This is a genomic window from Streptomyces sp. NPDC059201 (assembly GCF_042754585.1).
In the GTDB taxonomy this organism is placed as follows: domain Bacteria; phylum Actinomycetota; class Actinomycetes; order Streptomycetales; family Streptomycetaceae; genus Streptomyces.
Map to the genome: position 1 here is coordinate 226,064 of NZ_JBHZBB010000004.1, position 223,956 is coordinate 450,019.

230 protein-coding genes, 4 tRNA genes and 1 pseudogene (2 of these 235 only partly in view) are annotated in these 223,956 nt (G+C 71.5%); 90 read left to right on the top strand and 145 right to left on the bottom strand.

The features are described from left to right. Positions 1-69 carry the 5' end (the start) of a response regulator transcription factor gene (locus tag ACFXMG_RS15320; RefSeq protein ID WP_003948568.1) on the bottom strand. It extends 543 nt beyond the left edge of the window, so the window shows 69 of its 612 coding nt (coding positions 1-69); the start codon lies at positions 67-69; its stop codon lies beyond the left edge, outside the window. Positions 70-504: 435 nt separating this feature from the next. On the opposite strand from ACFXMG_RS15320, the gene ACFXMG_RS15325 reads away from it, so the two are divergent. Further along, on the top strand, positions 505-885 hold the full coding sequence (locus ACFXMG_RS15325) for a WhiB family transcriptional regulator (protein WP_383815645.1): 381 nt from the start codon (positions 505-507) through the stop codon (positions 883-885). A 113-nt stretch (positions 886-998) separates the two neighbouring features. Here ACFXMG_RS15325 and ACFXMG_RS15330 read toward each other — a convergent pair whose 3' ends face one another. Beyond that, positions 999-1,898 (bottom strand): LysR family transcriptional regulator, encoded by a 900-nt coding sequence (locus tag ACFXMG_RS15330; RefSeq protein WP_383815648.1) that lies wholly within the window; start codon positions 1,896-1,898, stop codon positions 999-1,001. A gap of 90 nt (positions 1,899-1,988) precedes the next feature. Here ACFXMG_RS15330 and ACFXMG_RS15335 point away from each other — a divergent pair, with 90 nt between their 5' ends. After that, entirely contained in the window at positions 1,989-2,675 is a 687-nt protein-coding gene (locus ACFXMG_RS15335) for an MOSC domain-containing protein (protein WP_383815650.1), read from the top strand. 62 nt (positions 2,676-2,737) lie between these two features. Continuing rightward, on the top strand, positions 2,738-3,511 hold the full coding sequence (locus tag ACFXMG_RS15340; RefSeq protein ID WP_383815652.1) for an SDR family NAD(P)-dependent oxidoreductase: 774 nt from the start codon (positions 2,738-2,740) through the stop codon (positions 3,509-3,511). Here ACFXMG_RS15340 and ACFXMG_RS15345 read toward each other — a convergent pair. Continuing rightward, the gene (locus ACFXMG_RS15345; protein WP_383815654.1) at positions 3,505-5,331 is read right to left on the bottom strand and encodes a DUF2264 domain-containing protein; all 1,827 of its coding nucleotides are present in this window, start codon (positions 5,329-5,331) and stop codon (positions 3,505-3,507) included. The two genes, ACFXMG_RS15340 and ACFXMG_RS15345, sit on opposite strands and share 7 nt — an antisense overlap. 192 nt (positions 5,332-5,523) lie before the next feature. Here ACFXMG_RS15345 and ACFXMG_RS15350 point away from each other — a divergent pair, with 192 nt between their 5' ends. The 6 genes from ACFXMG_RS15350 to ACFXMG_RS15375 all read left to right on the top strand — a co-directional run bounded on the left by ACFXMG_RS15350 (position 5,524) and on the right by ACFXMG_RS15375 (position 11,664). After that, entirely contained in the window at positions 5,524-6,633 is a 1,110-nt protein-coding gene (locus ACFXMG_RS15350) for a substrate-binding domain-containing protein (protein ID WP_383815657.1), read from the top strand. 156 nt (positions 6,634-6,789) lie between these two features. Next, complete coding sequence (locus ACFXMG_RS15355) at positions 6,790-8,106, top strand: ABC transporter substrate-binding protein (protein WP_383815659.1); 1,317 nt, start codon at positions 6,790-6,792, stop codon at positions 8,104-8,106. 4 nt (positions 8,107-8,110) lie between these two features. Further along, a complete protein-coding gene (locus tag ACFXMG_RS15360) occupies positions 8,111-9,001 on the top strand; it encodes a carbohydrate ABC transporter permease (RefSeq protein ID WP_383815661.1) in 891 nt (296 codons plus the stop codon). Positions 9,002-9,027: 26 nt separating this feature from the next. Then, a complete protein-coding gene (locus ACFXMG_RS15365) occupies positions 9,028-9,876 on the top strand; it encodes a carbohydrate ABC transporter permease (protein ID WP_383815674.1) in 849 nt (282 codons plus the stop codon). A 17-nt stretch (positions 9,877-9,893) separates the two neighbouring features. Beyond that, positions 9,894-10,913: a hydroxyacid dehydrogenase gene (locus ACFXMG_RS15370; protein ID WP_383815663.1), complete on the top strand. Its 1,020-nt coding sequence runs from the start codon at positions 9,894-9,896 to the stop codon at positions 10,911-10,913. 52 nt (positions 10,914-10,965) lie between these two features. Continuing rightward, entirely contained in the window at positions 10,966-11,664 is a 699-nt protein-coding gene (locus tag ACFXMG_RS15375) for an ester cyclase (protein WP_383815665.1), read from the top strand. A 75-nt stretch (positions 11,665-11,739) separates the two neighbouring features. Here the strand turns inward: ACFXMG_RS15375 and groL are convergent, their stop codons facing one another. Beyond that, a complete protein-coding gene (groL, locus tag ACFXMG_RS15380) occupies positions 11,740-13,365 on the bottom strand; it encodes a chaperonin GroEL (RefSeq protein ID WP_383826993.1) in 1,626 nt (541 codons plus the stop codon). Positions 13,366-13,475: 110 nt separating this feature from the next. Continuing rightward, positions 13,476-13,784 carry a co-chaperone GroES gene (gene groES / locus ACFXMG_RS15385; protein ID WP_004955293.1) on the bottom strand — a complete coding sequence of 103 codons (309 nt, stop codon included), beginning with the start codon at positions 13,782-13,784 and terminating at the stop codon, positions 13,476-13,478. A gap of 278 nt (positions 13,785-14,062) precedes the next feature. Here groES and ACFXMG_RS15390 point away from each other — a divergent pair, with 278 nt between their 5' ends. After that, entirely contained in the window at positions 14,063-14,401 is a 339-nt protein-coding gene (locus ACFXMG_RS15390) for a hypothetical protein (RefSeq protein ID WP_383826990.1), read from the top strand. Positions 14,402-14,418: 17 nt separating this feature from the next. Here ACFXMG_RS15390 and ACFXMG_RS15395 read toward each other — a convergent pair whose 3' ends face one another. Next, positions 14,419-14,586 (bottom strand): hypothetical protein, encoded by a 168-nt coding sequence (locus ACFXMG_RS15395; RefSeq protein ID WP_383826987.1) that lies wholly within the window; start codon positions 14,584-14,586, stop codon positions 14,419-14,421. Further along, entirely contained in the window at positions 14,583-15,470 is an 888-nt protein-coding gene (locus ACFXMG_RS15400) for a polysaccharide deacetylase family protein (RefSeq protein WP_383827004.1), read from the bottom strand. Before ACFXMG_RS15400 ends, ACFXMG_RS15395 begins: the two co-directional genes overlap by 4 nt. A gap of 214 nt (positions 15,471-15,684) precedes the next feature. Between ACFXMG_RS15400 and ACFXMG_RS15405 the strand changes: the two genes are divergently transcribed. Further along, the gene (locus ACFXMG_RS15405; protein WP_383826984.1) at positions 15,685-16,869 is read left to right on the top strand and encodes a methyltransferase domain-containing protein; all 1,185 of its coding nucleotides are present in this window, start codon (positions 15,685-15,687) and stop codon (positions 16,867-16,869) included. Here ACFXMG_RS15405 and ACFXMG_RS15410 read toward each other — a convergent pair. The 6 genes from ACFXMG_RS15410 to tsaB all read right to left on the bottom strand — a co-directional run bounded on the left by ACFXMG_RS15410 (position 16,805) and on the right by tsaB (position 21,072). Next, positions 16,805-17,470 (bottom strand): hypothetical protein, encoded by a 666-nt coding sequence (locus ACFXMG_RS15410; protein WP_383826981.1) that lies wholly within the window; start codon positions 17,468-17,470, stop codon positions 16,805-16,807. The genes ACFXMG_RS15405 and ACFXMG_RS15410 overlap by 65 nt on opposite strands. A gap of 128 nt (positions 17,471-17,598) precedes the next feature. Then, positions 17,599-18,435 carry a polysaccharide deacetylase family protein gene (locus ACFXMG_RS15415; RefSeq protein ID WP_383826978.1) on the bottom strand — a complete coding sequence of 279 codons (837 nt, stop codon included), beginning with the start codon at positions 18,433-18,435 and terminating at the stop codon, positions 17,599-17,601. A gap of 102 nt (positions 18,436-18,537) precedes the next feature. Next, positions 18,538-18,798: a hypothetical protein gene (locus ACFXMG_RS15420; protein ID WP_383826975.1), complete on the bottom strand. Its 261-nt coding sequence runs from the start codon at positions 18,796-18,798 to the stop codon at positions 18,538-18,540. Continuing rightward, positions 18,795-19,913, bottom strand: coding sequence for a tRNA (adenosine(37)-N6)-threonylcarbamoyltransferase complex transferase subunit TsaD (gene tsaD / locus ACFXMG_RS15425; protein ID WP_383826972.1), 1,119 nt, complete (start codon positions 19,911-19,913; stop codon positions 18,795-18,797). The genes ACFXMG_RS15420 and tsaD overlap by 4 nt, the downstream gene beginning before the upstream one ends. Further along, positions 19,913-20,374: a ribosomal protein S18-alanine N-acetyltransferase gene (rimI, locus tag ACFXMG_RS15430; RefSeq protein WP_383827001.1), complete on the bottom strand. Its 462-nt coding sequence runs from the start codon at positions 20,372-20,374 to the stop codon at positions 19,913-19,915. The genes tsaD and rimI overlap by 1 nt, the downstream gene beginning before the upstream one ends. A 38-nt stretch (positions 20,375-20,412) precedes the next feature. Beyond that, positions 20,413-21,072: a tRNA (adenosine(37)-N6)-threonylcarbamoyltransferase complex dimerization subunit type 1 TsaB gene (gene tsaB / locus ACFXMG_RS15435; protein ID WP_383826969.1), complete on the bottom strand. Its 660-nt coding sequence runs from the start codon at positions 21,070-21,072 to the stop codon at positions 20,413-20,415. Between the two features lie 145 nt (positions 21,073-21,217). Here tsaB and ACFXMG_RS15440 point away from each other — a divergent pair, with 145 nt between their 5' ends. Beyond that, entirely contained in the window at positions 21,218-21,760 is a 543-nt protein-coding gene (locus ACFXMG_RS15440; RefSeq protein ID WP_383826999.1) for a hypothetical protein, read from the top strand. 73 nt (positions 21,761-21,833) lie between these two features. Here the strand turns inward: ACFXMG_RS15440 and ACFXMG_RS15445 are convergent, their stop codons facing one another. The 6 genes from ACFXMG_RS15445 to ACFXMG_RS15470 form a co-directional block, all read right to left on the bottom strand. Next, positions 21,834-22,004, bottom strand: coding sequence for a hypothetical protein (locus ACFXMG_RS15445; protein ID WP_383826966.1), 171 nt, complete (start codon positions 22,002-22,004; stop codon positions 21,834-21,836). Positions 22,005-22,127: 123 nt separating this feature from the next. Continuing rightward, on the bottom strand, positions 22,128-22,628 hold the full coding sequence (tsaE, locus tag ACFXMG_RS15450) for a tRNA (adenosine(37)-N6)-threonylcarbamoyltransferase complex ATPase subunit type 1 TsaE (protein ID WP_383826964.1): 501 nt from the start codon (positions 22,626-22,628) through the stop codon (positions 22,128-22,130). A gap of 10 nt (positions 22,629-22,638) precedes the next feature. Beyond that, on the bottom strand, positions 22,639-23,787 hold the full coding sequence (locus tag ACFXMG_RS15455; protein WP_383826961.1) for an alpha/beta fold hydrolase: 1,149 nt from the start codon (positions 23,785-23,787) through the stop codon (positions 22,639-22,641). A 6-nt stretch (positions 23,788-23,793) separates the two neighbouring features. Continuing rightward, positions 23,794-24,945 (bottom strand): alanine racemase, encoded by a 1,152-nt coding sequence (gene alr, locus ACFXMG_RS15460; protein ID WP_383826958.1) that lies wholly within the window; start codon positions 24,943-24,945, stop codon positions 23,794-23,796. 21 nt (positions 24,946-24,966) lie between these two features. Next, positions 24,967-25,818, bottom strand: a complete 852-nt coding sequence (locus ACFXMG_RS15465) for a L,D-transpeptidase family protein (protein ID WP_383826955.1) — start codon at positions 25,816-25,818, stop codon at positions 24,967-24,969. A gap of 394 nt (positions 25,819-26,212) precedes the next feature. After that, positions 26,213-27,664 carry an NAD(P)H-hydrate dehydratase gene (locus tag ACFXMG_RS15470; RefSeq protein ID WP_383826952.1) on the bottom strand — a complete coding sequence of 484 codons (1,452 nt, stop codon included), beginning with the start codon at positions 27,662-27,664 and terminating at the stop codon, positions 26,213-26,215. Positions 27,665-27,819: 155 nt separating this feature from the next. On the opposite strand from ACFXMG_RS15470, the gene ACFXMG_RS15475 reads away from it, so the two are divergent. Together ACFXMG_RS15475 and ACFXMG_RS15480 are read left to right on the top strand one after the other, a co-directional pair. Further along, positions 27,820-28,389 (top strand): hypothetical protein, encoded by a 570-nt coding sequence (locus ACFXMG_RS15475; RefSeq protein WP_383826949.1) that lies wholly within the window; start codon positions 27,820-27,822, stop codon positions 28,387-28,389. Continuing rightward, on the top strand, positions 28,386-29,837 hold the full coding sequence (locus ACFXMG_RS15480) for a YncE family protein (RefSeq protein WP_383826947.1): 1,452 nt from the start codon (positions 28,386-28,388) through the stop codon (positions 29,835-29,837). The genes ACFXMG_RS15475 and ACFXMG_RS15480 overlap by 4 nt, the downstream gene beginning before the upstream one ends. 133 nt (positions 29,838-29,970) lie before the next feature. Here the strand turns inward: ACFXMG_RS15480 and ACFXMG_RS15485 are convergent, their stop codons facing one another. Continuing rightward, positions 29,971-30,339, bottom strand: coding sequence for a holo-ACP synthase (locus ACFXMG_RS15485; RefSeq protein ID WP_383826945.1), 369 nt, complete (start codon positions 30,337-30,339; stop codon positions 29,971-29,973). A gap of 17 nt (positions 30,340-30,356) precedes the next feature. Then, entirely contained in the window at positions 30,357-32,204 is a 1,848-nt protein-coding gene (gene glmS / locus ACFXMG_RS15490) for a glutamine--fructose-6-phosphate transaminase (isomerizing) (RefSeq protein ID WP_383826943.1), read from the bottom strand. A gap of 131 nt (positions 32,205-32,335) precedes the next feature. Between glmS and coaA the strand changes: the two genes are divergently transcribed. Further along, the gene (coaA, locus tag ACFXMG_RS15495; RefSeq protein ID WP_383826940.1) at positions 32,336-33,343 is read left to right on the top strand and encodes a type I pantothenate kinase; all 1,008 of its coding nucleotides are present in this window, start codon (positions 32,336-32,338) and stop codon (positions 33,341-33,343) included. Positions 33,344-33,345: 2 nt separating this feature from the next. Further along, positions 33,346-34,296: a DUF389 domain-containing protein gene (locus tag ACFXMG_RS15500; RefSeq protein WP_383826937.1), complete on the top strand. Its 951-nt coding sequence runs from the start codon at positions 33,346-33,348 to the stop codon at positions 34,294-34,296. A gap of 90 nt (positions 34,297-34,386) precedes the next feature. On the opposite strand, the gene glmM is transcribed toward ACFXMG_RS15500, so the two are convergent. The 4 genes from glmM to ACFXMG_RS15520 all read right to left on the bottom strand — a co-directional run bounded on the left by glmM (position 34,387) and on the right by ACFXMG_RS15520 (position 38,705). Beyond that, a complete protein-coding gene (gene glmM / locus ACFXMG_RS15505; protein ID WP_383826934.1) occupies positions 34,387-35,745 on the bottom strand; it encodes a phosphoglucosamine mutase in 1,359 nt (452 codons plus the stop codon). A 113-nt stretch (positions 35,746-35,858) separates the two neighbouring features. Then, complete coding sequence (gene rpsI / locus ACFXMG_RS15510; RefSeq protein WP_030750225.1) at positions 35,859-36,371, bottom strand: 30S ribosomal protein S9; 513 nt, start codon at positions 36,369-36,371, stop codon at positions 35,859-35,861. Between the two features lie 44 nt (positions 36,372-36,415). Continuing rightward, complete coding sequence (rplM, locus tag ACFXMG_RS15515) at positions 36,416-36,859, bottom strand: 50S ribosomal protein L13 (RefSeq protein WP_383826931.1); 444 nt, start codon at positions 36,857-36,859, stop codon at positions 36,416-36,418. A 223-nt stretch (positions 36,860-37,082) separates the two neighbouring features. Beyond that, a complete protein-coding gene (locus ACFXMG_RS15520) occupies positions 37,083-38,705 on the bottom strand; it encodes an ABC-F family ATP-binding cassette domain-containing protein (protein WP_383826929.1) in 1,623 nt (540 codons plus the stop codon). 56 nt (positions 38,706-38,761) lie between these two features. Between ACFXMG_RS15520 and ACFXMG_RS15525 the strand changes: the two genes are divergently transcribed. Continuing rightward, positions 38,762-39,754 (top strand): hypothetical protein, encoded by a 993-nt coding sequence (locus ACFXMG_RS15525; RefSeq protein ID WP_383826926.1) that lies wholly within the window; start codon positions 38,762-38,764, stop codon positions 39,752-39,754. A 6-nt stretch (positions 39,755-39,760) separates the two neighbouring features. Here ACFXMG_RS15525 and truA read toward each other — a convergent pair whose 3' ends face one another. The 34 genes from truA to gdhA all read right to left on the bottom strand — a co-directional run bounded on the left by truA (position 39,761) and on the right by gdhA (position 60,564). After that, a complete protein-coding gene (truA, locus tag ACFXMG_RS15530) occupies positions 39,761-40,618 on the bottom strand; it encodes a tRNA pseudouridine(38-40) synthase TruA (protein ID WP_383826923.1) in 858 nt (285 codons plus the stop codon). A gap of 82 nt (positions 40,619-40,700) precedes the next feature. Beyond that, on the bottom strand, positions 40,701-41,171 hold the full coding sequence (gene rplQ, locus ACFXMG_RS15535) for a 50S ribosomal protein L17 (protein ID WP_383826920.1): 471 nt from the start codon (positions 41,169-41,171) through the stop codon (positions 40,701-40,703). A 149-nt stretch (positions 41,172-41,320) separates the two neighbouring features. Then, positions 41,321-42,343: a DNA-directed RNA polymerase subunit alpha gene (locus ACFXMG_RS15540; protein WP_030759338.1), complete on the bottom strand. Its 1,023-nt coding sequence runs from the start codon at positions 42,341-42,343 to the stop codon at positions 41,321-41,323. 130 nt (positions 42,344-42,473) lie between these two features. After that, positions 42,474-42,878 carry a 30S ribosomal protein S11 gene (gene rpsK / locus ACFXMG_RS15545; protein ID WP_003956432.1) on the bottom strand — a complete coding sequence of 135 codons (405 nt, stop codon included), beginning with the start codon at positions 42,876-42,878 and terminating at the stop codon, positions 42,474-42,476. Positions 42,879-42,944: 66 nt separating this feature from the next. Beyond that, positions 42,945-43,325, bottom strand: a complete 381-nt coding sequence (rpsM, locus tag ACFXMG_RS15550; protein ID WP_015035595.1) for a 30S ribosomal protein S13 — start codon at positions 43,323-43,325, stop codon at positions 42,945-42,947. Between the two features lie 191 nt (positions 43,326-43,516). After that, positions 43,517-43,630, bottom strand: coding sequence for a 50S ribosomal protein L36 (gene rpmJ, locus ACFXMG_RS15555; RefSeq protein ID WP_003956441.1), 114 nt, complete (start codon positions 43,628-43,630; stop codon positions 43,517-43,519). Positions 43,631-43,693: 63 nt separating this feature from the next. Continuing rightward, complete coding sequence (gene infA / locus ACFXMG_RS15560) at positions 43,694-43,915, bottom strand: translation initiation factor IF-1 (RefSeq protein WP_003956442.1); 222 nt, start codon at positions 43,913-43,915, stop codon at positions 43,694-43,696. A 164-nt stretch (positions 43,916-44,079) separates the two neighbouring features. Beyond that, complete coding sequence (gene map / locus ACFXMG_RS15565) at positions 44,080-44,931, bottom strand: type I methionyl aminopeptidase (protein ID WP_383826916.1); 852 nt, start codon at positions 44,929-44,931, stop codon at positions 44,080-44,082. Between the two features lie 98 nt (positions 44,932-45,029). After that, positions 45,030-45,677 carry an adenylate kinase gene (locus ACFXMG_RS15570; RefSeq protein WP_383826913.1) on the bottom strand — a complete coding sequence of 216 codons (648 nt, stop codon included), beginning with the start codon at positions 45,675-45,677 and terminating at the stop codon, positions 45,030-45,032. Beyond that, positions 45,677-46,996 carry a preprotein translocase subunit SecY gene (secY, locus tag ACFXMG_RS15575; protein ID WP_383826910.1) on the bottom strand — a complete coding sequence of 440 codons (1,320 nt, stop codon included), beginning with the start codon at positions 46,994-46,996 and terminating at the stop codon, positions 45,677-45,679. Before secY ends, ACFXMG_RS15570 begins: the two co-directional genes overlap by 1 nt. A gap of 215 nt (positions 46,997-47,211) precedes the next feature. Next, positions 47,212-47,667, bottom strand: coding sequence for a 50S ribosomal protein L15 (gene rplO / locus ACFXMG_RS15580; protein ID WP_030494264.1), 456 nt, complete (start codon positions 47,665-47,667; stop codon positions 47,212-47,214). A gap of 2 nt (positions 47,668-47,669) precedes the next feature. Next, positions 47,670-47,852 carry a 50S ribosomal protein L30 gene (gene rpmD, locus ACFXMG_RS15585; RefSeq protein WP_005313525.1) on the bottom strand — a complete coding sequence of 61 codons (183 nt, stop codon included), beginning with the start codon at positions 47,850-47,852 and terminating at the stop codon, positions 47,670-47,672. Then, positions 47,852-48,457, bottom strand: coding sequence for a 30S ribosomal protein S5 (gene rpsE, locus ACFXMG_RS15590; protein WP_030201551.1), 606 nt, complete (start codon positions 48,455-48,457; stop codon positions 47,852-47,854). The genes rpmD and rpsE overlap by 1 nt, the downstream gene beginning before the upstream one ends. 45 nt (positions 48,458-48,502) lie before the next feature. After that, positions 48,503-48,886, bottom strand: coding sequence for a 50S ribosomal protein L18 (gene rplR / locus ACFXMG_RS15595; RefSeq protein WP_360308990.1), 384 nt, complete (start codon positions 48,884-48,886; stop codon positions 48,503-48,505). 3 nt (positions 48,887-48,889) lie between these two features. Next, positions 48,890-49,429: a 50S ribosomal protein L6 gene (gene rplF / locus ACFXMG_RS15600; RefSeq protein WP_383826905.1), complete on the bottom strand. Its 540-nt coding sequence runs from the start codon at positions 49,427-49,429 to the stop codon at positions 48,890-48,892. A gap of 20 nt (positions 49,430-49,449) precedes the next feature. Next, positions 49,450-49,848: a 30S ribosomal protein S8 gene (gene rpsH, locus ACFXMG_RS15605; protein WP_030759363.1), complete on the bottom strand. Its 399-nt coding sequence runs from the start codon at positions 49,846-49,848 to the stop codon at positions 49,450-49,452. A 223-nt stretch (positions 49,849-50,071) separates the two neighbouring features. Continuing rightward, entirely contained in the window at positions 50,072-50,257 is a 186-nt protein-coding gene (locus ACFXMG_RS15610; protein WP_003948630.1) for a type Z 30S ribosomal protein S14, read from the bottom strand. A 5-nt stretch (positions 50,258-50,262) separates the two neighbouring features. Next, positions 50,263-50,820: a 50S ribosomal protein L5 gene (gene rplE / locus ACFXMG_RS15615; RefSeq protein WP_383826996.1), complete on the bottom strand. Its 558-nt coding sequence runs from the start codon at positions 50,818-50,820 to the stop codon at positions 50,263-50,265. Continuing rightward, positions 50,817-51,128 (bottom strand): 50S ribosomal protein L24, encoded by a 312-nt coding sequence (gene rplX / locus ACFXMG_RS15620; protein WP_383826902.1) that lies wholly within the window; start codon positions 51,126-51,128, stop codon positions 50,817-50,819. The genes rplE and rplX overlap by 4 nt, the downstream gene beginning before the upstream one ends. A gap of 2 nt (positions 51,129-51,130) precedes the next feature. Continuing rightward, entirely contained in the window at positions 51,131-51,499 is a 369-nt protein-coding gene (gene rplN, locus ACFXMG_RS15625) for a 50S ribosomal protein L14 (protein ID WP_003956455.1), read from the bottom strand. Between the two features lie 105 nt (positions 51,500-51,604). Next, entirely contained in the window at positions 51,605-51,886 is a 282-nt protein-coding gene (gene rpsQ, locus ACFXMG_RS15630; protein WP_024755411.1) for a 30S ribosomal protein S17, read from the bottom strand. Beyond that, complete coding sequence (rpmC, locus tag ACFXMG_RS15635) at positions 51,886-52,110, bottom strand: 50S ribosomal protein L29 (RefSeq protein ID WP_030494258.1); 225 nt, start codon at positions 52,108-52,110, stop codon at positions 51,886-51,888. The genes rpsQ and rpmC overlap by 1 nt, the downstream gene beginning before the upstream one ends. Continuing rightward, on the bottom strand, positions 52,110-52,529 hold the full coding sequence (rplP, locus tag ACFXMG_RS15640; protein ID WP_015035580.1) for a 50S ribosomal protein L16: 420 nt from the start codon (positions 52,527-52,529) through the stop codon (positions 52,110-52,112). The genes rpmC and rplP overlap by 1 nt, the downstream gene beginning before the upstream one ends. Positions 52,530-52,534: 5 nt before the next feature. Beyond that, a complete protein-coding gene (rpsC, locus tag ACFXMG_RS15645; protein WP_030759375.1) occupies positions 52,535-53,365 on the bottom strand; it encodes a 30S ribosomal protein S3 in 831 nt (276 codons plus the stop codon). Next, a complete protein-coding gene (gene rplV, locus ACFXMG_RS15650; RefSeq protein WP_383826898.1) occupies positions 53,365-53,712 on the bottom strand; it encodes a 50S ribosomal protein L22 in 348 nt (115 codons plus the stop codon). Before rplV ends, rpsC begins: the two co-directional genes overlap by 1 nt. Positions 53,713-53,756: 44 nt before the next feature. Beyond that, positions 53,757-54,038, bottom strand: a complete 282-nt coding sequence (gene rpsS / locus ACFXMG_RS15655) for a 30S ribosomal protein S19 (protein WP_043230274.1) — start codon at positions 54,036-54,038, stop codon at positions 53,757-53,759. A 12-nt stretch (positions 54,039-54,050) separates the two neighbouring features. Continuing rightward, a complete protein-coding gene (rplB, locus tag ACFXMG_RS15660) occupies positions 54,051-54,887 on the bottom strand; it encodes a 50S ribosomal protein L2 (protein ID WP_362468554.1) in 837 nt (278 codons plus the stop codon). Positions 54,888-54,926: 39 nt separating this feature from the next. Continuing rightward, positions 54,927-55,244 carry a 50S ribosomal protein L23 gene (gene rplW / locus ACFXMG_RS15665; protein ID WP_030759382.1) on the bottom strand — a complete coding sequence of 106 codons (318 nt, stop codon included), beginning with the start codon at positions 55,242-55,244 and terminating at the stop codon, positions 54,927-54,929. Then, the gene (rplD, locus tag ACFXMG_RS15670; RefSeq protein WP_383826895.1) at positions 55,244-55,894 is read right to left on the bottom strand and encodes a 50S ribosomal protein L4; all 651 of its coding nucleotides are present in this window, start codon (positions 55,892-55,894) and stop codon (positions 55,244-55,246) included. The genes rplW and rplD overlap by 1 nt, the downstream gene beginning before the upstream one ends. Positions 55,895-55,898: 4 nt before the next feature. Then, positions 55,899-56,543 (bottom strand): 50S ribosomal protein L3, encoded by a 645-nt coding sequence (rplC, locus tag ACFXMG_RS15675; RefSeq protein ID WP_043230269.1) that lies wholly within the window; start codon positions 56,541-56,543, stop codon positions 55,899-55,901. Positions 56,544-56,554: 11 nt separating this feature from the next. Beyond that, positions 56,555-56,863, bottom strand: a complete 309-nt coding sequence (gene rpsJ / locus ACFXMG_RS15680) for a 30S ribosomal protein S10 (RefSeq protein ID WP_003948644.1) — start codon at positions 56,861-56,863, stop codon at positions 56,555-56,557. Positions 56,864-57,267: 404 nt separating this feature from the next. Then, entirely contained in the window at positions 57,268-58,482 is a 1,215-nt protein-coding gene (locus tag ACFXMG_RS15685) for an RNA polymerase sigma factor (protein ID WP_383826891.1), read from the bottom strand. A gap of 140 nt (positions 58,483-58,622) precedes the next feature. Further along, entirely contained in the window at positions 58,623-58,985 is a 363-nt protein-coding gene (locus ACFXMG_RS15690) for a YciI family protein (RefSeq protein ID WP_383830991.1), read from the bottom strand. A 133-nt stretch (positions 58,986-59,118) separates the two neighbouring features. Then, positions 59,119-60,564: an NADP-specific glutamate dehydrogenase gene (gene gdhA, locus ACFXMG_RS15695; protein ID WP_383830988.1), complete on the bottom strand. Its 1,446-nt coding sequence runs from the start codon at positions 60,562-60,564 to the stop codon at positions 59,119-59,121. A 242-nt stretch (positions 60,565-60,806) separates the two neighbouring features. On the opposite strand from gdhA, the gene ACFXMG_RS15700 reads away from it, so the two are divergent. Next, a complete protein-coding gene (locus ACFXMG_RS15700) occupies positions 60,807-62,744 on the top strand; it encodes a PIG-L family deacetylase (protein WP_383830985.1) in 1,938 nt (645 codons plus the stop codon). 116 nt (positions 62,745-62,860) lie between these two features. Here the strand turns inward: ACFXMG_RS15700 and tuf are convergent, their stop codons facing one another. From tuf to ACFXMG_RS15725, 5 genes are all read right to left on the bottom strand, one after another. Continuing rightward, on the bottom strand, positions 62,861-64,054 hold the full coding sequence (tuf, locus tag ACFXMG_RS15705) for an elongation factor Tu (protein ID WP_383823233.1): 1,194 nt from the start codon (positions 64,052-64,054) through the stop codon (positions 62,861-62,863). Between the two features lie 161 nt (positions 64,055-64,215). Further along, positions 64,216-66,342 (bottom strand): elongation factor G, encoded by a 2,127-nt coding sequence (fusA, locus tag ACFXMG_RS15710; protein WP_383823230.1) that lies wholly within the window; start codon positions 66,340-66,342, stop codon positions 64,216-64,218. Positions 66,343-66,381: 39 nt separating this feature from the next. Then, a complete protein-coding gene (gene rpsG / locus ACFXMG_RS15715; protein ID WP_351110852.1) occupies positions 66,382-66,852 on the bottom strand; it encodes a 30S ribosomal protein S7 in 471 nt (156 codons plus the stop codon). 2 nt (positions 66,853-66,854) lie between these two features. Next, positions 66,855-67,226, bottom strand: coding sequence for a 30S ribosomal protein S12 (gene rpsL / locus ACFXMG_RS15720; RefSeq protein WP_003948652.1), 372 nt, complete (start codon positions 67,224-67,226; stop codon positions 66,855-66,857). Between the two features lie 355 nt (positions 67,227-67,581). Continuing rightward, positions 67,582-68,037 carry a helix-turn-helix domain-containing protein gene (locus ACFXMG_RS15725; protein ID WP_383823227.1) on the bottom strand — a complete coding sequence of 152 codons (456 nt, stop codon included), beginning with the start codon at positions 68,035-68,037 and terminating at the stop codon, positions 67,582-67,584. Positions 68,038-68,287: 250 nt separating this feature from the next. On the opposite strand from ACFXMG_RS15725, the gene ACFXMG_RS15730 reads away from it, so the two are divergent. The 3 genes from ACFXMG_RS15730 to ACFXMG_RS15740 all read left to right on the top strand — a co-directional run bounded on the left by ACFXMG_RS15730 (position 68,288) and on the right by ACFXMG_RS15740 (position 69,995). Further along, positions 68,288-68,704 carry a WhiB family transcriptional regulator gene (locus ACFXMG_RS15730; RefSeq protein WP_383823224.1) on the top strand — a complete coding sequence of 139 codons (417 nt, stop codon included), beginning with the start codon at positions 68,288-68,290 and terminating at the stop codon, positions 68,702-68,704. A 404-nt stretch (positions 68,705-69,108) separates the two neighbouring features. Continuing rightward, on the top strand, positions 69,109-69,798 hold the full coding sequence (locus tag ACFXMG_RS15735) for a hypothetical protein (RefSeq protein ID WP_383823240.1): 690 nt from the start codon (positions 69,109-69,111) through the stop codon (positions 69,796-69,798). Further along, a complete protein-coding gene (locus ACFXMG_RS15740; RefSeq protein WP_383823222.1) occupies positions 69,792-69,995 on the top strand; it encodes a hypothetical protein in 204 nt (67 codons plus the stop codon). Before ACFXMG_RS15735 ends, ACFXMG_RS15740 begins: the two co-directional genes overlap by 7 nt. Positions 69,996-70,055: 60 nt before the next feature. Here the strand turns inward: ACFXMG_RS15740 and ACFXMG_RS15745 are convergent, their stop codons facing one another. Further along, the gene (locus tag ACFXMG_RS15745) at positions 70,056-70,886 is read right to left on the bottom strand and encodes a hypothetical protein (protein ID WP_383823219.1); all 831 of its coding nucleotides are present in this window, start codon (positions 70,884-70,886) and stop codon (positions 70,056-70,058) included. A gap of 325 nt (positions 70,887-71,211) precedes the next feature. Between ACFXMG_RS15745 and ACFXMG_RS15750 the strand changes: the two genes are divergently transcribed. The 4 genes from ACFXMG_RS15750 to ACFXMG_RS15765 all read left to right on the top strand — a co-directional run bounded on the left by ACFXMG_RS15750 (position 71,212) and on the right by ACFXMG_RS15765 (position 73,265). Continuing rightward, positions 71,212-71,619, top strand: coding sequence for a hypothetical protein (locus ACFXMG_RS15750; protein ID WP_383823217.1), 408 nt, complete (start codon positions 71,212-71,214; stop codon positions 71,617-71,619). Between the two features lie 211 nt (positions 71,620-71,830). Further along, positions 71,831-72,436: a phage tail protein gene (locus ACFXMG_RS15755; protein ID WP_383823214.1), complete on the top strand. Its 606-nt coding sequence runs from the start codon at positions 71,831-71,833 to the stop codon at positions 72,434-72,436. Positions 72,437-72,537: 101 nt separating this feature from the next. Continuing rightward, a complete protein-coding gene (locus ACFXMG_RS15760; protein WP_383823211.1) occupies positions 72,538-72,828 on the top strand; it encodes a hypothetical protein in 291 nt (96 codons plus the stop codon). Between the two features lie 113 nt (positions 72,829-72,941). Continuing rightward, complete coding sequence (locus ACFXMG_RS15765) at positions 72,942-73,265, top strand: hypothetical protein (protein WP_383823238.1); 324 nt, start codon at positions 72,942-72,944, stop codon at positions 73,263-73,265. Positions 73,266-73,340: 75 nt separating this feature from the next. Here ACFXMG_RS15765 and ACFXMG_RS15770 read toward each other — a convergent pair whose 3' ends face one another. Continuing rightward, entirely contained in the window at positions 73,341-74,171 is an 831-nt protein-coding gene (locus ACFXMG_RS15770; protein WP_383823208.1) for a hypothetical protein, read from the bottom strand. Between the two features lie 307 nt (positions 74,172-74,478). Here ACFXMG_RS15770 and ACFXMG_RS15775 point away from each other — a divergent pair, with 307 nt between their 5' ends. From ACFXMG_RS15775 to ACFXMG_RS15840, 14 genes are all read left to right on the top strand, one after another. Continuing rightward, on the top strand, positions 74,479-74,691 hold the full coding sequence (locus ACFXMG_RS15775; protein ID WP_383823205.1) for a hypothetical protein: 213 nt from the start codon (positions 74,479-74,481) through the stop codon (positions 74,689-74,691). A gap of 90 nt (positions 74,692-74,781) precedes the next feature. Continuing rightward, entirely contained in the window at positions 74,782-75,822 is a 1,041-nt protein-coding gene (locus ACFXMG_RS15780) for a hypothetical protein (RefSeq protein WP_383823202.1), read from the top strand. A 30-nt stretch (positions 75,823-75,852) separates the two neighbouring features. Continuing rightward, complete coding sequence (locus ACFXMG_RS15785; RefSeq protein WP_383823199.1) at positions 75,853-77,058, top strand: phage tail protein; 1,206 nt, start codon at positions 75,853-75,855, stop codon at positions 77,056-77,058. Further along, positions 77,055-78,356: a tape-measure protein gene (locus ACFXMG_RS15790; RefSeq protein WP_383823197.1), complete on the top strand. Its 1,302-nt coding sequence runs from the start codon at positions 77,055-77,057 to the stop codon at positions 78,354-78,356. Before ACFXMG_RS15785 ends, ACFXMG_RS15790 begins: the two co-directional genes overlap by 4 nt. Positions 78,357-78,392: 36 nt before the next feature. Continuing rightward, positions 78,393-79,316, top strand: coding sequence for a phage distal tail protein (locus ACFXMG_RS15795; protein WP_383823194.1), 924 nt, complete (start codon positions 78,393-78,395; stop codon positions 79,314-79,316). Positions 79,317-79,620: 304 nt separating this feature from the next. After that, positions 79,621-80,817, top strand: coding sequence for a hypothetical protein (locus ACFXMG_RS15800; protein WP_383823192.1), 1,197 nt, complete (start codon positions 79,621-79,623; stop codon positions 80,815-80,817). A 40-nt stretch (positions 80,818-80,857) separates the two neighbouring features. Continuing rightward, positions 80,858-82,042 (top strand): hypothetical protein, encoded by a 1,185-nt coding sequence (locus ACFXMG_RS15805; RefSeq protein ID WP_383823189.1) that lies wholly within the window; start codon positions 80,858-80,860, stop codon positions 82,040-82,042. 39 nt (positions 82,043-82,081) lie between these two features. Further along, entirely contained in the window at positions 82,082-83,224 is a 1,143-nt protein-coding gene (locus ACFXMG_RS15810; RefSeq protein ID WP_383823186.1) for a hypothetical protein, read from the top strand. 10 nt (positions 83,225-83,234) lie between these two features. Continuing rightward, entirely contained in the window at positions 83,235-84,335 is a 1,101-nt protein-coding gene (locus tag ACFXMG_RS15815) for a hypothetical protein (protein ID WP_383823183.1), read from the top strand. Beyond that, on the top strand, positions 84,335-84,970 hold the full coding sequence (locus tag ACFXMG_RS15820; protein ID WP_383823180.1) for a hypothetical protein: 636 nt from the start codon (positions 84,335-84,337) through the stop codon (positions 84,968-84,970). Before ACFXMG_RS15815 ends, ACFXMG_RS15820 begins: the two co-directional genes overlap by 1 nt. 31 nt (positions 84,971-85,001) lie before the next feature. Continuing rightward, positions 85,002-85,433, top strand: coding sequence for an ATP-binding protein (locus tag ACFXMG_RS15825; RefSeq protein ID WP_383823178.1), 432 nt, complete (start codon positions 85,002-85,004; stop codon positions 85,431-85,433). Positions 85,434-85,645: 212 nt separating this feature from the next. Further along, positions 85,646-86,557: a peptidoglycan-binding protein gene (locus tag ACFXMG_RS15830; protein WP_383823175.1), complete on the top strand. Its 912-nt coding sequence runs from the start codon at positions 85,646-85,648 to the stop codon at positions 86,555-86,557. 149 nt (positions 86,558-86,706) lie between these two features. After that, positions 86,707-86,940, top strand: a complete 234-nt coding sequence (locus ACFXMG_RS15835; RefSeq protein WP_383823172.1) for a hypothetical protein — start codon at positions 86,707-86,709, stop codon at positions 86,938-86,940. Then, on the top strand, positions 86,927-87,190 hold the full coding sequence (locus ACFXMG_RS15840; protein ID WP_383823169.1) for a hypothetical protein: 264 nt from the start codon (positions 86,927-86,929) through the stop codon (positions 87,188-87,190). The genes ACFXMG_RS15835 and ACFXMG_RS15840 overlap by 14 nt, the downstream gene beginning before the upstream one ends. 86 nt (positions 87,191-87,276) lie before the next feature. On the opposite strand, the gene ACFXMG_RS15845 is transcribed toward ACFXMG_RS15840, so the two are convergent. The 10 genes from ACFXMG_RS15845 to ACFXMG_RS15890 form a co-directional block, all read right to left on the bottom strand. Continuing rightward, positions 87,277-91,176, bottom strand: coding sequence for a DNA-directed RNA polymerase subunit beta' (locus ACFXMG_RS15845; protein WP_383823166.1), 3,900 nt, complete (start codon positions 91,174-91,176; stop codon positions 87,277-87,279). A gap of 100 nt (positions 91,177-91,276) precedes the next feature. Then, on the bottom strand, positions 91,277-94,759 hold the full coding sequence (rpoB, locus tag ACFXMG_RS15850) for a DNA-directed RNA polymerase subunit beta (RefSeq protein ID WP_383823163.1): 3,483 nt from the start codon (positions 94,757-94,759) through the stop codon (positions 91,277-91,279). A gap of 547 nt (positions 94,760-95,306) precedes the next feature. Further along, the gene (gene rplL / locus ACFXMG_RS15855) at positions 95,307-95,690 is read right to left on the bottom strand and encodes a 50S ribosomal protein L7/L12 (RefSeq protein WP_364627775.1); all 384 of its coding nucleotides are present in this window, start codon (positions 95,688-95,690) and stop codon (positions 95,307-95,309) included. Between the two features lie 111 nt (positions 95,691-95,801). Further along, entirely contained in the window at positions 95,802-96,332 is a 531-nt protein-coding gene (gene rplJ, locus ACFXMG_RS15860; RefSeq protein ID WP_030757401.1) for a 50S ribosomal protein L10, read from the bottom strand. 246 nt (positions 96,333-96,578) lie between these two features. Continuing rightward, positions 96,579-97,493 (bottom strand): hypothetical protein, encoded by a 915-nt coding sequence (locus tag ACFXMG_RS15865; protein ID WP_383823159.1) that lies wholly within the window; start codon positions 97,491-97,493, stop codon positions 96,579-96,581. A gap of 166 nt (positions 97,494-97,659) precedes the next feature. Continuing rightward, positions 97,660-98,388 (bottom strand): 50S ribosomal protein L1, encoded by a 729-nt coding sequence (rplA, locus tag ACFXMG_RS15870; RefSeq protein ID WP_360309055.1) that lies wholly within the window; start codon positions 98,386-98,388, stop codon positions 97,660-97,662. 83 nt (positions 98,389-98,471) lie between these two features. Beyond that, a complete protein-coding gene (gene rplK, locus ACFXMG_RS15875) occupies positions 98,472-98,906 on the bottom strand; it encodes a 50S ribosomal protein L11 (RefSeq protein WP_030494213.1) in 435 nt (144 codons plus the stop codon). Between the two features lie 187 nt (positions 98,907-99,093). Next, on the bottom strand, positions 99,094-99,993 hold the full coding sequence (gene nusG / locus ACFXMG_RS15880) for a transcription termination/antitermination protein NusG (RefSeq protein ID WP_383823155.1): 900 nt from the start codon (positions 99,991-99,993) through the stop codon (positions 99,094-99,096). A 44-nt stretch (positions 99,994-100,037) separates the two neighbouring features. Then, positions 100,038-100,322, bottom strand: coding sequence for a preprotein translocase subunit SecE (gene secE, locus ACFXMG_RS15885; protein WP_383823152.1), 285 nt, complete (start codon positions 100,320-100,322; stop codon positions 100,038-100,040). 104 nt (positions 100,323-100,426) lie between these two features. Then, a tRNA-Trp gene (locus ACFXMG_RS15890) sits at positions 100,427-100,499 on the bottom strand. 203 nt (positions 100,500-100,702) lie between these two features. On the opposite strand from ACFXMG_RS15890, the gene ACFXMG_RS15895 reads away from it, so the two are divergent. Together ACFXMG_RS15895 and ACFXMG_RS15900 are read left to right on the top strand one after the other, a co-directional pair. Next, a complete protein-coding gene (locus ACFXMG_RS15895) occupies positions 100,703-101,929 on the top strand; it encodes a pyridoxal phosphate-dependent aminotransferase (protein ID WP_383823149.1) in 1,227 nt (408 codons plus the stop codon). Between the two features lie 127 nt (positions 101,930-102,056). Continuing rightward, positions 102,057-103,085: an adenosine deaminase gene (locus ACFXMG_RS15900; RefSeq protein WP_383823146.1), complete on the top strand. Its 1,029-nt coding sequence runs from the start codon at positions 102,057-102,059 to the stop codon at positions 103,083-103,085. 14 nt (positions 103,086-103,099) lie between these two features. Here ACFXMG_RS15900 and ACFXMG_RS15905 read toward each other — a convergent pair whose 3' ends face one another. The 6 genes from ACFXMG_RS15905 to ACFXMG_RS15930 form a co-directional block, all read right to left on the bottom strand. Beyond that, positions 103,100-104,155: a UDP-N-acetylmuramate dehydrogenase gene (locus ACFXMG_RS15905; RefSeq protein ID WP_383823144.1), complete on the bottom strand. Its 1,056-nt coding sequence runs from the start codon at positions 104,153-104,155 to the stop codon at positions 103,100-103,102. Positions 104,156-104,204: 49 nt separating this feature from the next. Continuing rightward, the gene (locus ACFXMG_RS15910; RefSeq protein WP_383823141.1) at positions 104,205-104,633 is read right to left on the bottom strand and encodes a MaoC family dehydratase; all 429 of its coding nucleotides are present in this window, start codon (positions 104,631-104,633) and stop codon (positions 104,205-104,207) included. A 2-nt stretch (positions 104,634-104,635) separates the two neighbouring features. Further along, positions 104,636-105,088 carry a MaoC family dehydratase N-terminal domain-containing protein gene (locus ACFXMG_RS15915; protein ID WP_383823138.1) on the bottom strand — a complete coding sequence of 151 codons (453 nt, stop codon included), beginning with the start codon at positions 105,086-105,088 and terminating at the stop codon, positions 104,636-104,638. A gap of 129 nt (positions 105,089-105,217) precedes the next feature. Beyond that, positions 105,218-105,382, bottom strand: coding sequence for a 50S ribosomal protein L33 (rpmG, locus tag ACFXMG_RS15920; protein ID WP_003956487.1), 165 nt, complete (start codon positions 105,380-105,382; stop codon positions 105,218-105,220). Positions 105,383-105,471: 89 nt separating this feature from the next. Beyond that, positions 105,472-105,544: transfer RNA gene (locus ACFXMG_RS15925), tRNA-Met, on the bottom strand. A gap of 44 nt (positions 105,545-105,588) precedes the next feature. Further along, positions 105,589-105,661: transfer RNA gene (locus ACFXMG_RS15930), tRNA-Thr, on the bottom strand. Positions 105,662-105,891: 230 nt separating this feature from the next. Between ACFXMG_RS15930 and ACFXMG_RS15935 the strand changes: the two genes are divergently transcribed. Both ACFXMG_RS15935 and ACFXMG_RS15940 read left to right on the top strand, forming a co-directional pair. Further along, positions 105,892-107,151: an amidohydrolase family protein gene (locus tag ACFXMG_RS15935; RefSeq protein WP_383823136.1), complete on the top strand. Its 1,260-nt coding sequence runs from the start codon at positions 105,892-105,894 to the stop codon at positions 107,149-107,151. Positions 107,152-107,167: 16 nt separating this feature from the next. Beyond that, on the top strand, positions 107,168-107,824 hold the full coding sequence (locus ACFXMG_RS15940; RefSeq protein ID WP_383823133.1) for an SDR family oxidoreductase: 657 nt from the start codon (positions 107,168-107,170) through the stop codon (positions 107,822-107,824). Positions 107,825-107,894: 70 nt separating this feature from the next. Here the strand turns inward: ACFXMG_RS15940 and ACFXMG_RS15945 are convergent. After that, a tRNA-Tyr gene (locus ACFXMG_RS15945) sits at positions 107,895-107,976 on the bottom strand. A gap of 183 nt (positions 107,977-108,159) precedes the next feature. On the opposite strand from ACFXMG_RS15945, the gene ACFXMG_RS15950 reads away from it, so the two are divergent. Genes ACFXMG_RS15950 through ACFXMG_RS15960 form a run of 3 tightly spaced genes read left to right on the top strand, consistent with a single transcriptional unit; the run spans position 108,160 to position 109,840 of the window. After that, a complete protein-coding gene (locus ACFXMG_RS15950) occupies positions 108,160-108,651 on the top strand; it encodes a YajQ family cyclic di-GMP-binding protein (protein ID WP_043228851.1) in 492 nt (163 codons plus the stop codon). Between the two features lie 59 nt (positions 108,652-108,710). Beyond that, positions 108,711-109,217, top strand: coding sequence for a methylated-DNA--[protein]-cysteine S-methyltransferase (locus tag ACFXMG_RS15955; protein ID WP_383823130.1), 507 nt, complete (start codon positions 108,711-108,713; stop codon positions 109,215-109,217). Next, the gene (locus ACFXMG_RS15960; protein ID WP_383823127.1) at positions 109,214-109,840 is read left to right on the top strand and encodes an alpha-ketoglutarate-dependent dioxygenase AlkB family protein; all 627 of its coding nucleotides are present in this window, start codon (positions 109,214-109,216) and stop codon (positions 109,838-109,840) included. The genes ACFXMG_RS15955 and ACFXMG_RS15960 overlap by 4 nt, the downstream gene beginning before the upstream one ends. A gap of 24 nt (positions 109,841-109,864) precedes the next feature. Here the strand turns inward: ACFXMG_RS15960 and ACFXMG_RS15965 are convergent, their stop codons facing one another. The 14 genes and pseudogenes from ACFXMG_RS15965 to ACFXMG_RS16030 form a co-directional block, all read right to left on the bottom strand. Then, on the bottom strand, positions 109,865-110,896 hold the full coding sequence (locus ACFXMG_RS15965; protein ID WP_383823124.1) for a hypothetical protein: 1,032 nt from the start codon (positions 110,894-110,896) through the stop codon (positions 109,865-109,867). A gap of 8 nt (positions 110,897-110,904) precedes the next feature. Beyond that, on the bottom strand, positions 110,905-111,336 hold the full coding sequence (locus tag ACFXMG_RS15970) for a YccF domain-containing protein (protein ID WP_383823121.1): 432 nt from the start codon (positions 111,334-111,336) through the stop codon (positions 110,905-110,907). Then, entirely contained in the window at positions 111,333-112,196 is an 864-nt protein-coding gene (htpX, locus tag ACFXMG_RS15975; protein WP_383823119.1) for a zinc metalloprotease HtpX, read from the bottom strand. The genes ACFXMG_RS15970 and htpX overlap by 4 nt, the downstream gene beginning before the upstream one ends. 182 nt (positions 112,197-112,378) lie before the next feature. After that, complete coding sequence (gene mscL / locus ACFXMG_RS15980) at positions 112,379-112,834, bottom strand: large conductance mechanosensitive channel protein MscL (protein WP_383823117.1); 456 nt, start codon at positions 112,832-112,834, stop codon at positions 112,379-112,381. Positions 112,835-112,884: 50 nt separating this feature from the next. Beyond that, complete coding sequence (locus tag ACFXMG_RS15985) at positions 112,885-114,420, bottom strand: NADH-quinone oxidoreductase subunit N (RefSeq protein ID WP_383823114.1); 1,536 nt, start codon at positions 114,418-114,420, stop codon at positions 112,885-112,887. Next, on the bottom strand, positions 114,420-115,997 hold the full coding sequence (locus ACFXMG_RS15990; RefSeq protein ID WP_383823111.1) for a NuoM family protein: 1,578 nt from the start codon (positions 115,995-115,997) through the stop codon (positions 114,420-114,422). The genes ACFXMG_RS15985 and ACFXMG_RS15990 overlap by 1 nt, the downstream gene beginning before the upstream one ends. Before the next feature lie 3 nt (positions 115,998-116,000). Next, the gene (locus ACFXMG_RS15995; RefSeq protein ID WP_383823108.1) at positions 116,001-117,980 is read right to left on the bottom strand and encodes an NADH-quinone oxidoreductase subunit L; all 1,980 of its coding nucleotides are present in this window, start codon (positions 117,978-117,980) and stop codon (positions 116,001-116,003) included. Further along, on the bottom strand, positions 117,977-118,357 hold the full coding sequence (nuoK, locus tag ACFXMG_RS16000; protein ID WP_383823105.1) for an NADH-quinone oxidoreductase subunit NuoK: 381 nt from the start codon (positions 118,355-118,357) through the stop codon (positions 117,977-117,979). The genes ACFXMG_RS15995 and nuoK (ACFXMG_RS16000) overlap by 4 nt, the downstream gene beginning before the upstream one ends. After that, positions 118,357-118,941, bottom strand: a complete 585-nt coding sequence (locus tag ACFXMG_RS16005) for an NADH-quinone oxidoreductase subunit J (RefSeq protein WP_383823102.1) — start codon at positions 118,939-118,941, stop codon at positions 118,357-118,359. The genes nuoK (ACFXMG_RS16000) and ACFXMG_RS16005 overlap by 1 nt, the downstream gene beginning before the upstream one ends. Continuing rightward, the gene (locus tag ACFXMG_RS16010) at positions 118,938-119,546 is read right to left on the bottom strand and encodes a NuoI/complex I 23 kDa subunit family protein (protein ID WP_383823100.1); all 609 of its coding nucleotides are present in this window, start codon (positions 119,544-119,546) and stop codon (positions 118,938-118,940) included. Before ACFXMG_RS16010 ends, ACFXMG_RS16005 begins: the two co-directional genes overlap by 4 nt. Beyond that, complete coding sequence (locus ACFXMG_RS16015; RefSeq protein ID WP_383823098.1) at positions 119,547-120,509, bottom strand: NADH-quinone oxidoreductase subunit H; 963 nt, start codon at positions 120,507-120,509, stop codon at positions 119,547-119,549. A gap of 323 nt (positions 120,510-120,832) precedes the next feature. Then, a pseudogene (locus ACFXMG_RS16020) lies at positions 120,833-122,260 on the bottom strand (NADH-quinone oxidoreductase subunit C); the annotation flags it as partial. Beyond that, positions 122,257-122,850 carry an NADH-quinone oxidoreductase subunit B gene (locus tag ACFXMG_RS16025; RefSeq protein WP_383823092.1) on the bottom strand — a complete coding sequence of 198 codons (594 nt, stop codon included), beginning with the start codon at positions 122,848-122,850 and terminating at the stop codon, positions 122,257-122,259. The pseudogene ACFXMG_RS16020 and the gene ACFXMG_RS16025, both read right to left, overlap by 4 nt. After that, entirely contained in the window at positions 122,841-123,233 is a 393-nt protein-coding gene (locus ACFXMG_RS16030; RefSeq protein WP_383823089.1) for an NADH-quinone oxidoreductase subunit A, read from the bottom strand. The genes ACFXMG_RS16025 and ACFXMG_RS16030 overlap by 10 nt, the downstream gene beginning before the upstream one ends. Before the next feature lie 197 nt (positions 123,234-123,430). Here ACFXMG_RS16030 and ACFXMG_RS16035 point away from each other — a divergent pair, with 197 nt between their 5' ends. The 5 genes from ACFXMG_RS16035 to ACFXMG_RS16055 all read left to right on the top strand — a co-directional run bounded on the left by ACFXMG_RS16035 (position 123,431) and on the right by ACFXMG_RS16055 (position 131,115). Next, on the top strand, positions 123,431-124,654 hold the full coding sequence (locus ACFXMG_RS16035; protein WP_383823087.1) for a sensor histidine kinase: 1,224 nt from the start codon (positions 123,431-123,433) through the stop codon (positions 124,652-124,654). A 230-nt stretch (positions 124,655-124,884) separates the two neighbouring features. Next, the gene (locus tag ACFXMG_RS16040; protein ID WP_383823085.1) at positions 124,885-126,171 is read left to right on the top strand and encodes a sensor histidine kinase; all 1,287 of its coding nucleotides are present in this window, start codon (positions 124,885-124,887) and stop codon (positions 126,169-126,171) included. A gap of 986 nt (positions 126,172-127,157) precedes the next feature. Beyond that, positions 127,158-127,817 carry a LuxR C-terminal-related transcriptional regulator gene (locus tag ACFXMG_RS16045; RefSeq protein WP_384119742.1) on the top strand — a complete coding sequence of 220 codons (660 nt, stop codon included), beginning with the start codon at positions 127,158-127,160 and terminating at the stop codon, positions 127,815-127,817. A 303-nt stretch (positions 127,818-128,120) separates the two neighbouring features. Further along, positions 128,121-130,058, top strand: a complete 1,938-nt coding sequence (locus ACFXMG_RS16050; RefSeq protein WP_383831015.1) for a 2-oxoacid:acceptor oxidoreductase subunit alpha — start codon at positions 128,121-128,123, stop codon at positions 130,056-130,058. Further along, the gene (locus ACFXMG_RS16055; protein ID WP_383831012.1) at positions 130,051-131,115 is read left to right on the top strand and encodes a 2-oxoacid:ferredoxin oxidoreductase subunit beta; all 1,065 of its coding nucleotides are present in this window, start codon (positions 130,051-130,053) and stop codon (positions 131,113-131,115) included. The genes ACFXMG_RS16050 and ACFXMG_RS16055 overlap by 8 nt, the downstream gene beginning before the upstream one ends. 110 nt (positions 131,116-131,225) lie before the next feature. Here the strand turns inward: ACFXMG_RS16055 and ACFXMG_RS16060 are convergent, their stop codons facing one another. Continuing rightward, on the bottom strand, positions 131,226-131,678 hold the full coding sequence (locus ACFXMG_RS16060; protein WP_383831000.1) for a winged helix-turn-helix transcriptional regulator: 453 nt from the start codon (positions 131,676-131,678) through the stop codon (positions 131,226-131,228). Between the two features lie 103 nt (positions 131,679-131,781). Between ACFXMG_RS16060 and ACFXMG_RS16065 the strand changes: the two genes are divergently transcribed. From ACFXMG_RS16065 to ACFXMG_RS16075, 3 genes are all read left to right on the top strand, one after another. Next, positions 131,782-132,660: an NmrA family NAD(P)-binding protein gene (locus ACFXMG_RS16065; RefSeq protein WP_383831003.1), complete on the top strand. Its 879-nt coding sequence runs from the start codon at positions 131,782-131,784 to the stop codon at positions 132,658-132,660. Positions 132,661-132,777: 117 nt separating this feature from the next. Continuing rightward, complete coding sequence (gene rarD / locus ACFXMG_RS16070; RefSeq protein ID WP_383831006.1) at positions 132,778-133,848, top strand: EamA family transporter RarD; 1,071 nt, start codon at positions 132,778-132,780, stop codon at positions 133,846-133,848. A 61-nt stretch (positions 133,849-133,909) separates the two neighbouring features. Further along, complete coding sequence (locus tag ACFXMG_RS16075; protein WP_383831009.1) at positions 133,910-134,518, top strand: DUF4291 domain-containing protein; 609 nt, start codon at positions 133,910-133,912, stop codon at positions 134,516-134,518. Positions 134,519-135,526: 1,008 nt separating this feature from the next. Here ACFXMG_RS16075 and ACFXMG_RS16080 read toward each other — a convergent pair. Next, positions 135,527-136,108: a TetR/AcrR family transcriptional regulator gene (locus tag ACFXMG_RS16080; protein WP_383827217.1), complete on the bottom strand. Its 582-nt coding sequence runs from the start codon at positions 136,106-136,108 to the stop codon at positions 135,527-135,529. A 106-nt stretch (positions 136,109-136,214) separates the two neighbouring features. Here ACFXMG_RS16080 and ACFXMG_RS16085 point away from each other — a divergent pair, with 106 nt between their 5' ends. Then, positions 136,215-136,655 carry a VOC family protein gene (locus ACFXMG_RS16085; protein WP_383827214.1) on the top strand — a complete coding sequence of 147 codons (441 nt, stop codon included), beginning with the start codon at positions 136,215-136,217 and terminating at the stop codon, positions 136,653-136,655. A gap of 49 nt (positions 136,656-136,704) precedes the next feature. Then, entirely contained in the window at positions 136,705-137,172 is a 468-nt protein-coding gene (locus ACFXMG_RS16090) for a VOC family protein (protein WP_383827211.1), read from the top strand. A gap of 67 nt (positions 137,173-137,239) precedes the next feature. On the opposite strand, the gene ACFXMG_RS16095 is transcribed toward ACFXMG_RS16090, so the two are convergent. The 5 genes from ACFXMG_RS16095 to ACFXMG_RS16115 all read right to left on the bottom strand — a co-directional run bounded on the left by ACFXMG_RS16095 (position 137,240) and on the right by ACFXMG_RS16115 (position 140,934). Further along, positions 137,240-137,668: an RNHCP domain-containing protein gene (locus tag ACFXMG_RS16095; RefSeq protein WP_383827208.1), complete on the bottom strand. Its 429-nt coding sequence runs from the start codon at positions 137,666-137,668 to the stop codon at positions 137,240-137,242. A gap of 1 nt (position 137,669) precedes the next feature. Continuing rightward, positions 137,670-138,056 carry an RNHCP domain-containing protein gene (locus ACFXMG_RS16100; protein ID WP_383827205.1) on the bottom strand — a complete coding sequence of 129 codons (387 nt, stop codon included), beginning with the start codon at positions 138,054-138,056 and terminating at the stop codon, positions 137,670-137,672. A 246-nt stretch (positions 138,057-138,302) separates the two neighbouring features. Further along, positions 138,303-138,794: a DUF1203 domain-containing protein gene (locus ACFXMG_RS16105; protein ID WP_383827203.1), complete on the bottom strand. Its 492-nt coding sequence runs from the start codon at positions 138,792-138,794 to the stop codon at positions 138,303-138,305. A gap of 110 nt (positions 138,795-138,904) precedes the next feature. Continuing rightward, on the bottom strand, positions 138,905-140,080 hold the full coding sequence (locus ACFXMG_RS16110) for an esterase-like activity of phytase family protein (protein WP_383827201.1): 1,176 nt from the start codon (positions 140,078-140,080) through the stop codon (positions 138,905-138,907). 170 nt (positions 140,081-140,250) lie between these two features. Continuing rightward, positions 140,251-140,934 carry an alpha/beta fold hydrolase gene (locus tag ACFXMG_RS16115; protein WP_383827222.1) on the bottom strand — a complete coding sequence of 228 codons (684 nt, stop codon included), beginning with the start codon at positions 140,932-140,934 and terminating at the stop codon, positions 140,251-140,253. Between the two features lie 200 nt (positions 140,935-141,134). Between ACFXMG_RS16115 and ACFXMG_RS16120 the strand changes: the two genes are divergently transcribed. After that, positions 141,135-143,363 (top strand): hypothetical protein, encoded by a 2,229-nt coding sequence (locus ACFXMG_RS16120; RefSeq protein WP_383827199.1) that lies wholly within the window; start codon positions 141,135-141,137, stop codon positions 143,361-143,363. 101 nt (positions 143,364-143,464) lie between these two features. Beyond that, complete coding sequence (locus ACFXMG_RS16125) at positions 143,465-143,932, top strand: MarR family transcriptional regulator (RefSeq protein WP_383827196.1); 468 nt, start codon at positions 143,465-143,467, stop codon at positions 143,930-143,932. An 85-nt stretch (positions 143,933-144,017) separates the two neighbouring features. Here the strand turns inward: ACFXMG_RS16125 and ACFXMG_RS16130 are convergent, their stop codons facing one another. Beyond that, the gene (locus ACFXMG_RS16130; RefSeq protein ID WP_383827193.1) at positions 144,018-145,421 is read right to left on the bottom strand and encodes a PQQ-binding-like beta-propeller repeat protein; all 1,404 of its coding nucleotides are present in this window, start codon (positions 145,419-145,421) and stop codon (positions 144,018-144,020) included. Positions 145,422-145,541: 120 nt separating this feature from the next. Between ACFXMG_RS16130 and ACFXMG_RS16135 the strand changes: the two genes are divergently transcribed. Beyond that, positions 145,542-146,141 carry a DinB family protein gene (locus tag ACFXMG_RS16135; protein ID WP_383827191.1) on the top strand — a complete coding sequence of 200 codons (600 nt, stop codon included), beginning with the start codon at positions 145,542-145,544 and terminating at the stop codon, positions 146,139-146,141. Between the two features lie 2 nt (positions 146,142-146,143). On the opposite strand, the gene ACFXMG_RS16140 is transcribed toward ACFXMG_RS16135, so the two are convergent. Further along, the gene (locus tag ACFXMG_RS16140) at positions 146,144-147,088 is read right to left on the bottom strand and encodes a helix-turn-helix domain-containing protein (RefSeq protein ID WP_383827189.1); all 945 of its coding nucleotides are present in this window, start codon (positions 147,086-147,088) and stop codon (positions 146,144-146,146) included. Between the two features lie 156 nt (positions 147,089-147,244). Between ACFXMG_RS16140 and ACFXMG_RS16145 the strand changes: the two genes are divergently transcribed. Then, on the top strand, positions 147,245-147,640 hold the full coding sequence (locus ACFXMG_RS16145; RefSeq protein ID WP_383827186.1) for an ATP-binding protein: 396 nt from the start codon (positions 147,245-147,247) through the stop codon (positions 147,638-147,640). A 286-nt stretch (positions 147,641-147,926) separates the two neighbouring features. After that, on the top strand, positions 147,927-148,736 hold the full coding sequence (locus ACFXMG_RS16150) for a helix-turn-helix domain-containing protein (protein WP_383827184.1): 810 nt from the start codon (positions 147,927-147,929) through the stop codon (positions 148,734-148,736). Positions 148,737-149,011: 275 nt separating this feature from the next. Here ACFXMG_RS16150 and ACFXMG_RS16155 read toward each other — a convergent pair whose 3' ends face one another. The 3 genes from ACFXMG_RS16155 to ACFXMG_RS16165 form a co-directional block, all read right to left on the bottom strand. Then, complete coding sequence (locus tag ACFXMG_RS16155; protein ID WP_383827181.1) at positions 149,012-149,773, bottom strand: class I SAM-dependent methyltransferase; 762 nt, start codon at positions 149,771-149,773, stop codon at positions 149,012-149,014. A 9-nt stretch (positions 149,774-149,782) separates the two neighbouring features. Continuing rightward, positions 149,783-150,313, bottom strand: a complete 531-nt coding sequence (locus tag ACFXMG_RS16160; protein ID WP_383827178.1) for a hypothetical protein — start codon at positions 150,311-150,313, stop codon at positions 149,783-149,785. Positions 150,314-150,394: 81 nt separating this feature from the next. Beyond that, the gene (locus ACFXMG_RS16165; protein WP_383827175.1) at positions 150,395-150,883 is read right to left on the bottom strand and encodes a hypothetical protein; all 489 of its coding nucleotides are present in this window, start codon (positions 150,881-150,883) and stop codon (positions 150,395-150,397) included. Between the two features lie 240 nt (positions 150,884-151,123). Between ACFXMG_RS16165 and ACFXMG_RS16170 the strand changes: the two genes are divergently transcribed. Next, positions 151,124-152,425, top strand: coding sequence for a M28 family metallopeptidase (locus tag ACFXMG_RS16170; protein WP_383827172.1), 1,302 nt, complete (start codon positions 151,124-151,126; stop codon positions 152,423-152,425). An 82-nt stretch (positions 152,426-152,507) separates the two neighbouring features. Here ACFXMG_RS16170 and ACFXMG_RS16175 read toward each other — a convergent pair whose 3' ends face one another. Together ACFXMG_RS16175 and ACFXMG_RS16180 are read right to left on the bottom strand one after the other, a co-directional pair. Then, positions 152,508-153,680 (bottom strand): outer membrane lipoprotein carrier protein LolA, encoded by a 1,173-nt coding sequence (locus ACFXMG_RS16175; RefSeq protein WP_383827170.1) that lies wholly within the window; start codon positions 153,678-153,680, stop codon positions 152,508-152,510. Positions 153,681-153,820: 140 nt separating this feature from the next. Then, complete coding sequence (locus ACFXMG_RS16180; RefSeq protein ID WP_383827167.1) at positions 153,821-154,831, bottom strand: polyprenyl synthetase family protein; 1,011 nt, start codon at positions 154,829-154,831, stop codon at positions 153,821-153,823. Between the two features lie 218 nt (positions 154,832-155,049). Between ACFXMG_RS16180 and ACFXMG_RS16185 the strand changes: the two genes are divergently transcribed. Both ACFXMG_RS16185 and ACFXMG_RS16190 read left to right on the top strand, forming a co-directional pair. Continuing rightward, positions 155,050-156,555, top strand: coding sequence for a peptide MFS transporter (locus tag ACFXMG_RS16185; RefSeq protein WP_383827165.1), 1,506 nt, complete (start codon positions 155,050-155,052; stop codon positions 156,553-156,555). A 45-nt stretch (positions 156,556-156,600) separates the two neighbouring features. Further along, on the top strand, positions 156,601-158,598 hold the full coding sequence (locus tag ACFXMG_RS16190; RefSeq protein WP_383827162.1) for a CocE/NonD family hydrolase: 1,998 nt from the start codon (positions 156,601-156,603) through the stop codon (positions 158,596-158,598). Positions 158,599-158,681: 83 nt separating this feature from the next. On the opposite strand, the gene ACFXMG_RS16195 is transcribed toward ACFXMG_RS16190, so the two are convergent. After that, positions 158,682-160,037 (bottom strand): LAETG motif-containing sortase-dependent surface protein, encoded by a 1,356-nt coding sequence (locus ACFXMG_RS16195; RefSeq protein WP_383827159.1) that lies wholly within the window; start codon positions 160,035-160,037, stop codon positions 158,682-158,684. Between the two features lie 282 nt (positions 160,038-160,319). Between ACFXMG_RS16195 and fahA the strand changes: the two genes are divergently transcribed. Next, positions 160,320-161,543, top strand: a complete 1,224-nt coding sequence (gene fahA / locus ACFXMG_RS16200; protein ID WP_383827156.1) for a fumarylacetoacetase — start codon at positions 160,320-160,322, stop codon at positions 161,541-161,543. Positions 161,544-161,546: 3 nt separating this feature from the next. Here fahA and ACFXMG_RS16205 read toward each other — a convergent pair whose 3' ends face one another. From ACFXMG_RS16205 to ACFXMG_RS16280, 16 genes are all read right to left on the bottom strand, one after another. Beyond that, entirely contained in the window at positions 161,547-162,371 is an 825-nt protein-coding gene (locus tag ACFXMG_RS16205; RefSeq protein WP_383827154.1) for a carbohydrate-binding protein, read from the bottom strand. Positions 162,372-162,411: 40 nt separating this feature from the next. Continuing rightward, the gene (locus ACFXMG_RS16210) at positions 162,412-163,341 is read right to left on the bottom strand and encodes an AraC family transcriptional regulator (protein WP_383827151.1); all 930 of its coding nucleotides are present in this window, start codon (positions 163,339-163,341) and stop codon (positions 162,412-162,414) included. A 156-nt stretch (positions 163,342-163,497) separates the two neighbouring features. Further along, positions 163,498-165,147: an NADH-quinone oxidoreductase subunit NuoN gene (gene nuoN, locus ACFXMG_RS16215; protein ID WP_383827148.1), complete on the bottom strand. Its 1,650-nt coding sequence runs from the start codon at positions 165,145-165,147 to the stop codon at positions 163,498-163,500. Beyond that, the gene (locus tag ACFXMG_RS16220) at positions 165,144-166,730 is read right to left on the bottom strand and encodes an NADH-quinone oxidoreductase subunit M (protein WP_383827145.1); all 1,587 of its coding nucleotides are present in this window, start codon (positions 166,728-166,730) and stop codon (positions 165,144-165,146) included. The genes nuoN and ACFXMG_RS16220 overlap by 4 nt, the downstream gene beginning before the upstream one ends. Before the next feature lie 5 nt (positions 166,731-166,735). Further along, a complete protein-coding gene (gene nuoL / locus ACFXMG_RS16225) occupies positions 166,736-168,631 on the bottom strand; it encodes an NADH-quinone oxidoreductase subunit L (RefSeq protein WP_383827142.1) in 1,896 nt (631 codons plus the stop codon). A gap of 11 nt (positions 168,632-168,642) precedes the next feature. Continuing rightward, positions 168,643-168,942, bottom strand: a complete 300-nt coding sequence (gene nuoK / locus ACFXMG_RS16230) for an NADH-quinone oxidoreductase subunit NuoK (RefSeq protein WP_043227770.1) — start codon at positions 168,940-168,942, stop codon at positions 168,643-168,645. Next, positions 168,939-169,772, bottom strand: a complete 834-nt coding sequence (locus ACFXMG_RS16235; protein WP_383827137.1) for an NADH-quinone oxidoreductase subunit J — start codon at positions 169,770-169,772, stop codon at positions 168,939-168,941. Before ACFXMG_RS16235 ends, nuoK (ACFXMG_RS16230) begins: the two co-directional genes overlap by 4 nt. Next, positions 169,769-170,347, bottom strand: a complete 579-nt coding sequence (gene nuoI, locus ACFXMG_RS16240) for an NADH-quinone oxidoreductase subunit NuoI (protein ID WP_383827134.1) — start codon at positions 170,345-170,347, stop codon at positions 169,769-169,771. The genes ACFXMG_RS16235 and nuoI overlap by 4 nt, the downstream gene beginning before the upstream one ends. Further along, complete coding sequence (gene nuoH / locus ACFXMG_RS16245) at positions 170,340-171,698, bottom strand: NADH-quinone oxidoreductase subunit NuoH (protein ID WP_383827130.1); 1,359 nt, start codon at positions 171,696-171,698, stop codon at positions 170,340-170,342. Before nuoH ends, nuoI begins: the two co-directional genes overlap by 8 nt. Beyond that, positions 171,695-174,175, bottom strand: a complete 2,481-nt coding sequence (locus ACFXMG_RS16250) for an NADH-quinone oxidoreductase subunit G (RefSeq protein WP_383827128.1) — start codon at positions 174,173-174,175, stop codon at positions 171,695-171,697. The genes nuoH and ACFXMG_RS16250 overlap by 4 nt, the downstream gene beginning before the upstream one ends. Beyond that, positions 174,172-175,521, bottom strand: coding sequence for an NADH-quinone oxidoreductase subunit NuoF (gene nuoF / locus ACFXMG_RS16255; RefSeq protein WP_383827220.1), 1,350 nt, complete (start codon positions 175,519-175,521; stop codon positions 174,172-174,174). Before nuoF ends, ACFXMG_RS16250 begins: the two co-directional genes overlap by 4 nt. Beyond that, positions 175,521-176,261, bottom strand: a complete 741-nt coding sequence (nuoE, locus tag ACFXMG_RS16260; protein WP_383827125.1) for an NADH-quinone oxidoreductase subunit NuoE — start codon at positions 176,259-176,261, stop codon at positions 175,521-175,523. Before nuoE ends, nuoF begins: the two co-directional genes overlap by 1 nt. Then, complete coding sequence (locus ACFXMG_RS16265; protein WP_383827122.1) at positions 176,258-177,580, bottom strand: NADH-quinone oxidoreductase subunit D; 1,323 nt, start codon at positions 177,578-177,580, stop codon at positions 176,258-176,260. The genes nuoE and ACFXMG_RS16265 overlap by 4 nt, the downstream gene beginning before the upstream one ends. Then, positions 177,577-178,308, bottom strand: a complete 732-nt coding sequence (locus tag ACFXMG_RS16270; protein WP_383827120.1) for an NADH-quinone oxidoreductase subunit C — start codon at positions 178,306-178,308, stop codon at positions 177,577-177,579. The genes ACFXMG_RS16265 and ACFXMG_RS16270 overlap by 4 nt, the downstream gene beginning before the upstream one ends. Continuing rightward, positions 178,305-178,859 (bottom strand): NADH-quinone oxidoreductase subunit B family protein, encoded by a 555-nt coding sequence (locus ACFXMG_RS16275; protein ID WP_030758424.1) that lies wholly within the window; start codon positions 178,857-178,859, stop codon positions 178,305-178,307. Before ACFXMG_RS16275 ends, ACFXMG_RS16270 begins: the two co-directional genes overlap by 4 nt. A 17-nt stretch (positions 178,860-178,876) precedes the next feature. Next, the gene (locus ACFXMG_RS16280) at positions 178,877-179,236 is read right to left on the bottom strand and encodes an NADH-quinone oxidoreductase subunit A (protein ID WP_007490928.1); all 360 of its coding nucleotides are present in this window, start codon (positions 179,234-179,236) and stop codon (positions 178,877-178,879) included. A gap of 690 nt (positions 179,237-179,926) precedes the next feature. Between ACFXMG_RS16280 and ACFXMG_RS16285 the strand changes: the two genes are divergently transcribed. The 3 genes from ACFXMG_RS16285 to ACFXMG_RS16295 all read left to right on the top strand — a co-directional run bounded on the left by ACFXMG_RS16285 (position 179,927) and on the right by ACFXMG_RS16295 (position 182,133). Further along, the gene (locus tag ACFXMG_RS16285; protein ID WP_384901293.1) at positions 179,927-180,868 is read left to right on the top strand and encodes a C40 family peptidase; all 942 of its coding nucleotides are present in this window, start codon (positions 179,927-179,929) and stop codon (positions 180,866-180,868) included. Between the two features lie 205 nt (positions 180,869-181,073). Continuing rightward, a complete protein-coding gene (locus ACFXMG_RS16290; RefSeq protein ID WP_384338798.1) occupies positions 181,074-181,478 on the top strand; it encodes a hypothetical protein in 405 nt (134 codons plus the stop codon). Positions 181,479-181,797: 319 nt separating this feature from the next. After that, positions 181,798-182,133 (top strand): helix-turn-helix transcriptional regulator, encoded by a 336-nt coding sequence (locus ACFXMG_RS16295; protein ID WP_383822635.1) that lies wholly within the window; start codon positions 181,798-181,800, stop codon positions 182,131-182,133. A gap of 9 nt (positions 182,134-182,142) precedes the next feature. Here ACFXMG_RS16295 and ACFXMG_RS16300 read toward each other — a convergent pair whose 3' ends face one another. From ACFXMG_RS16300 to ACFXMG_RS16330, 7 genes are all read right to left on the bottom strand, one after another. Then, positions 182,143-183,429, bottom strand: a complete 1,287-nt coding sequence (locus ACFXMG_RS16300; RefSeq protein WP_383822638.1) for a geranylgeranyl reductase family protein — start codon at positions 183,427-183,429, stop codon at positions 182,143-182,145. A gap of 80 nt (positions 183,430-183,509) precedes the next feature. Beyond that, positions 183,510-184,082, bottom strand: a complete 573-nt coding sequence (locus ACFXMG_RS16305) for a hypothetical protein (RefSeq protein WP_383822641.1) — start codon at positions 184,080-184,082, stop codon at positions 183,510-183,512. 80 nt (positions 184,083-184,162) lie between these two features. Then, a complete protein-coding gene (locus ACFXMG_RS16310; protein WP_383822644.1) occupies positions 184,163-184,858 on the bottom strand; it encodes a demethylmenaquinone methyltransferase in 696 nt (231 codons plus the stop codon). A 71-nt stretch (positions 184,859-184,929) separates the two neighbouring features. After that, positions 184,930-186,192: an ABC transporter permease gene (locus ACFXMG_RS16315; protein ID WP_383822647.1), complete on the bottom strand. Its 1,263-nt coding sequence runs from the start codon at positions 186,190-186,192 to the stop codon at positions 184,930-184,932. Next, positions 186,189-186,965: an ABC transporter ATP-binding protein gene (locus ACFXMG_RS16320; protein WP_383822650.1), complete on the bottom strand. Its 777-nt coding sequence runs from the start codon at positions 186,963-186,965 to the stop codon at positions 186,189-186,191. The genes ACFXMG_RS16315 and ACFXMG_RS16320 overlap by 4 nt, the downstream gene beginning before the upstream one ends. Next, positions 186,962-188,530, bottom strand: a complete 1,569-nt coding sequence (locus ACFXMG_RS16325; RefSeq protein WP_383822653.1) for a peptidoglycan-binding protein — start codon at positions 188,528-188,530, stop codon at positions 186,962-186,964. Before ACFXMG_RS16325 ends, ACFXMG_RS16320 begins: the two co-directional genes overlap by 4 nt. Continuing rightward, positions 188,527-189,084, bottom strand: a complete 558-nt coding sequence (locus ACFXMG_RS16330; protein ID WP_383822656.1) for a hypothetical protein — start codon at positions 189,082-189,084, stop codon at positions 188,527-188,529. The genes ACFXMG_RS16325 and ACFXMG_RS16330 overlap by 4 nt, the downstream gene beginning before the upstream one ends. A 236-nt stretch (positions 189,085-189,320) precedes the next feature. On the opposite strand from ACFXMG_RS16330, the gene ACFXMG_RS16335 reads away from it, so the two are divergent. From ACFXMG_RS16335 to ACFXMG_RS16365, 7 genes are all read left to right on the top strand, one after another. Then, positions 189,321-189,710: a hypothetical protein gene (locus tag ACFXMG_RS16335; RefSeq protein ID WP_383822659.1), complete on the top strand. Its 390-nt coding sequence runs from the start codon at positions 189,321-189,323 to the stop codon at positions 189,708-189,710. A 96-nt stretch (positions 189,711-189,806) separates the two neighbouring features. Next, a complete protein-coding gene (locus ACFXMG_RS16340) occupies positions 189,807-190,766 on the top strand; it encodes a hypothetical protein (RefSeq protein ID WP_383822662.1) in 960 nt (319 codons plus the stop codon). Between the two features lie 35 nt (positions 190,767-190,801). Next, complete coding sequence (locus ACFXMG_RS16345; protein ID WP_383822664.1) at positions 190,802-191,218, top strand: hypothetical protein; 417 nt, start codon at positions 190,802-190,804, stop codon at positions 191,216-191,218. 8 nt (positions 191,219-191,226) lie between these two features. Further along, positions 191,227-192,087 (top strand): DUF3152 domain-containing protein, encoded by an 861-nt coding sequence (locus ACFXMG_RS16350; protein WP_383822667.1) that lies wholly within the window; start codon positions 191,227-191,229, stop codon positions 192,085-192,087. A 614-nt stretch (positions 192,088-192,701) separates the two neighbouring features. After that, positions 192,702-192,974 (top strand): helix-turn-helix transcriptional regulator, encoded by a 273-nt coding sequence (locus ACFXMG_RS16355; RefSeq protein WP_383822670.1) that lies wholly within the window; start codon positions 192,702-192,704, stop codon positions 192,972-192,974. 143 nt (positions 192,975-193,117) lie between these two features. Next, positions 193,118-193,666: a SigE family RNA polymerase sigma factor gene (locus ACFXMG_RS16360; protein ID WP_383822673.1), complete on the top strand. Its 549-nt coding sequence runs from the start codon at positions 193,118-193,120 to the stop codon at positions 193,664-193,666. An 8-nt stretch (positions 193,667-193,674) separates the two neighbouring features. Continuing rightward, on the top strand, positions 193,675-194,532 hold the full coding sequence (locus tag ACFXMG_RS16365; protein ID WP_383822675.1) for a hypothetical protein: 858 nt from the start codon (positions 193,675-193,677) through the stop codon (positions 194,530-194,532). 10 nt (positions 194,533-194,542) lie between these two features. Here the strand turns inward: ACFXMG_RS16365 and ACFXMG_RS16370 are convergent, their stop codons facing one another. The 3 genes from ACFXMG_RS16370 to ACFXMG_RS16380 form a co-directional block, all read right to left on the bottom strand. Beyond that, on the bottom strand, positions 194,543-195,142 hold the full coding sequence (locus tag ACFXMG_RS16370; protein WP_383822678.1) for a hypothetical protein: 600 nt from the start codon (positions 195,140-195,142) through the stop codon (positions 194,543-194,545). Between the two features lie 5 nt (positions 195,143-195,147). Next, positions 195,148-196,362 (bottom strand): cyclic dehypoxanthinyl futalosine synthase, encoded by a 1,215-nt coding sequence (gene mqnC / locus ACFXMG_RS16375; protein WP_383822681.1) that lies wholly within the window; start codon positions 196,360-196,362, stop codon positions 195,148-195,150. 253 nt (positions 196,363-196,615) lie between these two features. Next, on the bottom strand, positions 196,616-197,482 hold the full coding sequence (locus tag ACFXMG_RS16380; RefSeq protein WP_383822683.1) for a menaquinone biosynthetic enzyme MqnA/MqnD family protein: 867 nt from the start codon (positions 197,480-197,482) through the stop codon (positions 196,616-196,618). Between the two features lie 273 nt (positions 197,483-197,755). Between ACFXMG_RS16380 and ACFXMG_RS16385 the strand changes: the two genes are divergently transcribed. The 9 genes from ACFXMG_RS16385 to ACFXMG_RS16425 all read left to right on the top strand — a co-directional run bounded on the left by ACFXMG_RS16385 (position 197,756) and on the right by ACFXMG_RS16425 (position 213,049). Continuing rightward, a complete protein-coding gene (locus ACFXMG_RS16385) occupies positions 197,756-197,959 on the top strand; it encodes a cold-shock protein (protein WP_030758451.1) in 204 nt (67 codons plus the stop codon). A 116-nt stretch (positions 197,960-198,075) separates the two neighbouring features. Continuing rightward, complete coding sequence (locus ACFXMG_RS16390) at positions 198,076-198,486, top strand: DUF1992 domain-containing protein (protein WP_383822686.1); 411 nt, start codon at positions 198,076-198,078, stop codon at positions 198,484-198,486. Further along, a complete protein-coding gene (locus ACFXMG_RS16395) occupies positions 198,486-199,001 on the top strand; it encodes a DinB family protein (RefSeq protein ID WP_383822689.1) in 516 nt (171 codons plus the stop codon). The genes ACFXMG_RS16390 and ACFXMG_RS16395 overlap by 1 nt, the downstream gene beginning before the upstream one ends. Positions 199,002-199,116: 115 nt before the next feature. Then, positions 199,117-201,363, top strand: a complete 2,247-nt coding sequence (locus ACFXMG_RS16400; RefSeq protein WP_383822691.1) for an FG-GAP-like repeat-containing protein — start codon at positions 199,117-199,119, stop codon at positions 201,361-201,363. A gap of 81 nt (positions 201,364-201,444) precedes the next feature. Then, positions 201,445-203,703: a hypothetical protein gene (locus tag ACFXMG_RS16405; RefSeq protein WP_383822694.1), complete on the top strand. Its 2,259-nt coding sequence runs from the start codon at positions 201,445-201,447 to the stop codon at positions 203,701-203,703. 173 nt (positions 203,704-203,876) lie between these two features. Next, positions 203,877-206,135: an FG-GAP repeat domain-containing protein gene (locus ACFXMG_RS16410; RefSeq protein ID WP_384901307.1), complete on the top strand. Its 2,259-nt coding sequence runs from the start codon at positions 203,877-203,879 to the stop codon at positions 206,133-206,135. Between the two features lie 43 nt (positions 206,136-206,178). Beyond that, positions 206,179-208,452: a hypothetical protein gene (locus tag ACFXMG_RS16415; RefSeq protein WP_383822699.1), complete on the top strand. Its 2,274-nt coding sequence runs from the start codon at positions 206,179-206,181 to the stop codon at positions 208,450-208,452. Positions 208,453-208,496: 44 nt separating this feature from the next. Further along, positions 208,497-210,749, top strand: coding sequence for an FG-GAP repeat domain-containing protein (locus ACFXMG_RS16420; protein WP_383822700.1), 2,253 nt, complete (start codon positions 208,497-208,499; stop codon positions 210,747-210,749). A gap of 35 nt (positions 210,750-210,784) precedes the next feature. After that, positions 210,785-213,049 carry an FG-GAP repeat domain-containing protein gene (locus tag ACFXMG_RS16425; protein WP_383822704.1) on the top strand — a complete coding sequence of 755 codons (2,265 nt, stop codon included), beginning with the start codon at positions 210,785-210,787 and terminating at the stop codon, positions 213,047-213,049. Between the two features lie 12 nt (positions 213,050-213,061). Here the strand turns inward: ACFXMG_RS16425 and ACFXMG_RS16430 are convergent, their stop codons facing one another. Next, the gene (locus tag ACFXMG_RS16430; protein WP_383822707.1) at positions 213,062-213,475 is read right to left on the bottom strand and encodes an ATP-binding protein; all 414 of its coding nucleotides are present in this window, start codon (positions 213,473-213,475) and stop codon (positions 213,062-213,064) included. A 91-nt stretch (positions 213,476-213,566) separates the two neighbouring features. Here ACFXMG_RS16430 and ACFXMG_RS16435 point away from each other — a divergent pair, with 91 nt between their 5' ends. Further along, the gene (locus ACFXMG_RS16435; RefSeq protein ID WP_383822786.1) at positions 213,567-214,430 is read left to right on the top strand and encodes a Scr1 family TA system antitoxin-like transcriptional regulator; all 864 of its coding nucleotides are present in this window, start codon (positions 213,567-213,569) and stop codon (positions 214,428-214,430) included. Beyond that, positions 214,427-214,672 carry a DUF397 domain-containing protein gene (locus tag ACFXMG_RS16440; RefSeq protein WP_383822710.1) on the top strand — a complete coding sequence of 82 codons (246 nt, stop codon included), beginning with the start codon at positions 214,427-214,429 and terminating at the stop codon, positions 214,670-214,672. The genes ACFXMG_RS16435 and ACFXMG_RS16440 overlap by 4 nt, the downstream gene beginning before the upstream one ends. On the opposite strand, the gene ACFXMG_RS16445 is transcribed toward ACFXMG_RS16440, so the two are convergent. Continuing rightward, a complete protein-coding gene (locus ACFXMG_RS16445) occupies positions 214,656-215,024 on the bottom strand; it encodes a hypothetical protein (protein WP_383822713.1) in 369 nt (122 codons plus the stop codon). The genes ACFXMG_RS16440 and ACFXMG_RS16445 overlap by 17 nt on opposite strands. A gap of 173 nt (positions 215,025-215,197) precedes the next feature. Here ACFXMG_RS16445 and ACFXMG_RS16450 point away from each other — a divergent pair, with 173 nt between their 5' ends. Beyond that, positions 215,198-217,228, top strand: coding sequence for a protein kinase (locus ACFXMG_RS16450; protein ID WP_383822716.1), 2,031 nt, complete (start codon positions 215,198-215,200; stop codon positions 217,226-217,228). 19 nt (positions 217,229-217,247) lie between these two features. Here the strand turns inward: ACFXMG_RS16450 and ACFXMG_RS16455 are convergent, their stop codons facing one another. The 4 genes from ACFXMG_RS16455 to ACFXMG_RS16470 form a co-directional block, all read right to left on the bottom strand. After that, positions 217,248-217,823, bottom strand: coding sequence for a hypothetical protein (locus ACFXMG_RS16455; protein ID WP_383822719.1), 576 nt, complete (start codon positions 217,821-217,823; stop codon positions 217,248-217,250). Further along, complete coding sequence (locus tag ACFXMG_RS16460; protein ID WP_383822721.1) at positions 217,816-219,624, bottom strand: alpha/beta hydrolase; 1,809 nt, start codon at positions 219,622-219,624, stop codon at positions 217,816-217,818. The genes ACFXMG_RS16455 and ACFXMG_RS16460 overlap by 8 nt, the downstream gene beginning before the upstream one ends. Before the next feature lie 6 nt (positions 219,625-219,630). Further along, complete coding sequence (locus tag ACFXMG_RS16465; protein WP_383822724.1) at positions 219,631-220,086, bottom strand: hypothetical protein; 456 nt, start codon at positions 220,084-220,086, stop codon at positions 219,631-219,633. Between the two features lie 140 nt (positions 220,087-220,226). Further along, complete coding sequence (locus ACFXMG_RS16470; protein WP_383822727.1) at positions 220,227-220,628, bottom strand: Zn-ribbon domain-containing OB-fold protein; 402 nt, start codon at positions 220,626-220,628, stop codon at positions 220,227-220,229. Between the two features lie 175 nt (positions 220,629-220,803). On the opposite strand from ACFXMG_RS16470, the gene ACFXMG_RS16475 reads away from it, so the two are divergent. Next, a complete protein-coding gene (locus ACFXMG_RS16475) occupies positions 220,804-222,000 on the top strand; it encodes an RNA-guided endonuclease InsQ/TnpB family protein (protein ID WP_383822730.1) in 1,197 nt (398 codons plus the stop codon). Between the two features lie 28 nt (positions 222,001-222,028). Here the strand turns inward: ACFXMG_RS16475 and ACFXMG_RS16480 are convergent, their stop codons facing one another. Next, entirely contained in the window at positions 222,029-222,481 is a 453-nt protein-coding gene (locus ACFXMG_RS16480; protein ID WP_383822733.1) for a DoxX family membrane protein, read from the bottom strand. Between the two features lie 154 nt (positions 222,482-222,635). Here ACFXMG_RS16480 and ACFXMG_RS16485 point away from each other — a divergent pair, with 154 nt between their 5' ends. Beyond that, positions 222,636-223,790, top strand: a complete 1,155-nt coding sequence (locus ACFXMG_RS16485) for a flavin-containing monooxygenase (protein WP_383822737.1) — start codon at positions 222,636-222,638, stop codon at positions 223,788-223,790. A gap of 163 nt (positions 223,791-223,953) precedes the next feature. After that, positions 223,954-223,956, top strand: the start of a protein-coding gene (locus tag ACFXMG_RS16490) for an acetate--CoA ligase family protein (RefSeq protein WP_383822739.1). The gene runs 2,220 nt beyond the window's last position; the window shows 3 of its 2,223 coding nt (coding positions 1-3); it begins with the start codon at positions 223,954-223,956; the stop codon falls past the right edge of the window.

Consider the following 223,956-nt stretch of genomic DNA (forward strand, 5'->3'; position numbering starts at 1 on the left):
GGTCGCGACCGCGCGGCGAAGCGCCTCTCGGGCAAGCGGGGAGTCGTCGCAGACGAGAACGGACGTCATGACTGACCTCCGCGGCTCTCGCAGCTGATGCGCGTCACCTTGAGCCTCCAGGGCTGTACGTATCGTCACCTGTGCGGTTGACGCTCCCGGACACCTGCCCGATCGCTTGTTCATTCAACCGCCTCGCACTCTCAACGATGGTCACTCGAAAGAGTTACGGGTCGGACGAGACCTTCGGCACTCCTTGTGAGGGGCTGTGCACGGAGAAGAGCGACGCAGGTCCCGCGTCCATCAACAGAAGCTATGCCCCATTTAGCGGGTTTTCTTCCCTTTTCGCGGTGTCTGTGGCTAGATTCGCAATGAGTCATATTTACATCTACTTCGACAGAAGTCGGACACCACCGGACCCGACGGGGCCCGAGGAGCCCCAGAGCGACAGCCACCTCCCGCCCACCCATCAACCCGTTTCGACACGGTTTCAAGGGGACTAGCGCAATGGCAGATTTCTCCCGCCTTCCCGGACCCAACGCCGATCTGTGGGACTGGCAACTGCTCGCGGCCTGCCGCGGGGTCGACAGCTCCCTGTTCTTCCACCCCGAGGGAGAGCGCGGCGCGGCACGGAGTGCGCGTGAGAACTCGGCGAAAGAGGTCTGCATGCGGTGCCCGGTCCGCGCGCAGTGCGCGGCACACGCACTCGCCGTGCGGGAGCCCTATGGCGTATGGGGCGGCCTCACCGAGGACGAACGCGAAGAACTCATGGGACGCGCGCGCAACCGCCTGATCACGGCGGCGCCGGCGACGGCGGTCGCCGGACGGGCGACACCAGCGGCGGCCACGGCCTCGGCGGCCGGCCGCTCGATCGTGGGGCACGGATGAAGGAACGTTTCCTCACGACCTGAGGCCCGCACGGGGCCCGCATGAGGCCGCCCGCCTGAGGCCGCCCGCCTGAGGCCCGCCTGATCCGGGGCCTCCGCCGCTCCCTCTGCGCGCTACGCGCGCGTGGCGGCGCGGGTCAGTTCGTCGAGGGTGGCCGCGACCGCCGGGACCTGGGCCAGGTCCGGCAGGGTCAGCGCCACGATCTCCCGCTCCACGGCGGGCTCGACGGCGACCGTCCGCGCCCCCTTGGGCCGTACGGACTCGATCGCCAGCTCCGGCAGGACGGCCACGCCGAGCCCCGCGCCGACCAGGCCCACCACCGCCGGGTAGTCGTCGGTGGCGAAGTCGATGCGCGGGGCGAAGCCGGCCTCCTCGCAGACGTCCACGAGCTGGCGGCGGCAGCGGGGGCAGCCCGCGATCCAGGAGTCCCCGGCCAGTTCGGCGATGCCGACGGAGCCCGCGCCGGCGAGCGGGTGGCCCTCGGGGACCAGGCCGACGAGGCGGTCGGTGAGGAGCGGGCGTACCACCAGGTCGTCCCACTCGCCGGGCGTCTGGCCCGATCCGTACCGGAAGGCGAGGGCGATGTCGCAGTCGCCCTCGCGGAGCATCTCGACGGAGCGCGGCGGTTCGGCCTCGACGAGGGAGACCCGGGTGCCGGGGTGCGCGGCGCGCAGGGCGGCAAGCGCGGTGGGGACGAGGGTGGAGCTGCCGCTGGGGAAGGAGACCAGGCGGACGCGGCCGGCTCGCAGTCCGGCGATGGCGGCGACCTCCTCCTCGGCGGCGGTGAGTCCGGCGAGGATGCCGGCGGCGTGCCGGACGAGGACCTCGCCGGCCTGGGTGAGGCGCATCTCGCGGCCGGTCCTGATGAGCAGTGGGGTGCCGGCCGAGCTCTCCAGGGCCTTCATCTGCTGGCTGACGGCGGGCTGGGTGCAGCCCAGTTCGCGCGCGGCGGCGGAGAAGGAGCCGGTGGCGGCGACGGCGCGCAGGACGCGGAGGTGGCGTGCCTCGATCATGGGTCGAGCATAAGCGACGCTTGGGTGCGGGCGCGAATATTCGATCGATTCTTTGAGGTGGTGGGTGGGATGCGCGCCTACGCTGCTGTCATGACCTTGCTGAGTATCAATGCGGGCCGGGCGAAGAGCGTCGGCTACACCGACTCCGCCTCGGGGAGGACGGGCATCGACAAGCGTCCCGTCGAGGGGCCCGTCCGGATCGAGTCCCCGGGGCCCAACGGCGTCGGGGCGAGCGGTGTCGCCGGGGACGACGTGTGCGACCTGCGCTTCCACGGGGGCGCGGACCGGGCGGTGTACGCCTTCGCCCGCGAGGACCTGGACCTGTGGGAGCGGGAGCTGGGCCGGGAGCTGGCGAACGGCTCCTTCGGCGAGAACCTGACGACGAGCGGCCTGGACGTGAACGGGGCGCTGATCGGCGAGCGCTGGCGGATCGGCGGGGCGGTGGTGCTGGAGGTCACCGGGGGACGGATCCCCTGCCGCACCTTCCAGGGCCATCTGGAGGAGCGAGGGGTCGACGCCAAGGGCTGGGTGCGGCGGTTCACCCAGGCGCAGGCCGGTCCGGGCGCGCTGCTGCGGGTGATCGAGCCGGGCGAGGTGCGGGCCGGCGACCCCGTCACGGTCGTGCACCGGCCGGACCACGCCGTCACCGTCTCCTTCCTGCACCGCGCGGCGACCACCGAGCGGAAGCTGCTGCCGGAGACGCTGGTGGCCGCCGCGTGGATGGAGTCCGGCCTCCTCGCGCTCGCGCGCACGTACGCGGAGAAGCACGCGGGCTGAGCACGCGCGCGTACAGGCGTCCGACACGGGGTGGTGCCCGCGCCGGGCACTACGGTTCCGGTATGACCACTGCACTGATCACGGGAGCCACCGCCGGCATCGGAGCCGCCTTCGCCCGCAGGCTGGCGGCGGACGGGCATGACGTCGTCCTGGTGGCGCGGGACCTGAAGCGTCTTCGGGAGCAGGCCACCGAGCTGCACGACCGGCACGGGGTGGAGGCCGAGGTGCTCGCCGCGGACCTCTCCGGCGAGGAGGGGATCGCGGCGGTCGAGGCCCGGCTCTCCGACCCGCGCCGCCCGGTCGACCTGCTGGTGAACAACGCGGGCTTCGGCAACAAGGGCCGGTTCCTCGACGTGTCGATGGCCGACGAGCTCAAGATGCTGACCGTGCACTGCGAGGCGGTGCTGCGGCTGACCTCGGCGGCCGCCGCCTCGATGAAGGAGCGCGGGCGGGGCGGGGTGGTGAACGTGGCCTCGGTGGCCGCCTTCGTGCCGCGCGGCACCTACGGCGCCTCGAAGGCGTGGGTCGTGCAGTTCACCCAGGGCGCGGCCCGGGACCTCGCGGGCAGCGGCGTGCGGCTGATGGCCCTGTGCCCCGGCTTCGTGCGCACCGAGTTCCACGAGCGGGCCGGGATGGGCACGGACAACATCCCGGGCTGGATGTGGCTCGACGCGGACAAGCTGGTCGCGGCGGCCCTGTCGGACCTGGCGCGCGGGAAGACCCTGTCGATCCCGGACCCGCGCTACAAGGCCCTGATGGGCGTGGTGAAGCTGGCGCCCCGCGCGCTGCTCGGCGGCGTGTCGTCGAAGGCCGGACGGAAGTACGGCCCTCAGTAGGGCGGTTCTCCGGTGGCGGTGACGCGGGAGACGGCGCCGTCCCACCACGTGACGCGAAGCTCGGGTCCGTCCGTGATCCGGATCTCCGCGAGGGCGGCGGCCGGGGCCGGGCCGGGCTCGGCGGTGAGCGAGGCGAGCGCGGCGAAGAGCGCGACGGGGCCGCTGGTGGCGCCGTGGACGGCGGGGGTACGGGTCGGGGCCGGGCCCTGGAGGGTGGCCCCGGCCGGGAGGGCGGCGACCTCGGGGCCGTAACCGTGGACCGGGTGGAGCTGGGAGACCGGCGCGTCCGGTCCGTCGGCGACGGCCCAGCCGGTCTGCCGTACGGGGGTCCCCTCCGGGGCGCCGAGGACGAGGTGGACGCGGAGTTCGGCTCGGCCGTGGACGACGGTGGTGGAGACGACCCGGACGCCGGGGAGCGGGGTGTGCGCGGAGGCGGCCCGGTCGGGGCCGGTGGCCAGGGGTTCGGCGGGGCCCCGGTGGGTGGCCGTGCCGTCGGGGGCGAGCAGCGCGAAGTGGTTGTCGGCCGGGCCGGGGGCGGTGGTGGGGCCGGTGCGGGTGGCGTAGGCGAAGCGGGCGTAGCCGGGGTCGTCGCCCTCGGGGCCGCCGGCGGCGATGTGGTTGCTGCCGTGGTTGTGGAGGCGGACCAGGCCGTCGGCGGCGGTGGTCTGGACGAGGAGGCCGGTGGGGCCGAAGGGGCGGACGGTGTCGGCGCGTTCGGCCGGGAGGGGTTCCTCGGGGTCCGTCCAGGCGGGGTGGTCCGGGGGGAGCAGCAGCCCGAGGAAGCCCTTGGCGGCCCAGTAGGGGGAGCCGGGGCCCGAGTACGCCTGGACGAGCGGCGGGTGGGGGCCGTGCCAGCCGAGGGTGAGCAGCCCGTCGGCGTCGGTGGCGCCGCGGTCGAGGAAGTACCGCAGGCTCCCGGAGGCGAGGCGGCGGGTGGCGCCGGGGGTGAGCGGGGTGTGGCCGGTGAGGGCCCCGAGCCAGGGGGCGGCGGCCGCGGCGAAGCGGTAGATCAGGGAGCGCCCGTACGGGACGGGGGCGCCGTTCGCGTCGAAGAGGTGGACGTGGTCGTCGAGGTGGGCGCGGAGCCGGGGGCCGTACCGGTCGAGGAGCGCGCGGTCGCCGGCGAGGTGGGCGTGGAGGACCGGGTAGAGGTGCAGGGCCCAGGAGTTGTAGTGGTCGAAGGCGCGGTTGTCGCCGTCGCTGTACCAGCCGGCGCCGAGGTACCAGTCCTCGATCCGGGCGAGGGAGCGGTCGATGGTGGCGGCGGCGCGGTCGGTCTCGACGCCGGCGTCCTGGAGGAAGCCGGCGACGGTGAGGCCGAACAGCCACCAGTTGTTGTCGACGGGGGACGGGCCGAGGGCGGGCCGCAGCCAGTCGGCGATCCGCCGGCGGGTCGCTTCGTCGAGGCGGTCCCAGAGCCAGGGGCGGGTGAGGCGCAGGGCGAGGGCGACGGAGGCGGACTCGACGACGGCCTGGCGGGTGTCGGCCATCAGGGGCCAGGACTCCGCGTCCCGCCGTCCGGGTGTCCGGGTCCCGGCGGCGAGTCCGGCCGCGTACCGGTCGAGGTGGCCGTGCGGGTCCGCGCCGCGGGCGCCGGCGACGCGGAGGGCGGCGAGGAGGAACGTACGGGCGAAGCCCTCCAGGCCGTCGGAGCGGGCGCCCGACCAGCTGGGGCGGGGGCCGGGGAGGTCGATGAGGCCGCCGCGCGGGGAGGCGTGGGGGCGGACGGCGAGGAGGAGCCGGTCGGCGGCGTCCTCCCAGTGGGCGCGGGTCCAGCCGGTGTGCGGACTGAGCTCACGGTCCTCGGGTGGCGTGGGCATGATGCTCCCTGGGCTCCGTGGGGGTGTCGGCCGCGCCGCCCGGAGCCTCGGAGGGGTCCGGCCGGTCGCCGCATCCTCCGCGAGCTCCGATCGAATCGTCAAGGAATGCAGAGCGAATGATCGAAACTCCCGCCGTTCGATCATTCTCGTCTAAGGTCGGGGAACCACCACCACCGCGAGGGGGAACCGCACGTGCGCGAGAGTGCCGCCGAACGACACGCCCGACTGCTGGACCTGGTGCGCGAGCGCGGCACGGTCCGCGTCGCCGAACTGGCCGGACTCCTGGGGGTCTCCCCCGTGACCGCCCGCCGCGACGCCGAGACGCTGGCCTCGCGCGGGCTGCTCGACCGGGTGCACGGCCAGGTCTCCTGGCCCCGCGCCACCGCGCCCGGCGCCCCGGCCGGCGAGGGCCTGGTGCTCGGCCTGCTCGCGCCCTCCGCGACGTACTACTTCGCCGAGGTCATCCGGGGCGCGCACGAGGCGGCGGCCCGGGCGGGCGCCCGGCTGGTGCTGCGGATCTCGGACTACCGCCCGGAGGAGGACCGGGCCCGCACCGAGGGGCTGCTCGCGGCCGGCGCCGAGGGCGTGCTGGTGGCGCCGGGCTGGCGCGGTCCCGACGACCGGCTCGCGTACGGCGACTGGCTGGCCTCGCTGCCGGTGCCCGCGGTGCTCCTGGAGCGGCGCGCCGAGCCGGGCAGCCCGCTCGACGGCCTCGACCGGGTCTCCTCGGACCACGCCCACGGGGTGCTGCTGGCCCTGCGCCATCTGCTCGGGCTCGGCCACGCGACCCCACTGCTCGTGGCCCGGGGGGACTCGCCGACCGCGCTCGCGGTGCGGGCCGGGTACGCGGAGGCGCTGGCGGTGCTGGGCCTGGAGCAGCCGCGGCCGGTGATCGAGTCCGTACCGGCGGAGGCCGATCCGGAGGGCTTCGAGCGGGCGGTGCGGGCGCTGTACGAGGCGGTCCGCTCGGGCCTGGCGAGCGCGGCGCTCGTCCACAACGACGTGGACGCGATCGAGATCACGCAGCGGCTCGCCCCCCTCGGCGTGCGGGTCCCGCAGGACCTCGCCCTCATCGCGTACGACGACGAGGTCGCCGCGCTGGCCGACACCCCGCTGACGGCGGTGGCCCCGCCGAAGCGGCAGGTGGGCAGGCACGCGACGGAGCTGCTGGTGGAGCGGCTGACCGCGGGCGCGGACGAGGACGCGGCGAGCCGGCACGTGAGCCTGCTGCCGCGGCTACGGGTGCGCGCGTCCTGCGGGGCTGCCGGGGCCTCAGGGGCCGCCGGGGCTTCTGGGGCTTGAGGGGCTGCCGGAGCCTCCGGGGCCTCCCAGCCGACGCCACCCCTCTGATCGAACTGTTCTTTTTTCGATCATTCAATCTTTCGCTCTTGACTTCGGTCATGAACGGTCCCAGGATCACGGCCAACCCCGTCCGCGCCGCCGATCAGGAGCCGTGCCGTGAGCCTCAGTTGGAGCAGAACGTCCCGCGTCATAGCCGGCACCGCCACCGCCCTCGCCGTCCTCACGGCGTGCGGCGGGGGCGGTGACGACACCGATTCCGCCGGCGGCAAGCCCGTCACGATCACCTTCTGGGGCTGGGCCAAGGGCTCCAAGGACGTCGTCGACGCCTTCAACGCCTCCCACACCGACATCAAGGTGACCTTCGAGGAGATCCCCTCCGGCAACGCCGGCGGCTACGCCAAGATCTCCAACGCGGTGAAGGCGGGCAACGCCCCCGACCTCGTCTCCCTCGAATACCCCTCGCTCCCCGAGTTCGTCTCCTCCGGCGCCCTCCAGGACATCGGCGACGTCTTCCCCGAGTCGGCCAGGGCCGGGCTGCTTCCCCAGGCCGTCGAGCTCACCACCCTCGGCGGCAGGACCTGGGCGGTCCCCTTCGACGCCGCGCCGCAGGCGTTCTACTACCGCAAGGACCTCTTCGAGAAGCACAAGATCGAGGTCCCCACCACCTGGGACGCCTTCAAGAAGGCCGCCGAGCAGGTGAGGAAGGCCGACGCCAAGGCCCGTATCGCCACCTTCTTCCCCGACGACCCGACCACCTTCGAGGCCATGGCCTGGCAGGCCGGCGCCCAGTGGTTCAAGGCCGAGGACGACACCTGGAAGATCGACACCACCGACCCGGCCACCGCCAAGGTCACCGCCTACTGGCAGGGCCTCCTCGACGCCGGACTCGTCCACAAGAACGCCTCCTTCAGCCCCGAGTGGACCGGCTCCCTCAAGAACGGCACCACCCTCGGCTACCTCGGCGCCTCCTGGGGCGCGGGCGTCCTCAAGGGCACCCTCCCCGAGCAGTCCGGCAAGTGGGCCGTCGCCCCCATGCCCAGCTGGGACGGCAAGCCCGCCTCCGGCATGCTCGGCGGCTCCACCTTCGCCGTGACCAAGAGCAGCGGGAAGAAGGCGGCGGCCGTCGAGTTCGCCACCTGGATGGCCACCACCGAGGAGGGCGTCGAGGCCCGCATCGCCTCCGGCACCTCCAGCGCCTTCCCCGCCGCCACCGCCCTGCGCCCCGCCGCCAAGAAGGCGTTCGACGCGGGCTTCTACGGCGGCCAGGACATCTACGCCCTCTTCGAGGCGGCCGGCGCGTCCATCCGCCCGCAGTGGTCCTGGGGCCCCACCACCGGCACCACCAACACCACCATCAAGGACCGCTTCGGCGCCGTCGCCCCCGGCGGCCCCACCCTCGCCGACGCGGTGAAGGCCGGCCACGACGCCACCGTCGCCGAACTCACCAAGCGCGGCCTGAAGGTCGAGGGCTGAGCACGTGAAGGCCCGCACCCGTGCCGCGGCACTCCTGCTGACCCCGTTCTTCCTGCTCTTCACCGCGGTGCTGGTGGTGCCGATCGGATACGCGGTCTGGCTGAGCCTCTTCACCGAGAAGCAGTCCGGACTGGGCTTCGGCGGATCCGAGACCGTCTTCACCGGCCTCGGCAACTACGCCGCGGCACTGGGTGACCGGGCCTTCCGCGAGGGCTTCGGCGTCCTGCTCGGCTACTGCCTGCTCTACGTGCCGCTGATGATCGGCGGCGCCCTCGGCCTCGCCCTCCTCCTCGACACCGCCCTCGCCCGCGCCCGCCGCTTCTTCCAGCTCGCGCTCTTCCTGCCGCACGCCGTGCCCGGCATCATCGCGGCCCTGATCTGGGTCTACCTCTACACGCCCCAGCTCAGCCCGGTCGTCCAGGCGATGGAGGCGGGCGGGATCGGCTTCGACTTCTTCTCCCCCGAGGGCGCGCTGCCGTCCGTCGTCAACATCGCCCTCTGGGAGTGGCTCGGCTACAACCTGATCATCTTCTACGCCGCCCTCCAGGCCATCGACCGCTCCGTCCTCGAAGCCGCCACCGTCGACGGCGCCGGAGCCTGGCGCACCGCCTTCTCCGTCAAGATCCCGCTGCTGCGCGGCTCCCTGGCGATGGTCGGCCTCTTCACCGTCATCGGCTCCCTCCAGCTCTTCACCGAACCGCTGATCCTCAGCAGGGGCACGGGCTCCGCCGTCACCTCCACCTGGACGCCGAACATGTACGCGTACTCCGCCGCCTTCGACCGCAACGACTACGGCCTCGCCGCGGCCGCCTCGATCCTGCTGGCGCTGACGGCCGCGGCGCTCTCCTTCGCCGTCACCCGCCTCACCAGGGACCGGAAGGAGAAGGCCGCGTGAGCACCGCCCGTATGAGCACCCGCCGCATGAGCACCCCCCGCTCCCGGTGGATGTCGAAGACCGCCGTCAACGGCGTCCTCCTCCTCGCCACCTGCTACATGCTCTTCCCGCTCGTCTGGCTGCTCACCGCCGCCACCAAGGACGCCGGCGGACTGCTCGCCGGGAACGCCTTCTCCTTCGAGGGCTTCGACCTCGGCGGCAACCTCGCCCGGCTGGCCGAGTACAACGACGGCGTCTACTTCCGCTGGTACCTCAACAGCCTGCTGTACGCCGGGGTCGGCGCCGCCGCCTGCGCGCTGATCAGCGTCGCCGCCGGATACGCCTTCCACGTCTACGACTTCCGGGGCAAGGAGAAGCTCTTCGGCCTCGTCCTCCTCGGCGTCCTCGTCCCCACCACCGCGCTCGCCCTGCCGATGTACCTGCTCGCCAGCGAGATCGGCATCGTCAACACCTACGCCGCCGTGCTCCTCCCGGTCCTCGTCAACCCCTTCGGGGTCTACCTGTCCCGGGTGCTGTGCGCCGCCTACGTCCCCGACGAGGCGCTGGAGGCCGCGCGGATCGACGGCGCCGGCGAGATGCGGGTCTTCTGGTCGATCGGTCTGCGCACGGTCATGCCGGGCTTCGTGACCGTCTTCCTCTTCCAGTTCACCGCCGTCTGGAACAACTTCTTCCTCCCCCTGGTGATGCTCTCCGACCAGAAGCTCTTCCCGCTGAGCCTCGGCCTGTACGCGTGGAACAGCAACGCCCACGCCGAACCCGACTACTACCCCCTGGTCGTCACCGGCTCGCTGCTCGCCGTCGTCCCCCTCGTCCTGGCGTTCGTCTCGCTCCAGCGCCACTGGAAGGCCGGTCTGACCGCCGGCAGCGTCAAGTGAGGAGCACAGGTCCCACCATGCACCCGACCACCGACAACCGCCCTTCCCTCCTGCTCGCGATGGGCCCCGGCGTCGCCGACCGCCTCCTCACCGACGTCCACCGCACCCGCCTCGCGGCCCTCACCCGCACCGACCCGCACCTGGTCGCCCACGACCTGGCCGCCCCGGACCCGCGCACCGCCGCCGCCCTCGCCGAGGCCGAACTCCTCCTCACCTGCTGGGGCGCCACCCCGCTCACCCCGGAGGTGCTGGCCCGCGCGCCCCGCCTGAGGGCCGTCGTGCACGCGGCCGGCTCGGTCAAGCACCACATCACCGACGCCTGCTGGGAGCGCGGCCTCAGGGTCACCAGCGCGGCCGCCGCCAACGCGCTGCCCGTCGCCGAGTACACCCTCGCCGCGATCCTCTTCGCCGGGAAGCGGGTGCTGCGCTCGGCCCAGCGGTACGCCGAACTCCGCGCCGGCCACGCCTGGCTCGCCGAGTCGGCCGCCTGGGGCAACTACCGCCGCACGGTCGGCATCGTCGGCGCCTCCCGCATCGGCCGCCGGGTCGTCGAACTCCTGCGCCCCTTCGACGTCGAGGTGCTGCTGTACGACCCGTACCTGAGGAATCCGCCGCCGGGCGCGGTCCTCGCCGGTCTGGACGAACTCTGCTCCCGCAGCTCGGTCGTCTCCGTGCACGCGCCCCAACTCCCGTCCACGTACCGGATGATCGGCGCCCGGCAGCTCGCCGCCCTGCCCGACGGCGCCACCCTGATCAACACCTCCCGGGGCTCCCTGATCGACGAGACCGCACTCCTCCCCCACCTGACCGCGGGCCGCCTCCACGCGGTCCTCGACGTGACCGACCCCGAACTGCCGCCGCCGGACTCCCCCCTCTACAGCCTCCCCAACGTCCTCCTCACGCCCCACATCGCCGGCTCGCTCGGCAACGAGCTGCACCGCATGACCGACCAGGCGCTGGACGAGGTGGCCCGCTACGCCCGCGGCGAGCCCTTCGCGGAGGAGGTCAGGGCCGCCGACCTGACGCACTCGGCCTAGACCGGCCTAGACTGGAGGGGTCCATCCGCGGCTTCGCCGGTCGGAGGCGGCCATGACCTTCGTGCAGATCATCGATTGCAGGACGAGCCGGGTCGAGGAGCTGAACCGGCTCATGGACCGCTGGGTCGAGCAGACCCGGGGGAAACGGACCGCCACCCACAGCATCGTCGGGACCGACCGGTCCGACGCCCAGCACGTCGTGGAGATCGTCGAGTTCCCCTCGTACGACGTGGCCATGCGCAACTCGCAGCTGCCGGAGACCGACCGGATCTTCCGGGAGATGGTCGCCCTCTGTGACGAGATGCCGACCTTCACCGACCTGGACGTGGTCCGGGACGAGGCGCTGTACAAGGCGAACGCGCGGCAGATGTTCGAGCAGTTCGCGAACGGCTCCGACCTGGCGCTGCTCGACGCCCTGCTCGCCGAGGGCTACCACGACCACGATCCGACGAACCCGGTGGACACCATCGGGATGGACGCGGTCCGGCGCGAGGTGGAGGGGTGGCGCGCCGGCTTCGACTTCGCGTTCACCGTGGAGGACCAGCTCGCCGACGGTGACCGGGTGTGCACCCGGTGGAGCTGGAAGGGAACCCACGTCGGCGACTTCATGGGCCTCCAGCCGACCGGCATGGAGGTCACCATGACCGGCACCACCATCCACCGCTTCCGTGAGGACGGGAAGGCGGTCGAGGGCTGGTGGCAGTACGACCTGCTGGGGCTGATGGGCCAGCTCGGCGCGGTCGAGGCGTAGCGAGGCGTAGAAGAACACCGAGGCCCGGTGCCCCCGCGACGGGGGCACCGGGCCTCGGTGGTTCAGTCAGTGGCCTCAGTGGGAGTGGCCGTGACCGCCGTGACCGTGGTCCGCCGGCTCCTCCTCCTTCTTCTCCACCACGAGGGTCTCGGTGGTGAGAAGCAGGGAGGCGATGGAGGCGGCGTTCTCCAGGGCGGAGCGGGTGACCTTCACCGGGTCGATGACGCCGGCCTTGACCAGGTCGCCGTACTCGCCGGTGGCGGCGTTGAAGCCCTGGCCCTTGTCGAGCTCGGAGACCTTGGAGGTGATGACGTAGCCCTCCAGGCCGGCGTTCTCGGCGATCCAGCGCAGCGGCTCGACGGCGGCGCGGCGGACGACCGCGACACCGGTGGCCTCGTCGCCGGTCTTGCCGAGGTTGCCCTCCAGGACCTTGACGGCGTGGACGAGCGCGGAGCCACCACCGGAGACGATGCCCTCCTCGACCGCGGCGCGGGTCGCGGAGATGGCGTCCTCCAGACGGTGCTTCTTCTCCTTCAGCTCCACCTCGGTGGCGGCGCCGACCTTGATCACGCACACGCCGCCGGCCAGCTTCGCGAGGCGCTCCTGGAGCTTCTCGCGGTCCCAGTCGGAGTCCGTGGACTCGATCTCGGCCTTGATCTGGGCGACGCGGCCCGCGACGTCGGCGGACTCGCCACCGCCGTCGACGATGGTGGTGTCGTCCTTGGAGACGGTCACGCGGCGGGCGGTGCCCAGCACGTCGAGACCGGCCTGGTCGAGCTTGAGGCCGACCTCCTCGGCGATGACGGTGGCACCGGTGAGGGTGGCCATGTCCTGGAGCATCGCCTTGCGGCGGTCACCGAAGCCGGGGGCCTTGACGGCGACCGCGTTGAAGGTGCCGCGGATCTTGTTGACGACGAGGGTGGAGAGCGCCTCGCCCTCGACGTCCTCGGCGATGATCAGCAGCGGCTTGGAGCCACCCGCCTGGATGACCTTCTCGAGCAGCGGCAGCAGGTCCTGGATCGAGGAGATCTTGCCCTGGTTGATCAGGATGTACGGGTCGTCGAGGACGGCCTCCATACGCTCCTGGTCGGAGACCATGTACGGGGAGAGGTAGCCCTTGTCGAAGGCCATGCCCTCGGTGAACTCCAGCTCCAGGCCGAAGGTGTTGGACTCCTCGACGGTGATGACACCGTCCTTGCCCACCTTGTCCATGGCCTCGGCGATGAGCTCGCCGACCTGCTGGTCCTGGGCGGAGAGCGCGGCGACGGCGGCGATGTCCGACTTGTCGTCGATCGGGCGCGCGGTGGCGAGCAGCTCGTCCGAGACGGCCTTGACGGCCGCGTCGATGCCCTTCTTCAGGGAGGCCGGGGAGGCGCCGGCGGCGACGTTGCGCAGACCCTCGCGGACGAGCGCCTGGGCGAGCACGGTGGCGGTGGTGGTGCCGTCACCCGCGATGTCGTTGGTCTTGGTCGCCACCTCCTTCACGAGCTGGGCGCCGAGGTTCTCGTACGGGTCGTCGAGCTCGACCTCGCGGGCGATCGTGACACCGTCGTTGGTGATGGTGGGGGCGCCGAACTTCTTGTCGATGACGACGTTGCGGCCCTTGGGGCCGATCGTCACCTTCACCGTGTCGGCAAGCTTGTTGACGCCGCGCTCAAGGGCGCGACGGGCGTCCTCGTCGAACTTCAGGATCTTCGCCATGGGAGCGGTTCAGCCCTCTCGGAAATCGTGTGGGAAAAACTAACCGCGCCCCTGGACGCCCAAGAGATCAAGGGGTCAGGGGCGCGGTTCCATGCGGGTACGGCGTCGTCTTACTTCTCGATGATCGCGAGCACGTCGCGGGCCGAGAGGACGAGGTACTCGTCGCCGTTGTACTTCACCTCGGTGCCGCCGTACTTGCTGTAGAGCACGACGTCGCCGACCTTGACGTCGAGCGGCAGGCGCTCGCCGTTCTCGAAGCGGCCCGGGCCCACGGCGAGGACGGCGCCCTCCTGGGGCTTCTCCTTCGCGGTGTCCGGGATGACCAGGCCCGAGGCCGTGGTCTGCTCGGCGTCGAGCGGCTGGACCACGATGCGGTCCTCAAGCGGCTTGATGGCAACCTTGGAGCTGGCGGTCGTCACGATCCGACCTCCCCCTTCGGAGATCTCGCGGGGTTAACTGTCTGAGGTGGCGACCAGGTCGATCCGTCGTCGCGGGTGCCGGACCTGCCCGTCGCTGTGTTGGCACTCTCCAGTGGGGAGTGCCAGAGCCGAGACTATGACCGCGATTAGCACTCGGTCAAGCGGAGTGCCAATTCCTCACCCCGTGGCGGTCCCGGGAGGGCGCGCCGGTGCCGCGTCCCGGCCCCGATCCGGGGAACGTACGCGCGGAGCCCGGGGTTCCGTACGAGGGTGGGGGGATGACGTCTCCCCGGCCCCCGGGCCGCCCGGCCCTCGATGTCGCCCTGGCCGTCCTGGCGCTGGCGGCGGACGTCCTCGCCGCCCTGGCGGTCATGGTGGTGACGGCGGCGCGGGGCCTGGGCCGGGGCGCCCCTCAGGGCCCCGGCCCGTACCCGGCGGACTGGGCGCCGGTGTGGTGGTTCGCCGGCCTCACGGCGCTCGTGGCGGTGACCGGCCGGGTGCTGTGGAGGCGCGGCCTGCGGGCGGCGGCCTGGACCCAGCTGGGCGCGGCGGGGCTGCTCGCCGTCGTCACGGTCGTCACGGTCGTCGCGTCCGTCGCCGCCGCGGGCCGGGGGTGAGGGCGCCCCGGCGGAGGTCAGTCCCGGGCTCCCTCCGCCCGGACCCGCTCCTGGTGGCCGGTCTCGTGGTCGCCGACGCGCTCCACCGCCTTGCGGCCGAGGCGTTCGAGCGGGTCGACGGCGGAGGCGCAGCCGGTGAGGCCGAGGAGGAGTGCGGCGACCACGAGCGGGCGCAGCCGGCTCATACGTAGTCCTCCAGCTTGGCGACCGCGTACCCCTTGGACGTGATCACGTTCATGACCCGGCGGATCATGTCGGGCATGCTGCCCTTCCAGTCCTCCTCGCCGCGGAAGTGGGTGAGGACGATGTCGCCGGGGTGCAGGTCGCGGTCCCACTCGCGCCACTCCATGTGGTCGGGGAACGCCTCGGAGGCCCAGAGCGGGACGGCCTTGACGCCGCAGGACTTCGCGGCGCGCAGGGTGTCCTCGTTGTAGTTGCCGTACGGCGGCCGGAAGAGCTCGGGGCGCTTGCCGTACTTCTTCTCGATGACGTCCTGCATCCCGCAGATCTCGCGCTTCTGGCGGGCGTAGGAGAGTCCGGGCAGGTACTTGTGGTTGAGGGTGTGGTTGTGGAGGGCGACCCCGCCGGGCTGCGACTTCTGCATCTTCCCGAAGTAGGCGTAGTCGTCGCTGACCACGTAGTCGCTGAGGAAGGCGCTGTACGGGATCTTCAGGTCGCTCATCATGCGGATGAGCTCGGGGTCCTTCTCGGCGCCGTCGTCGATCGTCAGGAAGACGATCTTCTCCTTGGTGGGGACGGTGGTGAAGACGGGCGGGAGGCCCTCGCCGTCGGTCTCGAAGCCCTTCCGGGTGGTGATCTTCGGCTTCTTCTTGGGCGGGGCGGGCGCTTCGAGGGGGGCGAGCTTGAGGCCCCACTTCTTCGCGGCGGCGGCCCGGGCGGCACGCTGCTTCACCAGCGCCGCCTTCTTCTCCGCGGCGAGCTGGGCGGCGGTCTTGGCGGGGGCCTGCTGGCCGGCGGCGGGGGCGGGGGCGCCGGAGGAGCCGGGCTCGGAGCCGCTCCCGCAGGCGGCGGTGGAGGTGAGGGCGGCGACGAGGAGCGCGGCACCCAGGGCACGGCGTGACTGGCCCTTGCGCGCGTGACTCTTGGGTGAGCGACCCTTGGGCGAGTGGCTCCTAGGCGAGTGACCCTTTGCCATCATTTCTTCCTTTTGTCGTATGAGCGGTATGGCGCCGCATCCTGTCAGCGCGACCCGCCCCTTCCGGCCGCGACACCGCCGTACCGGCCCCGCCGTCCCCCACCCGGCCCACAGGGAGAATGGAACGGTGACCGACCTCGCCGCCTTCTCCGCCCTGCTCACCCCCGAGGGCCAGACGCTCCTCGCCGCCCTGCGCGACTACGACCCCGCCCAGGAGCTGGCGGTCGCCTCCCGGCTGCGCCGCGACCACCCCGCCGAGCTGGTCTCGGCCGCCCTCGGCCAGGCCCGGCTGCGGCAGCGCGCGGTGGCGAAGTTCGGCGCCGAGGACGCGTACCGCATGTACTTCACGCCGCACGGCGTCGAGCAGTCCACCCGGGCCACCGTCGGCGCCTACCGCGCGGCCCGGCTCAGGGAACTCGGCGTCGGCAGCGTCGCCGACCTCTGCTCCGGCATCGGGGGCGACGCGCTCGCCCTCGCCCGCGCCGGGATCTCCGTCCTCGCCGTCGACCGGGACCCCCTCACCGCCGAGGTCGCCCGCGCCAACGCCGCCGCGCTCGGCCTCGCGGACCTGATCGAGGTGCGCTGCGCCGACGTCACCGAGATCGACACCAGCCCGTACGACGCCGTCTTCGTCGACCCGGCGCGGCGCGGCGGCCGGGGCCGGATCTTCGACCCGGAGGCGTACTCCCCGCCGCTCTCCTGGGCGGTCCAGGCCGCCCGCCGGGCCCCGCGCGCGGCCCTGAAGATCGCCCCCGGCATCCCCCACGAGACCGTCCCCGACGAGGCCGAGGCCGAGTGGATCTCGGACGGCGGCGACGTGAAGGAGGCCGTCCTCTGGTTCGGTACGGAGCCGGGCGCGCGCCGCGCCACCCTGCTGCCCTCCGGCGCGAGCCTCACCGGCCGCGGCCTGCCCGACCCGGCGGTCCGCCCCGTCGACCGTTACCTCTACGAGCCGGACGGCGCGGTCATCCGCGCCCACCTGGTCGCCGAGGTCGCCGAGGAGCTGTCCGGCGGCCTGATCGACGCGACGATCGCCTACGTCACCTCCGACGTCCTCGCCCCCACCCCGTACGCCTCCGCCTACGAGATCACCGACGAACTCCCCTTCAACCTCAAGAAGTTGAAGGCCCTGCTGCGCGAACGCGAAGTGGGCACCCTGACGGTGAAGAAGCGCGGCTCGGCCGTGGAACCCGAGGAGATCCGGCGAAAGGTAAAGCCGAAGGGGCCGCACTCCGCGACGGTGCTCCTCACACGTGTCGCGGGGGCTCCGACGATGCTGATCGGGCACCCCGTGCGGGCGGAGCGACCCTGATCGCCATCCGGTAGTGCCCGACGGCCTTGAAGAGCCCGATCAGGCCGTTGATCCAGAAGATCAGCGCGACACCCATGCCGTACGCGACGAAGTAGTAGCCCCCGTACTCCAGGGTCGCCCCGGCCGGCACGGCGAAGCCCAGCCACAGCCCGAGCCCGCACAGGGCGGCGGAGAGCAGCATCCAGCAGGCGCTCTGCACGGGCCGGCGCAGCCGCGCGTCCGCCGCCGCGTCCCGGTCCAGCGCGGCCCAGGCGGCGAACCGTTCCCTCACCACGCGGTCCCGCCGCACCCCGCGCGCGACGAGCCAGACGCCCGGCACCATCACGCCGAGGCCGAGGGCGGCGGCGAACAGCCCGATGAGGAGGGTGATCGGGTCGAGGAGCGCCCCGCCGGCGTCGATCAGCAGCATGCCCACCAGGCCCCAGCCCAGCTGGAGCAGCAGCACCGAACCGGCGAACAGCGCGAACCGCCCGCCGCCGAGCAGCCGCCGCCCCAGCACGTCGAGCGCCCTCGCCCGGTCGGCAAGCAGCGCCCCCCGGTCGGGCCAGCTGCGGACCTCGGCGGGCGGGGGCGGCGGGGGCAGGGGCGTACGCGGAGACATGCCCAGAACCCTAGGCCCCGCCCCCCAACTCCCTTACGCGGCCCCGCAAGAGCGCCCGCTCGCTGTCAGGGTCGTACTCGCGCGTGAAGGCCGGCAGGGCCGCGGCGCCGTCATCCGATCCGGTGAGCTCAGACGTAGTCCTCCAGGCGGGCCACCGTGAAGCCCTGTTCCTGGATCTTGCGGAGCATCGTCGCCGTCATCTCGGTCATCGTGCGGCCCTTGAGCTCGGCGGGGCCGCGGAAGTGGGCGAGGACGATGTCGCCGGGGTGGAGCTTCCGGTCGCCGCGCTGGTACTGCATGTTCTTGATCTGCATGGACTCGCGCCAGAGGACGATCGCGTCGACGCCGCACTCCCCGGCCGCCGCGCGGGTGGCCTCGTTCCAGTTGCCGAAGGGCGGCCGGAAGAGGCGCGGGGCGGTGCCGTACCGCTCGCGCAGCTTCTCCCGCTGGCCGCAGATCTCGCGGCGCTGGGCGTCCTGGGAGAGGGTGCGCAGGTTCGGGTGGGTGAGGGTGTGGTTGGCGACGCCGTGCCCCTGGGCGACGAGCGGGTCGAAGTAGCCGTAGTTCCCGCTGATCACCGAGTCGGTGAGGAACATGGTGAAGGGGACGTCCAGCTCGTCCATCATCCGCACGAACTCCGGGTCCTTCTCGGCCCCGTCGTCGATGGTGAGGAAGACGACCTTCTCGTCGGTCGGTATGTCGCTGATCACCGGGACCGGCCCGCCGGGCGCCCGCTTCACCGGCTTGACGGCCGGCGGGGCGGGCGGGGCCGGGAGGGGCTTCAGGCCCCACTTCCGGTACGCGGCGGCCCGGGCGGCCTCGGGAGCCTGGGCCGGCTCCGGGGCGGCGGCCTTCGCCGAGGGCGTCGCCGCGTCGGGGACGGCCGCCGGGGCCTGGGCCGTGCAGCCCGTCACCAGGAGGGTCACCGCCGTCAGCGCCGCCCATACCGCGATCTGCTTCTTCACAGGCTGTGGGATGCCCGCTAGGCCCGAAAGGTTGCCCGATCGCCGAACGAATCCCCGAACGAATCCCCGAACGGATCCCGAGCGAGTCCCCGAACGGATCGCCTATTCGACCGATTCGAAGCGCCAGCGGTGGACCGGCCGGGTGATCAGCGCGGCGTCCGGCTCCGGCAGCTCGGGCAGCTCGGCGTCGAGCCGGTCCGCCTCCCACCAGGTGAGGACGAGGACCCGGTCCTGAGGCGCCCGGAAGACCTCCCGGCGCAGCGGCTCGCGCGCCAGCACCCGGGCCCGGGCCCGCGCCCACTCCAGGAGCTCGGGGCCCCGGCCCTGCACGGCGCGGGCCTCCCACATCAGCGTGACCCTCACGAGTACAGGTTCTCCTTGCTGATCTCGTGCACGTGGTCGTGGGTGTGGCCATGCGCGTGGTCATGGGTGCGACCGGGCACGTGCGGGTCCGTCACCGGCAGCGAGGAGTCCGCCGACAGCTCGAAGTCGGAGGCCGCCCGGTTGCGGGCCACCATCTCCGAGCCGAGCGCCGCGACCATCGCGCCGTTGTCGGTGCACAGGCCCGGCCGGGGCACCCGGAGCCGGATCCCGGCCCGCTCGCAGCGCTCCTCGGCGAGCGCCCGCAGCCGCGAGTTCGCGGCCACGCCGCCGCCGATCATCAGGTGGTCGACGCCCTCGTCCTTGCAGGCCCGGACGGCCTTGCGGGTGAGGACGTCCACCACGGCCTCCTGGAAGGACGCGGCCACGTCCCGGACCGGCACCTCCTCGCCCGCCGCCCGCTTCGCCTCGATCCAGCGGGCCACGGCCGTCTTGAGACCGGAGAAGGAGAAGTCGTACGCCGGGTCCTTGGCGCCGCTCAGACCGCGCGGGAACGCGATGGCGGCCGGGTCGCCCTCCCTGGCGAGCCGGTCGATGACCGGGCCGCCCGGGAAGCCCAGGTCGAGGACCCGCGCGATCTTGTCGAACGCCTCGCCCGCCGCGTCGTCGATGGTCGCGCCCAGCGGCCGCACGTCGGAGGTGATGTCGGCGGAGAGCAGCAGCGAGGAGTGCCCGCCGGAGACGAGCAGCGCCATCGTCGGCTCGGGCAGCTTGCCGTGCTCCAGCTGGTCGACGCAGATGTGCGAGGCCAGGTGGTTGACGCCGTACAGCGGCTTGCCCAGCGCGTAGGCGTACGCCTTGGCGGCGGAGACGCCGACGAGCAGGGCGCCCGCGAGACCGGGGCCCGCGGTGACCGCGATGCCGTCGAGGTCCTTCGCGGACACCCCGGCGGTCTTCAGGGCCCGCTCGATCGTCGGGACCATCGCCTCCAGGTGCGCCCGCGAGGCGATCTCGGGCACGACGCCGCCGAAGCGGGCGTGGGTGTCGACGCTGGAGGCCACGGCGTCGGCGAGGAGGGTGGTCCCGTGGACGATGCCGACGCCGGTCTCGTCGCAGGAGGTCTCGATGCCGAGGACCAGCGGTTCGTCAGCAGCCATCAGATCTCAGTCCCAGTTCCTTGAACGATAAGTCGCATCACGAGCGCGTCGACGTTGCCCGGCTGGTAGTAGCCGCGCCGGAAGCCGATGGGCTCGAAGCCGAAGCGCTCGTACAGCTTCTGCGCCCGGGTGTTGTCCACGCGCACTTCGAGCAGGACCTCGTCGCACTCGAAGGCCGTGGCGTGCTGGAGGAGGTCGGTGAGGAGCCGGGCGCCGAGCCCGGTGCCCCACTGCGCGCGGGAGACGGCGATGGTCTGGACGTCCCCGAGCCCGCCGGCCGCGGCCAGGCCCGCGTAGCCGGCCAGCTCCCCGGCGGCGGTCTCCGCGACCACGTACCGCCGGGTGGCCCGGGGCCCGCGCGCGTGCGCCAGCTCGGACCAGAACATCCCCTCCGACCAGGCGTCCTCGGGGAAGAGGTCCGCTTCCAGGGCGAGCACCTCCGGCAGGTCCCACCAGCGCATCTCGCGCAGGACGGCACCGCCGGCCACCGCTGCCCCGGTCACTTGGGGGTGACCACCTTGTAGTTCTTCGGCACCTGCGCGTCGGGCCGCCGCAGGTACATCGGCTGCGGGTCGAGGAAGCCCTCGCCGCCCGCGGCCAGCCGCTCCGCCGCGAGCGCGGCGAGCGCCCCGGCGGACTGGTGCTCGGGCCCGCGGGCGTCGGGGAAGGCGTCCGGGTAGAGCAGGGCGCCCGCGCCGACGACCGGCAGCCCGGCGAGCCGCTCGGCGATCTCGGCGGGCCGGTCGACGGAGGCGTCGGTGACCCGGGTGCGGGCGTCGTCGTACCGCGCCCAGTAGACCTCCTTGCGGCGGGCGTCCGTCGCCACGGCGAAGGGGCCCTCGATCCCGGAGGCGTACGCGAGGCCGTCCAGGGTGCACAGGCCATGCACGGGCACCCCGCCGAGGGCGGAGGAGAAGGCGGCGGCGGTGACGAGCCCGACCCGGAGGCCGGTGTAGGGGCCGGGGCCGACCCCGACCACGATCCCGGTCACCGCGTCGAGCGCGGTCCCGGCCTCCTTCAGGACCCGGTCGACGGCGGGGAGCAGCAGCTCCCCGTGACGGCGGGCGTCGACGCGGGTCGACTCGGCGACGACGGCCTTGCCGTCGTGGAGGGCGACGGTGACGGCGGGGGTGGCGGTATCCATGGCGAGCAACAGCACGCGAACAGCCTACGGCGCCACGAGCGGGCGATGCGGCGCGCGGCCCTCCGGGGGCCCTGCTGCTACCGTCGGGCCGGACAGCTCGTCAGGCTCGGCACGTACGTACGAAGAGGTGGAGACGGTGGCTAGGAGCAGCTCGGGATTCGTGGCCGGGCTCACCGCGGCGGCCGTCGCCGCGGTCGCCTTCCTCGCCTACCAGGCGTCGGCGAGCGTGCCGGCGGACCTCGCGGAGCGGCCCCGTACGCCCGGCACGGTCGCTCCGTCGGCGTCGGCGCCGGCCGGGGCGAAGAAGCCGGCGAAGAACCCGCTGACGGTGCCGGGTGCCTCGGGCACGGGCGAGCGCGTGGTGTACTCCCTGGCCGACCGCCGGGTGTGGCTGGTCGACGGGAAGAACAAGGCGCTGCGCACCTTCGCGGTGGCGCCGAGCTCGGTGAGCCCGGCGCCGGGGGCGTACGCGGTGACCTCCCGGTCCGGCTCGGTGCGCGGCTCCGACGGGGTGCAGATCGAGCACGTGGTCCGCTTCGCGACGGTGGAGAACGTGACGGTCGGCTTCAGCGCGGCGGTGGACGGCTCGATGCCCTCGCCCGACCCGGCGAAGAAGACCGGCGGCATCCGGATGAAGCGGGCGGACGGCGACGCGATGTGGACCTTCGCGTCGATCGGCGCGAAGGTCGTCGTCGTCGCCTGACGCGGGATCCCTTACGGGTACGCCGGCCCGCTTTCTGTTACGCGTACGCCCGGCTCGTCCTTACCCGTACGGGTTACGCGGCCTCGTCCCTGAGGTCCTGCTCGGGTTCCTCCGGGGCGGGGGCGAGGGTGGGGCGCGGTGGGGTCGAGACGGCGCTGGCCGCGGCGCAGGCGGCCAGCAGCTCGCTCATCGAGACGCGCTCCTCGGCGGTGCGGTCGTCGCGCTCCGGCATCTGCGTCGCCATGCATGCCTCCCGTAGGTTAGGTTCACCTAACCAGCTCGTGCGTCCATGTCACCACGGCGCGGAGCGGCGGCGCAACATTTTCCCGACATGCTGTCGGAACCTACGTACCCCGAGGGGGCGCGTTCACAGCAGCGCGAGGTCCTCGTCGGCCCAGCGTTCCCCGACGCCGCGCAGCACGACCGTGCGCCGGTCGTCGTCGGTGTCGCCGGTGACGCGGTGGATGAGGACGTGCAGCCGGTCGTCGGTGAGCTCCTCGACCTTGCCGTCGCCCCACTCCACGACCACCACGGACTCGGGCAGCGAGACGTCGAGGTCCAGGTCCTCCATCTCGTCGAGCCCGCCGCCGAGCCGGTACGCGTCGACGTGGACGAGGGCCGGGCCGCCGACGAGCGAGGGGTGGACGCGGGCGATGACGAAGGTCGGCGAGGTGACCGCGCCCCGCACGCCCAGGCCCTCGCCGAGGCCGCGGGTCATCGTGGTCTTCCCGGCGCCCAGCTCGCCGGTGAGCATGACGAGGTCGCCGGGGCGGAGGATCTTCGCGAGCCGGCGGCCGAGCTCCTGCATCTGCTCGGGGGAGTCGACGGGGAGGGTGGCGCCGGAGACGGGCGGGTGCGCTGCTTCCATACCCGCCAACCTATCCGTTCGCGGGGTCCTCCCCCGAGCCCGGAGGGAGGGCCCCGGCCGCGGCCAGGAGCCGTACCAGCGCCTCGGTGACGGCCGCGGGCCGCTCCAGCATCACCAGGTGGCCTGCGTCGGGGACGACGAGCAGTTCGGCGCCGGGCAGTTCGGCGGCGATGGCCTCGGTGTGGGAGGCGGGGGTGACGAGGTCCTGGTCGCCGGCGAGGGCGAGCGCGGGGAGGCCGCGGAAGGCGGCGAGGGCGAGCCGCTTGTCGTGCTCGGCGAAGGCGGGGTAGAACTCGGCGACGACGTCGACGGGGGCGGACTCGATCATCCGCTCGGCGAAGCGGACGACGGCCGGGTCCACGTCCCGCGAGGCGAAGGAGTACTTCTTCACCAGCCCGGCGAAGAGGTCGGCGGTGGCCCGCCGCCCCTTCTCGACCAGCTCCGCCTGGGAGCCGAGGGCCCGCAGCACCCCGGGCAGGACCCGGCGGACCGCGTTGACGCCGGCGAGCGGCAGCCCGTACGAGACCTCCTCCAGGCGGCCCGAGGAGGTGCCGACGAGGGCGACGCCCACGACCCGGTCCCGCACCAGCTCCGGGTACCGCTCGGCGAGCGCCATCACCGTCATGCCGCCCATGGAGTGCCCGACGAGGACGAGGGGCCCCTCGGGCGCGGCGGCGTCGATGACGGCCCTGAGGTCCCGCCCGAGCCGGTCGATGGTGACGGGCACCCCGTCGGCCCCCGCCTGGGAAGCCCCGCGGGCGGACCGCCCGTGCCCCCGCTGATCCCAGTAGACGGCCCGGACCCGCCCGCGCAGGGCCTCCCGCTGGTAGTGCCAGGAGTCCTGACCGAGACAGAAACCGTGCGAGAAGACGACGGTGACGGGCGAGGTGCCTTCGGCCGGCTCGCCGGTCCCGGTGGCCTCTTCGATCTCGTACGCCAAGGCCGTGCCGTCGTCGGCCAGGGCGCGGCCCGAGGTGCCTCGGAGGGTGCCGTACGGGCCGGTGGCGTCCAGGGCCAGGCGGGCCTTCTGGCGTACCGAGCGGCCCACCGTCAGGCGCTCGATCGCCACTCCGGCCGCCGCGCCGGCGGCCAGCACGCCTATCGCGGCACCGGCGAAGCCCGCGCGCCGCCAGCCGCTCCCCCCGGTCCCCTCCCCCATGGCGGGCTACTCCCCCACGTAGACGCGCGGCACGCGGGCGCCGATCCGGGTGACGATCTCGTACGCGATGGTGTCGGCGGCCTCCGCCCAGTCCTGGGCGGTCGGCTCGCCGTGTTCGCCGGAGCCGAAGAGGACGGCCTCGGTGCCGGGCTCGGGCCGGTCGCCGCCGAGGTCGACGACGAACTGGTCCATGGCGACCCGCCCGGCGACCGTGCGGACCCTGCCGTCGACGAGGACAGGGCCGCGGCCGGAGGCGTGCCGGGGGATGCCGTCGGCGTAGCCCACCGGGATCAGGCCGAGGGTGGTCTCGCCGCCGGTGACGTAGTGGTGCCCGTAGGAGACGCCGTGGCCGGGCGGCACCTCCTTGACGAGCGCGACGCTCGCCTTCAGCGACATCACCGGGCGCAGGCCCAGCTCGGCGGAGGTGCCGAGCTCGGGCGCGGGCGAGACGCCGTACATCGCGATGCCGGGGCGGACCAGGTCGAAGTGGGTCTCGGGGAGGGTGAGCGTGGCCGGCGAGTTGGCGATGTGCCGGACCTCGGGCTCGATGCCCGCCTTCTCCGCGTGGTCGAGCATCGAGCGGAAGACGTCGAGCTGGGCGGCGATGGAGGGGTGGCCGGGTTCGTCCGCGCAGGCGAGGTGGGACCAGAGGCCGGTGACCTTGACCAGCCCCTCCTTCTCGGCGTTCAGGGCCTCGGAGACCAGCGCGGGCCAGTCGGCGGGCTGGCAGCCGTTGCGCCCGAGGCCGGTGTCGGCCTTGAGCTGGATACGGGCCGTGCCGCCGGTGCGGCGGGCCGCGGCGGTAACCTCGTCGAGGGCCCACCGGCCGCTGACCGCCATGTCGAGCCCGGCCTCGATCCCCTCGTCCCAGGGGTCGCCGGGGGTCCACAGCCAGCACAGCACCGGGACGCCGGTGATCCCCGCGGCGCGCAGGGCCAGCGCCTCCTGCGGGGTGGCCGTGCCGAGCCACTCCGCGCCCGCGTCGAGGGCGGCGCGGGCGCAGCGCACGGCGCCGTGTCCGTACGCGTCGGCCTTGACCACGGCCATGACCCGGACGTGGGGGGCGACGCGGGCGCGCAGCGCGCGGACGTTCGCGCGCAGCGCCCCGAGGTCGATCTCGGCGCGGGCCCGGCGGGGCGGGAGTGCTGTCTCAGTCATCGCGCCCAGTCTCTCAGGTGGTCACAGCCCCGGCCGCTTGCCCCAGATGTAGACCCGGTCACCCTGGCGGAGGACGGACCAGAGTTTCTCGGCGTTCTTGTAGCTCAGGTTCACGCAGCCGCGGCTTCCGGTGGGGGTGGCGATGGGCCCGTAGACGCCGTGGAACGCCTGGCCGCCGTCGAAGAACTGGGAGAACGGCATCGGTGTGTCGTAGATGGTCGACCAGTGGTCCTTGTGGCGCCAGTAGACGGAGTGCCAGCCGGTGCGGGTGCGGTAGCCGGCCCTGCCGCTGCGGATGTTGACCACGGCGTACGTCAGCTTCTTGCCCTTCTGCACCCACATCAGCTCGCGGTTCAGGTCGACGCAGGCGACGGGGTAGGTGCGGACGGGGCACTTCCCGGCGGCGTTGGGGTTCTTGCGGGCGGCGAGGAGTTCGGCGCGGCCCCAGGTGACGGGGCCCGCGTAGCCGTTGGCGGGCTTGATCTTCTGCTTGGTCTGGAAGGCGCGGATCGCCTTGCAGTCGGCGGCGGACTGCTTGCCGTCCACCTTCAGCTTCAGCAGCCGCTCGACCTGCCGCTGGTACAGCCCGGTCTGCGCGGTGCAGGCGGCCTTGGTGGCGTCGCGCGGGAGGTACTCGACGAGCTCGTCGACCTCCTCCTCCGGCACGGGCACGGGGATCTCGCCGTCGGGCGCGATCGGCGGCAGGACCTGGTCGGGGGTGTCCATCGGGTACTCGGGGCGCCCGGCACCCGCGATCCCGGGAACGAGGACGTCGAGGGCGGGGTCGGGCTCCTCCCCGTACGCGGGGACGGCGCCGCCCAGCAGGGCGGCGGCGAGCAACGGCAACAGGATGCGCTTTCTCCAACTGATCACCCCCCCATCCGACCCCGCCCCCGACACCCCCGCCACGCGCTGACCCCCGCCCGGCGCAACGGGGTTGGGCCGGGCGGGGGGGGTGGGGCGGGGGTCGGGGCCGGGGGGGGCGGGGGCAGGGGGTGGCGCGCGAGGTCAGGGCTCGGCTCAGGGATCGGGGCGGCGCGAGGGTCGGGGCGCGGGTCAGTGCGGCTGAGGGCGCGGGTCGGGGCTGGGGTCGGCACGGCTGAGGGCGCGGGTCGGGGCTCGGGCCGGCGCGCGCGGCACAGGCCCCGGGCAGCGCGGGGGTCAGGGCCCGGGGGCAGCACGCGGATCGGGGCCCGGGGGCAGCGCGTGCGTCAGGGCCCGGGACGGCGCGCGGCGCAGGCCCGGGGCGGCACGCGCGGCGCGCCGCTCAGGGCTCGCGTACGTCCTGCCAGGCGGCGCTGAGCGCGTCGGCGACCTCCGTCGCGGTGATCGGGGCGGTGCCGGTGGCGGCGCGGCGGGCTGCTAGGCCGTGCAGGTAGGCGGCGCAGGAGGCGGCGTCCACGGGGGCGAGACCGGCGGCGAGGAGGGAGCCGGCGAGGCCGGAGAGGACGTCGCCGGAGCCGGCGGTGGCGAGCCACGGGGTGCCGGTCGGGTTGACCCGGACGGGGCCGGTGCCGCCGGGACCGCAGACGAGAGTCGTGGAGCCCTTGAGGAGGACCGTCGCGCCATAGCGCGCGGCGAGTTCGCGGACGGCGGCGAGCCGCCCGGCCTCCACGGCGGCCCGCTCAATCCCCAGCAGCGCCGCCGCCTCGCCCGCGTGCGGGGTGAGCAGGGTGGGCGCGGACCGCTGCCGTACGGCGTCCGGGTCCAGGGCGCGCAGTCCGTCCGCGTCGACCAGGACGGGCACGTCGGAGGCGAGCACCTCGGCGACGGCGACCCGGGCGCCGGGCCCGTCGCCGAGACCGGGGCCGACGACCCACGCCTGGACACGGCCGGCCTTCTCGGGCGGGCCCTCGTGCACCAGGGTCTCCGGGTGCGCGGCGATCACCGCGTCGCGCGCGTGGCCCACGTACCGGACGGCTCCGGCGCCGCCGCGCAGCGCGCCCGCGACGGCGAGGACGGCGGCGCCGGGGTAGCGGGCGGAGCCGGCGACGACCCCGAGGACGCCCCGCCGGTACTTGTCGCTGGCCGCACCGGGTTCGGGCAGCAGCCAGGCCACGTCCTGGTGCTGGAGCGCCTCGACGTCGGGCACGGAGGGGAGGGTGGCGGCGAGCCCGATGTCCACGAGCCGCAGCGCGCCCGCGTACTCCCGCGCGGGGTCGACGAGGAGTCCGGGCTTGTACGTGCCGAAGGTGACGGTCGCGTCGGCGCGCAGGGCCTCGCCGCTGACCTCGCCGGTGTCGGCGTCGACGCCGCTGGGCAGGTCGACGGCGACCACGACCGCGTCGGAGCCGCGCGCGGCCCGCGCGACGGGCACGGCGTCGGGGCGCAGTCCGCCGCGCCCGCCGATGCCGGTGATCCCGTCGAGGACCAGATCGGCGGCGGCCAGCGCCTCGTACGGGTCCTCGGTGACGCGCCCGCCGGCCGCCCGCAGCGCGGCGAGCCCGGCCCCGTGCGCGCGGGCGCCGAGCAGCACGGCGGTGACCCCGGCGCCGCGCCGGGCGAGCCGGGCTCCGGCGTAGAGGGCGTCGCCGCCGTTGTCGCCGCTGCCGACGAGGAGGACGACCCGGGACCCGTACACCCGCCCCTTGCCCAGCAGCGAGCAGCAGGCGGCGGCGAGTCCGGCGGCGGCCCGCCGCATCAGCGCGCCCTCCGGCAGCCCCGCCATCAGCTCGGCCTCGGCGGCCCGGACGGTCTCCACGTGATGAGCGGTACGCATGGGCAGCAGTCTGCCGCAGGAACGGGGGCCCCGCCCGGAGGCCCGGACGCGCCGCCTCCCAAGCACGGGCCGGAAAGCGCGGGTTGACGACCCCTCACCCTCCAACTTAGGTTTGCCTTACCTAACCAATCCTGCCCCGGAAGGCCGGCTTCGCCATGCGCACCCGCACCCGCACCGCTCTCACCTCCGCCCTCGCCCTCGCCTCCGCGAGCGCCCTCACCCTCGGCCTCGCCTCCTCCGCCTCGGCCGCCACCGCGGGCCGCACGGTCACCGACGGCACCCGCAGCTACACGCTCTCCCTCACCGCCCCGAACACCGCCGCGGCGACCGGCGCCAACGTCACGGTCAGCGGCACCGGCTACAACCCCGACCAGGGTGTCTACGTGGGCCTCTGCGCCATACCCGCGGGGGTGAACACGGCCGACCCGGCCACCTGGAACAGCAAGCCCACCCCCTGCCTGGGCGGCCAGGACGAGACCGGCACCACCGGCGCCTCCCACTGGGTGAACAGCGACTGGTACTGGATGTCCCCGTCCAACTCCTCCCCGTTCACCGAGGCGTCCGGCCTCGGCTCCTTCTCCGTCCAGATCCACGTCAAGGCCCAGCTCTCCTCCACCGTCACCTGCGGCCAGTCCGGCATCACCTGCGCGATCGTCACCCGCGCCGACCACTTCGACAGCTCCGACCGCAAGTACGACGTCTACGTCCCGGTCACCTTCCAGTGAGAACAGCCCTCCTGACGGCCGTCGCCGCGCTCGCCCTCACGGGCGTGGCGGCGGTCCCGGCCCCGGCCGGACCGCACCACGAGACGCTCCGCACGATCACGCCGCCCACCGGGGCGGCGCTCGACGCCGAGGTCGACCCCGTCGCCGACCGGCTCTACGTGAGCAGCAGCGACGGCGCCTCGCACCGGCTCACCGTGTACGACACGGGCACCGGTGCCGTCGTCGGCGAGCCGGTGCCGCTGCCCGCGCCGGCGACCGTCCTCGCGCTCGGCCCTGGCGGCACGCTCCACCTCGGGCTCTCCACCCGGATCGCCGCCTACGACCCGGCGACCCGCACCCTCACCGACGACCGCATCCCGGTCACCGGCAGCGTCACCCTGCTCGCCGCCGACCCCGTCCAGGGCCGGCTGTACGTCGGCAACCAGGCCGCGAAATCGGTGACCGTGTACGACACCGCGACCGGCGCGGCCGTCGGCGAGCCCGTCGTGCTTCCCTTCCACCCGGCCGGACTCGCCGTCGACACCACCCGCCACACCGGGTACGCCACCTACGTCGGCGGCGCCGTCGAGAACGGCTCGGTCGTCTACAAGAACGTGCTCAACACCGTCGACGGCACCACCGGCCGCCTCACCGGCAGCGTCAGCATCGGCAGCACCGCCCTCGGCTCCATGGGCGTCACCGTCGACCCGTCCACCCGCACCGGATACGTCGCCAACCTGGCCGCCGGCACCGTCTCCGTCGTCGACCTCGCAGCGGAGCGCGTCACCGGCACCCTCCCCGTCCCCGGAAACCCGAAGGCCCTCGCGTACGACCCCGGCACCGCCACCCTCTACGCGGCGCAGACCGGCACCTCGTCGGTCGCGGTCGTCGACCCGGCGAAGGGCGAGGTCACCGAGACCGTCGCGACCGGCGAGCGCCCGGCCGCCCTCGCCCTGGACCCCGAGGACCACACGCTCTACACCGTGGCGGGCGGCGCGGTCACCCAGACGATCCGCAGGCCCCCGGTCGAACCGACCCCGGAACCGACCCCGACGCCCACTCCTACCCCGACCCCTACGCCCACCCCTACGCCCACCCCGACCGGTGAACCGACGCCGACGCCGACGCCGACACCGACGCCTACGCCGACTCAGACGCAGACCGGTGAACCGACCCCGACCGGCGAACCCACCGAGCCCACCGAGGAACCCACGGCCGAACCCACCGGCGAACCGACACCGACCGGCGAGCCGACCAGCGAACCGACCGACCCGTCCTCCCCCTCCCCCACCACGGCCCCAACCCCCGACAGCACCCCGCCCTCCACCCCCGGCACGGCCCTCGCCTCCACCGGCAGCGGTCGTACCGTCACCCTCGCCCTCGCGGCCGTCGCCTTCGGCGCCGTCGGCGGCACCGCCGTCTTCCTGGCCCGGCGGCGGCAGCGCGGCGAGGAGGGACCCGCCTCCTAGGCGGCACGGACCCCGCGCGCGGCACTCGCAACCATCGCCGGCCCTGGCAGTCGCGCGCGGCACGGAACGGGGCCCGGTACCGCCTCCCCGCGGCCGGGCCCCGCTTCCGTACCCACTCCCGTACCCGTACGGCTCATCCCTCGGCGATCACCACCGCCGAGGCCACCCCGGCGTCATGGCTCAGCGAGACGTGCCAGTGCTTCACGCCCAGCTCGGCCGCGCGGGCCGCGACCGTGCCGCTGACCCGCAGCCGGGGCCGGCCGGTGGCCTCGACGTACACCTCCGCGTCCGTCCACAGCAGGTTGCCCGGCGCGCCGAGCGCCTTCGCCAGGGCCTCCTTCGCGGCGAAGCGCGCCGCGAGGGAGGCCGGGCCGCGGCGCTCGCCGCTCGGCAGGAGCAGCTCGTCGTCCACGAAGAGGCGCTGAACGAGCGCCGGTGTCCGTTCCAGCGACGCGGCGAAACGGTCGATCTCCGCCACGTCGATCCCCACCCCGATGATCATTCCTTCTAACCCCTCACTCACTCCACCGTCACGGACTTGGCCAGGTTGCGCGGCTGGTCCACCTCGTTGCCCCGCGCGGTCGCCAGCTCGCAGGCGAAGACCTGGAGCGGCACCGTGGAGACGAGCGGCTGGAGCAGCGTGGGCGTGGCGGGGACGCGGACGAGGTGGTCGGCGAAGGGGACGACGGCCTCGTCGCCCTCCTCCGCGATCACGATCGTCCGGGCACCGCGCGCCCGGATCTCCTGGATATTGGAGACGATCTTGTCGTGGAGGACCGAGCGCCCCTTAGGCGAGGGCACCACGACGACGACCGGCAGGTCCTCCTCGATGAGCGCGATCGGCCCGTGCTTCAGCTCGCCCGCCGCGAAGCCCTCGGCGTGCATGTACGCCAGCTCCTTGAGCTTCAGCGCGCCCTCCAGGGCCACCGGGTAGCCGACGTGCCGGCCGAGGAAGAGGATCGTGTTCTTGTGGGCGAGGGAGCGGGCCAGGGCCCGGACGGGCTCCATGGTCTCCAGGACCCGCTCGACCTCCTCGCCGATCCTGGCGAGTTCGCGGACGACGGCGTGGATCTCGTCGCCCCACTTGGTGCCGCGCACCTGCCCCAGGTAGAGGGCGAGGAGGTAGCAGGCGACGAGCTGGGTGAGGAACGCCTTCGTGGAGGCGACGGCGACCTCGGGCCCGGCGTGCGTGTAGAGCACGGCGTCGGACTCCCGGGGGATGGTCGACCCGTTGGTGTTGCAGATGGCGAGGACCTTGGCGCCCTGCTCGCGCGCGTGCCGCAGCGCCATCAGCGTGTCCATGGTCTCGCCGGACTGCGAGACGGCGATGACGAGCGTCCGCTGCCCGAGGATCGGGTCGCGGTAGCGGAACTCGCTGGCCAGCTCCACCTCGCAGGGGATGCGGGTCCAGTGCTCGATGGCGTACTTGGCGATGAGCCCGGCGTGGAAGGCGGTGCCGCAGGCGATGATGACGACCTTGTCGGCCTCGCGGAGCACGGCGTCGGGGATGCGCACCTCGTCGAGGGTGAGCCGCCCGTTCGCGTCGATCCGCCCGAGGAGGGTGTCGGCGACGGCCTTCGGCTGCTCGGCGATCTCCTTGAGCATGAAGTGGTCGTAGCCTCCCTTCTCCGCGGCGGAGGCGTCCCAGTCGACGTGGAAGGCGCGGACGTCGGCCGGCGCGCCCTCGAAGTCGGTGACGGTGACGCCGTCCCTGGTCAGCTCGACGACCTGGTCCTGCCCGAGCTCGATCGCGGACCGGGTGTGGGCGATGAAGGCGGAGACGTCGGAGGCGAGGAAGTTCTCCCCCTCCCCCACGCCGACGACGAGCGGCGAGTTCCGCCGCGCGCCGACCACGACCTCGGGCTGGTCGGCGTGGACGGCGACCAGGGTGAAGGCCCCGTCGAGCCGCCGGCAGACCAGCCGCATCGCCTCGGCGAGGTCGCCGACCGACGAGAACTCCTCCGCGAGGAGGTGCGCGACGACCTCGGTGTCGGTCTCCGAGAGCAGCTCGTGCCCGCGCTCGCCGAGCTCCTCGCGCAGGGCGGCGAAGTTCTCGATGATCCCGTTGTGCACGACGGCGACCCGGCCCGCGTTGTCCAGGTGCGGGTGGGCGTTGGCGTCGGTGGGGCCGCCGTGGGTGGCCCACCGGGTGTGCCCGATGCCGACGGAGCCTCCGGCCAGCGGCCGGTCGACGAGTTCCTTCTCCAGGTTGACGAGCTTGCCCGCCTTCTTCGCGGCGGCGAGCCCGCCGTCCGCGAGCACGGCGACCCCGGCCGAGTCGTACCCCCGGTACTCCAGCCGCTTCAGTCCCGCGACGACCACATCAAGCGCCGACTGCCCGCCGACGTATCCCACGATTCCGCACATGACGGCAGCCTACGGCCGGAGCGGGCCCCCGGCCCGGACCCCGCACGGAGTCGGAGCGGCCCGCCGTCAACCGCCCGGCACGTGACCCACCCCACGGTCCACGGCGCGCGGGAACCCGGGACAATGGCGGGGTGATCACTTCGCCGCCACGAAGCGCCAACGGCACCGGAGCCGGGAACGGCGGGACCCGCAGGGCCCCCGAGGCGACCCCGTACGTCGACCTCACCCGCTCCGAGTGGAGCGCCCTGCGCGACAAGACCCCGCTCCCCCTCACCGCCGACGAGGTCGAGCGGCTCCAGGGGCTGGGCGACGTCATCGACCTCGACGAGGTCCGGGACGTCTACCTGCCCCTCTCCCGGCTGCTCAACCTGTACGTGCAGGCCACCAGCGGGCTGCGCGGGGCGCTGAACACCTTCCTCGGCGAGAAGGCCGAGCAGCGGGGCACCCCGTTCGTCATAGGGGTCGCCGGCTCGGTCGCCGTCGGCAAGTCGACGGTGGCCCGCCTCCTCCAGGCGCTCCTCGCCCGCTGGCCCGAGCACCCGCGGGTGGAGCGGATCACCACCGACGGCTTCCTCTACCCGATGGAGGAACTGAAGGCGCGCGGGCTGATGTCCCGGAAGGGCTTCCCCGAGTCGTACGACCGCAGGGCGCTGACCCGCTTCGTCGCCGACGTGAAGGCGGGCAAGGACGAGGTCACCGCGCCGGTCTACTCGCACCTGATCTACGACCGGGTGCCGGGCGAGCAGCTGGTGGTGCGCCGCCCCGACATCCTCATCGTCGAGGGGCTGAACGTCCTCCAGCCGGCGCTGCCCGGCAAGGACGGGCGGACCCGGGTGGGCCTCGCCGACTACTTCGACTTCTCCGTCTACGTGGACGCCCGGCCGGAGGACATCGAGGGCTGGTACCTGAACCGTTTCCGCAAGCTGCGCGAGACCGCGTTCCAGGACCCTTCCTCGTACTTCCGGCGCTGGACGCAGGTCTCCGAGGAGGAGGCGCTGGACTACGCCCGCACGATGTGGCGGACCGTCAACCGGGTGAACCTGCTGGAGAACGTGGCGCCGACCCGCGGCCGGGCGACCCTCGTCGTCCGCAAGGGCCCCGATCACAAGGTGCAGAGGCTCAGTCTCCGTAAGCTCTGACCATGCTGCATCTGCGGATGATCGTGCCACCGGACCGGACCGAGGCGGTCACCGGGCTGATCGGGTCGACGGTCGGCACCACCCATCTGGTGGTGCTGCCCGGGGCGGCCCGTGACCCCTCGGGGGACCTCGTCATGTGCGACGTCGCCCGTGAGGCGGGGGACGAACTCCTGCACGGGCTGCGGGAGCTGAAGCTGGACCAGGACGGTTCGATCGCGGTCGAGAACATCGACCTGTCGATGTCCGAGCGGGCCGACGCGGCGGAGGGCGACGCGCCGGGCGAGGGCGCGGACGCGGTGCTCTGGGAGCAGTTGGCGGACGCGACGCACGAGGAGTCGACGCTCTCCGTCACGTATCTGTCCTTCATGGTCCTGGCCACCATGATCGCGGCCTGTGGTGTCGTCCTCGACAACGCGATCCTGATCGTGGGGGCGATGGCGGTGGGCCCGGAGTTCGGCCCGCTCGCCGGGGTGTGCACGGCGATCGTGCAGCGGGCGCCGCGGCTCGCGGTCCGCTCGCTGGTGGCGCTGCTCGCCGGCTTCCTGGCCGCGATCGCGGTCACGACCCTGTTCAGCCTGCTGATGGACTGGCTCGACCTGTTCAGCAGGGCGCAGCTGGACGCCGAGCGGCCGCAGACGTCCTTCATCTGGCAGCCGGACCCGTTCTCCTTCGTGGTGGCCCTGCTCGCGGGCGCGGCGGGCACCCTCTCGCTGACCTCGTCCAAGGCGGGCGCGCTGGTGGGCGTGGCGATCTCGGTGACGACCGTGCCGGCGGCGGCCAACGCGGCGGTGGCGTTCAGCTACGGGGAGGTCGGCCAGACCTGGGGCTCGATCGAGCAGCTGCTGCTGAACCTGCTGGGCATCATGCTGGCCGGGACGCTGACGCTCCTCGCCCAGAAGTGGCTGTGGAAGACGCAGCGGGGCAAGCTGAAGCGCCGTCTGAGGCGGGGCTGAGCACGCCGGTTCGGGATATGGGTATACGGGAAAGGGCCCCGCCGCACCGGATGCGACGGGGCCCTTCCTCTCACCCGTACGGGCGGGGGGCTAGCCCAGCGCGGACTTGACCACGTCGGCGAGGCGCTGCGCGACGGCGCGGGCCTGCTCGATGTCGGCGGCTTCGACCATGACGCGGACCAGCGGCTCGGTGCCGGAGGAGCGGAGCAGGACGCGGCCGGTGGTGCCCAGCTCGCGCTCGGCGTCGGCGACGGCGGCGGCCAGCTCGGCGGAGGTGGTGACGCGCGACTTGTCGACGTCCTTCACGTTGATGAGGATCTGCGGCAGCCGCTCCATGACGGAGGCCAGCTCGGCGAGGGACTTGCCGGTGGCGGCGACGCGGGCGGCCAGCATGAGGCCGGTGAGGGTGCCGTCGCCGGTGGTGGCGTGGTCGAGCACGATGACGTGGCCGGACTGCTCGCCGCCGAGGGCGTAGCCGTGCTCCTTCATGGACTCCAGGACGTAGCGGTCGCCGACCGCGGTCTGGACGAGGGTGAGGCCCTCGCGCTCCATGGCGAGCTTGAAGCCCAGGTTGGACATGACGGTGGCGACGACGGTGTCGCCGCGCAGGGTGCCGGCCTCGCGCATGGCGAGGGAGAGCACGGCGAGGATCTGGTCGCCGTCCACCTCCTCGCCGGTGTGGTCGACGGCGAGGCAGCGGTCGGCGTCGCCGTCGTGGGCGATGCCGAGGTCGGCGCCGTGCTCGATGACGGCGGCCTTCAGCAGCCCGAGGTGGGTGGAGCCGCAGCCGTCGTTGATGTTGAGGCCGTCGGGGGCGGCGCCGATGGTGATGACCGTCGCGCCGGCGCGGGTGAACGCCTCGGGCGAGACGCGGGCGGCGGCGCCGTGGGCCTCGTCGAGGACGATCTTGAGGCCGTCGAGGCGGTTGGGCAGCACGCCGAGGAGGTGGCCGACGTAGGTCTCGAAGCCCTCGTCGTAGTCGCGGACGCGGCCGACGCCGGCGCCGGTCGGGCGGTCCCAGGGGGCGCCGGTGCGGTGCTCCTCGTACACGGCCTCGATCTTGTCCTCAAGGTCGTCGGCGAGCTTGTGGCCGCCGCGGGCGAAGAACTTGATGCCGTTGTCGGGCATGGCGTTGTGGCTGGCGGAGAGCATCACGCCGAGGTCGGCGCCGAGGACGCCGGTGAGGTGGGCGACGGCCGGGGTCGGCAGGACGCCGACGCGCAGGACGTCGACTCCGGCGCTGGCGAGACCGGCGACGACGGCCGCCTCCAGGAACTCTCCGGACGCGCGCGGGTCCCGTCCGACCACGGCGGTCGGCCGATGGCCCTCGAAGGTCCCCGCCTCGGCGAGCACGTGCGCCGCCGCGACCGACAGGCCGAGCGCGAGCTCCGCCGTCAGGTCCGCGTTGGCAACGCCGCGTACGCCGTCGGTGCCGAAGAGTCGTCCCACAGCTGTCCTCCGAAAATGCGTGCCCAAGGGGGAAAAAAGGTTATGAAAAAACGTACGCCCCGACGGCACGCGCAGTGCGCCGGGGCGTACGTACAAGCAGTGCTGGCAGGCGATTAACGCTTGCTGTACTGCGGAGCCTTGCGGGCCTTCTTGAGACCGGCCTTCTTCCGCTCGACCGCGCGGTCGTCACGGGAGAGGAAGCCGGCCTTCTTCAGCGCCGGGCGGTTGTTCTCGACGTCGGCCTCGTTCAGGGCACGGGCCACGCCGAGGCGCAGGGCGCCGGCCTGGCCGGAGACACCGCCACCCGCGATGCGGGCGATGACGTCGTAGCGGTTGTCGAGCTCGAGCACCTTGAAGGGCTCGTTGACTTCCTGCTGGTGGACCTTGTTCGGGAAGTAGTCCTCGAGCGTACGCCCGTTGATCTTCCACTTGCCGGTGCCCGGGACGATCCGGACGCGGGCGATGGCGTTCTTGCGACGGCCCAGGCCGGCGGCCGGCTGCGGGTCGCCGAAGCGGGACGCGAGGGACTCGGAGGTGTAGTCACCCTCGACGATCTCGGTCTCGGTGGTGTACTCCTCGACGCCCTCGAACTCGTCGACGGGGGTCTCGGGGGTGGTCTCGGCCACGATGCTCCTCAGATTTCTTTCGTTCTTAGGGGGTGTGGCCGGAACTACTGCGCGACCTGGGTGATCTCGAACGGGACCGGCTGCTGAGCAGCGTGCGGGTGGTTCTCGCCCGCGTAGACCTTCAGCTTCGAGAGCATCTGACGGCCCAGGGTGTTCTTGGGGATCATGCCCTTGATGGCCTTCTCGACGGCCTTCTCGGGGTTCTTGTCCAGCAGCTCGTCGTAACGGACGGAGCGCAGACCACCCGGGAAGCCGGAGTGGCGGTACGCCAGCTTCTGGGTCTTCTTGTTGCCGGACAGGTGGACCTTGTCGGCGTTGATGATGATGACGAAGTCGCCCATGTCCATGTGGGGGGCGTAGATCGGCTTGTGCTTGCCTCGGAGGAGGTTCGCGGCCGTGGTCGCCAGACGGCCCAGGACGATGTCCTGCGCGTCGATGATGTGCCACTGGCGAGTGACATCGCCGGGCTTGGGGCTGTACGTACGCACTTCGTAGCCTTCGCTTCTTCAGTGGATGGAGTCCAGACACACCTGAAGCGATCATGCAGCTGGGGCCTGCACTGCCGGGAACTCCGCCCGTATGCGAGCCACTGGTAACTGCTCCAGGGAACCTGCGTACCGACTCTTCGCGTGAAAACGACGAAGCCAGTACGCATAACAAACCAGAAGCCTACCCGGGTGCCCCCACCCCGGTCAAAACGCGCCGCACCCCCTACCGAGCCCGCTCCACCCGCCGCTCGTCCCACACCGGCTCCGTCGACTCACGCACCACACCGTCCGAACCGAACACCAGATACCGGTCGAAGCTCTTGGCGAACCACCGGTCATGCGTCACGGCGAGGACCGTGCCCTCGTACGACTCCAAACCGTCCTGAAGCGCCTCGGCCGACTCCAGGTCCAGGTTGTCCGTGGGCTCGTCCAGGAGGAGCGCGGTGGTGCCTGCCAGCTCCAGGAGGAGAATCTGGAAGCGGGCTTGCTGGCCGCCGGAGAGCTTGTCGAAGGGCTGGTCGCCCTGGCGCTCCAGTTCGTAGCGGCGGAGCATCGACATCGCCGCGCCGCGGTCCTTCGCGTGCTCGGTCCACAGGATGTCGACGAGGGGGCGGCCGGTGAGCTCGGGGTGGGCGTGGGTCTGGGCGAAGTGCCCGGGGACGACCCGCGCGCCCAGCTTCCACAGGCCCGTGTGGGCCACCGACTCGTCACCGGCGAGGAGCCGCAGGAAGTGCGACTTGCCGGAGCCGTTCGAACCCAGGACGGCGACCCGCTCCCCGTAGAAGATCTCCAGGGAGAAGGGCTTCATCAGGCCGGTCAGTTCGAGGTTCTCGCAGGTCACGGCCCGGACGCCGGTGCGGCCGCCGCGCAGCCGCATCCGGATGTCCTGCTCGCGCGGCGGCTCCGGCGGCGGCCCCGCCTCCTCGAACTTCCGCAGCCGCGTCTGCGCCGCCGCGTACCGGGAGGCCATGTCGTGGCTGACCGAGGCCGCCTGCCGCAGGTTGACGACGAGCTTCTTCAGCTGGGCGTGCTTCTCCTCCCAGCGCCGCTTCAGCTCCTCGAAGCGCGCGAAACGGTCCCGCCGCGCGTCGTGGAAGGTGTCGAAGCCGCCACCGTGCACCCACACGTCCGACCCGGCCGCGCCGGGCTCCACCGCGATGATCTTCTGCGCGGCCCGCGACAGCAGCTCCCGGTCGTGGGAGATGAAGAGCACGGTCTTACGGGTCTCCCGCAGCCGCTCCTCCAGCCACCGCTTGCCCGGCACGTCCAGATAGTTGTCCGGCTCGTCGAGCAGCAGCACCTCGTCGGTGCCGCGCAGCAGCGACTCCAGGACGAGCCGCTTCTGCTCACCGCCGGAAAGTGTCCGCACCTGACGGAACTGCGCCTTGTCGTACGGCATCCCCAGCGCGGCCATCGTGCAGATGTCCCACAGCGTCTCCGCCTCGTACCCCTGCACCTCCGCCCAGTCGGCGAGCGCCTGCGCGTACTTCATCTGCGCGGCCTCGTCGTCGACCGTCATGATCAGGTGCTCGGCCTCGTCGACCGCCCTCGCCGCCTCCCGGATCCTCGGGTGCGCCACCGAGACCAGCAGGTCACGGACGGTCGACTCGTCCCGTACGGAGCCGATGAACTGCGGCATCACGCCGAGCCCGCCGCTGACGGTGACGGAGCCGCCGTGCGGCTGGAGGTCTCCCGCGATCATCCGCAGGAGGGTCGTCTTCCCGGCGCCGTTGGCCCCGACGAGCGCGACGACCGCGCCCTCCCCCACCCGGAAGGAGGCGTCCCCGAGCAGGACCCTCCCGTCGGGAAGGTAGTACTCCAGATGCGCGGCCTCGACATGTCCCATGCTGTGCATTGTCACCGCCCGCGTCGGCTTCCCCCAACCGGTTTAGGATGCGCGGCATGAGCTTTGGGGGATCGCAGTGGCCGCAGGAGCCGCAGCAGCAGGGGCATCAGGGGTACGGACAGCAGCCGCAGCCGGGGCCGTACGGCCACCAGCAGCCTGCCTACGGACAGCAGCAGTGGCAGCAGCGGACGGACCCGTTCGCGGGCGGCCAGGGAAGCGGCCACGGCGGCGACCCGGAAGGCGGCGGGACTCCTGACTGGGGCGCCCTCGCCGACGCCTCCGCCGCCGGCGGCCGCCGCAAGCGCCGACTGCTGATCGCGGGCGGCGTCGTCGCCACGATCGCCGTGGGCGCGGTCGTCGCGACCGCCGTCGTGGCCACGAACAAGAAGAACGACGAGGCCAAGAACGGCGGCCCGGCCCCCACCGCCTCGGTCACCGAGACGGCCTCCCCCACCCCCGCCCCGACCTTCTCCTCCGTGGCCCCGCCGCCCCCGCCGGACCCGAAGGACTACATCACCGATCCGAAGAAGGACAAGGCGCCGCTGACCGCCGAGGGGCTGTACCCCGGCAAGAAGCTCACCATGTTCGGCCGCCCCTACCAGAAGGGCGCGACCTCCTCCACGAAGAACTGCGCCTCGGTCACCACCGGCGGCCTCGGCTCGGTCCTCCAGAAGAACGGCTGCGAGCGCGTCCTGCGCGCCACCTACGTCAAGGACGGCGTGGCGATCACCGTCGGCGTGGCCGTCTTCCCCTCCGAGAAGGCGGCCCTGGCCGCGAAGAAGCAGGCCACCGGCGGCATCGCGACCCTCTCCGGCGCGGGCGTGAAGAACTTCTGCCACGCCACCGTCTGCCTCCGCCGCGCCAACGCGGTCGGCCGCTACGCCTACTTCACCCAGGCCGGCTTCACCAACGGCACCAAGGTCACCACCGGCGACAAGCCGGTCTTCCAGGCCAGCGACGACCTCGGCACCTTCGTCTTCAACCAGATCTACGCCCGCGGCAAGTCCCAGGCGAAGGCCGCGGCCGCCGCCTCGGCCCCGCCGCGGTAAGACGTTTCAGCAGCAGCCCGCGACGCCCGGCAGGGTCCGCTTGTTGCGGGCCTCGCGGCTGCGCGCGGCGAGCTGGTCGTCGGCCGGGTAGCCGACCTCTTCGAGGGTGAGGCCGTGCGGGCGTACGACGTGCACGGCGGAGTCCCGGACCCCGGCGGCCAGCACCTTCCCCGGCCACTCCACCGGCCGGTGCCCGTCGCCGACGAAGAGCAGCGCGCCGACCAGCGAGCGGACCATGTTGTGGCAGAAGGCGTCGGCCTTGACCGTCGCCTCCAGGATCCCGTCGGGCCGCCGCTCCCAGCGCAGCTCCTGGAGCGTGCGGATGGTCGTCGCGCCCTCGCGCTTCTTGCAGTACGCGGCGAAGTCGTGCTCGCCGACCAGCGCGGCCGCCGCCTCGTTCATGGCGTCCAGGTCGAGCGTCCAGTCGTGCCACAGCACGTGCCCGCGCAGCAGCGGGTCGACGCCGCCGGGGTGATCGGTGACCCGGTACGCGTACCGCCGCCAGATCGCCGAGAAGCGGGCGTTGAACCCCTGGGGGGCCTCCTCCACGCTCCACACCCGCACGTCGTGCGAGAGCCGCCCCGCGAGCCGCCTCAGCAGCTTCTCGCGGTGCTCCTGCCACAGCCCCTCCGGCAGGTCCACGTGCGCGACCTGCCCGCGCGCGTGCACCCCGGCGTCGGTCCGGCCGGCGACGGTCAGCTCGTACGTCTCCGAGGACCGCGTCACGGTCTTCAGCGCGTCCTCGATCTCGCCCTGCACGGTCCGCTGCCCGCGGGCCTGCTTGGCCCACCCGGAGAAGTCCCGGCCGTCGTACGAAAGGTCAAGCCGTACCCGTACGAACCCGGGCTGCGCGTCATCACTCACCAGAAAATCCTCTCAGACACACGGGAACGGGCCCGCACCCCAGGGGGTACGGGCCCGTCCGCGAGAAACGTCGCGGGAACGCTTACGCGTCCTTCGCCTCGTCCTCGGTCGCCTCGACGGCGGCGGCCTCGTCGGCCTCCTTGACGGCGCGCTTGGTGGCGGCCTCGGCCTCGGAGACGGTCGCCTTCTTGGCGATCTCGCCCTCGACCAGCTCGATCACGGCCATCGGGGCGTTGTCGCCACGACGGTTGCCGATCTTCGTGATGCGGGTGTAACCACCCGGACGCTCCGAGTAGCGCGGGGCGATCTCGGTGAAGAGGGTGTGGACGATGCCCTTGTCGGTGATCGTCTGAAGCACCAGGCGACGGTTGTGGATGTCGCCCTTCTTCGCCTTGGTGATCAGGCGCTCGGCGACCGGACGCAGGCGGCGGGCCTTGGCCTCGGTCGTGGTGATGCGACCGTGCTCGAACAGCGACTTCGCCAGGTTGGCGAGCAGCAGCTTCTCGTGAGCGGCGGAACCGCCGAGGCGGGCACCCTTCGCGGGACGCGGCATGGTGTTTCTCCTTGTGATCTGCACCGGCCGTATGAGGTACCGGTGTCAGTGTCCGAGCGAGCGAGTGCCCGTCGGAGACCCCGGGCCCCTTCAGGGGCGCGGGGAACTGCGCGACCAGCCGAAGCGGACCCGCAGCAAGAACGTGACCGTCAGTACTGCTCGGTCTCGACGAACCCGGCATCCGCATCGTCATCGGCGCCGAAGGCGTCCGCCGCGGCGGTCGGGTCGAACCCGGGCGGGCTGTCCTTGAGCGCGAGGCCCATGCCGGCCAGCTTCGCCTTGACCTCGTCGATCGACTTCGCACCGAAGTTGCGGATGTCGAGCAGGTCGGCCTCGGAGCGCGCCACGAGCTCACCCACGGAGTGGATGCCCTCACGCTTGAGGCAGTTGTACGAACGAACGGTGAGCTCAAGCTCCTCGATCGGCAGCGCGAGGTCGGCGGCGAGGGCGGCGTCCGTCGGGGACGGGCCCATGTCGATGCCCTCGGCGTCGATGTTCAGCTCGCGGGCGAGACCGAACAGCTCGACCAGGGTCTTGCCGGCGGACGCCATGGCGTCACGCGGGCGCATGGCCTGCTTGGTCTCGACGTCGACGATGAGCTTGTCGAAGTCGGTGCGCTGCTCGACTCGGGTCGCCTCGACCTTGTAGGTGACCTTGAGAACCGGCGAGTAGATGGAGTCGACCGGGATACGACCGATCTCCTGGCCCACCTGCTTGTTCTGGACGGCGGAGACGTAGCCGCGACCGCGCTCGACGGTCAGCTCCATCTCCAGCTTGCCCTTGGCGTTCAGGGTCGCCAGGACGAGGTCGGGGTTGTGCACCTCGACACCGGCCGGGGGCGCGATGTCGGCGGCGGTGACCAGACCCGGGCCCTGCTTGCGCAGGTACATCACGACCGGCTCGTCGTGCTCCGAGGAGACGACCAGCTGCTTGATGTTGAGGATGAGGTCGGTGACGTCCTCCTTGACGCCCGGCACGGTGGTGAACTCGTGCAGGACACCGTCGACGCGGATGCTGGTGACAGCGGCACCCGGGATCGAGGAGAGGAGGGTACGGCGGAGGCTGTTGCCGAGGGTGTAACCGAAGCCCGGCTCCAGCGGCTCGATCACGAACCGGGAGCGGAACTCGTCGACGACCTCTTCGGTCAGCGACGGACGCTGAGCGATAAGCATGTGTGTTCCTTCAGTCGTGGACGCCCACTATTTGACGTCCGACAGGTGCTACAAGGGTACGGGCGGTACGCCTCAAGAAGAGGCGCACCGCCCGAAAGCCCTGGTCAGGCAGGCCCTGCGTCAGACGAGGTCAGACGCGGCGGCGCTTGGGGGGACGGCAGCCGTTGTGCGGCGTGGGGGTGACGTCCTGGATCGAGCCGACCTCGAGGCCGGTGGCCTGGAGGGAGCGGATCGCGGTCTCACGGCCGGAGCCGGGACCCTTGACGAAGACGTCGACCTTGCGCATGCCGTGCTCCTGCGCGCGGCGGGCGGCCGACTCGGCGGCCATCTGCGCGGCGAAGGGGGTGGACTTGCGCGAGCCCTTGAAGCCGACGTGGCCGGCGGAGGCCCAGGAGATCACGTTGCCCGAGGGGTCCGTGATCGAGACGATCGTGTTGTTGAACGTGCTCTTGATGTGCGCGTGGCCGTGAGCGACGTTCTTCTTTTCCTTGCGGCGCACCTTCTTGGCAGCGCCCTGACGACCCTTGGGGGGCATCTCTTACTCCTACGGGAGGTGGTCGGTCCTACAGCGAAGACCGCTTGGTCAAGCGTCCGCTGAGGACTACTTCTTGCCCGGCTTCTTCTTGCCGGCGATGGCGCGACGCGGGCCCTTGCGGGTACGAGCGTTCGTGCTGGTGCGCTGGCCGCGGACGGGCAGGCCACGACGGTGGCGGAGGCCCTGGTAGCAGCCGATCTCGACCTTGCGGCGGATGTCGGCGGCGATCTCGCGACGGAGGTCACCCTCGGTCTGGAGGTTGGCGTCCACGTACTCGCGGATCTTGACGAGGTCTTCCTCGGCAAGATCGCGGACACGGGTGGACGGGTTCACGCCGGTCGCGGCGAGAATCTCCTCGGACCGGGTACGCCCGATGCCGAAGACGTAGGTGAGTGCGACCACCACACGCTTTTCGCGCGGGATGTCAACACCGGAAACGCGTGCCATTCAATGGCTCCTGTGTTCTCGGGGGTCTGCTGCAGAACCGTTCCCGGCTGCCGTATGAGGTACAGGTCGGGTCCCCGGCCCCCGCCGGAGGTGCCGTCAACCGTGCGGAGACGGTCGGACGGGCTCTGCGTATGTACGTATTGCTATGCGTCGCGCGAAGAACTGCGAAGTAGCAGGTCGGTCGGCGTGCGTCAGCCCTGGCGCTGCTTGTGGCGCAGGTTGTCGCAGATGACCATGACCCGGCCGTGACGGCGGATCACCTTGCACTTGTCGCAGATCTTCTTGACGCTCGGCTTGACCTTCATGGGATGTGAGGTTCTCCGGGTCAGTGCCACCACCCGCGCGCGAAGGCGGGGTGCGGGCAAGATCTACTTGTACCGGTAGACGATCCGGCCACGCGTCAGGTCGTACGGAGACAGCTCCACGACGACCCGGTCGTCCGGGAGGATACGGATGTAGTGCATCCGCATCTTGCCGGAGATGTGCGCGAGGACCTTGTGACCGTTCTGGAGCTCCACCTTGAACATGGCGTTCGGCAGGGACTCGATCACGGTGCCCTCGATTTCGATGGCACCTTGCTTCTTGGCCACGCTTCGCCCTTCGAATCGGCTACCTTGATCGACTCTCACTCCCCGGTGCGGACACACGGGTACACGAGAGCCGACGCATCAGTCTACGTCAGGCCCCTCGAAAAGACGAATCCGGGGAATCTGCCCAACGCGGAAGATCATTAAGCCGGCGAAAACACCGGCACCTACGCCAGCGGATCCGGCGCCGCCGTGACGCCCAGTTCCGCGAGCTTCGCCTTGCCGCCGTCGACGGCGGTCAGGACCAGGGGGCCCTCCTCCGTGAGGGCGACGCTGTGCTCCCAGTGGGAGGACCAGGTGCCGTCGGCGGAGACGACGGTCCAGTCGTCCTCCAGGACCTCGGTGTGCGGCGTACCGAGGGAGACCATCGGCTCGATCGCCAGGCAGAAGCCGGGGACCAGCTTCGGGCCCTTGCCCCGCTTGCGGGAGACGTAGTTCAGCAGGTGCGGGTCCATGTGCATCTCGGTGCCGATGCCGTGGCCGCCGTAGTCCTCGACGATGCCGTACTTCCCCAGGCTGTGGTCGCCGGCGGCCGGCCGCGGCTGACGCTTGATGTACGACTCGATCGCCTTCGAGATGTCGACCAGGCGCGCGCCAAGCCGCATCGCGGCGATGCCCGCCCACATCGACCCCTCGGTCACCCGGGAGAGCTCGATGAGCTCCGGCGCGTGACCGGTGCCGACGAAGGCGGTGTACGCGGCGTCGCCGTGCCAGCCGTCGACGATCGCGCCGGCGTCGATCGAGATGATGTCGCCGTCCTTGAGGACGGTCTTCTCGTCGGGGATGCCGTGGACGACGACCTCGTTGACCGAGGTGCAGATGGTCGCGGGGAAGCCGCCGTACCCGAGGAAGTTCGACTTCGCCCCGTGGTCGGCGATCACCTTGCGCGCGACCTCGTCCAGGTCCCGGGTCGTGGCGCCCGGCACGGCCGCCTCGCGGGTCGCCGCGTGGATGGCGGCGACGACCAGCCCCGCCTCACGCATCTTCGCGATCTGCTCGGGGGTCTTGATCTGCACCATCGTGGCCGGGGCCTTTCCATCGGGTAAGGGAGACAGAACAACGATACGGCCGCGGCGCCCGTCAGGGGCACCGCGGCCGTATCGCGTGAGCGTGGGGGTTACTTCTTCAGCGCGTCCATCGCCCGCGCCGTGACCTCGTCCACCTTGCCGAGCGCCGAGATCGTCACGACCAGGTTCTGCGCCCGGTAGTAGTCGATGATCGGCTCGGTCTGCGTGTGGTAGACCTCCAGGCGCGTACGGACGGTCTCCTCGGAGTCGTCGGCGCGCTGGTAGAGCTCACCACCACAGGTGTCGCAGACGCCCGCGGTCTTCGGGGCGTTGTACTCGACGTGGAAGACGTGCGAGGAGTCGTTGCGGCAGATGCGGCGACCCGCGATCCGCTTCACGACCTCGTCCTCGGGGACCTCGAGGTCCAGGACCGCGTCCAGCTGCATGTCGTCCGCCTTGAGCACGACATCCAGGGCCTCGGCCTGAGCCACGTTGCGCGGGAAACCGTCGAGCAGGAAGCCGTTGGCGGCGTCCGACTGCTCCATGCGGTCCTTGGCCATCCCGATGGTCACCTCGTCCGGGACGAGCTCGCCCCGGTCCATGTAACCCTTCGCCTCCAGGCCCAGCGCCGTGCCCTGCGAGATGTTGGCACGGAACAGGTCACCCGTGGAGATGTGCGGGATGGCCAGGTTCTTGGCAAGGAACGCGGCCTGCGTTCCCTTGCCGGCCCCGGGCGGTCCGACGAGGACGATTCGCATCAGCGGAGGAACCCTTCGTAATTGCGCTGCTGGAGCTGGCTCTCGATCTGCTTCACGGTCTCCAGCCCGACACCCACGATGATGAGGATGCTCGTCCCACCGAAGGGGAAGTTGGCATTGGCACCGCCGAAGCCTGCCAACGCCATCGTCGGCACAAGAGCGATCAGACCCAAGTACAGCGAGCCCGGCCAAGTGATCCGGTTGAGCACGTAGCTCAGGTACTCGGCAGTAGGTCGACCAGCCCGGATACCCGGGATGAAGCCACCATACTTCTTCATGTTGTCGGCGACTTCCTCGGGGTTGAACGAGATCGCCACGTAGAAGAAGGCGAAGAACACGATCAGAAGGAAGTACGTCGCGATGTAGTAGGGGTGGTCACCCTTGACGAAGTGGGCTTCGATCCAGGTCTTCCAGCCCGAGCTCGAGTTGGAGAACTGCGCGATGAGAGCCGGGATGTAGAGCAGCGACGACGCGAAGATGACAGGAATCACACCTGCCTGGTTCACCTTCAGCGGGATGTACGTGGACGTACCGCCGTACGACCTGCGGCCGATCATGCGCTTCGCGTACTGCACCGGGATGCGGCGCTGGGCCTGCTCGACGAAGACGACGAGGGCCACCATCACGAAGCCGATGAGGATGACGGTGCCGAACTCGATCCAGCCCTGGGCGAGCTTGCCGCTCTCCTTGATGGCCCACAGGGCGCCCGGGAAGCCGGCGGCGATCGAGATGAACATCAGGATCGACATGCCGTTGCCGATGCCGCGGTCGGTGATGAGCTCGCCGAGCCACATCACGAGGGCGGTGCCGGCGGTCATGGTGAGGACCATCACCGTGATGGTGAAGATCGAGGGGTCCGGGACGACCTGGTCGGCGACGGGGCAGCCGCTGAACAGCGCACCGCTCTTGGCGGTGGCCACGAGGCCCGTGCCCTGGAGGATCGCCAGCGCGATCGTCAGGTAGCGGGTGTACTGCGTGATCTTCGCCGTACCGCTCTGGCCCTCCTTCTTGAGGGCTTCGAGACGCGGGATCACGACGGTGAGCAGCTGGAGGATGATGCTCGCCGTGATGTACGGCATGATGCCGAGCGCGAAGATGGTGATCTGCAGCAGTGCGCCGCCACTGAACATGTTCACCAGGCCGAACAGGCTGTTGTTGCCTTCGCTCGCCTGGTCCACGCACATCTGGACGGCCTCGTAGCTGACACCGGGGACCGGGATGTGGGCCCCGAGGCGGTACAGCACGATGATCGCCAGCGTGAAGAGCAGCTTCTTGCGCAGGTCGGGCGTCTTGAACGCCCGGGCGAAGCCGGTGAGCACGGTGCCTCCTGCGACCCCCGCGCTATGCGTCAGAGGTGACGGTCTTGAGATTCGATAAGGACTGATTGGATCGGTCCCGGCTCCGCGGTCTATACCGCATGAGCATGGACGGTGCACGCCACCTTACCGGCGACCATGCCCCCCTAGGAACGACCAACCGGGGATGCCCCTTTTGAGAGGCATCCCCGGTCGGATGTTCAGGCCATCGAGTCGTCTCAGACGAGCTCGGTGACGGTGCCGCCAGCAGCGGCGATCTTCTCCTTGGCGGAGCCGGAGACGGCGTCGACCGTCACCTGAAGCGCCACGGAGACCTCGCCGGTGCCGAGCACCTTGACGAGCTGGTTCTTACGAACCGCACCCTTGGCGACCAGATCGGCCACCGTGACCTCGCCACCCTGCGGGTAGAGCGCGGCCAGCTTGTCCAGGTTCACGACCTGGTACTCGGTGCGGAACGGGTTCTTGAAGCCCTTGAGCTTCGGGAGACGCATGTGGAGGGGCATCTGGCCACCCTCGAAGCGCTCCGGAACCTGGTAACGGGCCTTGGTGCCCTTGGTACCACGACCGGCCGTCTTACCCTTCGACGCCTCACCACGACCGACACGGGTCTTGGCGGTCTTGGCGCCCGGGGCGGGACGGAGGTTGTGGATCTTGAGCGGGTTGTTCTCCGCCATGATCAGTCGACCTCCTCAACCGTCACGAGGTGGCGGACGGTGTGCACCATTCCGCGGAACTCGGGGCGGTCCTCCTTGACGACCACGTCGTTCAGGCGCTTGAGCCCGAGCGAACGCAGCGTGTCGCGGTGGTTCTGCTTGCTACCGATGTACGACTTCGTCTGCGTGATCTTGAGGCGAGCCATTACGCACCCGCTCCCGCACGCGCACGGAGCAGAGCCGCGGGGGCGACGTCCTCGAGGGGCAGACCACGGCGAGCCGCGATCTCCTCGGGACGCTGCAGGCCCTTGAGGGCCTCCACGGTCGCGTGCACGATGTTGATCGCGTTGTCGGAGCCGAGGGACTTCGACAGGATGTCGTGAACGCCGGCGCACTCGAGCACGGCGCGCACCGGGCCACCGGCGATAACACCGGTACCGGGGGAAGCCGGCTTGAGCAGGACGACGCCCGCGGCCTTCTCACCCTGGATGGGGTGCGGGATGGTGCCCTGGATACGGGGGACCTTGAAGAAGTGCTTCTTGGCCTCCTCAACACCCTTGGCGATGGCGGCCGGCACCTCCTTGGCCTTGCCGTAACCGACACCGACGGTGCCGTCACCGTCGCCCACCACGACCAGCGCGGTGAAGCTGAAACGACGACCACCCTTGACAACCTTGGCGACGCGGTTGATCGCGACTACGCGCTCAACGTACGCGGTCTTCTCGGCGGCGGCAGCGCCACCGTCGCGGCCCTTCCGGTCCCGCCGCTCGCCGCCACCGGCACCGCTGCCGCGGCGCTGGGGTCCAGCCATTGGATTACCTCTCTCTGTTACGTCCGTTAGTCCCGGAACCGGGGCTTAGAACTTCAGCCCGGCTTCGCGGGCGGCGTCAGCCAGAGCGGCAATGCGCCCGGCGTACCTGTTGCCACCACGGTCGAACACGACGGCCTCGACACCGGCGGCCTTGGCGCGCTCGGCGACCAGGGCGCCGACCTGCTGGGCCTGCGAGGACTTGGAGCCCTCGCCGCCGCGGACGGAGGCGTCCAGGTGGGACGCCGACGCCACGGTGTGGCCCTTCAGGTCATCGATGACCTGCGCGGTGATGCCGCGGTTGGAACGCGTCACGACGAGGCGCGGACGCTCCGCCGTACCCGACACGCTCTTGCGGATGCGCAGGTGACGACGCGCCTTCGCGGCGCGCTTGTAAGCGTCGCCCTTGGCGATCTTGACACCGTATGCCATGGCTTACTTACCAGCCTTTCCGACCTTGCGGCGGATGACCTCGCCCGCGTACTTGACGCCCTTGGCCTTGTACGGGTCGGGCTTCCGCAGCTTGCGGATGTTCGCGGCGACCTCGCCGACCTTCTGCTTGTCGATGCCCTCGACCGAGAACTTGGTCGGCGACTCGACCTTGAACGAGATGCCGTCGGGCGCCTCGATAAGGATCGGGTGGCTGTAGCCGAGCTGGAACTCCAGACCGGAGCCCTTCGCGGCCACGCGGTAACCGACACCGCTGATCTCGAGCGCCTTGACGTACCCCGCGGTCACACCGGTGATCATGTTGGCCACCAGCGTGCGGGACAGGCCGTGGAGGGCCTTGTTCTGACGCTCGTCGTTCGGACGGGTGACGTTCAGAACGCCGTCCTCGCCCTTAACGATCTCGATCGGCGCGGCGACGGTGTGGGTCAGGGTGCCCTTGGAACCCTTCACCGTGACCGTGCGGCCCTCGATGGTGACGTCCACGCCGGCGGGAACCGTGATGGGGAGCTTGCCGATTCGCGACATTGCTATTCCTCCGTTCCCGACTACCAGACGTAGGCGAGGACTTCCCCACCCACGCCCTTCTTCTGCGCCTGCTGGCCGGTCAGGAGACCGTGGGACGTGGAGATGATCGCCACGCCCAGGCCGCCGAGGACCTTCGGCAGGTTGGTGGACTTCGCGTAAACCCGGAGGCCCGGCTTCGAGATCCGCTTGATGCCCGCGATGGAGCGCTCACGGTTCGGACCGAACTTCAGGTCGACGACGAGGTTCTTGCCGACCTCGGCGTCCTCGACCTTCCAGCCGGTGATGAAGCCCTCCTGCTGGAGGATTTCCGCGATGTGCGACTTGATCTTGCTGTGCGGCATCGTCACGGTGTCGTGGTACGCCGAGTTCGCGTTACGCAGACGCGTGAGCATGTCTGCGATCGGATCAGTCATGGTCATGAATTGGCCTTCGGCCTCTCTCGCCGGGGTTTCCTGGTGCACCATCCCTCTCCCCGATCCGAGACGGGGCGGGTGCGGTGCGGGGGACCTACGGCGTAGTAAGTCGTAAGGGCGGCGGACGCCCAACCCCACTAGCCTAAGCCATGCGGGGACAGGAGTCCGCCAACCCAATGCCTACCGAGAGACTCCGGTCATTCGCCAACGCCCAATGGGCGAAGGGGAATTACCAGGAGCTCTTGGTCACGCCCGGCAGCTCGCCACGGTGAGCCATCTCACGGAGGCACACGCGGCACAGGCCGAACTTGCGGTACACGGAGTGGGGACGACCACAGCGCTGGCAGCGCGTGTAGCCACGCACGCCGAACTTGGGCTTGCGGGCAGCCTTCGCGATGAGAGCCTTCTTCGCCATCTCGCTTACGCCTCCTTGAACGGGAAGCCGAGGTGACGAAGGAGCGCACGGCCCTCAGCGTCGTTGGTCGCCGTGGTGACCACGGTGATGTCCATACCCCGGGTACGGTCGATCTTGTCCTGGTCGATCTCGTGGAACATGACCTGCTCCGTGAGACCGAAGGTGTAGTTGCCACGGCCGTCGAACTGCTTCGGCGACAGGCCGCGGAAGTCGCGGATGCGCGGCAGCGCGAGCGACAGCGTACGGTCCAGGAACTCCCACATGCGGTCACCGCGGAGGGTGACGTGGGCACCGATCGGCTGGCCCTCGCGCAGCTTGAACTGCGCGATGGACTTGCGGGCCTTGGTGACGGCCGGCTTCTGGCCGGTGATCGTGGTGAGGTCGCGGATCGCGCCCTCGATCAGCTTCGAGTCACGGGCGGCGTCGCCGACACCCATGTTGACCACGATCTTCACGAGGCCGGGGATCTGCATGACGTTCTCGTACGAGAACTCGTCGCGCAGCTTGCCCGCGATCTCCTCGCGGTACTTCGTCTTGAGACGCGGAGTGGTGGTAGCCATCAGATGTCCTCACCCGTCCGCTTGGCAACGCGGATCTTGTTGCCCTCGTCGTCGAAGCGGTAACCGACACGCGTGACGACCTTGGCGCCGTCCTTCTCCACGACCAGCTGGACGTTGGAGACGTGGACCGGAGCCTCGGTGGTCACGATGCCGCCGGCCTGGTTCGGGCCGGCCTTCGTGTGCTTCTTGACCCGGTTGACACCCTCGACCAGGACACGGGAGTCGGCGGGGTAGGCCGCGATGACCTTGCCCTGCTTGCCCTTGTCCTTGCCGGTGATGACCTGGACCAGGTCGCCCTTCTTGATCTTCATGCTTACAGCACCTCCGGCGCGAGCGAGATGATCTTCATGAACTTCTTCTCGCGCAGCTCACGGCCGACCGGGCCGAAGATACGGGTGCCACGAGGGTCGCCGTCGTTCTTGAGAATGACAGCGGCGTTCTCGTCGAAGCGGATGTACGAGCCGTCCTGGCGGCGGCGCTCCTTGACGGTGCGAACGATGACCGCCTTGACGACGTCACCCTTCTTCACGTTGCCACCGGGGATCGCGTCCTTGACGGTGGCGACGATGACGTCACCGATGCCCGCGTAGCGGCGACCCGAGCCACCGAGAACACGGATGCAAAGGATCTCCTTGGCACCAGTGTTGTCGGCGACGCGAAGTCGCGACTCCTGCTGGATCACGTCTATCTCCTGATTGTCTGCCGGTTCCCGGCGGGGGACGCTGGTCGATCAGCGTCCCCCGCCGAGCCTGGCGGAACTGTTCCTAGGGGGTCCCCCTAGGAGGGATTACTTGGCCTTCTCGAGGATCTCGACGACGCGCCAGTGCTTCGTCGACGACAGCTTCCGGGTCTCCATCAGGAGGACGCGGTCGCCGATGCCGGCAGCGTTCTGCTCGTCGTGAGCCTTGAGCTTGTTGGTACGGCGGATGACCTTGCCGTACAGCGCGTGCTTGACGCGGTCCTCGACGGCGACGACGACGGTCTTGTCCATCTTGTCGCTGACGACCAGGCCCTCGCGGACCTTGCGAGCGTTGCGCTCGGTCTTCTCAGTCACGTTGCTCTCGCTCATCAGGCGTTCTCCACCGTCTCAATGCCGAGCTCACGCTCTCGCATGAGGGTGTAGATCCGGGCGATGTCCTTACGGACCGCCCGCAGGCGACCGTGGTTCTCGAGCTGACCCGTCGCCGCCTGGAAGCGGAGGTTGAACAGCTCTTCCTTGGCCTCGCGGAGCTTGGCGACAAGCTCCTCGTTGCCCAGCTCGCGCAGCTCGGACGCCTTGGTACCGGCCGACATCACAGCTCACCTGCCTCGCGCTTAACGATCTTGCACTTCATCGGCAGCTTGTGAGCCGCACGAGTCAGAGCCTCACGCGCGATCTTCTCGTTCGGGTAGGACAGCTCGAACATCACCCGACCGGGCTTGACGTTCGCGATCCACCACTCCGGAGAACCCTTACCGGAACCCATGCGGGTCTCGGCAGGCTTCTTCGTGAGCGGGCGGTCCGGGTAGATGTTGATCCAGACCTTGCCGCCACGCTTGATGTGGCGGGTCATCGCGATACGCGCGGCCTCGATCTGACGGTTGGTCACGTACGCCGGCGTGAGGGCCTGAATGCCGTACTCGCCGAACGCGACCTGCGTGCCACCCTTGCTCATGCCCGAGCGCTTGGGGTGGTGCTGCTTGCGGTGCTTGACCCTACGGGGGATCAGCATGTCGGTCAGGCCTCCGTTCCGGTGCTCTCAGCAGCCGGAGCGGCGGCGGCCTCGGCCTTGGGGGCCTCGGCGGCGGGAGCCTGCTGCGGCTTGCGACCGCGACCGCCACGCTCGCCACCGCGGCCACCGCGGCCGGCCGGACGGTCAGCGCCGCCACGGGCCGGGCGGTTGCCCGCGCGGGCAGCAGCGTTCTCGGCGCGGACCTCGGCGATGTTCTTGACGTCGCCCTTGTAGATCCAGACCTTCACGCCGATGCGGCCGAAGGTCGTCTTGGCCTCGAAGAAGCCGTACTCGACGTTCGCGCGCAGCGTGTGCAGCGGCACACGACCCTCGCGGTAGAACTCCGAGCGGGACATCTCGGCGCCGCCGAGACGGCCACCACACTGGATCTTGATGCCCTTGGCGCCGGCCTTCATGGCGGACTGCATGCTCTTACGCATGGCCCGACGGAAGGAGACGCGGGAGGAGAGCTGCTCGGCGACGGCCTGGGCCACCAGCTGAGCGTCCACCTCGGGGTTCTTGACCTCGAGGATGTTCAGCTGGACCTGCTTGCCGGTCAGCTTCTCCAGCTGGCCACGGATCTTGTCGGCCTCGGCGCCACGGCGACCGATGACAATGCCCGGACGAGCGGTGTGGATGTCGACGCGGACGCGGTCGCGGGTGCGCTCGATCTCAACCTTCGAGATGCCGGCGCGCTCCATGCCGGACGTCAGCATCCGGCGGATGGCGACGTCTTCCTTGACGTAGTCCTTGTACAGCTTGTCGGCGTACCAGCGGGACTTGAAGTCCGTGGTGATGCCGAGCCGGAACCCATGCGGGTTAACCTTCTGGCCCATTACCGGGTTCCTTCCTTGCTGCTGACGACCACGGTGATGTGGCTGGTCCGCTTGCGGATCCGGTAGGCACGGCCCTGGGCACGCGGACGGAACCGCTTCAGGGTCGGGCCCTCGTCGACGAACGCCTCGCTGATGAACAGCGAGTTGGCGTCCGTGTGGTCGTAGTTGTGCGCGGCGTTGGCAATGGCGCTGTCGAGCACCTTGCCGACCGGCACGGAGGCTGCCTGCGGAGCGAATCGCAGAACAGCCTGAGCCTCCGTGGCGTCCATGCCACGGATCAGGTCCACCACGCGGCGGGCCTTCATGGGCGTGACGCGGATGTACCGCGCCTGGGCCCTGGCTTCCATGGTTGTCCCTCTCAGTTACTTACGTGTCTGAATGCGATCCGCTACTAGCGGCGCTTCGACTTCCGGTCGTCCTTGACGTGGCCCCGGAAGGTACGCGTCGGCGAGAACTCGCCGAGCTTGTGACCGACCATCGACTCGGTGACGAACACCGGGACGTGGGTCTTGCCGTTGTGCACCGCGATCGTGTGCCCGAGCATCGCCGGGATGATCATGGAGCGACGGGACCAGGTCTTGATGACGTTCTTGGTACCGGCCTCGTTCTGAGCGTCCACCTTCTTGATGAGGTGGCCGTCGACGAAGGGTCCCTTCTTGAGACTGCGCGGCATCTAAACCCGCTCCTAGCGCTTCTTGTTCGTCTTGCGGCGGCGGACGATGTACTTGCTCGAAGCCTTCTTCGGCGAGCGAGTACGACCCTCCTTCTGACCCCACGGGGAGACCGGGTGGCGACCACCGGAGGTCTTGCCCTCACCACCACCGTGCGGGTGGTCGACCGGGTTCATCGCCACACCGCGAACGGTCGGACGAACGCCCAGCCAGCGCTTGCGGCCGGCCTTGCCCCAGTTGATGTTCGACTGCTCGGCGTTGCCGACCTCGCCGATGGTGGCGCGGCAGCGGGCGTCGACCAGACGGATCTCGCCGGACGGCATGCGGAGGTGGGCCATGGTGCCCTCCTTCGCAAGCAGCTGCACGGAGGCGCCGGCGGAGCGGGCGAACTTGGCACCGCCACCGGGACGGAGCTCGATCGCGTGGATCGTGGTACCGACCGGGATGTTGCGGAGAGCCAGGTTGTTGCCGGGCTTGATGTCCGCGCCCGGGCCGTTCTCGACGCGGTCACCCTGCGTCAGACCCTTGGGAGCGATGATGTAGCGCTTCTCGCCGTCCGCGTAGTGGAGCAGCGCGATGCGCGCGGTGCGGTTCGGGTCGTACTCGATGTGAGCGACCTTGGCCGGCACGCCGTCCTTGTCGTGACGACGGAAGTCGATCACGCGGTAGGCGCGCTTGTGTCCACCACCCTGGTGGCGAACGGTGATCCGGCCGGTGTTGTTACGGCCGCCCTTGCTGTGCAGGGGGCGGACCAGCGACTTCTCCGGCGTGGACCGCGTGATCTCGACGAAGTCGGCTACGGAGGAGCCACGACGGCCCGGCGTAGTCGGCTTGTACTTGCGGATACCCATTTCTCAGTCCTCGTCCGATATCGGACGACTCGACCGCCGTCAGGCGGTCGGGCCGCCGAAGATGTCGATTCGGTTGCCCTCAGCAAGGGTCACGATGGCGCGCTTGGTGTTGGCGCGCTTGCCGAAACCGGTGCGGGTGCGCTTGCGCTTGCCCTGGCGGTTGATCGTGTTGACCCCGGTGACCTTGACCGAGAAGACCGCTTCGACGGCCTGCTTGATCTGGGTCTTGTTGGAGCCGGGCGCGACGATGAACGTGTACTTGTTCTCGTCGAGCAGGGCGTAGCTCTTCTCGGAGACAACCGGCTTGACGAGGACGTCGCGCGGGTCCGTGAAGGTCTTGCTGGTGATCTCGGCCATCAGGCTTCGTTCCCCTCGTTGTCGTCGGCCTTGGGGCCAGACACGAAGGACTCGAGGGCGGCCTGGGTGAAGACCACGTCGTCGGATCGCATCACGTCGTACGTGTTCAGCTGGCCCGGCTCCAGGATGTGCACCTGGGGCAGGTTGCGGGCGGACAGCCACGCGGCCTCGTCGGCGCGCTCGACGACCAGGAGCAGGCTCTTGCGCTCCGAGATCTTGCCGAACAGCGTCTTGGCGGCCTTGGTGGAGACCGCACCCTCGACCACGCCGGAGACGACGTGGATGCGGGAGTGGTTCGCCCGGTCGGAGAGGGCACCGCGGAGGGCGGCGACCTTCATCTTCTTCGGGGTCCGCTGCGAGTAGTCACGCGGCACGGGACCGTGCACGACGCCACCACCGGCGAACTGCGGGGCGCGGGTCGAACCCTGACGGGCGCGGCCGGTGCCCTTCTGGCGGTAAGGCTTCTTGCCACCACCGCGGACCTCGCCACGCGTCTTGACCTTGTGCGTGCCCTGACGGGCGGCGGCCAGCTGCGCGACGACGACCTGGTGGATCAGCGGGACGCTGATCTTGGCTTCGAAGATCTCGGCCGGGAGCTCGACGGTCCCGGTCTTGTCGCCGGAAGGCGACAGAATGTCAATGGTGCTCATATCCTCAGGCCCCCTTGGCCGCGGTGCGGACCAGGACGAGGCCGCCGTTCGGACCAGGAACCGCGCCCTTGATGAGCAGCAGGCCCTTCTCCGCGTCAACGGCGTGAACGGTCAGGTTCTGGGTGGTCACGCGCTCGTTGCCCATGCGGCCGGCCATGCGCATGCCCTTGAAGACGCGGCCCGGGGTGGCGCAGCCACCGATCGAACCCGGCTTGCGGTGCACGCGGTGGGCACCGTGGGATGCCTTGCCACCACGGAAGTTGTGGCGCTTCATGACACCGGCGAAGCCCTTGCCCTTGCTCTTGCCGGTCACGTCGACCTTGATGCCCGCCTCGAAGACCTCGGCGGTGATCTCCTGGCCGAGGGTGTACTCGCTGGCGTCAGCGGTACGCAGCTCGACGAGGTGACGGCGCGGGGTGACGTCGGCCTTGGCGAAGTGGCCCTTGAGGGGCTTGTTCACCTTGCGCGGGTCGATCTCGCCGAAGGCGATCTGGACCGACTCGTAGCCGTCGACGTCGTTCGTACGCACCTGGGTCACGACATTCGGGCCGGCCTTGACGACGGTCACCGGGACGACCCGGTTGTTCTCGTCCCAGACCTGCGTCATGCCGAGCTTCTCGCCCAGGATGCCCTTGATGTTCTTAGCCATCTCGCGCGCCCTCAGAGCTTGATCTCGATGTCGACACCGGCCGGCAGGTCGAGACGCATGAGCGAGTCGACGGTCTTCGGCGTGGGGTCGAGAATGTCGATGAGGCGCTTGTGCGTGCGCATCTCGAAGTGCTCGCGCGAGTCCTTGTACTTGTGCGGCGACTTGATGACGCAGTACACGTTCTTCTCAGTGGGCAGCGGCACCGGGCCCGCGACCGACGCACCAGTGCGGGTCACCGTCTCGACGATCTTCTTCGCCGAGGAGTCGATGACCTCGTGGTCGTAGGCCTTGAGCCGGATGCGGATCTTCTGTCCCGCCATGGCTACTCCGTAGTCCTGTCTTGTCTTAACGCTCCGGAACCCGGCGGGTTCGCGTCTTCCTCCGACCCACGCGGTCGGGCGTGTCGCACTCCCTCTACGAAGAAGTCCCGAAGGATTTCCCAACCAAGGGGGTGCGGCCGAAGACCGCGGAACGGGGGTGAACACCCACCGGGCGCCTGGCTGGTACCCCGCTGGCACTTCCCGGAAGATTCCCGTACGTCCGCCCCTGAGAAGGGGCGACGAGTACTGTGGGACTCGCTTCCGGTCCTCCCGACGGGAGGCGCGCAGCATCGGCACTCAACCGAGCAACCCCGCTAGTCTGCCATACCGCCCCTCCGGGCCGCCAATCGGGGCGAAGACTGTACCCCACGTCACGTTCGGGTAAGCGCAGGGGCGGCGGGCCCTCATCCGAGGCGGCGGGCGCGCTCCGTGAGGTGCCGGCGCTCCGGCGCGCTGGTGGTGCGGCGGGCGGCCTCGCGGTAGGCGGTCGCCGCGGCCCCGGGGTCGCCGGACAGCTCCAGCAGATGGGCCCGGGTGGCCAGCAGCCGGTGGTGACGGGCCAGGCGCTTGTCGGCGGCCAGCGTGTCGAGCAGGTCCAGGCCGGCCCGCGGACCCTGCACCATGGCGACGGCCACCGCCCGGTTCAGGGTGACCATCGGGTTGGGGCCCGTCCGCTCCAGGAGCTCGTACAGGGCGAGGATCTGGGGCCAGTCGGTCGTCTCCGCCGACTCCGCCTCGTCGTGCACCGCCGCGATCGCCGCCTGGATCTGGTACGGGCCCACCCGGCCGCGCGGGAGGGTGCGGCTGATCAGGCCGACGCCCTCGGCCAGCAGGGCCGGGTCCCAGCGGGTGCGGTCCTGCTCCGCCAGCGGGACCAGCTCGCCGTGCGGGCCCGTGCGGGCCGGGCGGCGGGCGTCGGTGAGCAGCATCAGGGCCAGCAGGCCCGCCGTCTCGGTGTCCTCGGGGACGAGCCGGTTCAGCAGCCGGGCCAGCCGGATCGCCTCCGTCGACAGCTCCGGCGCGGTCAGCTCGTCGCCGCCGCTCGCGGTGTAGCCCTCGTTGAAGACCAGGTACAGCACGTGCCGGACCTCGGCGAGCCGGGGCGCCCGGTCCTCCCCCTCCGGCAGGGCGAGCGCGTCGCCCGCCGCCCGGACGGTCTGCTTGGCGCGGCTGATCCGCTGCGCCATCGTCGCCTCCGGCACCAGGAACGCGGCGGCGATCTGCGCGGTGGTGAGGCCGCCGACCGCGCGCAGGGTGAGCGCGATCCGGCTGGGCGGCGACAGGTCCCGGTGGCAGCAGAGGAAGAGCAGGGCGAGCGAGTCGTCGCCCGCCTCCTCCCCCGCCTCGTCGGCGGCGGCCGCGAGCAGCTCCGCCGCCGGGGTGGCGAGGGCGACCGTGTCCTCGCGGCGCCGGCGCGCGGCCTCGCTGCGCACCTGGTCGACGTACTTGCGCTGGGCGACGGTCAGCAGCCAGCTCCCCGGCCGCTCGGGCACCCCCTGCTCGGGCCACTGCCGAGCCGCCGCGATCAGCGCCTCCTGGACCGCGTCCTCGCACCCGTAGAAGTCCCCGTGCCGCCGCACCAGCACCCCGAGCACCCGCGGCGCACTGGCCCGCAGCACCGCCTCGAAGCCGACGGACTCGCGGGCCGAACCCGCGCCCGCACCGACCGGGCCCGAGCCGGCCGGCTCTTCGCTCGGCGGGCGCCCGCCGGCCGACGGGCGCCCGTCGGCCGGCGGGACCGCGTGGGAGTGCGGCCCGCTCACACGTCCGCCGCGGACTCGTGGAGGATCGGCCAGAGTTCCACCGGGTCGGTGTCCGCGAAGGGCATGTCGGCGGCGATCTGCTGGGCGCGCTCGGGGGTGTCGCAGTCCAGGAGGTAGAAGCTGGCCAGGTACTCCTTGGTCTCCAGGTAGGGGCCGTCGGTGACGGCGGGAGCGCCGGCCTCGCGGCGTACCAGCTGGGCGGCGGCCGCGTCGGCGAGGCCGTAGGCGCCGATCAGCTCACCGGTCTCCCGGTACTTGCGGTTGAACGCCTCCTGGCGGGCGATCGCCTCGGGCCACGCCTCGGCCGGGAACGCGTCCCACTTGGCCTGGTTCCCGTAGATCATCGCGACGTACTTCATCTCGGGCGTCCTCCCCGTCCCGCGCGCCCCGGTGGCGCGCTGTCACCCTACGGTCGGAGCCGACGGGGAGGTCTCGACATCGCCCGGAAAGATCTTCGGAGAAAGTTCTCTCCGGGCTCGTCGGGGCGGAGCGTCAGATCACGCCCTGCGCCAGCATCGCGTCCGCGACCCGCTCGAATCCGGCGATGTTGGCGCCGGTGACGTAGTCGCCGGGGGCGCCGTACCGCTCGGCGGTCTCGTGGCAGGTGCGGTGGATGTCCGTCATGATCCCCGCCAGCTCCTCCTCGACCCGGGCCGCGGACCAGGACGTACGGGAGTGGTTCTGGGCCATCTCCAGGGCGCTGACCGCGACCCCGCCCGCGTTGGCCGCCTTGCCGGGGCCGAAGGCGACGCCGGCCCGCTGGAGCAGGTGGACGGCCTCGGCGGTGGTGGGCATGTTGGCGCCCTCGGCGACCGCCTTCACGCCGTTGCGCACCAGCGCGGCGGCGTCGTTCTCGTCCAGCTCGTTCTGCGTCGCCGACGGCAGGGCGACGTCGGCCGGGACCTCCCAGACCCGGCCGCCGGGCACGAAGCGGGCGGAGGCGCCGCGCCGCTCGGCGTAGTCGGCGACCCGACCGCGCTCGACCTCCTTGATCTGCTTGAGCAGGTCGAGGTCGATGCCCTTGTCGTCGTAGACGTAGCCGCTGGAGTCGGAGCAGGTCAGCGGGTTGGCGCCGAGGGCGAGGAGCTTCTCGATCGTATACAGCGCCACGTTCCCGGAGCCGGAGACGACGGCGCTCTGCCCCTCCAGGTCCTCACCGCGCTCGCGGAGCATGGCGGCGGCGAAGAGCACGCTGCCGTAGCCGGTGGCCTCGGGGCGGATCGCGGAGCCGCCCCAGCCGGTGCCCTTGCCGGTGAGGACGCCGGCCTCCCAGCGGTTGGTGATGCGCCGGTACTGGCCGAAGAGGTAGCCGATCTCTCGCCCGCCGACGCCGATGTCACCGGCGGGGACGTCGGTGTGCTCGCCGAGGTGGCGGTACAGCTCGGTCATGAAGGACTGGCAGAAGCGCATGACCTCGGCGTCGCTGCGGCCGTGCGGGTCGAAGTCGCTGCCGCCCTTGCCGCCGCCGATGCCGAGGCCGGTGAGGGCGTTCTTGAAGATCTGCTCGAAGCCGAGGAACTTGACGATGCCGAGGTTCACCGAGGGGTGGAAGCGCAGACCGCCCTTGTAGGGGCCCAGCGCGCTGTTGAACTCGACGCGGTAGCCGCGGTTGACGTGCACGCGGCCCCGGTCGTCCTGCCACGGCACCCGGAAGATGATCTGGCGCTCGGGCTCGACGAGCCGCTCCAGGAGGCCGGGCTCGGCGTACTCGGGGCGGGCGGCGAGCACCGGCGCGAGGCTGTCGAGGACCTCGTGGACGGCCTGGTGGAACTCGGGCTGGGCCGGGTTGCGGTGCTCGATCTCGACGCGCAGGGCGTCGAGCGCGGACCGGGCGGCGGTGGTCTCGGCGATGGGCTGGGACGGCACGGAGTACCCCCTTCTGGCGCGGCTGCGCGCACCAGGGAAGCGGTGCGGGGCTCGGCGCCGTTGCCGAGCCATTGACGGGCGGCGTCCTCGCGCGCCCCCGCACCTGTTGGGACCGCCGCAGGCCCCACTGTTACATCCAGGTGAATGCACGCACCAGTAAGCATTCACGTCCGTCCCGGCATGCGAGACGGCGGCGGACTCCCGCCGGGCGGGCAACCCCGGCCCCGCGGAGGGCGTCTAGCCAGGGACCGATCCAGGGGGAAGGGCCGTCCGCCGTGCACATACCGTCCCGCCGTACGCTGCTGGCCGCCGCCGTGACCACGGCATTGGCCACGGGCTGTTCCGTACCCGCTCCTCGGCGGAGCTCCCCGGCGGCGGACCCGGCGCCGGGCAAGCCCTTCGCGGGCGGGGAGCCGGGGCGGGCGCTGCTGCTCCAGATCGTCGCGCACCCGGACGACGACCTGTACTTCATGAACCCGGACGCGCAGCGGCTGCTCGACGACGGGGTGCCGGTGGTCTCCGTCTACGTGACGGCCGGCGAGCACCACGGCGTCAACCGGATCGCGGGGATGCCGAGGACGCCCCCGGACCGGGCCGCGTACTCCTCCGCACGCCGCCAGGGCCTGCGGCAGAGCTACGCGGCGGCGCTGGGTCTGCCGCTCTTCGCGCCCTGGCGGCGCGAGGCGCTGGCGCTCGGCGGCGGCCGGACGGCCGAGCGGGCGGTCCTGGCGCACGGCGGGCGCCGGGTGGAGCTGGTCTTCCTCGACCTGCCCATGCACACCCCGCGCCGGTACATGGCGCTGCCCGCGCTGTGGGAGGACCGGGGCCTGGAGCTGTCCGCGCACCGCTCGGCGGGCTCGCCGGCCGCGCGCCCGGGGCCGTACGACCACGAGGGTCTGGTGGCGGCCCTGACCGGGCTGCTGCGGCGCTACCGGCCGACCGTGGTGCACACCCTGGACCCGGACCCGGATGCGCAGCCGGGCGACGAGGCGACCCGCCGCCGGAACTCCGAGCAGCCGGGCTTCTCGGACCACGGGGACCACACGGCGGCGGCCTGTTTCGGCTGGGCGGCGCTGGTGCGCTGGGTGGCGGAGGAGGTACGCGGCGGGGCGCCGGTCCCGGTCTTCACGGCGACCGCCTTCCGCGGCTACTACAACCGGCACTGGCCGAAGAACCTGCCGCCCGGGGTGCTGGCGGGCAAGGCGGCCCGGCTCGTGCCGTACGGCGGCGATCCGTCGTGGGCGTGCGGGAACCCCTCGGGGTGCGGCGACTACGGCGTCGGCGGCGACCGGCCGCTGACCAACCGCAAGGGCTGGGTCCGCTCCACCCACCACCGCTGGCCGGGCGCCGCCCCTGCGCTCGCCGAGGAGCCGGACGGGCGGCTCGCTGCCTACGGGGTGCTGGGGCTGCGCGCGGTGCGCCGGCGGGAGACGGCGCCCGGGGTGTGGGGCGGGCCCGAGGACCTGGGCGGCGGCCCGCTGGCGCCCGCCCTGGGTTCGGCGGTGCTGCCGGACGGGCGGGTGCTGCTCTTCGGGGTGCGGTTCGCGGCCCTGGAAGGGCGCGGCGGGCCGAACCGGCGGGAGGTGGTCCTGCTGGAGCAGCGCTCCCCCGGCGGCCCGTTCCTGGCCTGGCGGGGGCTCGGCACCCCGGACCGCGGGGCGGACCGCAGCCGCCGCCTCGGCGCGCCGGTGGCGATGGCGGCCCCGGACGGGCGGGTCCGGCTGTACGTGCGGAACGCGGCGAGGGGCGTCGCCGAGCGGGTCCGCGAGCCGGACGGCGCGTGGGGCCCGTGGCGGGCGCTGCCGGGGGACGCGGTGGTGCAGGACGGCCTCGCCGTCTCGCTGGACGCGGCGGGGCGCACCCACCTGTACGCGGCGGGCACGGAGTCCGTACGGCACTGGGTGGACGGCCGGGAGGCGCCGGGGCGGCTGCCGCTGTCGGGTTCGACGGTGGCGAGCGCGGGCGGCGGGCTCTACCACCGGGCGCCGGCCTCGGCGCGGCTGGTGGGCCCGGACGGCGCCGACGCGGGCCTGGACGGCTACGGGGAGGTGCGGGCGGCGCGCTCGGCCGCGCTGGGCACGGTGCTGCTGGGGGCGGACGCCGAGGGGCGGCTGTGCGTCCGGGCCGGCGGGAGGCTGCGTACGCGCGCACAGGGCCCGGCGGCGGTGGCGGCGGCGCTCCACGTGGGCGCGCGCGGGGTGACGGTGGTGGGGCTCGGCGCGGACGGGCGGCTCTGGTCCTGGAGGCCGTAGAGCCCCCCGGCCGCGCCGAAGAACCGCTCCGGGAACGCGAGAAGGCCCCGCACCTCTCGGTGCGGGGCCTTCCCTCACTGCTAGCAGCTCGTGCGAGCTACCAGGTCAGTTCAAGATCAGGCGTTGATCTTGACGACCTGGCCGGCGCCGACGGTCCGGCCACCCTCACGGATGGCGAACTTGAGGCCCTCCTCCATGGCGATGGGCTGGATCAGCTCAACGCTCATGGCGGTGTTGTCGCCCGGCATGACCATCTCGGTGCCCTCGGGGAGGGTCACGACGCCGGTCACGTCCGTGGTACGGAAGTAGAACTGCGGGCGGTAGTTGTTGAAGAACGGGGTGTGACGGCCACCCTCGTCCTTCGACAGGATGTACGCCTGGGCCTCGAAGGAGGTGTGCGGCGTGACCGAGCCGGGCTTGATGATGACCTGGCCGCGCTCGACATCCTCGCGCTTGATGCCACGGAGGAGCAGACCGACGTTCTCACCGGCCTGGCCCTCGTCGAGCAGCTTGCGGAACATCTCGATACCGGTGACCGTGGTGGTGGTCTTCTCGGTCTTGATGCCGATGATGTCGACGGTCTCGTTGACCTTGAGGATGCCGCGCTCGATACGACCGGTGACGACGGTGCCACGACCGGTGATCGTGAAGACGTCCTCGATCGGCATCAGGAACGGCTTGTCGACGTCACGCTCGGGCTGCGGGATGGACTCGTCCACGGCCTTCATGAGGCCGAGGAGCTTCTCGCCCCACTCCTTGTCGCCCTCGAGCGCCTTGAGCGCCGAGACGCGGACGACCGGAAGGTCGTCGCCCGGGAACTCGTACTCGGAGAGGAGCTCACGGACCTCGAGCTCGACGAGCTCCAGGATCTCCTCGTCGTCCACCATGTCGGCCTTGTTCAGGGCGACGACGATGTACGGAACGCCGACCTGGCGGGCCAGGAGCACGTGCTCCTTGGTCTGCGGCATCGGGCCGTCGGTGGCGGCGACCACGAGGATGGCGCCGTCCATCTGCGCGGCACCGGTGATCATGTTCTTGATGTAGTCCGCGTGACCGGGGCAGTCGACGTGCGCGTAGTGACGCGACTCGGTCTGGTACTCGACGTGCGCGATCGAGATCGTGATACCGCGCTGGCGCTCCTCGGGAGCCTTGTCGATCTGGTCGAAGGCCGAGGCCTCGTTCAGGTCCGGGTACGCGTCGTGCAGCACCTTGGTAATGGCGGCCGTGAGGGTCGTCTTACCGTGGTCGATGTGACCGATGGTGCCGATGTTGACGTGCGGCTTAGTCCGCTCGAACTTCGCCTTCGCCACTGGGGTCCTCCTGTGGAGTGGTTCTGAACGCCTTGCTTCATCGGCGCCAGGTGATCTTTGCTGGGGTGCCGCCCGGCAGGGGGTATCCCTCTCGGGACGGCCCCCCACCGGTCGGTGTCAAGCCTAAAGCGTGTGGACGCGGTGCGTTGAACGCGGTCGCGTTACTCGCCCTTGGCCTTCGCGATGATCTCCTCGGCGACGTTCCGCGGAACCTCGGCGTAGGAGTCGAACTGCATCGAGTAGCTTGCGCGACCCGAGGTCTTGCTGCGGAGGTCGCCGACGTAGCCGAACATCTCCGACAGGGGCACGAGGCCCTTCACGATGCGGGCACCGTGACGCTCCTCCATGGCCTGGATCTGGCCACGGCGGGAGTTGATGTCGCCGATGACCTCGCCCATGTAGTCCTCGGGCGTGGTGACCTCGACGGCCATCATCGGCTCAAGGAGCACGGGGGAAGCCTTGCGCGCGGCCTCCTTGAAGGCCTGCGAGCCGGCGATCTTGAACGCGAGCTCGGAGGAGTCGACCTCGTGGTAGCCACCGTCGAGAAGGATGACGCGGACGCCAGTCATCTCGTAGCCGGCCAGGATGCCGAACTGCATGGCCTCCTGCGCACCGGCGTCGACCGAAGGGATGTACTCCTTCGGGATGCGGCCACCGGTGACCTTGTTCACGAACTCGTACGACGCCTCGCCGCCCTCGATGGGCTCGATCGCGATCTGCACCTTGGCGAACTGACCGGTACCACCGGTCTGCTTCTTGTGGGTGTAGTCGTGCCGCTCGACGGCCTTGCGGATCGTCTCGCGGTACGCGACCTGCGGCTTGCCGACGTTCGCCTCGACCTTGAACTCGCGACGCATGCGGTCGACGAGGATGTCGAGGTGGAGCTCGCCCATGCCACCGATGATGGTCTGGCCGGTCTCCTCGTCCGAGTGCACCTGGAAGGAGGGGTCCTCCTCCGCGAGACGCTGGATGGCGACACCCAGCTTCTCCTGGTCACCCTTGGACTTGGGCTCGATCGCGACCTGGATGACCGGCGCCGGGAAGTCCATGGACTCCAGGATGACCGGGTTCTTCTCGTCGCACAGCGTCTCACCGGTGGTGGTCTGCTTCAGGCCCATGACGGCGACGATGTCGCCGGCGCCCACCGAGTCGATCTCCTCACGCTTGTTCGCGTGCATGCGGTAGATCTTGCCGATGCGCTCCTTCTTGCCCTTGACGGAGTTCAGCACCGCGGTGCCGGCCTCCAGGCGACCGGAGTAGATCCGGACGAAGGTGAGCTTGCCGAGGTGCGGGTCGCTCGCGATCTTGAACGCGAGGGCGGCCAGCGGCTCGTCGTCGGACGGCTTGCGCCGGACGACGACCTCGGCGTCCTTGACGTCCTGGCCCTCGATGGCCTCGACGTCCAGGGGCGACGGCAGGTAGCGGACGACAGCGTCGAGCAGGGGCTGGACGCCCTTGTTCTTGAACGCGGTGCCACAGAACACGGGGGTGACCGTGGTCTCGCCGCCCTTGCCGGAGGCGATGGTGATACGACGGATCGCCGCGTAGAGCTGCTCCTCGGTGGGCTCGACGCCCTCGAGGAAGAGCTCCATGAGCTCCTCGTCGTTCTCGGCGACGGCCTCGACCAGCTTGGCGCGGTACTCGTCGGCGAGCTCGGCCTTGTCGGCCGGGATGTCGACGATGTCGTACATCTCGCCCTTGGTGGCCTCGGCGGACCAGACGAGGGCCTTCATCTTCACGAGGTCGATGACGCCCTCGAAGTCGGCCTCGGCACCGATCGGGAGCTGCATCACGATCGGGGTGGCGCCGAGGCGGTCCACGATCATGCTGACGCAGCGGAAGAAGTCGGCACCGGTCCGGTCGAGCTTGTTGACGAAGCAGATGCGCGGAACGCCGTAGCGGTCCGCCTGACGCCAGACGGTCTCGGACTGGGGCTCGACGCCGGCCACGCCGTCGAACACGGTCACAGCACCGTCGAGCACGCGCAGCGAACGCTCCACCTCGACGGTGAAGTCGACGTGACCCGGCGTGTCGATGATGTTGATCGTGTGATCGACATTCTCGAGCGGCCAGTGGCAGGTCGTCGCGGCAGACGTGATCGTGATGCCGCGCTCCTGCTCCTGCTCCATCCAGTCCATCGTGGCAGCGCCGTCGTGGACTTCACCGATCTTGTACGAGACACCGGTGTAGAACAGGATCCGCTCGGTGGTGGTCGTCTTGCCCGCGTCGATGTGAGCCATGATGCCGATGTTGCGCACCTTGGCAAGGTCAAGCGAAGTGGTAGCCATATCGGCTCAGTCTTCTCTCGGTCTCGATGGGGGTTGCGACTACCAGCGGTAGTGCGCGAAGGCCTTGTTGGACTCGGCCATCTTGTGCGTGTCCTCGCGCTTCTTGACCGCAGCGCCCAGGCCGTTGGAGGCGTCCAGGAGCTCGTTCATGAGGCGCTCGGTCATGGTCTTCTCGCGGCGGGCGCGGGAGTAGCCGACGAGCCAGCGCAGCGCGAGGGTGGAGGCACGACCGGGCTTGACCTCGATCGGCACCTGGTAGGTGGCGCCACCGACACGGCGGGACTTGACCTCAAGAGCCGGCTTGACGTTCTCGAGGGCGCGCTTCAGCGTGACGACCGGGTCAGCACCGGTCTTCTCGCGCAGGCCCTCCATGGCGCCGTAGACGATGCGCTCAGCGGTGGAGCGCTTGCCGTCGAGCAGGATCTTGTTGATCAGCGACGTGACAAGAGGAGAACCGTAGACCGGGTCGATGATGACCGGGCGCTTCGGGGCGGGGCCCTTACGAGGCATTCTTACTTCTCCTTCTTGGCGCCGTAGCGGCTGCGGGCCTGCTTGCGGTTCTTGACACCCTGGGTGTCGAGGGAGCCGCGGATGATCTTGTAACGAACACCCGGCAGGTCCTTCACACGGCCGCCGCGCACGAGCACGATCGAGTGCTCCTGCAGGTTGTGCCCCTCACCCGGGATGTAGGCCGTGACCTCGATGCCGCTGGTCAGACGCACACGCGCGACCTTACGGAGGGCCGAGTTCGGCTTCTTCGGGGTGGTCGTGAACACACGCGTGCAGACGCCACGGCGCTGGGGCGAACCCTCGAGAGCGGGCGTCTTGTTCTTCTCGACCTTGTCCTGCCGGCCCTTCCGGACCAGCTGCTGGATCGTAGGCACTACTTCTCCGGTTTCTGTGTGCCGTAAGTACTACTAACCTGGAACATTCACCGACCCACGCGGTCGGGCGTGTCGGATCCGGTGGTCCCTCCGCAGAGCGCGGAAAGGGCGCGGATCACGGTGGCCCCTAGCGGACTCGCCGTGCGGTTGTGGACACGCACAGGAGCCCAGGCACACCCCAGGCACAAGGCATGAGCGTACCTACCGCACGGACTGCGGTCAAAAGAAAAGGAAACCACCGGCCCGGCGAGGAAGATCGTCCGGGCCGCCCTTCGGCCCGCGCGGACCGCCCGACCCCGCGGCGGGGGTAGGCCGCGGAGCCGGACCGGACCGCCGGGCGGCCGGGCCGCCGGGGTCAGTCGCGGGCGGTGCGGCGGTGATGGTGGTCGGGGCGGGAGTCCTCGGGTTCGGTGGCCGTGTCGGGCTCCAGGAACTGGCTGACGACCTTGACGAAGACGCCCATGCGCTCGTCGGGGACGCCGAGCCAGCGGGCGAAGTCCTCCATGGTGGGCTGCCAGTCGGTGGGCGGCAGCAGGTCGGCCGCGAGGGGAAGCTCCTCGGGGGTGACCCGGCCGGAGCGGATCAGCATGTCCCGGACGGAGACCCCGAGGAGCGGGGCGATGCGGCGCATGGTCTCCAGGTCGGGCATGCTCTGCCGCTGCAACAGGCGGGTCACCGCGGCCCGGTGCACCCCGGCCTCGTCGGCGATGCGGGACTTGCCGCCGCCGCGCGGACTGTCGATGTCGTATCCGCGCCGCCTCATCAGACCTTCGACCCAGCCGGCGAACTCGTCGAGCCCTTGACTGTTCATGCTCTACCGCTCCCTCATCACATCATCCCCACCCTCCGGGACCCTTACTCTAGCGTGCTTGCGCGCACGGAATTACGTGCTTTCGGGCACGCAATCGTGTCGAATCGATGAAGACCCTCCACATCGTTAGTTGCGAGCTCGCACGCAACATGCGAGTCTGCTGCCCGCCGCACTCGCCGGCCCCTGGACGCCAGGCCCCCCTCGGGGTCCTTCGGCGTGCCGGCGGCCTCGGACCGTGGAGAGAACCGTTTTGTCCCAGCTCGACCCGACCCCATGGCAGGCCGCCGCCGCGTGCGCCGGCCTCTCCCCGTCCGTCGTCTTCGCCCGCCGCGAGCGGCAGGCGGCCCCCGCCCTGCGGGCCTGCGCCGCCTGTCCCGTCCGCCGCGAGTGCGAGGAGGCCGTCGCCCCCGCCGAAAGCTGGTTCGACGGCGTCTGCGCGGGGCGCCTCTGGCGCAACGGCCGCCCCGTGAAGCCCCGCCCGTCCCGGACCCCTGCCTCCCTCCGGACCCCCGCGCCCCTCCGGGCCCCCGCGCCCCTCCGGGCCCCTGCCTCCCTTCGGACCCCCGCGCCCCTCCGGGCCCCCGCCGCCCTCCGGCCGCTCGACGCGAGCGCGGTCGCCGCGCAGCTCGACGCGGCGCTCGTGGCGAGTGTTGGGGAGTCGGCATGACGGGGAGCGCCGGCGGGGCTGGCGGCGAGGCCGGCGGGGCCGCCTCGCGGGACGCCGCGCAGAACGTCGTACGAGACGCTGCGCAGGGCGCCGTACTGAACGCCGCGCAGGACGTCGTACGGGACGCTGCTCAGACCGTCACACAGAGCGTCGTACGAGGCGCCGCACAGACCGTCGCACAGGACGTCGTACGAGGCGCCGCACAGACCGTCGCACAGGACGTCGTACGAGGCGCCGCACAGACCGTGACGCAGGACGTCGTACGAGGCGCCGCACAGACCGTGACGCAGGACGTCGTACGAGGCGCCGCACAGACCGTGACGCAGGACGTCGTACGAGGCGCTGCGCAGACCGTCGCACAGGACGTCGTACGAGGCGCCGCGCAGGCCGTCGCGCAGGATGTCGTGCTCTGGGCCGGGGCGCTCGTTCGTCAGTTTCCCGAGCTTGCCGAGGAGTTGGCGCCCGGGCGTCGCTCGCCTGCCGGGGCCGCGCCCGCCGCCCCGCACCCCGGGGACCGCGAACTGCTTCGCCAGGAACGGCGCGAGGCGCTGCTCCTGGAGCAGCGGCACGGGCTCACCGTGCCGGGGCACGGGGCCGCCCCGATCCGGCTGCACGTCTCCGACTGCATCCGGGACGTCACCGACGGCGTGGTCGAGCTGGAGGAGGCCGTGTGCGCCCGCCTCGGGCTGCCCCGGCCGCCCCGGGCCGGGGTGACCGACCGGCTGCGCCGGGTCGTCGGGCTCCTCGACGGCATCGCCGCGCACCCGGACCTCGCCCGTCACGTGCGGGACGAGATCCGGCGGATGGCCCGCCGGTGCGCCCGCACCCTGGGCGAGGCGGAGACCGTGGTGCGGGTGGCCGGCCGCTGCCCCTGGTGCGACTCGGTCTCGCTGCGCGCCTTCCCGGACCGCCGGGCGGTGCTCTGCGTGAACCCCGCCTGCGTGTGCGCCGATCCGGTGTGCGGCTGCCAGGACGACCCCGCCTACCGGCACCTGTGGCGGGAGGACGAGTGGCGTGAACTGGCCGACGCCTCCGGAGCCCGTACGGACGAGATCGAGGCGGCGATGGACGACACGAAGGAGACCTCATGCTGAGCTCGCCCCACCTGCCGGCCCTGATCCCGGGACCGCTCGCCGCCGAGGAGGCGGGGGTCGCGCCCTCGACCATCCGCAAGTGGGTCCAGCTGGGCCACCTGCGGGCCGCGGGCCGGGCGGGCCGGGCCCAGCTCTTCCGCCTGGAGGACGTCTTCGCGGCGGAGCGGGCGGCCCGCCGCCGCCCCCGCACCGCCTGATCGCACAGCCGCAAGACGAAGCGCCCCGTGTCCGTCATCGGACACGGGGCGCTTCGTCTTTCACGCCTTCAGGAAGGCGTGGAGCGAGTCCGTCAGGGTCTCGGTGAAGCGTGCGCGGACGGGCTCGCCGACGCGGTCGAGCGAGAGGTACGGGTTGAGGTCCTCCAGCTCCACCAGGAGGAGTTCGCCGTCCGGGGCGCGGCAGGCGTCGACGCGCTGGACGCCGTGGCGGAGCGTGTTCCAGTCGATGAAGCGGCGGGCGAAGGCGAGGTCGGCCGCGGTGGGCTCGTACGGCTCCAGGACCCAGCGGCGCTCGGGGTCGGGGGCGTACAGCGCGTACTGGAAGAGGTCGTCGACGAAGACGAAGGAGACCTCGTACGCGAAGTCGATCCGCGGCTGGACGAGGAGGCTCCCGTCGAGTTCGAGGCCGGCGAGTTCCCCGTACGGGAGGAAGCGCAGCCCTATGGAGTCGGCGCCGGCCTTGGGCTTGACCGCGTACAGCTCGGTCCCGGGGAGGAGGTGGAGGTCCTCGGGGCGGTCGACGGTGGGGATGACGGGGTGGCCCTCGGCGGTGAGGTCGAGGACGTACTGCTTGCCGGCCATGTCGGCGCGGCCGTGGAGCGGGTTGTAGACGCGGGTGCCGAGGGCGGTGGCGCGCTCGCGGAAGTGGTCGTACGCCTCCTGGAAGTGCAGGACCGGGCCGCTGTTGCGGACGACGACGGCGTCGAAGGCGTCCATGAGGGCGGCGGCGTCGCGCGGGTGGCAGAGGGCGAGGTCGAAGGAGGCGCGGAGCCGGGCGGTGAGGTCGATGTCCTCGTCGCAGTAGCGGCGCCCGCGCGCCGGGTAGGCGAGGTCGGTGACGTAGAGCAGGCGGGGGCGGGCGGCGGACACGGGCGGCTCCTCGGGGATCGGGAGGGCCAACCTATCCGCCGGTGCGGGCGATCCGATAGGTATCGCCGCAGGTCAGGACGGCCCTGTGGCCCTCTCGCGAGATTTCTTGGGCGATGGACACCGAGTTAGTTGCGTGCGCGCACGCTCTCTGTCACAGTTGGTGCAGCGGCGGAGCTGCGCCCGCTGGTCGGGACGCGGCTCCGCCGTCCGCCGTCCGGGGCGGGCTCCGTGCCCCTCCCCCTCCCGCCGGAGCCCCCGGACGGCCCCCTCACCCCCCGCACCCCTCCCGCCCATCCCACCGCCCCTCTCCCGAGGAGAAACCGTCATGACCACTCCCCCGAGTGCGTTCCCGGACGTCGAGAAGCTGGTCGTCGACGTCCTCAAGGCCGACCCGGCACTGGCCGGGGCGGTGCTCGCCGTCCACCCGCCCGCCGGGTTCGACGGCACCCAGGCCGCCGTCCTCGTCAACCGCCGTGGCGGCGCCTGGATCGGCGATCTGCACGTCGACATGCCGCTGATCGAGTTCGAGGTGTACGGCCCCACCAAGGAGGCCGCCCACGTCCTCGCCAACGGCGCCCGGCGCGCGCTGCTCGCCACCCTCGGCAAGGTGATCGGCGGCTACGCCGTCCACGACGTGGAGGAGCAGGACGGGCCGCGCTGGCTGCCCGACTACCTCTACCGGGGCGCCAACCGCTACCTCTGCGTGCTGCGCCTCTCCCTCGGCGTCTTCTGACGCCCGCTCGGCGTCCTCCGACACCTTCCCCGGCGTCCTCCGACGCCCCGCCGACACCTTCCCCGGCGTCTCCTGACGCCCCGCCGGACCCCGTCCCGTCCCGTCCGGCCCCACAGACCAGGCCCTGCCGTCCGGCGGGGCCTTTGCCGTACCCGGGTCCCTTCCCTTCGCCCGGGCGCGGTGCTCTCACCCACACAAGGAGAAACCCACCATGGCAGGAAACAACTCCGCCGAGATCCGCGTCGCCGGTACCGGCAAGCTCTTCGTGGCCACCGCCGGCTCCAGCCTTCCGTCCTTCGGCGCCGACCCGGCCACCGACTGGGCCGCCGCGACCTGGACGAACCTCGGCTACACCACCGGCGACGGCGTGACCTTCTCCAAGAAGGACAAGCTGGAGCCGATCGACACCTGGCAGTCGGTCTCCCCGGTGCACTTCATCTACTCCAGCCGTGACCTCTCGCTGAAGTTCTCGATGCTCCAGTTCAACGAGGACACGCTGCCGTTCTTCATGGGCGGCGGCGAGGTCAAGCCGGAGCCGGCCGCGTCGACCGACACGTACAAGTACGAGATCGCCGAGCGTCCGTACGCGGACGTCCGCGCCCTCGGCCTGGAGTTCACCGACGTCAAGGTCGGCGGCACCGCGGTCACGTACCGCTTCATCATCCCGCGCGGCCAGGTCACCGCCTCCGACGACATCAAGCTGGCCCGCAAGGCGGCGTCCACCCTGGGCATCACCTTCACCGCGATGTCGAACGGCGACGGCAAGCCGCTGGCGACCTTCCTCATGAAGGACAACCAGTACGGCGCCACGGCCTGATCCGGCCCGGGGCGGGACGGCGGCACCCCCGCCGTCCCGCCCCGCCCCCTTCTTCTCCTTCTCCTCCTCCGTACGCATCCGATCAAGGAGTACGCATCACCATGGCCCGTTTCGACGTCAACGCCGCCCGCGCCCAGCGCCAGGAGGGCCGCGGCCGCTCCTGGTCCTTCGAGCTGGACGGCGACACCTTCACCCTGCCCACGGAGCTGTCCCGCTCGACCGCGAAGGGCCTGCGCAAGCTCGACGACAACGACGTGGACGGCCTGCTGGCGCTCCTCATGGGCGCGGAGCAGTTCGCCCGCTTCGAGGATCACGAGGTCACCATGCAGGACATCGCCGCCATCCTGGAGGCGTACGGCCAGGAGACCGGGCTCGGCCTGGGGGAAGACTGAGCCTCGTCGAGTTCGTCGACGAACACGCCGAGGCCCTTGAGGCGGACCTGATCCGCTACTACGGGACCGACATCCTGGACTGGCACCGGGGCGAGCTGTCCAGCCGGCGGCTGCTGGTGCTGATCAAGCACCTGCCGCGGGAGAGCGCGCTCCAGCGCCACGTCCACGGCGAGTCGGCCGAGTGGTCGGTCACCGACCACCTCCTGGCGGCGACGGTGGACCACCTGGCCGTCGCCAACTGGATGTTCACCTGCGTCAACAGCGCGGAGGACAGCGATCCGCCCGAGTTCCCGAAGCCGGTCCCGCGCCCGGGGACCACGGAGGACGAGGACGAGGGCCGGGGCGGGGACGGGACGGGCGGGGCGGATTCCGCCCCGGCGAACGGGGAGGAGCCCCCGGCCGTCTCCCCCGGCCAACTGGCCCGCTTCTTCGGCTGACCCTCCCGACATTCCCAGTGATCCCGGCGCTCCGGGCCTTCCCGTCCGCGCCACCCCTCCCGGAGTCCGTTCCCGTCAGGGGGCGGACTCCGGAGGTGCTTCCTGGGTGCGCTCGGCGGCCAGCTCCTCCTCCAGCGCCTTGGCGCGCTCGGAGAGCCGGCGGGTCCTGCGGGGCTCGGCGTCCCGGCGTTCGCCGGTGCCGCCCTGCTGGACGGGGACGTGGGAGAGCGGCGGGACGATCGGGCGGCCGCCCTTGCCCCGTACGACCTTCCGTACGGGCTGCGCGTTGCGCCGGGTGCGGCCCTCCTGGGCCGTGACGAGGGCGTCCGGGGGTGCCCTGTCGGGCGCCGGCTCCTTGCCGTGCTCGGGCTCGGGCTCGCCCCCGTACCCGCCCTCGAACCCGCTCTCGTCCTTGAACCCGTTGAACCCGTCCTCGTCGCCGTACGCGGACTCGGTCTCCGGTGCGGAGCTCTGTTCGAACAGCTCGCGCTCCCGGCGCACCCGCTCCTCCGCCTCGACGACGGCGGCGGGCGGTTCGAGGAGCCGGGCGAAGGGCAGGGCGATGACCCGGGCGCCGTCCTGCGGGCCGGTGTCCGTGCGGCGCTGCGGCCGCCTGATGCCCCGGCCGTCGCTCTGCCCCTGGGCGTACGCGTCGGCGACGCGGCGCTCGTACTCCCTCCGGATGCGCGGGAGTTCGTCGGAGACGGCCTCGGCCCAGCCGGAGGTGAAGGCGGTGGTCTCCCTGCGGTCGATCTCGGACCGGGGGATCACGACGAGCTCCTCGGGGGCGTGCCCGAGGACGTGGACGAGCTCGGAGAGCCGTGCGAAGAGGTGGGGCAGGTCGGGATGGGACGCGAGCCAGTCGACCACCCGCTCCCGCCGGTCGGCGTCCGGCTCGGTGTCCATGTGTCAGTACTGCCTTCCAGCCCCCTGGGGTCCCCGCGCGCCCCTCGCGCCCCTCCCGCCGTCCCGGAGTGGTCGGATCCGAGAGAGCGCCCTCCAGATTACCCGGTCGAACTTTCGTTTCGTTCACGGCCAACTCGATCGGGAACCTGACGAGAAGACACGCCGTCAGTCTCATCTCGCTCGACAAACCTCGAACAGATGTTCCACACTCTGTTCGCACAGTAGTTCGAACACGTGGTGCCCCCGCTCTCCAGACGCACGCGGCGCCGCCACGCACGCACGGGCAAGCAAAGGAAGGCAGGCGTCCATGACTCAACCGGGCGAGGCATCGCGAGCGCACATCCCTCTCCAGGACCGCCTCCGCCAGCTCCTCGACGGACCCGTCGCCCTCGACAAGAGAGCCCTGCTCGGCACCCTGTACGCCGAGGTCTCCCGCCGCGAGACCGTCGCGTACGCCGCCGGCTGGAACGACGCCCTCGCGACGACGCGACGCACCCCCCGCCGGGACACCGACGCCTGACCGTCACACGCCGCCCCACGAACGAGCCCTCGCCGCGACCGGCGGGGGCTTTTCGGTGCTTGGCCGACACGGCCGGAAGCGGAGCCATCCATGGCAGACCCCACGATCAAGGACGTCCTGGCCAAACTCGACGCGCTCGAGGGCAAGATCCCCAAGGACAACCCGGTCAGAGTTCCCAACCTGGACATCGAGAAACCGACCGAGGAGCAGAAGAAGAAGCAGAAGGAGGAGGAGGCCAAGGGCAAGAAGCCGGCGCCCATCCCCGAGGACGCCATGGTGTCCATCTCCCGGTTCAAGCACTCGCTCATCGAGCAGGAACCGAAGATCCTCACCGAGCGGCACCTGCCGACGGAGTTCATCACCAAGATCGACGACATGCACAAGGAGCTGGTGAAGCACCCGGTCACGGAGTGGCTGGAGGCCGCCGGCCTCGGCGGCTTCGCGGCCGGATTCGAGAAGATCAAGGAGAACACGGACTGGAAGACGTACGTCCCCTACTTCGTCGCCGCCGTGATCGGGTTCGTCCTTCCCGTCCTCGGTCTTCTCCTCGCCACCAAGTTCACCGACTTCCAACGGTGGGTGCAGCAGCTCTTCAGCCGCGGCGGCCGGATCCTCGCCTTCGACGAGAACGGCCAGGTCAGGCTTCAGGACCGCACCGTCGTCGAACAGCGCGAGCGGCGGATCGCCAACGGCGGCACCAGCGTCGCCGACCTCGTGGGCGACCCGGCCAACGCTCAGCAGGCCGAGACGCTGGCCAAGGCGCTCGAGAAGCTGAATCCGCAGGTGGAGAGGTTCGAGGCGAAGGCGCCCTCGTTCCTGAACTCGTTCAAGCGGCTGCCGAACAAGGCCAAGGCCGACAAGGCGGTGATCGTCCTCGGTCTGGTGGGCGACGCCATCAAGAAGGTCAACGCCAGGAAGCTGGAGAAGATCGCCGAGGGGCTCGAGAAGCTCAACAAGGAGCTGGACCAGTTCCAGCCCACCAAGCTGCCCACGGACACCCAGCTCGGCAACACGGCCGACGCGATGGGCAACCTCGCCAGAGAGGCCGGGACCCTGCGGGAGAAGTTCGAGGGCCTCCAGGGCTCCATCCGCAGCCTCGACCAGCAGATCGGCCAGGCCACCGGCGGCTGATCCCCACCCACCCAGAAAGGAGGTACTCCCATGTCTCTCGTCAAGAGCCTCAAGAACGCCTCGACCGCCCTCGGCCGCTTCAAGTCCCAGGCGTCCGGCACCGGCGGCTCGGTCAAGAAGGTCGGTGACGCCGGGCGGTCCGCGTCCGGTCAGCTCAGGACGCTGCGTACGAACGCCCAGGGCGCCGGCACCCAGCTCAGGAACCTGAAGACCGCGTCCGACCAGGCCGAGCGGGCCATGAAGAAGGCCGGCTCGACCGCCCAGTCCGCCGGCGGCAAGCTCGCCAAGTACGAGTCCGGCGCGGGCAAGGCCGCCAAGGGCCAGGACAAGCTCAACAAGTCCATGAAGGGCAACTTCCTCATCCGCCTGCTCGAACTCTTCATGCCGCTCATCGAGGCCATCGTCGACATGGCGCTGCGCTCGAAGACGATGCAGAAGGTCCTGAAGAAGGCGTTCAGCGCCATCAAGAGCGTCATCAGCTCCGTCATGAAGGCCGTCGGGCCGATCATGAAGAAGGCCGGCAGCCTCATCAAGTCGGTCTGGAACGGCATCAAGAAGGCGATCTCCAGCGTCGTCAAGGCCGTCGCCACCGTCATCAAGACCTACGTGAAGGTCTGGAAGACGGTCATCACCACGGTGATGAAGGCGATCAAGAGCGTCATCAGCTCCGTCTGGAACGGCATCAAGCGCGTCATCACCCCGGTGGTGAACTGGATCAAGAGCGCGATCCCCAGGGCGTTCAGCGCCGTCAAGGAGAAGATGTCGTCCATCTGGAACGGCCTCAAGGGCATCGCGTCCCGCGCCTTCGACGGCATCAAGAGCGGCGTCAAGGGCCCGATCAACGCCGTCATCGGCCTGATCAACTCCATGATCCGCGCCATCAACAAGGTCAAGGTCTCCGTCCCCGGCTGGGTCCCCGTCGTCGGCGGCAAGACCTTCGGCGTCAACATCCCGACCATCCCGATGCTCGCCACCGGCGGTGTCGTGATGCCCCGCACCGGCGGTGTCCCCGCCATCCTCGCCGAGGCCGGCGAGGCCGAGGCCGTCCTGCCGCTCTCCAAGCTCGACCGGCTCCTCGCCCTCACCGCCCGCCGCGCCCGCATGGCCCAGGGCCCGAACGCCGGCACCGGCGCCGGGCTGCACATCGAGCACTACCACGCGGCCCGCGGCAGCGACCCGCACGCCACCGCCGCCGCCCTCATGTACCTGGTGAAGGCGCGTGGAGCCCGCGCATGAGTGCCGCGCTCGCCATGCCGCGCCTCACCATGCCCCGCTTCCGGGTCGCCGTCGGCCCGATGCGCGGCCTGCGGCAGGGGGCCACCGGCGCGACCTCGGCGGTACGCGACCTCCGGCAGGGCGTCCAGCGGGCCGCCTCCGGAGTCGGCGCCCTCGCCACCGCCGCGCGTAACGCCGGCACCGCCACCCGCACCCTCGGCCAGAACGCCGCCTCCACCCGCACCGCCCTCGACAAGCTCCGCCGCTCCCCCGCCGCCACCCGCATCAAGCGGGTCGGCACCGCCGCCGGCAAGGCCCGCAGAGCCACGGCCCGGATCGGCACCGGCGCCGGGGCGATCCTCGGCCTCCTCCTGCCGCTGCTGCCCGTCGCCGATGTCATCACCGGCCTCATGGGCACCTTCGGCACCGTCATGACCGTCGCCTCGGTCGCCATGACAGGCATCAACGTCGCCATGCGGGCCAACCCGCTCGGCTTCCTCGTCGGCCTGATCGTGCCCATCGCCGCGTACCTCATCGAACTCGCCGTCAACTCCGAGACCGGACAGCGGATCATCCGCAAGGTCCTCCAGCAGGCGCTCAAGGTCGTCCAGGGCATCTGGAAGTTCATCAGCCCCTTCATGAAGGCGCTCGGCAAGGCGATCGGCACCTACGTCAAGGCGTACCTGACCGTCTTCCGCACCGCGCTGAAGATCGTCGGCTCGGCCATCGGCGGGATCTCCAGGATCGGCTCCGCCGTCCGCTCCGCCAGCAACGCCCTGCGGGGCATCGCCTCCCGCGCCCTCGGCGGCATCAAGAGCGCCGTCCAGCCCGTCGTCCGCTGGATCACCGACAAGATCCCCGGCTTCTTCCGCACCGCGAAGGACGCCGTCGCCAAGGCCCTCAACGGCATCGGCGACATGGTCCAGGGCGGCCTCAGCGCCGTCCTCGGCGTGGTCAAGGGCCCGATCAACGGCCTGATCGCCTTCGCCAACTGGATCATCGACGGGCTCAACAAGCTCAGCTTCGAGATCCCGCTCACCGGCAAGAAGTTCGGCGTCACCCTCGACAAGATCCCGATGCTCGCCGAGGGCGGCATCGTCGCGCCCCCCGAGGCCGGCGAGTACCGCATCGACGCCCTGAACGAGCTGGAGCACCGGCGCGTCCCAGCACTCACCGAGCCGCCGCCGCGCCCGCACCGCGTCCGGGAGTTCCGCGAGGAACCCGGCGCCGGCCCCCGGGCGGTGGCCGAGGACCTGCTCTTCCTCCTCGCCGCCCACGCCCCCGCCCGCGCCGCCGCCGGACAGCCGGTCCTGACCTGACGCCCCCGCCCACCCCCGAAGTGAGGTGACGGCCCCATGGCCGAGACCACGACCCCGTACGCCGGAAACTCCCACACCGCCGACCTCGCGCCCGGCTCGCTCATCACCCAGGACGGGCAGATGCAGTGGGCCGGGCTGCTCATCGGCCCCGGCACCCCCTTCGCCGTCGACAAGTCCGGCCTGACCGGCTGGGAGGACCTGCCCGAGTACGACTCCGCCGACGCCGACCGCCCGACCTCGCACGGCGCCTGGCCCGGCGCCCGCTACGCCAAGCCCCGCAAGACCGGCGGCACGATCGTCCTGATGCCCGAGTACGGCGGCGCCCCCGCGGCCGTACGCGCGCTGCGCCAGGCCCTCGCCCTCCTCGACGAGGAGCGCTGGCTCGCCGTCCGGCTGCACGGCGAGACCCTCGCCGTGCGCGCCCGGATCGCCCAGCGCGTGGTCCCCGCCGACCAGGGCTTCGCCACCCAGGGCAGCTCCCGCATGTCCGTCCAGTGGCTCGCCACCGACCCCCGCCGGTACACGGTCAACGAGCAGCTCGCCACGACCATGCCGCCGCAGCCGGAGGCCGGCCTCGTCTGGCCGCTGACCTGGCCGCTGTCCTGGGGCGAGGCCAAGAGCACCGGCGACGCCGTCGTCGAGAACACCGGCTCCGCCCCCGCCCACCCGGTGATCGTCTTCCGCGGCCCCTGCTCGATGCCGAGCGTCACCGAGCGGGTCAGCCGGCGCCGGCTGCGGTACGCGATCGACCTGGCCGCGGGCGACGAGCTCACCATCGACACCCGCGCGGGCACCGTGATGCTCAACAAGTCCGCCTCCCGGCTCCACACGGCGATGGCCGACTCCACCCCGGAGGAGCTCTTCGTCCTGGAACCCGGCCGCAGCGACCTCTCCTTCCGCCCCGAGGACGGCACCGAGCAGGCCCTGATGACCGTCCGCTGGCGCAGCGCCGAGTGGTGACGGCCTGAGCCGGCCCCCGATGACGGCCCCGCGAGGACGCACCACCGCCCGCGGACCCGGCCCGCACCACCCCCCGATGACGGCCCGGCGAGCCCGCGCCACCGCCCACGGACCCGGCCCGCGCCCCCACCCGACCCCGGCCCCGTGAGCCCGCACGCCCGCGGGTGCCGGCCGGTGACCGCCGACCGGCGCCCGGGCGCCGCCCGCACGACCCCGACCCGGCCGCCGACCCGCCCGCCGGGACGGCCGTCGCGGCGCCCGCCCGGCGGCCGTCCCGCACCCTCCCCTACCCCGAGGTGACCCCATGACCGTACGAGCCGCCTGGCTCCACTCCGAAGGGCAGACCCGCGAGGACACCCGCGCCACCCTCGCCGCCCTCCTCACCCCCAGCGGCCAGAGCGCCGACGAGACCCCGCTCCGCTCCCGGGCCGGCATCGTGCCGGGCGGGCTCCAGCTGACCGGCAGCGCGCCCATGCAGGCCACCATCGGCACCGGCCGCGCGATCGTCCAGGGCAAGGACACCGCCCAGGGCGCGTACCTGGTCGCCGTCACCGCCCCGGAGACGCTGACCCTGACGGACGGCAACGACCAGTACGACCGGATCGACCTGATCGAACTGGCCGTCGTCGACGACGCCTACGACCGCACCGGCGCCACCGAGGCCGTCGTCCGCCTGGTCACGGGCGTGCCGAGCGCCACCCCGACCGCCCCCCAGAGCCCCCCGGGCAGCACGATCCCGCTGTACACGATCAAGGTGCCGAAGCGCGCCTCGGCCGGCACCGGCGGCATCGCCTGGGGCACCTCCGCCGTCACCACCCTGCACTGGCCCGTCGTCGCGCTCGGCGGGATCATGCCGACCAGCGGATACAAGGGCGCGTACGTCGGCCAGTACCGGGACGCCGCCGGGCTGCTCCAGCGCTGGGACGGCACCACCTGGGTCTCGTACCCGAAGCCGATCGGCGGCATCGCGCCGAGCACCACCGCGACGGGCACCTACGCCGGCCAGTTCCGCGACTCCGGCGGCGCCCTCCAGCGCTGGGACGGCACCGCCTGGCAGTACACCGAGGGCGCCTCGACGGTGCTGTTCGGCGCCACCCAGTGGACGACCGCCCAGCAGCAGACCCTCGCCTCGAACACCTGGACCACGCTCAGCCTGCCGACCGTCGAGATCGACGACACCGGCGGCTTCAACGGCACCACCACCTACACCGTGACCCGCCCCGGCTGGTACCGGGTCTCCGGCCACGCCACCTTCGCCAACGACAGCCAGACCGGCATGCGCGGCAGCCGCATCGTCATCAGCGGCGTCGGCCAGTCCCGCTTCACCTGGCTCAGCCCGGCCGGCCCCGGCGCGATCAGCGTCGGCGGCTCCGGCCTGCTCCAGCTCTCCGCCGGCGACACGCTCCAGCTCGCCGGCTTCCAGAACAGCGGGGCGGCGGTGAAGACCCTCGGCGGCTCCGGCTACGGCTGCACCCTCTCCGCCGAATGGATCCGGGCCTGACCCGCGCCGCCCCTCCCGCCCTCCCCGATTGGAGAACCCCGTGAACCTGCGCAGCAGCTGGGTCGCCACCACCGGCCAGACCCGCGAGGACACCCGCCTCACCCAGACCGGCGTCACCACCCTCGCCAACCCCGTCCAGGTCCGCTCCGGCATCCTGCCCGGCTCCTACGACGGCCAGTACCGGCTCGCCGCCTTCTGGACCTTCGGCTCCGCCCCGATGACCGCCACCGTCTCCGAGGGCCGGGCCGTCATCCAGGGCGAGATCTCCCAGGGCGCCTACCCGGTGACCCTGCCGAACTCCGAGACCCTCACCTTCGCCCCCGGCAACGCCTACAACCGCATCGACCTGATCGTCCTCAAGGTCTACGACGGGCTGTACGACGAGAACCAGCGGTACGAGGCCAAGCTGGAGATCATCCAGGGCGCCGCCGAACCGAACCCGCAGGTCCCGCTGGTCCCGCCGCGCTGCCTCCCGCTCTACGAGGTCCTCGTCCCGGCCGGCGTCAGCGCGGGCAACGGCGGCATCCCGTGGAACACCTCGCTCAAGGACCTCCGCACCCCGGTCGTCAGCCTCGGCGGCATCCTGCCGGTCGAGGGCCAGGTCCTGCCCGGCGCCTACCCGGGCCAGTACCAGGACGCGGGCGGCACGTTCCAGCGCTGGGACGGCGGCGCCTGGGTGGCGTACCCCTCCGCTCTCGGCGGCATTGTCCCCTCCTCCGCCGCCGGCGCCCCCGCCACCTACATCGGCCAGTACCGGGACTCCACCAGCGGCGTCCTCCAGCGCTGGAACGGCACCGCCTGGGTGCCGGCCGTGCCCGGCCCGTACTTCGTCGACAACACCGACCAGGGCGAGACCACGTCCGGCGCCTACGTCTCGACGCTCGTCGGGCGCGCCACCAACCCGCTCCGGATCAGCTTCACCGCCCCGCCGTCGAAGGTGGTCGCCGTGGACTACGGCTGCCGCATGCGGGCGCGCGACGACCTCTACTCGTACATGGCGCTCGAACTCTCCCAGGGTTCCACGGTCATCAGCGCCCCCGAGGACGAGTACGGGCTCTACGCGGCCAGCACCACCACGCTCTCGGTCGCCGGCGCCCGCCGGTTCACGAACCTGACCCCGGGCTCGACGTACACCCTCACCGCCTTCTTCCGGGTCGTCCCCACCACCCCGGTCGTCAAGGCGTTCTTCGACAACACCTACATCAAGGTCCACCCGCTGTCGTAGCCCCCGGCCCACCACCCCTCCCACCGAGAGGAGCACCCCGTGCCCCTGCGTCCCGGCTGGCTGCTGCCCAGCGGCCAGACCCGCCAGACGACCCGCCTCACCGACCTCGGGGCCGTCACCCCGGTCGACCCGCTCGTCTCCCGCTCCGGCATCCTGCCGGGCTCCACCGACGGCACGTACCGGGTCAGCGGCCTGAGGATGACCGACAGCGGCCCGATGACCGCGACCGTCCACGCCGGGCGGGCCCTCGTCCAGGGCCGGCCCGAGCAGGGCGCGTACGCCGTCACCCTCGACGGCGACACCGTCCTCACCTTCGGCGACGGCGACCCGCTCCAGCCCCGGATCGACCTCGTCGTCCTGCGCGTGTACGACGACGAGTTCGACAGCCTCACCCGCCACGAGGCCGTCCTGGAGGTGCTCGTCGGGCAGCCGTCGGCCACCCCGTCCGCCCCGCCCGTCCCCGCCGCCTCGCTGCCGCTCTTCACCGTCCGGGTCAAGGCCGGGACCTCGGCCGGCAGCGGCGGCGTCGACTGGGCCAAGGACCTCACCGACCTGCGCACCACGGTCGCCTCGGTCGGCGGCATCCTGCCCGTCTACAACAACGCGGGCGTCCCCGGCTCCTACCCGGGCCAGTACCAGGACAACGACAACGCCCACCAGCTCCAGCGCTGGAGCGGCACCGGCTGGGTCGCGTACCCCAAGGAGATCGGCGGCGTCGCCCCCCAGGGCGCGCTCACCGTCGGCGGCTACACCGGGCAGTACCGCGAGCACAACGGCGTCCTCCAGCGGTGGAACGGCACCACCTGGGCCACCTACCACCCCCCGGTGGAGACGGAGGCCATCACGGCCGGCGCGCTCGCCCTCGCCAACTGGACGCTCGTCTCCTACGACGCCCGGCGCACCCGGGGCGGGCTCTGCACCATGTCGGTGACCGTGACCCGCAGCGGCGCCCAGGTCGACGCGAACTCCGCCGGGAACATCGTCAACGACGAGCAGCTGTGCACCCTGCCCTCCGGCTGGCGCCCGGCCCTCAGCCTGGAGGCGAGCGCCGCCGACGGCTACGGCAGCGGCTCCGCGATGATCTCCAGCGGCGGCACGGTCACCCTGCGGACCTGGTCCTCCAACGGCGCCCTGGTCCCGGGCCGCAACGTCCGCGTCAGCGCCACCTACATCCTTCCGTGAGGTCCGCCCCATGAGTCTCGACACGCCCTACCGGGCCATCTTCTGCGACCTGGTGACCGACCAGACCCTCGACATCCTGCCGCTGCGGGACGTCTCCTTCGAGGACTACATCGGCCGCGCCGGCTCGCTCTCCGGCACCGTCCCCATCCCCGACCGCGCGATGGCCGACCGGGCCCACAAGATCAAGCCGGGCCGGACCACCGTCTACCTGGAGCGCGGCGGCTTCCTGTGGTGGGGCGGCATCGTCTGGACGACCAACCTCCAGGGCAGCGACCGGGGCGTGGTCACCCTCTCCATCCAGGCGTCCACCTTCGACTCGTACGCGGGCCGCCGCCGCATCCGCACCGAGCTCAAGTACAACCAGGCGGAGCAGTACGGCATCGTCCGCGACCTGTGGGACAAGCTCGGCGCCGGACTGGGCCTGAGCAAGGTCGAGCCCGGCGACGACGTGCCGGCGAAGGCCGTCCCCCGCACCGTCTCCTACCGGCACGGCGACGAGACCGTCTACCAGGAGGCGCTCGACCAGCTCAGCGCCTACGAGGACGGCGTCGAGTACCACATCCTCGTCTACCGCGACCCCTCCGACGGCCAGCGCGTCCGGCGGCTCCGGCTCGGCTCCCCCAAGATCCGCACCGGCGCCACCGACATGGTCTTCGACCGCCCCGGCACCATCCTCAGCTACTCGCTCCCGGACGACGCCACCCGCGGCGGCACCACCTCGCTCGCCCGCGGCGCCTCCGTCAACGGCAACGCCGCCGCGGAGTCCCGGCCGACGCTGTCGGCGGAGATCCCCGCGGTGGGGCTGCCCGACCGCTGGCCCCAGCTGGACCTCTCCACCGACTACAACGACGTCAGCGACAAGAACGTCCTCGACGCCCTGGCCACCGCCGTGCTCAGGGAGGCCCAGGGCTCGGTGCAGATCCCCGAGATCAGCATCCGGCTCTCCGGGATCGTCCCCCCGGCGCTCCTCGGCCGCACGGCCCGCCTCCGGATCACCGACGAATGGCACCCGACGGGCCTCGACGCCCGCTACCGGATCGTCGGAGTGAAGGTCAGGCCGGCCGAGCGCGGCCGTCCCGACACCGCCGAACTCGCCCTGGAGGCCCCCTGATGGCACTGCTGCCCGAGGACATCATCGACCGGCTGATCCAGATGGAGCGCCGACTCAACGCCCTGTCCACGGCGGTCAACACCCGTCCGCCGCTCACCGAGATCACCAACGGCTCGCTCGCCCTGAAGCGGCAGCCCAAGCCGGAGGACCCGGTCACCCTCGTCGCCCAGCTCACCACCAGCGGCCCGGGCGGCACCAAGCCCGTGCTGCGGGTGAACGACGCCTACGGGCACGAGATCCTCTCCGACGACATCCTCACCGGCGGCCTCGCCCGGCCCTGGCTCCCGATGCTGCCGCCGCAGCCGCTGGCCTCGGCCCAGTGGGCGTCGACCACCTCCACCGCCTGGTCGGCCGTCGCCCAGTCGCAGAACCCGATCTGGCAGCCCAAGCTGCGGCTGCGGATGCTCACCCGGGCCTCCTCCGGCGCCGCCGGACAGGTCCGGGTGCTGGTCGGCGGGGTCGCCTTCGGCCCGACCGTGGCCGCCGGGGCCGTCTTCGACCACACCGACGTCGTCACCGCCGACATGCAGGCGGACTTCGGCAAGGACGTCACCGTCGAGATCCAGGCCATCGTCTCCAGCGCGTCGGGCACGGTCTACGCCCAGCCGGTGCTGATGTACGGCCGCCAGACCTGACCCCGCCACCCCTCTCCCAGGAGGAGCACCCATGACCCCCGACCCCACCCAGCCCTGGGGCGTCGAGATCGACTACGCGGGCCGCGGCACCGTCGTCGAGAACGGACACACCGTCGGCCTGCGCCTGTACGACAACACCCTCGGCGGCCCGCTGGAGCTCGACCCGATGACCGGCGAGTACCCGGCGGTGTACGTCACCGCCCAGGTCGTCGAGAACGGCGAGGGCGGCGCCCAGCTCCGCGGCTACGGCCTCGCCCTGGTCCAGCCGGTGAACGGCCGCCCCGCCGTCCCCGACCCGGCGGTCGTCGTCCGTGCCGTCGCCGCCGCACTAGCCGACTTCGAAACCCGCCGCACCGCCTTCGCCACCCTCTGCGCCACCTGGACCCCGACCCCGGAACCCGAGCCGGAGCCGGAGCCGGAGCCCGCGCCCGCGCCCGAGCCGGAGCCCGAGCCCGCTCCGTAAGCACTCCCCTCGCGCATCACCCGCACACCCGCCGCCGCGCTCGCCGACTGCGAGACCCGCCGCGCCGCCTGGGCCCCGGCCCCCGAACCGGCCCTCGAACCGGAGCCCGAGCCCGCGCCCGCGCCCGCTCCGTAACCACTCCCTCGCGCACCACCCGCACACCCGCCCCGAGCCGCCTACGGCCGGGGTCTTCGCATGTCAGGAGGCAACAGTTGGCCACTCCCCTGCCCGCGGACCGGCTCCTCGCCGCGCTCCGCGCCGAGGGCGTCACCGTCGTCGAGCACCCCGGCTGGCGCACCCACCACCGCAACCACACCGGCGCCTGGGGCCCCGTCGCCGGCGTCATGATCCACCACACCGTGTCCAGCGGCACGACGTCCTCCGTCGCGATGTGCTCCGACGGCTACGACAGCCTCCCCGGCCCGCTCTGCCACGGCGTGATCGCCAAGGACGGCAGCGTCCACCTGGTCTCCGCCGGACGCGCCAACCACGCCGGCGGCGGCGACCCGTCCGTGCTGCGGGCCGTCGTCACCGAGGCGTACGGCGACCGGCCCCCGGCCCCCCACGAGCACCAGGGCAGCCCCGGCGCCGTGGACGGCAACTCCCGCTTCTACGGCTTCGAGTGCGTCAACCTCGGCAACGGCCGCGACCCCTGGCCGGCCGCCCAGCTCGACGCGATCGAACGGGTCTCCGCCGCGCTCTGCCGGGCCCACGGCTGGGGCGCGAAGTCCGTCATCGGGCACCTGGAGTGGTCCGACTGGAAGAGCGACCCCAAGGGCTTCGGCATGCCCGGGATGCGCGACCGGGTGCAGAAGCGGCTCTGCGCCGCCCCCGCCCCGAAGCCCCCGGCCCCGTCGAAGCCCGCCACCCCGAAGTACCACCCCTTCCCCGGCACCTCGTTCTTCCGCGGCGCACCCAGCTCGGCCGTGGTCACGGCGATGGGCCGCCGGCTGATGGCCGAGGGCTGCGGCCGCTACCAGGTGGGCCCCGGCCCCCGCTGGTCCGAGGCCGACCGCAGGTCGTACGCGGCCTGGCAGCACAAGCTCGGCTTCCGCGGCTCCGACGCCGACGGCTGGCCCGGCGCCGCCTCGTGGAACGCGCTGAAGGTCCCGTACACCCCGTAACCCGTGCACCCGGCAATCCCGCGCACCCCGTAATCCCGTACACCCCGTAATCCCGTGCACCCCGTAGTCCCGTGCACCGCGCAATCCCGTGCACCCCGTAGTCCCGCGCACCCCGTACTCCCGTGCACCCCGTAAGGAGAGTCACCCCCATGTCCGAAGCCGCGAAGCGCACGGCCCGCACCCTCCTCCAGACCGCCGTCGCCCTCGCCCTGGTCCTGCCGGCGCTCGTCGACGCCTCCGGCATCCCCGCCAGCCTGCCCTGGGTCGCCGGCGCGCTCGCCGTCGCCGGCGGGCTCACGCGTGCGATGGCCGTCCCCGCCGTCCAGCTCCTGCTGCCCTCCTGGCTGCGCACGGAACCGGGCGGTGCCGATGACCGAGGCTGATCCGAACGACCCGGTCGCGGTGGCGCTCGAACTGGAGCGGCTCCGCGGCACCCTCGAAGCGGGTTTCGCCCGCGTCGACGGCTCGCTCGCCCTGCTGGTGCAGCGCAGCGACCAGACCGACAAGCAGCTCGCCGACCACGAGGCCCGGCTCGACGCCCTGGAACGGGCCCGCTGGCCGCTCGCCTCGATCGCCGCGCTGACCGCGAGCGCGGGCGTCCTCGTCGCGGTCTGGGAACTGGCCTCCCGCTGAGCCGCCCACGGAGAAACCCCTGAAAAGCCCGAAGGGCGGCCACCCCGTACGCAACGGGGTGACCGCCCTTCGGTCAAGCGACTCGCTTACTGGTTGTACGGACCGTAGTCGTAGTCCTCCAGCGGAACGGCCTGGCCGGAGCCCGTGCCGAACGGCGAGTAGTCGAGGTCGTCGTAGCCGACGGACGAGTACATCGCCGCCTTGGCCTCCTCGGTCGGCTCGACCCGGATGTTGCGGTAGCGGGACAGACCCGTACCGGCCGGGATGAGCTTACCGATGATGACGTTCTCCTTGAGGCCGATGAGGCTGTCGGACTTGGCGTTGATCGCCGCATCCGTCAGGACTCGGGTCGTCTCCTGGAAGGAGGCGGCCGACAGCCAGGACTCGGTCGCCAGCGAGGCCTTGGTGATACCCATCAGCTGCGGACGGCCGGAGGCGGGGTGACCGCCCTCGGTGACCACACGACGGTTCTCGGTCTCGAACTTCGACCGCTCGACCAGCTCGCCCGGCAGGAGCTCCGCGTCGCCGGACTCGATGATCGTCACGCGGCGCAGCATCTGCCGGATGATGATCTCGATGTGCTTGTCGTGGATCGACACGCCCTGCGAGTTGTAGACCTTCTGGACTTCGCCGACCAGGTGGACCTGGACCGCGCGCTGACCGAGGATCCGGAGCACGTCGTGCGGGTTGGTGGCACCCACGGTGAGCTTCTGGCCCACCTCGACGTGGTCGCCCTCGCCCACGAGCAGACGGGCACGCTTCGAGATCGGGAACGCCGTCTCGTCGGTGCCGTCGTCCGGGGTGACGACGATCTTCTTGGTCTTCTCGGTCTCCTCGATGCGGACGCGACCGGCCGCCTCGGAGATCGGGGCGACACCCTTGGGCTGACGCGCCTCGAAGAGCTCGACGACACGCGGCAGACCCTGGGTGATGTCGTCACCGGCCACACCACCGGTGTGGAAGGTACGCATCGTGAGCTGGGTACCGGGCTCACCGATGGACTGGGCGGCGATGATGCCGACCGCCTCACCGATGTCGACCAGCTTGCCGGTGGCGAGCGAACGGCCGTAGCAGAACGCACAGGTACCGACGGCGGACTCGCAGGTCAGGACCGAGCGGGTCTTGACCTCCTCGACACCGGCGCCCACGAGGGCGTCGATGAGCACGTCACCCAGGTCGACGTTGGCCGGCGCGATGACCTTGCCGTCGACGACGACGTCCTCGGCGAGCATCCGCGCGTACACGGAGGTCTCGACGTCGTCCGTCTTCCGCAGGACACCGGCCTCGTCCTTGGCCGCGATCCGCAGCTTCAGACCGCGCTCGGTGCCACAGTCCTCCTCGCGGATGATCACGTCCTGCGAGACGTCCACGAGACGACGGGTCAGGTAACCCGAGTCGGCGGTACGCAGGGCGGTGTCGGCGAGACCCTTACGGGCACCGTGCGTCGAGATGAAGTACTCGAGGACGGTGAGGCCCTCGCGGAACGACGCCTTGATGGGACGCGGGATCGTCTCGTTCTTGGCGTTCGACACCAGACCACGCATACCGGCGATCTGACGCATCTGCATCATGTTTCCTCGGGCGCCCGAGTCCACCATCATGAAGATCGGGTTCGTCCGCGGGAAGTTCGCGTTCATCGCCTCGGCGACCTCGTTGGTCGCCTTGGTCCAGATCGCGATGAGCTCCTGAGTGCGCTCTTCCTTCGTGATGAGACCGCGCTCGTACTGCTTCTGGACCTTCTCGTCCTGCTCCTCGTAGCCCTTGACGATGGCCTTCTTGGCCTCGGGCACGACGACGTCGGAGATGGCCACGGTGACGCCCGAACGGGTCGCCCAGTGGAAGCCGGCCGCCTTCAGGTTGTCGAGCGTCGCCGCCACGATGACCTTGGGGTAGCGCTCGGCCAGGTCGTTGACGATCTCGGAGAGCTGCTTCTTGCCCACCGAGTAGTCGACGAACGGGTAGTCCTCGGGCAGCAGCTCGTTGAAGAGCGCGCGGCCCAGCGTGGTCTTCAGGCGGAACGAGTCGCCCGTCTGCCACTCGGGCTCGCCCTCTTCGGCCACCGGCGGCACCCAGCCGCGCGGCGGCACGGTGCCGATCGGGAACCGGATGTCGATCTCCGACTGGAGAGCGAGCTCCCCGGCGTCGAACGCCATGATCGCCTCGGCCGTGGAGCCGAACGCGCGGCCCTCGCCCTTGGTGTCACGCAGCTCGCCGTCGGTGGTGAGGAAGAACAGACCGAGGACCATGTCCTGGGTCGGCATCGTCACCGGGCGGCCGTCGGCCGGCTTGAGGATGTTGTTCGAGGACAGCATCAGGATGCGGGCCTCGGCCTGCGCCTCCGCGGAGAGCGGCAGGTGCACGGCCATCTGGTCACCGTCGAAGTCCGCGTTGAAGGCGGTGCAGACGAGCGGGTGGATCTGGATGGCCTTGCCCTCGACCAGCTGGGGCTCGAAGGCCTGGATGCCGAGGCGGTGCAGCGTGGGCGCACGGTTCAGCAGAACCGGGTGCTCGGCGATGACCTCTTCGAGGACGTCGTACACGACCGTGCGGCCGCGCTCGACCATCCGCTTGGCGCTCTTGATGTTCTGCGCGTGGTTCAGGTCGACCAGGCGCTTCATCACGAACGGCTTGAAGAGCTCGAGCGCCATGGCCTTCGGCAGACCGCACTGGTGCAGCTTGAGCTGCGGGCCGACGACGATGACGGAACGCGCCGAGTAGTCGACACGCTTGCCGAGCAGGTTCTGACGGAAACGACCCTGCTTGCCCTTCAGCATGTCGCTGAGGGACTTCAGCGGACGGTTGCCGGGGCCCGTGACCGGGCGACCACGACGGCCGTTGTCGAAGAGGGCGTCGACCGCCTCCTGGAGCATCCGCTTCTCGTTGTTCACGATGATCTCGGGGGCACCGAGGTCGAGCAGACGCTTCAGACGGTTGTTGCGGTTGATCACGCGGCGGTACAGGTCGTTCAGGTCGGAGGTCGCGAAGCGGCCACCGTCCAGCTGCACCATCGGACGGAGGTCCGGCGGGATGACCGGCACGCAGTCGAGAACCATGCCCTTGGGGCTGTTCGCGGTCTGGAGGAACGCGGAGACGACCTTGAGGCGCTTGAGCGCGCGGGTCTTCTTCTGGCCCTTGCCGGTGCGGATGATCTCGCGGAGCTTCTCGGCCTCCTCCTCCAGGTCGAAGGACTCGAGGCGCTTCTGAAGCGCCGCGGCACCCATCGAGCCGTCGAAGTACGTGCCGAAGCGGTCACGCAGCTCGCGGTAGAGGAGCTCGTCGCCCTCCAGGTCCTGGACCTTGAGGTTCTTGAAGCGGGCCCAGACCTCGTCGAGGCGGTCGATCTCGCGCTGCGCGCGGTCGCGCAGCTGCTTCATCTCGCGCTCGGCACCCTCGCGCACCTTGCGGCGCACGTCGGCCTTGGCGCCCTCGGCCTCCAGCTCGGCCAGGTCGGACTCGAGCTTCTTGGCGCGGTTCTCCAGGTCGGAGTCGCGGCGCTGCTCGATCTGCTGACGCTCGACGGAGACGTGCGCCTCAAGCGAGGGCAGGTCACGCGTACGGCGCTCGTCGTCGACGAACGTGATCATGTACGCCGCGAAGTAGATGACCTTCTCGAGGTCCTTCGGGGCGAGGTCCAGCAGGTATCCGAGGCGCGACGGGACGCCCTTGAAGTACCAGATGTGGGTGACGGGAGCGGCCAGCTCGATGTGGCCCATCCGCTCACGGCGCACCTTGGCGCGGGTGACCTCGACGCCACACCGCTCGCAGATGATGCCCTTGAAGCGGACACGCTTGTACTTGCCGCAGTAGCACTCCCAGTCCCGGGTCGGACCGAAGATCTTCTCGCAGAAGAGTCCGTCCTTCTCGGGCTTGAGCGTGCGGTAGTTGATGGTCTCCGGCTTCTTGACCTCGCCGTGGCTCCACTGACGGATGTCGTCAGCGGTGGCCAGACCGATCCGGAGCTCGTCGAAGAAGTTGACGTCGAGCACTATGCGTCAATCCCTCTCAGGGTTGTAAGGCTGTGGGGTCTGATACGGGGGTCCTGGGGCCGGCAGGGGGACCAGAGCTGGTCCCCCTGCCGGACTCCCGTCAGACCTCTTCGACGCTGCTCGGCTCGCGCCGGGACAGGTCGATGCCGAGCTCCTCCGCTGCGCGGAAGACGTCCTCGTCGGTGTCGCGCATCTCGATGGACATGCCGTCCGAGGACAGCACCTCCACGTTGAGGCACAGGGACTGCATCTCCTTGATGAGCACCTTGAAGGACTCGGGGATGCCGGGCTCAGGGATGTTCTCGCCCTTGACGATGGCCTCGTAGACCTTCACGCGGCCGGTCACGTCGTCGGACTTGATCGTCAGCAGCTCCTGGAGGGCGTACGCGGCGCCGTAAGCCTCCAGCGCCCACACCTCCATCTCACCGAAGCGCTGGCCACCGAACTGGGCCTTACCACCCAGCGGCTGCTGGGTGATCATCGAGTACGGGCCGGTCGACCGGGCGTGCAGCTTGTCGTCGACCAGGTGGTGGAGCTTGAGGATGTACATGTACCCGACGGAGATCGGGTCCGGGAACGGCTCGCCGGAGCGGCCGTCGAACAGCCTCGCCTTACCGGTCGGGAGCACCATGCGCTCGCCGTCGCGGTTCGGGATGGTGTGGTTGAGCAGGCCGGCGAGCTCGTCCTCACGCGCACCGTCGAAGACGGGGGTGGCGACGTTGGTGCCCGGGGCGACCTGGTCGGCGCCGATCGCCTGGAGGCGCTGCGCCCACTCGTCCGCGAGGCCGGAGACGTCCCAGCCGCGGCTGGCGAGCCAGCCGAGGTGGATCTCCAGGACCTGTCCCGGGTTCATTCGGGACGGGACACCCAGCGGGTTGAGGATGATGTCGACCGGGGTGCCGTCCTCCAGGAACGGCATGTCCTCGATCGGGAGGATCTTCGAGATGACGCCCTTGTTGCCGTGACGGCCGGCGAGCTTGTCACCGTCGGTGATCTTGCGCTTCTGGGCGACGTAGACGCGGACCAGCTGGTTCACGCCCGGGGGAAGCTCGTCGCCCTCCTCGCGGTCGAAGACGCGGACGCCGATGATCTTGCCGATCTCGCCGTGCGGCACCTTCAGCGAGGTGTCACGGACCTCACGGGCCTTCTCACCGAAGATCGCGCGGAGCAGGCGCTCCTCCGGGGTCAGCTCGGTCTCGCCCTTGGGCGTGACCTTGCCGACCAGGATGTCGCCGGCGACGACCTCGGCACCGATGCGGATGATGCCGCGCTCGTCGAGGTCGGCGAGGACCTCCTCGGAGACGTTCGGGATGTCCCGGGTGATCTCCTCGGGGCCGAGCTTGGTGTCACGGGCGTCGACCTCGTGCTCCTCGATGTGGATCGAGGAGAGGACGTCGTCCTGTACGAGGCGCTGCGACAGGATGATCGCGTCCTCGTAGTTGTGGCCCTCCCACGGCATGAACGCCACGAGCAGGTTCTTGCCGAGCGCCATCTCGCCGTCTTCGGTGGCGGGACCGTCGGCGAGGACCTGGCCCTCGATCACGTGGTCGCCCTCGTCGACGACGACCTTCTGGTTGACCGAGGTGCCCTGGTTCGAGCGGGAGAACTTGTGCAGGCGATACGTGTTGTACGTGCCGTCGTCGTTGGCGACCGTGACGTAGTCGGCCGACAGCTCCTGGACGACACCGCTCTTCTCGGCCTTGAGCACGTCGCCGGCGTCGGTGGCACAGCGGTACTCCATGCCGGTGCCGACGAGCGGGGCCTCCGACTTGATGAGCGGAACGGCCTGGCGCATCATGTTCGCGCCCATGAGGGCACGGTTGGCGTCGTCGTGCTCAAGGAAGGGGATCATGGCGGTCGCGACCGACACCATCTGGCGCGGCGAGACGTCCATGTAGTCCACGTCCGCCGGCTCGACGTAGTCGACCTCGCCGCCACGCTTGCGGACCAGGACGCGCGGCTCGGTGAACTGCATGTCGTCGTTGAGCGCGGCGTTGGCCTGCGCGATGACGAAGCGGTCCTCCTCGTCGGCGGTGACGTAGTCGACCTCGTCGGTGACCTGGCCGTCGACGACCTTGCGGTACGGGGTCTCGATGAAGCCGAACGCGTTGACGCGGCCGTACGAGGCGAGCGAACCGATCAGACCGATGTTCGGGCCTTCGGGCGTCTCGATCGGGCACATGCGTCCGTAGTGGGACGGGTGCACGTCTCGGACCTCGAAGCCGGCCCGCTCACGGGAGAGACCACCGGGGCCCAGCGCGGACAGACGACGCTTGTGCGTCAGACCCGAGAGCGGGTTGTTCTGGTCCATGAACTGGGACAGCTGGCTGGTGCCGAAGAACTCCTTGATGGAGGCGACGACCGGCCGGATGTTGATCAGGGTCTGCGGCGTGATCGCCTCGACGTCCTGGGTGGTCATGCGCTCGCGGACGACGCGCTCCATACGAGCCAGACCCGTGCGGACCTGGTTCTGGATGAGCTCGCCGACGTTGCGCAGACGACGGTTGCCGAAGTGGTCGATGTCGTCGGTCTCGACGACGATCTCGTTGCCGTTCTCACCGATCGTCTCGGTCTCGCCCGCGTGGAGCTTCACGAGGTACTTGATCGTGGCGATGACGTCGTCGGTCGTGAGCACGCCGGCGTCCAGCGGCTCGTCGGCGCCGAGCTTCTTGTTCACCTTGTAGCGGCCGACCTTCGCGAGGTCGTAGCGCTTCGGGTTGAAGTAGAGGTTCTCGAGCAGCGTCTGAGCGGCCTCGCGGGTCGGCGGCTCGCCCGGACGCAGCTTGCGGTAGATGTCGAGCAGCGCGTCGTCCTGGCCCTGGGTGTGGTCCTTCTCCAGGGTGGCGCGCATGGACTCGTACTCGCCGAACTCCTGGAGGATCTGCTCGGTGGTCCAGCCGAGGGCCTTCAGGAGGACGGTGACGGACTGCTTGCGCTTGCGGTCGATGCGGACACCGACGAGGTCGCGCTTGTCGATCTCCATCTCCAGCCAGGCACCCCGGGACGGGATGATCTTGGCGGAGAAGATGTCCTTGTCGGACGTCTTGTCGATGGAGGAGTCGAAGTAGACGCCCGGCGAGCGGACGAGCTGCGAGACGACGACACGCTCGGTGCCGTTGATGACGAAGGTGCCCTTGTTCGTCATGAGCGGGAAGTCGCCCATGAAGACCGTCTGGGACTTGATCTCGCCGGTCTCGTTGTTCGTGAACTCGGCGGTGACGAAGAGCGGGGCACCGTACGTGAAGTCACGGTCCTTGCACTCGTCGATGGAGTTCTTCGGCGGCTCGAAGCGGTGGTCGCGGAAGGTCAGCGACATCGACCCGGAGAAGTCCTCGATCGGGGAGATCTCCTCGAAGATCTCCTCCAGACCGGACTTCGTGGGGACGTCCTGTCCCGACTCGAGGGCAGCCTCGACGCGAGCCTTCCAGGCGGCATTGCCGAGCAGCCAGTCGAAGCTCTCGGTCTGCAGCGCGAGGAGGTTCGGAACCTCGAGGGGCTCCTTGATCTTTGCGAAGGAGATGCGCAGCGGGGCGGTGCTGGCGGCGTTGTTCATGTTGTTCGAGGCGTTGCGCGAGGCGGCCAAGAGGGGGTCCTTCCGAGGGCTCGGACTCACTACGCGCGTACCGGTCCCCAGCAACGCTTCACGGCAGACTTTTCCTGAGATGACCAAAAGGCCAGGTCAGACGGGGTCGGTCCACGAAGCTGATGCGAAGGTATGCCCCTGGTGACGGGCAGGGGGCAGCTAACAGGCAGCGCAAAGGGTCAGTGTAGCCACTTGGCTCACTGATGTCCAGGGCGACTTCTTCGCGACCCTCGTTGCACTCAACTCCGCGGTACTCGCGCCGTGTGGCGCACCTCGATACTGCCCGTTCGGTCGTCGATCCATGCCTCGGAAACGGATCGTTGTGACGACGCGTCCTGAGAATTGCGCGCGGCGTGCCGTTCGTCAAGGCCCCCGCCCGTGAGCGGCGCACGGCGAAGATCACCATACTCCGCTTCCGGAGGCCCGCAGGACCCCCGCCACGCGGGTCCCGGGAACGCCGAAAGGCGACCACCCAGATGGATGATCGCCTTTCGGTGCTCCCGCGTTACACGGGGGCAGGAGTCAGCTTCAGCGACTCGAAACGGTCTTACTTGACCGTGACGGAGGCGCCGGCGGCCTTGAGGGACTCGGCAGCCTTCTCGGCGGCCTCCTTCGCGACCTTCTCGAGGACCGGCTTCGGGGTGCCGTCGACGAGGTCCTTGGCCTCCTTGAGGCCCAGGGAGGTGAGCTCGCGCACGACCTTGATGACCTGGATCTTCTTGTCGCCGGCACCCTCGAGGATGACGTCGAACTCGTCCTGCTCCTCGGCGGCCTCGGCCGGGGCGCCCGGGGCACCCGGGGCGGCGACGGCGACGGCCGCGGCGGCGGTGACGTCGAACTTCTCCTCGAAGGCCTTCACGAACTCGGAGAGCTCGATGAGGGTCATCTCCTCGAACTGGGCGAGGAGGTCGTCCTGAGAGAGCTTCGCCATGATGGGCGATCCTTCCACTAATTCGGCAGGTGCCGATGTGTCTATAGAGGCGGGCGTAACGGCCCGCTACGACCCGCGCACTAGGCGGCGCGGGTCAATGCGCGAGCCGAATTACTCGGCACCGCCCTGCTCGGCCTGCTTGGCACGGAGCGCGTCCACGGTGCGGACGAGCTTCGACGGCAGCGCCTGGAAGAGCTGAGCAGCCTGAGACTGCTTGCCCTTGAAGGCACCGGCCAGCTTGCTGAGCAGAACCTCGCGGGACTCGAGGTCCGCAAGCTTCTTGATGTCGTCGGCGGAGAGAGCCTTACCGTCAAGGACACCGGCCTTGATGATGAGGTTCGGGTTCTCCTTGGCGAAGTCACGCAGGGCCTTCGCCGACTCCACCGGGTCACCGGTGACGAAGGCGACCGCGGTCGGACCAGCGAAGTGCTCGTCCAGTGCGGTGATCCCGGCCTCGTTGGCCGCAATCTTGGTCAGCGTGTTCTTCACCACGGCGTACTGGGCGTTCTCACCGAGGGAGCGGCGCAGCGTCTTGAGCTGCGCCACGGTGAGACCCCGGTACTCGGTCAGCACGGCGGCGTTGGAGCTCTGGAACGCGTCCTTGAGCTCGGCCACCGATGCAGCCTTGTTGGGCGTCGGCATAGTGCGTTCGCCTCCTTCCGGGTGATGAGGACCGCTCAGAAGGGGCTGAACAAACGAAACGCCCCGGGCGCAGGCGCACGGGGCTCAGCTCGACCGGATGAAACACCCGGGAACTCTCCACAGTCACCTGCGCGGGTCGTCCGCAGTCAGCGGATCCTTCGGCCACCGCACCCGGTAGGGCACAGCAACGACCAGCGGTCTTTGGCTTCTGTGGAAGAGTACGTGAAGGTGTCGCCCAGGGGCAAATCAGCCCTCGGCGCCCGCCTCGGCCATGTCCTGCATCATCTTCATGAAGTCGACGGTCTCACCGGCCGGCGGCGCCACGACGTCGGCCTTGGTGCCGTAGTCGGAGTAGTCCGCGGTCAGCTTCATCGAGCCCTCGGGGGCCTCCATGCCGACGACCATCTTGACGGGGTAGCCGTCGGAGTTGATCCAGACGTCGGTGTCGTAGCCCTTGATGCCGGCCTTCTTGGTGGCCTCGGTGAGGGCCTTGCGGTCCTTCTCGCTGATGAGCTCGTCGTACGCCTTGTTGGCCTTCAGCATGTCCGCGATGGACAGGAAGCCCTTGTAGTGCTCGGCGTCGCCGCCGGCGACCTTCTCGGGGCCGACGTGCTTCAGGTTCGGCGACTTCAGCAGCAGCGCGATCTGCTGGGCCGGGTCCTGGTTCATGCTCTCCATGCTGCCGGACAGCTGCTTCTGGAGGGCCTTGTCGCCGGACGCCTCGGCCATCGCGCCGAAGTCCATCTTGATCCAGCGCTTGCCGTCCATCTGCGCGGCCTGCTCGGCGCCCATGTCCATGTACATCGCGCCGTCGAGCATCAGCATGCGGATCTTGTCGGGCATCCCCGCCTCGCCGGCGCCCAGCATCGGACCGGACATCGTGACGTCCATGAGGCCCGGGTCCCAGCCCTGCACGCCGGTCAGGGTGGTGGTGCCGGACTCGGCGCCCATCCCCGACATCTCGATCGTCATCTTGATCTTCGCCGCCTTCGCGGCCGACGTCTTCTCGTACGCCGCCGTGAGGACCTGCGTGACGTCGCCGAGGCCGCCACCGGCCTTGGCGCCCGTCTTGTCGCCGCCGTCGTTACAGCCGGCCAGACCGGCCACGAGGCCCGCGGCGGTGAGCGCGACGCCCGCGCGCTTCCAGGTGGACTTGCTCATAGGTGTTCCCCACCCCTTGATCATCGTCTTTGCGTTCCTTTGAACCGTCTCTGAGACCGTATCCCAGCCTTACGACAGTCAAGACGCAATAAAAGCCGCCCCCCGTTCCTCCGGAGAGGAAGCGGGGGGCGGCTTTCAGGACTGACTGCTACCGAGCCGGGAGGGCTCAGACCGCGGCCGGGTCCTCCTCGACGAGGAGGTTACGGGTGCGGTTGCCGTCGACCGGGATGCCGGGGCCCATCGTGGTGCTGATGGCGGCCTTCTTGATGTAGCGGCCCTTGGCGGCGGACGGCTTCAGACGGAGGATCTCCTCCAGCGCCGCGCCGTAGTTCTCCACCAGCTGCGTGTCGTCGAAGGACGTCTTGCCGATGATGAAGTGCAGGTTCGAGTGCTTGTCGACGCGGAACTCGATCTTGCCGCCCTTGATCTCGTTGACCGCCTTGGCGACGTCGGGCGTCACGGTGCCGGTCTTCGGGTTGGGCATGAGGCCACGGGGACCGAGCACGCGGCCGAGGCGGCCGACCTTGCCCATGAGGTCCGGGGTGGCGACCACGGCGTCGAACTCGTTCAGGCGCTGGCCCTTGGCGATCTCGTCGATCAGCTCGTCGGAGCCGACGATGTCGGCGCCCGCGGCGACCGCGGCCTCGGCACGCTCACCGGTCGCGAAGACCAGGACCCGGGCGGTCTTGCCGGTGCCGTGCGGGAGGTTCACGGTGCCACGGACCATCTGGTCGGCCTTGCGCGGGTCGACACCCAGGCGGAAGGCGACCTCGACGGTGCCGTCGAACTTCGTGGTGGAGGTCTCCTTGGCAAGGCGGACGGCCTCGAGCGGGGCGTAGAGCTTCTCCCGGTCGATCTTGGCGTCCGCAGCGCGGAGGGACTTGCTGCGCTTCACTTCTACTCCTGGTGTGGTTCAGGTGTGGAGTCGTGGTGCGGACCAAGCGCTGGTCCTACCACTGAGGTCACGAGGGGGGGTGATCAGCCCTCGACCGTGATGCCCATGGAACGGGCGGTGCCGGCGATGATCTTCGACGCGGCGTCCAGGTCGTTCGCGTTGAGGTCGGGCATCTTGGTGGTGGCGATCTCGCGGACCTGCGCCTCGGTGATCTTGGCGACCTTGGTCTTGTGCGGCTCGCCGGAGCCCTTCTCCACGCCCGCGGCCTTGAGGATCATCTTCGCGGCCGGCGGAGTCTTGGTGATGAAGGTGAAGGAACGGTCCTCGTAGACCGTGATCTCCACCGGGATCACCCAGCCACGCTGCGACTCGGTCGCGGCGTTGTAGGCCTTGCAGAACTCCATGATGTTGACGCCGTGCTGGCCGAGCGCGGGGCCGACCGGCGGGGCCGGGTTGGCCGCACCGGCGTTGATCTGGAGCTTGATGAGCCCCGTGACCTTCTTCTTCTTGGGAGGCATTGCTCTCTCCGGGTCCTAGTGAGAGTTTTTCAGCCGATCCATCCGGTCATCCGGATGGAGGCATACCGCACAACGATAACGGGTATGGCTGCGCGTCCAAAAACCGAGCAGGTCAGAGGGGCTGTAGCAGCCCCTCTGACCTGTCCGGAAACTCGGGAACGATCCCTGGGAACGATCTGGTGAGAGATCAGTTCTTCTGGATCTGGTCGAAGCTGAGCTCGACCGGGGTCTCGCGACCGAAGATCTCGACGAGGCCCTTGACCTTCTTCGAGTCCGGGTTGATCTCGTTGATCGTCGCCTGGAGGGTGGCGAAGGGGCCGTCGGTGACGGTGACCGAGTCGCCGACCTCGAAGTCGAGGACCTGGACCTCCAGCTTGCGGGCCGGAGCCGGCTTGCCCTCGGCCTCGGCGGCCTCGCGGGCGGCCTTCTCCTCGGCCTCCGGGGCGAGCATCTTGACGATCTCGTCCAGGGTCAGCGGGTACGGGTCGTAGGCGTTGCCCACGAAGCCGGTGACGCCGGGGGTGTTGCGGACGACGCCCCAGGACTCGTTCGTCAGGTCCATGCGGACGAGGACGTAGCCGGGGAGCTTGTTCTGCTTGACGTTCTTCCGCTCGCCGCCCTTGATCTGGACGATCTCTTCCTCGGGCACCTCGGCCTGGTAGATGAAGTCCTCGACGTTGAGCGAGACGGCGCGCTGCTCCAGGTTGGCCTTCACGCGCTTCTCGTAGCCCGCGTAGGTGTGGATGACGTACCACTCGCCGGGCAGGGTGCGCAGCTCCTCGCGGAGCGCGGCGACGGGGTCGACCGGGGCGGCCGGCTCGGCCTCCTCCTCGGTCTCCTCGATCTCGGCCTCGGCCTCGATCTCGTCGTCCTCGACGTCGGCGGACTCCTCGTCAGCCTCGTCGGCCTCGTCAGCCTCGGTCTCGTCGGCCTCGTCCTCGGCGGTCTCGTCGTCCTCGACGGTCTCGTCCGCCGCGGCGTCCGCAGCCTCGTCCTGGTCCTCGTCCTCGTCGGCGGCCTCGACGATGTCCAGCTCGTCCTCGACGGACTCGGACTCGAAGGCGTCGTTCAGGTTCGCGTCAGACACGGTGGCTGCTTCTTCCTGCGATACAGATGGGGTGGAACAAAAAGTCAGCCGAAGACGTACTTGACTGCTTCCTGGAAGCCAAAGTCAATCACGGTGACCAGGCCGATCATCACGACCACGAAGATAATCACCACAGTGGTGTACGAGGTGAGCTGACTACGCGTGGGCCAGACGACCTTGCGGAGCTCGGCGACAATCTGCCGGTAGAAGACGGCGAGACGGCCCAGAGGGCCCTTCTTCCCGCGCTTGCCGCCCTTGCGGCCCTTCTTCTTCGACTCGGACTCGTCTTCGGCATCAGGCATGTCGATGGAGCCAACGGCGTCCGTCACGATCTCTCACCTGATTCCGGGTCGTGGCCGTGCCGCGCCCGGGTGGAGCCGCACGACAATGCAATGAAGACGTACATGCGCACACAACCTGGCGGTGTGTGTAGCAGGGCCGGAGGGACTTGAACCCCCAACCGCCGGTTTTGGAGACCGGTGCTCTACCAATTGAGCTACGACCCTTTGCGGTGTCCCCCAACCTACCCCATGTGTGAGGGGGTCGGTGCGGGCCAACGAGGTGTGAGTGTACGTGGTCTTGGGGCCTCCCGTCGAACAGGAACCGCGCCGACCTGCCCGAGGGCCGTCCTTCGACCGGTATCGACCGCTCCTGTCCGCTCCCTGAAACCTGCGTGCCGGGCCGGGAAGGGGTCTGGGACCATGGCCGTATGAGCGCTGCTACCCCTCCCACCGAGCGTCGGGTCTCCGCCCGGATCGGTGCGATCTCCGAGTCCGCCACCCTCGCCGTCGACGCCAAGGCCAAGGCCCTCAAGGCCGCCGGGCGCCCGGTGATCGGCTTCGGCGCCGGTGAGCCCGACTTCCCGACCCCGGACTACATCGTCGACGCGGCCGTCGAGGCCTGCAAGAACCCCAAGTACCACCGCTACACGCCGGCCGGCGGCCTGCCCGAGCTGAAGGCCGCGATCGCCGCCAAGACGCTCCGCGACTCCGGCTACGAGGTCGACGCCTCCCAGGTCCTGGTGACCAACGGCGGCAAGCAGGCGATCTACGAGGCGTTCGCCGCGATCCTCGACCCGGGCGACGAGGTCATCGTCCCGGCCCCGTACTGGACCACCTACCCCGAGTCGATCCGCCTCGCCGGCGGTGTCCCGGTGGAGGTCGTGGCCGACGAGACCACCGGCTACCGCGTCTCGGTGGAGCAGCTGGAGGCGGCCCGCACGGAGAGGACCAAGGTCGTCCTCTTCGTCTCCCCGTCGAACCCGACCGGCGCCGTCTACAGCGAGGCCGACGCCGAGGCGATCGGCCGCTGGGCCGTCGAGCACGGCCTGTGGGTCCTCACCGACGAGATCTACGAGCACCTGGTGTACGGCGACGCGAAGTTCACCTCGCTGCCGGCGATCGTGCCCGAGCTGCGCGAGAAGTGCATCGTCGTCAACGGCGTGGCGAAGACGTACGCGATGACCGGCTGGCGCGTCGGGTGGATCGTCGGCCCGAAGGACGTCGTGAAGGCCGCGACGAACCTCCAGTCGCACGCCACCTCCAACGTGTCCAACGTGGCCCAGGTCGCCGCGCTGGCCGCCGTCTCCGGGAACCTGGACGCGGTCGCCGAGATGCGCGCCGCCTTCGACCGGCGCCGCCAGACGATCGTGCGGATGCTCAACGAGATCGAGGGCGTCTACTGCCCGACCCCCGAGGGCGCGTTCTACGCGTACCCGTCGGTGAAGGGGCTCCTCGGCAAGGAGATCCGCGGCAAGCGCCCGGCGACCTCCGTCGAGCTGGCCGCGCTGATCCTGGACGAGGCCGAGGTCGCGGTCGTCCCCGGCGAGGCGTTCGGCACCCCCGGCTACCTGCGCCTGTCGTACGCGCTCGGTGACGAGGACCTGGTGGAGGGCGTGTCCCGGATCCAGAAGCTGCTGGCCGAGGCCCGCGACTGAACCAGCCTTGACTGTTCAAGGGTGGGCCCCCGGTGCTTCGGCGCCGGGGGCCCGTTTTTGCGTTCGGGCGGGTATCGATCGGGGAATGCCCGTGCATACCGCCGTTCGGGTAAGGCAGGATCGGTCAATGGAGCACCCCCGCGATCTCACCCTGCTGCCCAAGGCCCATCTGCACCTGCACTTCACCGGTTCGATGCGGCCCACCACCCTCATCGAGCTGGCCGACAAGTACGGGGTGCACCTCCCGGAGGCGCTGAGCAGCGGTACGCCCCCGAGGCTGCGGGCCACGGACGAGCGCGGCTGGTTCCGCTTCCAGCGCCTGTACGACATCGCCCGCTCGTGCCTGCGCTCGCCGGAGGACATCCAGCGGCTGGTGCGGGAGGCGGCGCAGGAGGACGTGCGGGACGGTTCGGGGTGGCTGGAGATCCAGGTCGACCCGACCTCGTACGCGCCGCATCTGGGCGGGCTGATCCCGGCCCTGGAGATCATCCTGGACGCGGTCGACGCGGCCGCCCGGGAGACCGGGCTCGGGATGCGCGTGCTGGTCGCGGCGAACCGGATGAAGCACCCGCTGGAGGCGCGGACGCTGGCGCGGCTCGCGGTGCGGTACGCGGACCGGGGCGTGGTGGGCTTCGGGCTCTCCAACGACGAGCGCCGGGGCATGGCCCGTGACTTCGACCGGGCCTTCGCCATCGCCCGCGAGGGCGGTCTCCTGGCGGCCCCGCACGGCGGCGAGCTGACCGGCCCCTCCTCCGTGCGGGACTGCCTGGACGACCTGCGGGCGGCCAGGGTCGGGCACGGCGTACGGGCGGCCGAGGACGAGCGGCTGCTGCGCAAGCTGGCCGAGCGGGGCGTGACGTGCGAGGTGTGCCCGGCGTCGAACGTGGCCCTGGGCGTGTACGAGAAGCACGAGGACGTGCCGCTGCGGAGGCTCTTCGAGGCGGGCGTCCCGATGGCCCTGGGCGCCGACGACCCGCTGCTCTTCGGCTCCCGGCTCGCCGCCCAGTACGAGATCGCCCGCCGCCACCACGGCTTCACGGACGCGGAACTGGCCGAACTGGCCCGCCAGTCCATCCGGGGCTCGGCGGCCCCGGAGGACGTACGGAAGGACCTGCTGGCCGGGGTGGACGACTGGCTGGCCGCGCCGGCTTCCTAGAGGCCCTGGAGGCCCTAGAGGCTGACGCCGACCGTCACGGGCTCGTTGACGAGGGTGACGCCGAAGGCGTCGTGGACGCCGGCGACGACCTCGCGGGCGAGGGCGAGCAGGTCCTCGGTGGTGGCCTCGCCGCGGTTGGTGAGGGCGAGGGTGTGCTTGGTGGAGATCCGCGCGGGCCCGGAGCCGTACCCCTTGGTGAATCCGGCCTTGTCGATCAGCCAGGCGGCGGAGGTCTTGGTGGAGGAGGTGCCGACGGGGAAGGCCGGGGCCTGGGCGTCCGGGCCGAGGCGCTCGGCCACCCGCGCCCGGAAGACCTCGAACTCGTCGTTGGTGAGGATCGGGTTCGTGAAGAAGGAGCCGGCGGACCAGGTGTCGTGGTCCTCGGGGTCGAGGACCATGCCCTTGCTCGCGCGGAGCTTCACGACGGTGTCCCGGGCGTGCGCGAGCGGGACGCGGTCGCCCATCCCGGCGCCCAGCGCGCGGGCGGTCTGCTCGTACGCGATCGGCGCCGACAGCCCGCCGGCGTCCTCCAGCTCGAAGCGGACCCGGAGGACGACGTACTCGTCCGGCAGCTCCTTGAAGACGCTGTGCCGGTACGAGAAGCGGCACTGCTCGTTCGTGAGCGTGAGCTTCCGGTGGTCGCGGGTGTCGTAGACGACGACCTCGGTGATGGTCTCGGCCACGTCCTGGCCGTAGGCGCCGACGTTCTGGACGGGCGTGGCGCCGGCGGACCCGGGGATGCCGGCCAGGCACTCGATCCCGGCGAGCCCGGCCTCGACGGTGCGGTCGACGACCTCGGACCACACCTCTCCGGCCGCCACTTCGAGGGTGGTCCCGTCGAGGGCGAAGCCCTTGGTGGCGATGTGCAGGACGGTGCCCTCGAAGCCCTCGTCCCCGATGACCAGGTTGGAGCCGCCGCCGATGACGAGCAGCGGGGTCGCGGAGGAGTCGGCCTCGCGGACCGCGGCGATCACCTCGTCGTCCGTGGTGGCCGTGACGAGCCGGGTGGCGGGGCCGCCGAGCCGGAAGGTGGTCAGGGGGGCGAGGGGGGCGTCCTTGAGCTGCTGCACGGGCTCAAGGGTACTTACCTCAAGGGGTAAGTACCCTTCGCGCGACCGCTCAGGCGAGGCGGACCACGGCCCGGCTCATGCCGAGGACCTTCTGGCCCGCGCTGGTCGCCGTGAGGTCGACCCGCACGAGCTGGTCGTCCAGCTTGGCGCCGACCTTGGCGGAGACCTCGATCACGGCGCCGACGCCGTCATTGGGGACGACGACCGGCTTGGTGAAGCGGACGCCGTACTCGACGACGGCGGCGGGGTCGCCGGCCCAGTCGGTGACGACGCGGATCGCCTCGGCCATGGTGAACATGCCGTGGGCGATGACGTCCGGGAGCCCGACCTCGACGGCGAACTTCTCGTTCCAGTGGATGGGGTTGAAGTCCCCGGAGGCGCCCGCGTACTGGACGAGGGTGGCGCGGGTCACGGGGAAGGTCCCCGCGGGCAGCTCGGTGCCCACCTCGACCTCGTCGTAGGCGATCTTCGCGGTCATGGTCAGCTCTCCTCGGGGGCGCGGGAGACGAGCTTGGTCCAGGCGGTGACGACGTGCTCGCCGCTCTCGTCGTGGACCTCGCCGCGGATGTCCAGGATGTCGTTGCCGGCCAGCGACTTGATCGCCTCGATGGTGGAGGTGACCGAGAGGCGGTCGCCGGCGCGGACGGGCCGGGTGTAGGCGAACTTCTGGTCGCCGTGGACGACGCGGCTGTAGTCGAGGCCGAGCTGCGGGTCCTCGATCACCTGGCCGGCGGCCTTGAAGGTGATGGCGAACACGAAAGTCGGCGGGGCGATCACATCGGGGTGGCCGAGTTCCTTGGCCGCTTCGGCGTCGGTGTAGGCGGGATTCGCGTCACCGACGGCCTCGGCGAATTCGCGGATCTTCTCCCGGCCGACCTCGTAGGGGGCGGTGGGCGGATAGGTCCGGCCCACGAAGGACTGGTCGAGCGCCATGGACTCGATACCTCCTGCTGGATCTGTTGCGACCTTGATCTGATGCAAGCTGATCTGCGAGCTTGATCTGTTGCGACAAACGCCACGAGGCCGCCCCCGGGGTGGGGGCGGCCTCGTGAACGAGCCTGATTAGCGCGTCTCGCGGTGCGCGGTGTGCGAGTTGCAGCGGGGGCAGTGCTTCTTCATCTCCAGTCGGTCCGGGTTGTTACGCCGGTTCTTCTTGGTGATGTAGTTCCGCTCCTTGCACTCCACGCAGGCCAGCGTGATCTTCGGGCGGACGTCGGTGGCAGCCACGTGAGTGCTCCTTGACGGACGGATGGGATGGATGAACGCATGAAAGAGTAGCCGATCGCAGGACCGACCCCACAATCGGCTACCGTGTGTAGCGGTGACCGGACTTGAACCGGTGACACAGCGATTATGAGCCGCTTGCTCTACCGACTGAGCTACACCGCTTTGATGTCAGTAGCCCCGCCCGAAGGCGGGATTCCCGGCACCAGAGCCCCAATACGGAATCGAACCGTAGACCTTCTCCTTACCATGGAGACGCTCTGCCGACTGAGCTATTGGGGCGAGCGAGGAAGACATTACACGGTCTCCGGCCCATCACCCAAATCCGTTTCCCCGCCCCTCACCGGCATGCCCGCCCGCCCCACCCGTACGCCAGTCGTGGACTCATCGGTACGACTATTGCGGTCCTCCTCGAAGGCGGCCCGGCCCGCCCCTAGGCTCTGCCCCACGCTGCGTGAACTCGATCTTGGTGAGCCGGTCGGCGAGCCAGCCGCGAGCCAGGAGGAGCACCGATGTCAGCCGACAGCAAGCAGCCCCGTCAGCCCTCCGACGACGCGGGCGGCGCGGCGACCGAGGACGCGAACGCGCTCCTGCTGTCGAACGCCCGGCTGACCGACGGGCGGACCGTGGACGTGCGGCTCGTGCGGGGCCGTATCGAGGCCGTCGGCACCGCGGGGAGTCTCAGCACCGCCGGCGCCCGGGTGGACCTGGCCGGCTACCTGCTGCTGCCGGCCCCGGCCGAGCCGCACGCCCACGCCGACACGGCGCTCTCCGCGGACACCCCCGGCCCGGTCTCGTACGCCCCCGAGGAGGTGCAGCGGCGGGCCACCGAGGCGGCGCTGCTCCAGCTCGGGCACGGGGCGACGGCCCTGCGGGCCCACGTCCGGATCGGCGACGTGCACGCGCTCGGCCCCCTGGAGGCCGTCCTCCAGGCCCGGCGCTCGCTGCGCGGCCTGGCGGACCTGACGGCCGTGGCGGTGCCGCGGCTGCTGACCGGGGCGGCGGGCGCGGACGGCCTCGCGATGCTGCGGGACGCGGTGAAGATGGGCGCCGGGGTGGTGGGCGGCTGCCCGGACCTGGACCCGGACCCGGCGGGGTACGTGGAGGCGGTCCTGGAGGTGGCGGCCGAGCACGGCGTGCCGGTGGACCTGCACACGGACGGCGACGACCCGGCGCGGCTCGCCCGCTTCGCGGCGATGGCCGGCGGGCTGCGGCCGGGGGTGGCGATCGGCCCGTGCGCGGGCCTCGCGCGGCTGCCGGAAGACGTGGCGGGCCGGGCGGCGGACCGGCTGGCGGCGGCGGGCGTGACGGTCCTCTGCCTGCCGCAGGGCGGCTGCGCGGGGACGGAGCGGCGCGGTACGGCCCCGGTGCGGCTGCTGCGGGCGGCGGGCGTACGGCTCGCGGCGGGCGGCGGGGCGCTGCGGGACGCGGCGAACCCGGTGGGGCGCGGGGACCCGCTGGAGGCGGCCTTCCTGCTGGCCTCGCTGGAGGGGCTGGACCCGGCGGAGGCGTACGGGGCGGTGAGCACCCGGGCGCGGGAGGCGATGGGCCTTCCGGAGGTGCGGGTGGAGGCGGGCTTCCCGGCGGAGCTGCTCGCGGTGCGGGGCGCGGGGCTCGCGGGCGTGCTGTCGCTGGCGTACAGCCGGATCGTGGTGCACCGGGGGCGGGTGGTGGCGCGGACGAGCGCGGTGCGGGAGTACTGCGACTCGGCGGCGGCGCTGGACCTGCCGCGTCAGTCCCGGCCGGATCCGGGAGGCCCGGCGGCCCGCTGAGTCGTACGGTCGGGGTATGCGCATCGTCATCGCTGGAGGACACGGTCGGATCGCCCTGCGCCTGGAGCGGCTGCTCTCGGCGGGCGGACACGAGGCGGTCGGGATCATCCGCCGCCCGGAGCAGGCGGAGGACCTGCGGGCGGCGGGTGCGGAGCCCGTCGTGCTGGATCTGGAGTCGGCGTCCGTGGAGGAGGTCGCGGAGGCCCTGCGGGGCGCGGACGCGGCCGTCTTCGCGGCGGGCGCGGGCCCGGGGAGCGGGGCCGGCCGGAAGGACACGGTGGACCGCGGGGCGGCGGTCCTGTTCGCGGACGCGGCGGAGCGGGCGGGCGTGCGGCGTCTCGTCGTGGTCTCGTCGATGGGCGCGGACGCCCGGCACGAGGGCGACGAGGTCTTCGACGTCTACCTGCGGGCGAAGGGCGCCGCGGACGACGCGGTGAGGTCCCGTCCGGGCCTGGAGTGGACGGTCCTGCGCCCCGGCATGCTCACGGACGACGCCGGCACGGGCCTGGTCCGCCTGGAGGCCCGCACGGGCCGCGGCCCGGTCCCCCGCGACGACGTGGCGGCCGTCCTCGCCGAACTGGTGGACTCCCCCGGCACGGCCGGCCTGACCCTGGAACTGGTCTCCGGCTCGACCCCGGTCACGGTCGCGGTGAAGGACGTGGCCGGCAACTGACCCCCAGGCCCTCAGGCCCTCAGGAAACGAGTGAAGGTCCCCGGTGCGGACACCGGGGACCTTCTTCACGTGGCGACGCCAGGATTCGAACCTGGGTAGGCTAAGCCGACGGATTTACAGTCCGCTCCCATTGGCCACTCGGGCACATCGCCATGGGTTCGCTGCCTTGGAGCCCCACTGTTCTGCGGTGTTCCCCGGCAACGACGTAAACAATACCTGATCCCCGGGGGTGGTTCGCCACCGGATTGATCGGCGGGTGATCAGAGGTTCGGGCCGTTGCTCACCCCCTAGGCTTTGGGGGTACCCCACAGCATCCGAGCAAGGAGCCACGAGTCATGGCCGACTCCAGTTTCGACATCGTGTCCAAGGTCGAGCGGCAGGAGGTCGACAACGCCCTCAACCAGGCCGTGAAGGAGATCTCCCAGCGTTACGACTTCAAGGGAACCAACGCCTCGATCTCCTGGTCGGGCGAGAAGATCCTGATGCAGGCGAACGGCGAGGAGCGCGTGATGGCGATCCTCGACATCTTCCAGACCAAGCTGATCAAGCGGGGCATCTCGCTGAAGTCGCTGGACGTCGAGGGCGAGCCGCAGCTGTCCGGCAAGGAGTACAAGCTCTTCGCGTCGGTCACCGAGGGCATCTCGCAGGAGAACGCGAAGAAGGTCGCGAAGACCATCCGGGACGAGGGTCCGAAGGGCGTCAAGGCGCAGGTGCAGGGCGACGAGCTGCGGGTCAGCTCGAAGAGCCGGGACGACCTCCAGGCCGTGCAGGCGCTGCTCAAGGGCAAGGACTTCGACTTCGCGATCCAGTTCGTCAACTACCGGTAGGTAGGTAGGTGTCCGAAAGCCGCCGGTCCACGGGCCGGCGGGGCTCGCACACTGGAGTCATGGACGACATCACCGTGTACGCGTACGCCGACGGCCCCCTGGGCGAGATGCTGCTGACCGGGCGGCTCGCCGCGGGGGGCCGCGCCGTGCTGCGCTCGCTCTCGCTGCCGGAGCAGAAGGGGGCCGTGGCCGTCGAGGACGGCTGGGTCCGCGACCAGGGGGCCTTCGCGGAGGTCGTGCGGCAGCTGGAGGAGTACTTCGAGGGGCGGCGGGAGCGGTTCGACGTGCCGCTGGCCGCGGACGCCGGGACGGAGTTCCAGCGGCGGGTCTGGGCGGCCCTGGAGGAGATCCCGTACGGGACGACCGTCAGCTACGGCGAGATCGGGCGGCTGGTCGGGGCCGGCGGGGCCGGGGTGCGGGCCGTGGGAACGGCGATCGGGCGCAATCCGCTGCTCGTGGTGCGGCCCTGCCACCGGGTGATCGGCGCGGACGGGAGTCTGCGCGGGTACGCGGCGGGGCTGGAGCGCAAGCGGTCGCTGCTCGGCCTGGAGGGAGCCCTCGCGTGACCGAGGGGCTGTTCCCGCGCGAGCGGGCCGTGGTCGCGCCCGGGGCGGTGCACGTGCCGGGGTGGCTGCCGCTCGAAAGGCAGCGGGAACTGGTCGCGGCCTGCCGGGAGTTCGGGCGCGGGCCGCTGGCGTACCGTCATACCGTGCTGCCCGGCGGGGGTGTCATGTCGGTGCGGTCGCTGTGTCTGGGCCGGCAGTGGGTCCCGTACCGCTATCTCGACTCCGTCGCCGTCGAACTGCCGGACTGGCTCGGCGCGTTGGGGCGGGAGGCGGTGGCGGAGGCGTACGGGGACGACGGTGGTTTCGCGCCGGACACCGCGCTGGTGAACTTCTACGGGGACGGGGCCCGGATGGGCATGCACCAGGACAAGGAGGAGCGGTCGGGGGCGCCCGTGGTGTCGCTGAGCCTCGGCGACCGCTGCGTCTTCCGGCTGGGCAACGCCGAGGGGCGGGGGCGGCCGTGGACGGATGTGGAGCTGGGCTCCGGGGACCTGTTCGTGTTCGGCGGGGAGTCGCGGTGGGTGTACCACGGCGTGCCGAAGGTGTACCCGGGGACGGCCGAACCGTCGCTCGGGCTGACCGGGCGGCTCAACCTCACCTTGCGGGAGACGGGCCGGGTGTGACCGCGTCCGGGCGTCGCGGCGGGGTCAGGCGAGGACGACGCGGACGCCTTCGGCTCTGAGGCCGTCGACCCACTCCTGGAAGGTGGCCGGGCGGGGGTCGGCGAGGAGGGGTGTGACGCCGAGGCAGGCGCGGGCGATGTCGGCGTGCTGCCAGACGAGGGTGCGGCCGGAGAGCTCCGCGCCGAGCGCGTGCGGGTCGTCGAAGGGGTAGGCCAGGCCGGGGCCGTGGACCGCTTCCGTGACGGCGCAGACGAGGGCGTCCCCGTCGGTGATCCCCCGGCCGTCGAGGGTGTACGTGGCGCCGGGGGCGGGTTCCGGCAGGTCGCGCGAGCGGAGGGCGGCCTCGTGGCGCCACGCGGCGCGGGCGGCGCCGGTGAAGCGGCGCCAGGTGCCCGGCTCGGCGGGGGGCCGGTGGTCGTGGAAGAGCTCCCAGACCGCGCGGGTCTGCGCCGGGATCAGGCCGGTGCGGGGGAAGGCCAGGGTGAGGTCAAGGAGGCCGTGGTGGTCGCGGGCGGTGTCCCAGGCGGTCACGCGGCCCGCCTCGCCCTCGTGCCGGAGGTTCCCGCCGCCGCGCAGGACCTGGTAGCGGACCTCCTCGAAACCTCCGGTACCGGTTCCCGTGCCGGCGCTCGTGGCGAGGGCTTCGCGGAGGGCGCCGCGCGGGGAGCAGCCCAGGAAGGTGACCTCGGTGCGGGAGGGCTCCGCGCCGGGGAGCGGGATGAGGTGGGCGCAGGGGACGGGGGCGGGGGCGCCGTGGTGGCGGCGGGGCGGCCCGGCCGCCTCGATGGTGACGACGTCGCCGCGGGCGCCGAGGACGCGGACGGCCTCGAAGCGCCAGGGTCCGTCGGGGGTCTCGACGTCGAGCGTGCCGAGCGGGGCGGTGCCCTCGACGATCGCCTGGGTGACGGCCCGGGCCAGTGCGCCGCGCGGTTCGCAGCCGCGCAGCTCGTGGCGGGCGCGCGGGTGCGGGGCGGGGTCGCCGTAGAGGCCGTCGACGTCCTGGCAGAGGGCCAGGACGTGGCGGCCGGAGAGCAGGGCGTAGCGCGGGTTCCGCACGGCGGTGGTCAGAAGCCCTGGTTGCCGTACGTCCGCGGGGAGGAGGCCGTGCCTCCGCCGTACGCCTGGTCGGTGGGGACGATGTCCTTGCCGAGCGGCAGCAGCGAGACGGGGATGAGCTTGAAGTTCGCGAGGCCGAGCGGGATGCCGATGATGGTGAGGCAGAGGAGCACGCCGGTGACGACGTGGCCGAGGGCGAGCCACCAGCCGGCGAGGATCAGCCAGAGGACGTTGCCGACGCAGGAGGGGGCGCCGGCGCCGGGCTTGTCGACGACGGTGCGGCCGAAGGGCCAGAGGGCGTAGAGGCCGATGCGGAAGGCGGCGAGGCCGAAGGGGATGCCGATGATGGTGATGCAGAGGAGGAGGCCCGCGGCGAGGTAGCCGAGGAACAGCCAGAAGCCGGAGAGGACGAGCCATATGACGTTGAGGATGGTCTTCACGGGCGGCGACCTGCCATCTCTTCGAGCCGGGCGATCCGCTCGGCCATGGGCGGGTGGGTCGAGAACATCTTCGAGAGTCCCTTACCCGGTCGGAAGGGGTTCGCGATCATCATGTGGCTCGCGGTCTCGATCCGCGGCTCGGGCGGCAGCGGGAGCTGCTTGGTGCCCGCTTCGAGCTTCCTGAGGGCGCTGGCGAGGGCGAGCGGGTCGCCGGTCAGCTGGGAGCCGGAGGCGTCGGCCTCGTACTCCCGGGAGCGGGAGATGGCGAGCTGGATGATGGAGGCGGCGATGGGGCCGAGGATGAGGATCATCAGGTAGCCGAGGAGGCCGGGGCCGTCGTCGTCGCTGGAGCGGCCGACGGGGATGAGCCAGGCGAAGTTGACCAGGAACATCACGACGGAGGCGAGCGCGCCGGCGACCGAGGAGATGAGGATGTCCCGGTTGTAGACGTGGCTCAGCTCGTGGCCGATGACTCCGCGCAGCTCGCGCTCGTCGAGGAGGGCGAGGATGCCCTCGGTGCAGCAGACGGCAGCGTTGCGCGGGTTGCGTCCGGTCGCGAAGGCGTTGGGCGCCTGGGTCGGCGAGATGTAGAGGCGCGGCATGGGCTGGCGGGCCTGCGTGGAGAGCTCCCGCACCATCCGGTAGAGGGCGGGGGCCTCGAATTCGCTGACGGGGCGGGCGCGCATGGCCCGCAGGGCCAGCTTGTCGCTGTTCCAGTACGCGTACGCGTTGGTGCCGATCGCGACGACGAGTCCGACGATCAGGCCCGTACGGCCGAAGAAGCTGCCGATGACGATGATGAGGGCCGAGAGCCCTCCGAGGAGTACGGCGGTCCTCAGCCCGTTGTGCCGGCGGTGCACGGTACGCCCTCCAAGTGGTGCGGCAGGGGAACCCTTTGCTTGGTGGTCCACGCGTCCAGTGGACCCTCACGTACTGGTCAACGCCAGGCGAGAGGCTGCGGTTCCCCCGGCCGCACCGGGGACGTGTTACGCCGTTCGGGTGATCGTCACCACGGCCGGTCGCTCCGGCCGGTCGCTCCGGTTCAGCGGGAGGCGGGGACGGAGAGCTTCTCCAGGCTGGTGGCGATCGGCTCGACCTCGCTGGTGCAGTGGGCGCAGCGGGAGGCGACGGCCGGGATCTCGGTGAAGCAGCGGGGGCAGTCGCGCTTCTCGGCCTTGGGGTCGAGGGCCTCTTCCTTGGCGAACCGTTCCTGGACCTTCGCCAGCGGGGCGACGATGAGGAAGTAGAGGACCGCGGCGGTGATGACGAACGCGATGGCGGCGGAGATCGCCAGGCCGTAGGGGAAGACGGTCTTGCCGACGTGGAACTGCGCGTCGTTGAAGTTGCCGACGGAGCCGGTGGCGAGACCGATGAGCGGGGTGATGAACGCCTTGCTGAAGCCGGTGACGACGGCGGTGAACGCGGTGCCCACGGCCAGGCCGATGGCCATCGAGATGACGTTCCCGCGAAGTATGAAGTCCTTGAATCCGTTCAGCACGGGGTGTTGCTCCTAGGGGTTCCGTGGGGCCGTGGGGGGCCGTGGGGGTGTCAGAACAGGCCGGCCGTCGCGAAGCGGAGGGCGAACTGCGGGTAGCCCGACAGGACGGCTCCGGCGGCGGCGGTCAGCACGATCGCCACGGTGACGGGCGCGGGGGCCCGCGCCGGCGTCCCCTGGACGGCGTGCTCCGGCGTGCGGAACAGCAGGGCCGTCCACCGCAGGTAGTACGCGAGGCCGATGACGACGTTGACGCCCATGACCACGGCCAGCCAGCCGAGGCCCGCGTCGACGGCCGACGAGAAGACGGTCACCTTGGCGAAGAGGCCGATGATACCCGGGGGCAAACCGGCCAGATTCAGGAGGAAGAAGGCGAGCGCGAGGGCGGCGGCGGGGCTGGTGGCGTGGAGCCCGGCGTGGTCGGAGATCCGCTTGCCCGGGTGGGTACGGGCGACGAGGGCGACGACCGCGAAGGCGCCGAGGTTCACGACGGCGTACATGAGGGCGTACGCGACGGTGGCGCCGACCTGGTCGTCGCTGGAGTACGCGGCGGCCGCGATCGGCACCAGGAGGTAGCCGGCCTGGGCGACGGAGGACCAGGCGAGCAGCCGGATCGCGCTCCCCGCGCGCGTGGGGTCCTGCCGGAGGGCGGCGACGTTGCCCGCGGTCATGGTGAGGGCGGCGAGGACGGCGAGGGCGGGGCCCCAGATGTCGGCGTACGAGGGGAAGGCGACGACGGTCACCAGGATGAGGCCGGTGAAGCCGACGGCCTTGCCGACGACCGACAGGTAGGCGGCGACGGGCAGCGGGGCGCCGGTGTAGGTGTCGGGGACCCAGAAGTGGAAGGGGACGGCGGCGACCTTGAAGGCGAAGCCGACGAGGGTGAGCGCGACGCCGGCCTCGGCGAGGGTCTGGAGCTGGCCGGGGACCTCGTCGAGGCGGGCGGCGATCTCGGTGAGGTGGAGGGTGCCGGTCGCGGCGTAGACGAAGCTCACGCCGAGGAGGGTGACGGCGGTGGCGGTCACCGAGGAGAGGAAGAACTTGAGGGCGGCCTCGCTGGAGCGGCGGTCGCCGCGCTTCAGGCCGACGAGCGCGAAGGCGGGCAGCGAGGCGACCTCCAGGGCGACCACGAGGGTGGCGAGGTCGCGGGAGGCGGGCAGCAGGGCGGCGCCGGCGGCGGAGGACAGCAGCAGGAACCAGTACTCGCCGGCCGGGAGCCTCCCCGCGCGCGTGGCGGGCAGCGAGAGCAGGGCGGTGAGGAGCGCGCCGCCGAGCACGAGGAGCTGGATGACCAGGGTGAAGTGGTCGGCGGTGTAGCTGCACCCGGCGGTCTGGGCGTGGCTGTCGGTCTGGGCGCCGGCGGTGAGGCAGAAGGTCGCCCGGTCGCCGGAGCGCAGCGGGAGGAGCAGGGCGAGGGCGGCGGCGAGGCCGGCGATCGAGATCCAGCCGAGGAGCCGCTTGCGCTCCGGGGGGACGAAGAGGTCGGTGACGAGGACGCCGAGCGCGACCAGGGCGGTGAGCGTCGGGGGCGCGATCGTCAGCCAGTCGACGGACTGGACGAGGGAGGCGTCGGCGGTGCTGGCGGACATCACTGGGTGCCTCCCGCGAGGAGCTGCTGGACGGCCGGGTCGGTGAGGCCGAGGAGGACCGCGGGCCAGAGTCCGGCGAGGACGGTGAGGGCGGCGAGCGGGGTCCAGGCGGCCAGCTCGTACGGCTGGACGTCGGCGAGCTCCGGTTCGCCGGCCGGGCGGGGGCCGCCCATGCAGACCCGGCGGACCACGATCAGCAGGTACGCGGCGGTGAGCAGGGTGCCGAGGCCGCCGAGGGCCATGAAGACGAGGTACGCGGAGCGGTTCAGCCCCTCGGCCGGGTCGAACGCGGCGAAGAGGGCGAGCATCTCGCCCCAGAAGCCGGCCAGGCCGGGCAGGCCCAGGGAGGCGACGGCGGCGAAGGCGAGGAGGGCGCCGAGGCGGGGTGCGCGGCCGTAGAGGGCGGCGCCGGTGGCCCCGGCGAGGGTGTCGAGGTCGGCGGTGCCGTAGCGGTCCTTCACGGCGCCGGCGAGGAAGAACAGCAGGCCGGTGATGAGGCCGTGGGCGATGTTGGCGAAGAGCGCGCCGTTGACTCCGGTGGGGGTCAGGGTGGCGATGCCGAGGAGGACGAAGCCCATGTGGCCGACGGAGGAGTACGCGATCAGGCGCTTGAGGTCGCCCTTGGCGCCGGGGCGCGCGAGGGCGAGGCAGGCGAGGGATCCGTAGACGATTCCGGCGGCGGCGAAGGCGGCCATGTAGGGGGCGAGGATGTGCATGCCGTCGGGGGCGATGGGCAGGGCGATGCGGACGAAGCCGTACGTGCCCATCTTGAGGAGCACGCCGGCGAGGAGGACCGAGCCGACCGTGGGGGCGGCGGTGTGGGCGTCCGGCAGCCAGGAGTGCAGGGGCCACATCGGGGTCTTCACGGCGAGCCCGAGACCGATCGCGAGAACGGCGGTGACCTGCACCGATGTGGTCAGTCCGCGGCCGTTGTCGGTGGCGAGTGCCACCATGTCGAAGGTGCCCGCCTTGATCCCGATCAGGAGCAGGCCGAGCAGCATGACCACGGAACCGAGCAGCGTGTAGAGGATGAACTTCCCGGCGGCGGCCCGCCGGCCCTCGCCGCCCCAGCGGGCGATGAGGAAGTACATCGGGACGAGGACCATCTCGAAGGCGAGGAAGAAGAGGACCAGGTCGAGGACGGCGAAGGTGGCGAGGGTGCCGGCCTCCAGGACGAGCAGCAGCGCGACGAACGCCTTCGGGGACGGGCCCGTCGGCGGCTTGGAGTAGGAGTACAGCGCGCAGAGGAACGTCAGCAGCGCCGTGAGGAGCAGGAGGGGGAGCGAGATGCCGTCGACACCGAGGTGGATCCGCACGTCCAGTGCCCTGATCCAGCTGATGTCCGTGGTGGCCTGCATCCTCGACGGGTGGTCGTGGTCGAAGCCCAGGGTGAGGGCGATCGTGGCGAGCAGGATCACGCCGGTGACGGTGACGCCGTGGCGGAGCACCGCCTGGTCGGGCGACTTCCCCTTCAGTCCGGGCGGGGCGGGCAGGAGCGCGGCGGCGGCGCCGAGGAGCGGCGCGGCGACGATGAACGCGAGAAGGAACTGCATCACGGATTCGCTGATATCGATCACGGCTCACGCTCCGGCGAAGGCGTTGGCGAGGGCGACGGCGGCGATCGCCAGGACGACGGAGCCGGCGAGCAGGGCGCTCAGGTAGGTCTGGACGTTGCCGGTCTGGGCGAGGCGGACGAGCCGGCCGAGGCCCTTGGCGGTGGATCCGGCACCGCTCACGTAGGTGTCGACGACCTCGCGGTCCAGGAAGCGGACCAGGGAGGCGGCGCCGAGCACGGGGCGGACGAAGACCTTCCGGTAGAGGGCGTCCAGGCGGAAGCCGTCGGTGGCCGGGCCGTACAGCGGGCCGAGCAGGGCGCGGCCGGGGTCGGCCGGGTCCTGGGTGGGGTGCGGCAGGTGCAGCGCCTCGGCCTCGACCAGTCCGGCCTCGGCGTCCGGGTGGGCGACGTGCGGGGTCGTGACGGGGGGTACGGCCCTGGCGGCGAGGGTGCGCCAGACGGCGTAGGTGACGGCGCCTCCGGCGACGGCGAGGCCGGTGCCGAGGACGGCGGTGGTGAGGGTCGGGGTGAGGGCCTCGCCGTCGAACCAGTCGTCGAGGTACGCGGCGCTCAGTCCGAAGCCGAGGGAGGGGATCGCGAGGACCCACAGGACGCTGGTCATCGCGATCGGCTGACGGCCGTGATCCGGGGCCTCCGCGCCCCGGCCGCGGAAAGTGCGGAGCCAGAGGCGGAGCGCGTACGCGGCGGTGAGGAGGGCGGTCAGCAGACCGGCGACGAGGACCATCCAGCCGGCCCCGGCGGGGGCGGTGGTCCGGTCGCCGAGCGCGGTGTGCTCGGCGGCGACCAGGACGGCCTCCTTGGAGAAGAAGCCGGCGAAGGGCGGGATCGCGGCCAGCGCGAGGAGGGCGACGGTCATCGTCCAGTACGCGTCGGGGATCCGCTTCGCCAGGCCGCTCATCCGGGACATGGCGGTGAGCGAGTTGGTGCCGGCGGCGTGGATGACCGCGCCCGCGGCGAGGAAGAGCAGCGCCTTGAAGGCGGCGTGCGAGAGGAGGTGGAAGACGGCGGCCCCGCGGTCGCCGACGGCGAGCGCCCCGGCCATGTAGCCGAGCTGGCCGATCGTCGAGTAGGCGAGGACCCGCTTGATGTCGTCCTGGGCGAGCGCGGCGAGCGCCGAGCCGACCATGGTGACGGCGGCCATTACGGCGAGCACCGTCATCGCGGCGGCGGAGGCGGCGAAGACCGGGAGGAGGCGGGCGACGAAGTAGATGCCGGCGGCGACCATGGTGGCCGCGTGGATGAGCGCGGAGACCGGCGTCGGGCCGGCCATGGCGTCGGGGAGCCAGGTGTGCAGCGGGAACTGCGCGGACTTCCCGGCCACGCCGGCGAGGAGCAGCAGGGCCACCAGGGTGGGGTGGTCGAGGCCGCCGCTCGCGACCGTGGAGAGGATCCCCTCGATGCGGAAGGTGCCGGCGTCGGCGGCGAGCGCGAAGAGACCGAAGAGGAAGGGGACGTCGCCGAGCTTGGTGACGAGGAACGCCTTCAGGGAGGCGGAGCGCGCCTCGGGGGTCTCCCAGTAGTGCCCGACGAGGAAGTACGAGCAGATGCCCATGATCTCCCAGCCGACCAGGAGCACCATCAGGTCGCCCGAGTAGACGACGAGGAGCATCGCGGCGGTGAAGAGGGAGACCAGCGCCGCGTACGAGGGGTAGCGGGGGTCCTCGCGGAGGTAGCCGGTCGAGTAGATCTGCACGCAGCTCGCGACCACGCCGACGAGGACGGCGACGAGGGCGGCGAAGCCGTCGATGTGGACGCCGAGGGAGATCGGGACGGAGCCGGTGGGGGTGAGCTGGGTGCTCGCCTCGATGACCGAGTTGCCGCCCTGGCGGATCGCCACGAGGACGGCGAGGACGGCGGCGGCGAGGGTGGGCAGCACGGCGAGGGGCCGGACGAAGCCGGGGGCGGTGCGGCCGACGGCGAGACCGGCGGCGGCGCCGAGGAAGGGCAGGAGGGGGACGAGGACGGCGAGGGTCGTGGTGGTCACGCGGCGGCCTCGGCCTTCTCGTCGGTCTCGCCGGTCTCGTCGGTCTCGTCTGTCTCGTCGGGGCTGTGCGTGGGCTCCGCCGTGTCGCGGAGGCGGTCGACGTCGGACGTGCCCCGGTTGCGGTAGACCATCAGGACGATCGCGAGGCCGATGCCGATCTCGGCGGCGGCGATGGCGATGGTGAAGAGGGTGAGGGCCTGGCCGGCGTGGAGGGCGTCGCGGAGCCAGACGTCGAAGGCGACCAGGTTGAGGTTGACGGCGTTGAGCATCAGCTCGACCGACATCAGGACCAGGATCGCGTTGCGGCGGGCGAGGACGCCGTACAGGCCGACGCAGAAGAGGAGCGCGGCGAGGACGGCGGGGTAGGCGAGGTGCATCAGTCCCGCTCCCCTTCCGGCTTCTTGCGGGACAGGACGATGGCGCCGACCAGGGCGGCGAGGAGCAGCACGGACAGCGCCTCGAAGGGCAGCACCCAGTGCCGGAAGAGGATCTCGCCGGTCACTCCGGTCGAGCCCTGCGCGGGCCCGTCCAGCTCGATCCACGTCGTGCGGAAGGCGTCGACGACCACCCAGACGAGGGCGGCCGCGGCGGCGACCGCGACGGCGAGGGCGGCCGGCCGGTTGCCGGAGTCGGCGTCCGGGGAGCGGCCGATGGGGGCCTTGGTGAGCATGAGCCCGAAGAGGAGGAGGACGACGACGGAGCCGACGTAGATCAGGACCTGGACCCAGGCGATGAACTCGGCGGTCAGGAGGAGGTACTCGACGGCGAGGCCGCCGAGCGCGACGACGAGCCAGAGCGCGGCGTGCACGAGCTGCTTCGTGGTGACGGAGACGATCGCGGCGCCGAGGGTGACGAGGCCGACGAGGAGGAAGGCGATCTCGACGCCGGAGGGCGAGAGGAAGCCGGGGGTGGTGGCGGCGGCCGGGGTGGCGAAGGCGGCCGGGGTGGCGGCGAGGATCACTGCGGGCCCTCCTGCTGCTCCGTGGCCTCGGCGGCTGCCTGGGCGGCCGCGGCCTGGGCAGTGGCCTCGGCTGCGGCCTCGGCTGCCGCGGCCTTGTCGGCGGCCTTGCGGGCGGCGGCGATCTCCTTCGGCTCCTCCGCCATCGGGTCGAGCGCGGGCGGCTCGGGGACCGTCCACATCCACTCGCGGAGCTTGTCGCGCTCGTGGGTGAGTTCGAGGATGTCGGTCTCGGCGTACTCGAACTCCGGCGACCAGAAGAGGGCGTCGAAGGGGCACACCTCGATGCAGATCCCGCAGTACATGCAGAGGGAGAAGTCGATGGCGAAGCGGTCGAGGACGTTCCGGCTGCGCTCGCGGCCGCCGGGGGCGGCGGCCGGGACGGTCTCCTTGTGGGAGTCGATGTAGATGCACCAGTCGGGGCACTCGCGGGCGCACAGCATGCAGACCGTGCAGTTCTCCTCGAACAGCGCGATCACCCCGCGCGAGCGGGGCGGCAGTTCGGGCTGCGCGTCCGGGTACTGCGCGGTGACGGACCTGCGCGTCATCGTGCGGAGGGTGACGGCGAGGCCCTTGGCGAGGCCGGAGCCGGGGAAGTTCGGGGACATTTAGCTGATCGCCACCTTCACGATGCCGGTGAGCGCGATCTGCGCGAGCGCGAGCGGGACGAGGGTCGTCCAGGCGAGCTTCTGGAGCTGGTCCTCGCGCAGGCGCGGGTAGCTGACCCGCAGCCAGATCACGACGAAGGCCAGGACCGCGGTCTTGAGCAGGGTCCAGAGCCAGCCGAGGCCGTCGGCGCCCCAGGGGCCGTGCCAGCCGCCGAGGAAGAGGACGGTGGTGAGGCCGCAGAGGACGACGATGCCGGCGTACTCGGCCAGCAGGAAGAGCGCGAAGCGGAGGCCGGTGTACTCGGTGTACGCGCCGAAGATGATCTCGGAGTCGGCGACGGGCATGTCGAACGGCGGGCGCTGGAGCTCCGCGAGCCCCGCGACGAAGAAGACCAGCGCGCCGACGATCTGCCAGGGCACCCACCACCACTCGAAGGCGTCGAGGACGCCGGTGAGGGAGACGGTGCCGGCGGCCATCGCGACGGACGCGGCGGTGAGCAGCATCGGCAGCTCGTACGCGAGCAGCTGGGCGGCGGTGCGGAGGCCGCCGAGCAGCGAGAACTTGTTGGCCGAGGCCCAGCCGGCCATCAGGCTGCCGAGCACGCCGACGCCCATGACGGCGAGCACGAAGAAGATGCCGGCGTCGACGACCGCGCCGACGGAACCCGGTGCGACCGGGATCGCGACGAGGACGAGGAGATACGGGAGGAGGGCGACGGCCGGCGCGAGCTGGAAGACCCGCCGGTCGGCGTCCTTCGGGACCACGTCCTCCTTCTGCGCGAACTTCACCCCGTCCGCGACGAGCTGGGCCCACCCGTGGAACCCACCCGCGTACATGGGCCCGAGCCGCCCCTGCATGTGAGCCATCACCTTGTGCTCCGTCTGCCCGACGACGAGCGGCAGCACAAGAAACGCGACGAAGACGAGCAGCAGCCGAACGCCGACGTCGAGTGCGTCATTCACGCGGAATCGCCTCCGGCGGGGTCGGGGTGGGGGTGGGGGTCGGTGTCGGGACCGGTGTCGGTGCCGGGACCGTCTTCGCCTGCGGCGGGCTTGGCCTCCGGCGCGGGCTCCGCCTCCGGCGCGGGCTGCGCGCTTGGCGGCGGGGCGTCCGCAGCGGGCTTGGCCTCCGGTGCAGGCACGCCTGCGGCGGGCTCCGCGCTCGGCGCGGGGGCGCCCGCGGTGGGCTTGGCCTCCGATGCAGGCTCGCCTGCGGTGGGCTCCGTGCCCAGCGCGGGCTCCGCCTCCGGCGCGGGCTCGCCTGCGGCGGGCTTCGCCTCCGGTACGGGGCCGCCTACGGCGGGGTCGGCGCCCGGCGCGGGCTGCGCGCTCGGCGGCGGGGCGTCCGCAGCGGGCTTGGCCTCCGGTGCAGGCTCGCCTGCGGTGGGCTCCGCGCTCGGCGCGGGCTGCGCCTCCGGCGCGGGGCCGCCGGAGGCGGGCTTGACCTCCGGTGCGGGCTCGGCCGCGGGCTTCACGCCTGGCGCGGGATCGTCCGCTGTGGGCTTTGCCTCCGGTACGGGGGCGGCCGCGGGCTTCGTGTCCGGTGCGGGTGCCGGGGGCTCGTCGAAGGCTGGGCGGGCGTGGTGCCAGGGGGCGTCCGAGCTGCGGGTGCGCGGGGGCGGCGCGGGGGCCGCCGGCGTCTCGCCGGCCTGCTCCGCCTGCTGGCTCGCCGAGCCCTGGCTCGCGCTGCGCGTACGGCGCGGAGCGGCCGGGGCCGCCTGGCTCGCGGAGCCCTCGGACGCGGAGCGCGTACGGCGCGCCGGGGCCGCTCCGGCCTCCGGGGCCGCCGGAGTCTCGGGAGCTGCCGGGGCCGCCTGGCTCGCGGAGCCCTCCGAAGCGGAGCGCGTACGGCGGGCCGGGGCCGCTCCGGCCTCCGGGGTCGCCGGAGTCTCGGGAGCTGCCGGGGCCGTCTGGCTCGCAGAGCCCTCTGACGCGGAGCGCGTACGGCGGGCCGGAGGTGCTCCGGCCTCCGGGGCCGCCGGGGTCGCCTGGCTTGCCGAGCCCTCCGACGCGGAGCGCGTGCGGCGGGCCGGGGCCGCGCCGGCGTCCGGGGTCGCCGGGGGCTCCGCTGCCGTGCGGGTTCGGCGGGGGCGGTCGGTTGCGGGGGTTCGGGTGGGGCGGGTGGGGGTGGGGGGGAGTTGGCCCTTTTGGGGGCCCCATTCGTTGGGGTCGGGGACGCCGGGGGGGAGCATTTGGCGGCGCTTGGGGCCGCCTTCGTGGGGCTCGCCCGGTTCCTTCGCGCCGGGCCATGCCTTGGCTACGCGGGCGGCCAGGACGAAGTCCTTGCGGAGGGGGTGGCCCTCGAAGTTCTCGGGGAGGAGGAGGGGGGTGAGGTTGGGGTGGCCCTCGAAGACGACGCCGAACATCTCGTGCGTCTCGCGCTCGTGCCAGGCCGCGCCCGCGTACACGCCGATGGCGGTGGGGAGGGTGGGGGCGGTGTGGGGCAAGGTCGTGCGGAGGAGGAGGCGGCGGGGGGTGCCCTTGCCTACCGCCACCACGTGGGCGCAGACGCGGAAGCCGGTGCCGGGTTCGTCGACCGCGCTCAGCCAGTCGAAGTAGGTGCAGCCCAGCACGTCGCGGGCGGTGCGCAGGGCGTCGAGCCAGCCGGACGGCGGGACGTCGACCGTCAGGAGGTCGTAGGCGAGTTCGGCCGTCGCGTCGGGGCCGAAGACGTCCGTGACGGCGTCCGGAAGGGTGGCGTACGGCTCGCTCATGCCTCGGCTCCCGGGGGCGTGACGAGGGGGCTGGTCAGCTGGGCGACCGTCGCCCCGGTGCCGTACCGCTCACCGAGGTTCTCCCGGGCGATCTTCTCCTGGAGCTTGAGGATGCCCTGGAGGAGCGCCTCGGGCCGGGGCGGGCAGCCGGGGACGTACACGTCGACGGGGATGATCTGGTCGACGCCCTTGGTGACGGAGTACGAGTCCCAGTACGGGCCGCCGCAGTTCGAGCAGGCGCCGAAGGAGATCACGTACTTCGGCTCGGGCATCTGCTCGTAGAGCCGCTTCACGGCCGGCGCCATCTTGTCCGTCACCGTGCCGGAGACGATCATCAGGTCGGCCTGGCGCGGGCCGGGCGCGAAGGGGATCACGCCCAGCCGGATGAAGTCGTGGCGCGCCATGGACGCCGCGATGAACTCGATCGCGCAGCACGCGAGCCCGAAGTTGAAGACCCAGAGGCTGTAGCGGCGGCCCCAGTTCAGGACCACCTTCATGGGCTCGGGGGCGAGCCGGGAGAGCGTTCCCAGCTTCGGCGCGGGCAGGGGTACGGCGCTCCCCGCGGAGGGGACCTCGGGTGTTACGTCCATGTCAGGACGCCCTTCTTGTACGCGTAGAGCAGGCCGACCGCCAGGAAGCCGAGGAAGACGAACATCTCGACGAGGGTGGTGGCGCCGTAGCCGGGCGCGGCGAAGACCGTCGCCCAGGGGAAGAGGAAGATCGAGTCGACGGCGAAGATGACGTAGAGGAAGGCGTAGACGTAGTAGCGGACCTGGGTGTGGGCCCAGCCCTCCCCCACGGGGTCGACGCCGCACTCGTAGGTGAGCAGTTTCTCGGGCGTCGGCACGACGGGCCTGAGCAGCCGCCCGGCGCCGAAGGCGACCGCGACGAAGAGCACGCCGAGGACGGCGATCAGTCCGACGACGGAGTACGTATCGAAATAGTCCGCCGCGACTACGGTCGGTTCCCGCACGTTCGCCGCTCCTCAGTCTCGCCGCCGGTGTCCCGGATTTCCCGGACGCGAGTCTAGGCCCTGCTAAAAGGAGCATAAGCAGGTGCGGGGTGGGTGCGGGGTTGGGTGCGGGGTGGGTGCGGGTGGGGTTATCCCCCCGTGGTCGACACCCACCTCCCCCATGGCCCGGAGGCCGCCGGGGACGGCAGGCTGGGGGCATGACCGCTGATCACCCGAGCACTCCTTCCCCGGCCGCCACCGGCTCCGCAGCCGGCTCCGCGGCCGGCTCCGTCGACGCGCCCGGCCGTGCGTCCGCGCGGCGGCGGACCGCGTACGGGAAGGAGACGTGGAAGGAGATCTCCTTCCTCCTCCTCAATCTGCCCACCGCCCTCGTCGGCTTCGTCTACGCCGTCACCACCGTGTCCGTCGGCGTCGCCCTGTCGGTCACCGTGGTCGGTCTGCCGCTGCTCGCGGCCGGTCTGGCGGGGGCGCGCGGCATCGGGCGGTCCGAGCGGGCGCGGGCCCGGGGGCTGCTGGACGTCGTCGTGGCGGAGCCGTCGCCGCTGCCGCGCGTCGGCGGGACGCTGCCGTGGCTGTGGGCGCGGCTGGCGGATCCGGTGGCGTGGCGAACGCAGTTGTACGGGCTGATCCGGCTCCCGTGGGGGATCGTCACCTTCAGCGTGACGCTGGTGGCGCTGGTGGCGCTGTGGCCGGTGCTGCCGTTCATCGCGCGGGGCCTGGCCGCGGCGGACCGGGGCATGGTGCGGGGGCTGCTGTCGCCCTCGGACGAGCTGGAGCGGCGGATCGCCGAGCTGGAGTCGGACCGGGGCGTGGTCGTGGACACGGCGGCGGCCGACCTGCGCCGGATCGAGCGGGACCTGCACGACGGGGCGCAGGCGCGGCTGGTGGCGCTCGCCATGGGGCTCGGGCTCGCGAAGGAGAAGCTGCACGAGGATCCCGAGGCGGCGGCGGAGATGGTCGCGGAGGCGCACGGCGAGGTGAAGCTGGCCCTCCAGGAGCTGCGGGATCTGGCGCGCGGCATCCACCCTGCGGTCCTGACCGACCGGGGGCTCGGGGCGGCGCTGTCGTCGCTGGCGGGCCGGTGCACGGTGCCGGCGACGGTGACGGTGGATCTGGCGGAGCGCCCGGCGGAGGCGATCGAGGGGATCGCGTACTTCACGGTCTCGGAGCTGCTCCAGAACGTGTCGAAGCACGCGCGGGCCCGTACGGCCTCGGTGGAGGTGTGGCGGGCGAAGGACCGGCTGCTGCTCCAGGTCCGCGACGACGGGCGGGGCGGTGCGCGGCTGGACGGCGCGGGCACGGGCCTGGCCGGTCTGGCGGAACGTCTCGGCGCGGTGGACGGCCTGCTGGTCGTCGACTCGCCGGAGGGCGGGCCGACGACGGTGACGGCGGAGCTGCCATGGCGGGAGCGGCGGAGCTGAGGGCTTCCGCCCTGGAGCCTTCCGCTCTGGAGCCTTCCGCTCTGGAGCCTTCCGTCCTGGAGCCTTCCGCTCCGGACCCTTCCGTCCTGGAGCCTTCCGTCCTCGGGCGGTAGGGATATCCCCCCTCGGGAGACGCCGACCCGCCTCATGGTGCCGAGGGGGTCCCGGGCGGAACCCTGGAGTCGTATCCGAGAGACCTGACAAGAGACCTGACAGAGAAGGACGAACCGATGGATTCCCCCCTCGTTCCCGCCGCGCTCCGGGCCCCCTTCCAGGGGCGGACCTGGCGGGCCTTCCTGTTCACGCTGGTGGGGCTGCCGCTGAGCGTGCTGTGGTTCTCGCTGGCGGTCTCCCTGACCTCCGCGGGGGTGGGTCTGCTGATCACCTTCCTCGGGGTGCCGGTGCTCGCCGCGTCGCTGGCCGTGTGCCGGGGGTTCGGCGCGGTGGAGCGGGCCCGGGTGCGGGGGCTGCTCGGGGCGGACGTGGCGGCGCCGGAGCCGGTACGGGGCCGGACGGGCGGGGCGTTCTCGTGGATGGCGGCGATGCTGCGGTCCGGCGCCTCCTGGCGGCACCTGCTGTACGCGCTGGTGCACTTCCCGTGGGCGGTGTTCTCCTTCTGCGTGTCGCTGACGGTCTTCGCGTGGGGCTGGGGGATGTTCACGTACCCGGCGTGGCGGTGGGTCTTCCCGGCGTACGTGGGACAGGACGGGATCCAGCTGTACGGGGACGAGACCCACGCGCTGTACCTCGACTCGCCCTTCGAGGTGGGCGCGACCTGCGTGATCGGGCTGGTGTTCGTGCTGGCGTGGCCGCCGGTGGTGCGGGGCCTGACGGCGGTGGACCGGTTCCTGGTGGCGGGGCTGCTGGGGCCGGGGCGGCTGGCGGAGCGGGTGACGGAGCTGGAGTCGGACCGGGGCGCGGCCGTGGACACGGCGGCGGCGGACCTGCGGCGGATCGAGCGGGACCTGCACGACGGGCCGCAGGCGCGGCTGGCCTCGCTGGCGATGGACCTGGGTCTCGCGCGGGAGACGCTGGCCCGTGACCCGGAGGCGGCGGCGGTGCTGGTGGACGAGGCGCACGGCGAGGTGAAGCTGGCGCTGAAGGAGCTGCGGGACCTGGCGCGCGGCATCCACCCGGCGGTCCTGACCGACCGGGGCCTCGACGCGGCCCTGTCGTCGGTGGCGGCCCGCTGCGCGGTGCCGGTGGTGGTGACGGTCGACCTCCCCGGCCGCCCGGTGGCCGCGATCGAGGGCCTCGCCTACTTCACGGTCACCGAACTCCTCCAGAACGTGACCCGCCACTCGCGCGCCCGGCGCGCCTCGGTCGACGTCTGGCGCTCGGAGGACCGCCTGATGCTCCAGGTACGCGACGACGGCGCAGGCGGCGCCGACCCCGCCCACGGGTCGGGCCTGACCGGCCTCGCCGAACGCCTCCGCTCGGTAGACGGCGTCCTCGCCGTGGACTCCCCGACGGGCGGCCCGACGACGGTCACAGCGGAACTGCCCTGGCGGGGGTGAGGGCGGGTCCGCGCGGCGGGCGGGGACGGGGCGCCCGCTTGTACGGGAGCCGTACGGGCTCCGCCGTGCCCGGTCGCGTACGGCGGAGCCCGTACGCGACGGGCCGCACGGCGGAGCCCGTACACGACAAGCCGTACGGGGGGCCGTACCCGAGGGGCGGCACGGCGGAGCCCGTATGGGAGGGGCTAGGGCGGACCGTACTCGCGGAGCCCGTACGGGGCCGTACCCGAGGCGCCGTACGGCGGAGCCCGTGCCCGGGGCGTACGGCGGAGCCTGTACCCGGGGGTACGGCCCTGCCGTACCCGAGGCCGCGTCCGGCGGAGCCGTACAAGAGGGGCCGCACGGCGGAGCCCGTACGGCAGGGCCGTACACGAAGGGGCGTACGGCGGAGCCCGCACACGAGGGCCTGTACGGCGGAGCCCGTACGCAAGAAGCCGCACGGCAGGGCCGTACACGAGGACCCGCGCTGCGGAGCCCGCACGGGCAGGGTCGTACAGCGGAGCCCGTACACGAGGACCCGTACGGCGGAGCCCGTACACGACGAGCCGTACGGCGGGGCCGTACCCGAGGGCCCGCACTGCGGAGCCCGTACGCGAGGAGTCCGTACGCGAGGAGCCCGTACGGCGGAGCCCGTACGGCGGAGCCCGGCCCTGTGGGCCGGCCAGCAGGCGGCACCTGGTGGGGCGGGCTGGACGCCGGGTTCTGCCAGGGCCGGGGGTCTGGCAACGCCAGGTTCTGCCGAGGCCGGGGTTCCGGCGACGGCGGGTTCTGGACAGGTGCGAGGGTCGGTTTCGGTCGGGGCTTGTGTTCCGTTTCGGTCAGGCCTTGTGTTGTGTTCCGGCCTCGGGTCGGTGGGGGCCCTGGGGGGTCGCCCCCGGTGGGGGGTTTCCTGCGATGCTGGGTGGGCGGCGGCGGTCGGGTCGTCGGGAGGCCGAGCAGGGAACGTGGGGGCGGCAGGCGTGGGTGTGGGAGAGGTGGCGGGGCGGGTGCGGGTGGTCATCGCCGAGGATTCGGTGCTGTTGCGCGAGGGGCTGACCCGGCTGCTCACGGACCGGGGTCACGAGGTCGTCGCGGGGGTCGGGGACGGCGAGGCGCTGGTGAAGACGGTGGCGGAGCTCGCGGACGCGGGCGCGCTGCCGGACGTGGTGGTGGCCGACGTACGGATGCCCCCGACCCACACCGACGAGGGCGTACGGGCCGCGGTGCGGCTGCGCGCGGAGTACCCGGACCTCGGGGTGCTGGTGCTGTCGCAGTACGTGGAGGAGCAGTACGCCACCGAACTGCTGGCCGGTTCCACGCGAGGCGTGGGCTATCTGTTGAAGGACCGCGTCGCCGAGGTGCGCGAGTTCACCGAGGCGGTGGTGCGGGTGGCCGAGGGGGGTACGGCCCTGGACCCGGAGGTGGTCCAGCAGCTGCTGGGCCGGAGCCGGCAGCAGGACGTGCTGGCGCATCTCACGCCGCGCGAGCGGGAGGTCCTGGGTCTGATGGCCGAGGGGCGGACGAACTCCGCCATCGCGAAGCAGCTGGTCGTGAGCGACGGCGCGGTGGAGAAGCACATCGGCAACATCTTCCTCAAGCTGGGCCTCTCGCCGAGCGACGGCGACCACCGACGGGTCCTCGCCGTGCTGACCTATCTCCGATCCTGAGCACTGACTGAGCACCTGACTGAGCACCTGACCGAGCACGCAGAGCGGCTACCCCTGCCCGAACGCCTTGATCTTCTGACACTCTGTCAGATACGAGGTCCCCGGGCCCCGCGCGGTCCTAGGACGGAAGAACGAGGCGGAATGCGGCGTTCCGGAGCAATCCGGGTAGCCGCAGAACAGGACAATGTAATACATAAGGGCATCTCAAACAGAGGCCCATCATGTGAGAAGTCCCGGGAAGGCCCACCTCACCGTCGTAGGGTGGGCCGAGAGTCCCGCTTGCCGCTAGGGAGGTCCAGTTCAGTGACCAGCCAGGTCAGTAGCGAGGCCGGCGAGGCCCTGCTCGGGGAGCAGCGCAGCGCCCCGGCGGAGGCCCGCGACGGCACCGAGAAGGAAGTCCGTCGGCTCGACCGGGTCATCATCCGGTTCGCGGGGGACTCCGGTGACGGCATGCAGCTCACGGGTGACCGCTTCACCTCGGAGACGGCGTCCTTCGGGAACGACCTGTCGACGCTGCCGAACTTCCCGGCCGAGATCCGCGCCCCCGCGGGCACCCTGCCCGGCGTCTCGTCCTTCCAGCTCCACTTCGCCGACCACGACATCCTGACCCCGGGCGACGCGCCGAACGTGCTGGTCGCGATGAACCCGGCCGCGCTCAAGGCGAACATCGCCGACGTGCCGCGCGGTGGCGAGATCATCGTGAACACCGACGAGTTCGCCAAGCGCGCCATGGCCAAGGTCGGCTACGCGACCTCGCCGCTGGAGGACGGCTCGCTGGACGGCTACCGCGTCCATCCGGTGCCGCTGACGACGCTGACCATCGAGGCGCTGAAGGAGTTCGGCCTGTCCCGGAAGGAGGCCGAGCGGAGCAAGAACATGTTCGCGCTCGGGCTGCTCTCCTGGATGTACCACCGGCCGACCGACGGCACGGAAGCCTTCCTGCGGTCCAAGTTCGCGAAGAAGCCGCAGATCGCCGAGGCGAACGTGGCCGCCTTCCGGGCCGGCTGGAACTTCGGCGAGACCACCGAGGACTTCGCCGTCTCCTACGAGGTCGCCCCCGCGACCCGCGCCTTCCCGACCGGCACGTACCGCAACATCTCCGGGAACCTGGCCCTGTCGTACGGCCTGATCGCCGCCGCGAAGCAGGCCGGGCTCCCGCTCTACCTGGGCTCGTACCCGATCACCCCGGCCTCGGACATCCTGCACGAGCTCAGCAAGCACAAGAACTTCGGCGTGCGGACCTTCCAGGCCGAGGACGAGATCGCGGGCATCGGCGCGGCGCTCGGCGCCGCCTTCGGCGGCTCGCTCGCCGTCACCACCACCTCCGGCCCCGGCGTGGCGCTCAAGAGCGAGACGATCGGTCTCGCGGTCTCCCTGGAGCTGCCGCTGCTGATCGTCGACATCCAGCGCGGCGGCCCCTCCACCGGCCTGCCGACCAAGACCGAGCAGGCCGACCTCCTCCAGGCGATGTACGGGCGCAACGGCGAGGCGCCGGTCCCCGTCGTCGCCCCGAGGACCCCGGCCGACTGCTTCGACGCGGCCCTGGAGGCGGCCCGGATCGCGCTCACGTACCGCACCCCCGTCTTCCTGCTCTCCGACGGCTACCTCGCCAACGGCTCCGAGCCCTGGCGGATCCCCGAGACCGACGGCCTGCCCGACCTGCGCACCCCCTTCGCCACCGGCCCGAACCACACCCAGGCCGACGGCACCGAGGTCTTCTGGCCCTACAAGCGCGACCCGGAGACCCTCGCCCGCCCGTGGGCGGTGCCCGGCACGCCCGGTCTGGAGCACCGGATCGGCGGCATCGAGAAGCAGGACGGCACGGGCAACATCTCGTACGACCCCGCCAACCACGAGTTCATGGTCCGCACCCGGCAGGCCAAGATCGACGGCATCGACGTCCCCGACATCGAGGCCGACGACCCGGACGGCGCGCGGACCCTGGTCCTCGGCTGGGGCTCCACCTACGGTCCGATCACCGCCGCCGTACGCCGCATCCGCCGCGAGGGCGGCCACATCGCGCAGGCCCACCTGCGCCACCTCAACCCCTTCCCGAAGAACCTCGGCGAGGTCCTCAAGGGGTACGACAAGGTCGTCATCCCCGAGATGAACCTCGGGCAGCTCGCCCTCCTCGTCCGGGCCGAGTTCCTCGTCGACGCCCGCAGCCACACCCAGGTCAACGGCATGCCGTTCAAGGCAGAGCAGCTCGCCGCCGTCCTCAAGGAGGCCATCGATGCCTGAGCCGCGCCCCGACTCGCTGCTACAACTGGTCCCCAAGGCCGAGGCCGCGCAGACCATGAAGGACTTCAAGTCCGACCAGGAGGTCCGCTGGTGCCCGGGCTGCGGCGACTACGCCGTGCTCGCCGCCGTCCAGGGCTTCATGCCCGAGCTGGGCCTGGCGAAGGAGAACATCGTCTTCGTCTCGGGCATCGGCTGCTCCTCCCGCTTCCCGTACTACATGAACACCTACGGGATGCACTCCATCCACGGCCGCGCCCCGGCCATCGCGACCGGTCTGGCGACCTCGCGCCGCGACCTGTCCGTCTGGGTCGTCACCGGCGACGGCGACGCGCTCTCCATCGGCGGCAACCACCTGATCCACGCGCTGCGCCGCAACGTGAACCTCAAGATCCTGCTCTTCAACAACCGGATCTACGGGCTCACCAAGGGCCAGTACAGCCCGACGAGCGAAGTCGGCAAGATCACCAAGTCGACCCCGATGGGGTCGCTCGACGCGCCCTTCAACCCGGTGTCGCTGGCGCTCGGCGCGGAGGCCACCTTCGTCGCCCGCACGGTCGACTCCGACCGCAAGCACCTCACCGAGGTGCTGCGCCAGGCCGCCGACCACGACGGCACGGCGCTGGTGGAGATCTACCAGAACTGCAACATCTTCAACGACGGCGCCTTCGAGGTCCTCAAGGACAAGGACCAGGCCAAGGAGGCCGTCATCCGCCTGGAGCACGGGCAGCCGATCCGCTTCGGCGCCGAGCTCGACAAGGGCGTCGTCCGCGACCCGGCCACGGGCGACCTGGAGGTCGTCACCGTCACGCCGGAGAACGAGTCGCGGATCCTCGTCCACGACGCGCACGCCGCCTCCCCGACGACGGCCTTCGCCCTCTCGCGCCTGGCCGACCCCGACACCCTCCACCAGACCCCCATCGGCGTCTTCCGCTCGGTGGAACGCCCGGTCTACGACACCCTGATGGCCGCGCAGCTCGACCGCGCGGTGACCGAACAGGGCGAGGGCGACCTCGCCCGCCTCCTCGCCGGCAACGACACCTGGACGGTGGTCGGCTGACACCGCCGGCCACCGGCCACCGGCCACCGGCCACCGGCCGGACAGCGGAAGGCGCCCTGACCTCGTGGGTCAGGGCGCCTTCCGCTGCCCGCGCCCCGCGCCCGGGTGGGTCACCGGGCGCGGGCCTCGTCGTAGCGGGCGCGGGCGGCCTCCACGGCCGGGACGCGCCGCTCGGTCCAGAGGGCCAGGTCCCTGATGCGGTGGGCGGCGTCCTCGCCGAGGGGGGTGAGGGTGTAGTCCACGCGGGGCGGGATGACGGGCTTGGCGTCGCGGTGGACGAAGCCGTCGCGCTCCAGGGTCTGGAGCGTCTGGGTGAGCATCTTCTCGCTGACGCCGCCGATCCTGCGCCGCAGCTCGCTGAAACGGTACGAGCGCTCCAGGAGGGCGATCAGGACGAGGACGCCCCAGCGGCTGGTGACGTGCTCCAGGACGAGCCGGGACGGGCAGAGGGCGCCGTCGACGTCGGCGAGCAGGGGGCCTGTCGGCGGCTCGGTCAGTGGCCCGGTCAGTGGCTCGGTCGGCTCGGTCGGCGGCTCTTTCGCGGTGTTTGCACTTACCTCCATGCCAGTACCTTACTTCAAAGTGGGTACTTTCCATGAGTTAGTGCCCGACGTACGGTGAGTGTGTAGCCCCTCCCCCGTTCACCCCACCCGCGAAGGAAGCCCCATGAGCATCGTCGTCACCGGAGCCACCGGACAGCTCGGCCGTCTCGTCGTCGACGCCCTCCTCGCGGACCCGGCCGTCGCCGCCGGGTCCGTCGCCGCCGTCGTTCGGAACAAGGAGAAGGCCGCCGACCTCGCGGACCGGGGCGTCGAGCTGCGGATCGCCGACTACAGCCGACCGGAGACGCTGGCCGGCGCCTTCGAGGCGGGCGACCGGGTGCTGCTGATCTCCGGCAGCGAGGTCGGGCAGCGGGTGCCGCAGCACGCGGCCGTGATCGACGCGGCCAAGGCGGCGGGCGTGGCCCAGCTCGCGTACACCGGTGTCCTCGGCGGTCCCGACGCCGACTTCGACCTGGCGGCGGAGCACAAGGAGACGGAGTCGCTGATCCTCGCCTCCGGGCTGCCGTACACCTTCCTGCGCAACGGCTGGTACAGCGAGAACTACACCGCGAACCTCGCCCCGGTGCTCGCGCACGGCGCCGTCGTGGCCAACGCGGGCGAGGGCCGGGTCGCCTCCGCGACCCGCGCCGACTACGCGGCCGCCGCGGCGGCGGTGCTGACCGGGCCCGCCGGGGAGCACCTGGGCAAGGCGTACGAGCTGAGCGGCGACGAGGCGTGGTCGCTGGCGGAGTACGCGGCGGAGATCGGCGCGCGCAGCGGGCGCGAGATCGCGTACACGAACGTGCCGGCCGAGACGCACCTGGGGATCCTGACGGGCGCCGGGGTGCCGGAGTTCTTCGCGGCGATCCTCGTCGACGTGGACGAGGCGATCGAGCGGGGCGCGCTGGCGGTACGGACCGGGGACCTGTCGCGGCTGATCGGCCGCCCGACGACCCCGATCGGCGTGACGGTCGGCGAGGCGCTGGCGGCGGCCTCGGAGTGACCCCGTCCCGCTCCGCCTCTTGTCCAAGGTCATGACCGTATAGCGGTACACGCATGACAGCCTGCCTTGCGCGGCGCTACCTTCATCGGAACAGCGCGCGCAGGGCGGGAGGCTTTCATGGGCGGCGGCAGAGGCACGGTCGCGGGGACCGGTACGGGGGAGACGGGCGCGGGCGCGAGCGCGAGCGCCGGGGTCGGGGTCGGCGTCGGCGTCGGCACGGACGGCGGCGCGGACGGCGAGAACCGCGCCGGTCTGCTGTACGGCATAGCCGCGTACGCGATCTGGGGCCTGGTCCCGCTCTACTGGCCGCTCCTGAAGCCCGCCGGCGCGGGCGAGATCCTGGCCCACCGGATGGTGTGGTCGTTCGTCTTCGTCGGGCTCGCCCTGCTGGCGCTGCGGCGCTGGGGCTGGGTGAAGGAGCTGGCGGCCAACCCGCGCAAGCTCGGCCTGCTGACGATCGCCGCGACGGTCATCACGGTGAACTGGGGCCTCTACATCTGGTCGGTCAACAACGGCCACGTCCTGGAGTCGTCGCTCGGATACTTCATCAACCCGCTGGTGACGATCGCGCTCGGCGTCCTCGTCCTGAAGGAACGTCTCCGCCCGGCGCAGTGGGCGGCGGTCGGCATCGGCTTCGCGGCGGTGCTGGTCCTGGCGGTGGGGTACGGACGCCCGCCGTGGATCTCCCTGGTCCTCGCCCTGTCCTTCGCCGTGTACGGCCTGCTGAAGAAGCAGGTCAACCTCGGCGGTCTGGAGTCGCTGGCGGCGGAGACGGCCGTGCAGTTCCTGCCCGCGCTCGCCTACCTGGTCTTCCTCGGCTCGCAGTCGACGCTCGCCTTCGGCTCCGAGGGCGCCGGCCACATGGCGCTCCTCGCGTCGACCGGCATCGTCACGGCGATCCCGCTGGTCTGCTTCGGCGCGGCGGCGATCCGGGTCCCGCTCTCCACCCTGGGCCTCCTCCAGTACCTGGCCCCCACCTTCCAGTTCCTGCTCGGCGTCACGTACTTCCGCGAGGCCATGCCGCCCGAGCGCTGGGCCGGCTTCTCCCTCGTCTGGCTGGCCCTCACGATCCTCACCTGGGACGCCCTCCGCACCGCCCGCCGCAGCCGCGCGGCGATGGCCCGAGCGGCGAGGGAAGCGGCCGAGCACCTGACGGAACCCGCCGCCCCCAAGAAAGCCCGCGCCTGAGCCTGACTCCCGCCCGGAAACTCGGTGGCCGGGCCCCCGCACCCCCGGCCACGCTGTCCCCATGTCCACGCCCAGCACCACCGAACCGGCGCGCCGCATCCGCGCGCTGCACACCGCCACCACGGTCACCGTCTACCAGGCGTACCCCCCGGAGATCGGCCTGCCCGCCGCGCGGGACGGGCGGTTCCCGAAGCTCTGGAAGCGGGACCGGATGACGTGGGTCAAGCCGTCGTTCCTGTGGATGATGTACCGCTCCGGCTGGGCCACCAAGGAGGGCCAGGAGACCGTCCTGGCAGTGGAGGTCACCCGCGAGGGCTTCGAGTGGGCACTCCGCCGCGCCTGCCTCTCCCACTACGAACGCGGCTTCCACCCCGACCGGCCGACCTGGCAACGAGAGCTGCGACAGGCGCCCGCCCGCGTCCAGTGGGACCCGGAGCGCGACCTGCACCTGGCCCCCCTGCCGTACCGCTCGCTCCAACTGGGGCTAGCGGGGGAAGCGGCGGGCCGGTACGCCGACGAGTGGACGACCTCCATCACCGACGTGACCACCCTCGCCCACGAGGTGCACGCCCTGGTGCGGACCGGGGATCTGGCGGGCGCGGCGCGGCTACTGCCCGCCGAGACGGTCTATCCGGAGACGGAGGGGTTGCTGGAGCGGGTCCGGGGGTGAGGAGGCGGGGGGCGGCCCGCCAGGCTGGGGCGCGGAGGCCCGTCAGGCTGGGTGCGGAGGCTCGCCAGGCTGGGGCGCGGAGGTCCGTCAGGCGGGGTGCGGAGGCGGTTAGGCGTCGGCTCGGAGGCCCGCCAGGCCGAGGCTCGGAGGCCAGTCGGGCTCCGGGCCGGGGCAGGTCGGGCCGGAGGCGGACGCCCGCCAGGCCGTGGCCGTCGGAGGCGCGCCAGGCCGTGGGGCCCGTCAGGCCGAGGCCCGGAGTCTCGTCAGGCTGGGGCGCGGAGGCCCGCCAGACGGGGTGCGGAGGCGGTTAGGCGTCGGCTCGGAGGCCCGCCAAGCCGAGGCTCGGAGGCCGGCCGGGCTCCGGGCCGGGGCCGGTCGGAACGGACGCGGACTCCCGCCAGGGCCGCGGCCGCCGGAGGCGCGCCAGGCCGTGAGGCCCGTCAGGTTGGGGCTCGGAGGCCCGCCAGGCGGGGTGCGGAGGCGGTTTAGCGTCGGCTCGGAGGCCCGTCAGGCCGAGGCGCGGAGGCCGGTCGGGCTCCGCGCCGAGGCCAGTCGGGCCGGACGCGGACTCCCGCCAGGGCCGTGGCCGCCGGAGGCGCGCCAGGCCGTGGGCCCGTCAGGCCGTGAGGCCGTCAGGCCGAGGCCCGGAGTCTCGTCAGGCCCGGGGCGCAGAGGCCCTCAGGCCGAGGCCCGGAGGCTCGTCAGGCCGGGTCTCGGAGGCCCGTCAGGCCGGGGTGCGGAGGTCGGTCGGGCTCCGGGCCGGGGCAGGTCGGGCCGGAGGCGGACGCCCGCCAGGCCGTGGCCGGTCGGAGGCGCGCCAGGCCGTGAGGCCCGTCAGGCCGAGGCCCGGAGGCCCGTCAGGCCGAGGCTCGGAGGTCGGTCGGGCTCCGGGCCGGGGCCGGTCGGGCCGGACGCGGACGCCCGCCAGGCCGGGGCCGCCGGAGGCCCGTCAGGCCGTGGGGCCCGCCAGGCCGGGGCCGCCGCAGGCGCGCCACGCTCCGGGGCCCGTCACGTTTCGGTGCGGAGGCCCGTCAGGAGGTGGTCCAGGGCCTGTTCGGTTGAGGTCGGGTCGCCGCCTCGGGCGATCCATAGGGCTGCTTCGTTCATCGCGCCGGAGAGGAGGCGGGCCAGGGGGTCGATCGGCTGCGCCGTGATGACTCCGGCGTCTGCTAGTGCCGTGAGGGCTTCCGCGAGGTGGCGGGCGGAGGACTCCTCGTCCAGGGCCCGCCACTCGTCCCAGCCCAGCACCGTCGGGGCGTCGACCAGCAGAATCCGCCGCACCGCCGGGTCCGTACCGGCGGCCAGGAAGGCCCGGCAGCCGGCCCTGAGCTGCTCCCAGAGGTCCTCGTGCCGCTCCGCCTCGGCCGCGACCCGCTCCCCCAGCTCGTGCTGGACCTCCGCGACGACGGCCCGGAAGAGCCCCGCCTTGCTGTCGAAGTGGTGGTACGCGGCCCCCTTGGTGACCCCGGCCGCCCGCGCCACCTCCGCCAGCACCACGTGGTGGTATCCGTCCGCCGCGAACCGGCGCCGCCCCTCCGCCAGTAGCGCCCGCCGCGTGGCCGCCCGCTGCTCCGCCCGGTTGACCGCCATCCCGCGCACCGCCCTTCCCGTTTCACGTACCCGGGGTATGCTAACTCCATGGTTCACATACCCTGGGTATGTGAAATACCGGAAGACACCAGCCGGAGGACCCGCCATGCTGAACACACCCACGACCGCGCTCCGCGGCTTCTACCCCGTGCTCGCCACCCGGGACGTCGCCGCCGCCCGCGACTTCTACACCCGTCACCTCGGCTTCGAGACGACCTTCGAGGCGGACTGGTACGTGAGCCTGCGCCGCCCCGACGCCCCTCAGTACGAGCTCGCGCTGCTGGACCACGCCCACCCGACCGTCCCGGCCGGCCACCGGGCCGCGCTCACGGGCGGTCTGGTGCTGAACTTCGAGGTGGACGATGTCGACGCCGAGCACCGGCGGCTCGTCACCGAGGCCGGCCTGCCCGAGGTGCTGTCGCTGCGCACGGAGGAGTTCGGGCAGCGCCACTTCATCGTCGCCGCCCCCGACGGCGTACTGATCGACGTCATCACGGTCGTCCCGCCCACGGAGGAGTTCGCCGAGCTGTACAGCGATCTCACCTGATCACTCGTTCCGGTGGCGGCCCGACCCCAGGTGTACGAGCCTCGTGAGGATGGAGCCACTGCACTGGAAACTCGTGATCGACGCCGGTGACCCGCACGCGCAGGCGACCTTCTGGGCGGCCGCCCTCGGGTACGTGGAGGAGGACCACAGCGGGCTCGTCGGGACGCTGCTCGGCGCCGGAGCCGTACCGGAGGAGGTCACGGTCACCGTGCACGCCGGGCAGCCGGACAAACGGCTCGGCTGGCACGACCTCGCGGCCGTACGGCACCCGGACGACCCGGTCTCGGAGGAGAACGGCGCGGGGCTCGGGCGGCGGATCCTCTTCCAGCGGGTCCCCGAGGCGAAGACCGTGAAGAACCGCGTGCACCTCGACGTCCACGCCCCGCCCGGCGCCCGCGACGCCGAGGTCGCGCGCCTGGAGGCGCTCGGCGCGACCGCCCTGCGGCGGGTCGCCGAGCAGGGCGGCGCGTGGGTGGTGATGGCCGACCCCGAGGGCAACGAGTTCTGCGTGCAGTGATCCCGTACGCCTCGTACCCCCGTACGCCCCCGGGGTCGACCCCCTTCACCGGCTGACCGTCACCGGCTCACAGCGCCAGCAGCGCCCCCTGCGCCGCGTCCGGCACGCCCGGGTCCCGCAGCGGTCGCAGGGCGAGCCGCATCAGGGCCAGGGCGTTGTCGTCACCGGCGATCCGGTTGGCGCTCAACTCCCCGCAGGAGCGGCACTCGTGGACGAGCAACCACTCCCCGTCGGGCCGGACGGAGACGCTGAGCGGCACCATGCGGCCCCGGCAGGCGGAGGCCCGGTCACCGGGCACCCGCCCGTCGACGTGCAGGCTGGCCAGACAGGTCGGGCAGTGGTTGCGGTGCGCCGTGCCGGGCGCGGCCAGCGGGACGACGAGCCGGCACCCGACGCACCGGAAGTCCTGCTCCCGGTGCCCGTCGCGCTGCCCGTGCAGCACGTCCTTGCGCCGCTGGGCGCGGCGGCGGTCGTCCGTACGCGTACGGCGGGCCATGTCACAGCTCCCCGAACGCTTCGAGCGGGAACGGCGGCTGGGCCAGCGGCCGCACCGCCATCCGCATGAGGATGAGCCGGTTGTCGTCCTCGGCGACGGGACTGGACGTCAACTCGTCGCAGCGCACGCACCGGTGGACGACCATCCAGTCCCCGGTCCGCAGCACGGCGATCGAGATCGGCGTCATCCGCGCCTCGCAGTCACTGGCCCCGCCCTCGACGTGGTCGTGGACGTGCCGCGAGTGCAGACAGGACGGGCAGTGGTTGCGCCGCTGCCCGCCGGCGGCGTGGGCATGGACGGTGAGTCCGCACCACACGCAGGTGAAGGTGTCGATGGTGAGGGTGTTGGTGTTGGTGTTGGTGAGGGTGTTGGTGTTGGTGTTGGTCACCCGGAGGCTCCTAGCTGAGGAATCGTCACAGACAGCAGGAGTCGGCCGAGCGGGCCTCGCGCGGTGTGCGCCGGCGCCTAGAGGGCGCGGGCGGAGGAAAGAGGCGCGCTCGGCGCGGGCCGGGTCATACAACACCCTCTCGGAAGGCACGAAGAAGCGAACGGGGACCCGAGGACGGGAACCGTCGAGGTCACTCCGACGGTAGACACCCACCCCCACCCCCCGCCACCGCTTTTCCCGGCAGCCCTACGGCCGCCGCACCTCGAAGTGGAAGCAGCCGTATTCGACCGCGCGGACGTGGACCAGGGCGACGGACGGGTCGGTGAAGGCTTCGGTGAACGCCTCGTCCAGGCCGGGGAGTTCGACGAGGCGCCCGCCGAGGATGCGGCCGTCCGCGCCGTAGCGGCGGACCGTGCGGAGGGCTCCGGCCCGCTCGAAGGGGTACGTCTCCGATTCCGCCGGATCCGCCGGGCCCCCGCACTCCTCCGCGTGGACGAAGACGGGCCCCACCTCGTCGTACGCGCCCGGCGCCGCGCCCGTCGCGACCGCCCATCGGCGCAGCGGGGCGTAGGACACGAGGGCGATGCGCTCGCCAGGGCGGGCGGGGCGGAGGCAGCAGCGCAGCGGTTCGCCGCCCTCCTCGGCGGCGTACGGGACGCAGGGGCGTCCGGCGTCGTCGGTGGTGCGGAGGGCGGCGAGTGCGGCGGGCTCGACGGCCCGGGGCGTGAAGGTGCTCATGGCTCCAGCGTCACCCCGGGGCCGCCGCCCCGCTGGCGGGAATCAGACCCCGCGCTCAGCACTCAGCACTCAGCACTCAGCACTTAGCGGCCCGCCACAGGGTCGCGCGCTCAGCGCAGCGCGAGGGCGACGATCTGGGTGACCGCGTCCTTGTCGAAGTTGTCGTCGCTGACGAGGATCAGGGTGCGCTCGCCGGAGGGCAGGGTCGGGCCCCACGTCATGCCCTCGGTGTTGTCGACGGTGGACAGGCCGAGGGTGTGGAAGTCCGCGACGAGCTTCTTCCGCATGGGCACGACCGGCTGCCCGGCCAGGGAGTCGACCGCCTTCACGTCGGTCGCGCCGCGCGTGGTGGCGTCGTACAGCCGGATCTTGTATCCGGAACCCGCGACCCAGGTGCGCTCCAGGACGAGGTAGCGGTCGGGGTCGTTCGGGAAGGCGAGGAGGGACGGGACGCCGGTGTCGGGGCCCCAGGGGCTGGTCGGGTCGGACGGGGCGAAGATCTTCTCGACGGGGTACGCGAACTGGCCGAGGACGTGCCCGCCGCGCGTCTGCTGGGTGACGCGGACGAGCGCGCCGCGCGTGAGGTCCGGCACCGGGCCGTCCTGGACCAGCGGGCCCTCGATCGCGCTGGTCACGCGCGTGCCCCGGGCGTTGAAGGTGAGCGCCTCGATCGCCTGGTTGCGGCGCGGGCCGCGGTCGGCGGTGATCGCGTAGTTCTCCGGAAGCCGGAGGCGCCCGCGGTGGGCGCCGTCGGGGGCGGAGATCTCGATGGACGGCTGGATCACCGGCGGGCCTTCGACCGCGGGCCGGTCGCCCTCCTGTCCCCACCAGTAGCGGCAGGTGACCGGGTCGACGCGGATCTCCTCCGGGTCGATGGCCTTGCCGTCGCCCGCGGCGGGCGAGGGGTAGACCGCGCCGTCGGGCTGCCGGAAGGGGCGGGTGCCGGTGAAGTCGACGGAGTGCACGCCCGCGGCGTCCACGTCGAGCCGCGCGGTGTAGAAGCGCGCGGGCTGGAGGAAGGACCGGTCGTCGCTGATGAACACGTACTCGCCGGTGCACCGGTCGCGGTCGATGCCGGAGAAGCCTCCGACGGTGGTGCCCTGGAAGTCGAGCTTGAACGGGACGATCTTCTCGCCGAGGAGCCGGGCCTGCACCGCGCGGTCCGACTGCGGCCCGGGGGCGCCGGGTTGGGCGCCGGGTTGGGCGGCGGAGGCGCCGGCGGGGACGAGCGTGGACGTCAGGAGCAGGGCCGCGGCGCAGGCGCGGCGGATCAGGGAGGCACTCATGCCGATGATCATGTCCCGGCGCCCGACCGCCCCACAGTCACCCAGGCGAGTGTTCCTCACACGGCCCGGACCGACGTTCCGATGATCAGTTCGACACGGCGAGCCCTCGGAGATCGGGTACTGGGGGGGCACCGCGGACTGAGGGGGACCGCCCGCCGCTGCTGCTGCTTTCAGGGGCGTGCCGCCTCCGCGAGTGTGCGGGCGAGGGCGTGGGGGCGGGTGGTCATGGGCCAGTGGCCGGAGTCGAGGTCGGCGTAGGTGAGGTGGCGGGCTCGGGCGAGTTCGGGGCTCTCGCCCCCGGCGATCCACTCCTCGGCCTGGGCGGGGGTGAACTCGGGGCAGACGACCACGACGGGGACGTCGAAGCGGCGCTCGTCGGTCAGGCGGACGACGCCCTTGGCGACCCCCTCCGGGACGGGGACCGCGGCGGAGGCGAACCGGTCCCGGGCCGCCTCGTCCAGGTCGGCCGCGTCCGGGCCCTCGAAGGGACCCCAGCCGGGGAAGGGCATGACGCCGTCCTCGATGGCGAAGAGGTCGGCGTAGGCCCGCCCGTCGGCGGCCGGGAAGCCGCCGACGAGGACGACCCCCGCCACCCTCCCCGGGCGCGCGTCGGCCGCCAGCCAGGCGAGGCTCGCCGCCGCCGAGTGCCCCACGACCAGCGGCTTCCCGGGCGCCGCGTCGACCGCCGCGAGCACCGCGTCCAACTGGTCCGCGAGCGTCGCGGACGCGTCCCCGTCCCCCTGGCCCGGGAGGGCGACCGGCACGGGCCGGTGGCCGAGGGCGGTGAGCTCGGGCACGACCTCGTCCCAGGCGGATCCGTCGAGCCAGAGGCCGGCGATGAGCAGGATGTCCACGGCGGTACTCCCGGTGAGGCGTCGGTTCACGTCGGTCGTCGGCACGCTACCGGGCGCCTCTGACAGTCGGGCGCCTCTGACCCGGGCGGCGGCCCCGGAGTCGTACGACCGTCGCACGAACCTCGTACAACCATTCGCCCTGTGGCGTGTCTTACAGGAGAGGCGCATGGTGCGCCTGTTGTCTCCGGGAGGAATGCCCCGTGCCCCTGGCCCGTTCGCCCCGCCGCCGGCTCACCGCCGCCGTCACCACCGTTCTCGCCGTCACCCTCGGGGCGAGCGCGCTGACCGCCCCCGCGGGCGCCGCACCCGGGACGGGGGTACGCAACGCGGTGGGCGCAGCGGGTGCGACGGAACTCGACGCGGACCTGATCGCGTACCCGGCGGAGGGCGAGCTGGCCGGCGTCGGGCTGACCGGCTTCCTCACGCGCGGCCCCAGCGGCATCGCGACGTTCCAGCCGTACGCGGGCGGCCCGGTGCAGGTGTACGACGAGGCCGCCTTCCTGACCTCGACGCGGACCGCCGACTTCGTCGTCGACTGGGCGCCGGGCAAGGTCATCCAGCGGGACCTGGCCACGAACACCACCCTGGTGGTCCTCACCGGAGAGGCCGCGGGCGACCCGCAGTACGCCGGGGCGGCGGGCGACGCCGTCTACACGACCGTCCGCAGCGAAACCGGAACCGGCACGGATACGGTGCTCCTCAAGCACACCGTGGCGGCCCCCGCCGGCGAGCCGGTGACCGGGCTTCCCGCGGGCGCGGGCGGCTTCGCGATCGAGCCCGCGACCCCGGACCACGCGGAGATCACCTTCTCCCAGGGCGGTGCCCGCAAGTGGGGCCTGCTGGATCTCGCCACCGGCACCCTGACCGGGATCCGCGCGGCCGTCCCCGCCGACCGGGCCTCCTCCGCGACGCACACCGCCTGGGTCGAGGACGACGACACGAGCCTCCCGCCGCGGGTCTTCGTCGCGGACCGGGCCACCGGTGACGTACAGGAGGTCCCGGGCATCGACGAGGCGGCGTTCGCCGGCTTCCACGTCGGGCTGGCCGGGAACTGGGTCCTGTACGGCCAGCCCGGCGGCATGGCCAACTCCCGCCCCGGCGCCCACTACCCCCTGACCGCGTACCGCCTCAGCCCGGCCGGCACCACGACGTCGGAGAAGCTGTTCGACCACGCCTACCAGGTCGCGCCCGCCCCCGACGGCAGCCTGTACGTGCGCGGCGGCATCGTCGGACAGGGCGAGGGCCTGTACCGGGTGACGGACGAGGGCGGTACGAAGCCGAAGGTCGTGAAGGTCGCGACGACCGGGCGGCCCACGGAGATCGTCGCGACGAACGTGACCGTCCCCCCGGCCGTCCTCGACCTCGACGCCGCCGCGAACGAGGACGGGTTCGGCTTCCGGTTCGCCCTCTCCCGCAGGACGGGGGACGTGACGCTCACCGTCCGCCACGTGCGGACCGGGCAGACCACGACCGTCGAGAGCGGCTCCCGCGACGCCGACGTACGGCTCCACTGGGGGAAGACCGCGTGGGCCGAGGCTCCCCACAACGGCGACCACACCTGGAAGCTGACCGTCCGTCCGGACAACGGCATCGGCCCGGACGCGGTGCTCCAGGGCGGCTTCAAGGTCGTCCGCAAGACGCAGCCGCACGACTTCAACGACAACGGCACCCCCGACCTCCTCACCCGGGACACGGCGGGCCGCCTGTGGCGCGACGACCTCCTGCCCGACGGGACCCGGGAGGCCGGGAAGCGGGCGCTCCTCGGCTCCGGCTGGAACGTGTACGACCGGATCGAGGCCGCCGGGAACCTGGGCGGTTCGGCGGTGGGCGACCTGCTGGCCCGCGACACGTCCGGGGTCCTGTGGCTCTACACGGGCACCGGCGCGGGCAACTTCGCGGGCCGGCTCAGGGTCGGCGGCGGCTGGCAGGCGTACGACCAGATCGCCTCCGGCAGCGACCTGACCGGCGACGGCCGCGCGGACGCCGTAGCCATCGACAGGTCCGGCGTCCTCTGGCTCCACCCCGGCACCGGCGACGCCAAGTCCCCCTTCGCCACCCGCAAGAGGATCGGCGCCGGCTGGTCCGCCTACAACGACCTCACCGCCACCGGAAACCTCGCGGGCGGCCCCGCGGGCGACCTCGTGGCCCGCGACAAGGCCGGCGTCCTGTGGCAGTACCTCGGCAAGGGCGACGGCACGCTCGCCCCCCGCACGGAGATAGGCCGCGGCTGGAACCCGTACCGCCCCCTCATCGCCACGGGCGACACCGACACCGACGGCCACCCCGACCTCATCGGCATCGGCAAGTACCACCTCCACACCCCGAACACCCTGTTCCGAGGCACGGGCAACTGGAAGACCCCCTTCCGCCCCGGCACACCGATGAACCTGACCCGGGTAGGCGGCAACGACACGGACCTCGTGTTCTGACGCCGGGGCGAGCGCCCCCTCCCCCGCAACCTCCTTGATCTCAAGCGCACTTGAGGTCCTAGCGTGAACGTATTCCGTCGTCACGGCACGAGGAGGAAGACATGGGTGGGACGCTCAAGGAGTACTCACGGGAGGAGCTGGCCGGTCAGCCCATCGGGGCGTGGACCGGCCTGGCGGCCCGGCTGGTGGTCGGTGCCCTCCGCGAGCAGCTGGCGGCGGAGGGCCTGACCCAGCCGCACTGGTGGACGCTCAACCACGTCGCCGTGCAGCCGGGCGCCTGGAGCCGCGCGGCCCTGGTCGAGCGGCTGACGCCGTGGGACGACCGCAGAACGGACTTCGAAGCCGTCTTCGACGACCTGGTCGCCCGCAGCTGGATGACGGAGGACGACGCGGGCCGGATGACCCTGACGGAGGAGGGCGAGGCAGGCCGCGCCCGCGCCCGTGACCGCACCGCCCGCGTCCACCAGCAAGTCCACCAGGGCATCGCCCCGTCCGACTTCGCGACCACCATCGACGTCCTCCGCCGCATGGTCGCCAACCTGGGCGGCGACGGCAACCTCCCCGGCTGACCCGAAGCGGACGACACCCAGGCCCCCGCCCCCGGTCGTCTGGACCGGGGGCCGGGGGCCGGGGGCTGGAGCCCTGGGAGGCCCGTCAGATGGGCTGGGTGGGGAAGATGAAGAGGCCGTCGGGGGTGCGGAGGAGGGCTTGGCCGTTGGTCGTGAACTGGGGGAGCTCTTCGATGTCGGAGGCCAGGAGCTTCTTGTCGTCGGCGTCCAGGGCGGCGCCGGTGCCGTCCAGGTGTGCGTAGAGGACGCCGTTGCCGGGGAGGGCGTTCGGGGTGATCGACACCTCGTCCTCGGCCTGGCGCCACAGCTCCTTGCCGGTCTCGGTGTTCCAGGCGACCGCTCCCCCGCCGTACTGCACCACGGTGGTCTTGCCGTCCGGCGAGATCACGCTGCCGTCGTCGTCCAGGGTGACGGTGACCTCGGCGGCCGGACCCTCCGCGAGCCGGCGCCCGCTCTTGAGGTCGATCAGCGTCATGACCACCTCGGAGTCCCCGTACAGGGACCATTCGAGGAGGGCCTTGTCGCCCTGGTACGGCATCAGCCGCGCGCTGGTCGCCTTGTCCTCCGTGATCTTCTTCGCGAGGGCCGCCGGCGGGGTGAGGCTCTGGGTGTTCCACACCTTCGCGTCGGTCCGGATGTCCTTGGCGGTCAGCCACTCCGCGTAGGGCTGGAAGGAGATGTCCTGCTCGGAGGAGTAGCCGAAGCCGGGGCCGACCGCGTTCTTGAGGTCGACGGAGGTCTCGATCTCCACCGGCGCCCCGCCGCCGATCGGGATGAACGTCGTGCCGGAGCCGGACGTGTCCACAAGGTGGCCGTTCCGGAGCGGGGTGGACATGTGGTCGTCCCCGTCGAAGGACGCGCTGCCCAGCTTCTCGCCGGACGGCGCGTACATGGTCAGCTCGGCCTTGGTGGACGCCTTCTTCAGGCCGTCCGCCGGGGTCTCGACGCGCTGGCGGACCAGCAGCGCCGGCGAACCGTCCGTCCACTCGCCCACCTGCACGACGGCGTTCGTCGGGTGGTACGTGGACCCCTCGATCTCCGGATCCGCCAGCTCGAACTTCTTGCGCTCCTGGCCGGTCTTCGCGTCGAGCAGCCGCGCGGTGTACATCCGCTTGTCCGCCTCCCCGCTGGAGCCGGTGACGATGACGGCGTCGCCGACCGTGCAGACGTCGAGGCTCGCCGTGCTCTCCTCGGACGCCTCGCTCGCGCAGTTCCCGGCCTCGTCGCTCGACAGGCTCCAGGCGGGCGTCGCGGCGAGCCCGGGGATCGGCTTGCCCTGGTAGACGGGCTCCTTCGGCGCGCCGGACGCGGACTCGGACTCGGTGCCGGTCGGCGTGGCCGTGCCCGTCGCCGTCTCCGCGCCGCCGGGCGCCTTGGCATCGGCGTCCGCGCCGCCGCCGGAGCATCCGGTCACGAGACCCACGGACAGCACCAGACCGAGCGCCGCCGCCGCCGTATTCGTCGTCTTACGTATGTGATTGCGGTTCAACTTGCTTCCCCGTATTCCTCTTTACGTGTTCACGTCCAACGGATCACCCTACTTCGAGCCTTGATCACGCCGAAGCCGGGAGCTTGAGGAGGCGCACCGCCCGTGGCAGGCTCATGCCGCATGATCGATGAGTCGTTCGCGAAGGCCCACCTGCACAGGAGACTGCGGCGGGACCACGAGGCCCTGCTCTGGAAACTCGACGGCCTGTCCGATTACGACGCCCGCCGGCCTCTGACCGCGACCGGGACGAACCTCCTCGGCCTGGTCAAACACGTCGCCACCGTCGAAGCGAGGTACTTCGGCGAGGTCTTCGACCGCCCCTCCCCGGAACCGCTCCCCCGCTGGCAGGACTCCGACGGCGGCGACCTGTGGGCGAGCGAGGACGAGACCCGCGAGCAGATCACCGCCTTCTACCGGCGCACGTGGGGACACGCGGACGCGACGATCGAAGCCCTCCCCCTCGACGCCCCCGGCCACGTGCCGTGGTGGCCGGAACCCGCCCCCAACACGACCCTCTTCGCCGTCCTGATCCACGTCCTGGGCGAGACCAACCGCCACGCAGGCCACGCCGACATCCTGCGCGAGACCCTGGACGGCCGGACCGGCCTACGCCCCGAACACGAGCAGCGGATCGACGAAGAGGCCCGCGCGGCGTACCGCACGAAGATCGAGCAGGCGGCCAGGTCGGCGACCAGGTCGGCCGCACCGAGCGAAACGTAGAGTCACGTCTCCTTGTGCAACCGGTGGATGAAGTCGCGTGACTCCGCCGGAGTGAGTGCCTGGCCGCGGATGATGCCGTAGCGGAGCTCCAGGGGCCTGAGCAGTTTGGGGTCGGTCGTCGGGCGGTCGCCGTTGACGTGCTCGGCGTGGCCCGCCGCCGTGCCGTCGGCGAACTTCAGCAGGTGGATCATCCCGGCCAGGCCCGGATGGTCCGCGTAGGCGGTCGGCATCACCTGGATCTCGACGTTCGGCAACTGCGCCACCTCCAGCAACCGCTCCAGCTGCCGCCGCATCACGTCCCGCCCGCCCACGGGCCGCCGCAGCGACATCTCCTCCAGCACGAAGCTGAACTCGGGGGCCGGAAGCCTGCCGAAGGCTTTCTGCCTCCCGATCCGGAGGGCCACGTACCTCTCCAGCTCCTCCGGCCGGTACAGCGGGCGAAAGGTCCGCATGATCGCTCGCGCGTACTCCTCGGTCTGGAGCAGGCCCTGGAGGCAGTAGATGGTGTACAGGGCGAACTCGACCGCCTGGCCCTCCAGCTTCGCGAGGCTGCGCGGCCTCTTGGGGTACCGGACGGCCAGGACGTCCTGCTTCATCGCGGAGATGATCCCGTTCGCATCGAGCTTCTCGTCCGCCTTGTCCAGGAACTCGGGACGCGGGATGCGGGAACCTCCCTCGACCTTCCGGACGATGGCCTCGCCGTACCCCATCATCCGCCCCAACTCGCCCGCCCGCAGACCCTTGGCCTCCCGCCACATCCTGAGCTGGCGCCCGACCATGACCACGATCGCCGCACCCGAGTCGTCGCCGGGAGTCAGATCCCAGGTCGGCCCTTCGGAAACCGCACCCGCCTTGGCCTTGCCCGCGTTCACACGCACCACCACCCCGTCCACCCGATCCACGCCTTCCACCCCTTCCACCTCTTCCACCCCTTCCACCTCTTCCATCCCTCCCATCCCTCCCATCCCTCCACCCCGCCCGGGACAACCGTGGACACGCCTGGACAACCGCAGGACAGTGACCGTACGTAAGGGCGTTTTCGGGCCGCAGCGTAGGCGGAAGGCGCCACGCTGGGTCACATGAACCCGGAAACCAGCCAACTCATGGCGACTGCACGCCACTTCACCCTCCAGCTCTCCTCGACGCCCAGAGGGGCCCGGCTGGCGCGGTTGCTCGCTGTCGAGCAGGTACGCGCCTGGGGGCTGGAGGACTCGATCGGCGCGGCGGAGCAGGTCGTGGCCGAGCTGGCGAGCAATGCCGTGACGCACGGGCATGTGCCGGGGCGGGACTTTCGGCTGCGCGTGATCGCCACGGGGGCGGCCCTCCGGATCGAGGTGACGGACACGCGGGGTGACCGCGTACCGGTCACCGGGGGTCACGACGGAAGCGGCGAGGGCGGTCGCGGGCTGTTGATCGTCGAGGCGTTGTCGCGGGGGTGGGGGGTGCGGCCCGGGCCGGCTCCGCAGAAGACCGTCTGGGCCGAGATCCCGCTGCCTTGACGGGCCTCTTCCCTCCCCTCCGCGTCACCCTCCACCGCGTCGTGGGCGTCCGCGACGCGGTGGGGCGCGACGTAAAGACAAAAGACGGGGAAAGTACCTACCCAACCCCTCCAGCCTCCCCGCCAGAGGCCCGTCACTCACTCGGGTGACTTACGTGAACTGGGCTGGATTTGGGGCGGGTTGCCTGGCATATGCTCACGCCACAACCCCAGAAACGCGTCGGCCCCCGGCCGGGATTGCAGTCCCGGCCGAGGGCCTGACCACCGAGGAAGGCAACAACTTCCCGATGGCTTCGAAGCACCCTAACGCGCCCCTGCGCGCCTCCGGGCTCGTTCATCGCAATGTCCGGCTCACCACGCGGTACGTCGTCGTCAGCAACGACCTCGCCCAGCACGCGAAGCTCTCCTTCACCGCGATCGGGATCGCCGTGTACATCCAGTCGCTGCCCGCCGGTGCGCACGTCGGGATCAAGGCGCTCGCGGCGGAACACCAGGAGAGCGAGCTGAGGATCGCCGCGGCGATGCGGGAGCTGGAGGCGCACGGGTTCCTCGCACGGACGCGCGAGCGGATGCCGGACGGGCGGTTCCTGCCGCGTACGGTCTCGTACAACCGGCCGGGGGCTGAACCCGATCCCGTACGGAAGACTCCGCCGCCCTCCACGGACGAGGAGCCGGCGCCCCCGCGAGCCTTCGCGCGGAAGGCCCCGCGGGCGGCCGAGCCGCCGAAGCTGGCGGACGTGCACCTGCCGGGCGCCGCGCTCCTGACGGGTCTGCGCGCGATCGAGCCCCTGCTGCTGCTGTCCGAGCAGGACGTGCGGCGGTTGGCCCCCGGGGTGACGGCGTGGCTGGAGCGCGGCGCGCACCCCGACGCGGTGCGCCGCACTCTCTGCGCGGCCCTGCCCCACGACCTCGCGCACCCGGCGGGCCTCCTAGCCCACCGCCTCGCGGCACTCCTCCCACCCCCACTCCCCGCGGGCCCGTCCGTCGCGCCCCAGACCCCGTTCCAGAACTGCGACGACTGCGAACGAGCCTTCCGCGCACCGGAACCGGGCCGCTGCCGAGAGTGCGAGTCCGTGGCCGGAGACGCGGCCGCCTGAGGCGATGCCCGTCCCTCGTTCCTGACCGCCGCCGCCTCCAGGCGGACCAGGCCCCGCCGGAACTCGGCCCTGGCCGGAGACGCAGCCGCAGCCGCGTGACGCGGCCCGGCGGCCCTCACCGGCGGGAGAACACGGCCACGTCGTAGCACTCCAGGACCGGCCGGGTCTCGCTCCTGGCCACCGCCTCCAGGCGGGCCAGGCCCCGGCGGAACTCCTCCTCCGGGAATGCGAGGCCCTGGCCGCAGACGCGGCTGCCCGACGCGGCCCGGTGGCCCTCACCGGCGCGAGAACACGGCCACGTCGTAGCGCTCCAGGACCGGGCGGGTCTCGTTCCTGGCCGCCGCCTCCAGGCGGGCCAGGCCCCGGCGGAACTGCTCCTCCGTGAGGTGGGTGAACTTCGACTGGGGGCGGGCGGCCAGCCGGGCGGCGTACTCCGCGAGGTTCGGCGCGACCGGCTGGGCGAAGGAGGTGACTTCCTCCAGGGTGAGCCCGGCGGAGACGAGGTCGGCGACGACTTCGGCCTCCCCCGGGAAGCGCTGCTCGTCTATCGGGCGGAGCTCCGGCCAGTAGTCGTAGACGACCGCGTCGAGGCGTTCGCGGAAGGTGGTGCGGATGAGCGCGCGCCCTCCGACGCGCAGGACGCGGACCAGTTCGCGGGCCGCACGCGCGCGGTCGGGGAGGTGGTGGATCACGCGGGACATCAGCACCAGGTCGAAGGCGTCCGCAGCGGCGGGGACGGCCTCCGCCTCGCCCGCCAGGTACCGCACGGCGGGGTGCGGGTGATGCCGACGGGCCTCGGCGAGCATCGCCTCGGACGCGTCCACGGCCACGACCTCGCTGCCCTCAATCCAGCGGGCCATCGCAGCGGAGAAGACCCCCGTCCCGGATCCGATCTCCAATATGCACAGAGGCCGGGACGGCCGTCCGCGCCCATGGGCAGCGATCAGCGCGACCCACGCGCGCAGCGACTCCTCGGGCATCTCGTTGCCGAACTCGTACGCGCCGGCGAGACGTTCGTCGTCATAGACACGGTTCATGCGGGCTGCCTACCCCCGGATGGTCACCAGGAGCCACGCCACCGGGAGCGCGAGGAGGCCGAGGGCGACGGCGCCGACCAGGCTCGCGAGCCAGACGAAGAAGTAGCCCTCGCCATCGCGGAACCGACCCCGCCGGGCGGACGCGAACATCCAGTGCCCCGGCAGGCCGAACGTGGCGGCGGTCCAGCCGGCGAAGACCACGTACTCGGCGGCGGTGAGCGGTGACGGTTCGAAGACGTCACCGCCGACGAGCCGGACGTCGAGGCGGGTGCCGGGCTGATGATCGTCGGCGGCGGAGCGAAGCAGTACGTGCCGAGCGGGGGCGGAAGCCGATGTGGGGACGTACGTACCCCGGCAGTGGGTGTCCTCCGAGTCCAGCCCCTCGAAGCAGCCCGAGACCACGAAGGTCCCGGTAGGCCCCGCGATACCGCTCACCGCGCCCAACCGCGCCCCGAACAACACCCAGACCACACCCGCCCCCGCGAGCAGCCACAACACGGCCACCCCGCCCAACACCCGCCAGCCCCAACCCCGTTCCATACGAAACCCCTCCCCCAGCCAGGGCCCTACCCGACACCCGGAACCGCCACACAGGACGGAGGCCCGGAGGCCCGCCCGCGCCTAGCGCGGGATCGCCTGCTCCCCGTTCGCCATGAAGACCGTGTCCGCGGCGCAGGGGGCGGGAGCGTCCGCGTGGGTGCCCGTGCCGCCGCCCAGGCCCACCTTGTCGCCCTCTCGGGCGAAGAGTCGGCCCTCGGGGGTGTAGACCGCCGCCTTGCCGGACTCCTCTCGGACCGACCAGCCGTGGGCCCAGACGACGGGGGTCGCGTCCGCGCGCCTGGTGGACTTCACGGCTACGCAGCCTTCCTCCGTGACGACGAGGGTGCCGGGGAAGTGGGCGTACAACGCGGCCGAGGGATCGTCTGCGGATCGCGTCGCCAGGTGGAGCGTTCGTGCCTTCGGGGTCTCCACCACCGTCACCGCTTTCGGCGGGTTCGGCAGTGTGTCCGCCTCCGCCTTCGCGCCTCCGCAGCCCGTCACTGCCGCGCCGAGCAGTGCCATCCCCGCGAGGACCACCAGACCGCCCCGGGCGCGTTTTCCGATCGTCATCACCCGCTCCCTCCGAAATTGACCGCACACCGACACAAGCACTCCCACCATAGGGGCAGCCCCACGTGTCCGCTGAGCGAACTCCACCGTCCTGAATGCGTCTTGACGCGACCTCAGATCTTCACCCACCATTCAGCACGCACTCGCACGCACTCGCACAGCTCCAACGCCTCGCGTCACCCACGGCGCGAGGCGCTCGCACGTTCCGTCCCATCCCCGTTCGGAATCCGGAGCCCCCACATGAAGCTCTCCGTGAGACTGTCCGCCCTGGCCGGTTCCTCGGCCCTCGTCCTCGGCGCCCTCGCCGGGGCCGCGCCCGCGACCGCCGCGCCCACCGGCGCCACCGCCGCGCCGGACATCCCGCTCGCCAACGTCAAGCAGCACCTCACCGACCTCCAGGCCATCGCCACCGCCAACGGCGGCAACCGCGCGCACGGCCGGACCGGCTACAAGGCGTCCATCGACTTCGTGAAGGCCAAGCTGGACGCGGTCGGATTCACCACGTCCGTCCAGCAGTTCACGTCCAACGGCGCCACCGGCTACAACCTGATAGCCGACTGGCCCGGCGGCGACCCCAACCAGGTCATCATGGCCGGCTCGCACCTCGACTCGGTCAGCTCGGGCCCCGGCATCAACGACAACGGCTCCGGCTCCGCCGCCGTCCTGGAGGCCGCGCTCGCCGTCGCCCGCGCCAACTACCAGCCCACCAAGCACCTGCGCTTCGGCTGGTGGGGCGCGGAGGAACTGGGCCTCGTCGGCTCCAAGTACTACGTGAACAACCTCGCCACCGCCGAGCGTTCGAAGCTCAAGGGCTACCTCAACTTCGACATGATCGGCTCGCCGAACCCGGGTTACTTCGTCTACGACGACGACCCCACCATCGAGCAGACCTTCAAGAACTACTTCTCCGGCATCGGGGTCCCCACCGAGATCGAGACCGAGGGCGACGGCCGCTCCGACCACGCCTCCTTCAAAAACGTCGGCATACCCGTCGGCGGCCTGTTCACCGGCGCCAGCCGGGTCAAGACCAGCGCCCAGGTGAGCAAGTGGGGCGGTACGGCCACGGCCTTCGACCGCTGCTACCACTCCTCCTGCGACACCACCTCGAACATCAACGACACGGCCCTCGACCGCAACAGCGACGCCGTCGCCCACGCGATCTGGACCCTGTCCGGCGGCTCCACCCCGCCCACCGGGACCGTCTTCGAGAACACCGCCGACGTGACCATCCCGGACAACGGCGCCGCGGTGACCTCCTCCGTGACCGTCTCCGGCGTCACTGGCAACGCCCCGGCCGCCCTCGCCGTCGGCGTGGACATCGTCCACCCCTGGCGCGGTGACCTCGTCGTCGACCTCGTCGCCCCCGACGGCACGGTCTACAACCTGCACAACCGGACCGGCAGCAGCGCCGACAACATCCAGCAGACCTTCACCGTGAACGCCTCCTCCGAGGTCGCCAACGGCGTCTGGAAGCTGCGCGCCCAGGACACCGCGTCCGCCGACGCCGGCTACATCAACGGCTTCAAGCTGACCTTCCCGTAAGCCCGTAAGCCCGAAAGCCACCCGGGTGGGCCGGTGTCCTTCTCCCGGCCCACCCGGGCTCCCAACATGACTACTACTCGTGCTACTTCGCCGCGTTCGCCGCGTCCACCAGCGCCTGCGGGGTCACCGCGCCGACGTAGACCTTGCCGTCGTCCGTCATCAGCGCGTTGACGATCTTCGTCTTGAAGACCGTGCCGGAGCCGAACTTCCCGCTCACCTTGTCGCCGAGCGAGTCCAGGAAGCCCTGGAACTCCTTCGGCGCCTCCTCCGTCTTCGGGGCCGCCGCGCCGGTGTCGAAGGCGGCGATGGTCGTCCAGCCCTCCCCGATCACGTTGACGTCGCCCTCGCCGAAGCCACCGAGGTCCGCGAGACCGCCGAACTCCTTCTCCAGGTCCTTCGGCGCCGCCTTCTCGACCTCGTCGCCCTCCGTGACCTTCGCGCCCTTCGGGACGGTGAAGTCGAACTCCGAGGCCGCAGGCTTGCCGAAGTCGACCTTGGTGAAGCCCGCGTCGAGGACCGGCTTGCCGCCGCTGGTGGAGTCCAGGGTGAACTTCAGCGGCGTGCCGTTCGCCGCGTCCACCGCGATCGTGATCGCGTCGACCGTCGAACCCTGCTGCTTCGGCTCGATGACCAGGCGGTACGCGTCCCGGCCGGCCACCTTCGCGGTGCCGCCGACCGTGATGGACGTCGTGTCACCGGCGGCCTTCAGGACCTCGTCCGCGAGCTCCTTGGGGCTGGCCGGGAGCTCCTCCTCCGGGGCCGGGCCGCCGTCCTCGACGCCCTTCTCGTGGAAGACCTCGTTCGACCGGGAGTCGTACGCCCACACCTCGTCGCCGTTGTGGATCAGGCTGTACTGCTCCTTGCCGTCGAGCAGCGTCAGCTTCTGCCGCTCGGGGCCGTCGGCCGCGATCCGCAGGGTGTGCGTACCGGAGACGAGCTTGCTGAGCTGCGCGGACGGGTCGGCGGAGCCGGAGCCCTCGCCGGAGCCCTCCGGCGCGCCGCCCAGGCCGCCCGCGATCCCGCCGAGCAGCCCGTCCAGGGCCGGCAGGCCGAGGTCCGTGGAGACCTTGAAGGTGCCGGACAGGGTCTGCGTGTCCGAGGACGCGATCTTCTCGATGAGCTGCTGGGCCGTGATCTCCGGCAGGTCCGGGTCACCGGACGCGGCGAGCGCCGGGACGAGTCCGATCGTCGCGGCGGCGACTCCGGCCACCGCGACCGGGACGACGTACCGACTCGTCTTTCGCTTTGCTGCCATGGTCTGTGATCCCTCCGTGCCCTGGCGGACTGCTGGACTGCTTCTCGATGTCTCCATCTCACCAGGGCGGGGCCGGACAATCGTCAGCCTGGGGGCTCAACCTCGCGTACCCCTCCGGGATGACAGACCCTAGGGGGCCGTCAGCCCGCGCGATGCACCACCGCGTCGCACAGCTCCTGGAGGGCCGACTTGGCGTAGCCGTCGGGCAGCGGCTCCAGCATGGCCCTGGCCTCCTCCGCGTACCGCACGGTGTCCCGGCGGGCCTGCTCCAGGGCGGGGTGGACGCGGAGCCGGCGGAGTACCTCGGTGTGCCGCGTGTCGTCGGTGAGGTCGCCGTCGATCAGGGCGACGAGCTCCAGGTCCTCGGCGCGGCCGTGGGCGGCCGCGGCGGCCCGGAGGCGGAGGACCGGGAGGGTGGGGACGCCCTCGCGGAGGTCGGTGCCGGGGGTCTTGCCGGACTCGTGGCCCTCGGAGGCGATGTCGAGGACGTCGTCGGCGAGCTGGAAGGCGACGCCGAGCCGCTCGCCGTACTGGGTGAGGACGGCGACGACGGACTCGTCGGCGCCGGACATCATGGCGCCGAAGCGGCAGGAGACGGCGACGAGGGAGCCGGTCTTGCCGCCGAGGACGTCGAGGTAGTGGTCGACCGGGTCGCGGCCGTCCACGGGGCCCGCGGTCTCCAGGATCTGGCCGGTGACGAGGCGCTCGAACGCCTCGGCCTGGATCCGTACGGCCTCCGGGCCGAGGTCCGCAAGGGTGTGCGAGGCGCGGGCGAAGAGGAAGTCACCCGTGAGGACGGCGAGCGAGTTGCCCCAGCGGCTGTTGGCGCTGGGCACGCCCCGGCGCACGGCCGCCTCGTCCATGACGTCGTCGTGGTAGAGCGTCGCCAGATGGGTGAGCTCGACGACCACGGCCGAGGGCACCACGCCGGGCGCGTACGGGTCGCCGAACTGGGCGGCGAGCATCACGAGCAGCGGGCGGAACCGCTTGCCGCCGGCGAGCACCAGGTGCTGCGCGGCCTCGGTGATGAAGGGGACATCGCTCTTGGTGGCGTCGAGGAGGCCGGCCTCGACGGCCGCCAACCCGGTCTGGACATCGGCCTCAAGAGCCTGGTCCCGCACGCTAAGACCGAACGGCCCGACGACGGTCACGAGGGGGTCTCCTGTCTGCTGACGCCTGCTGACGATCACATGGCGACCATCACATGGTTTCGGTGGTGATCACACGGTGTTCGTGGTCACACGGATTGTCGATGTGTCGCTGGGATTCACTCAAGCCAGCGTATCCGGTCACGTTTCGATCACCGTGGGCGCCTTCCCGTCACCCCCGGTATGTTCGTGATCAGCTGATACGACATGGAGTGCGTCAATTGTCTCGAACAGCGATCGACAAGGACCCGAACGGGGAGCTGCCGCCCCCCGAGGACGACCGCGCCTTCCTGGGTCACCCGCGCGGACTGCTCGCCCTGTCCGGTCTGGAGGTCTGGGAGCGGTTCTCGTTCCTCGGCATGCAGGCGATCCTCGTCCTGTACTTCGCCGCCGCCGTGTCGGACGGCGGGCTCGGCATGGCGTCGGGCACCGCCGCCTCCGTCTCCGCGGCCTACGGCACGCTCGTGTACCTGGTCTCGGTGGCGGGCGGCTGGCTCGCCGACCGGATCCTGGGCTCGTACCGGGCCGTCCTGTGGGGCGGCATCCTCATCGCCTGCGGCCACTACTCCATGGCGGTGCCCACCGCCGCCATGACCTGGGTCGGCCTCGGCCTGATCAGCGCCGGTACCGGCCTGCTCAAGCCGAACGTGGCCACCATGGTCGGCAAGCTCTACGCCACCGACGACGACCGGCGCGACGCCGGTTTCGCCCTCTACTACATGGCGATCAACATCGGCGCCTTCGCCGGACCGCTGATCACCGGCTGGCTCGCCGACCACAAGGGCTACCACTGGGGCTTCTCGGCCGCCGCCATCGGCATGACCTTCGGCCTGATCCAGTACGTCGTCGGCCGCCGCCACCTCGCCGGGAAGAAGCACTCCGCCGAGTTCCCGCTGGCGCCCGACGCCATGCGGCACGCGGTGCGGCTGATGATCGTCGGCGCGGTCGTCGTGGCCGCCGCCGGCATCGCCCTGGCGGCCGCGGGCTGGCTGACCATGGCCCGGTTCGTGGACGTGCTGACGGTGATCTCGGTGATCGCCCCGGTCGTCTACTTCTGGGTGATGTTCACCAGCCCCCGGGTCACGGCGGAGGAACGCGGCCGGCTCAAGCCGTACGTCGTGCTCTTCCTGGCCTCGGTCGCCTTCAACTTCATCCTCTTCCAGGCGTACTCGACGATGATCCTGCTGGCCTCCACCAACGCCCGCACGACCATCCTCGGCTTCGACTTCCCTGCGAGCTGGTACGCCTCCGCCCTCGGCGCCTTCGAGGTGGCCCTGGCGCCCGTGGTGGCCGCCGTCTGGGCCCGGATGGGCCACAAGCAGCCGCACGCCTCCAACAAGATCGCCTTCGGCGTGATCCTGGGCGGCCTGTCGTTCCTCCTGATGGTCCTGCCGACCTCGGGGCACGCCGACGACACGTACCAGATGGCCGCCTGGTGGATCGTGGGCTCCTACCTGCTCCTCGGCCTCGGCGACGTGCTCCTGGAGACCTCCGGCATGTCCGCCACCAGCAAGCTCGCGCCGAAGGCGTTCTCCAGCCAGACGATGTCGCTCTGGTTCCTCTCCCTCGCCCTGGCCAACGGCATCCAGGCGCAGACCGTGAAGCTCTACGACGACGTGTCCAAGCCCGCCTACTTCGGCGTCAACGGCGCCATCGCGGTCGTCGTCGGCCTCGCCGTCATCGCCCTGGCGCCCTGGCTGCGCCGCACCATGCACCCCGTCCACTGAGGTACCGCCATCCGCTGAGGTACTGCCATCCCCCGAGGTACTGCCATGCGCATCCGCACCGACTATCCGTACGAGACCCGGCACGAGGACGTCCGCATCCCGATGCCGGACGGAACCCTCCTGTACGCGCGCGTGTGGCGGCCGCTCACCGACGAGCCCGTCCCCGCCCTCCTGGAGTACCTCCCCTACCGGCTCACCGACTGGACCGCGCCCCGCGACTGGCAGCGCCACCCCTGGTACGCGGGCCACGGCTACGCCTCCGTACGGGTGGACGTGCGCGGCCACGGCAACAGCGAGGGCCTGCCCGGCGACGAGTACGACGCCACCGAGCTCGCCGACGGCGTCGCCGTCGTGCACTGGATCGCCCAGCAGGAGTGGTGCACGGGCAAGGTCGGCATGTTCGGCATCTCCTGGGGCGGCTTCAACAGCCTCCAGATCGCCGCCCTCGCCCCCGAACCGCTCAAGGCCATCGTCACGGTCTGCTCCACCGACGACCGCTACGACAACGACGTCCACTACATGGGCGGCTCCGTCCTCGGCGTCGACATGCACGCCTGGGCGGCCACCATGCTCGCCTTCGTCTGCCGCCCGCCGGACCCGCGGTACGCGGGCGAGGAGTGGAAGGAGCTGTGGCTGCGCCGCCTGGAGGCCGTCGAACCCTTCGTCCACACCTGGCTCTCCCACCAGACCCGGGACGACTACTGGAAGCACGGCAGCGTCTGCGAGGACTACCCGGCGATCCAGGCGGCCGTGCTCGCCGTCGGCGGCTGGCACGACCCGTACCGCGACACCGTCCTCCGTCTGGTCGAACACCTCCCCCAGGACCGCGTGCGCGGCCTCATCGGCCCCTGGTCCCACCAGTACCCCGACCGCGGTCTGCCGCCCGGGCCCGCCATCGGCTTCCTCCAGGAGACGCTGCGCTGGTGGGACCACCACCTCAAGGGCGCGGACAACGACGTGATGGCCGAGCCGCTGCTCCGCTCCTGGATCAGCGAGTCGCACCCGCCGGCCACCGTCTACGCGGAGCTGCCGGGCCGCTGGGTCGCCGACCCGTCCTGGCCGTCCCCGCACGTCACCCCGGTGACGTACGCCTTCCAGGGCGAGCACGCCGTCGTCGACTCGCCGCAGCAGACCGGCATCGACGCGGGCCGCTTCTTCCCCTTCGGCAACGACGCCGACCTGCCGCCCGACCAGCGCGACGAGGACGCCCACTCGGCCTGCTTCGACTTCCCGGTGCCGCTGGATGGCGCCCCGATCGAGATCCTCGGGCGGCCCTCCGTCAAGCTCAGTGTCATGACCCCGGCGCCCACCGGGCAGATCGTCGCCCGGCTCTGCGACATCGGCCCGGACGGCTCCTCCACCCTGGTCACCCGCGGCGCCCTCAACATCTCGGCCCGCTACGGGCGCGACCGGGCCGTCGACGCCCAGCCGGGCGAATGGGAGGACTACGTCTTCGAACTGAACGGCATCGGGCACACCTTCCCGCCGGGCCACCGGGTCCGGCTCGCGATCTCCTCCGCGTACTGGCCGTGGATCTGGCCGCAGCCCGACGCCGCCGGCTTCACGCTCGACCCGGTGGGCTCCTCCCTCACCCTTCCGGTCCGCGCCCACACGGAGGACGCTGTCTCCTTCGAGGAACCCGAGCAGTCCCCGCCGCTCGGCGTGTCGTCGCCGGAGAGCCTGGAGGAGACCCGCCCCGAACGGCTCGTGCTCCGGGACGTCGCCAAGGGCGAGTGGACCCTCCAGGTGGATCCGAAATACGGCGGCACGCGCGTGTACCCGGACGGCCTGGAGTTCACGGAGGACGCCGTGGAGACGTACACGATCGCCGAGGACGACCCGCTGTCCGCCCGCACCCGCTCGGAGTGGCACATCCGGCTCCACCGGCCGGAACTCGCCTGGGACGTCACGATCGACACCCGCTCGGAGATCACCTGCGACGCCGACGCCTTCCGTACCTCCGACGAGGTGGTGTGCAAGGCGGGCGGCGAGGTCGTCTTCCACCGCACCTGGGAGAAGCGGATCCCCCGCACGGCGGGCTGAGCCCTGGGCCGTACGGGGGATCGCGGTGAACGGTGGTGCCGAGGCTGACGGTGCTGCTCAGGTCAACCGTGGTGCCGTGGTGCCTAGGCGTTGGCCTTGCGGCGGCGGGCGAGGAACAGCGCGCCCGCGCCGAGCAGGACGGCCGCGGCGGCCGCCGCCGCGAGCCGCGGCATGGCGTCGTTGGAGCCGGTCGCGGCGAGCTCACCGCTGACCGCGGTCCGCGAGGAACCGCCCTGCGCGGAGGCGTTGCTCGACGACGTGGCCGCCGGGGCGGGGGTGGAGGTCGACGGGGACGGCTCCGGGGTCGGGGTCTGGGTGCCGGAGGTCGGCTTCTCCGACGGCGTCGGCTCGCCCTTGTCGGTGCCGGTGACGTCGAACCAGGCGTCGACGACCTTGTCGCTGATGCCGCAGGAACCGTCCTTGTTCCAGTACATCGCGTCGACGTTGACCACACCCGCGGTCTCGTGGGCGTCGCCGTCGACGGTCACGCGCAGCTTGACCTCGGACTTGTCACCCTTGTCGATCGCGCCGAACTCGACGGCGGCGAAGTCGTCGGAGACCTTCGTCCACTCCAGGACGTCCGCGGAGGACCACTCCAGCGTGACGTTGTCCTTGATCTCCGAGTCCTCGGGGTCCGACGGCTGCCCGTCCTCGCCCAGGCCCTCGAAGAGCGCGACGCCGGGCATGCCCTGGACGTCGTCCAGGTCCCGGCCCGAGAGGTTGGTGAGGGTCAGCGAGAAGATCCCGCTGCCGCCCGCCGCGATCTCCTCGGGACCGGTCAGCGAGAGGCCGAGGGCGTCGTCCTCGTTGCACCCCTCCATGACGTTCTTCCAGTACTCCAGGTCGTCCTTGGCGGTCTGGAGCTCCTCCTCGGCGTCCTCGATGTCCTCGCTGAGCCGCTCCCGCTCCTGGGAGCGCTCTTCGGCCGCGTCGACGATCGCCTGCCGGGCGTCCGTGAGGCGCGCGTCGGCGACGGTCTTGGCGTCGGTGGCCGTGGCGACGGCCTCCTCGGCGGTCGTGACGGCGGCCTCGGCCTCCGCCAGCTCCTCCTCGGTGGCCTCGGCGGGCAGCTTGTCGAGGTTGTCCTGGGCGGTCGCCAGGTCCGCCTCGGCGGTCGTCAGGGCGGTCTGCGCGGTCTCGACGGCCGTGGTGGCGGCGGTGAGTTCGGCGGCCAGGGCCTCGTCGACCTTGTTCTCGTCGATGGCCTTCTGGAGCTCCGCCAGCTCGCCCTTGAGCTTGTCGACCTTCGCCTGGGCGTCCTTGACGGCCGCCTCCAGCTCCTCGATCGACGGGCCGTCCTCGTCGTGCTCGGCCGTCCCGGCCGTCTGCTTCTGCGTCGGCTTCGGGGTGTCCGCGACGGCCGTGCCGGCGGAGAGGAACACGACCGGCGTCGTGACGGCGGCCGCCACGGCGGTCGCGAGAATGCGGCGAATCTTCACGTATGGACCTTTTCCTGGTCAGGGAAGAGTGGAGAGGGGCGCGCGCCCGCGGGATCTTCACGCGGGGGCGACACCGGCTTGATCGTATGGCCGGAACAGGCCCTGCGACAGGCGTGTTTAAGCAGCTCGGGCGGGGAACTGTCCCCTCCGGAGGAACAAGCCCGGCAAACCAGGGCAGTTGCCCACGGAGCCCCCGGTTTCTCTGTGATCCATGTCATCCTCGCCCGGCCGCCCGACCCGTAACGTGTCCCTCACCCCTCATCGAAAGCGAGGCACGCACCGATGCCCGAGCACAGCCCGCTCGACCTGGCCGAAGGCGACCCCTTCGGCCCGCACAACCTCCCGTACGGCGTCTTCTCCACGAGCGACGAGCCGCGCCGCCGGCTCGGCGTCCGGATCGGCGCGTACGTACTGGACGCGGGGGCCGCGGCGCACGCGCTGGGCTCCCCGTACGCCTCCCTGCTCGACCAGCCGAGCCTCAACCCGCTGCTCGCCGCCGGCCGGACCACCTGGCGGGACGTCCGCCGCGCGCTCACGGCCTGGCTGACGGTCCCCGCGCACCGCCCGGAGATCGAGCCGCTGCTGCACCCGCTGGACGCGGTGACGCTGCACCTGCCGTACGAGGTCGCGGACTACGTGGACTTCTACGCCAGCGAGCACCACGCCACCAACGTGGGCCACATCTTCCGCCCGGACGGCGAGCCGCTGACGCCCAACTGGAAGCACCTGCCCATCGGTTACCACGGGCGCGCGGGCACGGTCGTCGTCTCCGGCACCGACGTGACGCGCCCCTCGGGCCAGCGGAAGACGCCCGCCGACGCGGCGCCGGTCTTCGGCCCGTCGGTGAAGCTCGACATCGAGGCGGAGGTCGGCTTCCTCGTCGGCACCCCCTCCGAGCTGGGCAGCCCGGTGCCGCTCGCCTCCTTCCGCGACCACGTCTTCGGCCTGACGCTGCTGAACGACTGGTCGGCGCGCGACATCCAGGCGTGGGAGTACGTGCCGCTGGGCCCGTTCCTCGGCAAGTCCTTCCAGACCTCGGTCTCGGCGTGGGTCACGCCCCTGGAGGCCCTGGACGCGGCCCGTACCGCGCCGCCGGCCCGGGACTTCCCCCTCCTGCCGTACCTGGACGACGCGGCGGAGGAGGAGCCGGGCGGCTTCGACGTGCGGATCACGGTGGAGATCAACGGGGAGACGGTGGCCGAGCCGCCGTTCTCCACCATGTACTGGACGGCCGCGCAGCAGCTCGCCCACATGACGGTGAACGGCGCCTCGCTGCGCACCGGCGACCTGTACGGCTCCGGTACGGTCTCCGGCCCCGAGGTGGACCAGCGCGGCTCGCTCCTGGAGCTGACCTGGAACGGGCGGGACGCGATCGAACTGGCCGGTGGCAAGCGGACGTTCCTGGAGGACGGCGACGAGGTCGTCCTCACCGCGTGGGCCCCCGGCCCGGACGGCACCCGGGTCGGCCTGGGCGAGGTCCGGGGCCGGATCGCCCCCTCGGCCTAGCCCTTACCCCACGCGCCAGAGAGCGGGCACGTTCGGCGGCTCCCACCCGCCCTGGGCGGTGTGCGCCTGGAGGCACACATAGCCCAGGCCGCCGTACGTGACCCGGTCCCCGGCGACGTACGCCCGTCCGGCGGTCCAGGTGCCGCCGGGCGGGGCGGTCGTCGGCGTGGCGGTCGGCGACGGGCCCGGGTCCTGCTTCACGTCGAGCACGAAGTCGAAGGCCGCCTCGCGGCCCCCGCCGCCGTCCCTGACGGTCATCAGGAGCCGCGGGTCGAAGAGCGAATCGGTGTTGTTCCGGGGCTCGTTCGGGAAGTACAGCTGGGTCGTGAGCACCGGCCGGCCGGGCGCCTGCACCTTGACGTGGATGTGGCGGGTGCGGCCCGGGTAGAGGCCGGGCACGATGGTGGTGAGTTTGAACGCGCCGTCGGCGCCGGTGAACTGGTGCCCGCGGAATTTGAACCCGGTGTTGTCGTACGCGCCGTTGACGTCGGCCTGCCAGAAGTCCAGCAGGACCCCGGATATCGGCCGGCAGGCCCGCCCGAACACGTACCCGCTGACGGTCAGCCGCATGCCCGGCCCGTCCGGAAGGCTGCTCCGCAGCGGGGAGTTGGGCTTGAAGTAGGGCCCCTCCATCTGCGGCGGGGTCGGGTCGTCGCCGTCGTCACAGGTGGGGGTGAGGTCGAGGGCGGTGCCGCTGTCGCTCAGCGTCCGGGCGAGCGCCGGGACGCCCATGAGGACGACGGGCGCGGCCATCCCGGCCGCGAGCGCCGCCCGCAGCACGGCCTTGCGCGAGACGTGCCCGGTGCTGGTGTTGCTCTCGGTGTCCATGTGCCTGGCTCCTCAGGTGGGGGCTGGGATCGGCACGAACCTAGGCGGGCGCGGAGCCCGGTTCGATGGACGGAACGGGGCGGTCGTGGTGTTTTCGAAAGTCCCCCGGGCTGCGCCCGACCTCCCGCCGGAAGAACCGGCAGAAATAGGCCGGATCCTCGAACCCCACCCGCGCGCCCACCTGCCGCACCGACAGCGAGGTCGCCACCAGCAGCCGCTGCGCCTCCCGCACCCGCGCCTCCCGCAGCAGCGCGGCCGGCGTCCGCCCGGTGGCGCCCCGTACGACCTCGTTCAGATACCCCGGGGTGACCCCCAGCCGCTCGGCACACGCCCGTACGGAGAGCCCTTCGGCGGCGCCGGGACCGGCGATCCGCAGGAACTCCCCGGCGACCCCCCGCACGGCCGGCCCGACCCCGCCCCCGGCCCCGCCCCCCGGCACCCGCGCGGCCCGTACGAGCAGCACGTGCAGCAACGACCGCAGCACCCCCGCGAACCCGTCGTCCCCGCTCCGGTACTCCTCCGCCAGCTCCCCCATCAACAACGAGGTCCGCTCGTGCGCGGCGTCGTCCAGATCCACCCACGGCCGCTCCCCGAGCCGCCGCAGCAGCTCCTCGTCCCCGGCCCCGCCCACCAGGAACTCCGGCGTGAACAGCACCAGCGACCCCTCCAGCCCCCGCACCCCCTCCCACCGGTGCACCTGCCCCGGCAGGATCACCCCGAGCTGCGGCGGCCGCACGTCGTACCGCTCGGCGTCGATCACATGCACCCCGCTGCCCTCGACGACGTGCACGATCTCGTAGAACGTATGCCGATGCGGATAGTCGGCCCGCGACATCGGCCCCATCGCGTCGAACCCCCCGGCGGCGAACGGCACCTGCTCCGGCAACCGCAACTCCAGCCGATGCACCGGCGGCTCCCCGTCCCGCACCGCCTCACAGGGCACCCCGGGTAAGACCGTCGTCCCACGCACGAGCCGCCTCCTCAACAGGTACAGACCATTCGGTCCGTTCACGATCCCACGCGGACCGCCGCCTGTCAGGAGGACCGGGGGGCGCCCCCGGGCACGCGGAAGGGCCCGGCTCGCCCCCGAGCCGGGCCCTGCTCGCTTCGTGGTCCTTTCGTGGTTTTACCGGACGAAGACGCTCGCCTGGCTCGCCAGGTCCAGGAAGTACTGGGGTGCGAGGCCGAGGACCAGGGTGACGACGACGCCTGCCGTGATGGTGAGGGTCGTCAGGATCGAGGGCACGGCGACCGTGGGGCCGTCCGCCTTCGGCTCGCTGAAGAACATCAGCACGATCACCCGGATGTAGAAGAAGGCCGCCACCGCCGAGGCGATGACGCCGACCACCACGAGCGCGCCCGCGCCGCCCTCCGCCGCCGCCTTGAAGACCGCGAACTTGCCGGAGAATCCGGAGGTCAGCGGGATGCCGGCGAAGGCCAGCAGGAAGACCGCGAAGACGGCCGCGACGAGCGGCGAACGGCGGCCCAGGCCCGCCCACTTGGAGAGGTGGGTGGCCTCGCCGCCCGCGTCCCGCACCAGGGTGACGACGGCGAAGGCGCCGATCGTCACGAAGGAGTAGGCGCCCAGGTAGAAGAGGACGGACGAGATGCCGCTGGGCGTGGCGGCGATGACGCCCGCGAGCAGGAAGCCCGCGTGCGCGATCGACGAGTACGCCAGCAGGCGCTTGATGTCGGTCTGGGTGATCGCGACGACCGCGCCGCCCAGCATCGTGAGGATCGCGACGCCCCACATGACCGGTCGCCAGTCCCAGGTGAGGCCCGGGAGGACGACGTACAGCAGGCGGAGCAGCGCGCCGAAGGCGGCGACCTTGGTGGCGGCGGCCATGAAGCCGGTCACCGGGGTCGGGGCACCCTGGTAGACGTCCGGGGTCCACATGTGGAAGGGGACGGCGCCGACCTTGAAGAGCAGGCCGGTGAGGATCAGCGCGAAGCCGATGAGCAGCAGCGCGTCGTTCCCCATGGTCTCGGCGAGCGCCGGGTTCACCGAGCCGACCGAGCCGTCGACGACCCCGGCGATGGTGGCGTACGAGACGGAGCCCGCGTAGCCGTAGATCAGGGCGATCCCGAAGAGCAGGAAGGCCGAGGAGAAGGCGCCGAGCAGGAAGTACTTGACGGCCGACTCCTGCGACAGCAGCCGCTTGCGGCGGGCGAGGGCGCAGAGCAGGTACAGCGGGAGGGAGAAGACCTCCAGCGCGATGAAGAGGGTCAGGAGGTCGTTGGCGGCGGGGAAGACCAGCATGCCGGCGACCGCGAAGAGCGCGATCGGGAAGACCTCGGTGGTGGTGAAGCCCGCCTTGACGGCGGCCTTCTCGTGGTCGCCGCCCGGGACGGCGGCGGCCTCGGCGGCGAAGGAGTCGACCTTGTGGCCGTGGTCGGCCGGGTCGAGCCTGCGCTCGGCGAAGGTGAGGATCGCGACGATCGAGGCGAGCAGGATCGTGCCCTGGAGGAACAGGGCCGGTCCGTCGACGGCGATCGCGCCCATGGCCGCGATGCCGGCCTTGGTGGTGCCGTAGCCGCCGGCCGCGAGGCCGACGACGGCGGCGAAGGAGGCCGCGAGGGCCAGGACCGAGAGGAAGACCTGGCTGAGGTAGCGGCCCTTGCGGGGCACGAATGCCTCAAGGAGGACGCTGATGATGGCCGCGCCGACCACGATCAGCACCGGCGCGAGCTGGGTGTACTCGATCTTCGGTGCCGGGATCTTGTTCAGCGGCTCGGCGGCCGTCGTCCACAGGCTGTGGACAGCGAGGGCGTTCACTTGGCCGCCTCCACGTTCTGGACGGGAACTTCGGGCTGGGGGTCCGTCCGCTGCACGTCCGACATCGTGTGCCGGACGGCCGGGTTGACCACGTCCGTCAGCGGCTTCGGGAAGACGCCGAGGAAGAGCAGGACGGCGATGAGCGGGGCGACCACCGCGAGCTCGCGCGGCCGCAGGTCGGGCATCGCGCGGACCTCCTCCTTCACCGGCCCGGTCATCGTCCGCTGGTAGAGGACGAGGACGTAGAGCGCGGCGAGGACGATGCCGGTGGTGGCGACGATCCCGGCCACCGGGTAGCGGGCGAAGGTGCCCACCAGGACCAGGAACTCACTGACGAACGGGGCGAGTCCGGGCAGTGACAGCGTCGCCAGACCGCCCACGAGGAAGGTGCCGGCGAGGACCGGCGCGACCTTCTGCACACCGCCGTAGTCCGCCATGAGCCGCGAGCCGCGCCGGGAGATCAGGAAGCCGGCGACCAGCATCAGGGCGGCGGTGGAGATGCCGTGGTTGACCATGTAGAGCGTGGCGCCCGACTGGCCCTGGCTGGTCATCGCGAAGATGCCCAGGACGATGAAGCCGAAGTGGGAGATCGACGCGTAGGCGACCAGCCGCTTGATGTCCCGCTGGCCGACGGCGACCAGCGCCCCGTACACGATGCTGATGAGCGCCAGGACGATGATCGCCGGGGTGGCCCACTTGCTCGCCTCGGGGAAGAGGCCGAGGCAGAAGCGGAGCATCGCGAAGGTGCCGACCTTGTCGACGACCGCGGTGATGAGGACGGCGACCGGGGCGGTCGCCTCCCCCATCGCGTTCGGCAGCCAGGTGTGCAGCGGCCACAGCGGCGCCTTCACCGCGAAGGCGAAGAAGAAGCCGAGGAAGAGCCACTTCTCCGTGGAGGACGCCATCTCCAGCGAGCCGTTGGCCCGCGCCTCGGCGATCTCGGTGAGCGAGAAGTTCCCCGCGACCACGTAGAGCCCGATGACCGCGGCCAGCATGATCAGGCCGCCGACCAGGTTGTAGAGCAGGAACTTGACCGCGGCGTACGAGCGCTGCGCCGCCGCGTTCTCGTCGGTGCCGCTGTGCGCGCGGTCGCCGAAGCCGCCGATGAGGAAGTACATCGGGATGAGCATGGCTTCGAAGAGGATGTAGAAGAGGAAGACGTCGGTGGCCTCGAAGGAGAGGATCACCATCGCCTCGACCATGAGGATCAGGGCGAAGAAGCCCTGCGTCGGGCGCCACCGCTTGGAGGAGGTCTCCAGGGGGTCTGCGTCGTGCCAGCCGGCCAGGATGATGAACGGGATCAGCAGCGCGGTCAGCGCGATCAGCGCGACCCCGATGCCGTCCACGCCCAGCTCGTACCGGACGCCGAAGTCCCGGATCCAGGAGTGGGACTCGACGAGCTGGTAGCGGTCGCCGCCCGGCTCGAAGCGGGCGAAGACGAGCCCGGCGAGCACCAGCGTGACCAGCGAGACGATCAGCGCCAGCCACTTGGCGGTGGTGCGGCGGGCGGCGGGCACGGCGGCGGTGAGGATCGCACCGACCGCCGGCACCGCTGCCGTCGCCGTAAGGAGCGGGAAGGACATGACAGTTACACCGCCCTCATCAGCAGGGTCGCGGCGATGAGGACCGCCGTACCGCCGAACATGGAGACCGCGTACGAGCGGACGTGGCCGTTCTGGAGCTTGCGCAGCCGGCCGGAGAGCCCGCCGACACCGGCCGCCGTGCCGTTGACCACGCCGTCCACGAGGCTGTGGTCGACGTAGACCAGCGAGCGGGTCAGGTGGGTGCCGCCGGTGACGAAGACCGCGTGGTTGAAGTCGTCCTGGAGCAGGTCGCGGCGGGCGGCCCGGGTGAGCAGCGAGCCGCGCGGGGCGACCACCGGCACCGGGCGGCGCCCGTACTGGAGGTAGGCCAGGGCGACGCCGATCACCATGACGGCGACGGTGGCGGTCGTGACGGCCGCGGCGCTGATCGGCGGGTGGCCGTGCTCGTAGTCGGTGACGGGCTTCAGCCAGTTCACGAACCGGTCGCCGATGCCGAAGATCCCGCCCGCGAAGACCGAGCCGAACGCCAGCAGGATCATCGGGACCGTCATGGACTTCGGCGACTCGTGCGGGTGCGGCAGCTCGCCCTTCTCGTCGGGCTGCCAGCGCTTCTCGCCGAAGAAGGTCATCAGCATCACGCGCGTCATGTAGTACGCGGTGATGGCGGCGCCCAGGAGGGTGACGGAGCCAAGGATCCAGCCCTCGGTGCCGCCCTTGGCGAAGGCCGCCTCGATGATCATGTCCTTGGAGAAGAAGCCGGACAGGCCCGGGAAGCCGATGATGGCGAGGTAGCCGAGGCCGAAGGTGATGAAGGTGACCGGCATGTACGTGCGCAGGCCGCCGTACTTCCGCATGTCGACCTCGTCGTTCATGCCGTGCATGACCGAACCGGCCCCGAGGAACAGCCCGGCCTTGAAGAAGCCGTGCGTCACCAGGTGCATGATCGCGAAGACGTAGCCGATCGGGCCGAGGCCGGCCGCCAGGATCATGTAGCCGATCTGCGACATCGTCGACCCGGCGAGGGCCTTCTTGATGTCGTCCTTCGCGCAACCGACGATCGCACCGAAGAGCAGCGTGACCGCGCCGACGATGGTGACGACGAGCTGCGCGTCCGGGGAGGCGTTGAAGATGTCGGCGGAGCGCACGATCAGATAGACACCGGCGGTGACCATGGTCGCGGCGTGGATGAGGGCCGAGACCGGGGTCGGGCCCTCCATCGCGTCCCCGAGCCAGGACTGGAGCGGCACCTGGGCCGACTTGCCGCAGGCCGCGAGGAGCAGCATCAGGCCGATCGCCGTCAGCGTGCCCTCCGAGGTCTCCCCCGTCGACGCGAGGACCGGCCCGAAGGCGAAGGTGCCGAAGGTGGTGAACATGATCATGATGGCGATCGACAGGCCCATGTCGCCGACCCGGTTGACCAGGAACGCCTTCTTCGCGGCGGTGGCCGCGCTGGGCTTGTGCTGCCAGAAGCCGATCAGGAGGTACGAGGCGAGGCCGACGCCCTCCCAGCCGAAGTACAGCAGCAGGTAGTTGTCCGCGAGGACCAGCAGCAGCATCGCCGCGACGAACAGGTTCAGGTAGCCGAAGAAGCGGCGGCGCCGCTCGTCGTGCTCCATGTACCCGATCGAGTACACGTGGATGAGCGTGCCCACCCCGCTGATCAGCAGCACGAAGGTCATCGACAGCTGGTCGAGCTGGAAGGCGATGTCCGCCTGGAAGCCCTCGACGGGGATCCAGGTGATGAGGTGCTGGTGCATCGCCCGGTCGTCGGCGCTCCGGCCGAGCATGTCGGCGAAGAGCGCGAGACCGATGACGAAGGAGACGGCCGCGAGGAGCGTGCCGAGCCAGTGCCCGGCCTTGTCGAGCCGGCGGCCGCCGCACAGCAGGACGGCCGCTCCGAGCAGGGGCGCCGCGATGAGCAGCGCAATCAGGTTGTCCACGGTTCAGCCCCTCACAGCTTCATCAGGCTGGCGTCGTCGACCGAGGCCGAATGGCGGGATCGGAAGACGGACACGATGATCGCGAGCCCGACGACGACCTCCGCGGCGGCCACGACCATCGTGAAGAAGGCGATGATCTGGCCGTCGAGGTTGCCGTGCATGCGGGAGAAGGTGACGAACGCGAGGTTGCAGGCGTTGAGCATCAGCTCCACGCACATGAAGACCACGATCGCGTTCCGCCGGATCAGCACGCCGACCGCACCGATGGTGAACAGCAGGGCGGCGAGGTAGAGGTAGTTGACGGGATTCACCGCGGGGCCTCCTCTCCGTCACGCGTCTCGTCCCGGTCGCGGCCCAGCCGCTCCGAGGAGCGCTGCTCCAGGGCCTTGAGATCGGCGATCGCCTCCGCCGACACGTCCCGCACCTGGCCCCGCTTGCGCAGGGTCGAGATGACGGTGAGCTCGGACGGGGTGCCGTCGGGCAGCAGACCCGGGACGTCCACCGCGTTGTGCCGGGCGTAGACGCCGGGGGCGGGCAGCGGCGGCAGGTGCTTGCCCTCGCGCACGCGCTGCTCGGCCAGCTCGCGCTGGGTCCGGGCCCGCTCGGTGCGCTCCCGGTGGGTGAGGACCATCGCGCCGACGGCGGCGGTGATCAGCAGGGCGCCGGTGATCTCGAAGGCGAAGACGTACTTGGTGAAGATGAGGGCCGCCAGGCCCTCCACGTTCCCCCCGTGCGCGGCGTTCGCCGCGCCGAGGCCGGCGAACTCGGTCAGCGCCGCGTTCCCGATCCCGGCGAAGAGCAGGACGCCGAAGCCGAGGCCGCAGGCGGCGGCCCACCAGCGCTGGCCCTTGATGGTCTCCTTCAGCGAGTCCGCGGCCGTGACACCGACCAGCATGACGACGAAGAGGAAGAGCATCATGATCGCGCCGGTGTAGACGACGATCTGCACGATGCCGAGGAAGTACGCGCCGTTGGCCAGGTAGAAGACCGCGAGGACGATCATCGTGCCGGCCAGGCAGAGGGCCGAGTGCACGGCCTTCTTCATAAGGATGGTGCACAGCGCGCCGATGACGGCGACGGTGCCGAGCACCCAGAACTGGAACGCCTCGCCCGTGGAGGTCGCGTAGGCCGCGAGCATCATGCGTCCGCCCCCTCCTGGTCCGGCGTCTCCCCCTTGGACACGGCGACCTGACGGACCGTCCCGGGCGCGGCCTCGACGACGAGGCCCCGGTAGTAGTCCTGCTCGGTCATGCCGGGGAAGATCGCGTGCGGGGTGTCGACCATGCGGTCCTCGAGCCCCGCGAGCAACTGCTCCTTGGTGTAGATCAGGTTCTCGCGGGAGGAGTCGGCCAGCTCGAACTCGTTGGTCATCGTCAGCGCGCGCGTGGGGCACGCCTCGATGCACAGCCCGCACAGGATGCAGCGGGCGTAGTTGATCTGGTAGACGCGGCCGTACCGCTCGCCGGGCGAGTAGCGCTCCTCCTCCGTGTTGTCCGCGCCCTCCACGTAGATGGCGTCGGCGGGACAGGCCCAGGCGCACAGCTCGCAGCCGACGCACTTCTCCAGGCCGTCCGGGTGGCGGTTGAGCTGGTGCCGGCCGTGGAAGCGGGGTGCCGTCGTCTTCTTCTGCTCCGGGTACTGCTCGGTCAGCCGCTTCTTGAACATGGCCTTGAAGGTCACGCCGAAGCCGGCCACCGGATTCTGGAAGTCAGACACGATCCGTCCCCCTTTCGTCACTCTCAGTAGCAGTATCGGGGCCACCACTGACAACGAGGTCCCGCTGGTGTCGGGACCCGCGCCGGGGCACGGGCGGCAGGGACTGTCCTGGCTTGGGCGGTACGGGGAAGCCGCCGGCCATCGGGTCGAAGGCGCCCTCCGCGCCGGGCCCGGCCGCCTCCTCCTTCTTCCGGTCGCGGAAGAAGTCGGCGAGGAAGGAGAGCAGCAGCACGGCCAGGATGGCGCCGGCCACGTACAGCACGATGTTGGTGAAGGCGATGTTCTCGTTGCGCAGCGCCCGGACGGTGGCGACCAGCATCAGCCAGACCACCGAGACCGGGATGAGCACCTTCCAGCCGAGCTTCATCAGCTGGTCGTAGCGGACGCGTGGCAGGGTGCCGCGGAGCCAGATGAAGAAGAAGAGCAGCAGCTGCACCTTGAGGACGAACCACAGCATCGGCCACCAGCCGTGGTTGGCGCCCTCCCAGAAGGTGGAGACCGGGTACGGGGCCCGCCAGCCGCCCAGGAAGAGGGTCACCGACACCGCGGAGACCGTCACCATGTTCACGTACTCGGCGAGCATGAACATCGCGAACTTGATGGACGAGTACTCGGTGTTGAAGCCGCCGACGAGGTCGCCCTCGGACTCCGGCATGTCGAAGGGGGCGCGGTTCGTCTCGCCGACCATCGTCACGATGTAGATGAGGAAGGAGACCGGCAGCAGGACGATGAACCAGCGGTCCTGCTGCGCCTCGACGATCGCCGAGGTCGACATCGAGCCGGAGTAGAGGAAGACCGAGGCGAAGGCCGCGCCCATGGCGATCTCGTACGAGATCATCTGCGCGCAGGAGCGCAGGCCGCCGAGGAGCGGGTACGTGGAGCCGGACGACCAGCCGGCGAGCACGATGCCGTAGATGCCGACGGAGGCGACCGCGAGGATGTAGAGCATCGCGATCGGCAGGTCGGTGAGCTGCATCGTGGTGCGCTGGCCGAAGATCGACACCTCGTTGCCGGCCGGGCCGAAGGGGATCACGGCGATCGCCATGAAGGCGGGGATGGCGGCGACGATCGGGGCCAGGACGTAGACGACCTTGTCGGCCCGCTTGACGATCACATCCTCCTTCAGCATCAGCTTGATGCCGTCCGCGAGGGACTGGAGGAGGCCCCAGGGGCCGTGCCGGTTGGGGCCGATGCGCAGCTGCATCCAGGCGACGACCTTGCGCTCCCACACGATGGAGAAGAGCACGGTGACCATCAGGAACGCGAAGCAGAAGACGGCCTTGACCGCGACGAGCCACCAGGGGTCCGTCCCGAACAGGGAGAGGTCCTCGGCAGCGAGAAGCGTGTTCACGCCTGCGCCTCCTTCGGGGTGGCGGGGCCGATGCGGACCAGGGTGCCGGGGTGGGCGCCGGTGTCGGCCAGGACGCCGTGGCCGTCCGAGTTCAGCGGGAGCCAGACGACGCGGTCGGGCATGTCGGTGACCTGGAGCGGGAGGGCGACGGAGCCGGTGGGGCCGGTGACCTCCAGGAGGTCGCCGTTCTTGACGCCGGTGTCGGCGGCGGTGGCGGCGGAGAGCCGGGCGACCGCCGCGTGGCGGGTGCCGGCCAGGGCCGTGTCGCCCTCCTGGAGGCGGCCGAGGTCGAGCAGCAGCCGGTGGCCGGCGAGGACGGCCTCGTCGTCGCCGGGCCGGGGGGCCGGGACGGCGTGCGCGGTGGGCTCGGAGGCCCGCTCCTCGGTCCACCGGCCGAGCCGGTCCAGCTCGCGACGGGCCGCCTTGAGGTCGGGCAGGGCGAGGTGGGCGTCCATGGCGTCGGCGAGCATGTGGAGCACGCGCGCGTCGGTCGGGGCGAGCGCCCTCGTCAGCTGCTCGGGCTTGAGCGCCGCCTCGAACATCCGGGCCCGGCCTTCCCAGTTGAGGAAGGTGCCGGACTTCTCGGCGACGGCGGCGACCGGCAGGACGACGTCGGCGCGCTCGGTGACCGCGCCGGGGCGCAGCTCCAGGGAGACGACGAAGGCCGCGTCGAGGGCCTCACGCGCGCGTGCCGGGTCGGGCAGGTCGTCGACGTCGACGCCGCCGACGAGGAGTCCGGCGAGTTCGCCGCTCGCGGCCGCCTCGATCATCTGGCCGGTGTCGCGGCCGTAGCCGTGCGGGAGTTCGCGGACGCCCCAGGCGGCGGCGACCTCCTCACGCGCGCGTGGGTCGGTCGCGGGCCGGCCGCCGGGCAGCAGGCTCGGCAGCGCGCCGGCCTCGATCGCGCCGCGCTCGCCGGCCCGGCGGGGGATCCACACGAGCGTCGCGCCGGTGGCGGCGGAGGCGCGCAGGGCGGCGGTGAGCGCGCCGGGGACCGAGGCGAGCCGCTCACCGACGGCGATGACGGCGCCGTCCCGGCGGAGCTCCTCGGAGGCGGCCCAGCCGGTGGTGTCCAGGCCGACCCGGGAGGTGAGGGCGTCGAGCCACTCGGTCTCGGTGCCGGGGGCGGCCGGCAGCAGCGTGCCGCCGGCCTTCTCCAGGCCGCGGGTGGCGTGGGTGGCGACGGCGTACGTCTTCTGCCCGTGCTTGCGCCATGCCTTGCGGAGCCGCAGGAAGACGCCGGGGGCCTCCTCCTCGGACTCCAGGCCGACGAGCAGGACCATCGGCGCGGCTTCGAGGGTCGTGTACGTGATCCCCGTGCCGTCGAGGTCGCGGCCGCGTCCGGCGACGGTGGAGGCGAGGAAGTCGGCCTCCTCGCCGGAGTGGATCCGGGCCCGGAAGTCGACGTCGTTGGTGTCGAGGGCGACGCGCGCGAACTTGGCGTAGGCGTAGGCGTCCTCGACGGTGAGCCGGCCGCCGGCGAGGACGCCGGTCCGGCCGCGGACGAGACCGCGGGCGGCGGCCTCCAGGGCCTCGGGCCAGGAGGCCGGTGCGAGGACCCCGTCCGCGTTCCGTACGAGGGGGGTCGTCAGCCGGTCGCGCTGCTGCGCGTACCGGAAGCCGAACCGGCCCTTGTCGCAGATCCACTCCTCGTTGACCGCGGGGTCGTCCTGCGCGAGGCGGCGCATGACCTTGCCGCGCCGGTGGTCGGTGCGGGTGGCGCAGCCGCCGGCGCAGTGCTCGCAGACGGAGGGCGACGACACCAGGTCGAAGGGGCGGGAGCGGAAGCGGTACGCCGCCGAGGTGAGCGCGCCGACCGGGCAGATCTGGATGGTGTTGCCGGAGAAGTACGACTCGAAGGGGTCGCCCTCGCCGGTGCCGACCTGCTGGAGGGCGCCGCGCTCGATGAGTTCGATCATCGGGTCGCCGGCGACCTGGTTGGAGAAGCGGGTGCAGCGGGCGCAGAGCACGCAGCGCTCGCGGTCGAGCAGCACCTGGGTGGAGATCGGCACCGGCTTCTCGTAGGTGCGCTTGACGCCCTCGAAGCGGGTGTCGGCCTGTCCGTGGGACATGGCCTGGTTCTGGAGCGGGCACTCGCCGCCCTTGTCGCAGACCGGGCAGTCCAGCGGGTGGTTGATGAGCAGCAGCTCCATCACGCCGTGCTGGGCCTTCTCGGCGACGGGCGAGGTCAGCTGCGACTTGACGACCATGCCGTCGGTGCAGGTGATGGTGCAGGAGGCCATCGGCTTGCGCTGGCCCTCGACCTCGACGATGCACTGGCGGCAGGCGCCGGCGGGGTCGAGGAGGGGGTGGTCGCAGAAGCGGGGGATCTCGATGCCGAGCTGTTCGGCGGCGCGGATGACCAGGGTCCCCTTGGGGACGGAGATCTCGGCGCCGTCGATGGTCAGCGTGACGAGATCCTCCGGCGGCACGGCCGGGCTTCCGCCGCCCGCCGGGGTGGACGCGGTGACGGTCATGCGGTCACCTCCTTGTGGTTGTCCGCCCAGGCGGTCGACTTGGCCGGGTCGAAGGGGCAGCCCTTGCCCGTGATGTGCTGTTCGTACTCCTCGCGGAAGTACTTGAGCGAGGAGAAGATCGGCGAGGCGGCGCCGTCGCCGAGGGCGCAGAACGACTTGCCGTTGATGTTGTCGGCGATGTCGTTGAGCTTGTCGAGGTCGGCCATCTCCCCTTCGCCGGCCTCGATGTCGCGGAGCAGCTGGACGAGCCAGTAGGTGCCCTCGCGGCAGGGGGTGCACTTGCCGCAGGACTCGTGGGCGTAGAACTCGGTCCAGCGGGTGACGGCCCGGACGACGCAGGTGGTCTCGTCGAAGCACTGGAGCGCCTTGGTGCCGAGCATGGATCCTGCGGCGCCGACGCCCTCGTAGTCGAGCGGCACGTCGAGGTGCTCGTCGGTGAACATGGGGGTGGAGGAGCCGCCGGGGGTCCAGAACTTGAGCCGGTGTCCGGGGCGCATCCCGCCGCTCATGTCGAGGAGCTGGCGCAGGGTGATGCCGAGGGGGGCCTCGTACTGGCCGGGCGAGGAGACGTGCCCGGAGAGCGAGTAGAGCGTGAAGCCGGGGGACTTCTCGCTGCCCATGGAGGTGAACCACTCCTTGCCGCGGTTCAGGATCGCGGGAACGGAGGCGATGGACTCGACGTTGTTCACCACGGTGGGGCAGGCGTAGAGGCCGGCGACCGCGGGGAAGGGGGGCCGGAGCCGGGGCTGGCCGCGGCGCCCTTCGAGCGAGTCGAGCAGGGCGGTCTCCTCGCCGCAGATGTACGCGCCGGCGCCGGCGTGCACGGTGAGTTCGAGGTTCAGTCCGCTGCCTAGGATGTCGCGGCCGAGGTAGCCGGCGGCGTACGCCTCGCGGACCGCCTCGTGGAGGCGGCGCAGGACGGGGACGACCTCGCCGCGGAGGTAGATGAACGCGTGCTCGGAGCGGATCGCGTAGCAGGCGATGATCATTCCCTCGATGAGGGAGTGCGGGTTGGCGAAGAGGAGGGGGATGTCCTTGCAGGTGCCGGGCTCGGACTCGTCGGCGTTGACGACGAGGTAGTGGGGCTTGCCGTCGCCCTGCGGGATGAACTGCCACTTCATGCCGGTGGGGAAGCCGGCGCCGCCGCGTCCGCGGAGGCCGGACTCCTTCACGTACGCGATGAGGTCGTCGGGGCTCATGGCGAGCGCCCGCCTCAGGCCCTGGTAGCCCTCGTGCCGCTCGTACGTCTCCAGGGTCCAGGAGTCCGGCTGGTCCCAGAAGGCGGAGAGGACCGGGGAGAGCAGCTTCTCGGGACTGCTGGAATTGATCTCGGCCGCCAACGTCATCACGCTCCCTCCTGACCGGCTGCCTCGCCGCGCGGGTGGACGATTCGGGTGTGGGGGGTCTCGCCCTTGGCCAGGCGGAGCCCTACGAGGGAGGCCGGTCCGGCGCCGCCGGTGGCCTCGACGGCGCCGGGGCGCTCGTCGGGGAAGCCGGCGAGGATCCGGGCGGTCTCCTTGAAGGTGCAGAGGGGGGCGCCGCGGGTGGGTTCGACGGTGCGGCCCTCGCGCAGGTCGTCGACCATCTTCTTGGCCGACTCGGGGGTCTGGTTGTCGAAGAACTCCCAGTTGACCATCACGACGGGCGCGAAGTCGCAGGCCGCGTTGCACTCGATGTGCTCAAGGGTGATCTTGCCGTCGTCGGTCGTCTCGTTGTTGCCGACGCCGAGGTGCTCCTTGAGCTCCTCGAAGATGGCGTCGCCGCCCATGACCGCGCAGAGCGTGTTCGTACAGACGCCGACCTGGTAGTCGCCGGACGGCTTGCGGCGGTACATCGAGTAGAAGGTGGCGACGGCGGTGACCTCGGCCGTGGTCAGGCCGAGCGTGTCGGCGCAGAACCGCATGCCGGTACGGGTCACGTGGCCCTCCTCCGCCTGCACGAGGTGCAGCATCGGCAGGAGCGCGGAGCGGGAGTCGGGGTAGCGGTCGATGATCGCCTTCGCGTCCTCCTCCAGCCGGGCCCGGACGTCGTCCGGGTAGGCGGGGGCGGGAAGCTGGGGCATCCCGAGGCTGACGTTCTCCGTCATCGGTCGACGCCTCCCATCACGGGGTCGATGGAGGCGACGGCGACGATGACGTCGGCGACCTGGCCGCCCTCGCACATCGCGGCCATGGCCTGGAGGTTGGTGAAGGACGGGTCGCGGAAGTGGACCCGGAAGGGGCGGGTGCCGCCGTCGGAGACCACGTGCACGCCGAGTTCGCCCTTGGGGGACTCGACGGCCGCGTACGCCTGGCCGGCCGGGACCCGGAAGCCCTCGGTGACCAGCTTGAAGTGGTGGATCAGGGCCTCCATGGAGGTGCCCATGATCTTCGCGATGTGGGCCGGCGAGTTGCCGAGGCCGTCGGGGCCGAGGGAGAGCTGCGCGGGCCACGCGATCTTCTTGTCGCCGACCATGACCGGGCCGGGTTCGAGCCGGTCGAGGCACTGCTCGACGATCCGCAGCGACTGGCGCATCTCCTCCAGGCGGATGAGGAAGCGGCCGTAGGCGTCGCAGGTGTCGGCGGTGGGGACCTCGAAGTCGTACTCCTCGTACCCGCAGTACGGGTCGGTCTTCCGCAGGTCGTGCGGGAGGCCGGCCGACCGGAGGATCGGTCCGGTGGCGCCGAGGGCCATGCAGCCGGTGAGGTCGAGGTGGCCGACGTCCTGCATGCGGGCCTTGAAGATGGGGTTGCCGGTGGCGAGCTTGTCGTACTCCGGCAGGTTCTTCTTCATGGTCTTCACGAACTCGCGCACGGCGTCGACGCCGCCGGGCGGGAGGTCCTGGGCGAGGCCGCCGGGCCGGATGTAGGCGTGGTTCATGCGCAGGCCGGTGATCAGCTCGTACAGGTCCAGGATCATCTCGCGGTCCCGGAAGCCGTAGATCATGATCGTGGTGGCGCCGAGCTCCATGCCGCCGGTGGCGATGCACACCAGGTGCGAGGAGAGCCGGTTGAGCTCCATGAGGAGGACCCGGATGACGGTGGCCCGGTCGGGGATGTCGTCGGTGATGCCGAGCAGCTTCTCCACGCCGAGGCAGTACGCCGTCTCGTTGTAGAACGAGGTGAGGTAGTCCATGCGCGTGACGAAGGTGGTGCCCTGCGTCCAGGTCCGGTACTCGAGGTTCTTCTCGATGCCGGTGTGGAGGTAGCCGATGCCGCAGCGGGCCTCGGTGACGGTCTCGCCGTCGATCTCCAGGATGAGCCGCAGCACGCCGTGGGTGGACGGGTGCTGGGGGCCCATGTTGACGACGATCCGCTCGTCGTCGGCCTTCGCCGCGGACTGGACGACCTCGTCCCAGTCGCCGCCGGTGACCGTGTAGACGGTCCCCTCGGTGGTCTCGCGGGGGCTTGACGCGGTGCTGTTCACGAGTACGACCTCCGCTGGTCCGGAGCCGGGATCTGGGCGCCCTTGTACTCGACGGCGATGCCGCCGAGCGGATAGTCCTTGCGCTGCGGGTGGCCCTGCCAGTCGTCCGGCATCATGATCCGGGTGAGGGCCTGGTGGCCTTCGAAGACGATCCCGAAGAAGTCGTACGTCTCGCGCTCGTGCCAGTCGTTCGTCGGGTAGACGGCGGTGAGCGAGGGGATCCGCGGGTCGTGGTCGGGGGCCGAGACCTCCAGCCGGATCAGCCGTCCGTGGGTGAGCGAGCGCAGGTGGTAGACGGCGTGCAGCTCGCGTCCCTTGTCGCCCGGGTAGTGGACGCCGGAGACGCCGGTGCAGAGCTCGAAGCGGAGCGCCGGGTCGTCGCGCAGGGTGCGGGCGACGCGGACGAGGTGCTCGCGCTCGATGTGGAAGGTGAGTTCGCCGCGGTCGACGACCGTCTTCTCGATCGCGTTCTCCGGGACGAGCCCCTGCTCCTCCAGGGCGCCTTCGAGCTCGTCCGCGACCTCGTCGAACCAGCCGCCGTAGGGGCGGGTGGCGGGGCCGGGGAGGCGGATCGAGCGGACGAGACCGCCGTAGCCGGAGGTGTCGCCGCCGTTGTTCGCGCCGAACATGCCCCGCTGGAGCCGGACCTCCTCCCCGTGCTCTCCGCGCTGACCGGGCAGGTTCTGCTCGCTCAGCTCCTTCTCGGGGTTCGGGGTTTCGTCGCTCAACGGAGCAGACCCTTCATCTCGATGGTCGGCAGCGCCTTGAGCGCCGCCTCCTCCGCCTCGCGGGCCGCCTCCTCGGCGTTCACGCCGAGCTTGGAGCTCTGGATCTTCTGGTGGAGCTTGAGGATCGCGTCCACCAGCATCTCCGGGCGCGGCGGGCAGCCGGGCAGGTAGATGTCGACCGGCACGATGTGGTCGACGCCCTGCACGATCGCGTAGTTGTTGAACATGCCGCCCGAGGAGGCGCAGACGCCCATGGAGATGACCCACTTGGGGTTGGGCATCTGGTCGTAGACCTGCCGCAGGACGGGCGCCATCTTCTGGCTGACCCGGCCCGCGACGATCATGAGGTCGGCCTGCCGCGGGGAGCCGCGGAAGACCTCCATGCCGAAGCGGGCGAGGTCGTAGCGGCCGGCGCCGGTCGTCATCATCTCGATGGCGCAGCAGGCGAGGCCGAAGGTCGCGGGGAAGACGGATGCCTTCCGGACCCAGCCCGCGGCCTGCTCGACGGTGGTCAGCAGGAAACCGCTGGGCAGCTTCTCTTCGAGTCCCATGGGTGCTCCTCAGCCCCTCAGTCCCATTCCAGGCCGCCGCGCCGCCACACGTACGCGTAGGCGACGAAGACGGTGAGCACGAAGAGCAGCATCTCCACGAGCCCGAAAAGCCCCAGGGCGTCGAAGGTGACGGCCCAGGGATAGAGGAAGACGATCTCGATATCGAAGATGATGAAGAGCATCGCCGTCAGGTAGTACTTGATCGGGAAGCGGCCTCCCCCGGCGGGAGTCGGCGTCGGTTCGATACCGCACTCGTACGCCTCAAGTTTTGCCCTGTTGTACCGCTTTGGCCCGATTAGCGTGGCCATGACCACGGAGAAGATCGCAAACCCCGCACCCAGGGCACCGAGCACGAGGATGGGCGCGTACGCATTCACGCTCCTCGCTCCTTCCAGTCGTCCTTGACCGTTGGACCGCACTGCCGGCTCGCGAACCCCGGGGCGACCTCCAGGAAGATCGCCCACATGTGAGGCAGTTCACAAGCCTGACGTCCGCGTATCTTAAGCCCGCCCCTCTGTGATCTGCGACACGGGGGTCACCAACGGATTTGTGATCTCTGCCACCTGACGAAGGATCATGAAGTCGGATGAGCGGTGATCTTGTCGCGTGAAGCGCCCAGGTGATCACCAGGTGTGACATTCGGACCGGAAATCGCTGGTCGGAGTGGGTGGCGCTCTATCAAGACATGGCGCATACAAGCAAATTGGCAGTGGACACATCCGGGTGATATAGGCATCCGGATCACCCGCCCGAGGGGTCGGCGGGACGGAAGTGGACGCCCGGAGTCCGTGTGCACGCGTTCACGAGACGCTTATGTGACCTGCGTCACTCCATCGGAGGCCGGAAAACGTGGGGCTTGGCCATCGGCTTCAAGAGGTGGTAGGCGAAGGGCAATTCGGGCATCTCATTGAAAACCCATGATCAAGGGCACAATGAGGCGTGCCCGATTTGCCCGTTACGGCGTCAATAAGGGCGCCAACGAAGCGGATTCACAGGTTCCGGTCGTAACTGTGGCGCAACCCACGTTTCTTGAAGGGAACCGTGAAGCCCTGATAGCGGTTGTACCCATGTCCCACACCGCTCACATACCCAGCCACCGAAAGCCCCGCCGCAGCGCCTCGAAGCTCGCGCTCCGCGCCGGAGTTGCCGGTGGCGTCCTCAGCACCATCGCGGTGGCCGGTGCTGCCGGACCGGCGAATGCCGAGCCGGTGACCGAGACCATCGAGATGCCCACGCTGGGGTCGCTCGGCACGGACCTCTCCAGTGCCGTGGCCGCCTCCGCCGAGGCGTCCCAGCAGGAGGCCCTCGGCCAGAGCCTGGAGGCCCAGGAGGCCGCCGCCCTGGAGAAGGCCGCCAAGGAGGCCAAGAAGGCCAAGGCGGAGGCCGACCGCAAGGCCGAGGCCGAGCGCGCCGAGAAGGCCCGCCAGGAGGCCGAGGCGAAGGCCGAGCGCGAGCGCGCCGAGGCCGAGGCCCGCGCCGAGGCGCAGGCCCGCGCCTCCCGCGACGCCGCCCGTACGCAGCTGACCGCGACGTCGGCGTCCGACTCCTCGAACTCGGGCTCGAACTCCGGTTCCGGCTCGGACTCGGGCTCGGACTCGTCGAGCGACGGCGGTTCCTCGTCCTCCTCCGCCTCCGAGTCGACCCAGGTCGCCTCGGGCTCCGCCGCCGCGATCGTGGCCTTCGCCCGCGCGCAGGTCGGCGACGCGTACGTCATGGGCGGCACCGGCCCGAACTCGTGGGACTGCTCGGGCCTCGTCCAGGCCGCCTACAGCGCCGCCGGCATCGACCTGCCGCGCGTCTCCGGCTCCCAGTCCTCCATGGGCTCCTCCGTCTCCCTGAGCAACCTCCAGCCGGGCGACATCCTCTACTGGGGCAGCCGCAGCGGCTCGTACCACGTCGCCATCTACGTCGGCGGCGGCAAGTACGTCGGCGCGCAGAACCCCTCCACCGGTGTCGTCGAGCGCTCCCTGGACTGGGACACGCCGTCGGGCGCGGTGCGCATCCTCTGATCCACCGGCGCATCCTCTGATCCACCGGCGCATCCTCTGATCCTCCGGGATCACGGGTCGCGCAGCAGCCGTACGCGCGCAGGCACGCGCACGGAGGGCCGTCACTCCTCGGGGGAGGGACGGCCCTTCGGCGTACGGCCTTCGGGGTTCCCGGGGCGCGTCCGTCTCCCGGCGCCGCGCACCCACACTCCCGGAAGGCGGCACCATGCGAAGCACAGCGGTACGGCGGGCGGTCGGAACCCTGGCTGTCCTCGGCGCACTCGTCGGCGCGGGCGTCGCGCCGTCCCGGCCGGCGGCCGCGGCCGCCGGCCGGGACGGCGTCCTGGAGCAGGAGCTGGGCCTCTATCCCGGTGCGCCCGGAGCGAGTTCGGTCCACGACCTGTACACCGAGGACCCGAACTTCACGGGCGACGTCTTCCTCGGTCCCGGCACCGGCCAGGGTGGGGCGGTACTCGGCAACGTCGCCTCGGTCCTCAACCAGGACACCGTCGCCTGGTCCGTGTACACCCAGCCGTACGGAGGCGGCAGCGACGGCTACGTACCCCCGGGCTATCGGGGGTACTTCTCGCCCACCCTCGGGCCCCTCATCTCCTCCGCCTACCGGTACTAGGCCAGCTGTCCGAAACCGGGCCGTCGTCAACCGGTCAATCCGCGGCGGTGACCGGCCCGGTTCCCGAGGTGGTGCGCCGCGGGACGGCACCGCCGCCTCGAACCCGGCCGAGCGGACGTCGGCACAGCTCAACGCAGAGCCAGTCCGGCCACCCCGCCGACGGCGGCACGTACGGCGCGCTCCTCCCCTCCGGAGCCGCCATGCTTTGCCGGCGCAACTTTCCGCCACGGCGGAGAGCTATCCGAGTCCGGTGCGGGAAGTCGCAGGCCCCTGCCGTCCGTTGTACCTCGTGTCGCGTCGTCCTGGGGGGGATACAGACATGCTCCGACATTGCCGGCTGTGCACACCGGAACAGGAACACAGAGACGGAACGAAGACGGAGGAGACGGGGGAGACGGAGGAGGGCCACGTCAATCCGGTCATCGACGCCTTCCAGCACATCGACACCCTTACCGAGCGGGAACGGGAGGTCCTCGCCGCCATGCCGGCCGGCGAGTCCAACGCCGACATGGCGGTCACGCTCGGCATCACGGAACGCACCGTCAAATTTCACGTGACGAACCTACGGGAGAAGCTGGGAGGGCTCTCCCGCATCCAGCTCCACCTGCTGGCCCTGCTCACCGAGGCCGTACGCCCGCGCCGTCCGCAGGGGTGAAGTCCGCGCTTACGCCTTCGGGGCCACCTTCGAGAGGCCGTTGATGATGCGGTCCATCGCGTCGCCGCCGGTGGGGTCCGTGAGGTTGGCCAGCATCTTGAGGGTGAACTTCATGAGGACGGGGTGGGTGAGGCCGCGCTGGGTGGCGATCTTCATGACCTTCGGGTTGCCGATGAGCTTCACGAAGGCGCGGCCGAGGGTGTAGTAGCCGCCGTAGGTGTCCTTGAGGATCTTCGGGTAGTTGTGCAGGGCCAGTTCGCGCTGGGCGGGGGTGGCGCGGGCGTGGGCCTGGACGATGACGTCGGCGGCGATCTGGCCGGACTCCATCGCGTACGCGATGCCCTCGCCGTTGAAGGGGTTGACCAGGCCGCCCGCGTCGCCGACGAGCAGCAGGCCCTTGGTGTAGTGCGGCTGGCGGTTGAACGCCATCGGGAGGGCGGCGCCGCGGATCGGGGTCGTCATGTTGTCCGGGGTGAAGCCCCAGTCCTCCGGCATCGACGCGCACCACGCCTTCAGCACCTCGCGCCAGTCCAGCTCGCGGAAGGCGGAGGAGGAGTTGAGGATGCCGAGGCCGACGTTGGAGGTGCCGTCGCCCATGCCGAAGATCCAGCCGTAGCCGGGGAGGAGGCGGTCCTCGGTGCCGCGCTTGTCCCACAGCTCCAGCCACGACTCCAGGTAGTCGTCCTCGTGCCGGGGGGACGTGAAGTACGTGCGGACCGCGACGCCCATCGGGCGGTCCTCGCGGCGGTGCAGGCCCATCGCGAGGGAGAGGCGGGTCGAGTTGCCGTCGGCGGCGACGACCAGCGGGGCGTGGAAGGTGACCTCGGTCTTCTCCTCGCCCAGCTTCGCGTGGACGCCGGTGATGCGGCCGGTGCGGTCGTCGATGACGGGGGCGCCGACGTTGCAGCGCTCGTACAAGCGGGCGCCGGCCTTCTGCGCCTGGCGGGCGAGCTGCTCATCGAAGTCGTCGCGCTTGCGGACGAGGCCGTAGTCCGGGTACGAGGCGAGGTCGGGCCAGTCGAGCTGGAGGCGGACGCCGCCGCCGATGATGCGCAGGCCCTTGTTCCGGAGCCAGCCGGCCTCTTCGGAGATGTCGATGCCCATGGAGACGAGCTGCTTGGTGGCGCGGGGGGTGAGGCCGTCGCCGCAGACCTTCTCGCGCGGGAAGGCGGTCTTCTCCAGGAGCAGCACGTCGAGGCCGGCCTTGGCCAGGTAGTACGCGGTGGTGGAGCCGGCCGGGCCCGCTCCGACGACGATCACATCTGCGGTGTGCTCGGAGAGGGGCTTCTCGGTCACGGCGGATCTCCCGAAAGGTCAGCGATGAGGTCGTAGGGAAGTCTAGGGCGGGCGGTGGGGAGCGGGGCGGAGGGGCGGGGCTACCGCTCCGGGTGCCAGGCCGCCGACGGCCAGGCGTACTCGTCGAAGCCGTCGGGGAGCCGGCCGCAGGGCACGTAGCCGGTCATGGCGTACGTCCCCGTCGGCTCGTACCAGTCGACGCTGACGGTCCTCCCGGAAGCGGGATCCTCGAAGCGGAAGCCGCGGTCGGAGACGTTCTCGGAGATGAGCCTCCACCCGGCAGCGGCCAGCCTGGCCCTCGTGCGGTCCTGTCCGGCGCGGGCCGCTGCCCCGGACACCCCGCGCACCTCCCAGCGCAGCGCGAAGCTGCGGACGTCGGAGCGGGCCTCGTCGATGTGGGCGAGGGAGCGCAGGCCCCGGTAGTAGCAGCTGCCCGTCTCCACCCGGCCCTCGACCGGCACGGTGCCCGGCGGCAGCCTCGCCTCGTCGTACGCCCACCGGGCCTCGTCCTTCAGCCGGGCCGCGGCCGCCTCCGGGTCGGCGGCCGGGTACGGGGAGCCGAACCACACCGCGGCGGCGAGGACGGCGAGTCCTGCGGCGGCCGTGGCGAGGAGGGCCCGGCGGACGGGGCGGGAGGGACGGCGGAGGTTCATGATCCGATCATCCGGCGCCGCAGACCCGCGCCGCATCGGCGCGGGTACTCAGCGGCGTACTCACCCGGGGCCGGGGCTCGCTACTCCGCCTTGAAGCCCCGGTGGAGGGCCACGATGCCGCCGGTCAGGTTGCGCCAGGCCGCGTTGGTCCAGCCTGCTTTCTGGAGGAGGGCCGCCAGGGAGGGCTGGTCCGGCCAGGACTGGATGGACTCGGCCAGGTAGACGTACGCGTCGGGGTTGGAGGAGACCGCGCGGGCCACCGGCGGCAGCGCGCGCATCAGGTACTCCTCGTACACCGTGCGGAAGGGCGCCCACGTCGGGTGCGAGAACTCGCAGATGACGATCCGCCCGCCGGGCTTCGTCACGCGGTACAGCTCGCGCAGCGCCTGCTCGGTGTCCTGGATGTTGCGCAGGCCGAAGGAGATGGTGACCGCGTCGAAGACGTCGTCCCGGAAGGGCAGCCTCGTGCCGTCGCCCGCCGTGAACGGCATCCACGGGTGCCGCTGCTTGCCCACCCGCAGCATGCCGAGCGAGAAGTCGCACGGCACGACGTACGCGCCCGCGCGCGCGAAGGGCTGCGACGACGTGGCGGTGCCGGCGGCGAGATCGAGGATCTTCTGCGCGGGCCGCGCGTCGACCGCCTTGGCCACCTCCTTGCGCCACCTGCGGTCCTGGCCGAGCGAGAGCACGTCGTTGGTGAGGTCGTAGTTGGCCGCCACGTCGTCGAACATGGAGGCGACTTCGCGCGGCTGTTTGTCCAGGTTGGCTCGGGTCACGCCCCCCATTCAAGCAGCCCGGTCCCCGGCGGGCACCGACGGCCGGCGTGCGGCGCGCGGGGCGGCGGGGGTCAGCGGCGCAGCGCCTCCGCGGGCTCGATGCTGGCGGCCCGCCAGGCGGGGTACAGGCCGGCCAGGACGCCGGTGACCAGGCCGATGGCGGGGGCCGCGGCGACGGTCTCCGGGTGGACGACGGGGGTCCAGTCCCGCACCCACGCCACCGTGACCACCGTCAGCGTGCCGAGCGAGGTGCCGATGAGGCCCCCCAGGGTCCCGAGGGCGCCGGACTCCGCGAGGAACTGCGCGGTGATGTGGCGGCCCCGGGCGCCGAGGGCGCGTCGGAGGCCGATCTCCCCGGTGCGTTCCAGGACGGCGACGAGCGTGGTGTTGGCGATGCCGACCGCGCCGATGATGAGGCAGATCCCGGCCAGGACGAGGAAGAGCTGGTTGAGGTCGGACGTCACGTTCGACCGCAGGCTCTTCGGATCCGGCGGCGCGACCGCCTTCAGGTACTCGGGGTGGTCGGGCCGCAGCGCCGTCGGAGCGAGCCGGGCCACCTGCTGGGCGGCGCCCATGTCGGTGGCGATGAGCATCCGGGCGTCCGGGCGTCCGGAGATGCCGCCCCAGACCTCGTCCGCGGTGGTGCGGGGGACGACCACGGACATCAGCAGGTCGGCTTTCCGCTCGACATCGCCGATGATCCCGACGACGGTGAACGGCTCGTCGCCGACGAAGATGGCCGGCTGGGTCGCGAGGGTGGTGATGCCGAGCCGGGCGGCCGTGGACGCGCCGAGGACGGCCACCCGCTGCCTGGTGCGGGAGTGGTACGTGTCGTAGAGGCGGCCCTGGGTGAGGGTCGGCACGGCGGCGGCGAGCGCGCCGGGAGAGGCGGCGACCACGTCGACCGGCTCGCCCTCGGCGCCGGCGCCGACGGGGGCTGCGCGGACGGCGTGCGAGGCGTCGAGCCGCACCTCGTAGTAGACGCCGGCGTGCCGGACGCCGTGCAGCCGCTCGACGCGGGCATCGGCGTCCTCGGGGAAGCCCGGCCCGGCGAATTCGTTCTGCTGGGCGGCGACGTCCTCGATCTCGACCTGGGTGGCGCTGAGGACATTGAAACGGGCGTCGATCTGCGAGGAGGTCGTCGCGGTCAGGCCGAGGATGGCGACGAAGGTGCCGACGCCGAGGACGGTGCCGAGCGCGGTGAGGGCGGAACGGGCGGGCCGCTGGAGGACGCCGGCGAGCGATTCGGCCACGGCGTCGCGCGGCGCGAAGCGGGACGGCTCGACGGGGCGGCTCCGGGCCCGACGGCCGGGCAGAAGGCGGCGCGCGCTCATGCGGTGGCCGTCCGCTCGTCGAGACGGCCGTCGCGAATGGCCACCGTCCGGCCCCCGCGCTCGGCGACTTCCGAATCGTGGGTGATGACGAGCACGGTCATCCCGTCGCGGTTCAGCTCGTCGAGGAGTGCCAGCACCGTCCCCGCGTTGGCCGAGTCGAGGTTGCCCGTCGGTTCGTCGCACAGCAGCAGCGAGGGGCGCGCCACCAGGGCCCGCGCGATGGCGACCCGCTGCCGTTCGCCGCCGGAGAGACGGGTGGGCAGGGCGTGGACGCGATGGCCGAGGCCGACCCGCTCCAGGGCCTCGTGGGCGAGGCCGGTGCGCTCGCGGCGGCGGAAGCCGTTGTAGACCATGGCCAGTGTCACGTTCTCCAGGGCCGAGCGGTGCGGCAGCAGGTGGAAGGACTGGAAGACGAAGCCGATCCGACGGCCGCGTAGCGCGGTGCGATCGCCGTCCTTGAGGGTTCCCGTGTCGATCCCGTCGAGCACGTAGGTCCCGGTGGTCGGGGTGTCGAGCAGCCCGGCGATGTTGAGGAAGGTCGATTTCCCGGAGCCGGACGGCCCGACGACGGTCACGAACTCACCCCGCTCGATCCGCAGGTCGCAGGGCGTGAGCGCCGGCACGGGCGGTGGCCCGGGGTAGGTGAGCCCGACCTGGCGGAACTCGATGACGGGTGGAGTGCCGGCGAGGGTGCCCGGAGTGCCGATCTGCGTGGCGAGGGCGTCGGGGTGTTTCGGGAGCTCCTGGGGCCGGGGGTTCTTCGGGGGCTTCATGGGGTCTTCCCGCCGGAGGTCGTACCCGTGCCCGCGCTGCCGGTCAGGCCGGGGTTGACGCCGGTGATGACGTTGTCGCCCTCCTCGACGCGGACGGAGCCGACCGGTGTGATCTCGACGAAACCGTCGCCGGTGGTGCCGGGGCGCACCTCCACCTGGCGGCGGACCGAGCCCTCGACGACGGTGACCGTGGTCCGGCCGTCCGCACCCGCCGACACCGCGCTCACCGGGACGACCAGCGCATCGCCGCCGGTGGACGCCGCCTCGATGGTCAACCTCACGTCCTGTCCGGCGAGTTCGGGGGCGAGCGGCTTGTCGGGCCGTACGGTCATGGCGTAGCCCCGCTCGCCTCCGGCGCCCTGCCCGCCCTGCCCGTCCTGGTCACCGCCGGTGCCGCCGGGCTGCCCGGGGGCTTGGGCCACCGTCATGGTGTCCGCGACGGAGTGCACGCGGGCCGCGGCGGCCACGCCGCTCACCTCCGAGAGGATCTCGACCTTCTGACGGGCTCGGACCAGCCCCTTCTGGTGCTCCTGGAGCTGGGCTCGGACGACGAGGGCACCGGCCGAGACGGTCATGACCGGGCCGGAGACGGGGGAGCCGGTACGGGCCCCGAGGGTGTCGACCCGGGCGGGGAAGCCCTCCAGGAAGACCACTTCGCCGGCGGGCAGCATGGGTCCGGTGACGGCGCGAGCCTTGGAGAGGGCCGTCACGGCTTTGGCCAGGTCCTCGCGGGCCCGCTGGACGGAGCGTTCGGCGGCGGCGGAGCCTTCCGCACCGCCCGAGCCTGAAGGGTTGCCCTTGCCGGGGGCGGTGCCGCCTCCGTCCTCAGGGACGGGAGGCGCCTCGGTGGCTTCCCGGGCGGCTTCCCGGGCCGCGTCGCGGGTGGCCACGGCGTCCTCCAGCGCCCGCTCCGCGCCGGTCACCGCTTCCTCGGCCGAGGTCACGGACGCGCCGCCGTCGGCGAGCGCCGGCAGCGGGTCGTAGCCGATGGAGGCGTAGAAGGCGGTAAGTGCCGTCTTGGTCCCGGCGCCGAAAGTGCCCTTCGGGTCCGGGCCCGTGCCGTGGCCTCGCTGAGCGAGGGCCTCCTGGAGCTGTTCGACGTCCTCGCCGGTCGCCCCCGGCTTGAGGTCGCGGTAGACGGGGAGCTTGCCCCGAAGGGCGAAGACCGGCCGCCCCGACACTTCGAGGAGGACGCGGCCGGCGGTGATCCGGTCGCCGACCGCGACCGGCGTCTTGGTGACGACGGGACTGCCCGCGCCCTCCGCCGACATGACCGGGGCGACCTGCACGGTCTGCGCCGCCGTCGCCGTGCCGCGCACGATGACGGTGTCTTTCAGGACCCTCTTCTCGACCCGGGCGACGAGGACGTCCATCGGTGGCGGCCCCGCCTCGGCCGCCGCCTGGGCGGGCGATTTGATCAGCCGGGCCGCGCCGATGCCCGCGCCGGACAGCACCACGGCGCCGATGGCGACGACCGCGACCCAGCGGCGGCGGCGCGCGAGGCCGGATGCGGGAGCGGGCGCCTGCTCGACGGCGTGGTCCGGAGTGTTCTCCGGCTCGGTCATCCGCCGACCTTGCCGTCGGTCCTGGTCTTGTCCTTGCCCCCGCACTTCGCCAGTGCTTCCATCGCCGCCGGGTTCCCCTTCAGGCCGAGCGACTCCAGGTCGTGGTCGCCGGTCTTCGGGTCCGGGTCGGGGAAGCCGGCGACGCCGTTGCGCCGCATGCAGGCGGTGAGCTCCCGGGCGGCGGTCAGTTCGGCCGCGTCAGCGTCGGGGATGTCGAGCTTGCCGGCGCAGGCCGTCTCCGCCTGCTTCACCTTTGCGGGGTCCGCTTTCGCGAGGTCCACGACCGGGATGCCTGAGCCGGTGTTCTTGACCGGGACGCCCTGCTCGGCGATGCAGGCGAAGTACGCGGCCTGCTTCGGGTCCGCGTCGCCCTTCCCGGCGGGATCGCCGGCGGACGCGGAGGCAGAGGCCGAAGCGGACGCGGACGCCTGACCGGTAGTGGCCGTCGGGCCGGGCGCCGCCTTGTCGGTGCCGCCGTCCGAGCAGCCCGTCGCCAGCAGGGCGACCGCGAGCAGAGCCGGGCAGAGTGCCGTCCGGACACGTCGAAGAACCACAGGAGAACCCCTTCAGGATGCCCCCGGCGCGGAACGGCACCAGGGCTCGGGCGCGGATCACCGCCGTACCCGAAGAGCACCGTAGGCGATCGCCCCAACCCCGGACACTGTCCCAAAGGACAGTAGTGGCAAGGAAGTTGCTCGTGTTCACTGAGCGGCGGCCCGGACCGGATCAGTCGGACGATCCGCCCGAGCCGGTCCGACGGTCTCATGTCCCCGACACCGAAAGGCACCTCGTGAACAAGCTCCTCCGCGTCGCCGCCACCGCCGGTCTGCTCCTCGGCGCCGTCGCCGTCTCCACCGGCAGCGCGAACGCCGCCGGAAAGGACGGCTGGCTGACGAGCGGCGAGTTCGGCCTCTTCTGCTTCCAGGCCCAGGCGAACTCGGTCTTCGACCTCTTCACGCACGACGAGAACTTCAGCAACGACTACTTCAAGGGCTCGCAGAGCTGCGCCGGTCACACCACGAACGACTGGACCGAGTCGTACCTGAACCGCGACACGTACGAGTGGAGCGTCCACACGAACGCCGAGGGCTTCGGCAGCGACGGCTACATCCCGGCCGGCTACCGCGGCGACGCCACCAGCACCTTCAAGAACAGCATCTCCTCGGCCTACATCAACTGACGGCCGCGCCTCACCCCGCACAAGGTCACTGCTCCGCCCGTAAGCGCCGGGCGGAGCAGTGGCCGTGGATGCTATCCGATCCATGACGGAGTCACCATGCCCACCTCCCGTGTCCGCCCGACGGCCCGCCCGCTCGCGGTCGCGACCGCCCTCGTGATCGCCCTCGCCGCGTGCTCCTCCTCCGACGGGCAGAACGGGTCCGGCCAGTCCGAGCCCGCCATCGGCGACGTCCCCGTGCTGCTGGACAGCGCCACGCTCCGGTTCCCGCTCGACACGTACGTCCCCACGAGTGCGCAGCGCGCGGCCCTCGCCGAGGCCCAGGACGTCCTGATCGACCAGTGCATGAAGCGGTACGGCTACCGGTTCGCGCTCCGCAAGGGCCGTTCTTCCGGCGGCGACAACACCCTGCGGTACGGGGTGAGCAGCCCGGAGCGGGCCGCCCGCTACGGCTACGAGAACCCGGAGCTCGCCAACCGGCCGCAGAAACCGCCGGCCCGGCAGATGGGCCCCAACGAGAAGCTCGTCCTGCACGGTGAGGCCCAGGTCGATCCGTCGAAGCCGGTTCCGATGAGCCAGGAGGAGGCGGAGAACTCCGAGCTGGGCGTGATCACCGTGGCCGGCCAGAAGGTGCCGGCCGGCGGGTGCAGCCGTGAGGGTTTCCTCAAGCTCTACGCGCCGACCAGGGACTCCGTGGACATCATGGTCCCGCAGAACTTCGGCATGGATGCCTACGCCCGCTCCCAGGAGGACAGCCGGGTGCGCGAGGCGATCAAGGGCTGGTCCGCCTGTATGGCGAAGGCCGGGTACGAGACGGACGACCCGGTCAGCCCGCAGAACGACCTCGGGTTCGCCGACACGACGCTCGACGGCTCCAAGGCCGTGTCCGCCGCCACGAAGGACGTCGCCTGCAAGAAGGAGACGAACCTCGTCGGCATCTGGTCGACGGTGGAGACCGCGTATCAGAAGCGTCTGATCGAGCAGAACGCGGAGACGCTCGACAACGCGAGAAAGCAGCTGGAGACCCGGCTGAAGCTGGCCGCGCAGCTCACCACCTGACCTTTCCCCACCCGCTCCTCACGAAGGACTTCTTCATGCGTATCCGCATACCGACGGCGCTCGGCGCCGCACTGGCGGCCGCCGCCCTCTGCACGCTCACCGCTGCCGGCACGGCCTCGGCCGTCGAGAAGGACGGCTGGCTGACGGCGAACGAGATGGGCCTGTACTGCAACTCCTACCAGGGCAGTTCGGTGTTCGACCTCGGCTCGCACAGCTGGGACGAGAACCTCGGCAACGACTACTTCAAGGGCTCGCTGAGCTGCGCCGGCCAGAAGGTCGACAACAATACGGCCTCCTACTGGAACCGCACGTCGGACAACACGCTGAACGTGTTCACCGGCACGCACTCCACCGGTTCGCAGGGCTACATCCCGCCGGGCTATGTCGGCAACGCGTCCGCCACCTTCAAGAACAAGATCTCCTCGGTCGACACCTCGTACATCATCGGCTGAATCGGATCATGACGCGCCGCTCCACCCGTGCCACCCGCACCGCCGCACGCCGTCGCCGCAGGCGGCGCCGGAACTCACTCCTGGCCGCCCTCACCGTGCTCGGTCTCGGTGCGGGCGGCACGGCCGTCCTGCTGCGCGAGGACGAGTCCCCGGCCCGGGCGGCGGAGGCTCCCCGGGCCTCCTCGTCCCGTACGGCCCCGGCGCCCCCGGCCGCCACCACCAAGCCACCGCCCACCTCTACCCCGCCGACAACGGCCCCCGTGATGACGGTCCCGGCGACGACGGCTCCGGGCCGCGTCCCCGTACCGGCGGACGGGCCGGGCACCTTCACCCGCTCCCGGGTCGGCGGCGAGCGCCAGGGGCGCGGGCCCGTGCGCACCTACCGGATCGAGGTGGAGGACGGGATCGAGCTGGACCCGGACGAGACGGCCCGGACGGTCGCCTCGGTCCTCGGTCACCCCCGGGGCTGGACGAGGAACCCGGCGTACGGCTTCCGGCTGGTGGCCTCCGGCCCCGTCGACTTCACCATCCGGATCGCCACCCCCGGGACCACCGACCGGCTCTGCTACGTGACGACCCCTGCCAGCAAGGGGAACGTCAACTGCCGGATCGACCACGCCGTGGTGGTCAACCTGAAGCTGTGGGTACGCGGTTCGCCCCGCTTCGACGGTCCCATCGAGGAGTACCGGGCGCTGATCGTCAACCACGAGGTGGGGCACGAGATCGGCCGCGGGCACGAGACGTGCCCCGGTCCGGGCCAGCCCGCGCCGGCCATGATGCAGCAGATCAAGGGGCTGCTCGGCTGCGTGGCGAACGCCTGGCCGTACGACGGGGACGGGCGGTACGTGCAGGGTCCACCGGTGCCCTGAGCGGGGCCGTGGCAGGGGCCGCGCACCGCTGCTATCGAGCCGATCCCGGACCGTGCGTCCGCCTCCGCGGGCGGGTTCCCCGGCGAGCGCGTACCGACGCCGTCGCACCCACCCGGATCCGCCCGCCGCCTCTTACCGCCGGGTCCGGACACGGGTCGGTGGACGGTCGGCGGCGGGCCCGCGGCCGCGGCCGCAGGGCGGTTGCTCCCGGGAATCCCGAGGTGGCCGGGCGCACCCTGGGGCCTCGCCAGAGGCCCCAGGCCACACCCCCCCCTCCCAAGCAAACATTCATCATTCACGAAAGCACATTTCTGCACCTGCCACACCCTCGGGCGGCAGGTGGCGAACCATGCCCTCGCGAGCACTCCACAAGGGCGCCTCCCCCTCCTCCTCGACCCCTCCGGAACGAGCGCCTCCCGACCGCTCCGCGCCGCGCGCGAGCCCTCCGGCCGAGGACCTCCGCTGGCCGATTCCCTCCCCGGCGCGGGCCGGACCGCGTGCTAGATTCCGTCGCCGACGCCGGCACACTGGGGGGACCCATGCGACACGACTGCCTCGTTTGCGCTGATCACAGCTCTCTCTTCGCCTGCGACAGCGCGACGGCGACCCGACTCGTGCCCACGCCGGTCCACCACCTGACCCCGATGGAACAGCGGGTCTTCACCGCCCTGCACACCGGCCCGTCGAACGAGGAACTGGCCGCGCGGCTGCGCGTCACCGCACGCACCGCGAAGTTCCACGTGACCAACCTGCGGGCCAAACTGGGCGGGCTGAGTCGCCTCCAGCTCTGCGTGCTCTCGACCCTGACCGGCATGCGCATCCCGGCCGTCTGCGCCTCATGCGCCTGCGCCATCGCAAAGGCCCATGGACTCGCCGACAGCGCGTAGGGCCGATTCCAGACACCCGACCACCGATCTCCGGCCAATCCCACTTTCCTTTCAACCTTTCCGGCCCAACTCCGCTCGGTCCATGTCGGAGGTCCTCCCCGGTGGGCGGGGCGGACCGGTCGAGCGTCGAGAGAGGGGGGCGGATGCCGGAGCATCCGTCGAGGCCGCCGCGGGCCGCCGTCCGCGAGCACCACGGCACCACGGACTTCGAGGAGTACGCCGCGATCGGCCAGCGCCGGCTCTACCGCACCGCGTACCTGCTCTGCGGCGACACCGAGGCCGCCCGTGACCTGACCCAGACCACCCTCGCCAAGCTGTTCCAGCACTGGCGCAAGGCGAGCGCCGCGGACAACCTCGACGCCTACGCAAAGACCGTGCTGGTGCGGACCTTCATCACCGAGCGCCGGCGCTCCCTGCGTGACCTGCTCGCCCACACCCGCATCGCGCCCCGCACCGAGGCCCAGGCCGCGGTCCCCTCCGACCTCCGGGTCACCCTCCTGGCACTGCTCGACGAACTCCCGCCCCGGGCAAGGGCGATCGTCGTGCTTCGCTACTGGGAGGACCTGAGCGTCCAGAGCGTGGCGTCGCTGCTGCGCTGCAGCGAGTCCACGGTGAAGAGCCAGTGCTCGCGTTCCCTCGCCCGGCTGCGCGCCCAACTGGGCGACGCCCACGTCTACACCGTCGGGAGCTGACCGCCACCATGCGTCCCATCGAAGCCCCGGCGGACTCGCCCGAGGAGCGCGCCCTGCGGGGCGCCCTGACCGAGGCGGTCGACGCCCTGCCGCCGCTGCCCGACCTCGTCCCCGCGGCGGTGCGCGTCGGGCGCCGTCGCCGGGCCCGGGCGCGGGCCGCCAAGGCGGGCGGGGCCTTCGGCCTCGTCACCGCCGTCGCCCTGGGGCTCGCCGTGGTGAACCCCTGGCACGGCGGCCGCGAGGTGAATCTCCCCGCCGTGCCCGTGAGCCCCTCCGTGACCGGCACCGGGCCGGGCCGGGAGCCCGTCCACGTCGAACCGAGGCCAGGGGAGACCTTCCCCCACGCGCGGCTGCCCGAGGCGGCGAGGGCCCGGCTGGACGTCTTCCAGCAGCGGGCGGCGGTCGTCCTGGACGACCTGCTGCCCGCCGCCGTGGGCGCGATCCGGCCGTACGACAACGACGTGCGCGACTACCGGGGCGAGGGCGAGCCGGGCGGGGACGCGCGGGCGGGAGCCCCGTACACGGTGCGGTTCTCCGTGCGGCCGTCCACAGGTCCCGCCGAGACCTGCCCCGCCCTTCCCAAGAAGGGCGTGACCTGCCGGACCGAGCGGCTGGCCGACGGGACGCCCGCCCAGGTGACGCGCGCGCCGTCGAACACGCGGGGCGCCCGGGAGGTCACCCTGACCTACCGTCACGGCCGCAGCGACGTCCAGCTCTCGGTGACCCCGGACGCGGGCGCGGCCGGGTCCGCCCCGGTCTCCCCCGCCGACCTCGTGCGGCTGGCGGACGACAACCGATTCCGGGACCTGGTCCGGGAGGCGGACGCCCGCCCGATTCTCGGCAGGTCCTCGTACGCCGCCGACTGATCCCGCCCGCTCAGCGGGCCCGGTAGACCAGTCGCCCCGCGATGACCGTCGCCACGCAGGTCGACGCTCCTCGGCGGACGAGTTCCGCCGTGTCGGCTACGTCGAAGACGGCGAAGCGGGCCGGGGCGCCGGGGGTCAGGGGTGGGAGGAGGATCAGGGGGGTCGGGGAGAGGGACGGGGGGCCGGGGAGGGATTCCGGGCGGCGGCCTACCGCCAGGCCGGCGCGGCGGACCGCGTCGGTGGCGGCTCGGGCGCGCAGGTCGCCGGCCACCGCCACCGTGCCGTGGGCCAGCAGGCGCTGGACGCCGCGGCGGGCGCTCGCGCCGAGGCGGGCGGGGTCGGCGCGGAAGAGCTCGGCCGCCCGCTCGCCGGTGATCGGCGCGGTGCCGTACGTGTCGGCCTCGCGCGGGTCCGGGTGGTAGGTCCGCTCCAGGAGCTCGGGGGCGTACGGGTTGAGCAGGCCGGGCGTGAGGATGCCCGGCCAGCGGCGGAGGCGGGCGTCCTGGTTGGCCTCCGCCAGTTCCTCGTACGGGCCGACGGCGGCGATCAGCGCGCCGTCGACGAGGACGGCCAGCTCGGGGGACGCCTCGGCGGCGTGGAGAGTGAGCACCGGCCTCAGTTCGCGTCGAGGAGCTTCAGCTCAGGGTGGGCCGTGCCGCCCTCGATGGCCACGGACGAGATGTGCGAGGCGACGCGGTCGTCGACCGGGTCGTTCGCCGGGTCGTCGTGGACGGCCAGGTGCTCGTACGTGGTGGAGCGCTGGGCGGGGACGCGGCCGGCCTTGCGGATCAGGTCGATGATCTCCAGGCGGTTGGAGCGGTGCCTGGCACCGGCGGAGGAGACGACGTTCTCCTCCAGCATGATCGAGCCGAGGTCGTCGGCGCCGTAGTGCAGGGAGAGCTGGCCGACCTCCTTGCCGGTGGTCAGCCAGGAGCCCTGGATGTGGGCGACGTTGTCGAGGAAGATCCGGGCGATCGCGATCATCCGGAGGTACTCGAACAGGGTGGCCTGGGTGCGGCCCTTGAGGTGGTTGTTCTCGGGCTGGTACGTGTACGGGATGAAGGCCCGGAAGCCGCCCGTCCGGTCCTGCACGTCACGGATCATCCGCAGGTGCTCGATGCGCTCGGCGTTGGTCTCGCCGGTGCCCATGAGCATCGTGGAGGTCGACTCGACGCCGAGGCCGTGGGCGATCTCCATGATCTCCAGCCAGCGCTCGCCGGACTCCTTGAGGGGCGCGATGGCCTTGCGGGGGCGCTCGGGGAGCAGCTCCGCGCCGGCGCCGGCGAAGGAGTCCAGGCCGGCGGCGTGGATGCGGGTGATCGCCTCCTCGACGGAGACGCCGGAGATGCGCGCCATGTGCTCGACCTCGGAGGCGCCGAGGGAGTGGATGACGAGCTCCGGAAAGTCCTTCTTGATGGCGGCGAAGTGCTTCTCGTAGTACTCGACGCCGTAGTCCGGGTGGTGGCCGCCCTGGAACATGATCTGCGTGCCGCCGAGCTCGATGGTCTCCGCGCAGCGGCGCAGGATGTCGTCGAGGTCGCGGGTCCAGCCCTTCTTGGTGTCCTTGGGGGCCGCGTAGAAGGCACAGAACTTGCAGGCGGTGACGCAGACGTTGGTGTAGTTGATGTTCCGCTCGATGATGTACGTCGCGATGTGCTCCGTACCGGCGTAGCGGCGGCGGCGCACGGCGTCGGCGGCGGCGCCGAGCGCGTGCAGGGGCGCCGAGCGGTACAGGACGAGCGCCTCCTCGGGGGTGATCCGGCCGCCGGCGGCGGCGCGGTCGAGAACGGCTGTGACATCCAACGACGTGAGGTCGGCCTTCTCGGTCACCGTTTCGTCCCTTTCGGAGGGTTGTTGACAGACCGGACCAGCGTACGCCAGCGGGGTTGACGGGCCGGTCCGGGGTCCGCTTGGGCGTGAATTTCCGATGAACGTTCAATTGCGCGATTTCCGTGGAGGGAATGCGCGGATGCGGCGCGCGCCCCGGAAGGGACGGGAGGGGACCGGAAGGGACGGGAAGGGACGGGAACGGACGGGAAGGGAATTGCGGACGTGAATTGACGGGACCTCGGGAGCCGGGGGGCTATTCCGGCGGGAGCAGATCGACCCTCACGTCCGCCGGAAATCCGGTCGTGGGTCCGGTGCGGCGGGCGAACTCGCGTACTCCGGCGAGTTGCTCGGGGCCGAAGCGGAAGTCGAGCGTACGGAAGTACCGCTCCAGCAGCTCGGCGTCGAATGCCTCCCAGCGGGCGGCCTGTTCCGCGACCTTGGTGACCTCGTCGAGGGAGAGGTCGCGGGAGGCGAGGAAGGCCCGGTGGACGTCGTGGACGGTCTCCGGTTCGCGCGCCAGGTAGTCCCTGCGGGCGGCCCAGACGGCGAAGACGAAGGGCAGTCCCGTCCACTCCTTCCACATCAGGCCGAGGTCGTGGACCTGGAGCCCGAGCCGGGGCGCGTCGTGCAGCGAGGCGCGCAGCGCGGCGTCGCCGATGAGGACCGCCGCCTCGGCCTCCTGCATCATGAGGCCCAGGTCGGGAGGGCAGGTGTAGTACGCGGGCTCGACCCCGTACCGCTCCGAGAGCAGCAGCTGGGCGAGGCGGACGGAGGTCCGGGAGGTGGAGCCGAGGGCGACGCGGGCGCCGTCCAGCTCCTCCAGGGGGCGCTGGGAGACGATCACGCAGGACATGACGGGACCGTCGCAGCCGACGGCGATGTCGGGGAGGGCGACGAGCTCGTCGGCGTGCCGGAGGTACTCGACGAGGGTGATCGGACCGATGTCCAGATCGCCCCGGACGAGGCGCTCGCTCAGCTTCTCCGGGGTGTCCTTGGTCAGCTCCAGATCGAGGAGCGTTCCGGTCCTGGCGAGGCCCCAGTAGAGGGGCAGGCAGTTCAGGAACTGGATGTGCCCGACGCGGGGCCGGCTGCGCTGGAGCTCGTCGTTCGCATTGTCCACAACGCGAGGCTAGACCCGTCTCGTACGGTGGACATCGCCGGGGCGACATCGGCGCGGCGCGTCAGCGCGTTAGGGGTGGGTCAAACATGAGGGTGACGTGATCTTTCCCTCTATCGCTGTCTGCGGGCTGCGTGCTAGGCTCGTCCGCAAGTTGCAGTTTGGTTTCCCTTGCAGTACAGAGCCTGCGGAGCATGTGACCCGCAGGCTTTTGTAGTTTTCAGACTTGTTTGCAGGTTCTGGAGCAGGGCGACCCTTTGGCCCATAGGAGGGCTCATGGCTACCGGAACCGTCAAGTGGTTCAACGCTGAAAAGGGCTTTGGCTTCATCGCCCAGGAAGGCGGCGGCCCGGATGTCTTCGTCCACTACTCCGCGATCAACGCGAACGGCTTCCGCTCGCTTGAGGAGAACCAGGCGGTGAGCTTCGACGTCACGCAGGGCCCGAAGGGTCCGCAGGCGGAGAACGTCACCACGATCTGAGCGCCGTAGTGGCGATCTTGATCTTCTAGAGCAGTACCCAAGGAGCCCCGCTCCGTGCCGCAGGTGCGGTACGAGCGGGGCTCCTGCCCGTTTCGGCAGTTACGTACGCTGGACACATGACCGAACGGAAACCGCCGGGTGTCAGCTTCGAGTCCTTTGTCGACAAGCAGATCCGGGAGGCTGCCGAGCGTGGGGACTTTCGGAAGCTGCCCGGGTTCGGCAGGCCGCTGCCGGACGACGCGGCGCCCTACGACGAGCTGTGGTGGGTCAAGCAGAAGATGCACCGCGAGGGCATGGCGGTGCTGCCGCCCGCGCTCCAGCTGCGCAAGGAGGCCGAGGACGCGGCGGCGGCGGTGCTCGCGGCCGTCTCGGAGAGCCAGGTCCGGCGGATCCTCGGCGAGATCAACACCAAGATCGCGGAAGCCCTGCGCCGCCCGCCGGCCGGTCCGCCGCTGAACCTGACGCCGTTCGACGTCGAGGCGGAGCTGAGCCGGTGGCGGGAGGCGCGCGACCCCAAGGGGGCGTGATGAACAGTGCCGGTCTGCTGCTCGACTCCTTCGGCCGGATCCGGGAGGCGGTCCACGAGGCGGTGGAGGGCCTCGGCGAGGAGGATCTGGCCGCGCGGCCCGATCCGGACGCGAACTCGATCGCCTGGCTGGTCTGGCACCTCACGCGCATCCAGGACGACCACCTGGCGGGAGCCTTCGGTACGGAGCAGCTGTGGCGGTCCGACGGCTGGCGGGACCGCTTCGGGCTGCCGTTCCCGCCCGCCGCGACCGGCTACGGCCATACGTCCGCGCAGGTCGGAGCGGTACGGGCATCCGCGGAGCTGCTGCTGGGCTACCACGACGCGGTCCACGACCGTACGGCGTCCCTGCTGGCCCCGGTGACCAACGCGGACCTCGACCGGGTCGTCGACCCCGCCTGGGACCCGCCGGTCACGCTGGGCGTCCGCCTGGTCTCGGTCCTCGCGGAGGATCTTCAGCACGCGGGGCAGGCGGGGTATGTGCGGGGGGTGGTGGAGCGGAGGGGTGGGGGGTGAGGGGGCGGATCTCCTTTTCGAACTAATCCTCGACATCTCGTACAACCAGTCGAACCGATCATGAGTCTGACCGGGCGCGGCACTCACGTGCCCGGTCTTTCCATGGGGGTTCACTGTGCAGTCCCGCTCCACCGGCACCCGTCTCGCCTCGGCCGTCACGGCCGTCCTGGCCGTCACCGCGCTCGGCGCGGGCACGCTCGCCACGGCGCCGGCCGCCTTCGCGGCCACTTCGGGTCCCGTCTCGGCCACGCAGGCCGACGAGGCGCTTCCTTCCTTCCCCGCGAGCACGAAGCTCAGCGGCGTGGGCGCCTTCGGTTTCGCCACGTACACCTTCGCCCACGACGGCAGCCGCGTCGTGCGCTGGACGCCGTTCGACGGCGGCGCCCCGGTCCGGATCGACGTGCCCGAGGGCGGCGACTGGTCCCTGAGCCACGGCGACGTGCTCGTCCTCAGCGACGCCCGCGACTTCTCCGAGGCCCGCACGCTCACCCTGCGCGACCTGTCCGCCCCGGGCACCCCGGACGTGACCATCGACCTCGCCGCGCTGAACGGCACCTATGTGAGCACGCTGAGCCGCACGAGCGTCCTCGCGCGGATGAAGCGGGCCGACGGCTCGTCGGAGCTGCACATCGTCACCAAGGACGGTGCCCACACGGTCGACCGCGAGGTCACGGGCCTTCCCGCCGACGCCGCCGACTTCACCGGTGGCCTGCTCCGGGACGGCTCCGGCGCCTTCGCCGTCGGATACGAGAAGGGGCCGGCCGAGCTGCGGACCGGCGGCCGGGCCGTCATCGACCCGGTGACCGGCGCGGCGACGGAGACGTACCACGCCGCCGACTCCGGCTCGGGCTGGGGCGGGCCTCACCTCTCCGACTCCCACGTGGCCTGGTACGAGTGGTCGGAAGACCTCGGCAGCGTCATCCGGACGGTCGACCGGAAGACGGGCGCGCCGAAGCACGTCACGCTCGGCGCGCACGGCGACGGGTGGTACTTCAGCCTCGCCGGCGAGTGGCTCGTCTACGGCAACCCGTCGACGCCCGCCAAGGCCGTCTCCCTGGCCACCGGCGAGACCGTCCCGCTCCCTCTGGACTCCGGCTCCGTCGCGAGGGGCACGCCGGACGGCGGCTTCGTCGTGCGGGGCGCGCGGGCCGCCGACGGCAAGGGACTCTTCCGGGTCGTGCGCGCGGCCGACGGCCCGCCGACGATCACCAAGGTCGCCGACGAGGTCGAGCTGCCCGAGCTGAAGATCCAGGAGGTCCACGTCCCCGACTGGGCGGAGCTCGACAGGACCGGCGGAAAAGTGACGCTGGGCTGGACCGTGTCGCGCCGGGACGCCTACGTCGACGTGACGCTGACGCACACCGTCACCGAGCGGCAATTCCACACGCGCGTGCAGGCCCCCGCGACCGGGAACACCTTCTCCTTCACCTGGGACGGCGTCCTCGACGACGGCACCGACGCTCCGAACGGCCGGTACGCGATCGAGGCCGAGGCGTCGGTGCTCGACGGCACCAGCGCGCCCGTCTACCAGGGCTGGCAGATGTACGTCACGCGTGCCGCCAACCCGCACGACTTCACGCACAACGGCTCCACCGACGTCCTCGCCCGGGACGCCGCCGGTGTCCTGTGGCGCGACGACCTGCGCGACCGGCCGGTGAACGGCAAGGTCACGTCGGCTCAGCGCGCCCGGATCGGCGGCGGGTGGAACACGTACAAGCACATCGAGGCCGCCGGGGACCTCGGCGGGTACATCGGGCACGGCGGATACGAGATCGGCGATCTCGTCGCCCTCGACGGCTCGGGCGTGCTCTGGTCGTACGCCGGCCAGGGCGACGGCACCTTCGGCACGCGCGCGCGAGTCGGTGGCGGCTGGGGCGTCTACAAGCAGCTCACCGGCGGGTCGGACCTCGACGGGGACGAGCGGGCCGATCTCGTCGCCGCCGACGGTGCCGGGGCGCTGTGGTTCTACAAGGGGACCGGCAACATCGCCAAGCCCTTCGGGACCCGGGTGCGGATCGGCGGGGGCTGGGGGGTCTACAACCAGCTCGCGGCCGTCGGGAACATCGCCGGTAGCGCCGCCGGGGACCTCGTCGCGCGGGACACCACCGGGGTGCTCTGGCTCTACCAGGGCGACGGGAAGGGCAAGTTCCTCGGGCGGGTGCGGGTCGGCGCCGGGTGGAACGCGTTCAGCCAGCTCGTCGGCGCCGGGGACGTGAACGGCGACGGGCGGGCGGACCTGCTCGCGTACGGGGCCGGGGGCACCTACGTGTACCGGTCGAACGGCACCGTCTCCGGCACCTTCACGCGCATGAACACCACGCTGTACGCGGGCGAGGGCAGCAAGTTCACCAGCGTCTCCTGACGCCGCGCCGCGCCGCCTGTCCGTCCGCTCCGTCCGTCCGCCGTATCCGATCCATCATCAGCACACTTCTGGGGGACTTCCGTGAACCACCGCATCACCGGACGCCGGCTCGCCGCCGCCGTCCTCACCCTGTCCACGGTCACGGCCGTGACGGGGACGCTCGTCACCGCGCCGGTGGCCGTCGCCGCCACCAACGGCCCCGCCGCCGTTGGGCGTTGCGCGCCGACGGCACCCGGGCTGCTGCCCGTCGGGGCCGAGGTCGTGGCCACGGGCGCGTTCGGGTACATCACGAAGTGCGTGGACGAGAACGGCGAGACGGTCCGGGAGTTGCACAAGCCCGACGGCTCCGTCGTCGTCTTCGGCAGCTACGTCTCGGACGTCTACGACTCCGGGTCGGACTGGATGGTGACGAACAACCAGGGCACCATCTCCGCCCACCACACGCCGTCCAACACGTACTCCAACCACACGCTCAGCGGCGAGTTCGTCGGCGTGGCGTTCAACGTCGCGTACGAGAGCCGGCCGGCGGAGTCCGGCACGGGCCGCGAGCTGTGGCAGCTGCGGAACGACAACGGCGTCGTCAACAAGATGAAGCTGACCGACACGTTCGGCAACAAGATGGACCGGCGCACCGAGACCGACTACCGGGTCGTCGCGGCGGGCCGGAACGCGAACGGCATGGCCGTGGCGCTCGTCCTCATCCGGGGCACCTACGCCACCAGCGAAGGGCCGAAGCCGTACACCACGCAGGCCCTGATCTCCGCGCCCACCGGCACCGCGATCGTCCAGGAGACGCCGACCCGCCCCGGCGGCGACTGGGACGCGTCGGTGACCGCCGCGCTCACTCCCAAGTACCAGGCGTGGATCGTGAACCGCGCGGGCGGCGGCTCGGAGATCCGGGCGCACGGGACCGCGGTGTCGAGCGGGATCTACAAGAACGTCCCGCTCACCGACCTCCCCGGCAAGGCCGTCCTCGCCGGGATCGTCGGCGACACGGTCCTGTACGCGGCCCAGCGCGACCCGTGGGCCGACCCGGCGGTCCGGACGCCGCTGTACGCGCGGAACCTGGCCACGGGCGGAGCCCCGTACAAGGTCATGGAGAACTTCTCGTCCGTGGCGCACGCGCCCGACAGCAGCCTCCTGGTGCGCGGTGCGACGGGCACGGCCGACGGGCTGTTCTCGATCGGCAAGGACGGCACCACCGTCACGCCGCAGCTCGTCGCCGACACCGGGCAGGTCATGGCGCTGACCGTGACCGGCACGTCGGTGCCCGGCTCCGTGAGCCTGGAGAAGCCCGGGACGAGCGTCCCGATGACCTTCGACCTGTCCCGCCCGGACGCGGACGTGGACCTCGTCCTCACCCACACCCGCACCGGGAAGAAGCTCACCACGCGGCTGACCCGGCCCGTGTCGGGCCAGCGGTACGCGCACTACTGGGACGGGCTCCTCGACGGGGCCAGCGCCCCGAACGGCGCCTACAGCTGGAGGATCACCGCCACCTCCGACTCCGGCGGCGCCCCGGCCACGGCCTCCGGTGCCCTCACCGTGACCCGTACCGCCAACCCGCACGACTTCAACGACAACGGCTCCGCCGACGTCCTCGCCCGCGACTCCGCCGGTGTCCTGTGGCGCGACGACCTGTACGACTGGCCGGTCGCCGGGCAGGCGAAGCCGGCCAAGCGGACGAAGATCGGCCCCGGCTGGAACACGTACAAGCAGATCGAGGCCGCCGGGAACCTCGGCGGCGGCGCGCCCGGCGACCTGATCGCCCTCGACTCCACCGGCGTCCTCTGGTCCTACACCGGCAAGGGCGACGGCACCTTCGCCACCCGGGTCCGCGTCGGCGGCGGCTGGGGCGGCTACAAGCAGCTCGCGGGCGGCTCGGACCTCGGCGGGGACGGCAAGGCGGACCTGTTCGCCACCGACACCGCCGGCTCCCTGTGGTTCTACCCGGGCACGGGCGACCCCGCGAAGCCGTACGGCCGCCGGATCTGGGTGGGCGGCGGCTGGGGCGCCTACAACCAGCTCACGGCCGTCGGGAACATCGCGGGCGACAAGGGCGGCGACCTCCTCGCCCGCGACACGGCAGGCGTCCTGTGGCTGTACCCGTCCCAGGGCAACGCCTACGCCACCCGCGTCCGCGTCGGCGCCGGATGGGGCGCTTTCAGCCAGTTCGTCGGCGCCGGCGACGTCACCGGCGACGGCCGCCCGGACCTGATCGCGTACGGGGCGGGCGGCACGTACGTCTACGCCTCGACGGGCTCCACCCAGTCCCCGTTCCTCCGCCAGAACACGTCGCTGTACGCGGGCGAGGGCAGGAAGTTCACCAGCGTGGCGTGAGGGAGGTCGCGTGCGTTTGTCCGTGGTGTCGGGTTCGGCCTGAACCCGACTTGACGAACTCGCGAACTTCTCCCGAATTTCCGCGACTTCCGTACAACCTTGAACGGTCTTCGTGAGTCCTGTGGGCGTGGCGCAAGGACGCCACGCCCACAGCACGCTCGGGAGGAATCCCCTTGAAGCACCTCCACCCCGCCACTCGGCGTCTCGCCGTCTCCGTCGCGGTCGCCCTCGCGGTGACGGCCGGTACGGGCCTGGCCTCCGTGCCCGCCTTCGCCGCCCCCGTGACGGCCGACGCCCCCGTGACGGCCGACGCCGCCGCGTCGGAGCAGGAGGCGGGGCCCTTCGCCATCGGCGCCGACGAAAAGCTGTTCAGCAGCGGGGCGGCCGGCTTCGTGACCTACACCTACGCCAACCAGACCACCACCTTCCGGTGGCACCGGTCCACGGGCGGAGCGACGGCCGTGGTGCCCAGGGTCTCCGGTCTCAATGCTCCCCGGGCGGCCGTCGACGGCGAGCGTGTCGTGGTGCAGACGCGGGAGACCACCTACCGGATCCTGGACATGGCGGGCGGCGCACCCGTCGACATCGACACCTCCGTCGTCGGGCCGAACGCCGGGCTGCGGGCCCTCCTGGGCGACACGCTCGTGATGACGAAGAGTGACGGGCCCGGCCGCAGCAGCCTCCACCTCCTCTCGAAGACCGGGGGCACGGTCACACACCGGCGGGTGACGGGGCTGCCCGCGGACGCGGACATCCGGCAGAGTGCCGTCAGCTCCTCCGGGGTCGTCGCCGTGCAGTACCGGGGCACGGTCGGCGGCACGACCGGGACGCGGCTGGCCGTCGTCGACCTCAAGGACGCGAAGGTCGTCGAGGACAGGGCCGTGGCCAACCTCCACCGCAACTCCACTCTCGCGGTCTCGTCCACCCACCTGGCCTGGGCCGAATGGCGACCCGGCAATTCCGTGACCCTGGTGACGGCATCCCGGGGCACCCAGGAGCCGGAACGGCGCACGGCCCTGACGCCGAGCCCCGGCCACTTCGTGGAGGTCGACCTGCTGAAGGACTGGGTCGTGTACCACGAGGCGGACTTTGAGGAGGGCCTCTCGGCCGTCTCCCTCAAGGACGGGACGAAGGTCACCGGTCTGCTCGCCAGGCCGAGTGGCTCCGGGATCGCGAACGAGCCCCTGGTGGCCCAGGGCGCCACGCCGGAGCACGGCTGGGGCGTGTACGAGGTCGAGGTCGGCCCGGACGGGCGGCCCGTCGCGAAGGTGCTGGCGACCTACGGCGTGCGCACGCCGACCACCGTCCTGACCGAGCGGGTCCCGGCCACCGCCGACTTCCGCCGGGCCGGTGCCAAGTCGGTGCTGCGGTGGACGTTCGGCCGCAGCGACGTGGCGGTGAACCTGACGGTGACCGACAAGCGGTCCGGCAAGAGCTGGACCCCGTGGACGCGGCTCACGGGCACGGCCACCGAGGCTTCCTTCGCCTGGGACGGGACCCTCGACGACGGAACCGCCGCCTCCAACGGCGACTACACGTGGAAGATGATCGTCGGCCCCCTCAACAACTGGCGCCCCGGCCCCGACGCCAGGATCGAGCGGACCGGCACCCTCCGGGTCGGCAGCGGCACCGCCGCGCACGACTACTCCGACAGCGGCTCCCCCGACCTGCTCTTCCGCGACGGATCGGGCCACCTCTCCTCGTACGACGTCCGGCAGTTCCTCGTCGAGCCCGACGGCGAGAAGTGGGAGCGGACCGAGCGGGGCGGCGGCTGGTTCGCGTACGACCGGATGCTGTCCGCCGGGAACCTCGACGCGACCCCGTACTCCGACGTCGTCGCCCGCGACAAGGCCGGCGTCCTCTGGCTGTACTCCGGCACCGGCCACTCCCTCGCGAAGCGGATCCGGATCGGCGGCGGCTGGAACGCGTACGACACGTTCGCGGCCGGTTCCGACCTGACCGGCGACGGCCGCCCCGACCTCGTCGCCACCGACCGCACCGGCGTCCTGTGGCTCTACAAGGCGACCGGCTCCGCCACCAAGCCGTTCGCGCCCCGCAAGCGGATCGGCGGCGGGTGGAACACGTACGACCTCCTCACCGCCCCCGGCGACCTGGGCGGCGCGAAGGCCGGTGACCTCCTCGCCCGCGACCGGGCCGGCGTCCTCTGGCTCTACCTCGGCAAGGGCGACGGGACCTTCGCGCCCCGCACGAGGGTCGGCGGCGGCTGGGGCGTCTACGGCCAGATCGTCAACATCGGCGACGCCGACCGGGACGGGCGCGCCGACCTGATCGCGGAGAGCGGTACGCAGCGGGACCCCTGGCTCACCGTCTACAAGGGCACGGGCAACTGGAAGGCGCCCTTCCGTGGCGCCGAGCTCCTCAGCATCCCGCCGTACGACTCGCCGTACGGCGCCCGCCCCGTCATCTTCTGATCGCCTCCACCCGGCCTTCCTCCACTTCTCCTCTAGGAACAGCGTGAACCACCAGCCCGCCCGCACCGCCCGCCGTCTCTCCGTCGCCGTCGCCGTCGCCCTCGCGGTGACGGCCGGCGGGCTGGCCGCCGGTCCGGCTCTCGCCTCGGCGCCCGCCGTGGTGCCCGCTGCCGTCGCGGCGGACCTGGCGTCCGCGCCTGCCGTCATCGACCCGGCGTCGGGGCTGCGCGGGTGGGGGAAGTCCGGCTTCCTCAGCCGTGTCGGGGGCGTGGGGGAGGTGCCCAGCTACCGGTGGACCCGGTACGAGGGCGGCGTCACGACGACGCTGCCCGCCTCGGCGACCCTCTACCGGGCCTCGATGGGCGGTGACGTCGTCGTGCGGCCGGAGGGCACCTCGTACCACCTGTACGACATGGTGGCGGGCGGCGCGCCCGTCACGCTCGACACCTCGTTCCTCGGGGCCTCGGCGACGCTCGCGTGGGTGATGGACCGCACGCTGGTGATGCAGACGAAGGACAGCGGCGGGCGCACGACGCTGCACCTCGTGTCCGAGTCGCCGGAGCCCGGGGTCCAGGCCGTGAGCGAGGCGGTCACCGGCTTCCCGGCGGACGCGAAGATCGTCTCGTCGTCTCCCTCCGAGAACGGCCTCCTCGCCGTCTCCTACACCGGGACCGTGAACGGCGTCGCCGGGAAGCGGCTCGCCGTGGTGGACCTGGCGACGGCGAAGGTCGTCGACGACCGGGCGGTTCCGTCCCTGCACACCGGCTCCACCTTCGCCGCCTCCGCCACGCACGTGGCCTGGGTGGAGCGGCTCGCCGACAGGCGCTCGGTCGTGGTGACGGCCCGCCGGGGCCAGGCCGCCACCGTCCGGCACACGGTGGCCGCGCAGGACGAGAGGCTCTCCCTCGGCCTGGTGGGCGGCTGGGCGCTGTACGGCGTCCCTGGCGGAGCCGCCGCCGACGCCGCGAACCCGCTCCACGCGCTGCGGGCCGTCCCGGTGGGCGGCGGGACGCCCGTCACCGTGCTCGACAGCCTGGAGCTGGCCTACGGCGGCCCGGACGCACTGCTGGCGCAGGGCGGGACGGCGGCCGAGGGCGAGGGCGTGTACCGGATCGTCCCGGGCACCGGCGGCAAGCCCGTCGCCACCCAGGTCGCGACCACTCGCGTGCGGACCGCGCTCGGTGTGGTGAAGGAGACGGCTCCCGCCACCGCCGACTTCAGCGGCGGGGGCTCCACGGCCCGCTGGACCTGGGACCTCGGGCGGAGCAACGCGCGCGTCTACTTCGTCGTCACCCACTCCGCCTCGGGCAGGAAGTGGAAGAGCGAGCCCGCCGTGATGGACTACACGCCCGAGGGCAAGCGGGGCCTGGCCTCCTTCACCTGGAACGGACTCTTCCCCGACCAGGTCTCCGCGCCCACCGGCACCTACACCTGGACGATGACGGCCTGGCCGGAGAACGGCATCGGCGGTGAGTTGAAGCGGACCGGCACCCTCAAGGTCACCAACAAGCCGATCCAGCACGACTACTCGACCAGCGCCTTCCCCGACCTGCTCGCACGGACCGACCGCGGCGAGCTGATCTCGTACGACACCCGGCAGATCCTCTTCTGGCCCGCCAGCACCTACTACTGGCGGACCCCGACGCACCGGGGCGGCGGCTGGAACGCCTACGACCGGATCCTCGCCACCGGCAACCTGGACTCCACCCCGTACTCCGACCTCGTCGCCCGCGACCGGGCCGGCGTCCTCTGGTTCTACGCGAACAAGGGCACGACGCTGGCCAAGCGGACGTCCATCGGCGGCGGCTGGAACGCGTACGACAAGCTCGCGGCGGGCTCCGACCTGACCGGCGACGGCCGCCCCGACCTCGTCGCCACCGACCGCACCGGCGTCCTGTGGCTCTACAAGGCGACCGGCTCCGCCACCAAGCCGTTCGCGCCGCGCAAGCGGATCGGCGGCGGCTGGGGCGCGTACAACAACCTCACCGCCCCCGGGAACCTCGGCGGCGGACCGGCCGGCGACCTCCTCGCCCGCGACCGGACCGGCGTCCTCTGGCTCTACCTCGGCAAGGGCGACGGCACCTTCGCGCCCCGCACGCGGGTCGGCGGCGGCTGGGGCGGCCTGGAGCACCTCGTCCCCATCGGCGACCTGGGCCGCGACGGGCGCCCCGACTTCCTCGCCTCGACCCCCTACCGCGGCGACCGCGCCTCCCTCGTCCACTACAAGGGCACCGGCGACTGGCGCGCCCCCTTCGAGAAGGGCGTGACGACGCCGCTGCTGGAAGCGAAGGACCACCACTTCAACCTCCTCTTCTGACCCCTGCCCCGACCCCTGTGCCAACCCCTGGAGCGACCCACCCCATGAGGCACCACAGAAGCACCGCCCCGCGCCGCCTCGGCGCGGCCGTCGCCGTCGCCCTCGCGGTGACCGCGGGGACGCTGACCGCCCCGGCCCTCGCGGCCGGGGCCCCCGCCCCCGCCCCCTCCGCGCAGGGCACGGCCGACACGGTCGCGCCGCTGACCGTCCCCGCCGACTCGGTGATCCTCAGCGCGGGCAGGACCGGCATGCTCACCCGCAGCGGCAAGCGCAACGGCATCGTCTACCGGTGGACGAGCCACGCCGACGGGTCGACCAGGGTGCTGCCCCTCAGGACGTACATGTACGGCCCGGGGTCGGACGTCATCGTCACCCAGACCGGGGCGGCGGTGTTCACGCTCACCGACATGGGCGGGGCCGCGGAGCCGGTGGTGATCGACACGTCCGCGTTCAACACGAGCGCCAACCCGTACAAACTCGTCAGGGTCATCGGCAGCACGCTGGTGCTGTCGGTGAGCGTGGACGGTGTCCGCAGGCTCCACCTGGTCTCCTTGGAGGGGGGCGAGGTCGTCGACCGGGAGGTCGCCGTGCCGAAGGGCCACACCATCAGGAGTCACTTCACCGCCGGCCTGGGGACACTCGCCGTCACCCATCACACGCTCAACTCCTCCTCGGTCTCCCTCTCCCTCGTGGATCCGGCCACCGGCGCGCTGACCGAGACGTACCCCGCCGCCTCGGCGGCCGTCCAGTCGGTGACCGTGACGCCGACGCACACCGCCTGGATCGAGAGACCGGCGGAGAACAGCCTGCTCCTCATCGCCCCGAGGGGTACCGGGCCGGTCCCGCGGACCCCGCAGGTGCCCCTGGGCTACGAGGGCTACGAGGGCAGCAGCCGGGTCCACGCGCTCGGCGAGTGGCTGGCGTACGCCCGGTCCGACGGCGGCACCGCGCTCTTCCCGAACGCCCTCAACCGGCTCACCGTCCGCTCCGCGAAGACCGGCGAGTCGTTCGCGCTCCTGGACCACACGACGTCCCTCGTCCCCGAAGCCGACGGCACCCTGCTCGCCATCGGCGGCACGGTCGCCCGCGGCGAGGGCCTGTACCGGATCGCCCTGAACCCGGCCACCGGCAAGCCCGCCGCCACACTCGTGCGCACGGCGAACCGGCCGACCGCCCTCACCGTGGTCGAGGAGACCCTGCCGCCGACCGGCACCTTCGACTTCGACCGCGCGGGCGGGAGGCTGAAGGCCGGGTGGACGCTCAGCCGGTCCAACGCGAAGGTGTCGCTGACGCTGAGGCACACCGCTTCCGGCCGGACCGAGACGATGGCCTCCGAACCGCGGGAGGGCGTCACGGACTTCCCCCTCACCTGGGACGGGGTGTACGAGGAGGGCCTCCCGGCCTACAACGGCGTCTACACCTGGACGATGAAGGCCGTACCCGCCAACGGCATCGGCCCGTCCATCGAGCGCAAGGGCTCCTTCACGCTCACCCGCGCACCCCAGCCGCACGACTTCGACGACAACGGCTCCCCGGACGTCCTCGAACGTTCCTCCGGCCACCTCACGGCGCACGACCTCCGGCAGGTCCGGAGCGACACGCACCGGGTGTACGAGATATCGGTCGGCCGCGGCTGGAACGCGTACGACCGGATCCTCGCCTCCGGCAACCTCGGCGGCACCCGCAACGGGGACCTCGTCGCCCGCGACAAGAGCGGCGTCCTCTGGTTCTACGCGGGCACGGGCAGCCACAAGGCACCCTTCGCGCCGCGCACCCGGATCGGCGGCGGCTGGGGGACCTACAGCCAGATCGCGGCCGGTTCCGACCTGACCGGTGACGGCCGCGGCGACCTCCTCGCCACGGACAGGGCCGGGGGGCTGTGGCTCTACCGCGGCACCGGCAACGCCAAGGCCCCCTTCACGGCGCGCAAGCGGATCGGCGGCGGCTGGGGGATCTACAACCAGCTCACCGCCACCGGCAACCTCGCGGGCGGCCCCGCCGGCGACCTCGTCGCCCGCGACCGCTCCGGCGTCCTCTGGCTCTACCTCGGCAAGGGCGACGGCACCTTCGCCGCCCGCACCCGGATCGGCGGCGGCTGGGGCTCCTACCCGAACCTCATCGGTATCGGCGACGTGGACGGCGACGGCCGCAACGACCTGCTCGCGCAGGGCCCTTCCCACGACGAGTACGAGAACGTCCTGCACACCTTCCGCGGCACCGGCCAGTGGAAGACGCCCTTCGCCCCCGCGCGGTCCGACCGGATCGATCACTTCTCCTGGCTCGGCGACCTCTTCTGATCCCCTCCTTCACCCCAGCTCCGGAAAGTAGCCCCATGCGCACTTCACGATCCGCCGGCCGCCGTCTCGGCGTCGCGGCCGTGGCGGCCCTGCTGCTGGCCTCCGCCGGTCCGGCCGTCCTGCCGGCCACCGCCGCCGGGCCCCCCGCCGGCGCCACCGCGCCCGCCGCGCCCGCCGGCACCGACGACGCGGTCTCCCCCCTGCTCAAGCCCGGGGACAGCGTCCGGGGGCTGGGGCGGACCGGATTCCTGAGCCAGGAAGGGGACGATCCGTACGCCAAGCGCTGGACCCGCCTGCTCGACGGAGCGGTGACGACCTTCCCGGACACCGGCCACGTCTCCCTCTCCCTCGACTCGGACGTCGTGGTCCTCCAGAAGTCCGGGTCCTTCACGCTGCGGGACATGGCAGCGGACAAGGAACTCCTCTCCGTGCCACTGCGCCTGGAGCGGTACGCGGGGGCCGTCGGCTCCCACCTCTTCACCCGTGCCGCCCTCTCGGGCCAGGGCCCTCTGGAGGTCTACTCCCCCGGCCCGGACGGGCCGGTACGCCGAACGGTGACCGGGCTGCCCGCGGACGCGTCCGAGCTGGGCGCCGTGGCGGGTGCGGGCGACGAGGCCCTGGTGACCTACACCACCGGCGCGGGGACGACAACGGCCGCCCGTCACTGGGCGGTCGTGGACCTCACCACCGCCGCCGTCACCTCCTCCGGCCGGAACTCGGCCGGAGGCTCAAGCATGAACCGCGCCTACGCCCTCTCCACCGGGTACGTCGCCTGGACCGAGGTCGGGCAGGGAGCGGGGACGGACGTCGTGGTCCTCGACCGCGCCACCCGGCGAGAGCAACGCTTCCACGTGTCCACGGCGAGCAGGCTGCTGATCGGCCTGGTCGGGAAGTGGGTCACGTACTCCCACCCCGGCGGCCTCCAGGCGGACCGCGCCGACACCGCCCACGCGCTGACCGCCCGCAGCCTCACCGGCACCGCCACCCGCGAGCTCCTCGACCACACGGTGTCCGCGGCCGGCACCTCGGGAGAGTCGCACGGCTTCGTCGGCGGCACCGTCGCCGGCGGCGAGGGCCTCTACCGGATCGCCCCCGGCACCGACGGCGTCCCGGCCGCCACCCGGCTCGTCGCGACGGGTGCGCCGACGAAGGTCACGCTGCTCCGCCACACCGCCCCCACGGCGGTGGACCTCGACCGCGCCGGCGGCGTCTCCCTGGCCTGGTACCTCAGCCGGAACAACGTGAACATGTGGGTCACCCTCCGCAACACCCGCACAGGCGAGTCGCTCAAGGAGCACATCGACGAGTCGACACGGGACGAGGACCCGCGGCCGATGCGGTTCGAGTGGAACGGCACGCTCGACTGGCAGGCAACCGAAGGCTTCTGGACCTCCGCCTCGGCCGGTCCGTACACCTGGGAGATCAACGCGGCCCCGCTCAACGGCATCGGGCCCACCCTGAAGGCGTCCGGCTCCTTCACGGTCACCCGCAAGACCGGCGCGCACGACTACGACAGCGACGGCTCGCCGGACGTCCTGGCCCGCGACACCTCGGGCAGGCTGTGGATCCAGGACGTCCACCACCACCCGGGCTGGAACGACACCACCCAGAACCCGGATTCGCCCGTCGGCGGCGGCTGGCAGATCTACGACCGGATCGAGGCCACCGGCAATCTCGGCGGGACCGGCACCCCCGACCTCGTGGCCCGCGACCGCGCCGGCGTGCTCTGGCTGTACCGGGGGACGGGCGTCGGGAAGGCCCCGTTCACCGGCCGGACCCGGATCGGCGACGGGTGGAGCACGTACGTCCACCTGACCGGCGGGAGCGACCTGACCGGCGACGGCCGCCCCGACCTGGTCGCCACGGACCGGTCCGGCAAGCTGTGGATGTACCGCGGCACGGGCGTCGCGTCCGCGCCCTTCGCCGCGCGCCGGCTGATCGGCTCCGGCGGCTGGCAGACGTACGACCGGATCACGGCCACCGGCAACCTGGCGGGCGGCCCGGCCGGCGACCTCGTCGCCCGCGACCGCGCCGGAGTCCTCTGGCTCTACCTCGGCAAGGGCGACGGCACCTTCGCCGCCCGGACCCGGGTCGGCGGCGGCTGGGGCGCCTACACCGATCTCGTCGGCTCGGGCGACCTCGACCGGGACGGGAAGCCCGACCTGTACGTGACCACCCCGGACCACAGCCGTCTGTCGCCGGGAGTCCACCGGGGCACGGGCGACTGGCGGGCGCCGTTCCGCTCCCTCGGAGCAGTCCACGCCCTGCACAACAGCCGGAGCTTCAACCTCCTCGCCTGACCCGCACGGCGGTCAGGTCCGGACCGTCGCCCAGACCGTCTTGCCGATCTGGCGGTCCTTGACGCCCCAGGTGGTGGCGAGGGTGGCTACGAGGAGGAGTCCGTAGCCGCCCTCGTCGGGGGTGCGGGACGGTAAGGGACGGCGTTCGGCCCGCGCGTCGGAGAGCTCCACCGTGACGTGTGCGCCGTCGCACGCCATGCGGAGCTCGAAGTCGCGGCCCGGCACGCGGCCGTGCTGCACCGCGTTGTTCGCCAGCTCCGCCACCACCAGCTCCGCCGCCTCCGCCGCCACACCCGTCACACCCCAGTCGCGCAACTGGTGCGCCGCCAGCAGGCGGGCCAGCCGCGCGCCCCGGGGCGTGGGGCTCAGACGGAGCGCGAACTCCGGCGCGTACTCACTTGTTGGAGTGGTGATTTCCGGCTTCATGCCTTCGAGAGTGGCGCCCCCGCCGTACGCTGACCAGCAGCGACGCCACGACGCTGAGTCACTGTACGAGTACGCCAAGAAGGCGGTACGGATGTCGGGGAAGCACGAGGAGCGGCCGGAAAAGCCCTCCGAAGTAGACGGTACGACGCACCTGTTCAAGGCGCTGGGAAAAATCATCAAGGTCCTGCGCCAGAACGCGGGCCTCAGCCAGGCACAGCTCGCCTCGGTCACGCACTGTAGCGAGGATCTCGTGTCCGCGATCGAGAGGGGAGTACGGACTCCACAACCTGATTTCCTGTTGCGGGCGGACGGGCCGTTGAAGGCGGGCGGTGTGCTCGCTGCGGCTGTCGAGGACACGGAGAAGGCGCTCGCGCGGGCGCGGGTCCGGCATCCCGACTGGTTCCGGAGCTATGCGGCGGCAGAGGCGGAGGCGGCGGCCTTGCACTACTACGCCCCACAGGCCGTGCCGGGCATCCTCCAGACGCACGCCTATGCGGAGGCCGTCTTCCGGCACCGCCGGCCGCTGCACGACGAGGAGAGGATCGCGAAGCTGCTGGCTGACCGCCTCGACCGCCAGGTCATCTTCGAGAAGCAGCCCCCGCCGACGATGAGCTTCGTCATCGAGGAGAGCGTGCTCCACCGCCCCATGGGCGGCAGAGACGCCTTCCGGGAGCAGATCCAACGCATCTCCGAGGTGGCCCGGCTCAGGAACGTCCACCTTCAGATCATGCCGCTCGATCGCGAGGAACACCCAGCACTGGGCGGACAGTTCACGCTGCTCACGCTGAAAGGCCGACGCGAGGTCGCCTACACCGAGAGCTACCAGCACGCCCGCCTCATCACCGACCCCGATGAGGTCCGGATGTACAGCGAGCGGTATGGGATCATGCGCGCACAGGCACTCACGCCCCTGGAGTCCCTGGAGCACCTAGAGAAATTGCTGGGAGAGCTATGAGCACCGCACATCTGGCCTGGTTCAAGAGCAGCTACAGCAGCGGCGAGGGCGGCGAGTGCATCGAGGTCGCCTACGACTGGCGCAAGTCGAGCTACAGCAGCGGTGAAGGCGGCAACTGCATCGAGGTCGCCGCTCACCCCACCACGATCCACGTCCGTGACTCCAAGGTCCCCCACGGTCCCCAGCTCGCCCTCTCCCCCGCGTCCTGGGCCGCGTTCGTGGAGGTCAGTTCGCGGGTCTAGGGCCGCCGTGGTCGCCCCTTTGGAGAGCCTCCCTGAGCGTCGGCCAGGGGGGCTTTCCTGTTTCCAGGACCTGGAGGACGACGTGCAGGACCTCCGGGGTGAGGGTCTCCTTGTAGGAGGCGACGTCGAGGACGGGGATGAGGACGACCGCGTCGGGGTCCAGATGGGTGTCGAGCACTCCGCGCGGGACCGGGAGGACCTCGATCCAGTCGTGGCCGTGCTCGTCGGTGACGGACATCGGGTTGAGGCGCAGGACGGGGTGCTGGAGGCCGAGGCGGAGGCTGAAGCGGCGGCGGGAGGGCGGCTTCGGCTTGCGGTAGGCGTAGACGATGTCGCCGGGGGCGGGTCGCATGCTCTCAGGGTCGGGGGCGGCGGTGGCGGAGGGAAGAACTCCGGGCGTCCGCGGGGGCTCTTCACGGAACCTTCAACCACAGCCCCGTAACAACGCCTTGACGCCGATTCAGATGCTGATCGCACTGGGCTACCCTGTGGCCCATGCAGGGGGAATTGGAAAACGACTCTAATTTGACCGGTAGCGGCGCGATTCCGCTCGACGCGGACGATCCGCGCCGTATCGGCGCCTTCCGCCTGCTCGGGGTGCTCGGCTCCGGCGGGATGGGACGGGTGTACCTGGGCGCGGTCCCGGGGACGTACGCCGCCGTGAAGCGGGTGCTGCCGGCGCTCGCCGAGGACAAGGACTTCCTGAGCCACTTCGGGCACGAGCTGGACAATCTGGCGCGGCTGCCCGCGGGGGCCAGTACGCGGCTGCTGGCGAGCGACCGGCTGGCGAAGCCGCCGTGGTTCGCGACGGCGTTCATCCCGGGCGTGACGCTCAACGACGCGCTGCGGCTCAACGGCGGGCCGCTGCCGGTGGACGCGCTGTGGCGGCTGCTGCGGGAGGCGGCGGCGGGGCTGCGGACGGTGCACGCGGCGGAGATGGTGCACCGGGACCTCAAGCCGTCCAACGTGATGCTCACGGGGGACGGGCTCTCGCTCATCGACTTCGGGGTGGCGCGGGCGGCCGACCAGAGCCGGCTGACCAAGACCGGGATGATCATCGGGACGCCCGCGTACATGGCGCCCGAACAGGCCGTCGCGGACAAGGTGCTGACCGGGGCGGCGGACGTCTTCGCGCTCGGCAGTCTGATCCTGTACGCGGCCAACGGGCGGCCGCCGTTCGGGGACGGGTCCGGGCACGACCTGCTCTACCGGGTCGTGCACGGGGAGCCGGACTTCGGGCGGCTGACCGAGCTGGACCCGGACCTCGCGGATCTCGTACGGACGTGTCTGGCGAAGGACCCGGACGACCGGCCGACCGCGACCGAGCTCGTCGGACACGCGGACGCGCGCGCGGCGGGCGTCGGGTGGCCGGAGCCGGTGGCGGCGCGGATCGCCGAGCGGGCCGCGTTCGCGGCCGGGGCGCCGACCGAGGAGGAGCTGGCGGCCCTGGAGGCCGCCGACCCCTCCCAGGACGTCGCCACGGCCCCGCTGACCCCGCAGGCGCCCGCGACCGGCCCGGCGTACGTGATCTCCGGGAAGCAGGCGGACGGGAAGGACCGCAAGCGGCGCAACCGGCTCGTCATGATGGCCGTGCCCATCGTGATCACCACCGGTACGACGCTGACGCTCACGCTGGCCCCGTACGAGCAGTGGCGCGCGGGCGCGCAGGACCGGCCCTCCGGCTCCCCGACCGCCACGCTCGCCCCTCCGGCCGCCACGCCCTCCGGCCCGGCCGCGAAGCCCTCGTCCGCCGCCCCGCCCTCGGCCTCCGCGTCCGGCACCGCCTCCGCTCCCCCGGCCACCACACCGCCGGGGAGCCCGCCGCCCGTCGTACCGCCGCCTGTGGAGGGTGGTGCGGGCGGGGGCGGTGCCGTCTCCGGTGGCAGTGGCGGGGGCGGTACGTCGACCTCCGGGGGCTCTTCCGGCGGCTCGTCCGGGGGCGGCTCGACGACCACGTCGGGAGGCACCTCGGGTGGCTCTTCGGGCGGCTCGTCCGGGGGCTCCTCGGGCGGCTCCTCCGGCGGCACCACCACCCGTCCGACGACGTCCGCCCCGCGCCCGACCACGGCCCCGCCGAAGCCGAAGCCGACGCCCAAGCCGACGCCGAAGCCCACGCCCAGGCCCACCTCCGGCGGGGGCGGTTCGGGGCCCTCGGGGACGTACGCGCTGGAGAACGGGAACAGCGGCGACTGCCTGGCGGAGTACAAGCAGCCGTACGGGGTGACGACCATCAACTCAAGGCCGTGCGGCTCCCAGCCGACCCTCGCCGGCTACTCCTGGACCTACAAGGCCAACGGGGACGGGTCCTTCCGGCTGGTCAGCAAGAAGTCCGGCGACTGCCTCCAGCCGAGCAGCGGCATCGCCGCCACGGTCGGACCCTGCACCAGCGCGAGCAGCCAGTCCTGGAAGTTCGGCTCCTCCTCGTCGGGCGGGCGCCAGGTCATCAACGTGAGCAATGGCCAGTGCCTGACGGCCAACCCGGGCGGCGTGATCTCCTTCACCTGCAACAGCGGGTACAGCGCCGCTCAGCACTGGCGCAACATCGGCGCCCTGTAGGCCCCGCCCGCCCCGCCCGTCAGTACTCGCCGTCCAGGTCGGCGGCGGAGGCCGCGCGGTAGCAGGCGGAGACGACCTTGAAGTTGAGCATGGTCTGGTTGCCTCCGTCCTTCATGGCGACGACGTGCACGGCGAACTGCTCGGCCTTGTTCTCGGCGTAGATCTCCGGGTCCTGGGCCTGGGAGTTCGCCTTGCCGTCCTTGGTGATCTTCCAGCCGTGCTCGCCGAGTCCCTCGCGCAGGTTCCGCATGCCGCTGTCGACCTGGGCGTCGGTCAGGGCGTACACGGACCAGGGGTGCGAGGTGGAGAACAGGTCCTCGCCGTACTCGGAGCAGCGCGAGACGCTCGGGCCGGGTTCGGTGACCTTGCCCTTGATCCCGGTCAGCTCCAGGAGGCGGCTGGACACCTCCCGCGCCTTCGTGCGGGCCGGGTCCGGGTCCATCCGGACCGGCGTGTAGTCGAGTTCCTTCACGTCCGAACACCCCACAGTCAGCGCCGCGAGCGACGCGATGGCGGCCGCGAGGAAGAGCGCCCTCGGGCCGGAGACGGCACGTCGGCCGACCGCGTTCCATATGTCAGTCACGATGTCACTCACGTTCCACCTTGTCGTACTGCCCGGCGACCACGGAGGCCTGGTTCTCGATGCTCGCGGAGCCGTCTCTCCAGTAGTCGGTGTGGCTCTCGGAGTCGTGGGCCATTTTATTGGCACCGAATCCGTCGTCGGACGGCACGTTCTGTCCCCATACCGCGCCGAACGGCAGCAGCTCCTGCCACCAGTCGGAGTTGCGGCCGAGACCCGCGAGCTTGCCGCCCAGCGGCACCTGGTCGTCGGTGAAGCCGCCCGCCTGGGACCAGACGTGACCCTCCTCGACGTCGAGCTCCTTGGCGTACTCGACGAGCATGCCGGGGCTGCCGACCGCGATGATGTCGTCGGTGCGGAGGTCGCCCCCGTTGGAGGCCGCGCCCAGGACCGTGGACCCGTAGCTGTGGCCGATGAGCGTGGTGTGGCTCTTGTCGTCGCCGCCCTGGACGTGCTCCAGGCCCGACATGAAGCGGTTCAGGTCGGGGGCCGCGGTGTGGGCGTAGTGCTCCTTCATCGCCTCCGGGACGATGCTCTGCGGGGCGTCGTAGCCGATCCAGGTGATGGTCGAGACGTTCTGGCCGGGGACCTTGGCGTTGGTCTCCTTCCACATCTCGCTCATGTGGTGGATGTACTTCTCGGTCTCCGTGATGTTCGTGTACGTGCCGGGGACGAAGACGGCGGTGTGGTCGGCGACGTCGGGGTTGCCGTTGGCGACGACGGCCCGCCCGCCGCCCTTGGTGTCGTAGCCCAGCAGGTACGCCTCCGGCAGGCCGTCCTTGCCGGTGGCGTCGAAGCGGGCCTCGATGGCCCGCACGCCCTTGAGGTTGTCGGTGACGGACTTGAGCTCGCCGCCGTACTTCTCGTTCCACACCGTCCACTCCGGATTACGGTACGGGTAGCTGCTCCCGTAGAGGACCTTCTGCGGCTCCGGGGGGATCGCGGCAAGGCGGAGTTCGAGCTCCGCCCGCTTCTCCGCGAGGACGATGCGGTTGGCCTCGTCGCGGGTGGCGGAGGGCAGCCCGTCGAGGGCGCCGACCTGCGCCGCGTTCAGCGACATGTAGGCGGACTGCTCCTCGGGCGTCAGCCCCTTCCACCAGGCCGCGTTCTCCTTCGGGTCCCCGTTCTTCGGGGCGTCCGGCAGGGAGTCGAGGTAGCCCTTGCCCGCCTCGCGGACGCCGCCGGCGTCCGCGTGGGCGTCGGTCCAGTCGCGGTCGGAGACCTTCAGGTCGTCGTCGGCCCTCAGCGACCGCAGCCGGGGCGCCCACTTCGCGTCCGCGTCGGCGGCCTCCTTCAGGGCGTCGGCGACCCGGTTCGCGTACCCCATCGCCTTGCCGTAATGGGGGTTCGGGTGGACGTTCGCCGCCTGGCGCTCGATCGCGTCGGACGTCGCGCTGCCCCCGGCGCTCCCGCCCACCGAGCCGCCCGGGGCGTCCTTCTCCTCGCCGGGCTTGCGGCCGGCCGGGTACGACACCGAACCGTCGGCGTTCACCGTGCAGCCGTTCGCGGCGGCGTCCTCCAGGGCCGTGTCCAGTCTCCGCTTCGCCGCCGCCAAGTCGAAGGCGAAGCCGTTCAGGGCCGTGCTCGCCAGACCGCACTCGGTCTGCGCGTAGTGGAAGTTCTTCGACAGCTCCTTGAGCTCCGCCAGGGCGGCGTTCGCCGCCTCGCCCTCCAGCCGGTCCTTGCGCATGCCCGCGGAGACCTGGTTGTCCAGGGCGTCCTTGGCGGCGCTCGCCATGTCACCGGCCGCCCGGTAGCCGTCCGCCGCCTGCTCGTACTCCGCCGGCTTGAAGGCCTTCAGCGTCGCGAGGTCCATGTCCGGTCAGTTCCCCTTCGCCTGGCCGCCGACGGCCTCGGTGTCCTCGTACCGCGCCTTGAGACGGTTCAGATCGGCAAGGACCGCCTCGTCAGACTTGGCGAGGTCGTGGCCAGCGCCCTCCAGAAGCCCGCCGAGCGCCTCGCACCGCCCGTTCACGTCGCCGAGGTACTTCTTCCAGGAGTCGTACAGCTCCTTCTGGGCCGCCGCGCTCTGGACGTTCGCGCCGTCCCCCAGACCGGCCTGGCCGTCGGACAGCGCCGTCAGTCCCTTGCCGACGCCCTCCTTCAGGCCCTTCACGCCCTGGCCCGCCCGCGCCCACGCCTTCTTGTCCGACCTCAGGTCCCCGGCGGAGGTGCCGGACCCGCCGCCGTCCACGGAAGCCGCCTGGTTCAGCCGCATCTGCTCGGAACCGCCCTGCGCCACACCGGCCTTGATCTGCTCCCACTCGTCCCACGCCATGCGCTGCACCCCCGTTCCCCGCCGTCGGCGCCGACGCACTGCCGGAACGTCGCCTCGACGGAGCCTCATCCTATGAACTCCCTTGCTCCTCGGGCCCGTCCGGGCACGGAGGCGGGATGAGTACGCGTGCTCTTGCGTACTCAGGAGGGAGGTGTCGTGAAGACCGGTACGGTGACGCCATCCTCGCCCGTCCGGAAGGCGACCGTCAGCTCCATGTCCGGGCGGAGCTCGTGCTCCGGCACGTCCACGACCTCCGTCATCATGCGCGGGCCCTCCGCCAGGTCGACGACGGCGGCCACGTAGGGCACGCGCTCGCCGAAGGGCGGGAGGTCGTTGCGGTGGACGACGGACCATGTGTAGAGCGTGGCGCGGCCGCTCGCGCGCTCCCAGTCGACGTCCTCGCTCCAGCAGTGGGGGCAGAACTCGCGCGGGTAGTGGTGGGGGCGGGCGCAGGCCCGGCAGCGGCGTAGCAGCAGGCGGCCTTCGGCGGCCGCGTCCCAGTAGGGGCGGGTGAAGGCGTCGATGTCGGGGGTGGCCGTCATCTGAATCCTCTCGGGATGCCCCGGCTTCAGCCGGGGGTGGGGTACCTCCCCTTGTTCGGGGAGAGGCAAGACTCCGGCGGATCGGGGCAACGGACTGAGGTTCGCCGCCAGGGCGAATGCAGTGCTCTGACCCGCAGGTTCGGCCCTTCAGCTACTGCCCAGCTAGTTTGTGAGCATGACGACGTGTGTGAAGCGGGCGTTCAAGTACCGCTTCCATCCGACCGACGCGCAGGCGGCAGAGCTGTCGCGCACGTTCGGATGTGTGCGCAAGGTCTACAACCTGGCGCTCGCCGCCCGTACGGAAGCGTGGGCGCGGCAGGAGCGGGTGAACTACAACGCCACGTCGGCGATGCTGACGGCGTGGAAGAAGACCGAGGAGCTGGCGTTCCTCAACGAGGTGTCGTCGGTTCCGCTCCAGCAGTGCCTGCGGCACCTCCAGGCCGCGTTCGCGAACTTCTTCGGCAAGCGGGCCAAGTACCCGCGGTTCAAGTCGAAGAAGAGGTCCCGGAGATCGGCCGAGTACACCACCTCCGGTTTCCGTTTCCGTGACGGCAGGCTGACGCTGGCGAAGATGGCAGAGCCGCTGGACATCGTGTGGTCGCGCCCGCTTCCCGCCGGGGCGAGTCCTTCGACGGTCACCGTGTCCCAGGACGCGGCCGGGCGTTGGTTCGTCTCGCTGCTGTGCGACGACCCGGCTGTCAGGCCGCTGCCTCCGGTCGATGCGGCGGTCGGGGTGGATGTGGGCCTGGACCACCTGCTGACCCTGTCCACGGGCGAGAAGATCGCCAACCCACGGCACGAGCGCCGCGACCGCGCCCGGCTCGCCCGCGCCCAGCGGCAGCTGGCCCGCAAGGCGAAGGGCGATGGTGCCAACCGGGCCAAGGCCCGCCGCAGGGTGGCGAAGATCCATGCTCGGATCGCCGACCGCAGGCGGGACGGCCTGCACAAGCTGACCACTCGGCTCGTTCGTGAGAACCAAACGATCGTGATCGAGGGCCTGACCGTGCGCAACATGGTCAAGAACCACACACTCGCCCGGGCGATCTCGGACGCGAGCTGGAGCGAGTTTCGATGCCTGCTGGAGTACAAGGCCGCCTGGTACGGGCGGGAAGTGATCGCGGTCGACCGCTTCTTCCCCTCCTCCAGGCTGTGCTCCCACTGTGGCTCCCTTCAGGAGAAGATGCCGCTCGGCGTCCGCACCTGGACGTGCGAGAGCTGCGGCACGACCCATGACCGGGACGTGAACGCGGCGAAGAACCTCAAGGCCGCCGGGCTGGCGGTGTCGGTCTGTGGAGCCGGCGTAAGACCTCAACGGAGAACTCCGGGCGGGCAGTCGGCGAAGAAGCAGAAAACCCCACGGCGCGAGCCGTAGGACTCCCCCTCATCAGTGAGGGGGGAGGTCAACAGAAGAGTCCGATCGCGGAGTCGAGGGACCAGGTCTGCCAGGACATCGCGAAGAGGGCCACCAGGGAGATCAGCGCCATCATCGCGTTCTGCCCCTGCTCGGCCCAGTCGTGGATCATCAGGACGAGGTAGAGGAGGTTGAGGAGGAGGCCGCCGACCAGGGCTATCGGGGTGAGGAAGCCGCTGATCAGGCCGAGGCCGAGGGCGAGTTCGGCGTAGACGACGACGTACGCCATGAGCTTGGGGCGCGGGGCGACGACGGCGTCGAAGCCCTTCTTGACCTGCGGCCACCGGTGCTTGCCGGCGACGTCCGCCGCCCAGGCGATGCCGGTGCCGCGCTCGAACCAGCCCTCGCGGTCCTTGTGGCGCCAGCTCTCCAGCCACCACAGGCCGAGGCCGATGCGGAGGACGGCGAGCCATTCGGCGCCGGTGAGCCAGACGGTCTGCATGCGCGGGCCTCCTCGAACGTACTCATCTGACGGTACGTCAGTTCAGCGCAGCGGCCCCGGCCTCCGCAAGGGGTCGGCGCGCGTGACCGTTTCGCAACCGAAATCCCTCTTGACCGAGACCCACTACGTGTACACGTCATTACGCTCAGCATTCATGGTCACCACCACCCCCCAAGAACCGGTGTACGTCATCGGCGCCGGCCCCGGCGGGCTCGCGGTCGCCGCCACCCTGCGCGCCCGCGGCGTCCGCGCCGTCGTCCTGGAGAAGTCCGGGGACGTCGGCAGCTCGTGGCGCGGCCACTACGACCGGCTGCGGCTGCACACCACCCGGCGCCTCTCCGCCCTGCCGGGGCTGCGGATACCCCGCGCGTACGGCCGCTGGGTCGCCCGCGCCGACCTCGTCCGCTACCTGGAGGCGTACACCGAGAAGCACGAGCTGGACGTCGTCACGGGCGTCGAGGTGCACCGGATCGAGCGCGCGGAGGACGGGACTGGGACCTGGGTGCTGCACGCGACCGGCGGGCGGCGGCTGACCGGCCGGGCGGTGGTCGTCGCCACCGGCTACAACCACACCCCGCGCGTGCCGCCGTGGCCGGGCCTCGACACGTACGAGGGCGAGCTCGTCCACGCCCGCGAGTACCGGAACCCGGAGGCGTACGCGGGGAAGGACGTGCTCGTCGTCGGCATCGGCAACACCGGCGCCGAGATCGCCGCGGACCTCGCCGAGGGCGGGGCAGGACGGGTCCGGATCGCCGTCAGGACCGCGCCGCACATCCTGCGCCGCACGACGGCCGGCTGGCCCGCGCAGCGCTCCGGCATCCTGGTCCGGCGCCTGCCGGTCTTCCTGGTGGACCTGCTCGGCCGGGGCATGGCCCGCTTCGCCTCGCCCGACCTCTCCGCGCACGGGCTGCCCCGCCCGGCCGCCGGCCTCGCCAGCCGCGTGCGGGACGGCGCCATCGCCGTCCAGGACGTGGGGCTCGTCGCCGCGATCCGGTCCGGCAAGGTCGAGGTCGTGGCGGCGGTCGAGGCCCTGGAGGGCGGCGAGGTGCTCCTCACCGACGGAACCCGGATCACCCCGGACGCGGTGATCGCCGCCACCGGCTACCGCCGAGCCCTCGAACCCCTCGTCGGCCACCTCGACGTACTCGACACGCGCGGCCGGCCGGTCGTGACGGGTCCGCGCAGCCCGCGCCACGCGCCAGGGCTCTATTTCACCGGTTTCACCAATCCGATCAGCGGAATGCTGAGAGAACTGGCGCGGGACGCGGAGCGGATCGCGCGCCGGATCGCCCGGACGAAGCGGAAGTAGCTCTTACAACACCCTCAGAACGCCCAGGACCCCGCCCGCCCGGCGGGGTCTTCGTGCTTCCTCTGGCCCGCCCCATTCCTGACTGAGCGTCAGTTCTGTAATCTGACTGGGCGTCAGGTCACTTGTCCGGGACGCGTCCTGCACGGAAGGGCGGAGCGCAACGATG

Bases quoted from the DNA above. Each gene is read 5' to 3' on its own strand.
- ACFXMG_RS15325 (WP_383815645.1), top strand. From the start codon at position 505: ATGGCAGATTTCTCCCGCCTTCCCGGACCCAACGCCGATCTGTGGGAC.
- ACFXMG_RS15330 (WP_383815648.1), bottom strand. From the start codon at position 1,898: ATGATCGAGGCACGCCACCTCCGCGTCCTGCGCGCCGTCGCCGCCACC.
- ACFXMG_RS15335 (WP_383815650.1), top strand. From the start codon at position 1,989: ATGACCTTGCTGAGTATCAATGCGGGCCGGGCGAAGAGCGTCGGCTAC.
- ACFXMG_RS15340 (WP_383815652.1), top strand. From the start codon at position 2,738: ATGACCACTGCACTGATCACGGGAGCCACCGCCGGCATCGGAGCCGCC.
- ACFXMG_RS15345 (WP_383815654.1), bottom strand. From the start codon at position 5,331: ATGCCCACGCCACCCGAGGACCGTGAGCTCAGTCCGCACACCGGCTGG.
- ACFXMG_RS15365 (WP_383815674.1), top strand. From the start codon at position 9,028: ATGAGCACCCCCCGCTCCCGGTGGATGTCGAAGACCGCCGTCAACGGC.
- ACFXMG_RS15370 (WP_383815663.1), top strand. From the start codon at position 9,894: ATGCACCCGACCACCGACAACCGCCCTTCCCTCCTGCTCGCGATGGGC.
- ACFXMG_RS15375 (WP_383815665.1), top strand. From the start codon at position 10,966: ATGACCTTCGTGCAGATCATCGATTGCAGGACGAGCCGGGTCGAGGAG.
- groL (WP_383826993.1), bottom strand. From the start codon at position 13,365: ATGGCGAAGATCCTGAAGTTCGACGAGGACGCCCGTCGCGCCCTTGAG.
- ACFXMG_RS15390 (WP_383826990.1), top strand. From the start codon at position 14,063: ATGACGTCTCCCCGGCCCCCGGGCCGCCCGGCCCTCGATGTCGCCCTG.
- ACFXMG_RS15395 (WP_383826987.1), bottom strand. From the start codon at position 14,586: ATGAGCCGGCTGCGCCCGCTCGTGGTCGCCGCACTCCTCCTCGGCCTC.
- ACFXMG_RS15410 (WP_383826981.1), bottom strand. From the start codon at position 17,470: ATGTCTCCGCGTACGCCCCTGCCCCCGCCGCCCCCGCCCGCCGAGGTC.
- tsaD (WP_383826972.1), bottom strand. From the start codon at position 19,913: ATGGCTGCTGACGAACCGCTGGTCCTCGGCATCGAGACCTCCTGCGAC.
- rimI (WP_383827001.1), bottom strand. From the start codon at position 20,374: ATGCGCTGGTGGGACCTGCCGGAGGTGCTCGCCCTGGAAGCGGACCTC.
- ACFXMG_RS15445 (WP_383826966.1), bottom strand. From the start codon at position 22,004: ATGGCGACGCAGATGCCGGAGCGCGACGACCGCACCGCCGAGGAGCGC.
- tsaE (WP_383826964.1), bottom strand. From the start codon at position 22,628: ATGGAAGCAGCGCACCCGCCCGTCTCCGGCGCCACCCTCCCCGTCGAC.
- ACFXMG_RS15455 (WP_383826961.1), bottom strand. From the start codon at position 23,787: ATGGGGGAGGGGACCGGGGGGAGCGGCTGGCGGCGCGCGGGCTTCGCC.
- alr (WP_383826958.1), bottom strand. From the start codon at position 24,945: ATGACTGAGACAGCACTCCCGCCCCGCCGGGCCCGCGCCGAGATCGAC.
- ACFXMG_RS15470 (WP_383826952.1), bottom strand. From the start codon at position 27,664: ATGCGTACCGCTCATCACGTGGAGACCGTCCGGGCCGCCGAGGCCGAG.
- ACFXMG_RS15475 (WP_383826949.1), top strand. From the start codon at position 27,820: ATGCGCACCCGCACCCGCACCGCTCTCACCTCCGCCCTCGCCCTCGCC.
- ACFXMG_RS15485 (WP_383826945.1), bottom strand. From the start codon at position 30,339: ATGATCATCGGGGTGGGGATCGACGTGGCGGAGATCGACCGTTTCGCC.
- glmS (WP_383826943.1), bottom strand. From the start codon at position 32,204: ATGTGCGGAATCGTGGGATACGTCGGCGGGCAGTCGGCGCTTGATGTG.
- ACFXMG_RS15500 (WP_383826937.1), top strand. From the start codon at position 33,346: ATGCTGCATCTGCGGATGATCGTGCCACCGGACCGGACCGAGGCGGTC.
- ACFXMG_RS15520 (WP_383826929.1), bottom strand. From the start codon at position 38,705: ATGGGACATGTCGAGGCCGCGCATCTGGAGTACTACCTTCCCGACGGG.
- ACFXMG_RS15525 (WP_383826926.1), top strand. From the start codon at position 38,762: ATGAGCTTTGGGGGATCGCAGTGGCCGCAGGAGCCGCAGCAGCAGGGG.
- rplQ (WP_383826920.1), bottom strand. From the start codon at position 41,171: ATGCCGCGTCCCGCGAAGGGTGCCCGCCTCGGCGGTTCCGCCGCTCAC.
- ACFXMG_RS15540 (WP_030759338.1), bottom strand. From the start codon at position 42,343: ATGCTTATCGCTCAGCGTCCGTCGCTGACCGAAGAGGTCGTCGACGAG.
- rpsK (WP_003956432.1), bottom strand. From the start codon at position 42,878: ATGCCCCCCAAGGGTCGTCAGGGCGCTGCCAAGAAGGTGCGCCGCAAG.
- rpsM (WP_015035595.1), bottom strand. From the start codon at position 43,325: ATGGCACGCGTTTCCGGTGTTGACATCCCGCGCGAAAAGCGTGTGGTG.
- rpmJ (WP_003956441.1), bottom strand. From the start codon at position 43,630: ATGAAGGTCAAGCCGAGCGTCAAGAAGATCTGCGACAAGTGCAAGGTG.
- map (WP_383826916.1), bottom strand. From the start codon at position 44,931: ATGGTGCAGATCAAGACCCCCGAGCAGATCGCGAAGATGCGTGAGGCG.
- ACFXMG_RS15570 (WP_383826913.1), bottom strand. From the start codon at position 45,677: ATGCGAATCGTCCTCGTCGGACCGCCCGGGGCCGGCAAGGGAACGCAG.
- rplO (WP_030494264.1), bottom strand. From the start codon at position 47,667: ATGGCGGAGAACAACCCGCTCAAGATCCACAACCTCCGTCCCGCCCCG.
- rpmD (WP_005313525.1), bottom strand. From the start codon at position 47,852: ATGGCTCGCCTCAAGATCACGCAGACGAAGTCGTACATCGGTAGCAAG.
- rpsE (WP_030201551.1), bottom strand. From the start codon at position 48,457: ATGGCTGGACCCCAGCGCCGCGGCAGCGGTGCCGGTGGCGGCGAGCGG.
- rplR (WP_360308990.1), bottom strand. From the start codon at position 48,886: ATGGCATACGGTGTCAAGATCGCCAAGGGCGACGCTTACAAGCGCGCC.
- rplF (WP_383826905.1), bottom strand. From the start codon at position 49,429: ATGTCGCGAATCGGCAAGCTCCCCATCACGGTTCCCGCCGGCGTGGAC.
- rpsH (WP_030759363.1), bottom strand. From the start codon at position 49,848: ATGACCATGACTGATCCGATCGCAGACATGCTCACGCGTCTGCGTAAC.
- ACFXMG_RS15610 (WP_003948630.1), bottom strand. From the start codon at position 50,257: ATGGCGAAGAAGGCTCTCATCGCGAAGGCTGCCCGCAAGCCCAAGTTC.
- rplX (WP_383826902.1), bottom strand. From the start codon at position 51,128: ATGAAGATCAAGAAGGGCGACCTGGTCCAGGTCATCACCGGCAAGGAC.
- rpsQ (WP_024755411.1), bottom strand. From the start codon at position 51,886: ATGAGCGAGAGCAACGTGACTGAGAAGACCGAGCGCAACGCTCGCAAG.
- rpmC (WP_030494258.1), bottom strand. From the start codon at position 52,110: ATGTCGGCCGGTACCAAGGCGTCCGAGCTGCGCGAGCTGGGCAACGAG.
- rplP (WP_015035580.1), bottom strand. From the start codon at position 52,529: ATGCTGATCCCCCGTAGGGTCAAGCACCGCAAGCAGCACCACCCCAAG.
- rpsC (WP_030759375.1), bottom strand. From the start codon at position 53,365: ATGGGCCAGAAGGTTAACCCGCATGGGTTCCGGCTCGGCATCACCACG.
- rplV (WP_383826898.1), bottom strand. From the start codon at position 53,712: ATGGAAGCCAGGGCCCAGGCGCGGTACATCCGCGTCACGCCCATGAAG.
- rpsS (WP_043230274.1), bottom strand. From the start codon at position 54,038: ATGCCGCGCAGTCTCAAGAAGGGACCCTTCGTCGACGGCCACCTCATC.
- rplB (WP_362468554.1), bottom strand. From the start codon at position 54,887: ATGGGTATCCGCAAGTACAAGCCGACTACGCCGGGCCGTCGTGGCTCC.
- rplW (WP_030759382.1), bottom strand. From the start codon at position 55,244: ATGGCCGAGATCACCAGCAAGACCTTCACGGACCCGCGCGACGTCCTC.
- rplD (WP_383826895.1), bottom strand. From the start codon at position 55,894: ATGAGCACCATTGACATTCTGTCGCCTTCCGGCGACAAGACCGGGACC.
- rplC (WP_043230269.1), bottom strand. From the start codon at position 56,543: ATGGCTAAGAACATCAAGGGCATCCTGGGCGAGAAGCTCGGCATGACG.
- rpsJ (WP_003948644.1), bottom strand. From the start codon at position 56,863: ATGGCGGGACAGAAGATCCGCATCCGGCTCAAGGCCTACGACCACGAG.
- ACFXMG_RS15690 (WP_383830991.1), bottom strand. From the start codon at position 58,985: ATGAAGTACGTCGCGATGATCTACGGGAACCAGGCCAAGTGGGACGCG.
- gdhA (WP_383830988.1), bottom strand. From the start codon at position 60,564: ATGGCTCGGCAACGGCGCCGAGCCCCGCACCGCTTCCCTGGTGCGCGC.
- fusA (WP_383823230.1), bottom strand. From the start codon at position 66,342: ATGGCTACCACTTCGCTTGACCTTGCCAAGGTGCGCAACATCGGCATC.
- rpsG (WP_351110852.1), bottom strand. From the start codon at position 66,852: ATGCCTCGTAAGGGCCCCGCCCCGAAGCGCCCGGTCATCATCGACCCG.
- ACFXMG_RS15725 (WP_383823227.1), bottom strand. From the start codon at position 68,037: ATGAACAGTCAAGGGCTCGACGAGTTCGCCGGCTGGGTCGAAGGTCTG.
- ACFXMG_RS15740 (WP_383823222.1), top strand. From the start codon at position 69,792: ATGCTGAGCTCGCCCCACCTGCCGGCCCTGATCCCGGGACCGCTCGCC.
- ACFXMG_RS15750 (WP_383823217.1), top strand. From the start codon at position 71,212: ATGACCACTCCCCCGAGTGCGTTCCCGGACGTCGAGAAGCTGGTCGTC.
- ACFXMG_RS15755 (WP_383823214.1), top strand. From the start codon at position 71,831: ATGGCAGGAAACAACTCCGCCGAGATCCGCGTCGCCGGTACCGGCAAG.
- ACFXMG_RS15760 (WP_383823211.1), top strand. From the start codon at position 72,538: ATGGCCCGTTTCGACGTCAACGCCGCCCGCGCCCAGCGCCAGGAGGGC.
- ACFXMG_RS15770 (WP_383823208.1), bottom strand. From the start codon at position 74,171: ATGGACACCGAGCCGGACGCCGACCGGCGGGAGCGGGTGGTCGACTGG.
- ACFXMG_RS15775 (WP_383823205.1), top strand. From the start codon at position 74,479: ATGACTCAACCGGGCGAGGCATCGCGAGCGCACATCCCTCTCCAGGAC.
- ACFXMG_RS15780 (WP_383823202.1), top strand. From the start codon at position 74,782: ATGGCAGACCCCACGATCAAGGACGTCCTGGCCAAACTCGACGCGCTC.
- ACFXMG_RS15785 (WP_383823199.1), top strand. From the start codon at position 75,853: ATGTCTCTCGTCAAGAGCCTCAAGAACGCCTCGACCGCCCTCGGCCGC.
- ACFXMG_RS15790 (WP_383823197.1), top strand. From the start codon at position 77,055: ATGAGTGCCGCGCTCGCCATGCCGCGCCTCACCATGCCCCGCTTCCGG.
- ACFXMG_RS15795 (WP_383823194.1), top strand. From the start codon at position 78,393: ATGGCCGAGACCACGACCCCGTACGCCGGAAACTCCCACACCGCCGAC.
- ACFXMG_RS15800 (WP_383823192.1), top strand. From the start codon at position 79,621: ATGACCGTACGAGCCGCCTGGCTCCACTCCGAAGGGCAGACCCGCGAG.
- ACFXMG_RS15815 (WP_383823183.1), top strand. From the start codon at position 83,235: ATGAGTCTCGACACGCCCTACCGGGCCATCTTCTGCGACCTGGTGACC.
- ACFXMG_RS15820 (WP_383823180.1), top strand. From the start codon at position 84,335: ATGGCACTGCTGCCCGAGGACATCATCGACCGGCTGATCCAGATGGAG.
- ACFXMG_RS15825 (WP_383823178.1), top strand. From the start codon at position 85,002: ATGACCCCCGACCCCACCCAGCCCTGGGGCGTCGAGATCGACTACGCG.
- ACFXMG_RS15835 (WP_383823172.1), top strand. From the start codon at position 86,707: ATGTCCGAAGCCGCGAAGCGCACGGCCCGCACCCTCCTCCAGACCGCC.
- ACFXMG_RS15840 (WP_383823169.1), top strand. From the start codon at position 86,927: ATGACCGAGGCTGATCCGAACGACCCGGTCGCGGTGGCGCTCGAACTG.
- rplL (WP_364627775.1), bottom strand. From the start codon at position 95,690: ATGGCGAAGCTCTCTCAGGACGACCTCCTCGCCCAGTTCGAGGAGATG.
- rplJ (WP_030757401.1), bottom strand. From the start codon at position 96,332: ATGCCGACGCCCAACAAGGCTGCATCGGTGGCCGAGCTCAAGGACGCG.
- ACFXMG_RS15865 (WP_383823159.1), bottom strand. From the start codon at position 97,493: ATGAGCAAGTCCACCTGGAAGCGCGCGGGCGTCGCGCTCACCGCCGCG.
- rplK (WP_030494213.1), bottom strand. From the start codon at position 98,906: ATGCCTCCCAAGAAGAAGAAGGTCACGGGGCTCATCAAGCTCCAGATC.
- ACFXMG_RS15895 (WP_383823149.1), top strand. From the start codon at position 100,703: ATGAGCGCTGCTACCCCTCCCACCGAGCGTCGGGTCTCCGCCCGGATC.
- ACFXMG_RS15900 (WP_383823146.1), top strand. From the start codon at position 102,057: ATGGAGCACCCCCGCGATCTCACCCTGCTGCCCAAGGCCCATCTGCAC.
- ACFXMG_RS15910 (WP_383823141.1), bottom strand. From the start codon at position 104,633: ATGACCGCGAAGATCGCCTACGACGAGGTCGAGGTGGGCACCGAGCTG.
- ACFXMG_RS15915 (WP_383823138.1), bottom strand. From the start codon at position 105,088: ATGGCGCTCGACCAGTCCTTCGTGGGCCGGACCTATCCGCCCACCGCC.
- ACFXMG_RS15935 (WP_383823136.1), top strand. From the start codon at position 105,892: ATGTCAGCCGACAGCAAGCAGCCCCGTCAGCCCTCCGACGACGCGGGC.
- ACFXMG_RS15940 (WP_383823133.1), top strand. From the start codon at position 107,168: ATGCGCATCGTCATCGCTGGAGGACACGGTCGGATCGCCCTGCGCCTG.
- ACFXMG_RS15950 (WP_043228851.1), top strand. From the start codon at position 108,160: ATGGCCGACTCCAGTTTCGACATCGTGTCCAAGGTCGAGCGGCAGGAG.
- ACFXMG_RS15955 (WP_383823130.1), top strand. From the start codon at position 108,711: ATGGACGACATCACCGTGTACGCGTACGCCGACGGCCCCCTGGGCGAG.
- ACFXMG_RS15985 (WP_383823114.1), bottom strand. From the start codon at position 114,420: ATGTCCGCCAGCACCGCCGACGCCTCCCTCGTCCAGTCCGTCGACTGG.
- nuoK (WP_383823105.1), bottom strand. From the start codon at position 118,357: ATGCACCTCGCCTACCCCGCCGTCCTCGCCGCGCTCCTCTTCTGCGTC.
- ACFXMG_RS16010 (WP_383823100.1), bottom strand. From the start codon at position 119,546: ATGTCCCCGAACTTCCCCGGCTCCGGCCTCGCCAAGGGCCTCGCCGTC.
- ACFXMG_RS16025 (WP_383823092.1), bottom strand. From the start codon at position 122,850: ATGGACGTAACACCCGAGGTCCCCTCCGCGGGGAGCGCCGTACCCCTG.
- ACFXMG_RS16035 (WP_383823087.1), top strand. From the start codon at position 123,431: ATGACCGCTGATCACCCGAGCACTCCTTCCCCGGCCGCCACCGGCTCC.
- ACFXMG_RS16040 (WP_383823085.1), top strand. From the start codon at position 124,885: ATGGATTCCCCCCTCGTTCCCGCCGCGCTCCGGGCCCCCTTCCAGGGG.
- ACFXMG_RS16055 (WP_383831012.1), top strand. From the start codon at position 130,051: ATGCCTGAGCCGCGCCCCGACTCGCTGCTACAACTGGTCCCCAAGGCC.
- ACFXMG_RS16060 (WP_383831000.1), bottom strand. From the start codon at position 131,678: ATGGAGGTAAGTGCAAACACCGCGAAAGAGCCGCCGACCGAGCCGACC.
- ACFXMG_RS16065 (WP_383831003.1), top strand. From the start codon at position 131,782: ATGAGCATCGTCGTCACCGGAGCCACCGGACAGCTCGGCCGTCTCGTC.
- rarD (WP_383831006.1), top strand. From the start codon at position 132,778: ATGGGCGGCGGCAGAGGCACGGTCGCGGGGACCGGTACGGGGGAGACG.
- ACFXMG_RS16075 (WP_383831009.1), top strand. From the start codon at position 133,910: ATGTCCACGCCCAGCACCACCGAACCGGCGCGCCGCATCCGCGCGCTG.
- ACFXMG_RS16080 (WP_383827217.1), bottom strand. From the start codon at position 136,108: ATGGCGGTCAACCGGGCGGAGCAGCGGGCGGCCACGCGGCGGGCGCTA.
- ACFXMG_RS16085 (WP_383827214.1), top strand. From the start codon at position 136,215: ATGCTGAACACACCCACGACCGCGCTCCGCGGCTTCTACCCCGTGCTC.
- ACFXMG_RS16090 (WP_383827211.1), top strand. From the start codon at position 136,705: ATGGAGCCACTGCACTGGAAACTCGTGATCGACGCCGGTGACCCGCAC.
- ACFXMG_RS16095 (WP_383827208.1), bottom strand. From the start codon at position 137,668: ATGGCCCGCCGTACGCGTACGGACGACCGCCGCCGCGCCCAGCGGCGC.
- ACFXMG_RS16105 (WP_383827203.1), bottom strand. From the start codon at position 138,794: ATGAGCACCTTCACGCCCCGGGCCGTCGAGCCCGCCGCACTCGCCGCC.
- ACFXMG_RS16110 (WP_383827201.1), bottom strand. From the start codon at position 140,080: ATGAGTGCCTCCCTGATCCGCCGCGCCTGCGCCGCGGCCCTGCTCCTG.
- ACFXMG_RS16125 (WP_383827196.1), top strand. From the start codon at position 143,465: ATGGGTGGGACGCTCAAGGAGTACTCACGGGAGGAGCTGGCCGGTCAG.
- ACFXMG_RS16135 (WP_383827191.1), top strand. From the start codon at position 145,542: ATGATCGATGAGTCGTTCGCGAAGGCCCACCTGCACAGGAGACTGCGG.
- ACFXMG_RS16140 (WP_383827189.1), bottom strand. From the start codon at position 147,088: ATGGAAGAGGTGGAAGGGGTGGAAGAGGTGGAAGGGGTGGAAGGCGTG.
- ACFXMG_RS16145 (WP_383827186.1), top strand. From the start codon at position 147,245: ATGGCGACTGCACGCCACTTCACCCTCCAGCTCTCCTCGACGCCCAGA.
- ACFXMG_RS16150 (WP_383827184.1), top strand. From the start codon at position 147,927: ATGGCTTCGAAGCACCCTAACGCGCCCCTGCGCGCCTCCGGGCTCGTT.
- ACFXMG_RS16155 (WP_383827181.1), bottom strand. From the start codon at position 149,773: ATGAACCGTGTCTATGACGACGAACGTCTCGCCGGCGCGTACGAGTTC.
- ACFXMG_RS16160 (WP_383827178.1), bottom strand. From the start codon at position 150,313: ATGGAACGGGGTTGGGGCTGGCGGGTGTTGGGCGGGGTGGCCGTGTTG.
- ACFXMG_RS16165 (WP_383827175.1), bottom strand. From the start codon at position 150,883: ATGACGATCGGAAAACGCGCCCGGGGCGGTCTGGTGGTCCTCGCGGGG.
- ACFXMG_RS16170 (WP_383827172.1), top strand. From the start codon at position 151,124: ATGAAGCTCTCCGTGAGACTGTCCGCCCTGGCCGGTTCCTCGGCCCTC.
- ACFXMG_RS16175 (WP_383827170.1), bottom strand. From the start codon at position 153,680: ATGGCAGCAAAGCGAAAGACGAGTCGGTACGTCGTCCCGGTCGCGGTG.
- ACFXMG_RS16190 (WP_383827162.1), top strand. From the start codon at position 156,601: ATGCGCATCCGCACCGACTATCCGTACGAGACCCGGCACGAGGACGTC.
- fahA (WP_383827156.1), top strand. From the start codon at position 160,320: ATGCCCGAGCACAGCCCGCTCGACCTGGCCGAAGGCGACCCCTTCGGC.
- ACFXMG_RS16205 (WP_383827154.1), bottom strand. From the start codon at position 162,371: ATGGACACCGAGAGCAACACCAGCACCGGGCACGTCTCGCGCAAGGCC.
- ACFXMG_RS16220 (WP_383827145.1), bottom strand. From the start codon at position 166,730: ATGTCCTTCCCGCTCCTTACGGCGACGGCAGCGGTGCCGGCGGTCGGT.
- ACFXMG_RS16235 (WP_383827137.1), bottom strand. From the start codon at position 169,772: ATGATGCTCGCGGCCTACGCGACCTCCACGGGCGAGGCGTTCCAGTTC.
- ACFXMG_RS16250 (WP_383827128.1), bottom strand. From the start codon at position 174,175: ATGACCGTCACCGCGTCCACCCCGGCGGGCGGCGGAAGCCCGGCCGTG.
- nuoF (WP_383827220.1), bottom strand. From the start codon at position 175,521: ATGACGTTGGCGGCCGAGATCAATTCCAGCAGTCCCGAGAAGCTGCTC.
- nuoE (WP_383827125.1), bottom strand. From the start codon at position 176,261: ATGACGGAGAACGTCAGCCTCGGGATGCCCCAGCTTCCCGCCCCCGCC.
- ACFXMG_RS16275 (WP_030758424.1), bottom strand. From the start codon at position 178,859: ATGGGACTCGAAGAGAAGCTGCCCAGCGGTTTCCTGCTGACCACCGTC.
- ACFXMG_RS16285 (WP_384901293.1), top strand. From the start codon at position 179,927: ATGTCCCACACCGCTCACATACCCAGCCACCGAAAGCCCCGCCGCAGC.
- ACFXMG_RS16290 (WP_384338798.1), top strand. From the start codon at position 181,074: ATGCGAAGCACAGCGGTACGGCGGGCGGTCGGAACCCTGGCTGTCCTC.
- ACFXMG_RS16295 (WP_383822635.1), top strand. From the start codon at position 181,798: ATGCTCCGACATTGCCGGCTGTGCACACCGGAACAGGAACACAGAGAC.
- ACFXMG_RS16305 (WP_383822641.1), bottom strand. From the start codon at position 184,082: ATGAACCTCCGCCGTCCCTCCCGCCCCGTCCGCCGGGCCCTCCTCGCC.
- ACFXMG_RS16315 (WP_383822647.1), bottom strand. From the start codon at position 186,192: ATGAGCGCGCGCCGCCTTCTGCCCGGCCGTCGGGCCCGGAGCCGCCCC.
- ACFXMG_RS16320 (WP_383822650.1), bottom strand. From the start codon at position 186,965: ATGAAGCCCCCGAAGAACCCCCGGCCCCAGGAGCTCCCGAAACACCCC.
- ACFXMG_RS16325 (WP_383822653.1), bottom strand. From the start codon at position 188,530: ATGACCGAGCCGGAGAACACTCCGGACCACGCCGTCGAGCAGGCGCCC.
- ACFXMG_RS16340 (WP_383822662.1), top strand. From the start codon at position 189,807: ATGCCCACCTCCCGTGTCCGCCCGACGGCCCGCCCGCTCGCGGTCGCG.
- ACFXMG_RS16345 (WP_383822664.1), top strand. From the start codon at position 190,802: ATGCGTATCCGCATACCGACGGCGCTCGGCGCCGCACTGGCGGCCGCC.
- ACFXMG_RS16350 (WP_383822667.1), top strand. From the start codon at position 191,227: ATGACGCGCCGCTCCACCCGTGCCACCCGCACCGCCGCACGCCGTCGC.
- ACFXMG_RS16360 (WP_383822673.1), top strand. From the start codon at position 193,118: ATGCCGGAGCATCCGTCGAGGCCGCCGCGGGCCGCCGTCCGCGAGCAC.
- ACFXMG_RS16365 (WP_383822675.1), top strand. From the start codon at position 193,675: ATGCGTCCCATCGAAGCCCCGGCGGACTCGCCCGAGGAGCGCGCCCTG.
- ACFXMG_RS16385 (WP_030758451.1), top strand. From the start codon at position 197,756: ATGGCTACCGGAACCGTCAAGTGGTTCAACGCTGAAAAGGGCTTTGGC.
- ACFXMG_RS16390 (WP_383822686.1), top strand. From the start codon at position 198,076: ATGACCGAACGGAAACCGCCGGGTGTCAGCTTCGAGTCCTTTGTCGAC.
- ACFXMG_RS16395 (WP_383822689.1), top strand. From the start codon at position 198,486: ATGAACAGTGCCGGTCTGCTGCTCGACTCCTTCGGCCGGATCCGGGAG.
- ACFXMG_RS16420 (WP_383822700.1), top strand. From the start codon at position 208,497: ATGAGGCACCACAGAAGCACCGCCCCGCGCCGCCTCGGCGCGGCCGTC.
- ACFXMG_RS16425 (WP_383822704.1), top strand. From the start codon at position 210,785: ATGCGCACTTCACGATCCGCCGGCCGCCGTCTCGGCGTCGCGGCCGTG.
- ACFXMG_RS16430 (WP_383822707.1), bottom strand. From the start codon at position 213,475: ATGAAGCCGGAAATCACCACTCCAACAAGTGAGTACGCGCCGGAGTTC.
- ACFXMG_RS16435 (WP_383822786.1), top strand. From the start codon at position 213,567: ATGTCGGGGAAGCACGAGGAGCGGCCGGAAAAGCCCTCCGAAGTAGAC.
- ACFXMG_RS16440 (WP_383822710.1), top strand. From the start codon at position 214,427: ATGAGCACCGCACATCTGGCCTGGTTCAAGAGCAGCTACAGCAGCGGC.
- ACFXMG_RS16445 (WP_383822713.1), bottom strand. From the start codon at position 215,024: ATGCGACCCGCCCCCGGCGACATCGTCTACGCCTACCGCAAGCCGAAG.
- ACFXMG_RS16460 (WP_383822721.1), bottom strand. From the start codon at position 219,624: ATGGACCTCGCGACGCTGAAGGCCTTCAAGCCGGCGGAGTACGAGCAG.
- ACFXMG_RS16465 (WP_383822724.1), bottom strand. From the start codon at position 220,086: ATGGCGTGGGACGAGTGGGAGCAGATCAAGGCCGGTGTGGCGCAGGGC.
- ACFXMG_RS16470 (WP_383822727.1), bottom strand. From the start codon at position 220,628: ATGACGGCCACCCCCGACATCGACGCCTTCACCCGCCCCTACTGGGAC.
- ACFXMG_RS16475 (WP_383822730.1), top strand. From the start codon at position 220,804: ATGACGACGTGTGTGAAGCGGGCGTTCAAGTACCGCTTCCATCCGACC.
- ACFXMG_RS16480 (WP_383822733.1), bottom strand. From the start codon at position 222,481: ATGCAGACCGTCTGGCTCACCGGCGCCGAATGGCTCGCCGTCCTCCGC.
- ACFXMG_RS16485 (WP_383822737.1), top strand. From the start codon at position 222,636: ATGGTCACCACCACCCCCCAAGAACCGGTGTACGTCATCGGCGCCGGC.